The following is a 207,076-nucleotide window of genomic DNA, read 5'->3' as shown; positions in this document are numbered from 1 at the left end:
TCGGCTCGTCCCTCGCCGACGCCCTCGCCCTCCCGGCATCCACCCGCCTCCGCCAATGGAAAGTCCCCCGGGGGCGCAAGCTTCCCGGGGGACTTTCCGTTGGCGGAGGCGGAGGGATTTGAACCCTCGATGGGCTTGAGACCCAAACCGCATTAGCAGTGCGGCGCCATAGACCGGACTAGGCGACGCCTCCAACGCCTGCACAGGGTATCCGGCGGCGCAGCGGCGGGCAAAAGCACCCACCTCCCGAGACCGGAGGGGCCGCCCGAGGCGGTCCGTTCGGCCGAGGGTGTTCGCCGGACGCGACCCCCGGGGCGCTGGCACACTTCCGGCCGTGACGACCCCGCCGTTCCCGCAGCCGCCCTCGCCGACCGCCGTCTCCACACCGACGGCCGTGCCGGACGCGTCGTACCTGGCCCCGCTGCCGCTCGCGACGCCGGCCGGCGCCGAGCAAGCCCGGGCCAAGGCGTCGACCGCCCTCGGCTGGGCCATCGGGGCGGCGGTGGCCGCCGGCATCTCCGTGCTGCTGTCGGTCGTCGCGGTCGTCCTCGCGGGCAACGGGGCGTTCTCCGGTGCCGACGACGCCTACTACGAGTCGGTGCGCGGCCAGGTGACCGCCCTCCCCGCCGGATCCGCCCTGTCGGGTGACCGCCTCGAGTGGGTCGTCGACGGAGCGGAGCGCGACTTCGGGTGGGTCGTCGACGACATCGACTGCCCCGACACCCCGTCGGTGGCCCGCTCGACCGTCGTCGTCTGCACCGGCACGGTCGACGGTGACGACTGGACGGGCGTGGTCCACTTCGAGGACTCGGCCGGCTCCTTCGTCCTCCTCGAGCTCTGAGCCGGCGCGAAGACCCACCAGCGCATCGCGAGGTACTTGACGGCGGTCGCGGCGGCCGTCGTCGCGGCGACCACCCCGGTCTCGACCCACGTCGGCGCCCCGGGGGCGAGGACCCCGAGCAGCGCCAGCCCTCCCGAGGTCATCCCCAGGGTCAGGGCGAACACGAGCAGGCCCTGCACCTGGTGTCGGGCCGCGCCGTCGCGTCCGCGGATGCCGAAGGTCCAGCGCCGGTTGGCCCAGGTGTTCGCGACCGCCGCGACGAGCAGGGCTACCGTGTTGGCGACCTGCGCCGAGTCGAGGAGGTGGCGCAGGACGACGAACCCGCCGAGATGCACGCCCGTGCTGGCCAGCCCGACGACCGCGAAGACGGCGAGCTCGCGGGTGACGGCCGGGCGGGCACCTCGGGCAGCGTCGGCCACCGGGCGCGTCACGAGGCTGGTCACTGCCCGGCCGCCGTCGGCTGCGTGAGGTCGTAGAACGTCGACCCGCCGATCGTCACGGCGGTGAAGTTCTCCGACACCCACGTGTTGATCTGGTCCGCGACGTCCGAGCCACCTTGCTGCCCGCGGAAGCCACCACCGGCGGCGAACCAGTGGATGCGGCCGTCGGCCACGTCCTGCTGGAACTGGGCGAGGGTCGGCGACGGGTCGGAGCCGTTGAAGCCGCCGATCGCCATCACCGGGTACCCGGTGCCGAGCTGGAGCCCGGCGGCGTTCTGCGACCCGACCGCGGCCGCCACCCACGTGTACTGGTCGGCGTCGGCGGTCAGGGCGGCGACCACGTCGGCGTCCGGTGTCGTGGCGTCGAGCAGGCCGCCCATCCCGCCCCGTCCGCCGGGCCCGCCGGCCCCACCGGTCGCGCCACCCGGCGTGGTGCCCCCGGTCGTGCCACCCTGGGCCGTGCCGCCGCCGAAGGGCGTCGTGCCGCCGTTGGGGTTGGTCGCCGCCGTGCCACCGGGCGGGGTGCCGCCGGGGCCGCCGCCGGGCATCCCGCCGCCGCCCCCCGGTCCACCGGTCGACGGGCCGGCGGTGACGATGGACCCGCTGTGGCCGGTCGAGAGCGTCGTCGCCGCGTAGGCCGTCGGGCCCGCGAGCCCGGCGACGACCGCCATGCCCGCCACGACGACGAGGGCCCGGCGGTGCAGCCGGCCGACGACGAGGAACAGCAGCGTCGCCGCGAGCCCGAGGGCGAGGACGCCGAAGCGCAGCCACCCGCCGTACGCCGTCGTGCGGGAGAGCAGGACGAAGGCCCACACCGACCCCGCAGCGGTCCCGGCGGCGAGGGTCAGGGCGCCGAGCGCCTCGTGCCGTCGCTGCCAGGCCTCGGCCGCGCCCATCCCGACGAGGGCGGCGATCGGCGGGGCGAGGGCGACGGTGTAGTACTCGTGGAAGATGCCCTGCATCAGCGAGAAGACGAGGGCGGTCGTCACGAGCCAGAGCCCCATGACGAGGTAGGCCGCCCGCCGGCGGTCGGTGCGAGGAGCCCGGCCGCGCAGCAGCAGGCCGCCGACGAGGAGGACGAGCGCCGCCGGGATGAGCCACGAGATCTGGCCCCCGACCGAGGAGTCGAACATCCGGGTCAGGCCGGTGCCGTTCGAGAAGCCACCGCCGCCCCCGCCTCCACCGCCGCCGACCCGGCCGACCTCGGACCCGTCGAGGCGGCCGAGGCCGTTGTAGCCGAAGGTCAGCTCGAGGAACGAGTTCGTCTGGCTGCCACCGATGTACGGACGCATCGAGGCGGGCACGAGCTCGACGACCGCCACCCACCAGCCGGCCGAGACGAGGAACGCGCCGACCGACAGGAGCCCGCCGACGACCCGCCGGCGGACCGGGGTGTCGGCGCAGAACAGCCACACGAGGGCCACGGCCGGGACGACGAGCAGGACCTGGAGGGTCTTCGTGAGGAACCCGAGGCCCGTGAACGCGCCGGCGAGGGCGATCCACCGGTACGAGCCGGACTCGAGCGAGCGCAGGGTCGCCCAGACCGCGAGGGCCATGAGGAGGGTGAGGAGGGCGTCGGGGTTGTTGAAGCGGAACATCAGGACGGCGACCGGGGTCAGGGCCATCGCGGCGCCGGCGAGGAGGGCTCCGCCGTGGCCGAACCACCGACGCACCGACGCGTGCACGGCGGCCACCGTCCCGACGCCCATGAGCACCTGCGGCAGGAGCATCGCGAAGGAGCTGAGGCCGAGGAGGCGCACCGAGAGGGCCATCACCCAGAGCGAGGCCGGCGGCTTGTCGACGGTGATGGCGTTGCCGCCGTCGAAGCTGCCGAAGAGGAGGGCCTTCCACGACGTGCTGCCCGCCTGGACCGCCGCCGAGTAGAAGCTGTTCGCCCAGCCGCTGGCCGTGAGGTTCCACAGGTAGGCCCCGGCGGTGACGACGAGCAGCGCGAGCAGGGCCGGGCGGGCCCAGCGCGGGTCCTCCTCGGGTCCGCGGACGAGGCGGGTCAGCCGCTGCCGGCCGCGCGCGCCGCCACGGGGCCGGGGCGGGGGACCGGCGCTCGCCGGCGGCGCGGGGGCCTCGTCGCGGGAGGTCGTGGGCAGGGTGGCGGTGTCCATGACCCCACGCTCGGGCCGGCTCCTGTGCCCGACCTGTGGCTCGCCTGTCGCGGGGGTCTGACCCGGTGCGAAGATGGCGCGGTGGCCGCTCCCGTCGTCCGTCCTGCCCGCCCCGACGAGCTCGAGGCCGTCGGGCGGCTGACCCTCGCGGCCTACGCCGCGGATGGCGGCATGTCGCCCGAGCACCCTTACGCCGCAACGCTGCTCGATGCCGGCGCCCGCGCCCGCGACGCCGAGCTGCTCGTGGCCGAGGAGTCGGGGTCGGTGCTCGGCACGGTCACCTTCGTCCGCCCGGGCACCCCCTTCTCGGAGATCGGCGGGCCGGACGAGGCCGAGGTCCGCACCCTGGCCGTGGCTCCCGAGGCGCGGGGGCGTGGGGTGGGCCGCCTGCTGAGCGACGAGTGCGTCCGGCTCGCGCGCGCCGAGGGGTGTCGTGCCGTCGTCCTCTCGAGCGGGACCTGGATGACCGCCGCCCACCGCCTCTACGAGCGGATGGGGTTCGTCCGCGTGCCCGAGCGCGACTGGAGCCCGCGCCCCGACGTCGACCTCATCGCCTACCGCCTGACCCTCTGACGACCGGGCCCGGAGGGGTCAGGCGGGGAGCAGGACCGAGAAGGTCGTCGCCCCGGGTGCGGACTCGACCTCGACCCGCCCGCCGTGCGCCTGACCGACGGCCGCGACGATCGAGAGCCCGAGCCCGGTCGAGCCCTTCTCCCGGCTGCGTGAGTCGTCGCCGCGGGTGAAGCGCTCGAACACCTTGGCCTGCAGGGAGTCGGGGATCCCGGGGCCGTTGTCGGACACCGAGATGCGCACCATCCGGCCCTCGGGCCGCAACCGCGTGACGACCTTCGTGCCGGACGGCGTGTGCGTGCGCGCGTTCGCGAGCAGGTTGGCGAGGATCTGGTGCAGCCGTGCCCCGTCGCCGGTCACCTCGACCGGCTCGTCGGGCAGGTCGAGCTCCCACGTGTGGTCCGGCGAGGCGGCGTGGGCGTCGCTCACCGCGTTGACGGCGAGCAGGCTGAGGTCGACGGGCTCGCGCTCGAGGGGGCGGCCGGAGTCGAGCCGGGCGAGGAGGAGCAGGTCCTCGACGAGCTCCTGCATCCGCAGCGCCTCGGACTCCACCCGGCCGATCGCGTGGGTCACCGTGCCGGGCACCGGCTCGCTCTCGCGGCGGGTCAGCTCGGCGTAGCCGCGGATGGACGCCAGCGGGGTGCGCAGCTCGTGGGAGGCGTCGGCGACGAACTGCCGCACCCGCATCTCGCTCTGCTGGCGGGCCTGCAGCGCGGACTCGACGTCGTCGAGCATCGTGTTGAGTGCCAGCCCGACCTGGCCGACCTCGGTGCGTCCGTCGGCGTCGGCCTCGGGGACGCGCACCGCGAGCGAGACGTCGCCGGAGTCGAGCTGGAGGCCCGACACCTGCCGGGCGGTCGCGGCCACGCGGTCGAGGGGCGCGAGGCTGCGGCGGATGACGAGCGCCCCGCCGGCCCCGACGAGCACGAGCCCGACGGCGGTGCCGCCGACGACGAGGGCGAGCAGCTTGGAGAGCAGCCGGTCGACCGGCTCCGTGGACACGCCGACGATGAACTGCCCTCCGCCGGAAAGGGTCCGGGACGTCACGAGGTACTCGCCGAGGTCGCCGCCGAGGTCGATGTGCACGGCCTCGCTGCCCTTGAGGCCGTCCGTGACGGTCGCGATCTGCGCGGTGTCGAGCTGCCCGTCGCCGTCGCGCAGCGTCACCGAGTTGAGCGCGTTGCCGCGGGAGTCGGTGGCGACCGACCCGTCGGCGGCCAGGCCGAGGACGAGCACCCGGTCGGAGCCGGGGGCGCCGGGTGGTCCGCTGCCGTGGGGCACCCGGCCGTCGCCGTCGTCGTCGAAGACGCCACCGCGGTCGCCGGCGCGGCCGAGGGCGCTCTGGAGGTCCTGGCCGAGCTGGGAGTCGAGGTAGCGGCGGGTCTCGAGCACGGTCAGCGCGCTCGTCGCGAGCATGACGACGGTGAAGAGCGCGAGGACGGCCACGAGCAGCTGCGTGCGCAGCGTCCACCGCGAGGGCGGGTGGGCCGCCACGGGCAGGTGGGGGCGTGGGGTCATCGGGTCACTCGGCCGGCTTGAGGACGTAGCCGACGCCCCGCATCGTGTGGATCATCGGGGTGCGCCCGGCGTCGATCTTCTTGCGCAGGTAGGAGATGTAGAGCTCGACGACGTTGGCCTGGCCGCCGAAGTCGTAGTTCCAGACGCGGTCGAGGATCTGGGCCTTCGACAGCACGCGCTTCGGGTTGCGCATGAGGTAGCGGAGCAGCTCGAACTCGGTGGCCGTCAGCTGGATCTCGGTGCCGCCACGGGTCACCTCGTGGCTGTCCTCGTCCATCGTCAGGTCGCCGACGACGAGGAGCGAGTCGCTCTCGGCGGTCGCGACGGCGGTGCGCCGCATGAGGGCCCGCAGCCGGGCGACGACCTCCTCGAGGCTGAACGGCTTGGTGACGTAGTCGTCGCCGCCGGCGGTGAGCCCGGCGACGCGGTCCTCGACGGCGTCCTTCGCGGTGAGGAAGAGCACCGGCACGTTCGGGTCGTCGGCGCGCATCCGCCGGAGCACCTCCATGCCGTCGAAGTCGGGCAGCATCATGTCGAGGACGACGGCGTCGGGCCCGAAGTCCTTGGCCGCGCGCACGGCCTGGATGCCGGAGGCGGCGCTGCGCACCTCCCAGCCCTCGTACCGCAGGGCCATCGACAGCAGCTCGGTGAGGTTGGGCTCGTCGTCGACGACGAGGACCCGCACCGGGCTGCCGTCGAGGCGGGCGAGGGCGGGTGCGGGGGCGGTCTGCGGGCGGGTCTGCATGGGAGGAGTCTGTGCGCGCGGGCTGGGCCGATCCGATGCGCCGCCTGTGCGCTTCCTGTGTGCCACGTCCACAGGCTGCCAGCGTCGTGCTGGCTGCGCCACAGGTCCGCCACAGGTGGGGCTGCCACGGTGCCGCGAGCACCCGCCCGACGAAGGAGACCACCGATGAGCGAGAGCCGCGAGCACGACGGGCCCGACGCGTCGTCCCCCGGGACGCCGGACTGGGCCACCCAGGCCGTGCCCGGACCCGCGCCCGACGTCTCGACCCCGTCCCCGGCCGCCGGCCGGTCGTGGGAGGCCGTGGCGACCCACGGAGCGGCGCCTGCCGCGGCGTGGCGTCGCCCGTGGTCCGGCTGGGGCTCGCCCGGGCGCTGGTCGGGCCGACGCACGGTCGTCGCGCTCGTCGCGGCGCTGGGCATCGGGGCGCTCGGGGCGGCCGGTGCGACGGCGGCCATCACCCAGTCCGACGGTGGCGGCCGCGGCGACCTCGGGGGCCGGGGTGGGCAGGGCCAGTTCCCCGGCGGCCCCGGCCAGGGCCGGCTCCCCGGCGGTGGGCAGGGCCAGGTCCCCGGCGCGCCCCGGGACCGCGACGGCGACGGCGACCACCACGGCTTCGGCGACCACGACGGTGACCACGACGGTGACGGCTCCGGCAGCGGTCTGCCCGGCCGGCAGGGGCAGCTGCCCGGCGGGTCGCAGCAGTCGACGCCCGGCGACGCGAACGGCACCGCGCCGACCACCTGAGCCCACGACGGGGCCCCGCCGGAGTGCGATCCGGCGGGGCCCCGTCGTGCTGCGGGTCAGGCCTGCTCGACGTGCTCCTTAAGGGTGGCGAGCTCGTCGGCGAGGGGGGCGGGGAGACGGTCACCGATCCGGGCGAACCACTCCTCGATGAGGGGGACCTCGGCCTTCCAGTCCTCGACGTCGACGCGCAGGGCCTTGGCGAGCTGCTCGTCGCCGATGCCGAGACCGGTGGTGTCGATCGCGCCGGGGGTGGGGACGAGTCCGACCGGCGTCTCGACCGCGTCGGCCGTGCCGTCGAGCCGCTCGACGACCCACTTGAGGACGCGGGCGTTGTCGCCGTAGCCCGGCCAGAGGAAGGACCCGTCCTCCTCGTCGCGGCGGAACCAGTTGACCTGGAAGATCTTCGGCAGCTTCGCGGGGTCCGCGTGCGCGCCGATGTCGAGCCAGTGCTGCATGTAGTCGCCGGCGTGGTAGCCGATGAAGGGCAGCATCGCCATCGGGTCGCGGCGGACGACGCCGACCGCCCCGGTGGCCGCGGCGGTGGTCTCGGAGGAGAGCGTCGCGCCGACGAACACGCCGTGCGCCCAGTCGCGCGACTCGTAGACGAGCGGCACGGTCGTCTTGCGGCGGCCGCCGAAGAGGATCGCGTCGATCGGCACGCCGTCCGGGTTGTCGTACTCGGGGGCGATCATCGGGGTCTGCTTGGCCGGGGTCGTGAAGCGGCTGTTCGGGTGGCTGCTCGGCACACCGGACTCGGGGGTCCAGTCGTTGCCCTTCCAGTCGGTGAGGTGCGACGGCGGGGCCTCGCTGAGGCCCTCCCACCACACGTCGCCGTCGTCGGTCAGGGCGACGTTCGTGAAGATCGAGTTGCCCTGCTCGATGGTCCGCACGGCCTGCGGGTTGGTGTGCATCCCGGTGCCGGGCGCGACGCCGAAGAGGCCGAACTCGGGGTTGACGGCGTACAGCCGGCCGTCCGGCCCGAAGCGCATCCAGGCGATGTCGTCGCCGACCATCTCGGCGCTCCAGCCCTCGAGGGCCGGCTCGATCATCGCGAGGTTGGTCTTGCCGCACTGGCTCGGGAAGGCGCCGGCGACGTAGTGCGTCGTGCCCTGCGGCGAGGTGAGCTTGAGGATGAGCATGTGCTCGGCCATCCAGCCCTCGTCGCGGGCCATCGCCGAGGCGATGCGCAGGGCGTAGCACTTCTTGCCGAGCAGGGCGTTGCCGCCGTACCCGCTTCCGTACGACCAGATCTCGCGCGTCTCGGGGAAGTGCGCGATGTACTTGGTGTCGCTGCACGGCCACGGGACGTCGGGGCGGCCGTCGACGAGGGGGTCGCCGACCGAGTGCAGGCCCTTGACGAAGGGCGCCTGCAGCTCCTCCATCGTCTGCAGGACGGGGGTGCCGATACGGGCCATGATCCGCATGTTCGTCACGACGTACGCGGAGTCGGTGACCTCGACGCCGAACATCGGGACGGTCGCGTCGAGGTGGCCCATGACGAAGGGGATGACGTACATCGTCCGACCGCGCATCGAGCCGCGGTAGAGCTCGGTCATCGTCGCCTTGAGCTCGGCGGGGTCGACCCAGTTGTTCGTCGGGCCCGCGTCCTCCTCGCGCTCGGAGGCGATGAAGGTGCGGTCCTCGACGCGGGCGACGTCGGTGGGGTCGCTCTGGCAGAGGAAGGAGTTGGGCTTCTTCGCCGGGTCGAGCCGCACGAAGGTGCCGTTCTCGACGAGCTGCGTGGTCAGGCGGTCCCACTCCTCCTGCGAGCCGTCGCACCACACCACCTCGTCCGGCTGGGTGAGGGCGGCGACCTCGTCGACCCAGGACTGCAGGTCGGCGTGGGTCGTGCGCGGGGTCGTCGTCGCGATGGTGGTCATCAGGTGGGTCCTTCCGCCGTTGCCGGTGTGTGGTCGGCACCGGGCGACGGGCGTTCGGCGGGAACCTCGGCCGCCCACCGCGGGGAGCCTCACCTCCACGGTAGGACCGGGACGGTGCGGCGGACCGCGCTTGTGAAAGTGTTCACAAGACCGCCGTGGTGCGGCTCAGGAGGTGCTCTGATCCCCCTCGGAGGAGGGTGGGAGCACCGAGCGACGGGCGACGGCCTCCCCGGCCCCGACGACGTCGAGCAGCGCGGCGAGGACCCGGCGGGCGACGGCGACGTCGGCGTCCCCGACCCGGTCGGCCACCTGCTCCTCCAGCGACCGGCGCGCCGCCCGCGCGGAGCGGACCATGGCCCGTCCCGCGTCGGTGAGGGCCACCCGGCGGCTCCGCCCGTCGGCGGGGTCCGGCCGGCGCTCGACGAGCCCGAGCTCCTCGAGCTCGGCGACCCACTTGGACGCGGCCTGCTGGGTCACGCCGAGGCGTCCGGCGAGGTCGGTGACGGTCGGGCGGTCCTCGACGAGGTGCTGGACGACGTAGCCGTGCAGGCTCCGGACGCCGGGCGGAGCGCTCGCGGCGAGCAGCCAGGGGTCGGTGGCGCGGGCACCGAGCAGGACGAGGACCGGGAGGTCGAGGTCGTCGAGGTGGAGGGAGGGCACGGCGCCATCCTGCCATTTGCACAACCAAGGTTGTGGACGTAATGTCGGCGGCATGTCGCACGCGCAGCTGGTGAGGGACTTCCTCGAAGCCCTCGAGTCGGGAGAGCAGGGCGAGGCGCTCGCGCGGTTCTGGTCCGACGACGTCCGGACGGTCACACACCCGAACCTCGTCGCTCCGCGCGGAGGGTCCTCGGACCGGGCGGCGATGGTCGCCGCGTCCGTCGCCGGTGCCGGGCTCCTGGCCGGCCAGCGCTTCCACGTGCTCGACGTCCTCGAGGCGGGGGACGCAGTCGTCGTCCGCCTCGACTGGACCGGTGAGCTCGCCGTCGACGCGGGGTCGTGGCCGGCGGGCACCGTCCTGCACGCCCGGGTGGCGCAGTTCGTCACCGTCGCCGACGGGCGCATCGCCCGGCTCGAGACCTACGACTGCTACGACCCCGTCGAGGTCTGACCCAGGGGGGTAGGCCGGGCCGATTTCTCGGGGCGGGCGGGCTCCGGTAGTCTGCTCAGTCGTTGCGCCGCGTGCGTGACGGGCGCCCGTAGCTCAACGGATAGAGCATCTGACTACGGATCAGAAGGTTAGGGGTTCGAATCCCTTCGGGCGCGCACTGTGTTGAGACAGTAGGACGGGCCCCGGCCGGCGGAGACGCGGTCGGGGCCTTGCTCTGTCCGGGCGTCGGGACGCGGAAGGGCGCGGCGCCGGAGTTCGCGTGGATGCTCCGTCATGGACGGCGGTCGGCCGTCCGGCCGAGGGCTGGCGGAACGGCGGCGAAGAGCCGCTCCGCCTCCTCACTCGTGCGGGCGATCGCGGTCACCCCGATGGCCCCGTGGCTCGCCAGCGAGGGGAAGCCGTGCAGGAGCACGCCCGCGCCCCGGGCGTGGTCGAAGCCCAGCCCCGCGACCTCGAGCGACGTGATGGCCCGCTCCGGCGACAGCTCCCGGCCCGCCAGGACCTCGACGGCGTCACCTGAGCGGTAGGTCCGCGTGCTGCCGTCGGAGTCGGCGACCCAGCGCCCCGCACGAGGGTCGTAGGAGCCGGGCACCAGGTACCGAAGAGCGGTGTAGGAGTGGGTCGTCCCGCCCCGGCGGAGGTTGAGGTCGACGGCAGCGAGGGCCCAGCCGCCCCGGCCCCGGCGCGCGACGAAGTCGACGGTCAGCCAACCCACGGCCCCGAGCTGCGAGAGCACGCACGCGACCGACGTGACGTGCGTGGTGAGCTCCGCCGCGTAGGCCGGGTCGGCCGGTAGGCGGCTCCCGAGAAACACCTGGCCGCTGCCTCCCCCGAGGACCTGCTCGTGCGTCGCCAGGACGACCACCTCGCCGTCCGGGCGGATCTCCGCCTGGGCGCTGGGACTGGTCAGGACCTCACCGGTCACCAGCTCCTCGACGACGCCGCCGGAGGCCAGGTCGGCGAGGAACCACTCCGGCGCCCGCGAGGCCATCTGGGCAGCCAGCTGGTCCACCGTGAGGGGTTGTCCGGTGGGAGCGTTCGTCGCCATCGTCCAGTTCCCCTCGCCCGCACCGGAGTTGTCGAGCTTGACGATGACGTCCTCGAGACTCGGGCGATCACGGCGGATGGCGGCGACGGCGGCCGCGACCTCCGTCGCGTCGTGCACGTCCTCGACGCCGAGCGGGACCGGGACCCCGGCCTCGCGGAAGAGGCGCCGGGACGCACTCTTGAACCCGTGGCTCCACAGGTCCGGAGGGCTGCCGTCGAGCGGGACGCCGAGGGCGAGCGCCACGTCGACCTCGTCGTCCGTGACGTTCCAGGGCTCGATGACCGCCGGCGCGCCCCCGACCCGTCGGCGGAGCTCCTCGACGAGGTCGGGCCAGCCGAGGAGCTTCGCGGCGACGCCTCGTGCGCCGGCGTCCGGGACGACGAGGGACGAGATCCTGCGCCGAGCGCCCTCGGGGTCCTCCGGGCGAGCCAGAGCCGCGTAGCAGTCGAGGACGCAGCCCGGTGGTTCCTCGCTCGTCACGACGACCACCCGCGCCCCCGGGCTGCGGGCCGTCCGCAGACCGTCGACGAGCGCGCGGTGCTCGAGGCCCGGGAGCAGGGAGGCGTGGTGGTCCAGGAGCCGTTGCGGCATGCTGTGCGACGGCAGGGAGACGACGACGTGCTCCGTCGCGGTCCCCGGGGCGGTGGCCGCCCGGGCGGCCGCGAGCGTGGACTGCAGGCGACGGAACGCGGAGGCGCGGGTCGACGGAGACCATGACCCGTCCCCCTGCCGGGCCTGCTGTCGTCGCGTCGTCGTGTGCACGGCCTCGACGTACCCGTCACGAGCGGCCGGGATGCGTCCGGCGGCGGGGTCGGTGTGACGGCACCCGGCGCCGGGTAGGGGCACGCGGTCGGACCACCGCGACGGAAGGACCACCGTGCCCCAGCTCACCGCCCTCGTCCTCAACTGCACCCTGAGCCCCTCACCCACGCCGTCGAGCACCGACCTGCTGAGCAGCCAGCTGCTCGAGGCGCTCGCCGGGCACGACGTGTCCGGCACGACCGTCCGGGTCGTCGACCACGACGTCCGACCCGGGGTCGAGCTCGACATGGGGGAGGGCGACGCCTGGCCGGCCATCCGCGAGCAGGTGATGGCGGCCGACATCCTCGTGCTCGCCACGCCGACCTGGCTCGGGCAGCACTCGAGCGTCGCCCAGCGCGTCCTCGAGCGGCTCGACGCCGAGCTCTCCGAGACCGACGACGAGGGACGCCTCCTGACGTTCGGCAAGGTGGCCCTCGCCGTCGTCGTCGGCAACGAGGACGGCGCGCACCACGTCTGCGCCGTGCTCTACCAGGCCCTCAACGACGTCGGCTTCACCATCCCGGCCAACGGCTGCACGTTCTGGAACGGCGAGGCGATGACGGGCACCGACTACCGGGACCTCGACGAGACGCCCGAGGCCACGGCGTCCGCCACGCAGAGCGCGGCCGCCCATGCCGCCCACCTGGCGCGCCTCCTCCGGGCGGACCCGTACCCGGCGTCGTGAGCGGGTCGCCGCCCGCGGGGCTCGCCACCTTCGGGCTGCTCGCGCCGCTGACCCCGGTCGCCGACCGGACCGGCTCGCCCGGTCCGCTGGACGACCTCGCCGAGGCCTCCGCCGTCCCGGACCTCGACGCGCTCTGGCTGCGCGACCTGCCCTGCGTCCCCGACGGCGACGAGGACGCCGGGCAGGGCACCGACCCCTTCGCGCACCTGTCGCTCCTCGCCGGGGCCGGCGTGCTCCCTCCGGTGGTCGGCATCGCCTCGGTCGTCCTCGGCACGCGGCACCCCCTCGTGCTCGCCCGCGCGGTCGCCACCGCGCAGGCGCACACCGGTGGACGGCTGGTGCTCGGGCTCGGCACGGGGGGCAAGCCGCCGATGAACGCGGCCCTCGGGCTGCGTGGCCGGACCATCGAGGAGTTCGCCACGGAGTGGCGGGCGGTGCGCGCCGCCCTCGCCGGCCGGCTCGACAGCGGTCTCGTCGCGGGACACCGGACGACCCCCACCCCACCGGTCTACCTCGCGACGACGGGGGCCGAGCGGTGGCGGGCCGTCGACGGCGACGCCGACGGGTGGATGGCCTTCCTCGGCGACGAACGGGCCTTCGACGACGTCCACGCCGCGATGGAACGGGTCAGCGCGCGCCGCATGCCGGTGGCGGTGCGTGCCGACGTCATCGTGCGGGAGGACGCGAGGGGCCTGACGCTCCACGACCGGGGCCGGGTCGTCGGCTCCCTCGACGCGGTCGGCGACCTGCTGGCCCGCTGGCGACGCCATCCCGCGGTCGCGCACCTCATGGTCAACGTCCGCTCGAGCCGACCCACCGAGGACCTCCTCGCCCTCCGTGCCCTGAGCAGCTGACGACGACGCACCGGCGACGTCGGGGTGTGCCTCGGCGGAGGCCGGGGTAGGGCTCGGGGACAACCGACGATGGAGGTACCCCGTGAAGGCAGTCGTGTGGCACGGAACGAAGGACGTCAGGGTGGAGGAGGTCCCGGACCCGCGGATCGAGCAGCCGACCGACGCCGTCATCCGGGTGACGAGCACGAACATCTGCGGCTCGGACCTGCACCTCTACGAACCCCTCGGCGCGTTCATGACGCCGGGCGACGTCCTCGGCCACGAGTCGATGGGTGTCGTCGAGGAGGTGGGGTCCGAGGTCACCGACCTGGCCGTCGGCGACCGCGTCGTCATCCCCTTCCAGGTCTGCTGCGGCCACTGCTGGATGTGCGAGCACGGCCTGCAGAGCCAGTGCGAGACCACGCAGAACCGCGACCAGGGGACGGGCGCCACGCTGTTCGGCTACTCCGAGCTCTACGGCGCGCTGCCCGGCGGGCAGGCGCAGTACCTCCGCGTGCCCCAGGCGCAGTACACGCACGTCAAGGTCCCCGAGGGCCCGGCCGACGACCGGTTCGTCTACCTCTCCGACGTGCTGCCGACGGCCTGGCAGGCGGTCGCGTACGCCGACCCCGAGCCGGGTGGAACGCTCCTCGTCCTCGGGCTGGGCCCGATCGGCGACATGGCCTGCCGGATCGCGTTGCAGCGGGGGGTCGGACGGGTCATCGGGGTCGACCGGGTCGACACGCGACTGGCCCGGGCCCGCGAGCGCGGCGTCACGACCCTCGACCTGCGCGACGTCGACGACGTCGGCGACGCCGTCCGCGAGCTGACCGGCGGACGCGGTGCCGACGCGGTCGTCGACGCCGTCGGCATGGAGGCCCACGGGTCGCCGGTGGCCAAGGCGGCGCACAAGGTCGTCGGCCTCCTGCCGGACGCCGTCGCCAAGCCGCTGATGACGAACACCGGCATCGACCGGCTCGCGGCGTTCTACTCCGCCATCGACGCGGTGCGCCGAGGTGGCACCATCTCCCTCAGTGGTGTCTACGGAGGGATGAGCGACCCGATGCCGATGATGACGCTCTTCGACAAGCAGGTGCAGATGCGGATGGGGCAGGCCAACGTCAAGCGGTGGGTGCCCGACATCCTCCCGCTGCTCACCGATGACGACCCGCTCGGCGTCGACGGCTTCGCCACCCACCACCTCCCGATCGACGCGGCCCCCGAGGCCTACCGCACCTTCCAGGCCAAGGAGGACGGAATGGTCAAGGTCGTCCTCGACCCCCACGCGTCGGTCGCGTGAGCACGCCGGCGGGTGGTCGATGACCACGTGCGACGCGGTCGTCGTCGGCGGCGGGCCCAACGGGCTCGTCGCCGCCGCGGCGCTCGGGGACGCGGGGTGGGACGTCGTCCTCGTCGAGGCGCAGGACGAGGTGGGTGGGGCGGTCCGCAGCGCCGAGGTGACCGCTCCCGGGTTCGTGTCCGACCTGTTCAGCGCCTTCTACCCGCTCGCCGCGGCCAGCCCGGTGATCCGCGACCTCGACCTGGGCGCCCACGGGCTCCGCTGGGCGCGCTCGCCGGACGTCGTCGGTCACGCCTTCCCCGACGGCCGGGCAGCCGTCCTCCACGCCTCGGCCGACGACACGGCCGCCGCGTTCGAGGCCGACGCGCCGGGCGACGGCGACGCGTGGCTGCGGATGGTCGCCGGCTGGGACCGCGTCCGCGACCCCCTGCTCGACGCCCTCTTCACACCGCTGCCTGCCGCCCGCCCGGCGGCACGGCTGCTCCGACGGGCCGGCGTCTCCGGCACGCTCGACCTCGCCCGCCTCGCGCTGCTCTCCGTCCGGCGCCTCGGCGCCGAGGAGTTCGACGGCGAGGGACCTCGAGCCCTGTTGTCGGGCAACGCGATGCACAGCGACGTCCCGCCCGACGGCGCCGGTAGCGCCCTCTTCGGCTGGCTGCTCGTGATGCTCGGCCAGGACGTCGGCTTCCCCGTGCCGGTCGGTGGCGCCGGAGCGCTGGCTTCCGCACTGCGCCGCCGCGGCGAGGCATCCGGTGTCCAGGTCCGCTGCGGGACACCGGTGTCCGCCGTCGAGGTCTCGGGCGGTCGCGCCCGCGGCGTGCGGCTCGCCGACGGCACCCGCATCCGGGCCCGGCGGGCCGTGCTCGCCGACGTCCCCGCGACGACGCTCTACACCGACCTCGTCGGGCCGTCGCACCTGCCGCCGCGGCTGCTCGCCGACCTTGCCCGCTTCGACTGGGACGACTCCACGCTCAAGCTGAACTGGGCCCTCGACGCCCCCGTGCCGTGGCGCAACCCGGCGCTCGCGAGCAGCGGCACCGTGCACCTCGGCGTCGACGACGACGGGCTCGTCGACGTCGCCGCCGACCTCTCGGTGGGCCGGATGCCCGAGCGACCGTTCGTCCTCCTCGGGCAGATGGCGACCGCCGACCCGACCCGAGCGCCGGAGGGCGCCGAGACCGCGTGGGCGTACACGCACCTGCCGCGCCGGTTCGCCGACGACGCCGAGGCGGTCGACACGCAGGTGCGCCGGGTGGAGGCGGCCGTCGAGCAGGTCGCCCCGGGCTTCGGGTCCACCGTGCGCGCGCGCTTCGTCCAGCGTCCCGACGACCTCGAGACGGCCGATGCGAACCTCAGCCGCGGCGCACTCAACGGCGGCACCGCCGCGCTGCACCAGCAGCTCGTGATGCGCCCGACCCGCGGGCTCGGCCGGCCGGAGACCCCGCTGCCCGGCCTGTTCCTCGCCAGCGCCTCGGCCCACCCCGGGGGTGGCGTCCACGGGGCCTGTGGCTGGAACGCCGCCGTGGCGGCGCTCGGCCAGCAGGGGGTGCTCGGTCCGGCGCGGCGGGCGCTCGCCCGGACTGCCTGGGCCCGGGTGCTCCGCGAGGTCTGACTCAGCCGCCGGTGGCGGCGCCGTCCTCGCGGTACCGGCCCTCGGCCAGCAGGGCCAGCCGTAGGAGGGTCTCGCGGTTGCGCGGCAGGATCGCGGCCTGCCGCAACGGTATCGGGACCAGTCGGCCGGGCCCGGTGCTCGCGTCCTCGGCGATCGACACCGTGCAGGTGCCCGGGCCGTCGGGGACGACCTCGACCTCGACGCGGGCCTCGCCGGCGGGCCAGCCACGGGCGGTGAGGACCAGCCGGTGGGGGGCTGCCGACTCCTCCACCTCCGTCGTGTCCGAGATGGTCAGCGGCCAGGTGCCGACGCTGTGGTGGATCCGGCTGCCCGGTGCGGGCCACGTGCTGTCGACCTCGCGGACGCGGGCGGCACCGACGACCCAGGTCGCGTACTGCCAGCCGTCGGCGAGGACGGCCCAGACCGCCTCGGCCGGCGCCGTCACGGTCCGGGAGACGCGGGGCCGGTTCAGGTGGTGCTCGGTCACGGGGTGCTCCTCGGGGTCGGGGTCGGAGGGGGCGGGATGGCGTGCCTCGTGCACGTTCCCGGCAGTCGGCGGCAGGCCGGTCCACGGCGCGAGTCCGAAGCGGCGCATCAGCGGGGTGACGAGCACGTCGAACACCCCGGGCAGGAGCCGGAACCCGGCGACCACCACCGGGTTCGCCGGCCCGACGTGCGTCTGCCGGCGGGGGTGGCGCAGGACACGCGCCACGCGTGCCGCGACGGCGTCCTCCGAGCGAACGGGAGGGGGCGGCGCACCGTGCCGCCCGAGGACCGTGGCGGCCTGCCGGTAGACGGGGGTGTCGATCCCGCCGGGGGACACGAGGGACACGTGGGTGCCGACCCGGTCCCGGACCTCGACCTGCAGGGTGCGCACGAGCCCGTGCACCGCCCACTTCGAGAGGACGTAGGGGCTCATGTACGGCGTGGCGATCTCCCCGAGCAGCGACCCGACGACCACGAGGTGACCGCCGCCGGTGCGGCGGAACGCCTGCAGGGCGGCCCGGGCGACGTGGACCGTGCCGAGGACGTCGGTGTCGACCACGTCGGCCAGCACGTCGGCGGGGACCTCCTCGAAGTGTCCGTAGGCGACGACGGCCGCTGCGTGGACGACCGCCAGTCCGCGCCCGTGCTCGGCCGCCGCGGTGTCGACGAGCCGCCGCACGGCATCGTCGTCGCGGACGTCGAGAACCTCCGCCCTGGCGCTCCCGCCCGTCGCACGGCAGGCCTCGACGACGCGGTCGAGGGCGGCGCGGTCGCGTCCGGTCACCAGGACGGCGACACCGTCGCGGGCGAGCCGCAGCGCCGTCGCCCGGCCGATCCCGCTCGAGGCGCCGGTGACGACGGCCCCGGTGGTCCCGGGTGGTGTGGTGCGCATGCAGGTCCTCTCCTCGGTCCCGGTCACCTACCCCACCGGGAAGCCGGGCAATCCGGGCGCGCCCCGGTGGTCCAGGTGCGCCCGGCCCGGGTGCTCCGGCGGGGAGCGGTTGTCCCACGGTCGGCGCGGGTAGGGGCGACGCACGGGTCCACGCCGTCGGCGAGGACGGGACGGACGGGCGAGGTGGGCGGCGTGGGAACGGTGTGGCGCGCGGACGAGTGGCTCGAGGACGTCGGCGTCGTGGCCGGCACGTCGCCCCGGGAGGCCCTGGCGCTGGCCCCCGGCCTGGAATCGGCGGCGCGGGGGCTGGCCGAGGACCCGTGGCGCTACCTCGCGGTCCTCGCCTCGCTCGGGGCCGTCGACCTCACCGCGGCCCGCGCGCTGGAGCCGCACCTCGACGCCGTGGCCATCCTCGGCCAGGCCGGCGACCCCGACCTGTCCGCGCTGGGGGTCGACGGGCACAGCACCTTCGGCGTCTACGCGGCGCGGGCTCCGGGGACCGGCCTCGTCGCCCGACCCGGCGCGGACGGCGTCGAGCGCGTCTCCGGGACCAAGGCCTGGTGCTCGCTCGCCGGGCTGGTCAGCCACGCGGTGGTCACGACGACCTCCGGCGAGGACGAGCACCTGCACGTCGTCCCCCTGCAGCACCCCGGGGTGACGCACGCGGCGTCGACCTGGGTGTCGCGGGGGCTGGCCGCGGTGACCACCGGGGCGCTGCGGCTGGACGACGTGCCGGGCGTCCGCCTCGGGGGGCCGGACTGGTACCTCGGGCGCCCCGGGTTCGCGTGGGGTGGAATCGGTGTGGCCGCCGTCTGGTTCGGTGGTGCGGCGGCCCTCGCCGGGGCGCTGCGGGCCGCTGCCGGCCGCCGGGAGCCGGACCAGGTGGCGCAGCTCCACCTCGGGACCGTCGACCGCGTTCTGCACACCTCCCTGCTGGCCCTGCGCCACGCGGCGGACGAGATCCGTGGCGGCGGGGCGGACGGTGCGGCCGGCGCCCTGCTCGCCGCCCGGACGCGGGCCGTCGTCGCCGACGCGGCGGAGGTCGTGCTCACCGCGGTGGGGCACGGGCTCGGGCCGGCGCCGCTGACGCAGGACGAGGCGCACGCCCGGCGGGTCGCCGACCTCACCGTCTACCTGCGCCAGCACCACGCCGAGCGCGACCTCGCCTCCCTCGGGGGCCTGGTGCTGGCCGCGGACGGCGCCGGGTGACCGAACCGCCCGCGCCGACGACCCCTCCGGCCTTCACCCACGACGACCCTGGGACCCCCGAACCGGTCTGGCTCGCCGACCCCCGGTGGTCGGGTCTCCCGGTGCTCGACCTCGACGCGCTCGCCGGGCGCTTCTCCCGGCTCGTCGTCGCCGCGGCCCACCCGGACGACGAGACCCTCGCGGTCGGTGGCCTGCTCGCGGCCGCCCACCGGTCCGGGCTCCCGGTGCACGTCGTCGTGGCCACGGCGGGAGAGGCCTCGCACCCCGGGGCCACGGCCTGGACGCCGGACCTGCTGGCGCAGGTGCGCCGCGCCGAGGTCGAGGAGGCCGTGCGGCGACTGGCCGGCAACGCGGTCGTCGAGCACCTCGACCTGCCGGACGGTGGCCTGAGCGGCTGCGAGGAGCAGCTGGTGCACCTGCTCGCCGAGCGCTGCGACGAGGGGTCCCTGCTCGTCGCCCCCGTCCGGGTCGACGGCCACCCCGACCACGACGCGCTCGGCCGGGCCGCCGCCGTGGCCGGCGGGCGCACCGGCGCCACGGTCGCTGCGTACCCGCTCTGGCTGTGGCACTGGGGGACCCCGGACGACCTCGACTGGTCTCGCGCGGTCGTCGTCGAGCCGGCGCCGGAGGACCTGCACCGCAAGGCGACCGCCCTCGACGCTCACCGGTCGCAGACCGCGGCGCTCGGCCCCGGACCGGGCGACGGAGAGGTCGTCACCGGGCCGGTGCTGCGCCGCGCGCGCCGGCTGGTCGAGGTGCTGCTCGCCGACCCCGCGGCCCTGCCCGTCCGCCGCGACGCGGGGGGCGCCGACCGGGCCCGTCCCTTCGACGAGATGTACGACCACTCGTCCGACCCGTGGAACCACCTCGGGTCCTTCTACGAGACCCGCAAACGGGCCCTGACGACGGCGGCGCTCGGTCGCCCGCACTACCCGGACGTCCTCGAGATCGGCTGCGCGACAGGCGTCCTCACCCGTGAGCTCGCGTCGCGGGCGGACCGTGTCGTGGCGATGGACGTCAGCCCGAGAGCCCTGGAGGTGGCCCGGCGCGACGGGCCCGCGTCGGTGCGGTGGGTGCTCGGCACGGCGCCGAGCGACGTGCCGCCCGGCGTGTTCGACCTCGTGGTGCTGTCCGAGGTCGGCTACTTCCTCCGGCCGACCGAGCTGCTCGAGACCCTGCGCGTGGCCCGCAAGCGCCTGGCCGACGGTGGCGAGGTCGTGCTCGTGCACTGGCGGCACCCGACGGCCGGCATCCCGCTCGACGGCCCGCTGGTCCACGAGCAGGCCGCCGCGGCGCTCGCCGACCTCGGGCACCGCGCCCGGTACTCCGATGCGGACGTCCTCCTCGACGTCTGGGGTGGACCGGCATCGGTCGCGACCGAGGAGGGGCGCCGGTGAGGCCCGACCACGTCGTCGTCACCGTGCCGGCGCGCGACGAGGAGGAGCTGCTCGGGCGCTGCCTCGACAGCGTCCTCACGGCCGTCACGACGCTGCACCCGGCGCACCCCACCGTCCGGGTGAGCGTGGTCGTCGCGCTCGACCGGTGCGTGGACGGCTCGGCCTCCGTGGCCACCCGTGCCGGGGTGGAGGTCGTCCACGTTGACGTCGGCGCCGTCGGGGCCGCCCGTCGCGCCGCCGTCGCGGCCGGTCTGGCCCGCGCGCGGGCGTCGGGGTCGCCGACCCACCGCACCTGGCTGGCCGGGACGGACGCCGACTGCGTCGTGCCGACCCACTGGCTTCTCCGGCAGCTCGAGCTCGCCGCGGCCGGGGCCGACCTCGTCGTCGGCACCGTCGTCCCCGACGAGGTCGTCGACCCCCGGGTGCTGCGCGCCTGGTGGGCGCGGCACGAGCTGCACGAGGGGCACCGGCACGTGCACGGTGCCAACCTGGGGGTGCGGGCCGACGCCTACCTCGAGGTCGGCGGCTTCCCCCCGCTGCCCGTCCACGAGGACGTGGCCCTCGTCGAGGCCGTGCGCGCCACCGGGCGCCGGTGGGTGGGCACCGACGGCACCCGGGTACGCACCTCGGCCCGGACGGAGAGCCGGGTCGACGGCGGCTTCGCGTCCTACCTCGCCCGTCTCGTGCCCGCGGAAGGGCAGGGTGTCGCCCCCTCCTGACGGTTCCGCCCGGTGCGGGCGGGTAAGGGACGGGGGAACCCACCGCCCGAGAGGAGCCCGTCGTGCCCCACCACCACCGCGCCGACCGCAGATCCGGCAGGCCGCCGACCGCCGCGCCCCGGAGCCGGCGATGACCGCCTGGAGCACCGTCGTCCGCGCGACGCACCTCACGACGAACGCCGCCTGGTTCGGCGGGTCGCTCATGGGGGCGGTCGGCCTCAACCCCGCCGCCGAGGAGGGCGACGACGCTCGCGAGCGGGCGGCCATCGCCGACGAGGGCTGGACCCGCTGGGGGCCGGTGCAGGGCGCGGCGGTCGCGCTGCACCTGCTGAGCGGGGTGGCCATCCTCGCCGACAACCGGCGGCGGGTGCGCCACCACCGTCCGACGGCCGTCGCGGTCCTCGCCAAGACCGCCCTCACGGGCGCAGCCGTCGCCCTCGGCGCGGAGACCTACCGCGTCGGCGCCGCCTTCGGGGAGGCCCGGGAGGCCGCCGACCACGACGAGGAGGCCCGGGCCGAGGCCCGCTCCCTGGCCGGCCGGCTGCGCCGGCTGCAGTGGGTGAACCCCGTGCTCACCGGGGGCCTGCTCGTCCTCGACGCCTACCTCGGCGAGCAGCAGCGCGGGTTCGCCGGCCTGCTCGACCGTCCCTCGCACCGTCCCGGCTGACCCACCGACACCGACCCAGGAGCACCGATGACCGACCTCCCCGCACAGACCCAGGACTGGCCCGGGCGCACCGACGCGCTCGAGCCGCGCCCCGACCACGGCGAGGAGTCGTGGACCGCGCGCGACCGGCTGGTCGGCACGCGCGTCCTCGTCACCGGGGGCGACTCCGGCATCGGGCGCGCCGTCGCGGTGACCTTCGCGCGCGAGGGGGCGGCGGTGGTCCTCACCCACCTGCCACAGGAGTCCGAGGACGCCCGGGAGACGGTGGCGACGATCGAGTCCGCCGGCGGGCGGGCGGTCGCCGTCGAGGCCGACCTGCGCACCCACGCGGCGGTCGTCGGGCTCGTCGACCGGGTCCGCGACGAGCTCGGCGGGCTCGACGTCCTCGTGTCCAACGCCGCGTACCAGATGACCCACGACGCGCTCGAGGACTTCCCGCCCGAGCAGGTCGAGCGCACCTTCGCCACGAACGTCTTCGCGACCTTCTGGCTCGTGCGCGAGCTCGCCGCCGACCTCGAGGCCTCCCGGGGGTCGGTGCTCGTCACGACCTCGGTCCAGGCCTACCAGCCCTCGGACCACCTCCTCGACTACGCGGCGAGCAAGGCGGCGCTGACCAACCTCGTCGTCAACCTCGCCCAGGAGCTCGGGCCGCGCGGCATCCGCGTCAACGCCGTCGCACCCGGGCCGATCTGGACGCCCCTCATCCCGGCGACCATGGCGGCCGAGAAGGTCGAGGGCTTCGGTTCCGACACCCCGCTCGGCCGCGTCGGCCAGCCGGTCGAGGTGGCTGCCGCCTTCGTCTTCCTCGCGTCGGACGAGGCGTCCTACGTCTCGGGGACGGTGCTCGGCGTCACCGGTGGCAAGCCGGTCTTCTGACGTCGGCGCCCCACGCCTAGGCGGTCGGTGCCGCGATGACCGACAGGAGGGCCAGCTTGTCGTGGCTCTCGCTGCCGGGGACCGCGGTGTAGACCAACAGCGAGTGCGACACCTCGGGGTCGAGCAGGACCTGGCAGCCCAGCTCGAGGAGACCCACCTCCGGATGGAGGAAGCGCTTGACCTCCCGAGGCCGCAGGCCCACCTCGTGGGCCTCCCAGAGGTCCCGGAACTCCTCGTTGCCCGCGAGCAGGAGGTCGGCGAGGTGCGCCGCGCGCGAGCCCGGGCCGCGGAGGGTCACCACGCCCCGGAGTCCCGAGGCGTAGAGCCGCGAGTAGAACGCGTGGTCCTCGGGTGGATGGAGCGCGCGGGCCGCCGGGTCCGTGAACCACCGGTACCCGATGCTCCGCGCCGGCCCGGTGTGCCGCAGTGCGTCGCCGGTGAGGGCGGCGCCGAGGGCGTTCTGCCGCAACGTCTCCCCGAGCTCGGTGACGACCTCCGCCGGGGTGTCGGTGAGCCGGTCGAAGACCCGCAGCATCCCCGGGCCGACGTGGTCGGTCCCCGAGCCCCGAGCGGGTGCCGGGTGGCCGGCGAGCAGGTGGAGGTGGTCGCGCTCGGCCCGGCTGAGGTGCAGGCCCTGCGCGATCGCGTCGACCATCTGCTCGGAGGGTTGGGGACCGCGCTGCCGCTCGAGGCGCGCGTAGTAGTCCACGGACATGTGGCTCAGGGCGGCGACCTCCTCGCGGCGCAGCCCGCCCGTGCGGCGTCGGGGGCCACGGGGCAGGCCGACGTCCTCCGGCTGCAGCGCCTCGCGGCGGCTGCGCAGGAACCGGGCCAGGCCCGGACGGTCGATCGGCACGTGGTCATCCTCCCCCGGGGCGGACCGCGCAGCCACGGATCGTCAGGCCGTGGCTCCTGAGCGTGCTCCCGGGCGAGCATCGAGGTGGTGGCCCGCACCCGGTCGCCGGACCCGCCGCACCCGACCGAGGAGCACCGACCATGACCCGCCGCCCCGCGCTCGACCTGCCCGACCTCCGGGGCCGCCGCGCCCTCGTCACCGGGGCCAGCGACGGCATCGGTCTGCGCATCGCGACCCGCCTCGCCGCGGCCGGGGCCGAGGTCGTCATGCCGGTCCGCAACCCCGTGAAGGGCGAGACCGCCGCCCGCCGGATCCGGGACGAGGTCCCCGGTGCCCGGCTCACCCCGGAGTCGCTCGACCTGTCCTCGCTCGCCTCGGTGGCCGCCCTGGCCGACCGCCTCCTCGGCGACGGCGCGCCCCTGCACCTGCTCGTCGCGAACGCCGGGGTCATGACACCGCCGGAGCGGCAGGTCACCGAGGACGGGTTCGAGCTCCAGTTCGGCACGAACCACCTCGGGCACGTCGGGCTCGTGGCCCGGCTGCTGCCGCTGCTGCGGGCCGGCGCGGCGCGGGTGGTGTCGCAGACCAGCGTCGCCGCACGCAGCGGCTCGGTGAACTGGGACGATCTCGCGTGGGAGCGGTCCTACGACGGGATGCGGGCCTACCGGCAGTCGAAGATCGCGGTGGGTCTGTTCGGCCTGGAGCTCCAGCGGCGCAGCGTCGCGGGAGGGTGGGGCGTGACGAGCGCGATCTCGCACCCGGGCGTCGCCCCGACCAGCCTGCTCGCCGCCCGGCCTGAGGTCGGTCGCGCGTCGGACACCGTCGGCGTCCGGGCCATCCGGGTGATGTCGCGGCTCGGGATCGTCGGGACCCCCGACTCCGCGGGGCTCCCCGCGCTGGTGGCGGCGAGCGTGTCCGAGGGCGGCGGCTTCTACGGACCGCAGGGTCCGGGAGCCGCCGGCGGCCGGCCCGGCCAGCAGGCCCTGTGGCCACCGCTGCGCTCGAGCGACGACGCGACCCGGATGTGGGAGGTGTCGGAGGAGCTCGTCGGGGTCCGGTTCCCCCGCTGACCGCGGTCGCCGGCGACCGACCTACCAGTCGACGCCCTGGCAGTGGTGGTTCTCGACGGTCTCGACCTGGAGGGTCGCGTGGGCGATGCCGAACCGTTCGCGCAGCAGGGTGGAGGCCTCGGCGAGCACCCGGTCGCCGTCGCCCGATGCCACGAGGTGGGCGGTCGCGACGTCCATCCCCGAGGTGAGGGTCCACACGTGGAGGTCGTGGACGTCGCCGACGCCCTCGACCGACTCGAGCGCTCGCAGCACCTCGTCGGGGACGACCCCGGCGGGGGCGTGCTGGCCGAGGACGGCGAGCACCTCGCGGCCGAGGTGGACGGCCCGGACGAGGACGAAGACGCCGATGGCCAGCGCGACCGCGGTGTCCCAGAGGGCCGACCCCGTGGTCGCGACGAGGACGCCGGCGACGACGACACCCACCGAGCCGACGGTGTCGGCGACGACCTCGAGGTAGGCGCCCTTGACGTTGAGGCTCTCGCCGGCGCCACCGCGCAGGAGGGCGAGCGCGACGAGGTTGACGACCAGCCCGAGCCCGCCGACGACGAACATCGCCGTGGAGGCCACCGCGGGCTCGGCGCCGACCCGGGCCACCGCCTCGACGACGACGTACACCGACACGCCGGTCATGACGAGCACGGCGAGCCCCGAGGCGAAGACCTCGGCCCGGTACGACCCGAAGGTGCGGCGGCCGGTCGTGTCGGGGCGCGCGGCGATGCGGGTGGCGACGAGTGCGGCCCCGAGCGTGACGACGTCGGCGGCCATGTGCCCGGCGTCGGAGAGGAGGGCGAGCGACCCGGAGACCAAGCCCGCGGCGAGCTCGACCCCGAAGAACGCCCCGACGAGGCCGAAGGCCACGGCCAGCCGCCAGCGGTGCCGGCCCCCCGCGTGCGAGCCGGCGCCGTGGGAGTGCCCGCCGCTCACCGCGCGACCTCGCCCACACCGACCTCCAGACACGACAGGACGCCCCGATGGTAACCACCGGGGCGTCCTGTCGTGACGGGCGCGGGGCGCGCCGGGGCAGCCGGTCAGCCGGCCTGCTGGAGCGCCTTGACCTCGTCGCGGGCGGTGACGACCGCCGCGTGCTGCTGCCGGACGACGGACCGGAAGCCGTCACTGAGGTCGGCCTCGAGGGCCTTCTCGTACTCGGAGACGGCGTGGTCCTCACCCGTGGCCGCCGCGCCGAGGACCCCGGAGGGGTCGTCACCGGTCACGGCGTCCTTGAGCGCGATCCAGCCCCGGTGCAGGGCGGCCGCGGCCGTCCCGCCCTCGTCGACGTCGTCGCCGTAGTCGTGACCCATCGCGACGATGTCGCGCGCGAACCCGGCGCGCTGCTCGGACAACCGCTGCATCGTCGCCGCCACCTCGGGCCGGTCGTCGCGCAGCCGCTCCGCCGCGGAGGCGAAGCCGTCGCGTCCGTCCCTGAGCGTCTCGACGAGCTCCTTGGCGACCTTCTCGTCAGCCGACATGCGTGTCTCCTTCGTGTCGTGGTCGTGCTCGGTCGCCCTCCCCCTACCCGGGGGCGACCCGGTCCCACACGTCCCTTCCTCTGGTCCGGGCGGTCCGGAGGGTGTAGGCAGGGGATGGGCGCGGCCCTCGCGTTCGCTCGGACGAGGAGGACCCATGGCCACACTCGACGCCGCCCGGCTGCTCGCCGCCCTCGAACCCACCGTCGAGGAGAACCTCAACCGCCACCTCGCGGCCGCCCAGGAGTGGATGCCGCACGAGTACGTGCCGTGGTCGCTCGGGCGCGACTTCAAGGATCTCGGCGGCGAGCCGTGGTCGGTCGAGCAGTCGCAGCTGTCCCCGATCGCCCGCACCGCGCTCGAGGTCAACCTCCTCACCGAGGACAACCTCCCGAGCTACCACCGCGAGATCGAGCGCGCGTTCGGGCGCGACAGCGCGTGGGGAGCCTGGGTGAACCGCTGGACGGCCGAGGAGGGGCGGCACGCGTTCTGCATCCGCGACTACCTGCTCGTGACGCGTGGCGTCGACCCCGACGAGCTCGAGCGGGCGCGGATGGACACGATGGAGACCGGCTACGACTCCGGCGACAAGCCGCTGCTCAACGTCTGCGCCTACGTGTCGTTCCAGGAGCTGGCCACCCGTGTGTCACACCGCAACACGGGCCGCTTCACCGAGGAGCCGATCGCCGAGAAGCTGCTCATCCGGGTGGCCAAGGACGAGAACCTCCACATGATCTTCTACCGCAACATCATCCAGGCGGCGCTCGAGCTGACGCCCAGCCAGACGATGCGGGCGATCACCGACGAGGTCGTCTCGTTCCAGATGCCCGGCGCGATCATCCCCGGCTTCGGCCGCAAGGCCGTGCAGATGGCGATGGCCGGCATCTACGACCTGCGCATCCACCACGACGACATCGTGGCTCCCCTGCTGCGGCAGTGGGGCATCTGGGAGCTCGAGGGCCTCGACGCCGAGGGCGAGAAGGCGCGCGACGAGCTGGCGGCGGCCGTGGGGGCGCTCGACGCCGAGGCGACCCGGTTCGTCGAGAAGCGCGAGGAGCGGGCGGCCAAGATCGCCGCGCGGCAGAACGCCTGACCCGGCGGGTGGCCGGGACAGGCGCCCTGACGGGACTGGCGACCTGACGGGTCAGCCGCCGAACGCGGTGTACCGGTTCAGCTTGTTCCAGAGGACGATCGAGTCCTCGTCGCGCCAGACGCCGTTGCGGGCCGGCTCGTCCGGGTCGGCGATCTTGTAGTCACCGGCGCGGTAGCCGACGATCGCGATGTAGTGGCCGGCGGAGTAGTGGTCGCCGTTGACCTGGTTCATGTTGATGACGACGGGGTACCCGGCGTCGATGCTCGTGCGGACGTGCTGGTGCAGCGTCGCCTTGAGCGTGCCGGCCGCCGGCTGGCGGAACCGGTAGCGCCGGGCGTTGCCGGCGATGCCGAGCCGGTCGCTGAGGACCCGGGCGATGGCGAGCGGGTCCTGCAGACCCGAGCCGCCGCTCAGCCCGAGCGAGGCGGCGAGCGAGGCCTGCGTCGGCGTCCGGCCCTTGGCAGTGAGGGCGATCCGCGAGCTGGCCGCCGAGCACCAGGACTGCGTCTGCTGCCGCTGGTAGGAGTACGAGACGCTCGTGGCCGCGGCGGCGCTCCGGGCGCCGACGAGGCCGACGCCCGCGGTGAGGCCGAGCGCGAGGACCCCGCGCCGGGCGAGGGCAGGACTGTGCTGGTTCGTCATGGTTCCCCCCATGAGTCGTGGTCCGGTTCCCCCCGGACCGGGCGCACGGTGCGCCTGCCGCCACGCTAGCCCGACCCGGGCGGGACCGCACCCCGGGACCGGACGGCCGGTCGGGCTGCGACGATGGTCCCGTGATCGCGGACCGCTGGGGCGTGACCGATGCCGAGGTGGCCTCGCCCTTCGGCTGCGACGAGCTGCTTCCCGGTCCGGTGCTCGCGGCCTGGCGCGGGGTCTCCGTGGCCGCCCCTGCCGAGCGCGTATGGCCGTGGGTCACGCAGATCCGGGTCGCGCCGTACTCCTACGACTGGGTCGACAACCTCGGACGCCGTTCTCCGCGAACACTGCTCGACCTCGAGCCGCCTCGAGTGGGAGAGCCGTTCACCCGCGCGGCCGGGCACCCCACGGGTGAGGTGCTCGCCGTCGACGAGGGGCGCGAGCTGACCGGCCGCATCCTCGGGGCCCTCATGAGCTACCGGCTCGACCCGCAGCCCGGGGGCGGTTCGCGGCTGCTGCTCAAGCTGGTCATGGCGCGAGGGCGGCTGCTCGCCCCGCTCGTCTCGGTGGGCGACCTCGTGATGGCCCGGCGCCAGCTGCTCACCCTCAAGGAGCTCGCCGAGCGGGGCTGAGCGCACGACCTCCGTCCGGAGAGGTCCGGACGGACGCGCGGCCGCCTAGCCTGAGGGCCCCGGACGAGAGAGGTCCCCCATGAGCGAGCTGCACGTCGTCGCCACCATCCCCGCCGCCCCCGACCGCGTCGAGGACATCCGCGCCGCCCTCGAGACCCTCGTCGAGGCGACCCGGCGGGAGGAGGGCTGCCTCGGCTACGACCTGTTCGAGTCGGCCTCCGCGCCGGGTGTGTTCGTCACGGTCGAGCGCTGGACGGGTCAGGACGCGCTCGACGCCCACCTGGGCACGCCGCACATCGCCGCCGCGATGGCCGCGGCCGACGGGGCGCTGGCCGGCGACATCGCCATCCACCCGCTCGTGCCCCTGGTGGCGGGCTGACCGAGGGCGTCGGAGTCGTCGCCGACGGTCAGTTGAGCGGACGGGTCCCCTCGGGCAGGCCGCGGCCCTCGTGCACGCCCTCGACGAGCTGCTGGAGCGCGGTCAGCGCCACCCGCTGCGACCACGGGCCGTAGGAGACGCGGGCGACGCCCAGGTCCTGCAGCTCGGCGAGCGGCAGCGCGCCGGGCACCCCGATGAGCGTGAGCCGCTGTGGCCCGAACGCCGCGACGAGCGCCTCGACGTGGGCCCGTTCGGCCGCCCGCGGGACGAAGACCATCGGCGCTCCGGCGTCGAGGAAGGCCCGGCCGCGCTCGATCGCGACCTCGAGGCACTCCTCGGGGGAGCGCCCCTCGTCCTTGACGAACGCGTCGGTGCGGGCGTTGAGGCAGAAGTCGGGAACGCCGGCGTCGCGGGCGGCCCCCATCACGGCCTCGACGGCGCGCACCGCGTCCGCGAGCGGGCGCATCCCGTCCTCGATGTTCGCACCGACCACGCCGAGGTCGATCGCGCGGCGGACCGTGCCCGCGGGGTCGCCGTAGCCGGACTCCAGGTCGGCGGTCACCGGCAGGTCGGTGGCCCGCACGATGCGGTCGACGGCGGCGAGCATCTCGTCGACCGGGATGTTCTCGCCGTCCTCGTAGCCGAGCATCGCCGCGATCGAGTGCGAGGCGGTGGCCAGTGCGGTCGTTCCCGGCACGTCGGCGACGGCGCGGGCGCTGGCGACGTCCCAGACGTTGACGACCGTGAGCAGCTCGGGGGCGCGGTGGAGGGCGAGGAGGTGGGAGGCGCGGGCGGCGGTGTCCTGGGTCACCGGGCCATCGTCACCCGGTGCGGGGCCGGCGACAACCCTGCGGGAAGAGGTGACGGGTCCGGGGCGTTGCCCCGGGAGCCAGTGCCGCCACCACGGGAGGAGCCGTCATGAAGGCCATCTGGAACGGCGTCGTCGTCGCCGAGAGCGACGACACGGTCGTCGTCGAGGGCAACCACTACTTCCCCGCGGCGTCGGTCCGCGAGGACCTGCTGCGGTCCTCCGACACCCACACCGTCTGCCCGTGGAAGGGCACCGCGAGCTACAAGGGCATCGAGGTCGACGGGCGGCTGAACGCCGACGCCGCCTGGTACTACCCGGAGCCGAAGGACGCCGCGCAGGAGATCACCGGCCGCTACGCGTTCTGGAAGGGCGTCGAGGTCACCGACTGACCTCTGCGGGAGGTGTTCTCGCGCTGAGCCCGGCTCAGTCGGGGAGCAGCGAGATCTTCTGCCAGATCTTGCTCGACATCTCCGTCGTGAGCCGCTCGACCGTCGCGACGGTGGCCAGCACCACGTCGTCGCGGGACTCCTCGGCGCACAGGGCCGCGGTCTTGCCGACGAGGCTGAGCAGCTCGGAGCAGTAGTCGAGGTAGTGCTCCATGTCCGCGCGCCCGAGCCCCGGGTCGACCGACGCGGTCGTGCTCTCGTACCCGTCGCGCAGCCGCTCGGGGTCCTTGGTCAGCTGGTGCATGTCGATGATGTGGGCCAGCGACCGGAGGCGGTGCAGGAGGCCGAGCAGCCGTCCGCGCTCGAGCCGCGACGGCAGCGCCACGAGGAACCAGACCGCGATGGCGGTGAACACGAGGTCGTTGACCGCACTCTCGATGAGCGGCAGCCACTCGAACCCCCGGTCCGGGCCGCCGACCACGGCGTCGCGCACGGCGACCCACAGCGTGGCCAGCGCCGCGACGACGACCGCCGCGACGAGGACCCGCGAGACCAGCCGGGTGACGCGCAACCGGCCGCGGATGGCCCCGGAACCCTCGGCGACGTCGCGGGCCAGCACCGACAGCTCGGCGGCGACGTCGCTCAGCCCGCGGGTCGCGAAGCGGGCGTCGATGCGCCGGCGCAGCCGCTCGACCGTGTCGATGACCGGCTGCGCCTGGAGGCGGTCGAGGGAGCGGCCGGGTGGGCGGGCGCGGCGGCCGGCCGGTGCGGCGTCACCCTCGTCCATGGGGTCACGCTAGCGCCGTCGAGCCCCGGCCCGCCGGGCGTCGGGCCGGCCTCGGCGCCACCTAGAGTTGGGGGATGGACCTCGACCTCGGCCTGCTCGTGCTGCGCCTGGCCCTCGGCCCGATGCTCGTCCTCCACGGAGCGAACAAGGTGTGGGGCGGCGGCGGGCTCACCGGCACCGCGGGCTGGTTCGAGTCGCTCGGGCTGCGGCCGGGCTGGCTGCACGCCCGGGTCGCGGCCGGCACCGAGCTGGTCGCCGGCGTCCTCGTCACCCTCGGCTTGCTCACCGGGCTCGCCGCCATGGCCTTCGTCGGGCTGATGACCGTCGCCGCGCTCACCGACCACCGCGGCAAGGGGTACTTCGTCTTCAAGGGTGGCTGGGAGTACGTGCTCCTCGTCGCGATGGCCGCGGTGGCGCTGGCCGTCACCGGTCCGGGCGCCTGGTCGCTCGACGACGCGTTCGGCCTGCCGCTCTCCGGCCCGGCCTGGGGTGCCGTGGCCGCCGTCGGGGGGCTGGCCGCCGCGGGCGCCCTGCTCGCCGTCTTCCGTCGACCCGTCGCCGACGAGGCCTGATGCCGGTCCGCACCGTCGCCGGCCCCGTGCCGGCGCCCGAGGAGCTCCTCGCGGCCAAGGGCGCGACGCGGGTGTCGGTCGTCGTGCCGGCGCGGGACGAGGAGTCGACGGTCGGCGAGGTCGTCACCGGGGTCCGCCGGGCCTGGGTCGAGGAGGTCCCGCTCGTCGACGAGCTCGTCGTCATCGACTCCGACTCCACCGACCGGACCGCCGCGGTGGCCCGGGCCGCCGGCGCCACGGTGCACGCGGCGGCCGAGGTCCTGCCCGGGCTCGGGTCGGCCCGGGGCAAGGGGGAGGCGCTGTGGAAGGCGCTGCACGTCACGACGGGTGACGTCCTCGTCTTCCTCGACGCCGATCTCATCGAGTGGGGCACGCACTTCGTCAGCGGCCTCGTGGCGCCGCTGCTCGCCGACCCCGGCGTCGCCCTCGTCAAGGCCGTGTACGACCGTCCGCTGCTCGACGCCGCGGGGCACGAGGCCGAGACCGGGGGGCGGGTCACCGAGCTCGTCGCCCGGCCGCTCCTGGCGCTGCACCGCCCGGACCTCGCCGGTCTCGTCCAGCCGCTCGCGGGGGAGTGGGCGGTCCGTCGCTCGGCGTTCGAGCGCTTCTCGGTGCCGGTCGGCTACGGGGTCGAGATCGCGGCCCTCGTCGACACCGCCGACCTCCTCGGCGCCGAGGCCATCGCCCAGGTCGACCTCGGGCGTCGCACCCACCGCCACCACCGGCACGACACCCTCGGACCGATGGCCGTGCAGGTGCTGGCGGCCGTCGAGGCCCGGCTCGGCCGGGGTGCGCCGTCCCGGGCCGAGGGAGCGGTCCTCACCCAGTACGTGCGCGCAGCGGAGGGGTTCGTCCCGCGGCCGCGGCCGGTCGACCTCACCGAGCGGCCGCCCGCCGTGTCGGTCGAGGGGTACGCGCAGCGGACGGAGGTGCGGCGATGACCCGCGGGGCCGTGCTGCGGCTCGGGCGCAACGAGTACCCCGCCACGGCCCGGCTCGTCATGGCCATCGTCAACCGCACGCCGGACTCGTTCTACGACAAGGGGATCAGCTGGGCCGAGGATGCCGCCCTCGACCGTGTCCGGATGGTCGTCGACCAGGGCGCCGATCTCGTCGACATCGGCGGCATCAAGGCGGCACCGGGCGCCGAGATCGACGCCGAGGAGGAGAAGCGTCGGGTCGTCGGCTTCGTCGAGCGGGTCCGCGCCGAGCACCCGGACCTCGTCATCAGCGTCGACACCTGGCGCAGCGAGGTCGCGCGGGCGGTGTGCGCGGTCGGCGCTGACCTCATCAACGACGCCTGGGGCGGTGCAGACCCCGAGCTGCCCTCCGTCGCAGCCGAGTTCGGCGCCTCGCTCGTGTGCACCCACACCGGGGGGGTCACGCCCCGCACGCGGCCGCACCGCATCGAGTACGACGACGTCGTGCAGGACGTGCGCTCCTCCCTGCTGCGCCAGGCCGAGCGGGCGGTGTCGATGGGCGTCGAGCGCGAGCGTGTGGTCATCGACCCGGCGCACGACTTCGGCAAGAACACGTGGCACTCGCTCGAGGTCACCCGCCGGCTCGACGAGCTGACCACCCTCGGCTGGCCGGTGCTGGTCTCGTTGTCCAACAAGGACTTCGTGGGGGAGTCGCTCGACCTGCCCGTCGGTGAGCGGCTGACCGGAACGCTCGCGGCGACGGCCCTCTGCGCGTGGCACGGGGCCCAGGTCTACCGGGTGCACGAGGTCGTCGAGACGCGCCAGGTGCTCGACCTCGTCTCGGTCGTCGCCGGCGAGCTGCCGCCGGCGCGGACGGTCCGGGGCCTCGCGTGAGCCAGTCGGTCGTCGTCGTGCCGAGCGCACCGTTCCTCCTGCCCGAGTACACGGGTCGCACCGATGCCGCGGCCGACCTGCGGGCCAGGGCGGTGGCCGCGGTGCGTGACGCGGCGGCGGCCGACGGGGCATCCGGGGTCGTGCTCGTCGTCGCCACCGACCGCGAGCAGCGGGGCACCCGTCCGCCGCTGGGCCAGCGGGTCGGGGCGCACCTCGCCGCGCTCGCCGGCGTGGCGGTCGAGGGGGTCGTCACCGTCGCGTGGGACGCCCCGGCGGCCGAGTGCCGCGCGCTCGGCGAGCAGCCGGCAGTCGGGTCGGCGGACGCGACCCTCGTCGTCGTCGCCGACGGCAGTGCGCGCCGGGGCGAGAAGGCGCCGGGGCACCTCGACGAGCGGGCCTTCGCGGTCGACGAGGCGCTGCTCGGGGCGCTGCGCGCCGCCGACCCCGAGGGGCTGCTCGCCCTCGACCCCGTGCTCTGCGCCGACCTGCTCGTCCACGGCCGGGCGCCGCTCCAGGTGGCGGCCGCGGCCCTCGCCGGTCGGCCGGGCCTCGCCGCCCTCGACGTCCACGCCGAGGACCCGTTCGGTGTCCTCCACGTCGTCGCGACCCTCGCCGCCCCCTGACCCGGACGTCCCGTATTCATCTTGACGGTTGATCAACCATATGGTTGAGTACGGGCATGGACGACGACGAGTTGGTGGACCTGGGCTTCACGGCCCTCGCCGACCCGGTGCGCCGGGCCATCGTCGCCCGGCTGAGCCGCGGACCGGCCACGGTCAACGAGCTCGCCGAGCCCTTCGCCATCTCCCTCCAGGCGGTGTCGAAGCACGTCCGGGTCCTCGAGCAGGCGGGCCTGGTCACCAAGGGGCGGGAGGCCCAGCGCCGCCCCGTCCACCTCGCGCCCGAGGCCCTCGAGCGGCTCACGGCGTGGATCGACGGCTACCGGCTCGCCCGCGAGCGGTCGTTCCGTCGCCTCGATGCGCTGCTCGCCGAGCCGCGCGACGACACCGGAGGAGCAGCACGATGAGCAACGCACTCAGCCTCGACGTCCCGGCCGGCGTGCCGTGGATCGACTTCACCCGCGACTTCGACGCGCCGGTCGCGGCCGTCTTCGACGCGCACCGCGACCCCGAGAAGGTCAGGCAGTGGCTCGGGCCGCAGGGCTACGAGATGGACGTCCCGCACTGGGACTTCTCCGACGGCGGGGGGTACCGGTACGTGCACCGCAACCCCTCGGGCGAGGAGTTCGGCTTCCGCGGGGTGTTCCACACGGTCCGCGACGACGAGTTCATCCTCCAGACCTTCGAGTTCGAGGGGATGCCCGACGAGGTGGCGCTGGAGTTCCTCCACTTCGAGGACCTCGGCGACGGCCGCACCCGCCTGCACGGGCGGAGCATCGGGCGCAGCGTCGAGGGTCGCGACGCGATGGTCGAGTCCGGGATGGAGGGCGGCATGGTCGAGGGCTACGACAAGCTCGACGCCCTCCTCGCCGACGCGCACACCGCCGCTACCCCCGCCACCTCCTGACCCTGCACCCCCTGAACTTTCTCTCCGGATGCCGGAACCTTCAGTGACCTGTCGGATGCAACCGGCAGGTCACTGAACCTTCCGGCAGCCGGAGGGAAAGCTGGGACGGGGGTGGCGAGCGGCGGGGCGGTGGGTCAGTCGTCGGCGGGCTGGTCCGCCGCGCGCTCGGCCTCGTCGAGCCGCTGCTGGAGCCGGTCGCGGACCTCGTCGGGCGAGTAGGCCCGCCGCGTGCGCTCGTCGCGGGCGACGAGCACCCCCGTCGCCACGACGCCGGCCAGCCCGGCGAGGCCGAGCACCTTCCACCTGCGGTTGCGGTCCACGGCGCCACCCTAGCGAGCGCCACCCGGCACACTGGCCCCATGGCGCGCCCCGCACCCACGACCGTCCCCTTCGACGAGGCCGTCGCGGCGACGCGCACCGGCGACCTGTGGATCTTCCGCGGCGGCACCGTCGCCGATCGGCTCATCCAGACGGCGAGCAACGCCCCGGTCAACCACGTCGGGATGGCCCTCGTGCTCGACGACCTCCCCCCGCTGATGTGGCACGCCGAGCTCGGGCGCTCGATGCGCGACCACTGGACCGGCGACCACCACCGCGGCGTCCAGCTCCACGACCTCGCCGAGGCCGTGACGACCTGGCAGGTCAGGTACGGCCAGCGGGCCTGGCTGCGCCAGCTCGAACCGGGCGTCGGCCGTGCGGAGGAGGACGCGGCCCTGCGCACCGTGGCACGGCTCGACGGGGTGTCCTTCCCCTCCACCGTGCGGCTCGGCTGGCGCTGGCTGCGGGGCCGCGACGCCCACCTCTCGCGCCGCGCCCTCGAGCGCAAGGGGCTGCGCCCCGAGGACGCCTACTGCGCCGAGGTGGTGGCCGCGACGCTCGAGGACATGGGCATCCTGCGGGCCGACGTCCCGACCAACTGGTACGACCCCGGGCGCTTCTGGAGCGGTGACTCCCTGCCGCTCGCCGACGGCTGGTCCTACCGCACCGAGGTCGAGGTCGGGGCGCCGACGGCCTGAGGCCCGGTCGACCGGTCACCGCCGGAGGCGTCACGAAACCCCCGCGACGCCGGACTCCCCCCCTACGGTTCGGGTCGGGCGCAACGCCGCGCCCGATCACGACGGAGGAGACACCCTGATGCGACGATCTCGCATGGTCGCCCTGACCGGTGCCGTGGCCTTGGCCGCGAGCGCCCTCGGCGCGACGACCGCGACCGCGTCCGGCGCCGCGACCGCAGGCGCGACCACCACGGCGCGCACCGGCTACGCCGTGCTGGCGGCCGACGGCACCGACGCCCGCGCGCTGGCCCAGCGGCTCGCGAAGGCCGGGGCCACCGTGACCTCGGTGAACACCGACATCGGCCTGGTCTCGGTGGAGTCCACGAGCGCCGGCTTCGCCGGTGCGGCCCGCTCGATGAGCGGCGTCGCCGCGGCGGCCCGCGACGGCGTCGTCGGCCGCTCGCCGGACGCCCGACCCGCCAAGGACGCGGTGACCCGCGAGAACCGCGCCACCTCGCGCCACGGCGACGAGCACGACCACGGCCACGGGCCGAAGGGCGGCAAGGCCGACCCGCTCGACTCCTCCCTGTGGGGCATGAAGCTCATCGGTGCGGACAAGGCCCACAAGAGCGAGCTCGGTGACAAGCGGGTCCGGGTCGGTGTCATGGACACCGGCGTCGACGGCACGCACCCCGACCTCGCCCCGAACTTCGACAAGAAGCTCTCGCGCAACTTCGTCACCGACATGCCCGACATCGACGGCCCGTGCGAGTTCGCGTCCTGCGTCGACCCGGTCGACCACGACGACGACGGCCACGGCACCCACGTCGCCGGCACGATGGCGGCGGCGCTCAACGGCATCGGCGTCTCCGGTGTCGCCCCGAACGTCGACCTCGTCAACGTCCGGGCCGGCCAGGACAGCGGCTACTTCTTCCTGACGCCCACCGTCAACGCGCTCACCTACTCCGGTGACGCCGGCATCGACGTCGTCAACATGTCGTTCTACGTCGACCCGTGGGCCTACAACTGCATCGGCGGCGCCCCCGAGGACACCCCCGAGCAGGCCGCCGAGCAGGACCTCATCATCAAGTCGATGACCCGCGCCCTCAACTACGCGCACAAGAAGGGCGTCACGCTCGTCGGCGCGCTCGGCAACGGCAACGACGACCTGTCGAACCCGCGGCCCGACACCTCGAGCCCCGACTACCCGGGCGGCACCGAGCACGAGCGCACCATCGACGACGCGACCTGCTTCGACCTCCCGGTCGAGGGCCCGCACGTCCTCGGCGTCTCGTCGGTCGGGCCGTCGACCCGCAAGGCCGACTACTCCAACTGGGCCACCGACCTGCGCTCCGGCGAGATCGAGGTCGCGGCGCCCGGCGGCTGGTTCCGTGACGGCCTCGGCACCGACACCTACCGCACGAACGGCAACCTCATCCTCTCGACCGCGCCGCTCAACGTCATGCAGGCCGAGGGCCAGGTCGACGCCGACGGCAACATCACCCCGGCGGGTGAGGCGGCCGGCACGACGAAGGACTGCCGCACGGTCAAGGGCAAGCAGGTGTGCGGGTACTACCAGTACCTCCAGGGCACCTCGATGGCCTCGCCGCACGCCGCGGGCGTCGCCGCGCTGGCGGTCTCGGCGCACGGGAAGTCCCAGCGCCACGGTGGGTTCGGGCTCGCGCCCGACACCGTCCGCCGGATCGTCATGGGCACGGCCACCGAGCACGCCTGCCCGGCCGGCGGCGTCCAGTCCTACGAGGACGTGGGCCGCGGCCCGGAGTACACGGCGACCTGCACCGGGACCAAGGAGTTCAACTCCTTCTACGGGGCCGGGATCGTCAGTGCGTCCGGCGTCGTGGCGCGTGGCCACGACCACGACCACGACCACGGGCACGGGCACTGAGCCCGACCGCTCCGACCAGCGCCGCCCGTCCCGCTCTCGTGGGGCGGGCGGCGCTCCGTCGTCCGGGGGCTCAGGCGGTGAGGGCGTAGCCGAGGGCGGCGGCCCCGATGCCGAGCACGAGCGAGAGCCCGAGGTTGACCGCAGCGGCCACCGGGCGGTCGTCGTCGAGGGCGTCCCAGAGCTCGAGGGCGAGGGTCGAGAACGTCGTCAGGGCGCCGCAGAACCCCGTGCCGACGAGGGCGAGCGCGCCACCGCCGACCGCGTCGCCGACGAGCGCCCCGAGCACGAGCGACCCGACGACGTTGACGGCCAGGGTGCCCGCCGGCGGGGCCGCCCCGAGGTGCTCGCGGGCCCAGTGCGCGACCGTGAGCCGCAGCGGCGCCCCGACGGCGGCCCCGAGGGCGACGAGCAGGGCGTGCGTGGCGGTCACGGGCCCGGCCAGACCCGGCGCCCGACGAGCATCCCGCCGGCTACGGCGAGGGTGCCGACGAGGAAGGTCGCGGCGACGTAGAGGACGGCCAGCTGGACGTGGTGCGCGGCCCCGAGCTGCACGGCGTCGACGGCCAGCGCCGAGAAGGTCGTCCACCCGCCGAGCACCCCGACCCCGACGAACGGCCGCGCCAGCCGGTGCACGCCCGGCCGGTCGACGAGGAAGGCGACGAGCAGCCCCATCGCGAGGGCGCCGGTGACGTTGACGACGAACGTCGCCCACGGGAAGTCACCGACGCGGTGCGGCAGCGCCAGCCCGACGCCCCACCGCCCGAGGGACCCCAGCACGCCGCCGACGGCCACCGCACCGAGCATCGCTGGCTCGGGAAGCGGTGCGCGAGAGGCCATCCGGTCAGGCCCGGAGGGTGGCGAGGTGCTCGGCGATGCGGCCGATGGCCTCGGTGAGCACCTCCTCGTCGGGCAGCGTGACGAGGCGGAAGTGGTCGGGCTCGAACCAGTTGAAGCCGGTGCCGTGGGTGACGAGGATCTTCTTGGCCCGCAGCAGGTCGATGACGAAGTCCTCGTCGGAGTCGATCGGGTAGACCTCGGGGTCGAGCCGGGGGAAGCAGTACAGGGCGCCCATCGGCTCGACGCACGAGACGCCGGGGATCTCGCCCAGCAGGCGCCACGCCAGCTTCGACTGCTCGCGGAAGCGTCCGCCCTGACCGATGAGCTCGTTCACCGACTGGTACCCGCCGAGTGCGGTCTGGATGGCGTGCTGCGCAGGCACGTTCGCGCACATCCGCATGTTCGACAGCAGGGTCAGGCCCTCGAGGAAGTCGGTGGCGAGGTGCTGCGGGCCGGAGATCATCACCCAGCCGGCGCGGTACCCGCAGACCCGGTAGGCCTTGGACAGGCCGCTGAAGGTGAGGCAGAGGACGTCGTCACCGGCGAACGTCGCGGCGTGGTGGTGGACGGCGTCGTCGAAGAGGATCTTCTCGTAGATCTCGTCGGCCATGACGACGAGGTCGTGGCGGCGCGCGATGTCGACCAGGGCCCGCACCGTCTCCTCCGAGTAGACGGCCCCGGTGGGGTTGTTCGGGTTGATGACGACGATCGCGTGGGTGTTCGGGGTGATCTTGGCCTCGATGTCCTCGAGGTCGGGGTTCCAGCCGTTCGACTCGTCGCACCGGTAGTGCACGGGGGTGCCGCCGGAGAGCGAGACCGCACCGGTCCACAGGGGGTAGTCCGGTGCCGGCACGAGCACCTCGTTGCCGTCGTCGACGAACGCCTGGAGGACCATCGTGATGAGCTCGGAGACGCCGTTGCCGATGAAGACGTCGTCGACCGCGGTGTCGCGCAACCCCCGTGCCTGGTAGTACTGCGCGACGGCGGTGCGGGCCGAGTAGATGCCGCGCGAGTCGGCGTAGCCCTGGCTGTCGGGGAGGTTGTGCACCATGTCGGCGACGATCGCCTCGGGGGCCTCGAAGCCGAACGGCGCGGTGTTGCCGATGTTCAGCTTGAGGATCTTGTGCCCCTCGGCCTCGAGCCGCTGGGCCTCGACGAGGATCGGGCCCCGCACGTCGTAGCGGACGTTCTGGAGCTTCTGGCTCTGGACGATCCGGCGCATGGGGCCAGTGTGTCAGGGGCGCCCGGGAGCCGCGCGAGCGTTTCGCGCCCGCGCGTCCGGCACACTCGGACCCGTGGACGACGTCGTCGTGGAGCGCGTGCTGCGGGCCGTGGAGCAGGTGCCGCGCGGTCGCGTCGTGTCCTACGGCGACCTCGCCGCGCTCGTCGGCATCGGGCCGCGCCAGGTGGGGTCGATCATGAAGGCGTACGGCGGCAACGTCACGTGGTGGCGGGTCACGAACTCCTACGGCGACCTGCCGGTGAACCTCCTCGAGGAGGCCCGGCAGACCTGGGCCGACGAGGGGATCCTCCTCAAGCGCAACGGCCGCGGCTGCAGCATCGCCGAGCACCGCGCCGACCTGAGGGCCCTCGCCGCCGCCTACGAGCGGTCGGTCCGCGACCTGCCGTCCTGACGCCGGCGCCGGACGTCGAACGGCTGCTCGTCCCGGCGCCCCGGTCCGGACCGGATGTGAGACTGGGGCATGCGTCCCCCGTCCGTGCACCGGTCCGCCGCCCTCGTCGCCGCGGGGGCGCTCGCGCTCGCCGGCTGCTCCTCCGGCGACGACGAGGGGTACGGGGAGGTCCCGGCCCGGCCGAGCACCACCCCCTCCTCGGGCGGCTCCCCGTCGACGTCACCGAGCGCCTCCTCGCCGGCACCGCGCAGCACGACGGTCCCCGAGCTCGCCGTGGAGGAGGTCGCCGATGGGCTCGACAACGGCTGGGACATCGGCTTCCTCCCGGACGGCTCGGCCCTGGTCACCGAGCGCTCGGGGCGCATCTCCCGCGTCTCGTCCCTGCGCAAGGGGGCCGACGTCACCCGCGTCAGTGCCGACCTCGACGACCTCTACGTCAACTCCGAGGGCGGGTTGATGGGGATGGTCGTCCATCCCGACTTCGCGACCTCGCGCCAGTTCACGACCTGCCAGACGCACGCCCGCGGCGGCGCGCCCGACGACATCCGGCTCGTCACCTGGAAGCTCGCCGCGAACGGCCGGTCCGCCGAGCGGGTGCGCACCCTGCTCGACGGGCTGCCGCTCTCCACCGGTCGTCACTCGGGCTGCCGCCCGGAGCTCGACGCCACCGGTGCCCTCGTCGTCGGGACGGGTGACACGGCGAACGGCCGCATCCCGCAGGACCTCACGAGCCTCGGTGGGAAGACGCTGCGCCTCAACCTCGAGACCGGGAAACCGATGCCCGACAACCCGTTCGCCGACGCGAAGAACGCGAACCAGCGGTACGTCACGAGCTACGGGCACCGCAACGTGCAGGGGGTCGCGCTCCAGCCGGGTACCGGGCGGATCTTCACCGCCGAGCACGGCCCGAGCTTCAACGACGAGGTCAACGTCATCGAGCCCGGCGCCAACTACGGGTGGGACCCGGCGCAGGGCGGGTCGGTCGGCGGGTACGACGAGTCGGTGCCGATGACCGACACCGACCGCTACCCGAAGGCGGTCCGGGCGATCTGGCAGTCGGGCAAGACGACCCAGGCCGTGTGCGCGGCCGAGTTCCTCGAGGGCGAGCAGTGGGGTGCCTTCGACGGCGCGCTCGTCATCACCGCGCTCAAGGGGGCCAAGCTGCTCGTGCTGACCCTCGACGAGGACGGGTCGGTCGCCGACGTCGCCATCCCGAAGGCCACGAACGGTCCGTACGGCCGGCTCCGGGCCGCACGCCTCGGCCCCGACGGCGCGCTCTACGTCACGACGAGCAACGGCGACGACGACAAGCTCCTGCGGATCAGCCCCCGCACCTGAGGGCGGCGAGCTGCGCGCCCGGGTGGGTCGTCCCCGTCGAGGGGGGGGGGGCGGGGGGGGGGGGGGGGGGGGGGGGGGGCGGGGGGGGCCCCGCCCCCCCCCCCCGCGGGGGGGGGCCCCCCCCCCCCGGGGGGGGGCCCCGCCCCCCCCCCCGGGGGGGGGGGGGGGGGGCCCCGCCGAAACTCGCAAGAAGTCGGGTGAGCGGGGGGCGGGGGGTGGTCAGCCGAAGCGGCCGCTGATGTAGTCCTCGGTCGCCTTCTCGGTCGGGTTGCTGAAGATCCGCGGGGTGTCGCCGACCTCGACGAGCCGCCCCGGCTCGCCCGTCGCCTTGAGGTTGAAGAACGCCGTCTGGTCCGAGACGCGCGCCGCCTGCTGCATGTTGTGCGTGACGATGACGATCGTGTACTCGGACTTCAGGTCGTTGATGAGGTCCTCGATGGCCAGGGTCGAGATCGGGTCCAGGGCCGAGCACGGCTCGTCCATGAGCAGCACCTGCGGGTTGACCGCGATGGCCCTGGCGATGCACAGCCGCTGCTGCTGCCCGCCCGAGAGCCCGGCACCGGGCTTGTCGAGCCGGTCCTTGACCTCGGTCCACAGGTTCGCGCCGCGCAGCGACTTCTCGACGACGTCGTCCAGGGTCGACTTCTTCTTGATCCCGTTGAGCTTCAGTCCGGCTGCCACGTTGTCGCGGATCGACATGGTGGGGAACGGGTTCGGCCGCTGGAACACCATCCCGACGGTCCGCCGCACGGCCACCGGGTCCATCGACGAGGCGTAGAGGTCCTGGTCGTCGAGCATCACCGAGCCGTGGACCCGTCCGCCCGGGATGACCTCGTGCATCCGGTTGAGCGTTCGCAGCACGGTCGACTTCCCGCAGCCGGACGGCCCGATGAAGGCGGTGACGGAGCGGGGCTCCACGGTCATCGTCACGCCCTCGACGGCCTTGAAGTCGCCGTAGTAGATGTCGAGGTCCTTGACGTCGATGCGCTTGGCCATGGTGTCGGTGTCTCTTTCGTCCCGGTGGGGGTGGTCGGGGATCGGTGGGGGAGGAGGGAGGTTCAGCCCTTGACCTTGCTGAACCGCCCGATGAAGCGGCCGAGCAGGTTGAGCAGGAAGACGAGGAGGATGAGGGTGAGCGCGGCGCCCCAGACGCGGTCGAGGGCGGGCTGGAGGTTCTCGCTGCGGCTCTGGTTGATCATCGTGGGCAGGGTCGCCATGTTCGTCGCGAAGAGGTCGGTGACGATGACCTGCGTGTACGGCCCGAGGACGAGGAGCGGGGCGGTCTCGCCCATCACCCGGGCGACGCCGAGCAGGACGCCGGTGACGATGCCCGAGAACGCCGTCGGGAGGACGACCTTGAAGATCGTCTTCCACTTCGGCACCCCGAGTGCGTAGGACGCCTCGCGCAGCTCGTTCGGCACGAGCTTGAGCATCTCCTCGGTGGAGCGGACGATCGTCGGGATCATCAGCAGCACGAGGGCGAGACACACCGCGAACGCCACCCGCTGGAACCCGAAGGTCGTCACCCACAGCGCGTAGACGAAGAGCGCGGCGACGATCGAGGGGATGCCGGTGAGGATGTCGACCATGAAGGAGACCGCGCGGGCCAGCCGGCCCCGCCCGTACTCGACGAGGTAGACGGCCGTCATCACGCCGACCGGCACCGAGAGGACCGTGGTCACCGCGGCATGGATGAGCGTGCCCTGGATGGCGTGCACGGCGCCGCCGCCGACCCGGCGGTTCGTGATGCCGGCCTGCGAGTTGGTCCACCACTGGGACTCGAGGAGCATCGAGCCGCCCTTGAGGATCGTGGACACGAGGATCCACACCAGCGGGATGACGCCGATGACGAACGCCCCCCACATGACGATGCGGGCGAGGTTGTCCCGCACCGCCCTCGACCCCGACTTCGGGCTGAGGGTCGGAGGGGCCGCCGGAGCCGGGGAGCCCCCGCGGGTCCCGGTCTCGAGCTCGATCGTGCTCATTCGGAGAAGGCCTTCCTGCGCTCGATGACGACGCGCGCGATGGCGTTGACGACGAAGGTGAGGACGAAGAGGACGAGGCCGGCGGCGATGAGCGCGCCGGTGCTCGTCGCGGTGTTCGCCTCCTGGATGCCGAGGGCGATCTTCGAGGCGAAGGTCGCCCCGCCGTTGAAGATCGAGGACGAGAACGGCGCCCCGTCGTTGAGGGCCGAGAGGAGGATGGTCACCGCGAGCGTCTCGCCGAGCGCGCGCCCGAGGCCGAGCATGGCGGCGCTGATGACGCCGGGCTTGCCGAACGGCAGGACGGCGGTGCGGATCATCTCCCACTGCGTGGCCCCGAGGGCGAGCGCGCCCTCCTTGTGCGCGGTCGGCACCTGCGCGAAGACCTCTCGCGAGATGGCCGTGACGATCGGCAGGACCATGATCGCGAGGATGACGCCGGCGAAGGCCAGCGTGCTCTTGGCGCTCGGGCCGCCCTCGGACTCCGCGAAGAACGGGATCCAGCCGAGCGCCGCGTCGATGACGCCCGCGACCGGCTCGAAGTACTGCCCGGCGATGGTCAGCCCCCAGAAGCCGAAGACGATCGAGGGCACGGCGGCGAGCAGGTCGATGGTCGCCGCGGCCGGGCGGGACAGCCAGGTCGGGGCGTACTGGGTGATGAAGAGGGCGATCGCGACCCCGAGCGGGACGGCGATGGCCATCGCGATGACGGAGGTGACGACGGTCGCCCAGAGCAGGTCGACGATGCCGAACCGCGGACTGGTCCCCGCCGTGGCCCACTCGCGCGACGTGAGGAAGTTGGCCTGGTTCGCCTGGAGCGCCGGGATCGCCTGGGCGACGAGGAAGACGCCGACGAGGGTCACGAGGGCGATGACGAGCAGGCCCGAGGCGGTGGCCGCGCCGCCGAAGAGCCGGTCGCCCAGCCGTCCGGTACCGGCCCGGTCCCCCGCGAGCGGCGAGCGCCCGTCCGGTCCGGGCAGCTCGTCGACGGCCGAGCGGCCGGTGATGGAGGTCGACACGGGGCTCCTCGCTGTTCTCTCGTCGGTGGTGGTCGTGCCGGAGGGGGCGGACCGGGTCGCGGTCCGCCCCCTCGCGGTCAGGTCAGCGGCCGGGGCCGCCGGTCCCGGGTGGTCAGGACAGGGCCTCGATGGCGGTCTCGACCTTGCTCTGGACCGACGCGGGGAGCGGGGCGTAGCCGATGTCCTCGAGGCTCTTCTGGACGTCCGCGGACGCGAAGTGCTTGAGGAAGGACTTGATGTTCTTGCCCTTCTCGGCGTCCTTGTTCTTCGAGCAGACGATCTCGTAGGTGACGAGGAGGATCGGGTAGGCGCCGGCCTCCTTGGTCGCGTAGTCGAGCTTGAGGCGCAGGTCGTTGCCCTCGCCGTCGGGCTGGGCGGCCTCGACGGCCTTGCCGACCGTCTCACCGGTCAGCTCGACGGCACCGCCGCCGTTGTCGATCTTGGCCACGCCGAGGTCGTTGTCCTTGGCGTAGCTCCACTCGACGTAGGTGATGCCGCCGTCGGTGGACTTCACGCCCTCGGCGACACCGGAGGACTTCTCCTTGCCCTCGCCCTTGCCGGTCCACTTCTTGCCGGGCTCGGCGGTCCAGCCACCGTCGGAGGCGGCGGCGAGGTACTTCGTGAAGTTCTCGGTGGTGCCGGACTCGTCGGAGCGGAAGAAGACCTTGATGGCGGTGGCCGGCAGCGTGACACCGGAGTTGACCGCGGCGATCTTCGGGTCGTTCCAGGTGGTGATCTTGCCGTTGAAGATGTCGGCGGCGACGGTCGGCGTCAGGGTCAGCGAGTCGACGCCCCCGACGTTGTACGCGATCGCGATCGGGCCGGTGACCATCGGGAGGTTCCAGGCCGGCGAGCCGCAGACCTGCGCAGCGGCGTCGCTCTCGACGACGCCGTCCTTCTCCTCGGTCTTCAGCGCCGAGTCGGAGCCGGCGAAGTCGACCTGGCCGGCGAGCATCTGCTTGATGCCGGCGCCCGAGCCGGTCGGGTTGTAGTTGACCGTGGCGCCCGAGCAGGCGGCCGTGTAGGAGGCGGCGGCCTCCTCGAAGGCGTTCTTCTGGGCGGAGGAGCCCTCGGCGTTCAGCGTGCCGTCGAAGCAGTCCGCGGCGGCCGCCGAGCCGCTGGAGCCGCTGCCAGCGGTGGCGCCGGTGCCCGCGTTGTTGTCCGAACCGCAGCCGGCGAGGGCGATGGAACCGACCAGGGCGATGCTCGCCAGCTGGCCGAGACGGAGGGTCTTCACAGGTGTACCTCTCGGAGGTCATGGGGGTCGTTGGCGTCGAACATCGGTGGCCGACGTTCCGGACGGTAGGGACGCCGGATGACCGGGTGGCCCGTCACGGGTGAACGTCGCGTGAACGGCACCCGAGCACTTGCCGACGGGACGGTCAGCCCCCGGTGCCGCCGGTCAGGGCAGGTGGCGCTCGACGGCGACGACGCGCGCCGACGGCCCGGCCCCGGCGACGTGGCACACGAGGGCCTCGCCCTTGACGAGCCGCTCGCGGGCGGCGGCCTCGAGCCGGGCCAGGTCGCCGGGGTCGGCATCCCCGGCGAGCGCGTGGACGACCTCGAGGAGCGCCGGCAGCACCGGCCCGTGCGAGCACAGCACCGTGGGCCGGCCGGCGGCGACGACCTTCTGGAGCCGGCGCACCGCCTTGGAGGGGTCGTCGGCGAAGCCCTCCTCCGACAACCCGTTCCGCGTCCGGACCTTCATCCCCGCGCCCGCAGCGAAGGGTACGACGGTGTCGACGCAGCGCAGCGACGGCGAGGACACGACGCGCTCGGGCACGTAGGCCCCGAGGACGTCGACGAGGGCCGCGGCCCGTGCCCGGCCCTCGCGGTCGAGGGGTCGGAGGGTGTCGAGCTCGCCGTCCCACGCACCCCGGGCCACGGCGTGCGCGTGCCGGACGAGGACGAGCGGCCAGGTGTCGAGCGTGCCGGCCTGGTGGTGGCGGACGAGCGCGCGCAGCTGCTCGCGGTCGCGTGCGTAGTCGAGGCGGTCGTGGGCCACCCGGGGGTCGAGCCACTCGACGTCGTCGATCTCGTTGACCAGCCGGCCGTCACCGCCGACGACGGTCGCCGCCCAGTAGCGCACGACCTTGTCGCCGGGCTTCCCGTCGCGGTCGAGCAGCGTGTATCGGGCCTCGGGCAGCGGCACCCCGAGCCGTACCCGCAGCCCGGTCTCCTCGTGGGTCTCGCGCGCGGCGGCCGACGCCCAGTCCTCGCCGGGATCGAGCTTGCCCTTGGCCCAGGACCAGTCGTCGTAGCGCGGGCGGTGGACGAGGGCCACCTCGAGCGCGTGGTCGCGGACCCGCCACGGGAGGCTCCCGGCGGCCGGGATCGTCGTCGGCACGTGCGGCCCGAGCCTCAGCGCCGCCGGGCCCTGCGACGCCGCTTGGCGTGCATCTCGACGAGGGCGGTCTGGAGGTCCTCGAGCGGCTGCCCCTCCTCGTCGAGGTGGTGGCGCGTCCAGCGACCGTCACCGGCGAGCCCCCAGTGCGAGTAGCGGTCGGACATCCCGCGTTCCAGGAGCGACCGGACGTCGTCGAGGTGGCGCTGCTCGGTGAGCCGGACGAGCGCCTCGACGCGACGGTCGAGGTTGCGGTGCATCATGTCGGCGCTGCCGATGTAGGCCACGGGCTCGCCGCCCCCGCCGAACCAGAACACCCGCGAGTGCTCGAGGAAGCGGCCGAGGACGCTGCGCACCTCGATGCTCTCGGACAGCCCGGGCACCCCGGGGCGCAGCGCGCAGATGCCGCGCACCCACAGCTGCACGGTGACACCGGACTGCGAGGCGCGGTACAGGGCGTCGATGAGCTGCTCGTCGACGATCGAGTTGACCTTCCACGCGATGAGGCCGCTGCCCGGCTCGGCCTGCTCGTGGGCGATCTCGGCGTCGATGTGCGCCTGCAGCCCCGAGCGCACCGAGCGGGGCGCGACGAGGAGGCGCTTGAACTTGCTGCGCGGCGCGATGCCGGAGAGCTGGTTGAACAGCTTCGAGAGGTCCTCGCCGACCTGCTCGTCGTCGGTGAGCAGCCCGAGGTCCTCGTAGAGCCGGGCGGTCTTCGGGTTGTAGTTGCCGGTGCCGACGTGGCAGTACCGGCGCATCCCCTCGGCCTCCTGGCGGATGACGAGGCAGAGCTTGGCGTGGGTCTTCAGCCCGACGATGCCGTAGACGACGTGGACGCCGGCGTGCTCGAGCTTGCGGGCCCAGGAGATGTTGTTCTCCTCGTCGAAGCGGGCCTTGATCTCGACGACGGCGAGCACCTGCTTGCCGGCCTCGGCGGCGTCGATGAGGGCGTCGATGATCGGGCTGTCACCGCTCGTGCGGTAGAGCGTCTGCTTGATGGCGAGGACGTGCGGGTCGGCGGCGGCCTGCTCGAGGAGGGCCTGCACCGACGTCGAGAACGAGTCGTACGGGTGCTGGAGCAGGACGTCCTGCTTGCGGACCGAGGCGAAGATGTCGCGCGCCTTGGCCGACTCGGTCGGGGCGAGGTCGGCGTTGGTGCGGGCGACGAACGGCTCGAAGTGCAGCTCGGAGCGCTCGAGGTCGGCGATGACGTTGAGCGCGCGCAGGTCGAGCGGTGCCGGCAGCCGGTAGACCTCGGCGGCGTGCACCCCGAGCTCGCGGACGATGAGGTCGAGGACGTGGTCGTCCATCGCGTCCTCGACCTCGAGGCGGACCGGCGGGCCGAAGCGGCGCCGGGTCAGCTCGCGCTCGAGCGCGGTGAGGAGATTCTCGTTGTCGTCCTCCTCGACCTCGAGGTCCTCGTTGCGGGTGACCCGGAAGGTGAAGTGCTCCTGGATCTCCATCCCCGGGAAGAGCTGGTCGAGGTGGGCCGCGATGACGTCCTCGAGCGGCACGAACCGGGTGTCGTAGAGGTCGGCGAGCGGCGACTCGTCCGGCCCCGGCTCGACGCGCACCAGCCGCGGCAGCATCGGCGGGACCTTGACGCGGGCGAAGTGCTCCTTGCCCGAGCGCGGGTTGACGAGGATGACCGCGAGGTTGAGCGAGAGCCCGGAGATGTACGGGAACGGGTGCGCGGGGTCGACGGCCAGCGGGGTGAGGACCGGGAAGAGCCGGTCGGTGAAGACCTTGGCCAAACGGTCGCGCTCGTCGTCGGACAGGGCGTCCCAGCGGACGATGGAGACGCCCTCCTCCTCGAGGGCGGGGCGCACCTGCTCGGCGTAGACCCGCGCCTGCATCGTCATCAGCTCGTGGGCGACGAGGGAGATCTGCTCGAGCACCTCGCGCGGCTCGAGCCCGGAGGCCGAGCGGACGGCGATGCCCGTGGCGATGCGCCGCTTGAGCCCGGCGACCCGGACCATGAAGAACTCGTCGAGGTTCGAGGCGAAGATCGCGAGGTAGCGGGCCCGCTCGAGGAGCGGGACGTTCTCGTCGCCCGCCAGCTGGAGGACGCGCTCGTTGAACTGCAGCCAGGAGATCTCGCGGTCGAGGAAGCGGTCGGAGGGCAGCCCCTCGGCCTCCTCCTCGGCGGCCTGGTGCGGACCGCGGACGAACCGGCCGTTGGTGGCGCGCGGCTGGTGGCGCGTCTCGGTGGCGGAGGCGCTCGCGATGGAGACCTCGCTGACGATCGTGCCCTCGGCCGATGCGTCCGCCGCCGCGTCGCGAGCGGTGGTCTCGTCGACGCTCACACCCGACTCGTCCGTCATGGCCTCCATCCTGTCAGGTCCGGGACGTGCGGTGCGGGCTCGCCCGCGGGCGAGCGGCTCAGCGCACGGAAGCCCGAGCGACCCCGCCGGCCCCTCCGGCCGCCCAGCACGAGCCGTCCGCCGTGCAGTCGAGGGTGTGGAAGCCGGTGTCGGACAGCCGCACCCAGTGGTGCCCGCCATCGGGGCTGACGCTGACGCCGCCGACCTCGCCGGACTCGCCGACGACGAGGACGGCGGAGCGAGTGCCCGGCAGCCAGGTGACGTCCTCGCCGAGGTGCTCGAGGTCGCCGGCGCCGCGCCACGTGCGGCCGTCGCGGGTGGTGCTCACGGCGTCGGCGCCGTCGTCCGGGGCCGCGAAGTCACCGCCGACGGCGATGCCCTGGTGCGGGGTGCGGAAGGCGAGGGCGAAGACGCCGGCCGCCTCGCCCGGCGGGATGCGCGAGGGCGCCGCGCGCCAGGTGCGGCCGAGGTCGGTGGAGTGGAAGACGCGCGAGCGCTCGCCGCCGGAGCCGAACCACGCGTCGTGGCCGGAGACGGTGAGGCACTCGCCGCTCGCGGAGAAGTTCGCCTCGCCGTCGGCCTCGGGCATCCCGCGGCTCGGCAGGACCCGCCAGGAGCGGCCGCCGTCGTCGGTGGCGGCGATGCGGAAGTGCCCGTCGACGGGGTCGCTGACGGCCAGGCCGTGCCGCCCGCCGGGGAAGAACGCGAGGCAGTTGTAGAAGGCGGTCGGTTCGGTGTTGCGGAAGGTCTCGGTCCAGGTCCGCCCGCCGTCGGTCGTCCGGAGGATGCGCGAGTCCTCGCCCGGGCCGATCGAGAGGATGCTCGCCTCGGTGGCGCTGCGGGCCTCGACGTCACGGAAGTTCAGGCCCGTGGTCTGCGGCGGCGAGACGTCCTGCCAGTGCGCCCCGCCGTCGGTGGTGCGCCAGACCCCGCCCGCCCCGCCCTCGGTGATGCTGCCCCCGCTCACCCAGGCCGTCCGTGCGTCGACGGCGTCGAGCCCGCGGAAGGACTGGTCCGGGTCGAGGACGCGCGTGGTGAAGCGCGGGGTGTGCCCGCGGTCGTGGTGTCCGTCCGCCCCGGCGGGTGCGGCGAGGGCGACGGGGCCGGCCACGAGGGCGGCGGCGGAGACGGTGGTCAGGACGGTGCGGAGGATCGCGCGCATCCCCGCACTGTCCCCCCGTCGCGGGGTCCGCGCCACTCGGGCGCAGCGCCCGGGTCGAGGTGAAAGGCGACCCGGATGAGGTCGGGTTTCACCTCGACCGGATGGGTCAGGGGGGCGGCGGGGCCGTGTACTGCACGTCGACGGCGGCGTCCTCGAAGCCGAGGCGCGCGTAGGTGCGCCGGGCGGCGGTGTTGTCGCCGTCGACGTAGAGCTCGACCTCGGCCAGGCCCTGCCGCGCGAGGTGGGCCAGCCCGAGGGCGGTCAGCGGCCCGCCCAGGCCGTGCCCCTGCTCGGCCGGGTCGACCCCGACGACGTACACCTCCCCGGTCCCGCTCCTCACTGCGTTCGGACCGGAACCGGGCGGGGCCCCGGTCCCGCTCCTCACTGCGTTCGGACCGGAACCGGGGCCCCGCCCGGTCCCGTGCCGGACTTCGTCCGTCCCGGCTCCGTGGGCCCGCCCGGAAGAACTGCCGGGCTCGACCTTGGTCCAGTGGAAGGCGACCACCCGGCCCTCGCGCTCGACGAGGAGGAACCCCGAGGCGTCGAACCACGGCTGCGACATCCGCTCATGGAGGTCCTCGACGGTCAGCCGGCCCTGCTCGGGATGGCTCGCGAACGCGGCCGCGTTGAGCCGGACCCAGTCCTCGTCGTCGCGCCCCGGCTCGAACGCGCGCACCGAGTAGCCCTGCGGGAGAACGGGATCGTTGGCATCCGCGGACGTCAGCGGGCGGGCCATCCGGAAGAGCTCGCGGGTGCGCGCCAGCCCGGCCGTTGCCGCCAGCGAGCGCGCGGCGTCGAGGTCCCCGTGGGCCCAGACCGACCGCGTGCCCTCGGCCAGCGCCGCGTCGAGCAGCGCCCGGCCGTGCCCCGCGCGCCGCGCCGCGGGGTCGACGACGAGCTCGGCGACGGCGTCGGACGTGCCCGCCGACGCGACCTGGGCATACCCGACGAGCTGCCCCGCGTCGTCGCGCCGCAGCAGGTGGACGACACCCGCCCGCGCCGCCCCGAGCGCCATCCGGAACGCCTCCGACACCGCCCCGACGCCGTCGGCCGCCTCCGCGCGGTCCCACAGCTCGCGGGCCTCGTGCGCGGTGGCGTCGTCGACGGCCTCGAGCCGCTCGGTGACCGGCACGTCAGCCGTCGACCTCCTCGAGCTCCTCGAGCTCGGCGGCGACCTCGGGGACGAAGCGGTACCCGACGTTGCGGACCGTGCCGATGAGCAGCTCGTGCTCGGTGCCGAGCTTGGCGCGCAGCCGGCGCACGTGGACGTCGACGGTGCGGGTGCCCCCGAAGTAGTCGTAGCCCCAGACCTCCTGGAGCAGCTGGGAGCGGGTGAAGACGCGCCCCGGGTGCTGCGCGAGGTACTTGAGGAGCTCGAACTCCTTGTACGTGAGGTCGAGCAGCCTCCCGCGCAGCCGCACCGAGTACGTCGTCTCGTCGATGACGAGCGCACCGGCGGTGATCGGCCCGACCTCGTCCTCCTCGGCCTCGGCGCGACGCCCGACGGCCAGCCGCAGGCGGGCCTCGACCTCGGCCGGCCCGGCGGTGTCGAGGAGGACGTCGTCGACACCCCACTCGGCGGTGAGCCCCGCGAGCCCGCCCTCGGTGACGACGACGAGCAGCGGCGCGGAGACCCCGGTGGTCGTGAGGACGCGGCACAGCGACTTGGCCATCGCGAGCTCGCGGCGGGCGTCGACGAGGACGGCGTCGGCCTCCGGGGCGTCGACCAGCGCCGACGCCTCCGCCGGGAGGATGCGAACATGGTGGCTGAGGAGCCCGAGCGCCGGAAGGACCTCGGCGCTGGGAGCCAAGGTGTTCGTCAACAGCAACAGGTGGGCCATCGCCCCACAGGATAGGCGGTCATGGACGCACGGCACGGGGCATCGACCTCCAGTGGGACGACGGCCGAGGACGGCTCGTCGGCGACCGTCAGCGTCCGGTACTGGGCCGGCGCCCGCGCGGCCGCCGGGGTCGACGGCGAGGTGCTCGCCGCCCCGCCGACCGTCGAGGGCCTCGTCGCCGCGCTCGCCGCGGCCCGTCCGGGCCTGGCCGAGGTGCTGCCCGTCTGCTCGGTCCTCGTCGACGGGCTCGCCGCCTCCGGAACCGACCCGGTGCCGCCCGGGGCCCTCGTCGAGGTGCTCCCGCCGTTCGCCGGTGGGTGATGCGAGGATGCGCGACGTGGAGGAGCAGGAGCGGGTGGCCGAGCCGGCGGACGACGCCGTCGCCGAGCCGGCCGTCGAGCCGGACGCCGCCGGTGCCGCGGCCGAGACGCGGGCCAGCCGACGGGCCCGCCGCGAGGCGCTCCTGAGGCATCCGGTCCTCCCCGAGATGGCCACCGTGCCGCGCCCGGTCATCTCCGTCGCCACCGTCGTCCTCGCCGCGCTGCTCGTCCTCGCGCTGCGCACCGACCCCCTCGTCCTCGCGGCCGGGCTGGCCTGGACCGGGCTGGTCCTCGCGTGGGGCTGGCCGCGGCTGCTCGGCAGCTCGAGCCGGTTCGGCTCGGCCCTGGCCGTGGGTGTCACGGCGGTCCTCGCGCCCGCGGCCGCCGTCGCGCCGACCGACGACCCCTACCTGCGCCTCGTCCCCGTCGCGCTCGCCATCGGGCTCGGGCTGATGTTCGTCCACCAGATCGTCCGGCGCGACGGCCGCCCGCGGCTCACCGAGTCGATCGGCGTCACCGCCTTCGGCCTCGCGCTGCTCGCCGTCGGCACGACGTGGCTGCCGCTGGCGCGGGCGGCCCGGCCCACCGACGTCGCCACGGTCGCCCTCGTCGCCGTCGCCGTCGGGGCGGTGGCCGACCTCGGCGCCGGGCTCGGGGCGGTCAAGGCGTGGCTGCTGCCGATCGCGATGGTCCTCGGGGCGGCCGGCGCCCTCGTCGCCGCCTCGGTCATCGGCACCCCGCGGCCCGGCACCGCCGCCCTCGTCGGCCTGCTCGCGGCCGCGGTCTCGCACGCGATGCGGCGGGTCCTCGTCGTGCTCCCGCCCGTCACGGCCCTGCGCTGTCAGCTCTCCGCGGCCGCGGCCGGGCTGCTCGTCACCGGCGTCGTCGCCTACGGCGTCTCGCTCGCCCTCGTCGGCTGAGTCCCGGCCGACCCGCGTCAGTAGACGAGCGCGCGGGCGCCGGGCGCCACGACCTCCTCGACGAACGCGGCCGCCCCGCGGACGACCGCTCCGGGCAGCAGGTCCGCCTCCCCGAGCCCCCGGCGGGCGGCGCACTGACCGCACACGGTCACCCGGCCGCCCTCGAGGACGGCGTCGCGCAGCTCGGCGAGCGGCGGTGAGTGGGGCAGCTCGACCTCCTCGGCCCGGCCCGGGACCGCCGTCCACGTGGCGTCGCCGGTGAGCCAGACGCTGACCTCGAGCCCGGAGGCCAGCGCCGTCGCGGCGACCGTCCAGCCCTGGGTAAGGCGCTCCAGGGCCTCCGTGCCGCAGGTGACCTTGACGACGAGGGTGGTGGCCGGGGCATCCATAGACTGGAGCGTATGGTCTTCACGCTCGACACCTCCCTCCACGAGGATCTCGCCCCCCTCGCCTGGCTCGTCGGTACCTGGGCGGGCGCCGGCGTCGTCGGCTACCCGACGATCGAGTCCGTGCGCTTCGGGCAGGAGGTCGTCTGCAGCCACGACGGCCGGCGCTTCCTGCGCTGGGACTCGCGGACCTGGCTGCTCGACGACGACGGCAACCAGGTGCGCCCGCTGGCCACCGAGACCGGCTTCTGGCGCCCGGTCACCGGCTCCACCGACGGCACGAACTGCGAGCTGCTGCTCGCCCACCCCACCGGCTTCGTCGAGATGTACGCCGGGGTCGCCGAGCCGGCCAAGGTCGAGCTGCGCACCGACGGCGTGATGCGCAGCCCCGACGCCAAGGAGTACACGGCGGCCCACCGGCTCTACGGGTACGTCAACAGCAACCTCATGTGGGTCATGGACATGGCCGCCGTCGGGCAGCCGCTGCAGTCGCACGTCTCCGCGGAGCTCAAGCGGGTCGAGTGACCCGGTCGAGCCACCGGCCGGCCCGCGGCGGTCCGGGCGTCAGGGCGTGACGAACACGTCGAGGTAGTCGTCCATCTGGTCCTTGCGCAGCGCCTCGCCGAGCAGCTTCATGCCCTTGGTGTCGACGATGTCGATGCTGCCCGCCACCGGGTCCATCCCGAAGCCGGTGAACGGCGCGGTCGCGAAGACGACGTCGGAGGACCGGATGTGGCGCAGCAGCAGCGCGTAGTCCTTCATCGCGCCGATGGACAGGCCCTTGTCGACGACGAGGTTCTTCGTCGCGGCGTCGGTGAAGCGGGCGATGGCCAGCGGGTTGGTGATGGTCTGCTTGCTCGTGGCCTTGAGGAGCAGCGCCTTGACGAAGGCCATCTGCCGGCGCCCGCGGGAGATGTCGCCCTCGCTCAGCTCGTAGCGCTCGCGGACGAACGCCAGCGCCTGCTCGCCGTTCAGCTCGTTCCAGCCCTTCTGGATGGCCTTGCCGCCGTTGCCGGAGGCGTCGTTGCCCTCCTCGGCGTACACGCGCACGCCGCCGACGGCGTCGGTCATCCCCTTGAAGCCGTCGAAGTCGGTGCGGGCGACGTGGTCGATCTTGATGCCGACGAGGTTCTGGATGGTCTCGACGAGCAGCGGCTCGCCCCCGAACGCGTACGCGGCGTTGATCTTGTTCTTGCCGTGGCCGGGGATCGAGACGTAGAGGTCGCGGGGGAAGTGGACCATCTGGATGGCGGTGGGGTCGGCCGGGACGTGGACGAGGACGATGACGTCGGCGCGCCCGCGGTCGTTGGGGCCGCGGCTGTCGGCGCCGACGAGGAGGAAGTTGGTGCCGTTGCCGGAGGCCGGGACCTGGATGGGGTCGCCCTCGGCGTCGACGGTCGGCGGGGCGGCGGTCGGCAGCAGCTCGGCCTGGGTGACGTTGTCGTTGACCCGCCAGCCGAGGTAGCCGACGAAGCCGGCCACCGCGACGAGGACGAGGACGAGGAGGCTGACGAGGACGAGGAGCACCCGCCGACCCCGCCGGCGGGGTCGGCGAGGCTCGTCGGCGCCCTCGTCGGGGGCGTCGTCGGCGTCGGCACCGCCGGAGCCGAAGAGGTCGAGGTCCTGGTCCGTCACCACGTCAGTCTAAGGAGCCGTCGCCGTCGCGTCCGCCGGTCCGGCCTACATTGGAGGGGTGAGCGACCTCGGGGCCCGGCTGCGGGCGCACGGAAAGCGCCTCACGACGCAGCGCGAACGTGTGCTGGCCGCCGTGGGGCGGCTCGGGCACGCCACGCCCGACGAGGTCGCCGACTCCGTGGCCGGCGACGGCGGGGGCTCTCTGCCGGTGTCGACCGTCTACCGCTCGCTCGACGCGCTCCAGGAGCTGGGGCTCGTCGGGCACACCCACGTCGACCACCGCGCCCCGAGCTACCACCTCGCCGAGCACGCCACCCACGTCCACGTCGTCTGCCGGGGCTGCGGCTGGGTCGGCGAGGTCCCGCTCGAGGCCGCCGACGAGCTCGTCGCGCGCATCGACGACCGCCTCGGCTTCGCCGCCGACGTCAGCCACGCCGCCATCCACGGCCTGTGCCGTACCTGCCGGGAGGACCGATGACCACCCCCACCGTCCCCGCCACCCCCGCCACCCCCGCCGAGCCGGCCGTCGTGCCGCGCTCGGTGCTGCTCGGGCGGCACGGCGCCGTCGAGGGCGAGGGCGCCGACACCGGCGTCGCCGCCCACTACGGCGACCCGATGCGCGAGCAGCGCCTCCTCGCCGAGGGGCTGGCCGTCGTCGACCTCTCGCACCGCGGGGTCGTGCGCGTCTCCGGGCCGGACCGGCTCTCGTGGCTGCACTCGATGACGACCCAGGAGCTGACCGGCCTGGCGCCGCGCACCTCGCGCGAGTCGCTCGTCCTCTCGCCCAAGGGGCACGTCGAGCACGCGCTGCACCTCGTCGACGACGGGTCGGCCACGTGGGTCACCGTCGAGCCGGGCACGGCGCCGGCGCTCGTCGCCTGGCTGGAGTCGATGCGCTTCATGCTGGCTGTCGAGGTCGCCGACGTGACGTCCGAGTGGGCGGTGCTCGGCGAGCCGGTCGGGGCGGAGTCGGCCGAGGGCGAGCCGCTGGCCTGGGTCGACCCGTGGCCGGGGCTGGTCGGCGACACCGTGGCCTACGGGCCGGTCGAGGGGCACCCGGCGGCCGGCCGGGCCTGGCGCGAGCTGCTCGTGCCGCGGGGGTCGGTCGAGGACTTCGTCGGCGACCGGCCGCTCGCGGGCACGTGGGCCGCCGAGGCCCTGCGGGTGGCGGCCTGGCGGCCGCGGCTCGGGGCCGAGACCGACCACCGCACCATCCCGCACGAGGTCGACTGGTTGCGCACGGCCGTCCACCTGCACAAGGGGTGCTACCGGGGGCAGGAGACCGTGGCCCGGGTGCACAACCTCGGACGTCCGCCGCGGCGGCTCGTCTTCCTCCACCTCGACGGGTCCGGGCACGTGCTGCCGGAGGCCGGCTCGGCGGTGGTCGTCGACGGCCGCGAGGTCGGGCGGCTGACGAGCGTCGCGCGCCACCACGAGGACGGCCCGGTGGCGCTGGCCGTCGTCAAGCGGTCCGTCGGCGAGGACGTCGAATTCGTCGTTGACGGCATCTCGGCCGCACAGACCGTCGTCGTCAGCGGCTGATCGCCGGAGATCCTCCGGCGCCCGGGTCGTCGGGCGGGTGTCGCCCGGATGGCCGGTGCTGACAGGATGGGCGCCATGACGACGTCGTCCGCCGGGGTCACCGGCACCCTCATCACCGTCGCGCCCACCGGCGCCGAGCATGCCAAGGCCGACCTCCCGCAGCTGCCGACGACGCTCGAGGAGGTCGTGTCGACGGCCGTGCGGTGCGAGGCGGCGGGGGCCTCCCTCATCCACCTGCACATCCGCGACGCCGAGCACCGGCCGACCCTCGACGGCGGCTACCTGCGCGCGGCGGTCGACGCGGTCCGCGAGGCGACCGACCTCGTGGTCCAGCTGTCCACCGGCGGGTCGGTCCACGACCCGCTCGAGCAGCGGCTGACCGTCCTCGACGCCGAGCCGGACTCGTGCTCGCTCACCTGCGGCACGACGAACTTCGGCGACGACGTCTTCCTCAACCCGTGGGGGTTCATGAGCGACCTCTACGTGCAGGCCCAGGAGCGCGAGGTCGTCCCCGAGTTCGAGCTCTTCGACCTCGGGCACGTGCACGCGCTGGCCCGGCTGCTCGACACCCACGGCCTGCCCTTCGGCGGGAAGGTGCACGTCGACTTCGTCACCGGTGTGCCCGGCGGGATGCCGGCGACGACCGCCGCGCTGATGGCGGGGGTGTCGATGCTCCCGGCCGAGGTGACCTCGTGGTCGGCGACCGGCATCGGGCGCGGGCACCTGCCGGTCATGGCGGCCGCGCTGTCGGCCGGAGGGCACCTGCGGGTCGGGATGGAGGACAACGTCGTGTTCCGGCGCGGCCAGATCGTCGAGCACAACGACGAGCTCGTCGCGCGGGCCGCCGGGCTGGCGACGGTCATGCAGCGCCCGCCGCTGACGTGCGACGAGACCAGGGCGCTGCTCGGCGTCAAGGAGCGCCGCGCCGGCCGCTGACGGGTGGGACAAGGTCCGAGGGCTGGACGGTGCTCGGCGCCCGGGGAATGCCGGTCCCATAATCCGTGGTTATGGCTGCCATGCGTTCGCTGATCGGTTTCCCCGCCGTCGTCAACGAGAAGGCCGCGCGCGCCGTGGCCGGCCAGGTCGTCGTCGTCACGGCGCTGGCCCTCGCGACCGGATGGCTCTGGCTGAGCGCCGTGCTCGCCGTCGGGTTCGCGCTGCGCGTGGCCTCCGGGCCCCGGTTCGATCCCTTCGGGCAGCTCGCGACGAAGGTCCTCGCGCCGCGGCTCGGTGCGCCCGTGGTCGTCGCCGGCCCGCCCAAGCGGTTCGCCCAGGGCGTCGGGTTCGTGTTCACGGCGGGTGCCACGGCCGCGCTGGCCCTCGGGGCCCCGGTGGTCGCGGTCGGGCTGCTGGCCGTCCTCCTCGTCTTCGCCTCGCTCGAGGCCGTCGTCGGGTTCTGCGCCGGCTGCTTCGTCTTCGGGTACCTCATGCGGTGGGGCGTCGTCCCGGAGGAGACCTGCGCGGCCTGCAACGACATCTCGCTGCGCCGCCGCGAGGTCCAGCCCGCCTGACAGGCGCGGCCGGAGGTGGGCGCCGGCCGCGACCCGCCCCGGATGGTGGAACAACCGACGGGCCTCACGACGAGTGGTGTCGCGGGGACTCTCGGTTGCTCCCGATGCCGAAGCAACCGAGAGCGCTCGCACCACGAGCTCTCGGCCCGGCTGTCGGTTGCTCCCGATGCTGAAGCAACCGAGAGTGCTCGTCGCACGACACCATCGCGCCACGTCGCGCCACCTCACCAGGGCACCCGGTCGGCTGTGGCCCGTCTCACGCTTGCCCCGGTTTGCATTTTGCTAACTGGAGCAAGCACAATGGAGGCATGAGCAAGAACCCGCTGAACGACCTGGGCGAGAGCCTCGGCGAGTACCTGCGCGACCAGCGCCGGGCCGCCCGCCTCTCCCTCCGTCAGCTCAGCGAGCTCGCCGGGGTGTCCAACCCCTACCTGTCGCAGATCGAGCGCGGCCTCAAGCGCCCGAGCGCCGAGATCCTCCAGCAGCTCGCCAAGGGCCTCGAGGTCTCCGCCGAGTCCCTCTACGTGCGGGCCGGCATCCTCGACGCCGAGCACGCCGCGCCGACCGGCGACACCCCCGACGTCCGCCGGGCGATCGCCGAGGACCCGCTCCTCACGGCCCGGCAGAAGAAGACCCTCCTCGACATCTACGAGTCCTACGTCGAGGACGACGCCCGGCACTGACGCCGCCACCGCCCCCGGCAGCGTCGCCGGACCGGGCCACCGAACCACCGCACCGTCCGTCAGCACCCCCCTCCACCACGAAGGAGCACACCATGGCCGTCCTCGACGACCTCCGCACCAGCATCGACACCACCCCGCTCTACGCCATCGCCGGCGCCACCGACCTCGCCGTCGAGAAGGTCCGCGAGGCCCAGAAGCGCGCCGAGGTCCGCCGCGCCGAGCTGACCAAGCGCGCCGAGGCCGCCCGCGCCGACCTCACGCCGGCCGCCCTCCAGGCCCGCGTCGAGGCCGTCACCGAGCAGGTCAAGGAGCTCCCGGCGCTCGCCCTCAACCAGGGCCTCGTCGTCGGCGGCAAGGTCACCGACGGCTACGCCGACCTGGCGACCCGCGGCAAGAGCATCGTGAACCGCATCCGCACCCAGCAGTCGACCAAGGACCTCGTCGCCCAGGCCGAGACCACCGTCGCGCAGGCCAAGGGCGCCGTCACCACGGCCCGCAAGGCCGCCGCCGACATCGAGCGCTCCGCCAAGGCGACCATCACCACCGGCCGCCACGAGGTCGCCAAGGTCGCCACCGTGCTCACCGACTCGGTCGCCGAGGAGGCCAAGGAGGCCCAGACCGAGGTCGCGGCCTCCGTCAAGCGCACCCGCACCGCCGCCAAGCGCACCGCCACGACGACGAAGAAGGCCGCCCGCAAGACGACCTCCTCCGCCAAGGGCGCCACGACGAGCGCGCGCAAGACCGCGAAGACCGCTCCGAAGGCCACGAAGAAGGCCGCCGAGAAGGTCGGCGACTGACGAACCGATCCGGGTCCTCCCGGACGAACGACGAGAACATGCCGTGCACCCTCCGTGGTGCACGGCATGTTCTCGTCTCTCGACCGGGTGAAGGGCGGTGGACCGGGAGAGGAGCGACCGGACGCCCGGGTCTGGCGGTGGGCGGCGGGCTGCCGGTCCGCCCGGCGATAGTGTCGGGCGGTGCCCGACCTCGACCGGATGCCCACCCCGCCCGCCCTCGCCGACGCCCCGGTGCTCGCCCACGTCGTGCGCGGCGGGGTCGTCGAGTCCGCCCACCGCGCGAGCGTCGCCGTCACCGCCCCCGACGGCTCGGTGCTCCACGCCTGGGGCGCCCCGCACGACCCCGTCTTCCCCCGCTCGTCGAACAAGCCGCTCCAGGCCCTCGCGATGCTCCGCGCCGGCCTGCGGCTGCCCCCGCCGCACCTGGCCCTCGCCTGCGCCAGCCACAGCGGCGAGCCGGTCCACCTCGACGGGGTGCGGGAGATGCTCGCCGACGCCGGGCTCACCGAGTCCGACCTGCTCAACACCCCGGACCTGCCCTACGACCCGGTCGAGCGCGACACCTGGGTCGCCGCCGGACGCACCGCCCGGCCGCTCGCCCAGAACTGCTCCGGCAAGCACGCCGCGATGCTCGCCACCTGCCGGGCCAACGGCTGGGACACCACCACCTACCTCGACCCGGAGCACCCGCTGCAGCGGGCGACGGCCGCCACCCTCGAGGACCTCGCCGGCGAGCCGGTGGCCGCGACGGCCGTCGACGGCTGCGGTGCGCCGGTCATGGCGATCTCGCTCGCCGGACTGGCCCGCGCCTTCGGCCGCCTCGCCGGCGCCGACCCCGGCACCCCCGAGGCCGAGGTCGCCGCCGCGATGCGCGCCCACCCCGAGCTGGTCGGCGGCACCCGCCGCGACGTCACCGCCCTGATGGGCGGCACCGCCGGCCTCGTGGCCAAGGACGGCGCCGAGTCGGTGTACGCCGTCGGGCTCGCCGACGGGCGAGGGGTCGCCCTCAAGGTCGCCGACGGCGGCCAGCGGGCCCGCCCGGTCGTCCTCGCGGCCGTGCTGCGCCGGCTCGGGGTCGCGTCCGAGGCCTACGGCCGCCTCGAGGAGGCCCCGGTGCTCGGGCACGGTGAGCCGGTGGGCGCGGTCGTCGCCGTCGGCATCGGCGAGGACGCCGCGCGGTGAGGACCGTCCTCCAGCGGGTGTCGCGGGCGAGCGTCACCGTCGACGGCGAGGTCGTCGGCGAGATCACCCGCCCCGGGCTGCTCGCCCTCGTGGGGGCGACCCACGACGACGGTCCCGAGCAGGTGGCCGCGACGGCCCGCAAGATCGCCGACCTGCGCATCCTCCACGGCGAGCGGTCGGTGCTCGACGAGGGGGCGCCCGTGCTCGTCGTCAGCCAGTTCACGCTCTACGCCGACGTCCGCAAGGGTCGCCGGCCGTCGTGGAACGCCGCCGCCCCCGGCCCGGTCGCCGAGCCGCTCGTCGAGGCCGTCGTCGAGGCGCTGCGCGCGAAGGGGCTCGAGGTCGCGACCGGCCGGTTCGGGGCGCACATGGACGTCGAGCTCGTCGGTGACGGACCGGTCACCATCCTCCTCGAGGTCTGACGCCTACGCTGGGCCCATGAACATCCTCGGCACCGTGCAGGGCTGGATCGTCCTCGCGCTCTCGATCGCGGCCCTCGGCGTCGAGGCCTTCGCCCTCGTCGACTGCGTGCGGCGCCGCCCCGACGCCTTCACGGCGGCCGGCAAGCGGACGAAGAACTTCTGGCTCCTCGTCACCGGCGTGGCCGTCCTCCTCGGGGTCGTGGCCCTCGGCGGCCTCGGGCTGCTCGCCATCGTCGGCATCGTCGCGGCGGGGGTCTACCTCGCCGACGTCAAGCCCGCCCTCGACCAGGTGATGGGCCGCGGCGGCGGCCGGCAGGGTCCCTACGGCCCCTGGTGAGGCGCCACCGCCGACCAGGCCAGCGTCAGCTCGCCGAGCCGCCAGCGTGACGGCCCGCCGAGCACCGGCCAGCCGGCCTCCCGCAGCGCCGCGACCGTGCCGATGAACCGCTGCCGCACGCCGTAGGACGCGAGCGGCGCCTGCCGCTCCCACGTGGCGTCGAGCGCCCCGAGCAGGGCGTGCACCGGCTCACCCGGCACGTTGCGGTGGATGAGCGCCTTCGGCAGCCGCTCGGCGACCACCCCGGGCCGCTCGAGGCCGCGCAGCCGCCACGAGAGGGTCAGCGACTCCGGACCCCCGTGCCCGACCGCCACCCACGCCGCGAGCCGGCCCAGCTCGTCGCACGTGCCGTCGACGAGCAGGCCGTCCGGGGCGAGCCGGTCGACCGTCGTCGCCCACGCGGCCGCCACCTCCGACTCGTCGTACTGGCGCAGCACGTTGAACGCGCGGACGACGACGGGACGCACGCCCCCGGGGAGCGGCACCTCGAAGCCGCCGCGGACGAACCGGAGCCCCGGTCGCTCGAGCGGCCGGGCGGCGGCGACCCGCTCGGGGTCGATCTCGACGCCCACGACCTCGACGTCGGCGCGCACCCGGCGCAGCCGCTCGTGGAGCTCGACCGCGGTGACCGGCGAGGCGCCGTACCCGAGGTCGACGACGACCGGCGGCCCCGGGTGGCGTCGCAGCCGACGGGCCTCGGGTCCGGCGAGCCAGCGGTCGCAGCGGCGGAGGCGGTTCGGGTTCGTCGTCCCGCGGGTGACGACGCCGACCGGGCGCGGGGCGGGCACCGGCCCAGCCTAGGCGGGGGGCGGTCGCTCCCCGGCGGCGCGCGGCCGGCGTCCAGCCCCGCCGACTACCCTGACCCCGTGCTGGAGCGGTGGCGAGCGGAGCGTCGCGAGGGGTCGGTGAGCCTCTCGATGATGGCTCTCGTCGTCTCGCTCGTGGCCGCCCTCGGCCTCGGCCTCAGCTCCTGGGTGCCCGAGGTGATGGCCCGCGACATCGGCATCACCGACGTCGAGCCGGGGCTGCTCCAGGTCTCGCAGAACGCGTTCGGGGTGCAGTCGCTCGGGGCGGGCCTCACCGTCACGCTCTACGACCGGGGCTTCCGCCTCTCCCGCGGCAGCACCGTGCTCGCCGACACGGTCACCAAAGGGGCGCCGGTCGTCGCCGTCGTCGGCACCGTCGACACCGCGGGCGAGCACCCGCGCGAGGAGGTCACCTCGGCCCTCACCGCCGTGAGCATCGACGCCGTGACGCGCGACGACGAGACCGTCACGTACAGCGGCGTCGTGCACGACGCCACGCGCTCGCTGCCGCTGCGGATCGTCTTCGAACCGACCGACGGGCGCATCCGGATGGACGTCGCCGTGCAGGGGGCCTCGGGCGTGGCCGTCAACCTCGACTGGCGCCCGGCGACCACCGGCATCGAGCCCGCCCTGCCGGCGCGCAACCTCAAGGCCCGGGCCTACTGGATGGAGCCGACCGTCGTCGAGCAGCCGGCCTTCACGTGGGTCCTCGGCACCGACGTCTCGATCGGGCCGGTCGGGGTCGCGCGCGCCGTCGACCTGCGCCAGGACGGGCGCATCGCCATCCACGTGTGGTCGCCGCGGGCCGTGGTGACCGTCACGGACACCCCGCGCCCGGCCGTGGAAGACTCGGCGCCATGAGCGACCCGAGCGGACCGCGCCCGCCGCGGCGGGTCGCGATGGTCACCGTGCACACCTCACCGCTCGCCCAGCCGGGTACCGGCGACGCCGGCGGGATGAACGTCTACGTCCTCGAGGTGGCGCGACAGCTGGCGCGGCTCGGCACCGAGGTCGACCTCTTCACGCGGACGACGAGCGCGGCCCAGCCCGAGGTCGTCGAGGTCGAGCCGGGCGTCGTCGTCCGGCACGTCGCGGCCGGTCCGTACGAGGGGCTGTCGAAGGAGGAGCTGCCGGGCCAGCTCTGCGCCTTCGCGGCGGGGATGATGCGGGTCGCCGCGCACGCGCCGCCCGGTCACTACGACCTCGTCCACTCGCACTACTGGCTCTCCGGGCAGGTCGGCTGGCTGGCCGCCGACCGCTGGGGCGTCCCGCTCGTCCACACGATGCACACGATGGCGCGGGTCAAGAACGTCCACCTCGCCGACGGCGACGAGCCCGAGCCCCGGGGTCGCGAGATCGGGGAGGCGCAGGTCGTCGAGGCGGCCGACCGGCTCGTCGCGAACACCGAGCGGGAGGCGGCCGAGCTCGTCGACCTCTACGGCGCCGACCCGGCGCGCGTCGCGGTCGCCGAGCCCGGGGTCGACCTCGTGACCTTCGCCCCCGGCTCGCAGGCCGCGGCCCGCGCGGCGCTCGGGGTGCCCGCCGACGCGGTGCTGCTCCTCTTCGTCGGGCGGATCCAGCCGCTCAAGGGCCCCGACGTCCTCGTCCGCGCGGCGGCCGAGCTCGTCCGCCGGCGCCCCGACCTGCGCGACCGGCTCGTCGTCGGTGTGCTCGGCGGGGCGAGCGGCAGCGGGGTGCGGACCCCGATGGGGCTCGACGTCCTCGCCGAGCGCCTCGGGATCGCCGACCTCGTGCGCTTCGTGCCGCCGGTCGACCGGCCGACGCTCGCCGACTGGTACCGCGCCGCCGACGTCGTCGCCGTCCCGTCGCACAGCGAGTCCTTCGGGCTCGTCGCCGTCGAGGCGATGGCCTGCGGCACACCGGTCGTCGCGGCGAACGTCGGGGGACTGCCGACCGCGGTCGGGCCGGGCGGACTGCTCGTCGACGGCCACGACACCGCCGACTGGGCCACCGCCCTCGGCCGGGTCGCCCTCGGCCCCGAGACGCGGGCGACGTTGTCGCGCAGGGCGGCCGAGCACGCGCAGGGGTTCGGGTGGGCGCGTACCGCCGGTCGGCTGCTCGAGGTCTACCGCGAGGCGCTGGCCCGCCCGAAGGACGTCTCCATCGACGACGCCGAGCGCATCGCGGACGTGCCCCGGGCGGTCATCCCGTGAGCGGCGCCGACCTGCTCGCCCTCGTCCGCGGCGTGCTCGAGGAGTCCGGCCTGGAGTGGGAGCAGGGCGCGCGCGACGACGAGCTCGTCGTGTCGCTGCCCGGCGAGAAGAAGCTGCGCACCGTCGTGTCGCTCGTCTGCGGCGAGAGCGCGCTGTCGGTGTCGGCGTTCGTCATCCGCAACCCCGACGAGAACCACGGCGAGGTCTACCGCTTCCTCCTCAGCCGCAACCTGCGCCTGCCGGGGCTCGCGTACGCCGTCGACCGCTCGGGCGACGTCTTCGTCACCGGCCGCGTGCCGGCGGCCGGGGTCGACGCCGGCTACCTCGACCAGCTGCTCGGGGTGGTGCTCTCGGCGGTCGACGAGCCGTTCAACGAGCTGCTCGTCATGGGCTTCCTCACCTCGATGCGCAAGGAGTGGGAGTGGCGGGTCTCGCGCGGCGAGAGCCTGCGCAACCTCGAGGCCTTCCGGCACATCCTCGAGCGCCCCGGCGACCCGCCGCGAGAGACCTCCTCCTGACCCCGCTCCTCCCCGACTCCCCCGACCTTGTGGGGCCGCATCCGCCCGACACCCCGGTCCGGCGGCGTGTTCGGCGGACGGATGCCCACAAGGTCGGGGTCGGGTGCCTCGCTAGGCTGGCGGCATGACGGAGCACACGCTGATCCTCCTGCGCCACGGCGAGTCCGACTGGAACCAGAAGAACCTCTTCACCGGCTGGGTCGACGTCGACCTCACCGAGAAGGGCCGGGCCGAGGCGGTCCGCGGCGGGCAGCTGATGAGGGACGCCGGGCTGCTCCCCGACGTCGTCCACACCTCGGTGCTGCGCCGGGCCATCACCACCGCCAACCTCGCGCTCGACGCCTGCGACCGGCACTGGGTCCCGGTGCGCCGCAGCTGGCGGCTCAACGAGCGGCACTACGGCGCGCTCCAGGGCCTCGACAAGGCCGCGACCCGCGACAAGTACGGCGACGAGCAGTTCATGCTCTGGCGCCGCAGCTTCGACACCCCGCCGCCGCCCATCGAGGCGGGCAGCGAGTTCGACCAGAGCGGCGACCCGCGCTACGCCGGCGTCGACGTGCCCGCCACCGAGTGCCTCGCCGACGTCATCCCGCGGATGATGCCCTACTGGGAGCACGACCTGAGGGCCGACCTCTCCGCGGGGATGACCGTGCTCGTCACCGCGCACGGCAACAGCCTGCGCGCCCTCGTCAAGCACCTCGACGGCATCAGCGACGACGACATCGCGGGGCTCAACATCCCGACCGGCATGCCGCTCGTGTACCGGCTCGGCGACGACTTCATGCCGACCGGCCCCGGCGAGTACCTCGACCCCGAGGCCGCCGCCGAGGCCGCGGCCGCCGTGGCCAACCAGGGGCGTTGAGCCGCAACCGTCCTGGGCCGTCGCGCCGAGGCGTCTAGTACGGCAGGGGCAGCCCCAGCCACCCGGTCCCGTCGTCGTACCCCCCGAGGTCACGGCCGGCCGGCGGCACGTCGTCGTACGTCGTGCGCCCGGCGGCGTCCTGCACGACGAGGCGCAGCCCGTAGGTGGTGCGCTCGACGTCCGGGACGCTGACGACGGCCGTGCTGCGCTTCATCGCGGTGGCCTCGGACGTGGGTGCGCCCCGGCGTCCGACCGCGACCAGCCGGCAGGTGGCGCCGCCCCCGGGGACGACGACGAGGAAGCGGCCCGGGCCCCCGGCCGGCGCGTCGAGGCTCAGCACCGCCGGCTCGCCGGCGAGCCGCGCCGGGACGACGACCGGCGAGCCGGCGAGGAAGGTCGTCGTGCCCGAGCGGCCGTCGTCGCGGACGTCGAGGCCACGCACCACCGCGCCGTCGGGCGTCCGGACCACCGTGAGCACCGCGCGGCCGTCGCCGCCGGTCGCGGAGACGGCCGTCGGGTCGAAGACGCTCCCGTCGGTGGGGGAGTCGACGAGGACCTCGCCGCGCAGGTCGTCCGGCGACAGGCCGGTGGACGACGCGACGAGGGCGACGAGGTCCGCGAGGGGTCCGCTCCCGGGGCCGCCGGAGCGGGTGCGGTCCCACGCGCGCGGGGTGAGCGGGCCGCCGTCGTACTCGGCGCAGCGCACCCGGCCGGCGGTGCCCCACGGCTCCGGCAGCAGCATCGTCCCCACCCCGTCGGCGAGGGCGACGGCCGTGTACTCGCGCTCGAGCGAGCCGGCGGGGGTCGGCCGGACGACGGGGGAGAAGGCGGCCGAGCGCTCGGTCGGGCGGGTGAGGACGAGCAGCAGCGCACCGCCCGGCCGGTCCAGCCCGAGCACGACGACGTCCTCGACACCGAGGATCGTGTCGAAGGACGTGGGGACCTCGACGAGCCGTTCGGCCACCGTGCCGGGCGGCCCGCTCCAGGCCCGCACGGCGGTGCTGGTCGGCGGGTGGTCCGGGGTGGCCGCGACGACGACGCGCAGGTCGGCGACCTCGCCCGCCCACAGCAGGCGCACGCCCGCCCCGGCCCGGGCGACGAGGGCCTGGACCCCGAGGTCGTCGGCGAGCCCGCCGCGCGCCGGCCACCGGGTCGTCGTGCCCCACGCGGCGTCGTCGGGGCCGGCGGTCGTCGGCGTCTGCGGTGACGGCCGCACCGGGTCCGCGCCGAGCCCGTCGCGGACCGCGACCCAGCCCACGCCGCCGGCGAGCAGCAGGCCCCCGGCCCCGGCGACGAGCGCCCGGCGGCGCACCCGCCGTGCCCGGTCGACGACGAGACCCGCTGGGTCGGGCGGCTCGGGGAGGGCGCGGGCCAGGGCGTGGGCGAGGTCGGCGAGGTCGGCGTCGAGCCGGTGGTCGGCGGCGGGCACACCGTCCGCCGCCCGCGCGGCGCGGTGGGCGGCCACCAGCTCGCGGCGCGCGGCGTCGACATCGGCGCGGGACGGGGCGGCCTCGCCGGCGAGGGCCCGCAGCTCGTCGTCGGTGGTCTCCCACAGGGCGCCGGCCCCGACCTGCGCCCGGACCGCGGGACGCAGCCGGGCGAGGGCGTCGAGCAGGGCGGCGGGCACGCCGGTGTCGGGGTCGTCGACGGCGGGGGGCCGGACGACCGGCCCGTGCTCCGGCGCGCCGGACGCGACGGATGCCTCACCCCGACCGCGGGAGGGTTCGAGCCGCGCGAGGAGGGCCCGCCGGGCCGCAGCCGTCGGGGCGCCCTCCTCGAGGGTCTGCTGCCACCGGGGCCGCAGCCCCGCCAGCGCGGAGGTCGTCAGCTCGCGGGCCCGCTCGGGGTCGAGCGTCGCGACGAGGGCGACGGCCTCGAGGTCCGGCCAGCGGGCCGCGACGAAGCCGCCGAAGTCCTCCTCGAGCGTCGTCGCCACCGCCCCATCCTCTCCCGCGACGGCGACCGGGAACGCGTCAGCCGCCGACGGTGTCGGGTGTCGCGGTCGGGTAGGTGTCGTAGGCGTCGCGGCCTTCGACGGGTCGGTCGTCCCAGAGCACCCGGCCCCGGGCGTCGCGGACGACGACGGCGACTCCGTCGGTCGGCGGGGTCCGGAGGACGGCCGCGCGGCCGTGGACGCGGGCCGACGTCCCGACCGCCCTGCCGGCGTCGTCGTCGGTGCGCAGGCGGACCTCGGCCCCGCCCGGGGGGACGGTGACGATCCAGACGGCGTCGCCGGAGAGGTCGTCGACCCGGGTGAGGTACGGGGCCTCCGCCAGGTCGGCGGGCACGACCACCGGGCTCGACCCGATGCTGCTGTTCCCCGACGGACCCTCCGTGGCGAGGGTGACCCCGCGCACGACGCCGCCGTCGGGGGTGGTGACGATGACCAGGCTCACCGTCACCCGGCCGTCACCGAGGTCCGGGACCTCGACCGAGGCCGGCATCCGCGAGACGACGACCCGCTCCCGGAGGTCCTCGGGGCGGTGGCCGGTGATGGCGGCGACGTCCGGGAGGAGGAGGCCCTCCGCGCTGTCCCGCACCGCCCAGGCCTCGGGCGCCGGCAGCGGCCCGTCGTACCCGGCGCACCGGACGCGGGTGGCCGGCCCCGCAGGGGCGTCGAGCAGCACCGACCCGACCCCGGCCTCGAGGCGCACGTTGCGCCAGGTACGCGACGAGAGGCCGGCCGGGGTCGGTCGCGCGGTCAGCGAGTACTGGGCGAGGTCGATGGAGGGCCGGGTGAGGACGAGGAGCACGCCGGCGCTCGGGTGCGGGACCCCGACGGCCACGACGTCGCCGACCTCGTAGATGCCCGAGTAGCCGAGCGGCACCATCGTCAGCTGTTCGGCGGGCGCACCGACCGAGCCCGCCCACAGCTGGAGCTGGGTGCCACCGCCGACGTCGTCGGGCAGGAGGGTCTTGGCGACGACGCAGCGCACGTCGTGGACGTCGTCGGCGAAGAGCAGCCGGGCCGCGGGGGCGGCCCGGGCGACGAGGGCCTGGATGCCGAGGTCGGTGGCCAGGGTCCCCCGGGCCGGCCAGCGGCCGGAGGAGCGCCAGGCGGGGTCGTCCGGTCCGGCGGTGGACGGCGTCGCGACCGATCGGCGGGCGGGTGCGGGCTCCTCCCCGGCGAGCCCCCACCAGGCGGCCGCCCCCGCGACGGCGAGCACCCCGCCGCCCGCGACGACGGAGCGCCGGCGCACCCGCCGGACCCGCTCGCCGACGAGCGAGTCGGGGTCCGGTGGCTCCGGCTGCGTCGTGGTGAGGCGGTGGACGAGGTCGACGAGGTCGGCCTCGAGCAGGTGGTCGGCCGGGCCGAGGCCGTCGTCGGCGCGGGCGCCGCGGTGCACGGCGAGGAGGCGCTCGCGGGCCGAGGCGACCGCGTCCTCGACGTCCGGTCGCCCGAGCAGCCTGCCGGTCTCCGGCGGCGGCGTGTCCCAGACGACCTCGGCGGCCAGCGCGCAGCGGACGAGCGGCTCCTCGGCGGTGAGGGCGCGCAGCAGCGCGGCGGGGACGGCGTCGTCGTCGGGGGTGCCGAAGGCCCCGGGGGCGGCGAGGGCAGGAGCCGGGCCGGGCGGGGTCGCTCCGGGCACCGGTCGGCCGGGGCGGGCCCGGCGGGCCGGGACGAGCCGCTCGAGGAGGGCGCGTCGGGCCGCGGTGGTCGGGCTGCCCTCCTCGAGGGTGGCGGCCCAGCGGGGGCCGAGGGTCGCGAGCGCGGCGGTCGTCGCCTCCCGCGCCGTCACCGGGTCGAGCGTGGTGACGAGCGCGACCGCCTCGAGGTCCCCCCAGCGGGCGACGACGAAGCCCCCGAAGTCCTCCTGCGCCGAGAGCGTCACGGGGACAGTGTCACCCAGGCGGGCCCCGGACGTCCGGGCGTCGGGACGGCCCGACCGCCCGACCGGCGGGTCAGGCGGGGTCGCCGGGCGCGAGGTCGTAGGCGTCACGCCCCCGCAGCGGCGGCCCGTCGACCACCAGCGTGCCGTCGGCGTCCCGGACGACGACCCGCGCCCCCGCGGCCCCGGGCGCCAGCTCGACCCGCACCACCGCGGCGTGGCCGACGACCGGTGCGGCGGCCCCGAGCGCCCGGTCGGTGCCGTCGGCGGTGCGGAACTGGACCGTCGCACCCCGCGGCGGACTCGTGACGACCCACGTCGAGCGGCCCCCGAGGTCGTCGTCCACGCGCAGCGCGAAGGGTGCCTCGGCGTCGTCGGCGGGGACGACGAGCGGGCCGTCGCCGCGGACCACCCGGGGGGCGGCGTCGGCGGTCGTCACGAGGAGCGCCCGCAGGACCGCACCGTCCGGGGTCGTCGCGACGAGGAGGCGGGCCTCCAGGTGGGAATCCGGTGCGGTGGGCAGGACGAGGTCGTCCGGCAGCCGGGAGCGCCGCACCCCGAGGCGCAGCCGGTCCGCCGGCACCCCGGTGATCGCGGCGACCTCGTCGCGGAAGGCGTCCTCGCCGCGCCGGCCGACCCGCGCCCAGGACCGCGGCCGCGGGAGGGGCCCGTCCCAGCCGCCGACCCGGACCCGCGCGGCCGGCCCGGCCGGCTGCCCCAGGAGGACCGACCCGATCCCGCCGGTGAGCGGCAGGTCCTCCCACTCGCGCCGGATGCCGCCGAGCGGCGTCGGCCGGGCCACGAGGGAGTACCGGGCCCGCTCGACCCCCGGCCCGGTGAGCACGACGAGGACGCCCGCGTCGCCGTGGGGGACCCCGAGGGCGACGACGTCGGCGGCGCCGCGCACCTGCCCCGGGACGAGCGGCACCTCGGCGAGGCCCGTGGGCGCCGCCCCGACCGGTCCGGTCCACAGCCTCAGCGTCGTCCCCGAGGCCTCGCCGGCCGCCTCCGCCGCGACGACGACCCGCCCGTCGAGCACGTCGTCGGCCAGCAGCACCCGGCCCCCGGGGGCCGACCGGGCGACGAGGGCCTGGACCTCGAGGTCGGTGCCGACCCGCCCGCGGGCGGGCCACCGGGCCGTCGACGTCCACGTCCGGTCGGCGTTGGGCGGGGGGCCGGACGTGGCGGCGGTCGAGCGCGCCCCCCGCCCGGCGGTTCCCCACCACGCGAGGGCGCCGACCGCGAGGGCCGTCCCGCCCCCGGCCACGAGCAGCCGGCGGCGTGCTCCGGGCCCGACGGCCGCGGCGAGGGAGTCGGGGTCGGGCGCCGGCGGCTGCGCGGCGGCGAGCCGGTCGGCGAGCCCGCAGAGGTCGGCGACCACCTCCTCGTCGGCCGGGGCGAGGCCGTCGGCGGCGCGGGCGGCCCGGTGCGCCTCGACGAGGCGGGCCCGCGCACCGGCGAGCGCCGGGTCCGCGTCGGGGAGGCCCAGCGCCCGCGCCCCCGCGCCCGGGGCCCAGGCCCACACCGCCTCGGCGGCCAGGTCGGCCCGGACGGCGGGCTCCTCGGCGAGCACCCGGTCGAGGAGGGCCAGCGGCACGTGGTCGCCCGGGCCGTCGAGCACCGCCCGCACCGCGACGGGGTCCGGCGACGCGGGCAGCGGGCGTGCCAGCAGGGCGAGGAGGGCGGTCTGGGCCTCGGCCGTCGGCCGGCCCTCCTCGACGACGGTGCCCCAGCGCCCGGCCAGTGCGGCGAGGGCCCGCGCGGTGGCCGACCGGGCCCCCACCGGGTCGAGCGTGGTGACGAGCGCGACCGCCTCGAGGTCGGGCCAGCGGGCCTCGGCGAAGTCCCGGAAGCCCGGGGCGGACGGCGGCGTCACGTCCCCAGTGTCCGCCCGCGGCGGCCGGAGTCCAGGGCTCGCCGCCGGTGGCCTCAGAGCCGGGGCAGCACCCGGTCGGTGTGCTCGCCCTGCTCGAAGATGCGCGAGGCCGGCCCGACGATGAGCGGGTCGGGCGTGCCGACGACGTCGTGGTCCTTGCTGCGGTAGTCGATCCCGGTGAGCAGCAACCGCATCGCCTCGAGGCGGGCCCGCTTCTTGTCGTTGCTCTTGACGACGGTCCACGGGGCGTCACCGGTGTCTGTGTAGAAGAACATCGCCTCCTTGGCCTCGGTGTACGCCTCCCACTTGTCGAGGCTCGCGAGGTCGGTGGGGGAGAGCTTCCACTGCCGCACCGGGTCGTTCTGCCGGGAGGCGAAGCGCGCGGCCTGCTCCTCCTGGCTCACCGAGAACCACAGCTTGACGAGGTGGATGCCGGAGTTGACGAGCATCCGCTCGAACTCGGGGCACTCGCGCATGAACTCGAGGTACTGCGTCGGGGTGCAGTAGCCCATGACCCGCTCGACGCCGGCGCGGTTGTACCAGGAGCGGTCCATGAAGACGATCTCGCCACCGCTCGGCAGGTGCTGCACGTAGCGCTGGAAGTACCACTGGGTGCGCTCGACCTCGGTGGGCTTCTCGAGGGCGACGATTCGCGCGCCACGGGGGTTGAGGTGCTCCATGAAGCGCTTGATGGCCCCGCCCTTGCCGGCCGCGTCCCGCCCCTCGCAGAGCACGAGGACCTTCGTGCCGGTGTCCTTGACGTGCAGCTGGAGCTTGAGCAGCTCGACCTGGAGCCGGCGCTTGGTCTTCTCGTACTCGTCGCGCGGGAGCTTCTTCGCGTACGGGTACCCGTGCTGCCACGCCTTGCCGACCTTGACGTCGACGTCGACGCCCTCGGCCTCCTCGAGGTCGTGGAGCTCCTCGATCTCCTCGGCGTAGTCCTCGGTCACCGACCGGCGCTGCTCGTCGTCCACGTCTCGAGCGTATCGCCGCCGATCGCCGCGGGCACCGGGTCTCAGGCTCCCGCGGGTGCGGTGTCCGCCACCTCGTCGTGGCCGCCGCCGGCCTCGTCGCCCCACTCGCCGGTGACGATCCAGACGACCCGCTCGGCGACCGAGACGGCGTGGTCGGCGAAGCGCTCGTAGTAGCGCCCGAGCAGGGTGATGTCGACGGCCGTCTCGGTGTCGTGCGGCCACTCGCTGCTCGTCACCTGCGCGAAGAGGTCGCGGTGGAGGCGGTCCATCGCGTCGTCGTCGCGGGCCACCTCGAGGGCGCCCTCGACGTCGCGCCGGGCGATGACCGAGCCGACCTTCTCGACGATGAGCTCGGCGACCGACCCCATCTCGCGGAAGGTGCCCCGCAGCTCCGGCGGGACGGCCGAGGCGGGGTAGCGCAGCCGGGCGACCTTGGCGACGTGCCGGGCGAGGTCGCCCATCCGCTCGATGTCGCTGCTCATCCGCATGCTCGTCACGACGACGCGCAGGTCGGTCGCCACCGGCTGCTGGAGGGCGAGCAGGTCGAAGGAGAGCAGGTCGATCTGCTCGCGCCGCGCGTCGATGTCGGCGTCGGCGGTGATGACGGAGTCGGCGAGGTGGACGTCGGCGTCGAGGAGCGCGGTCGTCGCGCGGCTCATCGCGGACGCCGCGAGGTGGGTCATCTCGACGAGGCTCTCGGCGATCCGGTCGAGCTCCTCGTGGTAGGCCTTGCGCATCACGGGTGGTGGTCCTTCGGGTCCGGGGCTCGGGGGCGCGACGGGGGCCGGCGGGTCGCGCCGTCGCCCGGGAACCATCGCACCCGGGGATGAACCGGAGGCACCGGCGAGGTGAACTTCGGGCGTCCGCCTGCGCGGCACCCCTCCCGGACGCACGGAGGCGCCCCGGGGCCGCCGTACGCTGGATCCGTGGATGCGACGATCGCGGCGACGCTCGGCGGGGCCGCCGGCCTCGTCATCGGTGCCGTCGGCGTCCTCGCGGGCCGCTGGTCCGAGCGCAGCCTCGCCGCCGCGCCCCAGGTCGAGGAGCCGCCGCTGGCCCGCGGCGTCGGCGACGTCCTCTCGGTCCTGCGCTCCATCGCCGTCGTCGTCGACACCTCCGACGCGGTCGTCAAGGCGTCCGCGCCGGCCCTCACCTACGGCCTCGTGCGCCACGGCGAGCTCGTGCACCACGAGCTGCGCCACCTCGCCCGGCTGGTCCGGCGCGACGGCGTCATCCGCGAGGCCGAGCTCGACCTCGCGCGCGGGCCGTCACCGGACGCCTCCGTCGTGATGCGCGTGCGGGTCGCCACGCTCGGCCTCCACCACGTGCTCATCCTCGCCGAGGACCACACCCACGCCCGGCGGGTCGAGGAGGTGCGCCGCGACTTCGTCGCCAACGTCTCCCACGAGCTGAAGACCCCGGTCGGCGGCATCTCGCTGCTCGCCGAGGCGGTGCTCGACGGCAAGGACGACCCCGAGGCCGTCGCCCGCTTCGCCGAGCGGATCCGGGTCGAGGCCACCCGGCTCGGGCGGCTCGTCCAGGAGATCGTCGACCTCTCCCGGCTCCAGGTCGCCGACACCCTCCACGAGCCCGAGCTCGTCGACATCGGAACGGTCCTCGTCGAGGCGCTCGACCGGGTGCGGGTCGCGGCCGAGGCCAAGGACATCGACCTCGGGCTGGCCACCGAGCGGGGGCTCAGGGTCTTCGGCGACGCCGAGCTGCTCGTCACCGCCGTCGCCAACCTCCTGACCAACGCCGTCAACTACAGCGACACCCGCACCCGCGTGGGCATCGGCGCCCGGCTCGTCGACGACGCCGTCGAGATCGCCGTCACCGACCAGGGGCAGGGCATCCCGGCCGCCGAGCAGGAGCGCATCTTCGAGCGCTTCTACCGGGTCGACGCCGCCCGCTCGCGCGCCACCGGCGGCACCGGCCTCGGGCTGGCCATCGTCAAGCACGTCTGCGCCAACCACGGTGGCGAGGTCACCGTGTGGAGCCAGGAGGGGCGCGGCTCGACCTTCACCATGAGACTGCCGGTGGCGGCCCCCCAGGCCGTCGACACCGACCCCCCGGCCGACCCCGCCCCCGGGGTCGCCGTCGCCTCCCGAGGAGAGAGCACCGCATGACGCGCATCCTGATCGTCGAGGACGAGGAGTCGTTCTCGGACCCGCTGAGCTACCTCCTGAGCAAGGAGGGCTACGAGGTGTCGGTGGCCGACGACGGGCACGAGGCGCTCAGCGCGTTCGACGCCGCCGGGGCCGACCTCGTCCTCCTCGACCTCATGCTGCCGGGGCTCTCGGGGGTCGACGTCTGCCGCGCGCTGCGCCAGCGCTCGAACGTGCCGGTCATCATGCTCACGGCCAAGGACAGCGAGATCGACAAGGTCGTCGGCCTCGAGCTCGGCGCCGACGACTACGTCACGAAGCCCTACTCCTCGCGCGAGCTGCTGGCCCGCATCAAGGCCGTCCTGCGCCGCGGCGCCGAGCCCGAGGAGCTGCTGCCGACGACCCTCGAGGCCGGCCCGGTGCGGATGGACGTCGAGCGCCACGTCGTCACCGTGCGCGGCGAGCAGATGTCGTTCCCGCTCAAGGAGTTCGAGCTGCTCGAGATGCTGCTGCGCAACACCGGCCGGGTGCTGACCCGGATGCAGCTCATCGACCGGGTGTGGGGCAGCGACTACGTCGGCGACACCAAGACCCTCGACGTGCACGTCAAGCGGCTGCGGGCCAAGGTCGAGGCCGACCCCGGCAGCCCGGCGCACATCCTCACCGTGCGCGGCCTCGGGTACAAGTTCGAGGCCTGAGGCGTCCGGGCCGCGCGGGGGGCCGGCGGCTCAGCTCGCGGAGGGGGAGGGCGACGGCGACGCCGAGGGGCTGACCTCGAGGTCGGCGTAGTAGCGCTCGGGTGCGAGCACCGGCACGAGGACGACGTTCTGGCCGGCCTGCTGCGTCGTGACGGTCAGCTGGACCATGCCGCCCGGCGCCACGGGCACCGAGCCGACCTCGAGCTTCGTCGTGGCCGTCGAGAGCGTGGCGCCCGAGTAGGCGGGGACCGAGGTGGTGCCGCCCTGCTCGTCCTGGAGCCCGAAGGCGACGTCGACGGCGTCGGCGGCCTCGTTGACGGCCTGCCCGACGAGCACGCCCGGGGCCCCCTCGGCGGTGGCGACGACGGCGACGTTGCGCAGCTCGAGACCGGGCATCGACAGGTCGACGCCGTCGGCCGGGATGTACGGGTAGTCGGTCTGCGTCGGCGAGAAGACGGCACAGCCGGACGCGAGGAGCGCGGCGGCGGCGAGTCCGGCGAACCGGAGGGCGGAGGCGGCTCGGGTCGTCACGGGGCCAAGGATAGCCGGGCCGGCGACGGTGCCGCGCGCAGGCCGGGAGCGGGGTCCGCGGTGGCCGTCCCCTCTCGCGCGACGCCCGCGCGTGAAGCATGCCGCAGGCCGATCTGTCAACCCCCGAAATCTTCTCTGCGACACCGACTTCAGGCCTCTGACCTGCGCAAACGCCGGGACTCTGCATTGGGTGCACTCGGCGTGTCGTGGTATCCTGAACGCCGCGAAAGGGGACAACAACACATGGTTTTCAAGGTCGGCGAAACGGTCGTGTACCCCCACCACGGGGCTGCGCGCATCGAGGAGATCAAGACCCGCACGATCCGCGGAGAGGAGAAGCTCTACCTCAAGCTCAAGGTCGCCCAGGGCGACCTGGTCATCGAGGTTCCCGCCGAGAACTGTGACCTCGTCGGCGTCCGCGACGTCGTCGACAAGGCCGGTCTGGACAAGGTCTTCGAGGTCCTCCGCACACCGTACGCCGAGGAGCCGACCAACTGGTCGCGCCGCTTCAAGGCCAACCTCGAGAAGCTCGCCTCCGGCGACGTCATCAAGGTCGCCGAGGTCGTCCGCGACCTGTGGCGCCGCGACAAGGACCGCGGCCTCTCCGCCGGGGAGAAGCGGATGCTCGCCAAGGCCCGCCAGATCCTCGTCTCCGAGCTCGCGCTCGCCGAGAAGACCGACGAGGAGAAGGCCGAGACCATCCTCGACGAGGTCCTCGCGTCCTGACGCCGTCGCTCGCCCCCGGGCGAGGACATCCACTGACGTGACCGACGCCCACGCCGCAGCACGCGGCGTGGGCGTCGTCGTCGTCGCGGCCGGGTCCGGCTCGCGGCTGGGCGCCGCGGTGCCCAAGGCGTTCGTGCCGCTCGCCGGGCGCCCGCTCCTCGCGTGGGCGCTCGACACCGTGGCCGGGGTCCCGGGCGTGGTCTCCGTCGTCGTCGTCGCCCCGGCCGCCCTCGCCGACCCCTCGGGCCCGCAGTGGTCGGGCGTCACGCTGCCCGTCGGCGCGCGCGTCGTCGCCGGCGGGAGCGAGCGCACCGACTCGGTCGCCGCCGGCCTCGCGGCGCTGGACCCCGCCTGCCACGTCGTCCTCGTCCACGACGCGGCCCGCTGCCTCACCCCCGTCGGCGTCTTCGAGCGGGTCGTCGCGGGGGTGCGCGCCGGGTACGCCGGGGTCGTGCCGGGCGTCCCCGTCGTCGACACCGTCAAGGCGGTCGACGAGCGCGGTGTCGTCACCGGCACCCCACAGCGGTCGGCGCTGCGGGCCGTGCAGACCCCCCAGGGCTTCCGGCGCGACGTCCTCGAGGCGGCCCACGCGGGGGGTTCGGGCGCCACCGACGACGCGGCGCTCGTCGAGGCCCTCGGCCACGAGGTGCTCGTCGTCGACGGCGACGCGCGGGCGTTCAAGGTGACGACCGTCGACGACCTCGCCCACGCCGAGCGCCTCCTCGCCGCCGACCCGGGCCGGTCGCCCGCCGGGCGGCCCTAGCATCGTCGCCATGAGACCCCTGCCCCGCGTCGGTGTCGGCGTCGACGTGCACGCCCTGGCCCCCGAGGGCTCGGAGCGCGAGCTGTGGGTCGCCGGGCTGCACTGGCCGGGGGAGCGCGGGCTCGACGGGCACTCCGACGCCGACGTCGCCGCGCACGCCGCCTGCGACGCCCTCTTCTCGGCCGCGGGGATCGGCGACCTCGGGGCGCACTTCGGCACCGGGCGGCCCGAGCTGGCCGGGGCCTCCGGGGTGACGCTGCTCGCCGAGGCCGCCCGGCTGGTGCGCGACGCCGGCTTCGACATCGGCAACGTCGCGGTCCAGGTGGTCGGCAACGGCCCGAAGGTCGGCCGCCGCCGGGCCGAGGCCGAGGCGGTGCTGTCGGAGGCCGTGGGCGCCCCGGTGTCGGTGAGCGGCACGACGACCGACGGGCTCGGCCTCACCGGGCGGGGCGAGGGGGTCGCGGCCATCGCCACCGCGCTCGTCGTCCCCCGCTGATCCCGCGAGTTCTTGCGCGTTCCGCCGCCGACGCGCCGGGACCTGCGGCGTGTCGCGAGCCCAACTCGCAAGAAGTGGGCAGCTGGCTGGCGGTCAGCGCGTGCGCAGCCCGGTGCGACGGTCGGCACCGACGATGCGGGCCATCCGCTGCAGCTCGGCGACGTGCCCGCACAAGGCGTCGCGGCCGGCGGCGGTGAGGACGATCGTCGTCACCTGCCGCCCCTCGCGGGCGCCGCGCTCGAGCCGGGTGTAGCCCTTGCCGGTCAGCGCCTTGAGGTGCTTGGACAGGGCGGAGTCCGAGAGCCCCAGCTCGTTGCGGACCTCCCCGAAGTCGCGGCCCGGCACCGGCACGAGGTAGGCACAGATCTGCAGGCGGTGCGGCTCGTGGATGACCTCGTCGAACACCGGGTAGGGCATGGCCGCAGGATACGTCGCGTTGCCCGTCGGGAAAGAGGGGTTCGACGGCCCGGTGCACGGGGTGTGCACCCGGCGGCCGGCCGGCCCCTCCCGCGACCGCCGGGCCGGGCACTAGCGTGGCGAGGGCCGCCGCGTCGCTCACCGAGGAGGAACCGTGCCGCAGACCGTCCAGGGAGTCATCGCCCGATCCAAGGGTGCCCCCGTCGAGCTCGTCGACATCGTCGTCCCCGACCCCGGCCCGGGCGAGGCGGTCGTCGTGGTCGAGGCCTGCGGCGTCTGCCACACCGACCTGCACTACCGCGAGGGCGGCATCAACGACGACTTCCCGTTCCTCCTCGGGCACGAGGCCGCGGGGCGGGTCGAGGCCGTCGGCGAGGGCGTCACCGACGTCGCACCCGGCGACTTCGTCATCCTCAACTGGCGCGCCGTCTGCGGGCAGTGCCGCGCCTGCCTCAGGGGCAAGCCCTGGTACTGCTTCGCCACCCACAACGCGACGCAGAAGATGACGCTGACCGACGGCACCGAGCTGTCGCCGGCGCTCGGCATCGGCGCGTTCGTCGAGAAGACGCTCGTCGCTGCCGGCCAGTGCACGAAGGTCGACGAGGCCGATGCCGCTGCGGTCGGCCTGCTGGGCTGCGGCGTGATGGCCGGGTTCGGCGCGGCCGTCAACACCGGAGGCGTGGGTCGCGGCGACTCGGTCGCGGTCATCGGCTGCGGCGGCGTCGGCAACGCGGCGATCGCCGGGGCGAAGGTCGCGGGGGCGACGACGATCGTCGCCGTCGACGTCGACGGCCGCAAGCTCGAGTGGGCCCGGCAGCTGGGCGCCACGCACACCGTCGACGCCTCCACCGAGGACCCCGTCGAGGCGGTGCGCGCCCTGACCGGCGGTCACGGTGCGGACGTCGTCGTCGAGGCGGTCGGTCGCCCGGAGACCTACGAGCAGGCGTTCTACGCCCGCGACCTCGCCGGCACCGTCGTCCTCGTCGGGGTCCCGACCCCGGACAAGGAGGTCACCCTGCCGATGATCGACGTCTTCGGCCGCGGCGGGGCCCTCAAGTCCTCCTGGTACGGCGACTGCCTCCCCTCGCGCGACTTCCCGATGCTCGTCGAGCTGTTCCGGCAGGGCCGCTTCCCGCTCGACGCCTTCGTCTCCGAGCGCATCGGCATCGGCGACGTCGAGGCCGCCTTCGACAAGATGCACCGCGGCGAGGTGCTGCGCTCGGTCGTCGTCCTGGACGGGTCCGCGTGAGCGGCCACGACCTCGGCGTCGAGGTGCCGACCTCGCCCGGTGGCGTCCGGGTCGAGCGCGTCGTCACCTCCGGGGTGTTCGAGCTCGACGGCGGCGCGTGGGACGTCGACAACAACGTCTGGCTGCTCGGTGACGACGACGCGGTGCTCGTCGTCGACGCGGCCCACGACGCGCGCGCGATCCTCGACGCGGTCGGCGGCCGGCGCGTCGCGGGCATCGTCTGCACCCACGGCCACAACGACCACGTCAACGCGGTGTCCGACCTCATCGCCGAGACCGGCGCCACCGCATGGCTGCACCCCGACGACCGCGTCCTCTGGGACCAGAGCCAGGACGAGGCACCGGGCGGCGACCTCGCGGACGGGCAGGTGTTCACCGTTGGCGACGTCGAGGCGACCGTGCTGCACACCCCGGGCCACGCGCCGGGCGCCTGCTGCCTCCACGTGCCGGCCCTCGGCGTCCTGTTCAGCGGCGACACCCTGTTCGCCGGCGGTCCGGGTGCCACCGGCCGCTCGTACAGCGACTTCCCGACCATCGTCGACTCGATCCGCACCCGCCTGCTGACCCTGCCGTCGGCGACGGTCGTGCTCACCGGCCACGGCGACCCCACGAGCATCGGCGACGAGGCCCCGCACCTCCAGGAGTGGCTCGACCGCGGCCACTGACCCCGGGTCGAGGTGAAGGAGGACCGCCTCCGGGTCGGGTTTCACCTCGACCGGCGCGCGCCGGCCGGCCGCTCGGCGGGTGCCGACGGATGCGGGGCGCCCGCGGCGCCACCGGTAGCCTGTCGCGGGTGACCCTCAGGCTGTTCGACTCCCTCACGCGCGAGCTGCGTGACTTCGTCCCCGTCGTGCCCGGCAAGGCGGGGATCTACATCTGCGGGCTCACGACCCAGGCACCGCCGCACATCGGGCACGTCCGGTTCGCCGTCGCCTTCGACGTCCTGCGCCGCTGGCTCGAGCGCGGGCACGGGTACGACGTCACGCTCATCCGCAACGTCACCGACATCGACGACAAGATCCTCGCGAAGTCCGCCGAGGCCGGCGAGCCCTGGTACGCCCTCAGCTACCGCAACGAGACCGAGACCGCCGACGCCCTCGAGGCGCTCGGGGTCCTGCCGCCCACGTACGAGCCCCGCGCCACCGGCCACGTGCCCGAGATGGTCGACCTGATGGAGACCCTCGTCGCCCGGGGCCACGCCTACGCCCCGGCCGACGACTCCGGCGACGTGTACTTCGACGTCCGCAGCTGGCCGAGCTACGGCGAGCTGACCCACCAGAGCGTCGACGACATGTCCGACGCCGAGGACGCCGACCCGCGGGGCAAGCGCGACCCCCGCGACTTCGCGCTCTGGAAGGGCCGCAAGAGCGAGGAGCCCGAGAGCGCCTCGTGGCGCACGCCCTTCGGCACCGGTCGGCCGGGCTGGCACCTCGAGTGCTCGGCGATGGCCCGCAAGTACCTCGGCGACACCTTCGACATCCACGGCGGCGGGGTCGACCTGCGCTTCCCGCACCACGAGAACGAGGTCGCCCAGTCGCGCGCGGCCGGCCTCGGGTTCGCCAACTACTGGCTGCACAACGCCTGGGTCACCCTCGGCGGCGAGAAGATGAGCAAGTCGCTCGGCAACAGCCTGCGCGTCTCGGAGGTGGTGCGCGAGCACCGGCCCCTCGCCGTCCGCTACTACCTCACGGCCGCGCACTACCGCAGCACCATCGAGTACCACGACGGCTCGATCGAGGAGGCCGCGACCACCGTCGAGCGCATCGAGGGGTTCCTGCGCCGCGCCCTCCCGGACGTCGACACCCTGCTGCCCGACGGCTCCGAGGAGCTGCCCGCCGACTTCCGCGAGGCGATGGACGACGACCTCGGGGTCTCCGACGCGCTGGCCGTCATCCACCAGGCGGTGCGCGCCGGCAACATCTCGCTCGACGACGGCGACCAGGAGGAGGCCGCGGCCACCGCCCGCCGGGTCGTCGCCATGACCGACGTGCTCGGGGTCAACCCCCTCGACCCGGCGTGGTCCTCCGGTGGCTCCGAGGCCGACGACGCCACCGCGGCGCTCGACGTCCTCGTCGCCGGCCGGGTCGCGGCCCGGGCCGCGGCGCGCTCGGCCCGCGACTACGACACCGCCGACGCCATCCGCGAGGAGCTCACGGCGGCGGGAATCGCCCTCGAGGACACCGCGGCCGGCGCCCGGTGGACCCTCGCCCGATCCAAGGGAGACTGACGTGGCCGGCAACTCGCAGCGACGCGGAGCGATCCGCAAGGGCGGCAAGAAGGGACCCACGGTCGGGTCCGGCGGCCAGCGCCGTCGCGGCCTCGAGGGCAAGGGCCCCACGCCGAAGGCCGCCGACCGCCCCAACCACAAGGCGCACAAGATGGCCAAGGCCGCCGACAAGCGGTCCGGGGGTCGTCCCGGCGGCGGTCGTTCCGGGTCGCGCAAGCCCGCCGGCTCGAGCGAGGTCGTCGCCGGGCGCAACGCCGTCGTCGAGGCGCTGCGCGCCCACGTGCCCGTGACGACGATGTACGTCGCCGGCCGGATCGACGCCGACGACCGCGTCCGCGAGGCCATCAAGACCGCCACCGAGCGGGGCATCCCCGTCCTCGAGACCCCCCGCGGCGAGCTCGACCGGCTCACCGACGGCGCCGTGCACCAGGGCCTCGCCGTCCAGGTGCCGCCGTACGAGTACGCCCACCCGCGCGACCTCGTCGACCCCGAGACCCCCGGCATCCCGCTCGTCGTCGCCCTCGACGGCATCACCGACCCGCGCAACCTCGGCGCGATCGTCCGCTCGGTCGCGGCGTTCGGCGGGCACGGCGTCGTCGTCCCCAGCCGACGCTCGGCGGGCATGACGGCCAGCGCCTGGAAGACCAGCGCCGGCGCCGCGGCGCGCATCCCGGTGGCCCAGGCCGCCAACCTCACCCGCGCCCTCGAGGACTTCCGCAAGGCCGGCTTCTTCGTCATCGGCCTCGACATGGACGGCGACGTCGAGCTGCCCGACCTCGAGCTCGCCTCCGAGCCGCTCGTCGTCGTCGTGGGCTCGGAGGGCAAGGGGCTCTCGCGGCTCGTGTCCGAGACCTGCGACCAGATCGTCTCGGTGCCGATGAGCTCGGCGGTCGAGTCGCTCAACGCGGGCATCGCCACCGGGGTGACCCTCTACGAGGTGGCCCGGCGCCGCCGCGGCTGACCCCGTCGGGGTCGCTCCGCCCGGGGCGCGCCCCCGTGAGCCCGGCAGCGCTCTGTGCCACGATCGTGGCGAGCGGTCCACCACAGGCACCCGCCGCCGCTCACGAGGAGGGAACCCCATGTCCGACCAGGGAAGCACGCCCCAGCAGCCGGAGACGCCGGCCGACGGGACCGTCCCGCAGCCGCCCCCGCCGGCCCCCGAGACCGGGTCGGCCCCGCCGCCCCCGTCAGCGCCGCCGCCGGCGGCCCCGAACCCGTACGGCGCGGCGCCGTCCTACGAGCAGGCCCCGTCCTACGAGCAGGCGCCGGACGCCGGCCCGGTCACCCGGCCCAAGTCGATGGACCTCGCCGTCACCCTCATGCGGGTCGGCGCGGTGCTCTCGCTGATCTCCGGGCTGAGCGTCCTCTTCCTGCGCGGCACCATCCGGGACGCCGTCACGAAGAGCCTCGAGGACGCCGGCACGACCGTCGACCAGAGCACGGTCGACGCCGCCGTCGCGATCGGCACGGGCACGGCCATCGTCTTCGGCCTCATCGGCGTGGCCCTGTGGCTGTGGATGGCGAGCGCGAACGGCAAGGGCCGGTCGTGGGCGCGGATCGTGGCGACGGTCTTCTTCGCCCTGTCGGTCGTCAGCTTCCTCGTCAGCCTCGTCCAGCCGCAGGCCGCGCTCGCCCGCGTCCTCAACATCGTCAGCATCCTGCTAGGGGCCTACATCGTCTTCCTCCTGTGGAAGAAGGAGTCCTCCGAGTTCTACGCGGCGAGCTCGGCCCGGCGGTACTGACCCGCTCGAGCGCCCCGACGACGCCCCCGCACCCCCGGTGCGGGGGCGTCGCGCGTCCTCGGCCGGCCGGCCCCGCGTCCCCGGTTCCGCCCCTGCGCGAGCGCTCGCCGTGGCAGCATGCTGCGCCGGCGGCCCGTCCGGGCGCCGCCGGTGAGGAGGACCGATGACCGTCGAGCAGCCCGTTCCGGGGTTCGCGGCGCCCCCGCAGCTGCCCCCTCCGGTCGGGGCCTACCCGGTCGGCGCGGTGGTCGCCGAGGCCGGGCCGATCACGCCCGTGCAGGAGCAGACCTCCGACGGGCTCCGGGTCCGGTGGGACGGAACGGTGCTCGCGCCCTCGTCGGTGATGAACGCCGTCTACCTCATGTGGGCCGGCGCCGTCCTCGCCCTGCTCGAGGGCATCGTCACGGCGTTCCGGGCCGAGACGGCCGTCGACGAGGTCCTCGCGTCGACCGGGCTCGCCGTCGACCCCGGTGTCGCCGGGGCCGTGGTCACCGGGGTCAAGGTGGCCTCCGTCGGGTGGGGCCTGGTCCTCGCCCTCGTCTGGATGTGGGTCGCGTCCGGCAACGCCAAGGGTCGCGGCGGAGCCCGCGTGGCGGCCACGGTGTTCTACGCCTTCGCGGTGCTCGGCGTGCTCATCACGGCGCTCGGCGCCCTGAGCGGAGGGCTGGCCGACCTGCTCCTCGCCCTGCCCGGGTTCGCCGTCGGGACCGGTGCGATCGTGCTCTTGTGGCTGCCCTCGTCGTCGCGCTACTACGCCCTCGTGCGCTCGCGACGCCGCTGAGGACGCGGCGCGCGACGTCCCGAAAGCACGCGGATGCGTGAAATCTGAGGGAGCGCTGTGGAAGGATCGGCGCCGCCGGGACGGCCGGCAGGGGCCACGGCCTCCCCACACGTGAAAGCGAGAGACCATGTCTGACTACGGATCGACCCCGCCCCCGCCCCCCGGCGGTGGCGACGGCGGCTACTCCGCCCCGCCGCCCCCCGCGGGTGGCATGGGTGGCCCGGTCGACCACCCGAAGGGCATCACCATCCTCGTCCTCGGCATCCTCTCGCTCGTCTGCTGCTCCCCGCTCGGCATCGCCGCCCTCGTCATGGGCAACAACGCCCTCAAGGAGATCGACGCCCAGCCGGGTCGCTACTCCAACCGGCAGCTGGTCCAGATCGGCCGCATCCTCGGCATCATCGGGATCGTCTTCCTCGTCATCAGCATCCTCTGGGTCGTCTTCTTCGGCGGCCTCGCGGTCCTCTCGGGCAGCTCCAGCACCTCCCCCTGAGCGTGACCCTCGCGCAGCGGCAGGCGGCGTCCACCCGGTCGGCGACGACCCGGTGGCGCCGCCTGCTGCCGCACGCAACGGTCGCGGCGGGCGTGCTCGCCGCGACCTCGTACGTCTGGGCCGTCGACCCGAACCGGCCCGGGCACTACCCGGTCTGCCCCACCTACGCGCTCGCGGGCATCTACTGCCCGGGGTGCGGGATGCTCCGGGCCACGCACGACCTCACCCACCTCGACGTCGCGGGGGCGATGCAGCGCAACCCGCTCGCCGTGCCGCTGTACCTCGGGGTGGTCGTCCTCTTCGGGCTCTGGGTGCGCGCCGCCTGGCGGGGGGAGCAGCTGCGCTGGGACCCGCCGCGCTGGATGCCGGCGCTCCTCGGCGTCTCGTTCGTCGTCCTGACGGTGGCCCGCAACGTCCCCGGCTGGACCTGGCTGTCGCCGGCCTGAGGCGTTCGGGGCGCAGCGGGGGTTCAGGGCGCAGCGGGGGGCTCAGGCGGGGGAGAGGAACTCCCAGCCCGGGATGTTCCGCACGACGCCGAACGCGATGACGGCGACCCCGAGGGCCACGGGCAGCCAGTTCGGGATGCTCGTGCGCACCGGCCGGCCCTGGCGGGCGCGGACGACGCGGTAGACCACGTAGGCCGCCACGGCGAGGTACACCGGCGGCACGAGGGGGTGGCGGGCGAAGGCCCCGGCGACGTCCCCGTGCAGGAGGTCGTAGGTGGCCCGCGTGCCCCCGCAGACCGGGCAGTACCGGCCCGTCGTCTGCAGGAGGAAGCAGGCGGGGTAGTGGCCGGGCTCGTTGGGGTCGTGCGTCGCGAGCCAGGCCAGGCTCCCCGCCGCCGCGGCCCCGGCGGCCGCCCACCACACGCGTGGTGAGAGGCCCCCGAGACCGCCGGCGTGGGTCGTCATGTCAGCTGTTGTAGTTCGCCGCGACGTTCGCCGCCCCGACCGCGATCATGATGATCGCGAGGACGACGGCGATGATGCCGGTGATGAACCCGCCCTGTGCGAGACCGCCACCCGGCTGGCCGGTGCGGGCGATCTCCTGCTTGGCGAGGTAGCCGAGGACCGCGCCTCCGGCCCCGAGGAGGAGGCCGACGAAGGCGCAGCAGACGGCGAACACGATGCCGAGGACGCCGAGCACGAGGGCGATGACCGCCTTGGTGTTGTTGCCGCCGAGGCCACCGGCCGCGGGACCGGACGGCGGGAAGGACGGCGGCGGGGGCGGGACCCCGGGGCCGCCGGCGTCACCGGGCGGCGGGGGCGGGGTCGTGTACCCGCCGGCGGAGGTGCCGCCCGGCTCCTCGGGCTCCGGCGGCGGGGGGAAGCTCCCGCCCGGCGGCGGCGGCGGAGGGGGCGGGGGCGTGCTGCTGCTCATGGGTCCTCCCACGTCAGAGGTCCGGCGGCGGCCGGCTGGCGCTCACCCTAGCGGCAGCCGCTCGCTCCGCCCGGGGTGCCGCGGCCGCACTGCGGGCGCGGTCAGGCCTTGGGGACCTTGACGACGGTGGAGTGGACCGCCTTGTCGGCGATGGTCTGCTTGTCGTCGTCCCAGAGCATCCAGAGGTAGGACAGGTAGATCACCTGGTTGACCAGGCCGCTGACGAGCTCGCGGAGGAAGCACATGCCGGCGCCGATCGGCTGGCCGGTGCGGGCGTCGAGGAGCCGCAGACCCATCGCCTTCTTCCCGACGCTCTGGCCGGTGCGACCCATCCGGAAGACCCGGTTCCACAGCTGCACACCGAGGCCCACGAGGAACCCGAGCACCACGAGCGAGACGCCGACCGCGATGAGGCCGCCGTTGGCGTCGCCGTAGGTCTGGTACCCGTAGTCGTCGTAGCCGGTGGAGTCCGGGGCCCCCGCGACGATGAAGGGGATGCCGATGAGCATCGGTCCGAGGGCGACGAGGCTCAGCAGGCCGTCGACGAGCAGGGCGAGGACGCGGTCGCCGAAGGAGGCGACCGGTCCGAAGTGGGCCTCGACGTAGCCGAGGTGCCCGGGCTGCATCGAGCGCTGCGCGGCCCAGGGGTCCGCGGTGGCGCCGCCGTAGGGGTTCTGCGCGGGGGGTCCGTACCCGGCCGGGGCCTGTCCGTACGGCGGCTGCGCCGGGGGCGGGGCGGGCGCCGGAGCCGGGGGCTGCGGGGCCGCGGGCTGTGGGGGAGCCGGGGGCTCGGGGGCCGGGGGCTGCGGCTCGCGCGACGGGTCGGTGGGCGGCGGCTGCTCGGACATCGGTTCCCTCTCGTCGGTCTGACCCGATCCTAGGGGCCGGTGTCGGCGACCACCGGGAGCTCCTCGGTGTCGACCCCGAGCACCGCGCGCTCGTCGGGCTTGCCCGGCAGGACCGTGGCGACGTAGTCGGCGACCGCGTCGCGGATGGGGATGTCGTGCTGCGCCCGCTCGGCGAGGTACCACCGGTGCTCGAGCACCTCGTGGAAGACCTCGGCCGGCTCGAGCTTGGCGACGAGGTGGCGCGGCACCCCGCGGGTCACCGGCTCGTAGACGCTCGCGAGCCAGTCGTGCGCGACGATCTCCTCGTCCTCGCCCTGCCGGCCGGTGGAGGCCGAGTACACCTCGAGGTCGTTGAGCAGCCGGCGGGCCTGGTTCTCGCGCACGTCGAGGCCGGTGAGCCGCAGCAGCCGCCGCGAGTGGTGGCCGGAGTCGACGACCTTGGGCTGGATGCGGATCGAGGTGCCGTCGATGTCGGTCGTGATCTCGAGCTCGTCGACGTCGAAGCCCTTCTCGTTGAGCCGCCGGATGCGGTCGTCGACGCGCCAGCGCTCGGAGTCGTCGATGAGCTCCTCGCTCGTCAGCTCGGCCCACAGGTCGCGGTAGCGCGTCATGATCCGCTCGCTGACCTCCACCGGGTCGCGCTCCTCCTGGAGCAGGCCGCCGGCGTCGAGGTCCATCAGCTCGCCGGCGATGTTGACCCGGGCGATCTCGAGGTCGTGCTCGCGCTGCCCGTCGCTCAGCCGGTTGCGGAGCTCGCCGGTCTCGGCGTCGACGAGGTAGGCCGCGAACGCGCCGGCGTCGCGCCGGAAGAGGGTGTTGGACAGCGAGACGTCGCCCCACCAGAACCCCGCGAGGTGGAGCCGGACGAGCAGCACGGCGAGGGCGTCGATGAGCCGGGTCGCGGTGCCCTTGCGCAGCGACTGGCTGTAGAGCGCCCGGTACGGCAGCGAGAACTGGAGGTGCCGGGTGACGAGGCAGGCGTCGAGCGGCTGCCCGTCGAGCCCGACCCGGCCGCTGACCACGGCGAACGGCTCGACCGCGGGCAGGTGGAGGCGCCCGAGGTTGCGGAGCATCTCGTACTCGCGGCGGGCGATGTCGTCCTTGATCTCCTTGATGGCCAGCACCCGCCCGGAGAGCCGGACGAAGCGCACGACGTGCCGGGAGATGCCGCGGGGGAGGGCGGCGAGGATGTCCTCGGGCCACTCCTCGAGCGGGACGCGCCACGGCAGGTCGAGGAGGGCGGGGTCGGGTCGGGCGGCGGTGAGCTCGAGGGCCATCGGGGCTCCGGAGGTCGGGAGTCGGTGTGCGGCAACGCTCCCGGTGGAGGTTGCGGCACCGGGACGGGCGACGCCCCGGACGAGTGGCTCGTCCGGGGCGTCGTCGCGGTGCAGCGGTGGCGGACTCAGCCGAGGCGGGCGCCGCTGGAGGGGTCGAAGACGTGCATGTGCTGCGACTTCGGGTAGACGTAGATCTTCCCGCCCTTGTCGGGGACCTGCCGGCCGTCGACCCGCGCGATGAACGGCTTGACGAGGTTGTCGTCGCCACCCTCGAGCTTGATGTTCGGGTCGGTGGGCGTGCCGTAGACGTACGCGTCGGCGCCGAGCTCCTCGACGACGTCGACGGTCAGCTCGAGGCCGTCGGGGTTCGTCGTGACCTCGACGTCCTCCGGGCGGACACCGACGATGAGCGTCGAGCCGCCGTTGCCCGCACCCTCGCGCGGGATGGACACGTTGTGGTTGCCGAACTTCGCGCCGTCGGAGGTGACCGGCACCGTGACGAGGTTCATCGCCGGGGAGCCGATGAAGCCCGCGACGAAGAGGTTCGCCGGGTTGTCGTACATCTCGCGCGGGGTGGCGCACTGCTGGAGGATGCCGTCCTTGAGCAGCGCGATCCGGTCGCCCATCGTCATGGCCTCGACCTGGTCGTGGGTGACGTAGACGGTCGTGACGCCGAGCCGGCGCTGGAGCGAGGCGATCTGGGTGCGGGTCTGGACGCGGAGCTTGGCGTCGAGGTTCGACAGCGGCTCGTCCATGAGGAAGACCTGCGGGCTGCGGACGATCGCGCGGCCCATCGCGACGCGCTGGCGCTGGCCACCGGAGAGGGCCTTCGGCTTGCGCTCGAGGTACTGGGTGAGGTCGAGGATGTTCGCGGCCTCCTCCACGCGCTTGCGGATCTCGCCCTTGTCGACGCCGGCGATCTTGAGCGCGAAGCCCATGTTGTCGGCGACCGTCATGTGCGGGTAGAGCGCGTAGTTCTGGAAGACCATCGCGACGTCGCGGTCCTTGGGCGACAGGTCGGTGACGTCGCGGTCGCCGATCCAGATCTTGCCGCCGTTGACCTCCTCGAGGCCGGCGAGCATGCGCAGCGAGGTGGACTTGCCGCAGCCGGAGGGACCGACGAGGACGAGGAACTCCCCGTCGGCGATGTCGATGTTCAGCTTGTCGACCGAGGGGGTGTCGTTGCCCGGGTAGATGCGGGTGGCCTCGTCGAACTTCACAGTTGCCATGGCGTCGTTGCCTTTCCTTCACCGGCAGGAACGTGCCGGACGATCCGTTGTAAAGGGTGGAGCTCCCGCCTGCGTCGGTGCACACGGTGTCCCCAGTATGCCGGACCCCGGCGCCGCGCCGCGAGGGCCGTCCCACGGCGGGCGCTCCTCCTCTGGCGCGTCGGGGCGGCAGTCCCTACGGTTGGGCCATGAGGATCGCGGACGTCGTGAAGCGCAAGGGCGGGGACGTCGTCACGGTGCGTCCCGACGCCACCGTCGTCGAGCTGCTGGCCCTGCTGTCGGAGCACCGGATCGGCGCCGTCGTCGTCAGCGACGACGGCGAGGGGGTCCACGGCATCGTCTCCGAGCGCGACGTCGTGCGGCACCTGCACACCGACGGCGCGGGCCTGCTCGAGGCACCGGTGCGCCAGATCATGACCGCCGAGGTGCACACCTGCACGCCCGAGGACTCCCTCGAGGACATGGCCTCGCGGATGACCGAGCGGCGCATTCGCCACGTGCCGGTGCTCCAGGACGACCGGCTCGCGGCGATCGTCAGCATCGGCGACATCGTCAAGTTCCGCATCGACACCCTCCAGGCCGAGCGCGACCAGCTGCGCGACTACATCCAGCAGTAGCCGGCGCGGACGACAACCGACACATTCGTCGGTTTCTGCACGCCCGGTCGTCTGCACGATCGAACCCGGCGTCCACCAATCGACACATTCGTCGATTTCTGCACGCGGCAGCCCCACACGCGCCCCGGAGGGCTTCCAGCACGCGCTCAGCCCGAGCGCCTACCGTGGACCCATGACCGCCGACGCGCCCGCGGACGGCCACCGGCCGCGGGACCACGACGAGCCGGGCGAGCACGCCCGGCTCGGTCCGTACCGGCTGGTCCAGCGCCTCGGCGAGGGCGGGATGGGGGTGGTCCACCTCGGCCTCGACCGGCACGGCCGGGCGGTCGCGGTCAAGGTCCTGCGGGCCCACGTCGCGCACGACCCCGACGCCCGCGCCCGCCTCGCCCGCGAGGTCGACACCCTGAGCCGCATCCGCAGCCCCCGCATCGCACCGGTCGTCGACGCCGACGTCGACGGCGACACCCCGTACGTCGTCACCCGGTTCATCGACGGCCCGCCGCTCGACGACCACGTGGCGCGCCGTGGCCCGCTGCCGCCCGAGGAGCTGCACCGCCTCGCCGCCGGGCTCGCCGAGGCCCTCGACGCCATCCACTCGGCCGACGTCGTCCACCGCGACGTCAAGCCGGGCAACGTCCTCCTCGTCGAGGGCGACCCGGTGCTCATCGACTTCGGCATCGCCCACGTCGTCGACGACGTCCGGCTCACGAGCGCCGGCCTCGTCATGGGGACCCCGGGCTACCTCGCGCCCGAGGTCGTCCACGGCGACGACGTCTCGCCGGCCACCGACTGGTGGGGCTGGGCGGCCACGACGGCCTTCGCCGCGAGCGGCACCCCGCCGTTCGGGGGCGGCGGGATGAACGCCGTCCTCGCCCGCGTGGCCTCCGGCGAGCCCGACCTCGTCGCCGTCGACCCCCGCATCGAGCCGCTGCTCTACGCGGCGCTCTCGCCGCACCCCGACGAGCGACCGCACCAGGGCGAGGTGGTCCGCGCCCTCGAGCGGTACGCGCGCGGTGAGCTCGCGACCTCGGCCATCGAGGTCCGCCGCGCCCGCCCCGAGACCCGGGCCATCGACACCTCGGGCACCGCCGCGCTGCCCGCCGCCGCCCCGCCGGCCCCGACCGTCCCGCCGGCCCCGGCCCCGCCGCCGCCCACGGGCACCGGACGCCCCGGCCCCCCGCCCGCCCTGCCGCCCGGACCGCTCGCGCCGTTCGAGGAGGACGACGACGACGTCGTCCAGGTCGCCACCGACCCGCGCATCGGGCTGCCGACGCGCTCGGGGGTCCTCCTCGCCCTCCTCGCGCTGCTCGCCGGTGTCACCGTCGCCGCCCCGCTCGTCGGGCTCCTGCTGCTCGGGGCCTGGATGGTCCTCGCCCGCACCTCCGACCGGTCGGTCACCTCCCTCGTCATGCGCCGGCACGACCGTGGCGCCCGCGGCAGCGACGTCGCGCTCGCCGTCGCCTCGAGCCCCTGGCACCTCGTCGTCGGCGCCGTCGGCTCCCTCGTCACGCTCGCCCTCCCGCTCCTCGTCGGGGTGTCCGCGATGTTCGCCGGCGCGCTCGTCGTCGGCGGGCTGACGGGCGCGGCGGTGCGCGCCGACGGTGTCGTCCCGCTGCTCGCCGCGGGCGTGTTCACCGCCCTCACGGCGTGGTGGGGCCCGGGCGGCGCGAGCCTGCGCCGCGGCAGCCGCAGCCTCGTGCGGGGGCTCACCGGCCACGACACCGTGCGGCAGGTGCTCGTCGTCGCCCTCCTCCTCGGCGGCGCGGTCCTCGTCGCCCTCACCGCGAGCCGCGGCGCCCCCGCGTGGTGGCCGCTGTCGACCCCGCCCGGCTGGGTCGACGAGGTGGTGCCGAGCCTGTGACCGACCCCCGGACCCGGCGGCCGCGCATCCTGCGCGGCGACCTGCCGACCGAGCCGATGCCGATGGCCGACCTCCTGCGGCGCACGCCGTACCGGCACGCCCGCATCCCCGACAACGCCGCCGAGGACACCGCCCTGCGCGACGCCCTCGACCTCGCCGTGCGCGTCGGCGAGCTGATGCTGCGCTGCGGCGCCGGCGCCCCGCAGGTCGAGGGCGCGATCGCCGCGACGGCCGCCGCGGCGGGGGTCGACCGCGTCGAGCTCGACATCACCCTCCAGTCGATCGTCGTCCAGGCCCGCAGCAGCGGGGGCACGCCCCACACCCTGCTCCGGGTCGTCCGGCACACCCGCTTCGACTACGCGCGCCTCGTGGCCGTGCACCGCCTCGTCGAGTCGCTCGTCGCAGGGGAGGTCTCCACCGAGGAGGCGGCGACGCGCATCCGCCGGATCGGGAAGCACCCCCGCAACTACCCGCGCTGGGCGGTCACGGCGGCCAACGCGGTCCTCGCCTCGGCCGTCGCCGTGGTCATCGGGGCCAGCCCGCTCGCCGCGCTGCTGACCATCGTCGTCGTGCTCGCCGTGGCCGGGGTCGCGCGGGCCCACGCGCGCCTCGAGCTGCCGGAGTTCTACGGCAACGCGATCAACGCCGCCGCCGCCACGCTCTTCGCGGGTGGGCTCTACGCGCTCGGGGCCAGCGGGGTCATCCCGTTCGACGAGAGCGACTTCGCCTTCGTCGTCGCCGGCGGCATCGTCGCGATGCTCCCCGGGCGCACGATGGCCTCGGCGATCGAGGACGTCATCTTCGGCTACCCGTTGACCGGCGCCGGACGCCTGCTCGCCGTGCTGCTCTCGCTCACCGGCCTCATCATCGGCATCGCCTCGGGGCTCGGTCTCATGCTCAACCTCACCCGCTGGACCGGCAGCGACTTCGTCTCGCCGGACGTCCTCGACCTGCGGGTCACCCAGGCCCCGATCGTCCCGGCCCTCCTCGCCTCGCTCGTCGTCGGCCTCGCCGCGGGCGTCACCGTCCAGAGCCGCCGCGGGCTCATCCTCCCGATGGGCCTGCTGACGATCATCGGGGTGGCGGTCTCGGCCGTGCTCACCCGCGGCCCGGGCGTCGGGGCGGTCACCGCCACGGGGATCGCCGCGGTCGCCGTCGGCGTGCTCGGCCGGCTGCTCGCGCAGCGGATGGACGCGCCCTCCCTCGTCCTCGTCGTGCCGGCGAGCTTCGGCCTGCTCCCCGGTCTGACGATCTTCCGCGGCCTCTACGAGCTCGTCGCGCAGGGCGAGAACTCCGGGCTGCTCACCTTCCAGTCGGGCCTGTCGACCCTGCTGTCCGCGGGCGGGGTGCTGCTCGCCATCGCCACCGGCACCGTCCTCGGCGAGTACCTCGCGGCCCCCTGGGACCGGCACGTGCGGGGCAGCCGGCGCCCCCGCACCGACCAGGTCCCGCGCTGAGAAGACGGCGCAGCGGGGTGTCCGGTGGGCCATTGCTTGCGCCCTGGCGCCGATGGCGCCATGCCGCGCGTGCAGATCAAGGACGTCCCGGAGAGCACCCATGCGGTCCTGCGGCAACGCGCCGCGGCCGCGCACCAGTCGCTCCAGGAGTACCTGCGTACCCGGCTGATCGCCGAGGCCAGCCGGCCGACCGTCGAGGAGGTCCTCGCCCGGGCGGGCGGTCGGTCGGGCGGGTCGGTCCCGCTGACGGAGGCGGTCGCGACCGTGCAGGAGGATCGTGCTCGTCGTTGACGCGAGCGTCCTCGTGGTCGCACTGGCCGAGGTTCTGGGCGCGACCCTCCTCACCGGCGACCGGCGGCTCGCTCACGCCTCCGGCCCCACCTGCACCATCGAGCTGCTCGCGACGGACAGCCGCTGAGACACGCCTGAGCCCGATGCGGGAGCCGCGCGCACCCCGGCATACCCTCTCCGCCATGCGCATGCGTCCCACCGCGGTCCTCGCCGTCGTCCTGCTCGCCGTCGCCGGCTGCTCCGGCGACCCCGAGCCCACGACCACGACCTCCGCGAGCTCGACCTCGGCCACCCCGACCCCCACCCCCGACGTCGTCGTCGAGGGCGCCGACGCCGAGCTCACCGCGGCCGTCGCGAAGGTCTACGCGGGGAAGACGGGCATCGAGGCCACCGCCACGCTCGGCACGTGGAAGAAGGAGAAGGTCGCCGTCGTCACCTCCGGCGACGACGTCACCCTCGCCGTCGGGCCGGACTGGAAGGTCGTCGGCGGCTGGTGGCCCTCGCTCGACAAGCCGACCTCGCTCGGCAAGGGCCCGCGGTTCGTCCTCGTCATCGGCTCGGACGCGCGGCCGAACAAGACGCTCAAGGGCACCCGCGGTGACACCCTCCAGGTCCTCGGCGTCGACGGCAAGGGCGGTGGCGGCGTCATGGGCATGGCCCGCGACATCTGGGCCCCGATGCCCGGCGGCGGCAACGCCAAGATCAACGCCGCGTTCGCCTACGGCGGCGGCAAGGGTCAGGTCGACACCGTCCGCAAGGTCACCGGCCTGCCGATCGAGGGCTACGTCGTCACCGGCTTCGGCGGGTTCGGGAAGATCGTCAACGAGTCGGGCGGGCTGCCGATGACGGTGGCCAAGAAGGTGGTCCTCCAGGGCAAGACGACCGTCAAGGCCGGCAAGCAGATCCTCTCGGGCAAGTTCGCGCTCGCCTACGCGCGCGAGCGCAAGTCGCTGCCGGACGGCGACTTCGGCCGCTCGGCGCACCAGTCCGAGCTGCTCCTCGCGGCCGCCGTCGCGGCCCGGGTCGAGGGGGTGAAGGTGGTGCCGAAGGAGATGTCGATCGTCTCGAAGTACGCCGAGACCGACCTCTCCGCAGCCGACGCGCTGACCTTCGTCGCGTCGTTCTACAAGCTCGACCCGACGAAGGTGGGGCACACGGTCGCCAAGGGCGGTTTCGGGACGAGCCCGGACGGCCAGTCGATCGTCGTGCTCGACGCCGCGTCGAAGAAGGCCTTCGCGAGCTTCAAGGACGGCCGGCTCTGATCGGCTGCGCCGTCGGTCGGCCTGCGGCGGGGGCCGGTCCGCTCAGCCGGCGGGGGCGTCGTCGGCCCGCGGCGGCCCCGGCGGTGCGCCGGGTGTCGGCGCCGCAGCCGTGTCGCCGGCCCGGTCGCCGATAACGCGGGCGAGCCCGGCGACGGCGGCCGACGACGTCGCGGAGGCCTCCTCGTTGGCGCGGCGCACGGCGAGGTAGATCTCCTCGCGGTGGATCTGCACGTTGGCGGGGGCCTCGATGCCGAGGCGCACCTTGTCGCCGCTGATCTCGAGCACGGTGACGACGATGTCGTGGCGGATCCGGATGCCCTCGTGGGGCCTGCGGCTCAGCACCAGCACGGGTGCTCCTCTCCTCGCGGGTCGGCGGGTCGGTGGTCGGGGGTCACGAGGCGATGAGCGGTGCCCGGAGCGGGAAGTCCTGGCCGGTGAGGACGACCTGCTCGGCGGCGAGCGTGCGGGCGTTGACGACGACCGGCGCGAGGAGGTTGGCGGTCGAGCGGGTGACGTCCTCGGCGACCGTGACGATGAGCAGGACCTGCGCGTCGGCGGCGTCGGTGAGCCCGAGCCGCTCGGCGGTGGGGTCGTCGAGCTCGGGGTGGTAGTCGGGGAAGAAGACCTCTGCGTCGGCGGTGACGAAGCCCGTGGCGTCCCCACCGAGCGGGCGCAGGTCGAACAGGCCCGGGGCGACCGGTGCGACCTCGTACTCGGTGGCGGGGAACCCGACGAGGCCCTCCGGCACGTGGATGGTGCGCGACGCGGTGGTCGGCTCGATGGTGTCCGTCATGTGCGACCTCACGTCGTCTCGTCGAAGAACCGGGCCGCGGACTCGCGGTCGCGCGTGCCCGTGGCGGTGTAGGTGGAGCCCGTGCCGGTGCTCCGGAAGCGGGCGAGGGCCTCGTCGATGGCCTGGGCGCTCGAGGCGAGCAGCTCCTTGTTGGCCAGCGCGGCCTCGGTGAGCCGCCCGGTGAGCTCGGTGAGCGCGTGCCGGTGCTCGGCGAGGACCTGGTCCCAGGGGGCGGGGACGACGTCGGCGATCTCGCGCAGCGTCGCCTCGGGGGCGACCCCCAGCAGCTCGGTGAGCGGCACGAGGTCGACCGCCCGGGTCAGCTCGGCGGAGCGGACGGTCGTGATGAGCTCGTCGACGTCACGGGTCGAGCGGGCCAGCCAGGTGCTGCGGCCGGTCTCGACGAGCGCCCGCTGCACCTCGATCCGGTAGGCGAGGGACTCGAGGAGCTCGCGGGTGCGCCACAGCGACTCGGACAGGTCCGCGCACGCGGCGACGACGCTTTCCTCGCGGTGTTCCACTCGCACCTCATCGGCTCGGGCGGAGGCGGACTTGAGCACCTCCGGCGCGGGACCCAGTCTGCCACGGGGGAACCGGCGGGTGCCGGAGCGTGAGGTCGGGGTACATGCTGGCCGTTCGGAGGATGCCCGCTGCACGTTCGGTGCGCGCCCGCTACGCCGAAGGGCCCTATGTACCCGATCGGGCCCTCCCCGGGTGGCGGGGTCACCGAAGCGGTTCGACGCTTGATCCGTGACCGAGAACGCCAGCACCAGCGCCACCTCGTCCCGCAGGGGGGACCTCGAGCAGCTCTGCCGTGACCATCTCCCCATCGTCGGCTACGAGGTGCGCTCGCTGAGCGCCCGCCTCCCCTCCCACGTCGCCGTCGACGACCTGACGTCCGCCGGGATGCACGCCCTGGCCGCGGCCGCCGCGTCGTTCGACCCCGAGCGGGGGGTGCCGTTCGGCCGCTACGCCGCGACGCGCATCAAGGGCGCCCTCCTCGACGAGCTGCGCTCGATGGACTGGGCCACCCGCTCGGTCCGGACCCGGGCCCGCGAGCACGACGCGGCGCGCGGCGTCCTCACCGCCGAGCTCGGCCGCGAGCCCGCCGACCGCGAGCTGGCGGACCGGATGGGCCTGAGCGTCGAGGAGGTCCGCGAGGTCTCCCACGCCGTGCACCGGTCGACCGTCGTGCGCATCGACTCCCTCGTCGACGCCGGCGTCGGCGACACCGTGCTCCCGCGGGTGGACCGCACCCCCGAGGACGTCGTCGTCGACAACGAGCGCGAGGTGTACCTCACCGCCGCCGTCGAGTCCCTCCCGGAGCGGCTGCGGACCGTCGTGCGTGCCGTCTTCTTCGAGGACCGCCTCCTCAAGGACGTCGCCGAGGAGCTGGGGGTCACCGAGTCCCGTGTCTCGCAGCTGCGTTCGGAGGCCCTGGTCATGCTCCGCGACGGGATGAACGCCACCCTCGAGCAGGAGCGCACCGCCGGCGTCGCCGCCGCGGCGACGACGGGGGCCGCGGCCCGCCGCCGCGCCACCTACTACGCGGACATCGCCAAGCGGGCCACGATCTCGCAGCGCGGGAGCCTCGGCGCCCGCCCGGCCCAGACGGCGCGGTACGCCGTCTGACGACCCACCGGTCACGCCTCGAGGGCCCCCGCGGAATTTCTCCGCCGGGGCCCTCAAGTCGTCCGGGGCCCGGCCGATGAGGGGGATGTCGCCCCGCCCTGGGAGCGGCACGGATCGCCACGGACGGCGGTCCGAGACCCCATCCAAGGAGGAAATCATCATGGGTCTGCAGGTCAACACCAACGTCGCCGCTCTCAACACCTACCGGCACCTGAGCTCCACCCAGAGCTCGATGAACACCAGCCTCGAGCGCCTGTCCTCGGGTCTGCGCATCAACCGCGCGGCCGACGACGCGGCCGGCCTGGCGATCAGCGAGAAGCTGCGCGCCCAGACCAACGGCCTCGGCCAGGCCTCGTCCAACGCGCAGGACGCGATCTCCCTCGTCCAGACGGCGGAGGGTGCGCTCAACGAGACGCACTCCATCCTCCAGCGCATGCGCCAGCTCGCGGTCCAGTCCTCGAACGACACGAACACCGCGGACGACCGTGCGGCCATCCAGAAGGAGGTCACGGCTCTCAACGACGAGCTCGACCGGATCGCCACCACCACCCAGTTCAACGGGCAGAACCTGCTCGACGGCACGGGCGGCACGGCCGGCTCGTTCACCTTCCAGGTCGGTGCCAACAGCGGCCAGACCGTCACCGTCGCCTTCGCCAAGGCCGACACGACCACCCTCGGCACCACCGGCGCCGACGTCTCGACCCAGGCCGGTGCCGCCAGCGCGCTGACCTCGATCGACGCCGCGATCAAGACGGTCTCGGGCAACCGGGCCGACCTCGGTGCGGTGCAGAACCGTCTGCAGCACACCATCAACAGCCTGAGCGTCGCGGCCGAGAACGCCGCCGCGGCCGAGTCGCGCATCCGCGACACCGACATGGCGAAGGAGATGAGCAGCTTCTCGCGCTCGCAGATCCTCTCGCAGGCCGGCGTCTCGATGCTCGCGCAGGCGAACAGCGCCCCGCAGTCCGTCCTCAAGCTCCTCGGCTGAGTACGGCTGATCGCCCGGGTCCGCCGTCTCGGCGGGCCCGGGCGGACCGGCACCACCATCTCGACGAGGCGAGGAAGGAGGAGGACCCATGGCGTCCATCGACGGACTGATCTCCGGCCTGGACACGACGTCCATCATCAGCTCGCTCATGACCCTCGAGCGCAAGTCCGGCGCCTACCTGAGCACCGGCAAGAGCACGAGCCAGTCGATGGTCAGCACCCTGCAGTCGCTGAACTCGACGATGTCCTCGCTCGCGGACGTGGCCAGGTCCTTCCTCACCGACTCGATCACCAAGACCTCGGCGTGGTCCACGACCACGTCGGGCTCGACCCAGCCCGGGCTGGCGTCCGTCGTCTCCGACGGCACGGCGGCCCCGGGCTCGGCGACGTTCACGGTCACGAGCGTCGCCACCGCCGGCGCCGCGGTGTCGAGAGGTACCGTCCCCTCCCTCTCGACCGCGGTGACCAGCGCCCCCGTCGTCCTCGGCAAGGGGCTAGGCGCGATCGGCGCCACCGCCCTGCTCCCCGGGACGACCCTCTCGGCCGGGGGCCACACCGTCCGGGTCACCCAGGGCTCCTCCGGTGCGACCCTCTCCGGGGTCCCTCTCGGGTCCACCGTGACGATCGACGCCGCGAGCGCGCAGCTCGTCGTCGACACCGGGTCCGGGCCCACGACGATCAACCTCGCCGCCGGGACCTACACCCCGTCCCAGCTCGCGGCGGAGGTCACCCGGGCCGCCGGGGGGGCGCTGCGCGCGACCATCGGCGCCGACGGCTCCCTCGCGCTCGCGACGACCCGTGAGGGCTCGGCCGCCTCGCTGCGCGTCGACACCGCGAACGCCGCACTCGGCCTGTCCGACACCGCGACCACCGCGACCGGCACCGACGCCGTCGTCGCGGTCGACGGCGTGTCGACCACGCTCACCGACCTCTCCGCCGGCTCGAGCGTCACGCTCCCCGGTTCGGGCACGGACCAGGTGGTCCTGTCCCTCGCCGGCGGCCTGCGCGCCGGCTCCGCCACCGTCGCCGACCTCGGTCTGGCGGCGGGGTCGACCCTCGGCCAGGTGGCCGCGGCCGTGGGCACCTCCGCCGTCGGTGCGAGCGCCTCGACCGTCCAGGTGTCGGCCGGCGCCTACCGACTCCAGCTGACCTCGGCGAGCACTGGCGCCGACTCCGACCTCATGCTCTCCGCGGGCGCGTTCGGCGCCTCCGGGCTCGGCGACCTCGTCGAGCTGCAGGCCGGGACCGACACCGTGCTGCACGTCGGCACCGGCCCCGGCGCGTACGACGTGCGCTCCTCGACGGCGAGCGTCACCGGCCTGATGAGCGGCGTGACGATCACCGCGCTCAAGGCCGACCCGAGCACCCCGGTGACGACGACCGTCACCGGCGACACCGCCGCAGTGGCGGACAGGATGGCTGCGCTCGTCGCGGCCGCGAACCAGGCGCTGACCTTCATCTCGTCGCGCTCCGGGTACGACGCCGACACCAAGAGGTCCGGTGCGCTGCTGGGCAACTCGATGACCCAGCTGGTCACCCGGCGGATCACCGACGCGGCCGTCGGCGGCCAGGGCACGGCTCCCTCCGCCTACGGGGTGAGCGTCGGCCGCGACGGCCAGATCGCCTTCGACCGCACCGCCTTCCTCGCCGCGTACGCGAAGGACCCCGCGGCGGTGCGCTCGACCCTGACGACGATGGCCTCCACCGTCGCCGACGTCGCGACGCAGGCATCCGACCCGCTCGACGGCTACCTCACGAAGCAGATCGGCACCGAGCAGGACCGGGTGCGGGACTACACGCAGCAGATCACCGCCTTCGAGGCCCGGATGACGATGCGCGAGTCCACCCTCAAGCGGCAGTACGCCGCCCTCGAGACCGCCCTCGGGACGCTGAAGTCGCAGAGCGACTGGCTGACCGCCCAGCTGAAGACCCTCCCATCCACCTCGAGCTCGGGCTGAGCGAGGAGACGACGTGACCACCACCGCGGCCCTGCGCCGGCTCTACACGAACGACTCCGTGACGACGGCGTCGCCGAACCAGCTCGTCGTGCTGCTCTACAACCGGCTCGTCAAGGACCTCGCCGTCGCCCTCGTCGGCCTCGAGCGGCGCGACGTCGAGGGCTCGCACCGCGCCCTCCGGCACGCCCAGGAGATCGTCTCCGAGCTCTCGTCCTCGCTCGACGTCTCGGTGTGGCCCGAGGGCGAGGGCCTCCTCGCGCTCTACGACTACCTCCAGGACCGGCTGGTCCACGCGAACGTCACGAAGTCGGCCGCGCTCGTCGCCGAGGCGCTCGAGCTCGTCGAGCCGCTGCGCGAGGCGTTCACGACCGCGGCCGCCACGGCGGAGGCGTCGTGAGCAGCCTCGACCGGGACTGGGACGACGCGCTCGACGCCGTCGAGGCCGGGCTCGAGCGGGCCGAGGGGCTCGTGCGCGCCGGCACCCTCGACGACCTCGTCGACGTCCTCGGCACCCGTCCGACCGTCGGCTCGCCCCTGCCCTCCCGGCTCGGGCCCCGCGCCACCGCCGCCCTCCAGCGCACCCGCGCCCTCGAGGCGGTCGTCGCCGCCCGGCTCGCCGACTCCGCGCGGGCCCTCGAGGCCGACCTGCACGGCCGGCGTCCGGCCGCGGCGGTCGCCCAGCTCCCCGTCTACGTGGATGCGAGGGCCTGATGTCCTCCTCGTCCCTCAGCATCGGCCTCAGCGCCCTCCAGGCCGCCCAGCGCGGTCTCGAGCTCGCCGGCCAGAACATCAGCAACGTCAACACGCCCGGCTACACGCGCCAGCGCCTCGAGCAGGCCGCCCAGGCGAGCACGGACGTGCCGTCGATGTTCGGGCGCACCCCGGCGACGGGGGAGGGCGTCGTCGTCCTCGGCACGACGCGCATCCAGGACCAGCTGCTCGAGGTCCGCGCCCTGCAGACCCGAGGAGCCTCCGCCGCAGCGGGATTCGTCGCCAACGGCTACTCGATGGTCGAGTCGGCCTTCGGTGAGCCGGGGGACACCGGCCTGCAGGCCGGCCTCGCCGAGTTCTGGAGCGCGTGGGGCGACCTCGCGACCGACCCGTCGAGCAGCGCCGCGCGCACGAGCGTCCTCGAGCAGGGTGGTCGGCTCGCGGCGTCCTTCCGCGAGCTCTCCGGCCGGCTCTCGACCCAGTGGGGCGGGACCCGCGAGGCGCTCAACGCCTCGGTCGCCACCGCCAACCGGCTGACGGCCGACGTCGCCGAGCTCAACGACGCCATCCGGGCCGCGAAGGTCGCCGGGTCCTCGACGGCCGAGCTCGAGGACCGGCGCGGACAGCTCGTCAGCCAGCTGGGCAGCGTCGTCGGCGCGGTCGCGCAGCCGATGGACGACGGCACCGTCACCCTCTCGGTCGGCGGCTCGGTGCTCGTCTCGGGCAACCACGTGAGCGCGCTCGGGGTCTCCGGCCCCTCGACCGGTCCCGGGACCGGGTCGGTCTCGGTCGTCTTCGCCGCGAGCGGCACCCCCGTCACCGTCTCCGCCGGCGAGGTCGGCGGGATGCTCACGACCCTCGCCGACACCATCCCGTCGGTGATGACCCGCCTCGACGCCGTGGCCGCCGGGGTCGCCTCGACCGTCAACGCCCGGCAGGCCGCCGGCTACGACGCGACCGGCTCGCTCGGCGGTGCCTTCTTCAGCGGCACGACCGCGGCCTCGCTGCAGCTCGCCGGGCTCACCGCCGCGGGTGTCGCCGCGTCCTCGGCCCCGCCGCCGGCCGCCGACGGGTCGAACGCCGACGCGATGGCCGCCTCGTCCGAGCTGGCCTCCGGCCCGGACTCGCTGTACCGCGACCTCGTCGTCTCGGTCGGGGTCCAGGTGCAGGGCGCGACGCGTCGCGCCGACGTCCAGAGTGCGCTGGCCGGGCAGGCGGAGTCGGCCCGCCTCGGGGTCTCGAGCGTCAGCGTCGACGAGGAGATGGTCTCGCTGCTGGGGTACCAGCACGCCTACGAGGCCGCGGCGCGCTTCGTCAGTGTCGTCGACGAGACCCTCGACACCCTCATGGGGATGGCACGATGAGCGCGTCCACCACCTCGCCCGGTCCCGGAGGCACGGGATGAACCGCGTCACGCCCAGCTCGCAGAGCCAGCAGGTCACCGCTGCGCTCCAGGCCAGCCTCGCGCGGCTGCAGGCGACCCAGGACCAGATCAGCTCGGGGCGGCGCCTCGGCAAGCCCTCCGACTCACCGACCGACACGGCCACCGCGATGTCCCTCCGCTCCGACCACCAGCGCAACGAGCAGCTCGACCGCGCCATCGACGACGGGTCGGCGCGCCTCGCGACCGCCGACCAGGCCCTCATGCAGACCGACACCCTCCTGCTGCGCGTGCGCCAGCTGCTCCTCGCCGGCTCGAACGACACGAACACCGCGGCCGAGCGCTCGGCGATGGCCGCCGAGCTCGACCAGCTGCGCTCGAGCCTGCTCGACGTCGCGAACACCCGCTACCTCGGGCAGCCGGTGTTCGCCGGCACCCAGGACACCGAGAACGCCTACGACGTGAGCGGCGCCTACCTCGGCAACACCTCGCCGGTCGAGCGCCGGGTGACGACCGGTCCGGACCGGGTCGCGGTGGGCATCACCGGTCCCGAGGCGTTCGGCACGCTGTTCGCCGACCCGGCCGCCGCCGGGGGTCTCGGCGTGCTCGCCCGGGCCGCCGACGCGCTGCGCACCGGCGACCGCACGGCGATGCAGCAGGCGCTCACCGACGTCGACGCCGCCTCCGACACCGTGCGCACGAGCCAGAGCATCGTCGGCTCGCGCACCTCGCGGCTGGAGTCCGTCAAGACCGTCGGCGCGGCCGCGACGACCCGGATGGAGACCCAGCTCTCCACCGTCGAGGGCATCGACCTCGCGAAGGCGCTCACCGACCTGAGCATCCAGCAGTCGGCCTACCAGGCAGCGCTCTCGGCGACCGCGAAGGTCATCCAGCCGAGCATCCTCGACTTCCTCCGCTGACCCCCCGGGGCACGGACCCCACACCCGCCCGTCCGCCTGCCCGCCCGCCATCCTCCCGAGTCCCTCGCGTATCGGGTAACCCGATACGCCCGCGCTTCACCCGGGAACGGAACTCGGGGGAAGCGCGGTGTTATCGGGTCACCCGATACTCGTGGGGCGTCGGAGGGCGGGCGAGCTGTCGGGGGTGGGGTCGGCCGTTCGGCCAGTCTCCGGAGAACTCCTCACGTCCGGCCCCCACCCGCCGATGGGGCGAGCGGTCACGGATGGCCGTCAGCCGCCAGGGACGCGCGGCGCACTGGACACACCCTCGGGGACGAGGGTGTGCGACGCCATCCAGGAGAGCCATGATCGACCCGATCGGCGACAGCACCTTCCGGGTGCTCGGCCGAGCGCTCACCGGCCTGTCGGCACGCCAGCGCGTCATCGCGGACAACGTCGCCAACCTCCAGACCCCCGGCTTCAAGGCCGGCCGCGTCGACTTCGAGTCCAGCCTCGCCTCCGCGTGGCAGGGCGGCGGCGACGCCTCCGCCGCCACGATCCGCGTCACCCGCTCCACCGCCCCCGGCGGCCTCGACGGCAACAACGTCGACCTCGACCAGGAGACCCTCGCCGCCACCGAGACCGGGCTGTCCTACCAGCTCGGGGTCCAGGCGATGACCGACCGCTTCAAGGTCCTGCGCAGCGCGATGGGTGGTGCCTGATGAGCATCTTCGGCGCCATCGACACCGCCGGCAGCAGCCTGACGCTGCACCGCACGTGGCTCGACGCGATCTCGGACAACATCGCCAACGTCAACACGGTCCGCCCGACGAACCAGTCCGCGTTCCAGGCGCGCTACGTCGTCGCCCAGTCGCGCGGCGACGGCACGGGCGTCGACGTCGCCGGCATCGCCCTCGGCTCCGCGCAGGGCCGGCTCGTCCACGACCCGATGAACCCGCTCGCCGACGCGCAGGGCTACGTGCGCCTCCCCGACATCGACCTCTCCGACCAGATGAGCCAGCTGATCATGTCCCAGCGCGGGTACCAGGCGAACCTCGCGACCGTCGAGCGCGCCCAGGCCGCCTACCAGCAGGCGATCGGGCTGGGCCGCTGATGAGCATCTCCCCGATCTCCTCGCTCGGCGCGCTGCCCGCCGTCGGGCAGACCTCCCGCGCCCAGGGCACCCAGGGCGCCGGCTTCGGGCAGGCGATGGCCAACGGCCTCGAGAAGCTCGACCAGCTGCAGAAGGTCAGCGACACCAAGGCCGTCGAGGCGGTCACCGGCCAGCTGACCGACGTCCACGACTACACCATCGCCGCCAACGAGGCCGCGGTCGCGACCCAGCTGACCGTCGCCGTCCGCAACAAGGCCGTCGAGGCCTTCACCGAGATCATGAGGATGCCCGTATGACCGGCCCGGACCCCAAGGCCCTGCTCGCGCGCGGCCAGCGGATGTTCAGCGACCTCACCGTCGGCCAGCGGATGACCGCCGTCGTCGCGGTGCTGGCGGTCGTCGTCGGCGGGTTCTTCTTCGTCCGCTGGGTCTCGACGCCGGCCTACGCCCCGCTCTTCACCGGCCTCTCCGGCTCGGACGCCGCGGCCGTCACCTCGGCGCTCAGCGACGCCGGCGAGCCCTACCAGCTCGCCGACGGCGGCCAGACCGTCCTCGTGCCGCAGGCCGACGTCTACGCCCAGCGGGTCGCGCTCGCCGGCGAGGGCATCCCGGCCGGCGGTGACGAGGCGAGCGGCTACTCCCTCCTCGACCAGCAGTCGATGACGAGCAGCGACTTCCAGCAGAAGGTCACCTACCAGCGGGCCCTCGAGGGCGAGCTGGCCAAGACGGTCGGCGCCATCGACGGCGTCCAGTCCGCCGTCGTCCACCTCGCGGTCCCGCAGGAGGACGTCTTCACCTCGGACGCCGCGAAGCCGACCGCCTCGGTGCTCGTCAAGACCGCCCCCGGCAAGTCCCTCTCGCCGCAGGCCGTCACCTCCGTCGTCAACCTCGTCTCCGGGTCGGTGCCCAAGCTGGCCGCCGAGGACGTCACGGTGTCCGACGCGACCGGCGCGGTGCTCAGCGCGGCCGGCGGCGCGACCGGAGCGGCCGGGTCCGACGCCCGGGCCACCCAGCAGCGGGCCGTCTCCGACGCCGCGGCCGCCAAGCTCCAGGCGATGCTCGACAAGCTCGTCGGTCCGGGCAAGGCCGTCGTCACGGTCGACGCCACCCTGAACTTCGACGCGCAGACGACCGACAAGCAGACCTACCTCCCGATGACCCCGGGGCAGACGACGCAGTCGCAGACCTCGACCGAGACCTACACCGGCGGCGGGGCCGGGGCCGGTGGCGTCCTCGGGACGGGCGCGGCCGGCACGACCGGCGGCAACGGCACGTACTCCAAGAAGGAGACGAACCAGACCAACGCGCTCGGCACCCTCAAGGAGACGTCCACGAGCACGCCCGGCAAGGTCGAGCGGATGAGCGTCGCGGTCCTCCTCGACTCGGCCGCCGCCGCCCAGGTCAACTCGAACTCGGTGAGCCGTCTCGTCACGGCCGCCGCCGGCCTCGACCCCAAGCGCGGTGACGTCGTCGAGGTGACGGCCATGCCGTTCGACACCTCCGCCGCCACGTCGGCCGCCAAGGAGCTCGCGGCGGCCGAGGCGGATGCCAAGCAGCAGAACATGATCGACCTCGCGAAGACCGGTGGCCTCGCCGTGCTCGTGCTCGCCGCGCTCGTCTTCGGCTTCCTCCGCAGCCGGCGCCGCAAGGGCGGTGACGAGCCCGACGAGCTCGAGTACTACCGCGTGCCCGACGCGCCCGCGCCCGTCGACGCCGTCCTCGAGATGGCCGAGGCCCGGGGCCTGCCGATGCGTGACGCCGACACCCAGCTCGTCTCCGTCGGCGCCGGCTCGGTCGAGTCGATCGCCCGTGAGAACCCCGACGACGTCGCGCGGATGCTCCGCGGCTGGATCTCCGAGGGCGCGTCGTGACCACCGCCGTCGCGATGAGCGGCCTGCGCAAGGCCGCGCTGCTCCTCATCCAGCTCGGGCCCGACCAGTCCGCGCCGGTCCTGCGCTCGCTGCGCCCCGAGGAGATCGAGGCCCTCATGGCCGAGGTCGCCGCGATGGACGTCGCCGACGAGGACACCCGCGAGTCGGTGCTCCACGAGTTCGAGGAGATGCTGCGCGCGTCCCGGCGCCGCAACCGGGGCGGCTTCGACATCGCCGAGGAGATGCTCGTCAAGGCCGAGCACGAGCAGTCCCGCGAGATCCTCGGCCGGCTCTCGACGGCCATCACGCACGCGCCCTTCGCCTCGCTGCGCCAGGTCGACGCCGGCCTGCTGCGCCCCTTCCTCGAGGACGAGCACCCGCAGACCATCGCCCTCGTGCTCGCGCACCTCACGAGCGAGCAGGCGGCCTACATCCTCTCCGGGCTCGGCGACGCGCTGCGCTCCGACGTCGCCCACCGCCTCGCGGTGATGGACCGCACGACCCCCGAGGTCGTCCGGGTCGTCGAGCAGCACCTGCGGGCCAGCCTCTCGGCGATGGGCGACGCGCGCGACCAGGTGAGCGTCGGCGGCATCGACCCGCTCGTCGGCATCATCAGCCGCTCGCAGCGCGACACCGAGAAGGCCATCCTCCAGGGCATCGAGGAGCGCGACCCCACCCTCGCCGAGGACCTGCGCGCCAAGATGTTCGCCTTCTCCGACATCGTCGAGCTCGACGACCGCACGGTGCAGCTCGTCCTGCGCCAGGTCGACGCCAAGGAACTGGCGCTGGCCCTCAAGGGCGCGGCTCCGGCGGTGCGCGACAAGGTCTTCCGCAACATGTCCGAGCGATCGGCCGCCGCCCTCCAGGAGGAGGTCGAGGTGCTCGGCCCGGTGCGTACCGCGCAGGTCGAGGAGGCCCGGTCGGCCGTGGTCAAGGGCATCCGCGCGCTCGAGGACTCGGGCGAGATCATCATCTCGCGGGCCGGGGGCGGCGATGACCTCGTCCACTGACACCGTGCCCGCGACGATGCTCCTGCGCGGCGGCGCCGACGTGGCGCAGCCGGCGGTCTTCGGACGCCAGCTGACCCCCGCGGGGTCCGACGACGGCACCGGCATCCCCGCCGAGTGGCTCGCGGGCCGTGAGGCCGGGCGCGAGGCGGGTCGCCGCGAGGCCGCCGCCGAGCAGGCCGCGTGGCTCGAGCGCGCCGAGGCGCGCCTGGCCGCCGACCGCGACGAGCGGGCGCGCGCCTTCGCCGCCGCGCTCGCCGGCCTCGGCCGCGCGACCGACGACGCCGTCGCCGGGCTGACCCTGCGCGACGCCACCGACACCGCGGCCCGGCTCGCCGTCGACATCGCCGAGGCGCTCGTCGGGCACCACCTCGAGGTCGACGGGTGCGCCGCACGCGACGCCGTCGCCCGGGCCCTCGTCGAGGTGCCCCGGGGCGGGACCGTCCTCGTGCGCGTCCACCCCGACGACGCGGCCCTCCTCGTCGACGACGAGGACTCGCTCGGCGCCCTCGTCCCCACCGCCACCCTAGAGCTCGTCGCCGACCCGACCGTCGAGCGCGGGGGCTGCCTCGCCGACATCGGCGACCGCACGGTCGACGCCCGGCTCTCGACGGCGCTGGCCCGGGTCCGGGAGGTGCTCGACCGATGAGCACGCTCGTGAGGACCGACCTGCGCGACGAGCTCGTCGCCGCGGCCCGCCCGCACGTGACCGGCCGGGTCACCCGCGCCATCGGCGTCGGCCTCGAGGTCAGCGGCCTCGACGTCGCGGTCGGCGAGGCCGTGCGCGTCATCGGCGAGCGCGGCACCATCCTCGCGGAAGTGGTTGCGCTGGACGACGGCTCGGCCCGCTGCATGCCGGTCGGCGACCTGCGCGGAGTGCGCGTCGGTGACCGGGTCGAGGCCACCGGCGGGCCCCTGCGCGTCCCCGTCGGGGACGGCCTCGTCGGGCGCGTCGTCGACGCCCTCGGGCGCCCGATCGACGGCGGCCCGCCGCTGGCCGGCGTCTCGTGGGTCGGCTCGGACGGCACCCCGCCGCCGGCGATGACCCGGGAGCGGATCACCACCCAGCTCGGGCTCGGCATCCGCGCGATGGACACCCTCGTGCCGTGCGGACGCGGCCAGCGCATGGGCATCTTCGCCGGCTCCGGGGTCGGCAAGTCGAGCCTGCTGTCGATGATCGTCCGCGGCACGGACGCCCCCGTCACCGTCCTCGCCCTCGTCGGCGAGCGCGGCCGCGAGGTGCGCGAGTTCGTCGAGCACGACCTCGGCCCCGAGGGCCTGGCCCGCGCGGTCGTCGTCGTCGCGACCTCCGACGAGCCCGCGCTCGTGCGCCTGCACGCCGCCTCCACCGCCACCCGCATCGCCGAGTGGTTCCGCGACCAGGGTCGTGACGTCCTCCTCGCGATGGACAGCGTCACCCGCGTCGCGATGGCCCAGCGCGAGGTCGGCCTCGCCGCCGGCGAGCCCCCGACGACGCGCGGCTACCCGCCGTCGGTCTTCGGCGTGCTGCCCAGGCTGCTCGAGCGGGCCGGCACCGCCGAGCGCGGCAGCATCACCGGTCTCTACACCGTCCTCGTCGAGGGCGACGACATGAACGACCCCGTCGCAGACGCCGTCCGCTCGATCCTCGACGGCCACGTCGTGCTCGACCGCCGGCTCGCGACCTCGGGCCACTACCCGTGCATCGACGTCCTCGAGTCGGTCTCGCGTGCCAACCGCGCACTGACCGACCCGGTGCAGCGGGCCGCGGCCGACACGCTGCGCAGCCTGCTCGCGGCGCGCCGCGACGCCAAGGACCTCGTCGAGATCGGCGCCTACGTCGCCGGCACCAACCCGCTCGTCGACCGGGCGCTCGCGCAGAGCGGGGCCATCGACGGCTTCCTGCGCCAGGACCTCGACGACGTCACCGACGCCCGCGACAGCTGGGACTCCCTCGCCGCCCTGGCCGGTGCGCTGTGAGCACCCGCACCGACCGGCTCGCGACCGTGCTGCGCGTCCGCACCATCCAGGAGGAGCAGCGCCGCGGCGACCTCGCCCGCGCCGCCGCCGCCCAGGGCCGCGCCGCCGAGGCCGCCGCCGAGGCCGCGGCCCGCTACGGCGCCCGCGAGGTGTGCGGCGTCGGGGTGCCCCTCGTCGCCGCCACCTTCCTCGCGACCCGGCAGGCCGAGGTGCTCCGCGCCGACGGCATCGCGTCCACCACCGCCGAGCACGCCCTCGCCGAGGGCGAGACCGAGCGCTCGCGCGCCCTCCTCGCCGAGGCCCGGACCCGGACCTCCGGTCTGGAGCGGGTGCTCGAGCGGGCCGCCGAGGAGCGCCGACAGGACCGGCTCGCCGCCGACCAGCAGGTCGCCGAGGAGTCCGGCCGCGCCAAGGAGGGGGAGCGGTGAGCGTCGAGACCTCCGGCCCCGCCGCCGCCCTCGCGCGGATGGCCGCCATCCAGAGCACCATCGCCTCGGTGTCGGGGACCGCCACCCGGTCTGCCTCGAGCACCGCCGGCGCCACCTCCTTCGACGCCGTCTACGGCTCCGCGCTCGAGGGCGCCGGGGCCGCGTCGGGCGCCCAGCTCGGGACGGCCGGTGGTGGCGGTCAGGACGTGGGCTCGCAGGCCGTGGCCGCCGCCTCGCAGTACCTCGGCGTCCCCTACGTCTGGGGCGGCACCGACCCGCGCACCGGTCTCGACTGCTCGGGCCTCGTCCAGCGCGCCTACGCCGACGTCGGCGTCTCCCTGCCGCGCGTCGCCGCCGACCAGGCCCGGATGGGCACCGCCGTCCCGAGCCTCGCGCAGGCCCAGCCGGGCGACATCCTCGCGTTCAACTCGCCGGTGACCCACATCGCCATCTACGTCGGCAACGGGAAGATGATCGCCGCGCCGAAGGCGGGTGACGTCGTCAAGGTCCAGGACGTCTACAAGACCCCGAGCGCCATCCGCCGGATCGGCCCGACCGTCGGGGCCGGTGGGGTGTCCGGGACCGCCGGGCTCGCCGGGCTCGCCGCGACCGGGGCGGCCTCGACCTCCGCCACGGGTGCGCCCGCCGCCCTGCAGAGCCTCTTCGCCTCCGCGACGGCCCGGTACGGCCTGCCACAGGGGCTCCTCACGGCCGTCGCCAAGGCCGAGAGCGGCTTCGACACCCGTGCGGTCAGCCCGGCCGGCGCCTTGGGGCTCATGCAGCTGATGCCCGCCACGGCGCGCGGCCTCGGGGTCGACCCGATGGTGCCCGCCCAGGCGGTCGACGGTGCCGCCCGGATGCTCTCGCGCGACCTCGCCCGGTTCGGGTCGGTCGGCCTCGCGGTCGCGGCCTACAACGCCGGTGCCGGTGCCGTGCAGCGCTACGGCGGCGTCCCGCCCTACCCCGAGACCCAGCAGTACGTGCGTCGTGTGCTCGGCTCGATGGGGGTCAGCTGATGAGCGCCGTCGTCGTCCCCGCCGCTCCGGCTGCTGCCGCCGCGGCCCCGGCCGCTCGCCCGGCCCGGTCCGCCGACGGCGCGGCCTTCGCCCGGGTCCTGCGCACGCACGCCGAGCCCGAGGCCGAGGCCGACGAGCCGGTGTCCGACGGATCGGGCGAGGCGGACCCGTCGGAGCCCGGGCCGTCGACCCCCACCGCCCCCGTCGCGCCCGCTGACGTGCAGAACTCGACGAATGTGTCGAATCTTGGACGTCCGGACGTGCAGCCCCTGCCCCAGGGTGTCCAGGAATCGACGAATGTGTCGAATGGTGGACGTTCGGACGCCGGCGCGCCGACGGTCGCCGCCGTGCCCGCTGACGTGCAGAACTCGACGGATGTGTCGAATCTCGGACGTCCGGACGTGCAGCCCCTGCCCCAGGGTGTCCAGGAACCGACGAATGTGTCGAGTCTTGGACGTCCGGTGGTGCAGAGCCCGACGACCGTGTCCGTTCCGACCGCGCCCACCGAGCCGACCGCGCCGACCGGCGTCGCCGCCGGGGAGCCGGGCGCGCCGGTGCCGACCCCGTCGGGCGCGGGCCACGGGACGCACACCCCCCGCTTCGACGGTGACCCCGTCGTCGTCCGGATGCCAGCCGGCGACCTCCCCACCGCGGACGTCCCTGCGGCACAGCCGGTCCCGGCCCCCGCCGGCGCTCCCCAGCCCGACTCCACGCCCACACCCCTCCAGCTGGTCGGCCCGACGCCGCCGACCGCCCCGACGGCCCCGGCCGCACCCGTCGCCCCGACGACCGCCCCGGCCCCGGCCCTCGCGCCCCCGCCGGTGCACACCCAGGTCGTCACGGCCGTCACGCCGCTGCTCACCGGCCCGGACGACACCCACCAGCTGACCGTCCGCCTCGACCCCGACGGCCTCGGCCCCGTGCACGTCCGGCTCGCGGTCTCCGGCGACGAGGTCCGCCTGCACCTCGTGGCCGCCGACCCCGGCACCCGCGAGGCCCTGCGCGACGGGCTCGGCCAGCTGCGGACCCAGCTCGAGGACGCCGGCCTCAAGGCCACCCAGCTCGACGTCGCCACCGGCGGCGACCCCCGGCAGCACCCGGGCCCCGGCCCGGAGGAGCGCCGCCCGCTCGCCGCGACCCCCGACCGCCCCGGTTCGCGACACGGCCCGGAGCCACCCGCAGCGCCGCCGGTCGCCCCGGCCCGCCACCGACCCGACACCCGACTCGACCTGAGGATGTGACCTCGTGACCACGATCAACACCGGCGCCGCGGCCGCCGCAGCCGCAGCCGCGGCCTCCGGCGCGACCGCCACGACCGGCGGCTCGGCCATCGGCACCGACGCCTTCCTCAAGCTGCTCGTCGCCCAGCTGAAGTACCAGGACCCGAGCAAGCCGATGGACAGCGCGGCCTTCATGGCCCAGACCGCGCAGATGCAGATGGTCGAGAGCGTCAACCAGCTCGTCAGCCAGAACATGGCGCTCATCGGCGGCCAGAACAGCCTGAGCGCGCTCGCCCTCGTCGGCCAGGACGTCACCTGGACGGTCGACGGCGTGACGAAGACCGGCGCGGTGACCGCCGTCCGGCTCGACTCCACCGGACCGCTCCTCGTCATCGGCAAGGACGAGGTCCCCCTGTCCCTCGTCTCCCGCGTCGCCCAGCACGGCTCGGCCTGAGCCGCACCGCCCCACCCGAACCCCGAGACCCCCCAGACCCCCAGCCCCCAGACCCGAAGGACCCACCATGCTCCGCTCGCTCTTCTCCGCCGTCACCGGCATGCGCAGCCACCAGACCGCGATGGACGTCATCGGCAACAACATCGCCAACGTCAACACCGCCGGCTTCAAGTCCAGCCAGACCCAGTTCCAGGACACCCTCAGCCAGGCCCTGCGCGCCGGCGGCGGCGGGGTCAACCCGGCGCAGGTCGGCCTCGGCGTGCAGGTCGCGGGCATCGCGACGAACTTCAGCCAGGGCAGCGCCCAGACGACCAACCGCCCGAGCGACCTCATGATCTCCGGCGACGGGTTCTTCATGGTCCAGCAGGCCGGCTCGCTCGTGTACAGCCGCGCCGGAGCCTTCTCGCTCGACGGCCAGGGCAACCTCGTCTCGCCGAACGGCGGTGTGGTGCAGGGCTGGCTGGCCGTCGACGGCAAGATCAACACCGGCACCTCGACGACCGGGCTGCGCGTGCCGACCGGTCTCATCATGGCGCCGACCCCGACGACCGCGGTCGACGCCGGCGGCAACCTCTCGGCCGACGCGGCCGTCGGTGCCACGGTCGTCAACGGCATCGACGTCTTCGACCAGACCGGTCGCAGCATCCCGGTCACGCTGACCTACACCAAGACCGGCCCCGACACCTGGACCGCGGCGGCGACCGTCGCCGGGTCGGGGGGCGCCACGACGACCGTCGGCTCGGCGACGCTCACCTGGGACTCGACGACGATGGCCTTCACCCCGGGCTCGGTGGCGATGACCAACGCCTCCCTCGCCTCGGCCGGCTACGTCTTCCCCGGCGACGTCGCGATCAACCTCGCCGGCGACGGCACGCCGCTCACCCAGTACGCCGGGGCGAGCACGGCGACCCTCCGCGGGCAGGACGGCTCGTCCGCCGGCACCCTGCAGAGCTGGGGCGTCGGCGCCGACGGCGTCATCACCGGATCGTTCTCCAACGGCCGCACCCAGTCCCTCGGCCAGGTCGCCCTCGCGTTCTTCGGCAACCCCGAGGGCCTCGAGAAGGCCGGCGACTCCTCGTTCCGGGTCTCGGCGGCCTCGGGCCAGCCGGCCATCGGCGTCCCGGGCACCGGCGGGCGCGGCTCGATCGCGGCCGGCCGCCTCGAGATGAGCAACGTCGACCTCGCCCAGGAGTTCACCAACCTCGTGATGATCCAGCGCGGCTTCCAGGCCAACTCGCGCGTCGTCAGCGCCTCCGACGAGATCCTCCAGGACCTCGTCAACCTCAAGCGCTGACCGGAGCCACCACGTGACCGACGAGCCCGCGGGCCCGCCCCACCCCGGGGCGGGCCCGCGCCCGTGCGCCGTCGCCCCGGGACCGGGCGACGCGGCGCCGGAGGGGGCCACCCCGTCCCCGGGAGGGGACCCCGATCCCCTCAAGTCCTGGTCCCGCCTGCCGATGGGTACTGCGACACGTCACGGACGGCGTGCGCAGATCGCCCAGGACGGACCCGCCCCCATGATCATCCTCACCCGCCGCAACGGCACGCGCTTCGGGCTCAACCCCGACCTCATCGAGCGTGTCGACGAGACGCCCGACACGGTCGTCCTCCTCGTCACGGGGTCCCGCTACGTCGTGCAGGAGACGCTCGACGACGTCGTCGCGCTGATGCGCAACGCCCGCGCGTCCGTCCTCACCGCCGCCGAGGAGTCGGGGACCGGACAGCCGGGGTCACGCCCGAGCGCCGGCCGGGCCGCCCTCCGCGCCGTCCGGGGCATGGAGGACTGACATGGAGCTCGCGACCATCGGCGGGGTCATCCTCGTCTTCGGCGCGGTCTTCGCCTCCCTCATCATGGAGGGGGCCTCGCCGACCTCGATCATCCTCATCCCGCCGATCATCCTCGTCTTCGTCGGCTCCATCGGTGCCGCCGTCTCCGGTGGCTACCTCGCCGACGCGATGATCATCGTCAAGCAGCTCGTCAAGGCCTTCACGGCCAAGCCCCCGAAGAGCGACGAGGCGGTCGCCGAGCTCATCGCGCTCGCCGACGTCGCCCGCCGCGAGGGCCTGCTCGCCCTCGAGGAGAAGGCGCGCAACGCCGAGGACCCGTTCCTGCGCGAGGGCCTGGAGATGACGGTCGACGGCACCGACGCCGACGAGATCTACGACGTCCTCGCCGCCCGGATCAAGACGCGCAAGAAGACCGACCACCTCGGCATCAAGTTCTTCGCCGACATGGGCGGCTACGCCCCGACGATCGGCATCATCGGCACCGTCATCGGCCTCATCCACGTGTTGAGCAACCTCGACAAGCCCGAGGAGCTCGGCCACCTCATCGCCGGCGCGTTCGTCGCGACGCTCTGGGGCGTCATGAGCGCCAACGTCCTCTGGCTGCCGTTCTCGAGCAAGCTCAAGCGGATCAGCGAGGCCGAGGTCGCCCACCTCGAGATGGTCCTCGAGGGCGTCATGTCCATCCAGGCCGGCACGAGCCCGCGCGTCGTCGAGAAGCGGCTGCGCGCCGTCATCGCCGGTGACCCGGCCCCGCTCGAGGACGCGGCGTGAGCGGCCCCGGCCCCTCCGGCAAGCGGCGGCGCCAGCACGAGGAGGAGCACGAGGGCGGGCACGAGAACGCCGAGCGCTGGCTGCTCAGCTACGCGGACATGATCACCCTACTCATGGCCCTGTTCATCGTGCTCTTCGCGATCAGCCAGGTCGACCAGCAGAAGCTGCTCGCCCTGTCCTCGGGCCTCCAGGAGGACTTCGGCGCCCCGGCGATCACGAACCACACGCAGGGCCTGCTCGACGGCACGTCGGTCGACTCGGCCATCCAGGCGATCGCCCCGGTCGCCCCGCAGGTCGCGAGCGACATCGTCACCGAGCCGACGAACGGCGCCAAGGGCGGCAGCGGCAGCAAGGACGGCGACAACACCGCCCGCGACCAGCTCGCCGACGTGCGTGCCAAGCTCGTCAAGGCGCTGACCGCCAAGGGCCTGCAGAACGCCGTGCACTTCGAGGTGCGCGACGACGGCCTCGTCGTCGACATCGTCTCGGACCGCGTGCTCTTCGACGCCGGTGAGGCGACGTTGCGGCCCGAGGGTCGCAAGGTCCTCTCCGCCGTCGCCCCGACGCTGCGCGGGCTCGACAACCAGCTGACCGTCGAGGGGCACACCGACGACGTCCCGGCGGGCGGCGTCTACCGGTCGAACTGGGAGCTGTCCACGGCCCGGGCGACGACCGTCCTCCAGTACCTGCTGGCCCAGCGCGTCCGCGGGTCGCACCTCTCGGCCGCCGGGTACGCCGACCAGCGGCCCCTCGCGTCGAACGACACGAGCGCCGGCCGGGCGCGCAACCGCCGGGTCGCCGTCGTCGTGCACTCGACCGACCCGTCCGCGTCGGTCGCGGCCAGCATCTCGTCCGCGTCCACCCCGTCCACGCAGTCCGCGTCCCCCTCAGGAGGCACCCGATGAGCACCGCCACCGCCGCCGCGCCCGCGGCCGCCGCCGCCGAGCCGGCGAAGAAGAAGAAGCCGCTGCTGCTCGTCATCGTCGTCGTCCTCGCCCTGGCCGGCGGCGGCGGGTGGTACTTCCTCAAGGGCTCCTCCGGCGAGGACAAGGCCGCCGAGCCGGTCGTCGAGAGCGGGCCGGTGGTCGACCTCGAGTCGATGACCCTCAACCTCTCCGACGGCCGCTACCTCAAGATCGGCCTGTCGCTCGAGGTGACCGAGGAGGCCAACGCCGCCGCCGGCAGCGAGGGCGTCAACGGCGCCAAGGCGCGCGACGCGGCGATCACCATCCTCGGCCAGCACACCTACGACCAGATGCTCGTGCCGAAGCAGCGCGCGGCCGCGGTCAAGGCGCTGACGACGGAGATCGAGAAGCGGTACGACGGCGACGTCCTCGACGTCTACGTCACCGAGTTCGTCATGCAGTAGCGCGGCCCGCTCCGCCGGGCGGGTGCCCGGCATCGGCCGAACGGCCGGACCCTCGGGCCACGCGCCCCGGTGCCTTCAGTCCCCGTGGGTGGTGCCGATGGGGAGGCCGTGAGTGTGGAGCCCGCCGCGTACGACTTCCGCAGCCCGGACCGCCTCTCCCGTCAGCGGGAGCAGGCGCTGCAGGTCGTCGCCGAGACCTATGCACGACGGGTCTCGACCGTGCTCTCGACCGGACTCCGCACGATCGTCACCGCCCGGGTGGCCGGCCTCGGCCAGCGCACGTACGGCGAGTACCTCGACGCTCTCGCGCGCCCGAGCGTCCTCGGTGCCCTGTCCGTCGAGGGCCTCCCGGGCGGTGGTCACCTCCAGCTCGCCCTCGGTGACGCGATGGGCTTCCTCGACCGGCTGCTCGGCGGCGCGGGCACGGGGGAGCAGCCCGAGCGCCCCCTCACCGAGATCGAGGTCGCGCTCGCCGAGCAGCTCGTCGGCCAGCTCGCCGCCGAGCTGCCGTTCGCCTTCACCGTCATCGGCGACCTGCCCGTGGCCCAGACCGGCCTCGAGACGACGACCCGCTTCCACCAGATCGCGCGGGCGACCGACCCGGTCGTCACCATCGACGTCGAGGTCACCGTCTTCGAGCGGGCCGTCCCGCTGTCGGTCTGCCTCACGCTGAGCACCCTCACCCCGCTGCTGACCACCCTCGACCGGGTCGCCGAGGACGAGGACGCCGCGGCGGGGGAGCGGGCCGCCCACACCCGCCGCGTCGTCACCGACCGGCTCGGCCAGGTCGAGGTCGACGTCCGCGTCGCGTTCCGCGAGGTCACGCTCACCTCGGGCGAGGTCTTCGCGCTGACCGCCGGCGACCTCGTGCCCCTGCGCCACCGCGTCCACGACCCGCTGCTCGTCTCGACCGGCGGCGTCCGCGTCGCCCGCGCCACTCCCGGTAGCCACGGCCGGCGCCTCGCCGTCCAGATCGTCCCCTGACCCGCCCGACCCCGACGCAAGGACCCCCCATGACCTTCCCCGACGCCCCCCAGGACCCGTTCGCCGTCGAGAGCGAGTTCGCCGCGTCGCCCGTCGCGCCGGTCGAGCCCGCACCAGCCGCACCGGTGGCCACGCCGACGGGCACGCCGGTGGCCGGCACCCCGACGGCCACCCCCTCCGCCGGCGGGGCCCCGGCGGCCATCGACCCGCGCCGCCTCCAGCTGCTCCGCGAGGTCGAGCTCGGCATCAGCGTCGAGCTGGGCCGCAGCCGGATGACCGTGCGCGAGGTGCTCGGCCTGGCGCCCGGCGCCGTCGTCGAGCTCGACCGCCCGGCCGGCAGCCCCGTCGACGTGCTGGTCAACGGCACGCTCATGGCGCGCGGCGAGGTCGTCGTCGTCGACGACGAGTACGCCGTGCGGATCACCGAGGTCGTCAGCTCCGACCCCGCCGTGGGGCTCGGCGCCTGATGGACGGATCCACGGTGCTCGCGGTGCTGAGGCTGCTCGTCTCCCTCGGCGTCGTCCTCACCCTCCTCGTCATGCTCGCCCGCTGGGCGCGCAAGCGCGGGGTCGGTGGCACGGTCGGCGGTCGCACCGGGGTCGAGGTCGAGCTGCTGTCGCGTCGCGCCCTGAGCCGCGGGTCCGCCCTCCACGTCGTCCGGGTCGGCGAGCAGGTCCTCGTCCTCGGCGTCACCGACCAGCAGGTGTCGGTCCTGCGCGAGCTCGACCCCGTGCCGGCGCCGGCCGCGGCGCCCGCCACGGCCGATGACGACGACCACCCGGCCGCGCCCGAGCGCGACTTCGCCGCGGTCCTCGCCGCGCGCACGGCGGCCGCCGAGTCGCCGGCGCCGCTCACCCTCGTGCCGGCCACCCGCGCCGAGCGCCGGGCGATGGAGCGCTCGCACCCGTCGCGGCTGCGCCTGCCGGCCCACCCGTCGCCCCACGCCCCCGGCACGCACGTCGCCTCAGCACCGACCGGGTGGCCGTGGAACGCGGCGACCCTCGTCGTCGGGGCGATCAAGGGCGGCCGTGCCTAGTCCCGCCGCGCTGGTCCGCCGGCTGCGCCACCTCGCGCTGCTCGCCGCGGTCCTCCTCCTCACCGTGGGCCCGGGCGCCTCGCTCGCCTCCGCGGCCCCCTCGCCGACCCCGAGCCCGTCGGCCACGCCGGGCACCGTGTCGGTGAACATCGACCCCGCCGCCGCGGCCCCGAGCCAGACCGTGACGATCATCGTCCTGCTCACGGTGCTCTCCCTCGCCCCGGCGCTGCTCATCCTCACGACGGCGTTCACCAAGGTCATCGTCGTGCTGTCGCTGACGCGGAACGCGTTGGGCACCACCACGATCCCGCCGAACCAGGTGCTCGTCGGCCTGGCCCTGTTCCTCAGCATGTTCATCATGGCGCCGGTGCTGTCGCAGATGAACGACCAGGGCGTCAAGCCCTACCTCAAGGGCGAGATCACCCAGTCGCAGGCCATCGAGCGCACCGTCGAGCCGCTGCGCGACTTCATGGGCGAGCAGACCCGACCCTCCGAGCTCGCGACGATGGTCAAGCTGAGCGGCGAGGAGAAGCCGGCGTCCATCGACGACGTGCCGCTGACGACCCTCGTGCCGGCCTTCGTCCTCTCGGAGCTGAAGTCGGCGTTCATCATCGGGTTCGTCGTCTTCGTGCCGTTCCTCGTCATCGACGTCGTCGTCAGCTCGGTGCTCATGTCGATGGGCATGATGATGCTGCCGCCGGCGCTCATCTCGCTGCCCTTCAAGCTCCTGCTCTTCGTCATGGTCGACGGCTGGGGCCTCATCGTCACCGCCCTCGTCCAGAGCTACCGGTGAGGGGGACGCGATGACCGACGCCGACATCGTGCACATCGGGGTGCAGGCGATGATCGTCAGCGCCAAGCTCGCCCTGCCGGTGCTGCTCACCGCCCTGGCCATCGGGTTCGTCATCTCGCTGTTCCAGGCCGTGACCCAGGTGCAGGAGGTGACGCTGAGCTTCGTGCCCAAGCTGCTCGGCGTCGCCGTCGTGCTCGTCGTCGCGGGGCACTGGATGCTCGCCGAGGCGGTGGCCTTCACCCGCAGCATGTTCGCGATGCTGCCGCAGCTGCTCGCCTGATGACCGTCACGCTCGCCGCGGACACCTTCGTCACGATGCTCCTCGCGACGGTGCGGCTCTCGGCGTTCTTCCTCCTCGCGCCGCCGTTCAGCAGCAAGGCCGTGCCGGTCCGCGTCAAGGCGGGGCTCGCGCTGGCCCTGGCCCTGGCCGTCATGCCCGCCCTGCGCGGGCAGGCCACCCCGGCCCTCGAGCTGCTGCCGCTCGCCGGCGCCACGCTGTACCAGGCGGCGGTCGGGGCGGTCATGGGCTTCGTCGTCCTCGCGGCCTTCGCCGTGGTGCAGGCCGCCGGCGAGCTGCTCGACCTCGCGAGCGGCTTCACCCTCGCCAGCCTGTACGACCCGCTCTCCAACGTCTCGTCGAGCATGTTCGGACGCATCCAGCAGCTGCTGGCCGTCACGCTGCTGTTCGCGTCGGGGGGCCACCTGTTCCTCGTCCGCGGCCTGGTCTCGACCTTCGGTGTCGTGCCGCTGCACCCGATGGCCCTCGGCGACCTCACCCGGCTCGTCACCGAGGAGGTCGGCACCTTCCTCGGCGGTGCGCTGCAGGTGGCGGCGCCGGTGCTCGTCGTGCTCTTCCTCTCGGAGGTCGCGCTGGGGCTGGTGTCGCGGGCCGTGCCGACGCTCAACATCTTCGCGATCAGCTTCCCGGTGAAGATCATCCTCGCGATCAGCTTCGCGGGGATCGCCTTCGCGATGCTCCCCGGCGTCGTGAGCGGCATCCTCGACCAGGCCGGCCGGGACATGACGTCGGTGGCCCGGATGATGGGCGCGGCGGGGTGAGGCGGCGGTGAGCGACAAGGCGTCGAAGACCGAGAAGCCGACACCCCAGCGGCTCAAGAAGGCCCGCCGCGACGGCCAGGTACCGCGGACCGTCGAGCTGAGCGCCTGGACGGCGGTGCTGCTCGCCTCGATCCTTTTGCCCCGGCTGGTGCACGGGCTCGGCGAGCTGGTGGCCGACCTGCTCCAGGGGGTGCGCGAGGTCGTCCTCGACCCGCGGCCGGAGCGCGGCATCACGGTGATGCGGCAGGCCGGCGTCGACGCGCTCTGGCTCCTCGCGCCGTTCTTCGGCGTCATGGTCGCCGCGGCGCTCGTGAGCAACGCGGCGCAGGGCGGCCTGCGGGTGTACCCCGGCAAGTTCAAGCCCCGGTTCTCGGTGCTCAACCCCGGCAAGGGGCTCAAGCAGCTCGTGTCGGCGCACTCGGCGTGGACCTTCGCCAAGACGATGCTCAAGTTCGTCGTCTTCGGGTGGATCGGCTACACCCAGCTGCGCGACGCCGCCGTCCTCATGACGAGCTCGGGGTCGTGGTCGCTCGGGGCCGCGGCGGCCGCGGCCGTCGGGGCGGCGACGCACGTCCTGCGGGTGGTTGCCGGCGTCGGGCTCGTCCTCGCGGCGGCCGACTACGCCGCCGAGCGCCGGCGGATCGGGACCTCGCTGAAGATGTCGCCGGACGAGGTGAAGCGCGAGCACAAGCAGACCGACGGCGACCCGTTCCTCAAGGGGATGATCCGCGGCAAGCAGCGGGCGATGAGCCGCAACCGGATGCTCGCCGACCTCTCCTCGGCCGACGTCGTCCTCGTCAACCCGACGCACGTCGCCGTCGCGCTGAAGTACGAGCCGGGGCTCGGGGCACCACGGGTCGTGGCCCGCGGGGCCGGAGCCGCGGCGGCCCGCATCCGCGAGGAGGCGGCCGAGCTGCGGCTGCCGATGGTCGAGGACGTTCCCTTGGCGCGCACCGTCTTCCGGCTCTGCGACATCGGCGACGAGATCCCCTCGGAGCTGTTCGACGCCGTCGCCGGGGTGTTCGTCTTCGTCCTCGGGCTCAGGCGGCGCGGGGTGGTCGGCGGGGTGCACCGCAACCCGGCCGCGGGTCGGGAGCGCGTCGGTGTGGCCGTCTGAGTCCCGGATGCCTCAGGTCCGGGGCGGCGCTGCCGATGAGGGACCCGAGATGACTGCCACGACCCCTGCCCCCGACCTCGGCGAGGTGCGATGAAGACCGCCCGGTCGGTGCGGATGAGCCAGATCGGCATCCCCGCGGCCGTCGTCGCCGTCGTCGTCCTCATGGTCGTGCCGGTGCCGAGCATGGTCCTCGACCTGCTCCTGGCGCTCAACCTCACGCTCGCCGTGCTCGTCCTGCTCGTCGCGCTGCGGGTCACCCGGCCGCTCGACTTCGCGGTCTTCCCGTCGCTGCTGCTCGTCGCCACGCTGTTCCGGCTGGCGCTCAACGTCAGCGCGACCCGCCTCGTCCTCGTCGACGGGTTCGCGGGCAAGGTGATCGAAGCCTTCGGTCACGTCGTCGTCGGCAGCTCGATCGTCGTCGGGCTCGTCATCTTCCTCATCCTCGTCGTCATCCAGTTCGTCGTCATCACCAACGGTGCGGGGCGCGTGGCCGAGGTCGCCGCGCGGTTCACCCTCGACGCGATGCCCGGCAAGCAGATGGCCATCGACGCCGACCTCAACTCCGGCCTCATCGACGAGGCGCAGGCCCGTCAGCGCCGGGCCGACGTCGCCGCCGAGGCAGACTTCTACGGCGCGATGGACGGTGCGTCGAAGTTCGTCAAGGGCGACGCGATCGCCGCCATCGTCATCACGCTCGTCAACCTCATCGGCGGTCTGGTCATCGGCGTCGTGCAGAACGGCCAGGCGGTCGGCGACGCGGTCGCCACGTACAGCCTGCTGTCGGTCGGCGACGGCCTCGTCTCGCAGATCCCGGCCCTGCTGCTCTCGATGTCGACGGGCATCATCGTCACCCGCGCCGCGACCGACCGGGACATGGGCGGGGACATCCTCCACCAGTTCGGGGCCCAGCGCGGCGCCATCCAGCTGGCCGGCGTCGTCATCATGGGGCTCGCGCTCGTGCCGTCGCTGCCGAAGCTGCCGTTCCTCCTCGTCGGCGGCGGCGCGCTCGTGCTCGCCCGCTCGATGCCCAAGCTCGAGGAGCGCGAGGCCGCGCGCAAGGCCCAGGAGGCCGCCGAGGCGCGCCGGGACGAGCCGTCGCCGGACAGCCCCGAGGTGCTCGCGCAGGACATCCGCGTCGAGCCGCTCGAGCTCGAGCTGGCCTTCGACCTCATCGGGCTCGTCGACGCCGACAACGGCGGCGACCTGCTCGGCCGGGTCAAGGCGCTGCGCCGCAAGCTCGCGATGGAGCTCGGCATCGTCATCCCGCTCGTGCGCACCCGAGACAACCTCGACCTGCCGTCGCACACCTACGCGATCCGGGTCCACGGGGTCGAGGTCGCCCGCGGCGAGGCGCCGGCCGGGCACGTGCTCGTCATCGGCGACGCCGTGCACCACCTCGACGGCACGCCGACGCGCGAGCCGGTCTTCGGCCTCGAGGCCAAGTGGGTCGCCGCGCACCTGCGCGGTCGGGCCGAGGCCCTCGACGGCACGGTCGTCGACCGGTCGTCGGTCATCACGACGCACCTCGCGGAGACCGTGCGGCGGCACGCCGCCGACCTGCTGGGTCGCGAGGACGTCAAGCTCCTCGTCGACGCGGTGCGCGCCACCCACCCCCAGGTCGTCGACGAGCTGACGCCCTCGCCGCTGTCGCTCGGGGAGGTGCAGCGCTGCCTCAAGGGGCTGCTCGCCGAGGGCGTCGCCATCCGCGACCTCGTGCGCATCTTCGAGGCGATCTCGTTGCGCGCCAGGGTGTCCACCGACGCCGACGGCCTCGTCGAGGCGGCCCGGCTCGCGCTCGGCCCGGCGATCGCGGCGTCGCACGCCGCCGGTGGGGACCTGCACGTCCTGACCTTCGAGCCGCGGCTCGAGCAGCGACTGCTCGAGGCCCTGCGGCCGTCCGAGTCGGGGGTGCAGCTGGCCCTCGACCCGTTCCTCGTGGAGCGCGTCGTCACCGAGGCGGCACGGGTGTCGCGCTCGGTCGAGGAGACCGGTGTGCAGCCGGTGCTCGTCTGCGCGCAGCCGCTGCGCCGACCGGTGCGCCGGCTCGTCGAGTCGACGGCGCCGCAGCTCGCGGTGCTCGCCTACCAGGAGCTCGGCGGCCACCTGCGGCTGACGACGGCCGGCGTCGTCGACGTCGAGCCGGCCGGCGCCTCGCCGGTCCAGGCGGTGGGCTGACGTGTCGCGCGGCGGCCGACGGGCGGCGCACTCCCCGGAGCGCTTCGGGTTCGGGGCGCTGTTCGGGGTGCTGATGTTCGCCCCCGCCGCGCTGCTCGTGTACCGGGGCAACCTGTCCGTGGACGAGGCCCTGCTGCGCTTCGGGCTGGCCTGGACGGCGGCGGTGGCCGGGGTGGGTGTCGTCGTGTCAGTGCTCCGCGGTTCGCCGCCGGTCCGTCGGGCCGCTGCTCCTCCGGGTGCCTCCGCGGGTGCGGAACCGCCGGCCGAGCCGAGCGACGCTGCGCCCGCCGGTTGACGGTCCTCGGGGTGCGGTGGCCGACGGATAGAGTGTGTGGCCGCCGGTCACCGACCGGCCCGCTGGCGTGGCGCAACCGGTAGCGCACCTGTCTTGTAAACAGGGGGTTGGGGGTTCGAGTCCCCCCGCCAGCTCCACCGCACAGCCTTGTCGTATGCCCTCTCACCTGGGAAAATGCCTCCCAAGACGCTCTCGAGCGGGCGGACAGAGGTGGTCACGGGTGGACGGCACGAGCCAGGGATATGGCACGCAGATGGCACGCGGGCGGCACGGATCGCCGCTGACGAGGGGGTCGGGCCGTGGCCGGGCGTAGCGGCCGCCGAGGCTTCGGGCGCATCCGCAGGTTGCCCTCGGGGCGGTGGCAGGCGAGCTACGTGGCGCCCGACCTGCGGCGGCTCAATGCCCCGATGACCTTCCTCTCCAAGGGTGACGCCGAAGGATGGCTCGGCCTCGAACGGCAACGCATCATCCTGGGGGAGTGGAAGCGCCCCGAGCCGCCGGCGCCCGAACCATCGGTCGTGACCTTCGCCGGCTACTCGGCCTCTTGGGTCGCCACTCGAGGCATCAAGCCGAAGACGCGTGAGGGCTACGAGCACCTCCTGGCGCGGTATCTCCTCCCGAACTTCGGTGAGCAGCCGCTGGTCGCCGTGACTCCCGCTGACGTCCGCGCGTGGTGGGGCGCGATGGACCCGAGCACACCGACCGTCCGCGCCCGGTCCTATGCGCTGCTCAAGGCGATCTTCAACACCGCGTTGTCGGACGACCTGGTCGCGACCAACCCGTGCCGCATCCGCGGGGCGTCGAACACGACGCGGGCCCGCGAGGTCCGACCGGCATCGGTCGAGGAGATAGAGGCCGTCGTCGAGGCGATGCCCGAGCGGTACCGCGCCCTGGTCCTCCTCGGCGCGTGGTGTGCCTTGCGAGCCGGTGAGCTCCTGGAGCTCCGCCGACGGGACTTCGACCTTCGGGCCGGAACCGTGCGGGTGGAGCGGGCCGTGTCCCAGGTCCGCGGCCGCCCGGTCATCGGGACCCCGAAGTCCGCAGCGGGGACGCGGACGGTCGCCGTCCCTCCGCACGTCCTGCCCGCGATCGCTCACCACCTCGACACCTTCACGGGTGTGGATGCGGAGGCGCTGCTCTTCCCCGGCGCAGACGGGGTGTCGAGTCTCCAGCCGTCGACTCTGTACAAGCCGTGGCGGGCTGCTCGTGAGGCGGCCGGTCGCCCGGACCTTCGGCTGCACGACCTCCGTCACACCGGAGCCACCATGGCCGCGATGGCGGGCGCCACCCTGGCCGAGCTGCAGCAGCGCCTCGGTCACAGCAGCGTCAACGCCGCGTTGCGCTACCAGCACGCGGCGCAGGGCCGTGACCGCCAGATCGCCGACGCGCTCTCGCGGATGTCCAACCCGGACGGCGAGTAGCGGTTCGGTCACAGCTCGTTGGGGACGCGGACCATCATCCGGTCGATGAGGGGGCTAGCCGGATGGGCCGCCCGCGCCGGTAGGCGGTCTAAGCTCCAGCAGCGATGGGCCGGCGAAGCGTCTTCGTGCTGATCCCGGTGTGCTCAGGCAGCCTGCGCGAGGGACTCGTGGGAGCGGCGTGCAGTCGTGGTCGTCTCTGGCACCTCCCCCCAGGAAGGCCTACAGAAGAGATGGGCCCCGGACCTTCCGGGCGAGACCAAGTGCCACCGGACGCCCAAATTGGCCCGCCGCAGCGCAGACGAAGGTCGGTGTATGAAAGTGCTGCTCATCGCCCATTAAAGCGCTGCCCCCGGCAGGTGGAGGTGTTCAAGCGGACGTGTCGGACTCTGGAGTGCGAGCCCTGTCGAGCATCATGGGTGGTCTCCCCGGGGCGTTGTTTGCGACGTGTATGGCTTCGGACCATGCTCTGATGCACTGATCGAGCGCACCCAAGGCCTACCAAAATGCGGCCGAGAACGATCAATTCCGATGGCCCACGAGGTCGGATCTACCCCTGACGGGCAGGGGGGAGAGAACGGCACCGGCTTCCTCTTCTGAGAGGCGGGTCCCGCAACCGGTCCCTGCTCCGGAAAATCCTCTGCAGCAATGAGCAAACCGCCTTGCCGAGCCTCGAGGCCGCTACTCGTAACGGCCATCCCGTCGCCGATCCATTCCTCCAGTTGACCGGTCATCCACGAACTGGGCTCGTTCGCTCGACTAGATATCGCTTCTCCGACGGCAATGGCGACATGCTCGAAGATCTGTGAAGTGATCGCGCGAGAGGCCGGCCCGTGGCCGGCGCTTTGCATCTCCAAGATGAGCGCGTCCAAAGCCTCTGCTGGACTCTGACTGGCGACCCATCGCGAACGCGCCGGGCGAAAGGGGCCTTGCTGCTCCTCATCCGGAGCAACGTAAGAGAGTTCAATGGCGGGTTCGGCTTCGTCAAAGATGTTGTGCACGAGGACCGCATGGCTCCGTTCGCCCCAGAAAACGCGCACTCGCGGTGAGCCCATAGCGCCCGCTGGGACCACGACTGAGCCATGCCACAAAGCATTGAGGTCGTTGGCCTTCTCGAGCAATTGCGCAAACGCGTCGAACGAAGCTTCCGCGCGCGCCGACTCCACAAGGGACTGCGTCTGGCGCAGACGTGCATCGCGTCGTTCAGCCAGCTTTGCATCTATGACGTCGACTCGCTGCCTTAGTGCGTCAGCAGCCTCACGTAGGTCCCTAGTTTGCTCAAGAACTTCCAGCCGCGCGGTGCTCTCGGCGGCGGCAGATACAGACTTTGTGAATTTACGTTCCAGGAGGAAGAGCACCGCCGCCAGCATCAGGGTGGTTCCCACGTTCGTCAAGGTCGTTGACGAAATCACTTGCCACTGACCGAATGCCGACGTAAGGAAAGCCGACAGGATGAACGGCGCAACGGTAAAGATGGCTCCGGCAACCGCCACAGATAGGATCAAGGCTGATCGCAGTTCTACATGTGCGGCCTGCTCGGTGCTGCGGTCCGGGACCTTGGCTCCCATTTTCCTCCTGACGTTGTCGCGGTGGACATAACCCTACGACGGTCACCTCCGACCCTTCGACCGCGGCGCAGGTGCGGTCTCCTGCTGGTCGAGATCCGATTCCCCCACCCTGGCAACGACCTTCAGACAGTCATCGGTAGGCCCGGCAGATCGCCGAGGCGCTCACCCGGATGTCGAACCCGAGCGGCAACTAGCGGGCCCGTCACCGCCCGTTCGGGACCTTGACCAAGATCCGGTCTACGTCCTCCGGGTCCAGCCGGATGAGCCGTCCACACCGGTAGGCGGTCAAAGTCCCGTCCGCGATGCGCCGTCGGAGGGTCTTGGTGCTGATCCCGGTGCGCACGGCGGCCTGGCTGAGGGACTCATATGAGCGACGGGCGGCGATGGTCATGAGCGAGGGATGCCGAGCCAGCGGCGGGTTTCGGCGACGGTGGTGTAGAGGCGTCCGGTGCCGTTGAAGCGGGACCATCGGGGGCCGACGCCGCGGCGGCGCCAGTCGCGGACGGTGCGTTGGGGGGTGTGGATGAGGGTGCAGAACTGCTCGAAGGTGAGCAGGGCGCTGTCCTCCCACTGGGTGGGGACCTCGATGGGCTGCATGCGCGGGCTCCTGCGTCGACGACTGTGGTCTCTTGTCTCCCAAAGCCGGCGAACCGATGCCACAGGGTCCTCTTGCCGATTCTTGTGACCGGATCGTTACCGTCCGATCCGCGGCGATCGGTCGGAGGACGAGGACCTCGAGGGGACGTGTGCGGGGGAACGTCGACGGGCGAGGATGTCGTTGTCCTCCGGCTGGGTGGGCCGGGGTTGGGGTCCGTAGCGCTCTATGTCCTCGGCGGCCAGGTGGGTGGCGTGGGCGGGTCCGAGGTCGGCGCGGTCGCGGCTGAAGGTGGTGACCCACTGGGCGCGGGCGTCCTCGAGCGTGTCGGCGACGAGGTGGGCGGTGTTGGACTCTCGGCCGCGGGTCATGGCGACGTACGCGGCGGCGGCGCCGGTGGTCTCGTCGAGGAGGAAGTGCGCGGCGGGGACGGTGTCGCCCTGTGCGCCGTGGACGGTGGTGGCGTAGGCGAGCTCGAGGTGGTGCTGGACGTAGTCGGCGGGGAGGTGCCGGGTGCCTCCGCGGCCGTGGACGGTGAGGGAGCCGTCGTGCTGGACGGCGGTGATGGTCCAGCGGTCGCGGTTGGCGACGCGTAGGTCGGGGTTGTTGCGGCGGGTGGCGACGAGGTCCCCGGCCGAGAGGGTCTCTCCAGCGCGGGTGGTGACAGCCGGCCCGGTCGACGATGTCTCGTGGGTGCGGTGGTGGTCGCGGATGGCGGCGTTGAGGGCGGCGACCTGCTCGCGGGTGTCGGCGATGACGAGACCATCAACACGGGCGAGGGCGGCGGTACGTTCGACGGCGGTGGGGTGCAGGACGACCTGCCCCCGCTCGTGGAGGGCGTCGAACGCGTGGGCGGGGTCCTGGCCGGTGCGCATCAGGAGGGTGAGGGCGGCGTAGTCGGGGTCGGTGAACCGGTGGATGCCCTCGAGGAGGACGTGCGCGTCGGGGGCGGCCCAGCGGGTGGCGTGGTCCAGGACGCCGCCGCGCCCGACCGCGGGCAGCTGGTGCGGGTCGCCGACGAGGGCGAGGCGGGCGCCGGCGGTGTCGGCGATGTGCAGCAGAGCCTGGGCGGTGTCCTGGTCGAGCATGCCGGCCTCGTCGACGACGAGCAGGTCACCGGGCAGCAGCCGCGCCAGCGGGTGGGCGGGTGCCGGTTCGTGCCAGCGGTGTCCGTCGCTGTCCCACCGGTGGCCGTGGTGGTGGGCCAGCCAGGCGGCGGAGAACGCGTCGGCGCCGGTCTCGGCCTGCACCACCTGGGCGGCCTTCATCGTCGGGGTAACCACGACGAGCCGGTGCCCTTGAACGTCGAGGAGGTCGCGGGCCGCGGCGAGAGTCATGGTCTTCCCGGCTCCGGCTGCGCCTTCGACGACGACCAGCCGTGCGGTGCCGCCCAGCGCGCCCACCGCCTCTCGCTGGGCCGGGTCCAAGGTTCGCCCTCTGGCCTGGGCGCCGACCGGTTCGGATGTGGCGGGGCGGTCGGCGCGGGCGGCGAGGCGGGTGGTGAGGTCGGTCTCGACGTCGAGGACCCGCCGCGAGGTCAACGCGCGGACGTGCTCGGGGACTTCACCACGGTCCAGCAACGGCACACACCGCGCACGGGCGCGCGTGGTGAGGTCTTCGACGAGCTCGCCCCGGACGGTCGGCTCGGTGATGACGTCGAGGCCGGCGATGATCTGTTCGGTCTCGCCGCGGATGTCGGCGGCGTTCCAGGCCGACCGGCGGGCGCCGAGTCGGGTCAGGACGAGGTCGGCGACGGCGTCCCGGTTGACTCGCCCGACGGCCGTGCCGACCAGGCCGACGCCGAGGTCCGGGTCGGGCCGGGGTGGAGTGAAGCCGAGGTCGTGCAGCTCCTCGCGCCACCGGGCGGCCAGGTCCGCGCCGCTGATGGGGGTGACCTTGTGGGGGCGGGCCTGCGCCCAGGCCCGCCGGTCCCACGTCCGGCGCAGCCGCTGGTCGGGCTCGCTGCCGGGGTGCTCGGTCCGCCAGGTGGCCTCGTACCGGTCGATGTTCCGGGCGATCTGTGCGGCGCGGGCACTGAACCGGCCCGCGTACGGCACCAGCTCATTTACCTCACCCGTGCCCGTGTCGAGGTGGTACCCGCGGGCCGCCAATGCGCGGCGGAACTCGGGGTCACAGGCGACGGCGGCGTGCCCGATCCCGTTGACCGCTTGGATGGAGTCCACCACCCCGACCGAGTGCAGCCCCCGCCACTGTCCGCCGGCCATGACGCGCGCGTTGACCTGGAGGTGCAGGTGACGGTGCGGGTCACCCGCTCGCGAGGTGTAGTGCCGCACCACGGCCGCCTCGAGCCGGTCCACCGGGACCTGCACCTGCCGGCCCCGCGGCCCGACCCTCGTGGTGGCGTGCGCGGCGAGCCACCCGATGACCTCCCGGGCCGCCTTCTCCTGCGCCGCGTCGTAGGCGTCCGCGACGTCCGGGTGGAGGGACGCGGCCAGGGACCAGGTCTTCGGTCCGTTGACGACGACCTCGACGAACCGCAGCCCCCGCTCGTCGGTCCGCAGCTGCCCCTTCGCGACCCCGGTCGCAACGTCGAACCCGGCGACCCACCGCTCGTACGCCGGGCCGTCCAACGCCCCCGCCTCCAGGACCGACGCCGGGTTGTCCGGACCGCTGGTGGCGACGTAGCGGGTGGCCAGCCCGGTGCCCTCGGCCAAGTAGTAGTCATCCGCGCGGGAGCGGTCGGCTTCCACGTAGGAGCGGGCCGCGGCCGCGGACCCGCGGTAGAACTTCACCCCGCCATGCACCCGGCCCCACCACCCGTCACTGCCCGTCAACTAGCCTCGGAACGACGTTCGGCCCGCCCTCACGGGCGGACCGACCTACGGAACTTCGTAGCATGCGTGCCGCGCGATGGACAGGCTTCTCGCGGTGGCTCCGATAGGGGACTTCGGGACTCGTCACAGGACGTCACAGGCCCTCGTCTCGGGAGGTGGTTGAGCCAGGTCGCGTGAGCAATGAGCGGGAAAGGATCGCGCGCATCGAGGAGAGAGCTCTCGGTGTCGAGCTGCACTCGACGGGAGCACTGCAGGGGCGGGACTGGCGCATCGGTAGGCGCGAGCTTGGGTCACGGCGCCCGGCATCCGGAAGGGCTGCCCGGAGGATCACGCAGCGTGAGGTCGCCCATCTCCAAGTCCATCGGCCCGGCTCTTACTAGGGTGGCGCCCGTGATCACGGGTGAACTGAAGGGCAAGGTCGACCGCGTCTGGGACGCTTTCTGGTCAGGGGGCATCAGCAACCCGCTCGAGGTCATCGAGCAGCTCACTTACCTGCTTTTCATTCGCCGCTTGGACGACATCCAGACGCTGGAAGAGAAGAAGGCGCGCGTGGCCGGCGGCGCCGTCCACAACCCGGTGTTCTTGCCCGGACAGACACACCTGAGGTGGAGCCAGTTCAAGAACACCTCGCCCGAAGTGATGCACCGGACGGTCGCCGAGGAGGTCTTTCCGTTCCTTCGCGGGCTAGGCGACGGCACCACCTACAGCGAGCACATGAAGGATGCTCGCTTCACCATCCCAACCTCGGCGCTGCTGTCCAAGGTCATCGACATGCTTGACAAGATCCCGATGGCAGATCGCGACACTAACGGCGACCTGTATGAGTACATGCTGTCCAAGATCGCTTCAGCCGGTACCAACGGCCAGTTCCGGACCCCCCGCCACATCATCAACCTGATGGTGAAGATGACCGCACCTCAGCCGACTGACGAGATCTGCGACCCGGCCTGCGGCACGGCTGGCTTCCTCGTCGCCGCCAGTGAGTACGTCCGCGACACGCACGCCGATGTGCTCTTGGACGAGACGCAGCGCAAGCACTTTCATGCCTCGATGTTCCACGGCTACGACTTCGACTCGACCATGCTCCGTATCGGCAGCATGAACATGCTTCTGCACGGCATCGAGTCTCCCGACATCCGCTACCGCGATTCGCTCTCCGAGGGAGCCTCAGAGGACTCGGACAAGTACAGCCTGATCCTCGCCAACCCCCCATTCGCCGGATCACTCGACTTCGAATCGACGTCGAAGGACTTGCAGCGCGTTGTGACCACGAAGGCGACTGAACTTCTCTTCCTCGCACTTTGCATCAAACTGCTGCGACCGGGGGGAAGGGCTGCCGTGATCGTTCCAGATGGCGTCTTGTTCGACTCAACCAAGGCACATAGGAAGCTGCGACAGATCTTGGTCGAGGAGCAGAAGCTTGAGGCTGTTGTCAAACTGCCTTCGGGGGTCTTCAAGCCGTACGCGAGCGCCTCAACTGCGATCCTTTTTTTCACCAGGACTGATTCGGGCGGAACTGACGATGTCTGGTTCTACGACCTGAAAACAGACGGCTTCTCTCTCGACGACAAGCGCACTCCGACCGAGAACAGCGACCTGCCCGACGTGCTCACCAGGTGGGAGGCACGCTCGACAACCGAAAAGGGTCGAAGTCGCTCCGCTCAGTCGTTTCTTGTCGCGAAGGCTGAGATCGCTGAGCAGCACTACGATCTTTCGCTTTACCCCTATCGGCGGATCAACGACGTCCACAGTGAGTATCGCGACCCGCGGGAGATCCTCGCCGACCTAGACGTCGTGAAGCAGAGTTTCGCCGCGACCAACGCGGAGCTGAAGGCGTTGATCTCGTGAATACTGTGGCTCTCTCCGAGATCGTCAGATTCACGAGCGGCGGGACTCCGTCAAAGGCAAACGCAGCCTTTTGGAACGGTAACGTGCCATGGTTTAGTGCGAAGGACGTCAAGAAGCCACGACTGACGGACTCGGCCGACCACATCTCGGAGGCGGTCTTCGCTTCAACACCTCTAAGAAAGTTGCCCGAAAACACTGTCGTGCTGGTCGTCCGCGGGATGATCCTTGCGCACACCGTCCCGATCGCTGTCCTCGGCGTTGAGGCGGCCATAAATCAGGACCTAAAAGCTCTGTTGCCGAGGGAGGGCATTGATGTCGACCCCACCTTCCTTGCCGCCATGCTTCGCGCCCAGCATGGAACCATCTTGTCTCAGGTGAGTACAGCCGGACATGGAACAAAGAAGCTTGACTCAAGAGTCCTCGAGGGCATTCGAATCCCGTTTCCAGCGCCCCAAGAGCAGCGTCGACTCGCGAAGGTTCTCGACTTGGCTGCCAGACAGCGGGCCGTGGTCGAGAGCATGCTCGAGCTCCAGGATGAGCTGATCGGCTCCCTTCAGGCTCGAGCTTTTCGAGGGGAGCTGTGACCGATGCCGGTTGAGATGAGGATGTGGCGTATCGACGGCGACGAGCCAAAGCCACTGACCACCTCGGTCCTGCCTGCCGAGAAGGACCTGCACGGGTTCCTCAAGCGCGACCCATCGCTGCTCGGCGAGCGGCTGCTGGTGATCGGCAGTGAGGTCATCACGCCGTACGGTCCACGTCTCGACCTGCTGGCGATCGACGCCGAAGGCAACCTCAATCTTCTGGAACTCAAGCGCGACAAGACTCCACGTGAGGTCGTCGCCCAGGTGCTCGACTACGGCTCCTGGGCCTCGACCCTGTCGCGGGACGACGTCATCGACATCGCCACCAAGCACCTGGACCAGCCGTTCGAGGCCGCGTTCGAGGACGTCTTCGGAAGCGCGCCGCCCGACGAGCTGAACGGCGACCTCAGCCTCACGATCGTGGCCGCAGAGCTTGACGCCAGCTCCGAGCGCATCGTCGACTACCTTCGCGGCTTCGGTGTCCCCGTTAATGCGGTCTTCTTCTCCTATCTCGAGGACGACGGGCGTCGCTACCTGGCTCGCTCATGGCTGACCGCATCGGACGACGAGACCCCGCAGGGCATCACGGGAAGCAAGAGCAGCAAGCGCGCCGCGTGGAACGGAACGGACTGGTACGTCTCGTTCGGCGGCTCCCTCGGCAGGCGTTGGGACGACGCCCGCCGCCACGGCTTCGTCTCCGCGGGTGGCGGGCGCTTCTACACCCAGTCCATACGGGCGCTGCCCGAAGGCGCACGCATCTGGGTGAACATCCCGGGCACTGGCTACGTCGGAGTCGGCCGGACCATCGGTCCTCCACGACGCTTCTCCGAAGCGCTGGTCTACACCGGCGGCGAGTGGGTGGATCTGGCGGAGCAACCTTTGGAGGGCACCTACGTCCACCCGGGCGAGGAGGACGACGACAACGCGGAGTGGGTCGTCCCGGTGGCTTGGCTTGACGCCCGGGCTGAACGAGATGCTTTCTGGGAGAAGGGCATGTTCGGCAACCAGCACAGCGCTTGCAAGCTCCGCCAGGAGTTCACCCTCGGACGCCTGGCCGACCACTTCGACATCGACGAGGGCGAGTGATCGACGCTTATGGGGAACTTCGACTTCGTCCGTCAGGCGCTGCCGTCGCTGCATGACGACTGCGCCAAGGCTGAGTCGTACCTGTCGTCCGACCCGCGCTCGGCGTGCTTCTACAGCCGCCGAGTGGTCGAGGAGCTCGTCGGCTATCTGTACGACGTCCTCTCGCTGCCTCTTCCGTACCGTGACGACCTCGCGGCGAAGATCAACGACGCTGCATTCAAGGCCAAGGTGCCGCAGGGCATCACGCAGAAGCTGACCGCGATCCGTCGCATCGCCAACACCGCGGTGCACGAGAACCGGCAGATCCGCGCGGACGTGTCGCTCGCCGTGCTGCGTGAGCTGTTTAACGTCATCGTGTGGACGTCGTACCACCACTCGCCCGCGCCGACAGTGGTGCCGCTCCAGGCTAAGTTCGACCCTGGTCTCGCGGCCAAAGCCGCACCGCTGACACGCGAGGAGGTCGCTCGCCTCGCGGCGAAGTTCAAGGAGCAGGACGAGGCACACGCCCGCGAGCTCGCCGAGAAGGACGAGCGGTTGGCCGCTCACGAGGCGGAGATCGCCGAGCTGAAGACTCAGATCGCAGCTGCCCAGGCAGCAGCCGCGCCCGACACGCGCGACTACGACGAGGCCGCCGCGCGGGACCTGTTCATCGACGTCTTGCTGCACGAGGCCGGGTGGACGCTGGATGAGGAGCGCGACCGCGAATACCTCGTTACGGGGATGCCCAACGCTGAGGGGCGCGGCTTCGTCGACTACGTCCTCTGGGGCGCGGATGGTCTGCCGCTGGCGGTGGTGGAAGCCAAGCGCACCGCTAAGTCGCCGGAGGTGGGTCAGCAGCAGGCCAAGCTGTACGCCGACTGCCTGGAGAAGCACTTCGGCCGTCGCCCCGTGATCTTCTATACCAACGGTTACGAGCACCGGATCTGGGACGACGCCGGCGGTTACCCGCCGCGCGAGACCCAGGGCTTCTACACCCGCGACGAGCTGGAGCTGCTCATCCAGCGCCGCCAGACCAAGCTCCCGTTGTCGTCCGCGCAGACGAACACCGCCATCGCTGGGCGTCCGTACCAGGTGCGGGCCATCAAGGCCGTGGGCGATGCATTCGACCGCAAGCAGCGCGAGGCCCTCCTTGTGATGGCAACCGGCGCGGGCAAGACCCGCACCACCATCGCGCTCGTCGATCTGTTGCAAAAGGCGAACTGGGTCAAGCGCGTGCTTTTCCTCGCTGACCGCACCGCCCTGGTCAACCAGGCGGGCAACGCGTTCAAGCAACACCTGCCTGGTTCGACGACGGTGAACCTCGTGACCGAAAAGGCGATCGAGGGGCGCGTCTACGTCTCGACGTACCCCACGATGATGAACCTCATCAACGAAATCGACGACGGCGCCCGTCGCTTCGGGCCGGGCTACTTCGACCTCATCGTGATCGACGAGGCGCACCGGTCCATCTACGCCAAGTACGGCGCGATCTTCGACTACTTCGACTCGCTACTTATCGGCCTCACCGCGACGCCCAAGGACGAGGTCGACCACAACACATACCGGCTGTTCCACCTCGAGGACGGTGTCCCCACCGACAACTACTCCCTCGACGAAGCAGTCGACTCCGGCTACCTCGTCCCCCCGAAGGGCATCAGCGTCGGCACCCAGTTCCTGCGCTCCGGCATCAAGTACGACGACCTCACCGACGAGGAGAAGGACCAGTGGGACGCCCTCGACTGGGGCGAGGACGGTCCGCCCGACGAGGTCGGTGCTGAGGAGATCAACCGGTTCCTGTTCAACGAGGACACCGTCGATAAGGTCCTCGAGACCCTGATGGTGCGGGGCTACAAGGTCGCTGGCGGCGACCGGCTCGGCAAGACGATCATCTTCGCCAAGTCACAGAAGCACGCCGAGTTCATCGAGAAGCGGTTTAACTTCGCCTATCCCGAACTCGCCGGCCACTTTGCCCGCGTGATCACCCACGGCACGCCGTACGCCCAGTCGCTGATCGACGACTTCTCGATCAAGGACAAGGTGCCGCACATCGCGATCAGCGTCGACATGCTCGACGCGGGCATCGACGTACCCGAGGTCGTCAACCTCGTCTTCTTCAAGATGGTGCGCTCGAAGTCGAAGTTCTGGCAGATGATCGGGCGCGGCACGCGATTGTGCCCCGACCTCTTCGACCTCGGAAGGGACAAGCAGGACTTCCTGGTCTTCGACTTCTGCGGCAACCTCGACTACTTCAGCCAAGACCTCCCCGGATCCCAGGGGCAGAGCCAGAAGTCCCTCTCCCAGCGCCTCTTCGAGGCGCGACTCGGGCTTGTCACGGCACTCGGCGACAACGAACCCGATCTACGCTCGTCCACCGTGACGACACTGCACGAGGTCGTAGCCGGAATGAACCTCGAGAACTTCGTCGTCCGCCCGCACCGCCGAACGGTAGAAAAGTATACGTCCGCAGACGCGTGGAACCAGATCGTGCCCGAGGACTTGGAGGCGTTGCTCACGCTCGCCGGACTGCCGTCACCTGTCCGTGATGACGACGAGGACGCCAAACGCTTCGACCTCCTCATCCTGCGTCGGCAACTTGCCCAGCTCGACGGCGATGCGGTGAGGGCTGAGAGGCTGCGCGAGTCCGTCCAGCACATCGCCGGCGCGCTCCTCGGCAAGACCACGATCCCGAGCGTCGCCGAGCAGGCCGTGCTGCTGGAGTCGGTGGCCGGCGACGAGTGGTGGATCGATGTGACGCTGCCGATGCTGGAGCTCGCACGACTCCGCATCCGAGGCCTCGCACGGTTCATCGAGAAGACGGCACGCAACCCGATCTACACCGACTTCGAGGACACGATCGGCGACGGCGTCGAGGTGGTGCTGCCCCGCGTCACCACCGGCACCAACTTCGAGCGCTTCCGCGCCAAGGCCGAGGCGTACCTCCGCGAGCACCTCGACAACCTCGCCCTCCAGCGCCTCCGCCGCAACAAGCAGCTCACCGCGAACGACCTCACTCAGTTGGAGCAGATGCTGGTTGCTTCCGGTGGCGAGCAGGTCGACCTCGCCTGGGCCAGCGAGCAGACCGGCGGCCTGGGGATTTTCGTCCGCGGACTCGTCGGCCTCGACCGCACCGCGGCCATCGAGGCATTCGAGAACTACCTGGACGGCACGAAGTTCTCCGCCGATCAGGTCCGATTCGTGACCCTCATCATCGACGAACTGACCAGGAACGGCGTCATGGAACCTGCACGCCTCTTTGAGTCGCCCTACACCGACCACGCACCCACCGGCCCCGACTACTTCTTCCCGGACGCAGACGTCGAGGTCATCGTTGAGACTTTGCACCAGATCAAGCAGACCGCCCTCCCGGAGGAAGTTGCCTGACGCGACCTAAGGGTTCCCGCTACCCAGATCCCCTTTACTCGAGACCAAAGACTTGCCCAGATATCTGAACGCGACTCTGGAACACCGCGCGGAGCGAATCTGGAAGTCCGCCCTCCATGGCCTTATAGCTCACATCGCGCTCCGTGACGACGGCCTGGACCAGCCTGAGCCTCCGAGCTTCGACGTATCGCTCAACAAGATCTCTCCGCATGTACAAGAAGAAGGATCCAAAACCAGGACCGTCTGTACGCCGGAAGATGGTTGCCACCTTGCCCTTGTCATCCAACATGTCAGAACTGCCGCCCGCGACGCGCAAGCTGAGAGCCTCGGCGATAGGCGGCGCGGGGAAGACGACACCCCCAACTTGATTGAGCTGACTGTGGTAGTCCTCCCAAGACCAGCGACGACACGAGTCCTCGACTGGAATGCCCCGCCTCCACCCGCTGTCGAAGTAGTCGAATGCGCGATCGTTCAGGCGCCTGGGAAGGCCGCGGCCAGTGCGGACGTCGCTGCCATACATTCTCGACCACGGAACTTCGCCGTGGTAGGTGTAGTAGTCGGCCCCGATGTCTGGGAATCCTCGGTCACCAAGGTCCCGTCCCGAATCGACCTCCTCACGCATCTGATCGACGGACCGAGGAGGGACGAAGACGGATGTCACCCACCCTCGTGCCTCGCGTCCATCTGCGACACCTTCGTGCATCGCGGCGTCGAGAAGGATCCAGTCCCCAGCGATGCCATCGACTTCGCTCATTTCGAGCAAGCTCGCGTAATCGGGATCCTGACCGTTCGCGATCCACCCGTGGAGATCCGTGGGTGAGACGGCGAAGACGTCGGTGCCGGGTGGAGTCCACCGCTTGATGTCCTTTGGAAAGGACGGGTCGATGTCACTGTCAGAGGGCCTGGGCTCGTGGAAGTAGTCGTCTTTGAACTTTCCCTCAGCGCGCCGAAGTCCATACATCTCGAAGAAGGCGATCCATGAGTACTTCTTGCCGTAGCGATCAACCTGATACCCGTCTCGCCTGTACTCCAAGTAGCGAACGATGATCTTGTCAACGTCGTTGAAATGCGCGGTGGAGTACCCGAGCCGACGCATGCGGTCAGCGATCTGCTTTCGAACACCCGCGTACTCCTTGTGCTTGAAGTCGTAGTTGCCGCGGTCATCCACGAGGCGACCAATCGTGTAGTTGCCGAAGTCCATATGGATCGCGTGCTCAGGGTCGTCGACGTCGCGCTTCCGGATCCGGGACACCGGACGAAATGGGGATACGGCGTGACCAGGTGATGGCACCAGCAGCGAGCGGTCCGAAGCGGAGAGCGCCCTGGGACGAAGCTTCAGAAGGATCTGCAGCACGCCAATCGCATATCCGCGGGTGAGGGCATGCCAAGTTGAGTGACAGGACCCGGGGCGGAGGACCTGCTCCAGCAGGAGTCGCGCAAGACGGGCCAGGTCGTCGCCGAAGTTCGATTTCCGGCCCTTTGTCGCCCAGACGCGCATGCAAACTCCGTAACAGGCGGCGAGGACACGCTCGGTGACGTACGGGTCGCCGAATGACAGGAGGGCCGACACTTCATCGAAGAGGCGCCGTGGATGCGCCTCGCCCATGAGAACGAGTGCGCGAGTTGCTCGATCGCGAGTCAGCCGGTCCGTTGTGGTGAGCAGCAAGGCGGTCAGCCGGATTGCGTGGGCTGTGACCTCCGCGTCCACCTTGCGGTGCTCCTCGCGCTCGGCCCAAGTCAGCAGGCGATGCAGATTGGAATCCTGGTCTGCCGTTCGCACGAACTCTGACCACTCGATATCTCGGTCCGCCATAGACATCGCGGCGAGCCGGTCGATCAGCCACCGGGAGCCGAGTGGGTGCCCGTCACGCACGGCAAGTCCCACTACAACTTCGTACACCCGGGAGCGGAGTTCCTGTTCCTGTCGGCGCAGCAGGAACTCGACCATCCATCTCGTCTCCGGACCGAAGCTTGATGAGGGGCGCCAGTAGAGGCCCTCCAAGAACACGTCAACGACCGGATGGACGAGTCGACGCTCCCTTGGAATATAGAAAAGGAGCTCGGCGGGAGAGCCGTCGCGCTCGGCCATTCGTCGCACGCGTTCGGGGAACTCAATCATCAGAGCTGAGGCGATACCCGGCTCGGCGAACTCGCGGCCCCAGCGGTCCACCACGAACACCGCCCCGAGACGCTGGTTCTTGTAGAAGCACCGACGCAGTCGCTCTGTGCTTGTCGTGTCCAGGTGAGCGTCAAGGAGATGCCGCGCGACGAGGTGGTCCGAGAAGCGCTGATACGGAAGCATGAGCACGTCAAAGTAGCTTCCGTCTTGGTAGCGGGAGTGTTCGATGAGAAGGCCAGCAGCCCTCATCGAGTCGATGATGGCCCCTGCCTCCTGCAGGGTTGCGCCAGTGCAGGCCCGCACCTCGTCAAGCGCCTCGTCCCGGCTGAGCCATTCCCTTCGCTCGCTTGCGAGGACGCCAGCAAGGCCAGCGCGCCCGTTGCGGGGCTCTCCCTTCATGATGCGCCAGCACGAGAGCTTCGAGATGTTGTGCGCCTTCTCGACCTCCTCGCCCACCTCCTTGACGAAGCGCTCAAGGACATAAGTCATGCTCTTCTGCCCCGATGCAAGATCCCGAAGGCGATTCTTCTGCGAGCGCTTCCCGAGATCCTTGATCCCCTCGCACATCAGACGTAGGAACAGAGGTCGCGAGAACTCTGATGTGAGGAGAGGGACGTGGAGAGCCGGCAGGTCGTAGTACTTGAAGAACTCAAGCTGCGCATCGAACTCCTGATCCTCGAAGCCCGGGTGCCGAAGCACAGTCATCCGTTTGCGGACGGTGTCCGCGACCACACTGGAATCGAAGGGAGTGCGACAGGAGACGACGAGCCCGATGTTCCCCGCGTCCGCAACGTCGCGCACGAGCCGTGGCAGCGCGCGACGCCAAGTCTCCCGGTCGGACTCGTTTATCGCGTCGATCATGATCAACGCTCGGCGTCCGGCCTCCTTCGCTTTGGCATCGAGGAGCAGCATCAGCGCCGCGCCGCTCGGCGCCAGCCCAGTGATGTCGGCAATCGCGTCGAGAGGTGGGATGTCAGTCCTCAGCGCGTTCGCGAGCACCACCAACGTGGGGGTTCCGTCGTCGATCGCATGCACGGCGCAGTCGCACAGAAAGTGAGTCTTGCCGGTGCCCCACTCGCCCAGAAGCAAGATCGAGGAGCTGTCCGCTGCAAGGTCCCCTTCATCGCCGTCGGCAAACTCCGCCACCTCGTAGAGCGCCTCCTCTAGGCGTCGGATGGCCCCAAGGCGCGACTGCACTCGGTCGCGTTCGTTTGAACGGGCCTTCTTGTCTTCCTCGGATGCGGTTCCGTCCGGGGTTCCCTCCAGGGCCCGCAGCCGCGCCCTGAGCTCATCCTCCCTAGTGGACAACCGCCCTCTGACGGATCGGAGATGTCGGCGCAGACCACGCATGGCAGCCCTTCGGCCAACAACCGTGTCGGCCGAAGCGAGCGCATCTAGGTCCGCGATGATGCGCTGAACACTCGCTACTCGTCGCTTAAACAGCCGATTCGCGAAGTGGTCATCACGGTCATAGGCCTTACGAATCTCTCCTGACAGCACCTCGACCCGTTCGCGAAATGCCGAGCCTTGGGCCAAGGCGTTAGCGGCCCGCTGAAGCGGCACGATGTCGAGGTTCGGGGCTTGGGGATCAAGGGACGGCGCGTACCTTGGCCCGGCAGCGCGCAGGGTCCGAGTCGCGACTCTGCTGAGCTCGCTCAGCAGGTCATCATCTCGAGAGTTCGTCACGTTGTGCTCCAGAATCCCTGTCCGCCGGCCCCGTTGCCGCGCCGCCACGTCGTTCAACTACCGCGATTCTCCTCGCCGCCACCGACATCCCGCGGCCCCCACGCCACGTCCACCCAGCCAGACACACCCCTTTCATCCACCGCCCGTCCCGTGGCCACTCGCGTCCTTCGGGCGGCCGCTTGGGATGTGACGATGACGATCCCCACGCTCTCGGCGGGGTCGAGATATGAGTACCTGCCGCGGCAGGTTGCTGCGCTCGACTCGACGGAAGGGTGCTACCCCCTGGCCGACTACTACCCGGCGAAGGGTGAATCGCCAGGGCGTTGGGTCGGGTCCGGGCTCGTCGGTGTCGACAGCCTGGAAGTTGGCGACGTGGTGACGGCGGAGCAGATGAAGCATCTGTTCGGCAGCGGGTCGAACCCGTTCACGGGCGAGCCGCTCGGGGCGGCGTACAAGGTCTATGACAACACCGGGGTCGACGGGTCCAACGCCGAGGTCACCGGTCGAGTCGGTGGTGGCGAGGGCGCTCGACCTGTGCCGCGACCGAAGCGGCAGGTCACGACGGCGCCCTCCGCTGGACCTGTCTCGGGATTCTCAACCAGACTAGTTGCTTGGAATGTATCGGACTGAGAGATACACTCAAAGCATGAAGTCGAAGGATGCCCTCCGCGTCCTTGCTGAGGTAACCGCCTACCAGTGGGGCATGGTGACGTCGGCTCAAGCCAGCATGCACGGCATCACGCGCCTCGACCTCTCCCGACTCGCCGCCGAGGGCCAGCTGGAACGCCTCGCCCACGGGGTCTACAAGGACGCCGGTGCTCCCGGCGGCCCGCACGACGACCTGAAAGCAGCCTGGCTCAGCACCGAGCCGAAGACGATGGGGGAGGCGCGCATCAAGGACGGCGCCAACGGTGTGGTCGTGGCAGGCGAGTCCGCCGCCCACCTCCACGACATCGGTGACTTCCGCGCCCTGCGGCACGAGTTCGTCTCCCCCGCTCGCCGACAGAGTCAGCGCAGCGTCATCCGCTACCGCCGGCGCACTCTGAACCCGCGCGACGTCACGCTCGTCGAAAGCCTGCCGGTCATGACGATGGAACGCACCATCTCCGATCTCCTCGACGAGGTAGGTGACCTGAGCCTCGTCGCCGACGCACTGCGCGACGCCTCCCGCAAGCGGGACCTCGACCTCGAGCGGCTCCGAACACTCTTCGCTCCCCTTGCCCGCCGCAACGGACTCAAGAAGGGCGATGGCGCGGCCCTGCTGGATCGGCTGATGGAGATCGCAGGTATCGATCCGGAGGCGGTCGCGCGCCGAGTCGCCGCCGACGCGTCGATCGGCCCTCGGGTCGCTGCGAGCTACGTCGATGGCCTCAGCCAGGAGGACATTGCTCGGCTCGTCATGACTCCCGAGATGCAACATGCCATGCGCTCGATCCAAGAGTCGATGGCCGCAATAGTCCGGAGTTCGATGGCTCCTCAGCTCGCCGACATCAGCGCCGAGATGGTCAGGAACGCCGGTGTCGACGAGGTCGCGCGCCGAATCTCAGCACAGCTCGTCAACAGCGACGTCATGGAGAAGATCAGCCGCGGATGGGGCGCGGCCCTGAGCGAAAGCATTGCGGTCAAACCGGAGACGCTTACGGCCATCCGTGAGGCGCAGAAGGTGGTCGTGCGTGGCTGAGCCCGAACCCTACTCCACTGCGCGCGGCGTCGAGAACGCGATCAAAGAGGCCGCGAAGAGGGCAGCTGCTGCCGATCCGTCGCTCGACGTCAACAAGCGGATCCAGCTGGAGTACTTCAACCGCTTCCTGAGCCGGGTGTTCTCCGGGGCCGAGGACTCCGAGTGGGTGCTGAAGGGTGGCACGGGCATGCTCGCGCGAGTGCCGTCGAGTCGCGCCACTCGGGACATCGACCTTTATCGCCGTGGATTCACTCTCACCCAAGCTCTCGACGACCTGATCCGCCTGGCGGAGATCGACCTCGGCGACCACTTCCGGTTCCAGTACGTCAGCCACACCGAGTCGATCGGTAACGACACCCAGCCCTACACCGAGGGCTATCAGGTCAGGTTCGAGATCCTCGTCGGGCTCAGCAGCAAGGGCCCGCTGCAGGTAGACCTCGCCGTCGGTACCGGGATCACCGGAGTGGTCACCACGACCGACCCGGCGAACGCGCTGGAGCTGCCGCGCCTCGTCAGCCACCAGTACCGCCTCTACCCCGTCGTCGACCAGATTGCCGACAAGGTCTGCGCGACCATGACCGAGTACAACGAACGCACGTCAACTCGCGAGAAGGACCTCGTCGACCTTGTCGTGTTCGCGACCACGCAGGACATCGACGGCACCGCACTGCGAACCGCCACCATCACCGAGGCACGCCGACGCCAGATGGAGCCGCTCGACAGTTTCGCTGTGCCCTCCACGTGGGGAGCCGGCTACGCGAAACTGAGCAAGCCTGTCCCCCACTGCGCCGACTACCGAACCGTGGGCCTCGCCGCGGATCTCGCGAAGCGCCTCATTGACCCCGCGCTCTCCGGCGATGCCGACGGCAAGACGTGGACGCACGCAACGCTGACCTGGATTTAGGGCCAGTCGTTAGAGCGCCTTCCCGTGTTGTCGTGCGACCTTCCCCAGCTTGTCGAGCGCAATCGCGGCGCGGCGTCGGAACGTCCGCGCCGCGAGCGCGGGATCCTCACGGACCAACTGAGCGACCGACGGTGTGGCCAGGCCAGCCCGGCAACGCTGAATGGGTGCAACCGCAAGGTTGGCCGCGACAGCGAGACCCAGGAGCAAACCGGGGTCCTGGTCGGACAGCGATCCTGAGTCGAGAGCCCGTCGCGGCAGCTCGATGAGCTGCTCCCGTGGCTCCTGAGCGTCCGGTTCCGCGGCCGGCATCGTCTTGACGTGCCGATCAGTGAGGACCGGGCTATGCCACTGTGTGGTGAGCGTCGGGGGCGGCGCTTCGCGCCGATCCACGGCTCCCCGTTGGTCCTGAAGGAACGGCAGCTCACGTGGACAGGAGCGGACCTAAGCCTTCTTCGGGATGGCACGCAGAGCGCACGTTTCGCGCCCCTGTTTCCGGAATGAACGCCAGTTCCGCAGGTCAGCGGCCTATGGCGGCCCCAAGGGGGTGGCACTTGTAAACAGGGGGTTGGGGGTTCGAGTCCCCCCGCCAGCTCCAGAATCACTGTGGAGCAGCCAGATTGGGTGTCCGGCTGCTTGCCGACGGCTGCACCGGATGGCACGGAGGCGGCACGGACAGCGGTGCGTGAATCTCGCGCTGCCGAGGACTTGACGACGGGCCCGACGTGGGCCACGACCGATCGGATCGGTTCGTCCAGCTGCAAGACTCGCGACGTCTGACGGAGTTGGGCGTATCTGCACCATCAGCCGGAGGGAGACTCTTTCATGAAAGCGACGCTATAGTTCTTTTCATGAAAGAAGGTTCGCCAATGCTGCTGCCGCTGCTGCGCTCGCGCACGCAGGGGGACATCATCGCGTGGATCCTGCTCCACCCGGAGGAGAAGTTCTCGCTGACGGAGATCGGCCGGGCGGTGGGCGCATCGGGGCCGACGGTCATGCGGGAGGTCGACCGCCTGGCCGAAGCGGGGCTCGTCCGAGAGGTCAGGCGCGGAAACCAGCGGCTGGTGAGCGCCGACACCGCGAACCCGGTGTTCGGGCCGTTGGCCGCCTTGATGGCAGTGACGTTCGGGCCGGTTCCGGTGCTGCGCGAGCTGCTGGCCGACGTGCCCGGGGTGCGTGAGGCATGGATCTATGGGTCGTGGGCCGCGCGCTATGCCCAGCAGGCGGGGCCGGTCCCCGGTGACATCGACGTACTCGTCGTGGGCTCGGCGGACCCTGACGTGCTCGACGAGGTGGCGCAAGCGGCGGGGCAGCGGCTCGGCCGCGAGGTCAGCATCCGCCGGGTGCGTCCTTCGGTCTGGGACGCCGCGGACACGGATCCTTTCAAGGCGACCGTGACGTCCCGGCCGATGGTCACCCTGATAGGTGGTGAGCGCCGATGACCCGCTGGGAAACCGGGCAGAAGGACGTCGAGGCGATGGTGGCGGCCGGGGACCTCGAGCAGGTCGCCCCGTCGGCGCAGAACGCGGCGCGCCTCCTGGCCGAGGCCGAGCGGCATCTCCGCTCCGCCGAGCTCGTCGCCGAGGCCGACCCGGCCGGCGGCTACGACCTGTTGTACGCCGCCGCCCGCAAGTCCATGGCCGCAGCGCTCGCGGTCCAGGGGCTGCGAGCAACCAGCAAGGGCGGACACATCGCCGTCCAGGAAGCGGTGACCGCCCAGCTGGGTCGCAGCGGCGCCGTGGTGCGTCCCTTCGGCCGACTCCGGAGGACTCGCAACGACGCCGACTACCCGAGACTGGACACACCAGAGCTCGGTGCGGAAGACATCGCCGAGGACCTCCCCAAGGCCAAGGACATCGTCGCCGCGATGCAACGCCTCCTTCCGCACCTGCAGCCGTGGTGAGCGACGGCGACGTGGGCTGTCGTGCATCCACGCGGGGGTTCTGATCGACATCCGGCGCACGTGCGCAGGACGTGGCCCTACCCCCGCGAAACTCGCCTACTTCGTGACCGCGAGGATCCCCTTGGCCCCCCGCTCGGCGTCGGCCATGGCGTGGGTGACGAACGGGTAGTGTCCAGGAGCGCCGGCGTCCAGCTCGACGAAGCCGCCCTGGGCGACCCCCAGGTCGAGCACCTGCGAACCGCCCCCGGAGGTGCCGGTCGGGCCGCGTCCGTGGTCGAGGAGGTAGCCACCTTCGGTCCACACGGTGTCGAATTGTGCCCCGACGACGTGGAAGGCACTTCCGCGGTTCGGCCCGGCCGCCAGGACCCAGAAGCGCACCCGTTCACCGGGTCGCGCCGTGAGCGGGCGGGCCACGTACTGGTTCGCGATGCCGTTGAACACGACGAGGTCGGGGGTGTCGGCAGCGGCGGACGCTGCGTCGACGGGGGCGGGTGTGCTCCCGCCGCCGTCGAGATGGACCTCGGACTGGACGAGCACGTAACTGCGGTCGACGGCGGTCAGACCCTCGGGCTCGATGACGACGGCTCCGTGCATCCCGGCGGCGATGTGGGCACTCATCGGCATCGTCGAGCAGTGGTACATCCAGACCCCGGCCCGCCGCGCCGTGAACGTGTACGTGAGGTGGCCACCCGGGGGCACGGTGCGCATGACGTCGTCCGGCGGGGTCTCGCCGGCGTGGAAGTCGACGGAGTGGCCCATCGAGGACGCGTTGACGAGGGTGACGACGAACATGTCGCCGACCCGGCCGTGGAGGGTGGGTCCGGGGACCGACCCGTTGTAGGTCCAGCGTCGCTGTCGAACACCGGGAGCGACCTCGAGGTCGACCTCCGCGACCCGCAGGGTGACGTGGTGGGTGCGCTCGGACGTCAGGGGCGGCAGCACGGCGTCTACCGGGTGGAAATCGTTGCCGAACGTCCGGGACAGGTCGGCCGATGCGGGTGGCGGGGAGGATGCGTTCTCCGTCGCGGTGCCGGCCGCCGGGGACGAGTCGGTGCCGGCGACGTGCACCTGCAGCACCATCCCCATCTGCCGGTGGCCGACGACCGAGCACCAGCCCTCGGCGTCGCCGGAGACGACCCCGACGTCGAGCGACGCGGTCCGTCCGGGCATCACGCGGCGGGTGCGCAGGTCGTCGCCGAAGGTCAGGTCGTGGGGCGACGCGTCGTCGACGTTGACGAGGTCGATGACGAGCCGGTCTCCGCGCGGGACGTCGATGCGCGCCGGCACGTACGCCATGTCGTGCGCCTCGACCCGGACTCGCGTCGTGTGGCCGGTCGGCGTGACGTCGGAGGCGCCCGCCCGCAGGCCCGCCGCCAGGGTGGCGGAGGCCGGTGTCAGCCCGGCCGCGGCAGGGTCGGCGGCCACCCCGAGGGAGGCGGCCAGCGCCAGCGCCGCGACCCCGACGACGAGTTGCCCGGACGGGACCTCCCGGTTGGCGCCCGTCGAGGCGGTCACGGCCGCGGTGGGTGCCGAGCCCTCCGACAGCCCGGCCAGCAGGGCGCGACGCGCGGCGACCGCGGCCCCGACGGCGGCGAGAAGCAGGGGGACGAACGCGGCCAGCGCGACGAGGACGAGCACCGACACGGCGACCCGGACCGCCCCCGGCACGGGCAGGAGGCAGAGCGCGAGACCGGCGTTGACGACGACGAGGCGGGTCGCCCAGGCCCGGTCGAACCGTTCGGCGGCCGCACGGACGACCGACGGCCCACCGCCGAGGACGACCGGGATGAGGTGCGCGAGGGCGCCGGAGAGGAGCTGCGCACCGAAGCCGACGGCCAGCACCGCAGCCAGGGTGTCGTAGTCGTCGGCGACCTCTGCCCACCCGCCGGCGCGCACCAAGCGGGTGCCGAGCAGGGCGAGCGCGACGAGCCCCCAGGCCAGTGCCGCGGTGACCGACACCGTCGCGACGGTGCGCGGCGGCGCCGTCCGGGCGGGGGCGAGCAGGGCCCGGCCCCACCACGCCAGCCCCGCGAGATAGAGGGCGAGCCCGGCCACGGCCACCGGCCGCAGCCCCGCGACCGCACCGCCGGCGGTCACCGAGACCGCGGCCACGAGCACCGGCAGGGCCTGGCGCGCGAGCCGCTCGGCCCGGTCGTCCATCCGGGTGCGGAGCATCGTCGGCCAGAGGGTGACGAGGGTGCCGGTGACGGTCAGTCCCAGCCAGCCGAGGACCATCGTCATCGAGTGGGCGACGAGGACCCGACCGTGCCATTCGTCGTCGAGACCGTGGGCCAGCCACGCCCCGAACCCCGCTCCGACGGGGACGCAGGCCGCTGCAGCCAGGTAGTAGCGCACGGTGATGCGGAAGCGCCCGGGCAGTGCGTGCCGCAGGCGGCGCCACAGAGCCCGCCCGTGCAGGGCCACCGCGGTCGCCACCCCGGTCGCCCCGACGAGCGTGAGCGGCCACCACCCTGTCGGGACCCCGACGAGGACGAGGGCCGCACCGACCAGGAGAACGAGGATGCGACGGTTCTGCCGGCCGCGGTCGTCGAGGGACTCGGGCGTCTTGAGCAGCGCTTGGGTGAAGTGCGTGCTCCAGACCATCGCCGAGTGCGTCATGGCCCCGAGCAGCACGAGGTGCACCATGAGCCAGCCGGCGGCCGGCACGACCGGGTGCGCCAGGGCGACGAGGACCGCGAGGGCGAGCCAGACGAGGCCCGGCCGGTCCCTCAGCGGGAAGCGGCCACGGGCGGCGGCGGGTCGGGTGGGCGTGCTCACGAGAGGACCTTCCGGAGGGTCGCGGAGTCGGACGGGGTGCGCCGCCGCGACGCGAGGAGCGAACCGGCGGCGGCGGTGAGGGGGAGCAGCAGGAGGGCAAGCGCCGTGCCGGTGCCCCCGGCGACGACGAGCCACTGGGCGCCGGTGACGTCGCCGGCGACGCGGAGCGCGAGCATGGTGTGCAGGACCCCCAGCGGCAGCCAGAAGGCGGGGTGCCACGGCAGCGGGCGGCGCAGGACGGCCGGCAGGATGACCGGCGCGTGCGCCATGACCATGCTCATCGCGAACCCGAGGAAGACGGCGTGCACGACGAGGTCGTGGGCCCGGCCGCTCGTCGTCGGGCCGACGGCCACCCAGGCCGCGCCGGCGACACCGAGCCAGGCGTACCCGGCGAGCATCGCAGCGGCGGCGAAGCGCGGCAGCCCGCTCGTCCGGACCGTGCGCACGGCGACGTCCCGGGGTCCGAGCCACGTGACGAGCAGGAGCAGTGCCGCCCCGAAGGCCCGAGTGCCCGGCCCGGGGAGCGCCGGGGCGAGGGCCGCCGACCCGGCGAGGGGCAGCGCCAGCACGACGAGGGTCCGCGGCGCCGTGGCCGGGAGGTGTAGCGCGGCGAGCTCGACCCGCTCGGAGGCGATGGTCAGCACGACGAACCCGGCGAGCAGCGGGAGGGTAACCGGCACCTCGACGCGCAGCATGAGCAAGGCTGCGAGAGAGGCCAGTCCGGCGCCCATCACCTCGACGAGCACGGCGTCGTCCCGTCGTCGTCCCCACAGGGCGACGAGCACGGTCACGAGGGCGAGCACCCCGTCGAGGAGCAGCACCTGCCCCAGGGACCGGGGGAGCGGCGCCGACAGGGCCAGGCCGCCGGTACCGAGAAGGACCGGTGCCACATACGCCCAGGGCCGGCGCAGCGCGACGGCCCGCTCAAGGGCGACGAGCGTCCCGAGGAACCCGAGCACCATGAGCGGGCCGTGGACGTCGCCGAGCCGTGCGGAGTCGACCGGCGCCGTTCCCCCGAGCCGCACCAGGCCGGCGTCCAGCCCGGCGAGCAGGCTGAGCGCAGCGGGGGCCAGCAACCAGCCGCGCCCGGGGCGGCTCATCCCGTGCGCCGGGGCGGGGCGTCCGGCGTCATCGCGGCGACGAGGTCCCACTCGGGTCCGGCGAAGGCGATGGCGGCCGCGGGGAAGAGACCGTTCTCCTCGCGCTCGATGTGGCGGCGCAGGGCCCACTCGAGGGCGGGCATCTCGTCGTGGTGCCCGGCCCGGACCCGGGCCAGCCGTTCGTCGAGGGTGACGTGCTCGGCACACAGCGAGCGCACGTGGCCGGCGAACTCGTCGTCGCGGGCCAGCAGCGTGAAGAGGCCGGCCTCCTCCGCCCGGGTGTGCGGGTGGAGGAGGCCGGCGAGGCGGTCCGCGGTGCGCTCGACGGCACCGGTGTCACCGCCGAGGGCCGCGCGTCGCAGGTCGCCGCAGGCGTTGACGATGTCGACGTGCTCGGCCATGAACCGGCCGACGACCGTCACGGCCTCGCAGCCGCAGTAGGAGCACACGTCGGGACGGCCGGGGTCAGGCGCGGGTCAGCCGCAGGCGCCAGGCGTCGGGCCCCTCGTCGAGGTAGGTGACCGTCAGCGGGCCGTCGCGGTCGGCGATCTGGGCGAGCAGCGGCTTGGGGTCGTGGGGCGCGACGATGACGAGCGAGGCGCCCCCGGCGATGGCCGACCACGCGCCGAGCACGACGGCGTGCCGGATCGAGTGGGGGATGGTGCGCACGTCGAGCTCGGGGGCGTCATGGCCCGCGTCGCCGCAGCCGCACGCGGTGGGCATCGGCGAGAGGGTCAGCTCGGGTCCGGTCATGGTGGTCTCCTCGGGGAGGGGTGGTGGGACGGGGTTCACGCGGCAGCGGGTGCCGGGGCGCGGGGTGGCAGACTCGCCGGATGGCCGACGAGCGGGCGCGGGAGGGGCGCGAGGACGTCACCGTCGTCGTGCTGGCCGGTGGGGGCTCGACGCGGTTCGGCACCGACAAGCTCGCGGCCGACCTCGGCGGAGTGACGGTGCTCGACCACCTGCTCGGCGGGCTGCCGGCCCACTGGCCCGTGGTCCTCGTCGGCCCGCGCCGAGACACTGTGCGCTCCGACGCGGTGTGGGTCCGGGAAGACCCGCCGGGCGGTGGTCCGCTGGCCGGTGTGGCGACGGGTGCCGAGGCGGTGCACACCGCGCTCATGGCCGTCGTGGCCGGCGACATGCCGCACGCGGCGGCGGCCGTGCCGCGCCTGCTCACCGCCCTCGACGAGGCTCGTCCCGAGGTGGCGGCGGCGGTGGCGGTCGACGACGACGCCCACGTCAACCCGCTGCTGGCCGTCTACCGCGTCGCGGCGGTGCGAGAGGCGCTGCCGGCGTCCGCCCACGACGGCCCGGCCAAGCGGCTGCTCCGCCTGCCGCACACCGAGGTACGTGTCGCGGGGACTCCCGGCCGCGATGTCGACACCCCGGACGACCTCGAGCGGCTGCGACGAGACGGCTGACACGAGGAGCGTCCTTCCGGGGTGTGCGGATGCGGGGCAAGGGGCGGCCTCGTCGCGCAGGGGGATTCGACGGGACCGCCCGGTCCAGGGGTGGGTCAGCTGCGCTTCGGCGCACCCGGGCGGGCGTAGCGCCACCACGTGATGCCGAGGCACAGGACCGCCCAGGCGATGCCGACCGAGTAGAAGGCGACGGGTCCGAGCGTGGTGACGCCGACGCCGAAGAAGAACGGCCCGAAGGCGGCGATGGCGGCCGTCCAGCCGATGACGCCACCGGCCTGGCGGCGCTCGAAGATCATCGGCATCTGCTTGAACGTCGAGGCGTTGCCGATCCCGCTGAACAGGAAGATCGCGAGCATGCCCCAGAGGAAGTGGCTGAAGCCGCCCTGCAGGGCCGCGGCCGAGGAGGTGTCCGGCGTCAGGGCCGGGATCGTGTAGGCGATCGAGCCGACGAGGCCGACACCCGAGACGAGGGTCCACGGGGCGCCGCCGGTGCGGTCGGTGAGCGGGGCGAACAGGACGCGGGCGCCGGCGCCGACGAGCGGGCCGAGGAAGACGTACTTGACGGCGTCCGGCACGGCGTAGCCGGCGATGAGGACAGTGGCGGAGGCGCCGGTGCCCTTGACGATGTCGGTGTTGCCGCTGCCGTAGAGGTTGGTCATCAGCAGGCCGAACTGTGCGGCGAGGCCGGAGAAGGTGCCGAAGGTCATGATGTAGAGGACGGTCATCCACCAGGTGTCCTGGCTGCGGAAGATGTCGAACTGCTGGCGGATGTCGGCCTTGACCGGCACCGACTTCAGCAGCGTCCACGCGAGCGCGGCGCCGACGACCATGAGCGGGATCCACACGAAGGCCGCGTTTTGGAACCAGACCGTCTTCTCCGGCTTGCCGGGAACGGCGAGCTGCTGGCTGCCGCCGAAGACCGCGAGCGCCGAGATGGCGACGATGTACGGCGTGAGCAGCTGGACGAGCGAGACGCCGAAGTTGCCCAGGCCGGCCTGCAGGCCGAGGGCCGTGCCCTGCATCCGCTTCGGGAAGAAGTACGAGGTGCTCGGCATGAAGCCGGAGAACGCGCCACCGCCGATGCCGGCGAGGAAGGCCAGCACCATGAGCTCCCAGTAGGGCGCCGTCGGGCTCTGCACCCGCACGCCCCAGCCGAGGGTCGAGGCGATGAGCAGGAGGCTGGTGAGCGACACGAGCTTCCGGGTGCCGAGGACGGGGGGCAGCACCATCCAGACGAGCCGGAAGAGTCCGGCGGCCAAGCCCGGCATGGCGGCCATCCAGTACAGCTGGCCCTTGGTGAAGTCATAGCCGAGGGCGTTGAGCTTGGGGATGACGGCGCTCGGCAGGTACCACGCGGCGAAGGCCAGGGTGAGGCAGAAGGTGGTGACCCACAGCGTCTTCCATGCCAGACCCTTGTTCCAGGTCTTCTCGTCCTCGGGGTCCCAGGCGGTCAGCCACTCGCCCTTCTGCTCGCGTTGCACGGTGCTGGTCGACATGACGGTCTCCTCGGGGTGGGGGTCAGCGGGCGGCCGCGGCGGGCGCCGCGGACTCGATCCGGTGGGCGAGCTCGGGGGACTCGTCGTGCAGCATCCGCACGACGGTCAGGTGCATCCACGCCGCGCAGGCCGCGACGAGGACGAAGAGGACGAAGAACGTCGACGTCGGGAAGCCGGTCCACGCCTTCGTGTAGGCGAAGAGCGGCGGGAGGAAGAAGCCACCGAGCCCCCCGAGCATCCCGACGAGTCCGCCGACGGATCCGACGTTCTCGGGGAAGTACTCGGGGATGTGCTTGTAGACGGCGGCCTTGCCGATGCCCATGGCGCTGCCGAGCACCACGAGCAGCACCGTGAACGGCACGATGCCGAGCGCGTACGCGAGGTGCGAGGAGTGCGAGCCGTCGGCGTGGTCGACGACGAGGTGGCCGTTGGGCATCATCAGGAGGCCGCTCGCGAGGAGCATCACGGCGAAGGTCCAGTACATGACACGGCGGGCGCCGACCCGGTCGGAGAACCAGCCGCCGACCGGCCGCAGCAGCGAGGCCGGGAAGATGTACAGCGCGGTGAGCAGGCCCGCGACCTTGAGGCTCACGCCGTAGTTGTCGACGTAGTACTTCGGCAGCCAGGCGGCCAGGGCGACGTAGGCGCCGAAGAACGCGACGTAGTACAGGCTGAAGCGCCACACCCGCACCTGCCGCAGCGGCGCCAGCTGGGAGGCCAGGGTCGCCGAGCGGCCGGGCATCCGGTCGCGGGACGGGGCGCCGAGCCACAGGACGGCGGCCATGACGAGCAGCAGTCCCGCGTAGATGACCGGCACGAGCCGCCAGCCGCCCTCGACCGCGCCGCCGAACCACGCCGCACCGGCCGTGCCGGCGATGAGCGGGGGGCCGATGAACTTCGTCACCGAGGCGCCGACGTTGCCGGCCCCGAAGACCCCCAGGGCCAGCCCTTGGCGGTCGCGCGGCTGCCACGCGGCGTTCCACGCGATGCCGGCGCTGAACGAGTTGCCGGCGAAGCCGACGAGGAAGGCCAGCACGAGCACCATCGCGTAGCCCTCGACCCGCGCGACGAACCACGCTGGGACGGCGGTCGCGACCAGGAGCACGGCCATCACCCTGCGGCCGCCGACGCGGTCGGTGAGCATCCCGGCGGGCAGGCGCCACAGTGAGCCGTTGAGCACGGCGACGGCGCTGATCCACGCGAGCTGGGGGTCGCTGAGGCCGAGCTCCTTTTGGATCGGCACGCCGAGGATCCCGAACATCAGCCACGCGGCGAACATCAGGGTGAAGGCCGCCGTCGAGAGCCAGAGCACACGCCGCGCGCCGGGGGCGCGTCCGGTGTCGCCGGCGGGGGCGGCCGTCGCCACGGGGACGGTGGGCGTCGTGGTCATGGGATCCTCCGTTTGGAAGGACGATGGTCCTCTAAATCTGTCGACACCGGACGGTACTCGCGTCGGTCGTCCTACACAACTACTCTCCGTAGTAATCTTGAGAACGCCTCAGAAACAGTGCAATTGCATCACTCCGGGCGCTTCACGAGCGCTGCCGTCCTGTGCTTATATAGAGCGTCCCGTTCCGGTATATGGAGATTGAGAGGATCGCGTGGTGACCACCCAGCAGCAGTACGACGCCGCCGCGCTCCTCGCATCCCCCGTCCGTCGCTTCCTCGTCGAGCTCCTGGAGGCGACCGCCGGAGACCACCCCGAGGGACGGACCGCCGCCGAGCTCGCTCCCGATGCCGACCTGCACGTCAGCACGGTGCGCTTCCACCTCGACCAGCTCGTCGCGGCCGGGGTCCTCGAGTCCTCGTTCCAGCGCCGCCAGAGCGCCGGCCGCCCCCGCAAGGTCTACCGCCCGGCCCCGCGCACCGCTCCGCCGGCGGCCGGCCGCGAGCCGCTGCGCCTCCTCACCCAGCTGCTCGCCGAGGCGATGACCGCGTCGGTGCACGGCGAAAAGGTGACCCCTTTCGAGGCCGGCCGCCGGTGGGCGCGCGAGCACCTCGCAAGTCACCCCGAGCGCACGCCGGCCGACAGCACCGGCGTCTGGCTGGGCCGCGTCGGCGAGGTGATCGACGTCCTCGAGGACTGGGGCTACCAGCCCGAGGTGTCGACCTCCGACGGCGGCCGCACCGCGCGTGTCGAGCTCACCGACTGCCCGTTCCTCGACCTCGCCCGCGACAACGAGGCGGTCGTCTGCGGCGTGCACCGCGGGCTCATCGCCGAGTCGCTCGCCCAGGCGGGGGAGTCGGAGGCGCAGGTCGCCCTCGAGCCCTTCGTCACCGAGAACCGCTGTCTCGCACACATCCGCACAACTACACCGTTCCGTTCCGGCTGACGCCACGACGCGGGGAGAACAGATGACCACCACCACTGGGCTCGACGGGCCCCTCACCCAGGCACTCGTCGGCACCCGCCGCTTCTTCACCTCGGCCGAGGTCTCCCCGGACCGCCGGGCCCTGCACCGCGAGGGCGGGCGCGCGGGTGACGCGTTCTACCGCGACCGCTGGAGCCACGACAAGGTCGTGCGCTCCACCCACGGGGTCAACTGCACCGGTTCCTGCTCGTGGAAGGTGTACGTCAAGGACGGCATCATCACCTGGGAGGCGCAGCAGACCGACTACCCGTCGACCGGCGCCGACCGCCCCGAGTACGAGCCGCGGGGGTGCCCGCGCGGCGCCGCCTTCAGCTGGTACACCTACTCGCCCACCCGGGTCCGCTACCCCTACGTGCGCGGCGTGCTGCTCGAGATGTTCCGCGAGGCGCGGCGGGCCGTCGGCGGCGACCCGGTCCTCGCCTGGGCCTCGATCGTCCAGGACCCCGAGAAGGCCCGCCGCTACAAGTCGGCTCGCGGCAAGGGCGGGCTGGTCCGCTCGACGTGGGACGAGGTCGTCGACATCATCGCCGCGGCGCACGTCTACACGGTCAAGCGCTGGGGCCCCGACCGCATCGCCGGCTTCTCGCCGATCCCCGCGATGTCACCGGTCTCGTACGCCTCCGGCGCGCGCTTCCTCGAGCTCATCGGCGCCCCGATGCTCTCGTTCTACGACTGGTACGCCGACCTGCCGAACGCCTCGCCGCAGATGTTCGGCGACCAGACCGACGTCCCCGAGTCCGGCGACTGGTGGGACGCGGGCTACCTCATCATGTGGGGCTCGAACGTCCCGATGACCCGCACGCCCGACGCCCACTGGATGACCGAGGCCCGCTACCGCGGCCAGAAGGTCGTCGCGGTCTCACCCGACTACGCCGAGAACGTCAAGTTCGCCGACGAGTGGGTCGCCTCGGCACCCGGCACCGACGGCGCCCTGGCGATGGCCATGGGCCATGTCATCCTCAAGGAGTTCTTCGTCGACCAGCAGGTCGACTTCTTCGCCCAGTACAACCAGCGCTTCACCGACCTGCCGTTCCTCGTCTCCCTCGAGGCCGATGGCGCCGACCCGGTTGCGGCAGAGCAAGGTCCGGCGTTCCGGCCCGGCAAGTACGTCGTCGCCGGCGACCTGGACGTTGCCGAGAGCACGTCCGAGAACGCGATGTGGAAGCCGGTCGTCCTCGACGCCCGCACTGATGACGTCGCCGTGCCCCAGGGCTCGCTCGGCTTCCGCTGGGGCGACGAGGGCCTCGGCCGCTGGAACCTCGACCTCGACGGCATCGACCCCGTCCTCTCCCTCCTCGACACCGCCACCGAGTCCGTGCGCGTCGTGCTGCCCCGCTTCGACACCCCCGACGGCAAGGTCGCCCACGTGTCGCGCGGTGTGCCCGCCCGGCGAATCGGCGGCCGACTGGTCACCACCGTCCTCGACCTCATGCTCGCCCAGTACGGTGTGGCCCGCGAGGGGCTGCCCGGCACCTGGCCAGCCGGCTACGACGACCCCTCGACCCCGGCCACCCCGGCCTGGCAGGAGGAGATCACCTCCGTGCCTGCCGAGCAGGTCACCCGGCTGGCCCGCGAGTGGGCGCAGAACGCGATCGACACCGGCGGCCGCGGCATGATCCTCATGGGCGCGGGCACCAACCACTGGTTCCACTCCGACCAGCTCTACCGGGCGATGCTCGTGCTGACGACGATCACCGGCTGCCAGGGCCGCAACGGCGGTGGCTGGGGCCACTACGTCGGCCAGGAGAAGGTCCGCCCGATCATGGGCTTCCAGCACATGGCCTTCGCCCTCGACTGGCACCGGCCGCCGCGGCACATGAACCAGACCGCGTACTGGTACGTGAACACCAGCCAGTACCGGTACGACACGTTCACCGCCGACGACGTCGACGCCGGCACAGGTGTGTTCGCCGGGAAGGGCGTCATGGACCTGCTCGCCCAGTCCGTGCGCCTCGGCTGGACCCCCAGCTACCCCACGTTCAACCGCAGCAGCCTCGCCCTCGCCGACGAGGCCGAGGCCGCCGGCATGTCGCCGGCGGACTACGTCGTCGACCAGCTGAAGTCCGGCGCACTGCGGTTCGCCGTCGAGGACCCCGAGGCCGAGGAGAACCACCCGCGCATCCTCAGCCTGTGGCGCGCCAACCTCCTCGGGTCCAGCGCGAAGGGCAACGAGTACTTCCTCAAGCACCTGCTCGGCACCGACAACGCCGTGACGGCCCGGCAGGCGCCGCCGGAGAAGCGGCCCGAGGGCATCGAGTGGCCCGAGGACGTGCCCGAGGGGAAGCTCGACCTGCTGACCACCATCGACTTCCGGATGACCAGCTCGACGCTCTTCTCCGACGTCGTCCTGCCGGCCGCCACCTGGTACGAGAAGCACGACATCAGCACCACCGACATGCACCCTTTCGTGCACTCGTTCAACCCCGCGATCGCCCCACCGTGGCAGAGCAAGACCGACTGGGAGGCGTGGAAGGCCGTCGCGAAGCGCTTCTCCGAGCTCGCCGTGGACCACCTCGGCACCCGCCGTGACGTCGTCGCGAAGCCGCTCTGGCACGACACCCCGGAGGCGATGGCCACCGTGCACGGAGTCGTGAAGGACTGGCGCCACGGCGAGTGCGAGCCGGTGCCCGGAAAGACCCTCCCGGTGCTCGCCGTCGCCGAGCGCGACTACCCGGCGGTCTACGACAAGATGACCTCGATCGGCCCCTTGATGGAGTCGGTCGGGATGCTCACCAAGGGCGTGCCCTACGACGTCAAGCGCGAGATCGACATCCTGCGCGCGCGTAACGGTGTCGCGGGTCCCGGTGCGGGAGAGGGGCAGCCGCGGCTCGACACCGACATCCACATGGCCGACGTGATCCTGCACCTGTCCGGCACGACCAACGGCCACCTCGCGACCCACGGCTTCAAGAACGTCGAGAAGCGGACCGGTACGACGCTGCACGACCTCGCGGCCGAGCACGAGGGCAAGCAGATCACCTTCGCCGACACCCAGGTCGCACCCGTCCCGGTCATCACCTCACCGGAGTGGTCGGGCTCGGAGTCCGGGGGCCGGCGGTACGCGCCGTTCACCATCAACATCGAGCGGCTCAAGCCCTTCCACACCCTCACCGGGCGCCAGCAGTTCTACCTCGACCACGACTGGGTCCAGGGCATGGGCGAGTCGCTGCCGGTGTACCGGCCCCCGCTCAACATGACCGAGCTGTTCGGCGAGACCGCGCTTGGCGAGCAGAACGCGCTCGGGGTCTCGGTCCGCTACCTGACGCCGCACAACAAGTGGTCGATCCACAGCGAGTACCAGGACAACCTCTTCATGCTCAGCCTCTCCCGGGGCGGGCAGACCATCTGGATGTCCGACCTCGACGCCGAGAAGATCGGGGTCCACGACAACGACTGGGTCGAGGCCGTCAACCGCAACGGGGTCGTCGCGGCCCGGGCGATCGTGTCGCACCGGATGCCCGAGGGCACGGTCTACATGCACCACGCCCAGGACCGGCTCATCGACGTCCCCCTCACCGAGCGTGACGGCAAGCGCGGCGGAATCCACAACTCCCTCACCCGGATCATGATCAAGCCGAGCCACATCATCGGCGGCTACGCGCAGCTCTCGTACTTCTTCAACTACATCGGACCCACCGGCAACAACCGCGACGAGGTCACGATGATCCGCCGCCGCACCAACCAGAACGTGGAGTACTGACATGCGGGTCATGGCGCAGATGGCGATGGTCATGAACCTCGACAAGTGCATCGGGTGCCACACCTGCTCGGTCACCTGCAAGCAGGCCTGGACCAACCGGGCCGGCACCGAGTACGTCTGGTTCAACAACGTCGAGACCCGGCCGGGCCTCGGCTACCCGCGCGGCTACGAGAACCAGGACGAGTGGCAGGGCGGCTGGGTCATGAAGGGCGGACGGCTGCGGCTGCGCGCCGGCGGTCGGCTCAAGAAGCTGGCGACGATCTTCAGCAACCCGAAGATGCCGTCCATCCAGGACTACTACGAGCCCTGGACCTACGACTACGAGACGCTGCTCAACGCCCCCGCGCAGAAGACCTTCCCGGTCGCCCGGCCGCACTCCCTGATCTCCGGCAAGCCGATCAACGTGTCCTGGAGCGCGAACTGGGACGACGACCTCGGTGGGTCGCGCGAGCACGCCGTCAAGGACCCGATGCTCAAGGGCATCGAGGACAAGGTCCGCATGGAGTTCGAGAAGACCTTCATGTTCTACCTGCCGCGTATCTGCGAGCACTGCCTCAACCCCTCGTGCGCGGCGTCCTGCCCGAGCGGCGCCATCTACAAGCGCGAGGAGGACGGCATCGTCCTCGTCGACCAGGACCGGTGCCGCGGCTGGCGCATGTGCATCACCGGCTGCCCGTACAAGAAGGTCTACTTCAACCACAAGACCGGCAAGGCCGAGAAGTGCACCTTCTGCTACCCGCGCATCGAGGTCGGCATCCCGACCGTCTGCTCGGAGACCTGCGTCGGCCGGCTGCGCTACATCGGGCTCGTCCTCTACGACGCCGACAAGGTGCTCGAGGCGGCCACCACCGAGGACGACCACGACCTGTACGAGGCCCAGCTCGGCGTCTTCCTCGACCCCGAGGACCCCGAGGTGCGTCGTGAGGCCGAGCGCGCCGGCATCCCCGCCGACTGGGTCGAGGCGGCCCGGCGCAGCCCGGTCAAGAAGCTCATCCTCGACTACAGGGTCGCCCTGCCGCTGCACCCGGAGTACCGCACCATGCCGATGGTCTGGTACATCCCGCCGCTGTCGCCGGTCGTCGACGTCGTCAAGGACACCGGCCACGACGCCGAGGACGTCGACAACCTCTTCGGGGCCATCGACACCCTGCGCATCCCCGTCGAGTACCTTGCGAACCTCTTCACCGCCGGCGACGTCGCGCCGGTCGACGGCGTACTGCGCAAGCTCGCTGCGATGCGCTCCTACATGCGCGACATCAACCTCGGCCGCGACCCGCGCGACGAGATCCCCGCGGCCGTCGGGATGGAGGGGGAGGCGATGTACGAGATGTTCCGCCTCCTGGCCCTCGCCAAGTACTCCGAGCGCTACGTCATCCCGCCGGCCCACGCCGAGCAGGCCCACGCGCTCGAGGAGCTGGCCACCGAGTGCTCGGTCTCCGCGTACGGCGGAGGTCAGCAGGACGTCTTCGGCGAGGGCTCCGGAGCGGCCCCCACGCCGGTGGCGGTGGAGAACTTCCGGGTCCTCCAGCAGACCCAGTCGGCCGACTCCCTCGAGCAGCTGCCCGGCGACAACCCGCTGCGCGGCCGGGTCAACCTCCTGACGTGGGACGGCCGCGGGATGCCCGACGGCCTCTTCCCGAGCGACCGGGAGGCCGGCCGATGAGGTGGCGCCGGCACCGGGGCGCGCAGCCCGGCCTGTCCGAGGGAGACCTCGTCGACACCTGGCAGGTCGTCTCGCTCCTGCTCGACTACCCGGACGCGGTGTTGCTCGGACGGGTGCCGATGCTGCGCGGCGTCGTGGCCGGCCTCCCGCCGGCCCAGCGCGACCCGCTCGACGTCGTCCTCGACACCCTCGAGCGGACCGATCTCGGTGTGCTGCAGCGCGAGTACGTCGACACCTTCGACGTCACGCGGCGCTGCTCGCTGCACCTCACGTACTTCTCGCACGGCGACACGCGCCGGCGCGGCGTGGCCCTCGTCGAGTTCAAGCAGGCCTACCGGAAGGCCGGGGTCGAGTTCGACGCCGACACCGAGCTCCCGGACCACCTCTGCGTCGTCCTCGAGTTCGGCGCGGTGCAGGACTGGGCCACCGCCTGGCACCTGCTCACCGCGCACCGCGTGGGCATCGAGGTGCTCAGGGCCGGTCTGGCCCAGCGGGGTTCCCCGTGGCTGCCGGCCCTGGAGGCGCTGCGGACCACCCTGCCCGTGCTCGACGGCGACGACGAGACCGCGCTGCTGCGACTCGTCGCCGAGGGCCCGCCGCAGGAGGACGTCGGCCTCGAGCCGTACGCGATGGACCCCCGCCTCAACCCCCGCCCCGAGCCCGCCGACACCACCGCGCTGCTCGGCCCGACCATCCCGGTAGGAGCCCCCCGATGACGACCTTCCTCTGGGTGATCGTCCCCTACGTCTGCCTCGCGGTCTTCGTCGTCGGGCACGTCTGGCGCTACCGCTACGACAAGTTCGGCTGGACCACCCGCTCCAGCCAGCTCTACGAGAGCCGGCTGCTGCGCATCGGCAGCCCGCTGTTCCACCTGGGGATGCTCGGCGTCGTCATGGGCCACGTCATCGGCCTCGTCATCCCCCAGGTCTGGACCAACGCCCTCGGGCTCAGCCCGCACGCGTACCACGTCATCGCGCTGGCCGGCGGCATCCCCGCGGGCATCGCCGCGGTCGTGGGCCTGGCCATCCTCGTCTACCGCCGACGGACGACCGGGCCGGTGTTCCGGGCGACGACGGTCAACGACAAGGTGATGTACGCGGTGCTCGGCACCGTCGTCGTCCTGGGCATGTGGAACACGGTGGCGGGCAGCCTGCTCCAGTTCGGTGGTGAGTACAACTACCGCGAGGGCGTCTCGGTCTGGTTCCGCAGCATCTTCACCCTCCAGCCCGAGCCCGCGCTGATGGCCGAGGCCCCGCTCGGCTTCCGGCTGCACGCCCTGCTCGCCTTCCTCCTCTTCGCCATGTGGCCGTTCACCCGCCTGGTCCACGTGTTCTCGGCGCCGCTCGGCTACCTCACCCGTCCGTACCTCGTCTACCGCTCGAAGGACGCCCGGCCGGGCCGCGGCACGGGCAACCGTGCGCCGCAACGGGGCTGGGACAAGCCCGAGCTGACCAGGAAGTGACCCGGCCGTTGCCGGGCGACCCACCGAAGGAGACCACCATGACCGACCTCGCCGCCGCCGAAGTGGAGTGGCACGACTGGATCGTCGACGCATGCACCGCCGTCGGCGTCGACCCCGCGGACGTCGACGTCACGGGCATCCACGGCCTGACCAAGGAGATCGCCCACGGGTTCGCCCGACCGATGGCACCGGTGGGCTCGTACATCCTCGGGCTGGCCGTCGGCGCCCGCGCCGCCGCCGGCCGCGAGGTGTCCCAGCCCGACCTGACCCGCGCGATCCGCTCGACCTTCCCCGGGCCTCCGGAGTGACCTCCGTCGGGGGGTGCCTCCCCGGTCTCGCCGCCGCTCCCGCCCATCGCGTCGGCATCAGCCCCGAGGAGGCGTTGGCACGCGTCCTCGGGCGGATCGACCCCCTGCCCGGCCACGACGTGCCCGTGTGGAGCGCCCTTGACGGGGTGCTCGTGGAGACCGTGCGATCCGACACGCCCCTCCCCGTCTTCGACAACTCGGCGATGGACGGGTACGCCGTGCGGTCGGTCGACGTCGGTGACGGTCGACGGCTGCGGGTGGTCGGTGACGTCCGCGCCGGCCGGCCGGCCGTGCTGCACGTCGGCCCGGGGGAGGCCTGCCGCGTGATGACCGGCGCCCCGCTGCCCGCCGGCGCCGACACCGTCGTCCCCTACGAGCTCACGAAGACGTCCGACTCCGCCGGTGAGCGGGCCACCCGGCTCACCGAGCTCCCTCCGGCGTGGATCGAGGTCGACGAGCCGGTGGCCCAGGGCCGCCACGTCCGGCGCGTCGGAGAAGACGTGGAGGCCGGCCAGGTCCTGGCCACTGCCGGGACCGTCGTGGGTCCCGGGGAGGTCGCGCTGTTCAGTGCCGTCGGTCATGCATCGGTTCGGGTCTCGCGTCCGCCCGTCGTCGCCGTCCTCTCGACGGGTGACGAGCTGAGCCCGGCCGGTGACCCGCTCGCCCCCGCCCGCGTGCACGACGCGAACGGACCGGCCCTGTGTGCCCTGGTACGCCGAGCCGGCGGGATCCCGGTCGAGGGCGCACTGGTCCCCGACCGCCCCGACGCCCTGCTCGAGCGGCTCGAGTCGCTTGCGGGTTCGGTCGACCTGGTCATCACCTCGGGCGGGGCCTCGGCGGGCGCCGCCGACTTCGTCGCCCGGCTCGCCGAGTCACGGCACGAGGTCGAGGCACTCCTGGTCGCCATGAAGCCGGGCAAGCCGCTCGTCGTCGGACGGGTGGACGCACCGGAGGGCCGACGGGTGCCCCTCATCGGGCTGCCCGGCAACCCGGTGGCCGCCATGGTGGCGTTCGAGGTCTTCGCCGGCCCGGCGATCGCGCGGCTCCGAGGCCTGCGCCACGACGGTGTGCGCGTCGTCGAGGCACTCGCGGCGGACGAGCTGCGCGCCACCCCGGGACGGGTGTCGTTCACCCGGGTCCGCGTCGAGCGGGACGACGACGGTCAGCTGGTGGCCGGCGCCACCGGTGACGGGTGCGGGCACGGGGTGAGGTCACTGATCGGCGCCAACGCCTTGGCGGTGCTCCCGCCCGAGCAGGGCGACGTGCTGCCCGGGGACCGCGTCACCGTGCGCCTCACCAAGTGGTCGACGTGACTCGAGAACCCGTTCTGCGTTCGGGGTCGCGAGGTGACACGCGCTGACCCGCGGATGGCACGCAGGTGGCACGGCCTGCGGGCTCGAGGGCCGTTTCGTGACGTTCGTGCAGGTCACACGCATTGTGAAGAGGGCGCCCGCGAGGACCCACAGGCGGACGAGGGCCGACCGGCCGATGGCCGGCGCCGGGTACGATCGTTCGATGGTTGTCATACGGTGAGGATGAGACACCGTTAGATGAATGTCAAACAATTGGGAAGGTCGTCGTGGTGGAGTACCCGGTCCCGGACCTGGCCGACGTGACGATGGAGGCGGTCCTCAAGGCCCTCGGCGACCCGACGCGCCTCGCCATCGTCCGGATGCTCGCCGACGGTCGGCCGCGACCGAAGGCCGATGTCTGGCAGCAGTTCTCGACGACCAAGGCGACGTGCGCCCACCACTTCAAGACGTTGCGCGGGGCCGGGCTCGTCACCTACGACGTCCACGGCCGGACGCACGACATCCGGGTCCGGCGCGCCGAGCTCGACGAGCGCTTCCCGGGCCTCGTCGCGGCGGTCGTCGGCTCCTGAGCCGGCCGGTCGTCGCCGGGTCAGCGCGGGCGGGAGGCGCCCAGGCGCTCGCCGAGGCCGGCGGACGGCCTGCACCGTCTCGTCGAGGAGCCGTGCATCGCCCCTCACCCACTGAGGAACGTCGCCCCCACCGGATCGAGGGCGGCGCCGACCGTGCCGGAGCCACCCCACGCCGCTGCGGCGGGGCACACTGGTGGTCATCGGGGAGTGGCCGACGCCGGGGACCAGGGGCGCGATGGGGAGGTGCTGGACGTGGTGAGGTCCGACGGGTTCGCGACGGACCTCGCGGCGACCCTCGACGAGCTCGCCGCGAAGCACCGGGTGCCCGGGGTCTCGGTCGCCGTCCTGCGCGGCGACGAGGTCGCGCTGGCGACCTCGGGCGTCGTCAACACCCGCACCGGCGTCCCGGTGACCCCCGACTCGCTGTTCATGGTCCAGTCGGTGACCAAGGTCGTCACCGCCACCCTCGTGATGCAGCTGCTCGACGACGGCCTGGTCGCGCTCGACGACCCCGTGGTCCGGCACCTCCCGCGGTTCCGCACGGGCGAGCCCGAGCAGAGCCGGCGCATCACCATCCGGCACCTGCTCACCCACACCGGCGGGTTCGAGGGCGACCTGTGGGCGCCCACCACCGCGGGCCCGGACGCGCTGGAGCGGTTCGTCGCCGACCTCGTGGGTGAGGCCCCTCAGGTGTCCCCGCCCGGTGAGCGGTTCTCCTACTGCAACGCGGGGTTCGGCACCCTCGGGCGCCTGGTCGAGGTGCTCCGCGACGAGACGTTCGAGCAGGCCGTGCGCACCCGCATCGCCGAGCCGCTGGGCATCGAGGAGATCGCCTTCTGGGCCGACCAGGCGCTGGCCTTCCGGACGGCCATCGGCCACGTCGGCGACGACCTCCGTCCGCTGCGGCACTGGGCCGTGATGCCGCCGTCCAACCCCGCCGCCGGGAACCAGCTGGCGCTGTCGGCGCGCGGGCTGCTGTCCTTCGCCCGGATGCACCTCGACGACGGCCGGGCCCCGGACGGCACCCGGCTGCTCGGGGCCGCGACGGCCCGGATGATGCGCGAGCCGCAGGTCGAACACCCCGCCGTCCTCGGGCCGCACAGCCGGCAGGGCCTCGGCTGGTGGCTGCGGCGAGGAGGGCTGGTCGAGCACGGTGGCGGCAGCCTCGGGGTGAGCAGCATGCTGCGCACCAGTCCGCGCCACCGGGTGGCCGCCGTCGTCCTGACGAACAGCGAGAGTGGTGGCCGGCTCGTCCGCGAGCTGCTCGAGCCGTGGTTCGCCGACCTCCCCGGGGTCGAGCCCGAACCGCCGCCCCGGGAGCCGGCGGCGGAGCTCGCCGGTGACGCCGCTCCCTACGTCGGCGTCTTCGCGTCGCGCCAGGTCCGTGCCGAGGTGACGCAGGGGGACGTCGGGCGGCTCTGGCTCCATCGCTCGAGCCGGGGCGACGCGCTCGTCATGGCGGCGTCGGCGGGCACCGACCTCCCCGACGAGCACCACCAGCTCCTCCGGGTCGGCGGCGACGTCTTCCGGGCGGTCGGCGCCGGCGGTCCCGGCCCCGACGTCGAGTTCCTCGGACGTGACGCCGACGGTCGGTGCCGGTTCCTCTTCCTCGGCTCCCGAGTCCTCCCCCGGGTGGGCTGATGCGCAGCCGGACCCCACCCCGGACGGAGACCCGCGTGGCCACCACCCGCCTCCCACCGGCCCCTCGGTGGGCGGTCACCTGTGCACACGTCGCGGCCCTCACGCCGCTGCCGAGCGGCCTGTGGCGGGTGCTGCTCGCCGTCGGGGTACCTGTCGGCTACTCCGCGGGGGAGGCCCGGGCGCTCTTCGACGCACCGGGCTGGGGGTCGGTGTACCTCGTCGGCCTGTCGGTGCTCCTCGAGGGCCTGGGGCTGCTCACGCTGGGTCTCGTGCGCCCGTGGGGCGAGCGGGTCCCGACCTGGGTGCCGCGTCGGGGAGGACGGCCGCTGCGGGGACGGCGGGTGGCCACGGCGGCGCTCGTCGGGGCGGTGCTCCTCACGCTGGTCTGGGTGCCGACCGCCGTGCTGTGGTGGGTCGTGCCGGGGGACGGCGCGCTGACCGGCCCCGCCCGGGTGTGGGTCGGGCTGCTCTACGTGCCGCTCGCCCTCTGGGGTCCGCTGCTCGGGCTGGTCGCGTGGGACCTGCGGGCTCGCTCGGCCGGCACCGCCTGAGGATCGGCGCCGGGGGTTCGCGCCCGGTCAGGCCGAGTCGGACCCGCTCTGCGGCAACCGGTTCCGTTGCAACCAGGCGAACGGTCGCTCGACCACGTCGTCGAGCTCGGCGAGCGCCGCGCCGGTCGCCGCCGGAGCGGGCCCCCCACCCGCGGCCCGGACGACCGGTGGCACCCACCGCGACGACAGGACGCGTCGCGCGAGGGTCGCCTCGAGCGGCGCGCAGAGGAGGTCGCCGACCTGCGCGAGGTGTCCCCCGAGGACGATGGCCGGGGTGTCGATGAGGTTGACGGCCCCGGCGAGGGCGATGCCGAGCGCCCACACGGCGCGTTCGACGGCCGCCGACGCGGCGGGGTCGCCGTCGGCGACGAGCCGCGGCAGGACCTGCCCGACGACCGCGGGGTCGACGCCCACCAGGGCGGCGAGCTCGTCACGCCCGACGTAGCGCTCGAGGCACCCCGTCGAGCCGCACCGGCACGGCGGACCGTGCGGGTCGACGCAGACGTGCCCGATCTCGCCCGCCCAGCCGTGCCGGCCGGTGAGCACCGACCCGCCGACGACGACCGCGCCGCCGATGCCGACCTCGCCCGAGACGTAGAGGAAGTCGCGCAGCGGACCTTCGCGCCCGGGAGCCGGCGCGGCGACCGTGCGGGCGGCGAGGTCGGCCTCGTTGCCGAGCCGGAGCCGGAGCCCGCCGAGCGCGGCCGGGGTCAGCAGCGTGCGGGGCGTCACCTCGCTCCACCCGAGGTTGGGGGCGACGAGCAGGGTGTCCGACGCCGTGCCGACGACCCCGGGCAGGGCGAGCCGCGCGCCGGCGAGCGCCACCCCGGGAGGCACGTCGTCGAGGACCCGGCGGGCGAGGGCGGCGAGGTCGGTCAGCACGTCGTCAGCGGACCCGCCGCGCAGGTCCCGCTCGAGGGCGCCCTCGGCGAGCACCCGCCCGCCAAGGTCGACGACCCGGGCGACGAGCCCGGCGACGTTGACGAGCATCCCGAGGGCGGCGACGGGACCGGCGACGAGCGGCGTGCCCGGCCGTCCCGACCGCACCGGGCCCGGGGCCTCGGTCTCGGCGAGGACACCGCCGCCGAGCAGGTCGTCGACGAGGCGGGAGACGGTCGAGCGGGTGAGCCGGGTGCGCTGGGCGACGTCGGCCCGCGACGGCGGGACCGGGGACTCGAGGACCGTGCGCGTGACGAGGCGCAGGTTCGTCTCGCGCAGCGTGCCCTGCGACGCCCCGCCCGCCGGACCGGGCGGGGGCACGACGCCGTGCTCTCCGGTGTCGTCGGTCGGCGGGCTCACGGCATTGACCCTACCGGCCGGAGGGGATATGTTGCATGGAACAACAAACTCGACGCGGAGGAGTCGCCATGACCCGTCAGCCCACCCCCGAGGACCGGTTCAGCTTCGGCCTGTGGACCGTCGGCTGGACCGGCACGGACCCCTTCGGCGGCCCGTCGCGACCGGCGCTGGAGCCGTGGGAGTACGCCGACCGGCTCGCCGAGCTCGGCGCGTGGGGCATCACCTTCCACGACAACGACGTCTTCCCCTTCGACGCCGACGCCGCGACGAAGGCCGACCGGGTCGGCCGGCTCAAGGCCGCGTGCGACTCCTCGGGGCTGACCATCGAGATGGTCACGACGAACACCTTCAGCCACCCGGTGTTCAAGGACGGGGGCCTGACCGCCAACGACCGCGGCGTGCGCCGGTTCGGGCTGCGCAAGGTCCTCGGTGCGGTCGACCTCGCCGCCGAGCTCGGGGCGAGCACCTTCGTCATGTGGGGCGGCCGCGAGGGCAGCGAGTACGACGGGTCCAAGGACCTGCACTCGGCCTTCGAGCGGTACAGGGAGGGCCTCGACACCGTCGCCGGCTACATCAAGGACAAGGGCTACGACCTGCGGATCGCGTTGGAGCCCAAGCCGAACGAGCCGCGCGGCGACATCTTCCTCCCCACCGTCGGGCACGCCCTGGCCTTCATCGCCGAGCTCGACCACGGCGACATCGTCGGCCTCAACCCCGAGACCGGGCACGAGCAGATGGCCAACCTCAACTACACCCACCAGCTCGCCCAGGCCCTCTGGTCCGGGAAGCTCTTCCACATCGACCTCAACGGCCAGCGCGGGCTGAAGTACGACCAGGACCTCGTCTTCGGGCACGGCGACCTGCTCTCGGCCTTCTTCACCGTCGACCTGCTCGAGAACGGCTTCGCCGGCAACCCGGACGCCCCGCGCTACGACGGCCCGCGGCACTTCGACTACAAGCCCTCGCGCACCGAGTACCTCGACGGCGTGTGGGAGTCGGCGAAGGCGTGCATGCAGACCTACCTGCTCCTCGCCGACAAGGCGCGCGCCTTCCGGGCCGACCCCCGGGTCACCGAGGCGATGGAGTACGCCGGCGTGGGCACGCTCGCGGAGCCGACCCTCTCGCCCGGTGAGTCGCTCGCCGACCTCCTCGGGACCGACGACGGCTTCGACCCCGAGAAGGCCGCCGAGCGCGACTACGGGTTCGTCCGGCTCAACCAGCTCGCCGTCGAGCACCTCGTCGGCTGAGCCGACGCGCCGTCAGCCGGCGGAGGGGCGGGCCGTCGAGGCGCGGACGACGAGCTGCGTCGCGAGCGCGACGTGCGGCGCGTCGACCGTCCCGCCGTCGGCCAGCCGCAGGGCGGTGCGCAGCGCGAGCCGCCCCATCTCGCCGAGCGGCTGCCGGATGGTGGTCAGCGGCGGCGAGCCGGTGGTCGCCGAGGGCGTGTCGTCGAAGCCCATCACCGACACGTCCTGCGGCACCCGCAGGCCGACCTGCCGGGCGGCCTCGATGACCCCGAGCGCGACCTCGTCGGCGCCGCAGAACACGGCCGTCGGGTGCTCGTCGCGGTCGAGCAGCTGGAGCCCGCCCTGGAGGCCGGTGTCGAAGTCGAAGACCTGACCCGCGGTGACGAGCCCGGGGTCGAGGGCCAGGCCGTGCTGCTCCATCGCGGCGCGCAGACCGCCGACCCGGGCCGCGTTGCACGCCGCGCGCAGGGCCCCGCCGACGTAGCCGATCCGGGTGTGCCCGAGGGCGATCAGGTGGCTGCCCGCGGTGAGTCCGCCGGTGAAGTTCGTCGACCCGATGCTCGGGGCGCTGCTGGCCTGCGGGTCGATGGGGTCGATGAGGACGACGGGCAGCGAGGCGTCGGAGAGCGCCCGGACCTGCTCGCGCGTCATCTCGCCGGTCACCGAGATGAGGGCGCAGCGTCCGGAGCGCGCCAGGGCCCGGGCCCAGACCCCGGGCGAGGCGTCGCGGCCCTCCATCGACACGCGCGTGCTCAGCGTGACCGAGACGTCCTCGTCGGCCGCGGCGTCCGCGACACCCTGGACCACCTCGCTCGTGAAGGGCGAGTGCATGTGGTCGACGAGCAGCTCGACCGACCGGGTGGCGTCCCGGCGGCGCCGCGGCTGGGCCGTGTACTCGTGCGCCTCGAGGACCTGCTGCACCCGGGCCCGGGTGCTCGCCGCGACGTCGCTGCGCCCGTTGAGGACCTTGCTGACGGTCGCGACGGAGACGCCGGCGGAGTCGGCGATCATCGCGAGCGTCGGGCGGTCGGTCGTCACGGGGGCACTCTAGGGCTGCGCTTCCTCGGACGAGAGCACGACCGGGGTGCTGAGACGCCGGTCGGGGCCGACCTCGCGGACCGCACCGGTGAGGTCGAGCACCGCGCGGCACGGCACGTCCTCGGCGGAGCGGCCGACGAGGACCTCGACGGGGCCCGGCTCGACGACGCGCCGCAGGTCGCGGTCGACGAGGGAGAGCCGGTCCGTGTGCACCGTGAACGTCACCGTCCGGCTGGACCCCGCCTCGAGCGGCACCCGGACGAAGCCGAGCAGCTGGCGGACCGGTCGCACGACCGAGGAGAGCAGGTCGCGGACGTAGAGCTGCACGACCTCCTCGCCGGCCCGGTCGCCGGTGTTGGTGACCCGGACGGTGACCTCGACCTCGCCGTCGGTGCCGACCGCGTCGCCGGAGAGCACGAGGTCGGAGAGCTCGAAGGTCGTGTAGCTGCGCCCGTGCCCGAACGGGAAGAGGGCGGAGGCGTCGAGGCTGCTGACGCCGGCGCTCTCCGGCGAGCCGAGCGGGGGCTGGAGGTAGGTGCGCGGCTGCCCGCCGGGCCCGACGGGGATCTGCACGGGCAGGTGGCCCGACGGCTGGATCCGCCCGGAGAGCACGCCGGCGACGGCCGGGCCGCCCTCCTGGCCGGGCATGAAGGCCTGGACGAGCCCGGCGGCGCGCGGTGCCCAGGCGCCGAGCGCGTAGGGACGGCCGGACACGACGACGACGACCACCGGTGTGCCCGTGGCGATCACGGCGTCGAGCAGGTCGGGCTGCACGCCCGGCAGGCGCAGGTCCTCGGCGTCGCAGCCCTCGCCGGACGTGCCGATGCCGAACAGTCCTGCGCGGTCGCCGACGAACACGACCGCGAGGTCGGCGTCCGCCGCGAGGGCCGCGGCGGCGTCGATCCCGGAGGCGTCGTCGCCCTCGACGGCGCATCCTCGCTCGTAGCCGATCTCGCTGTCCGGCAGCTCGGTGCGCAGTGCGTCGAGCATCGTCACCACGTCGACGCCCAGGCCGCGACCCGGGTAGCGGGGGAGCACGTGGTTGGGGAACGCGTAGCAGCCCATGTGCGTGCGGGGGTCGTCGGCGCAGGGTCCGACGACGGCGACCCGGGCCGGTGCCTGCCGGCCGGTGCCGAGCAGCGGCAGCGCGCTGCCCGGGTCGAGGAGGACGACCGAGCGCTCGGCCATCCGCGCGGCGATGTCGCGGTTGCCCGGGGAGTCGAGGTCGAGATCCGCAGCCCGCGCGACCGAGCCCTCGGGCGTCCAGTCGGGGTCGAGGAGGCCGAGCTCGACCTTGTGCCGCAGGTGCCGTCGCACGGCCCGGTCGACGAGGGCCTCGTCGAGCCCGCCGGCCCGGACGAGGTCGGCGAGGTGCGGCCCGAAGCCGGAGGTGTCGGGCAGCTCGACGTCGATGCCGGCCGCGAGGGCCGCGGCCCCGGCTCCCTCGACGTCGGCGGCGACCCGGTGCATCGAGGAGAGGAACGGCACGGCCCAGTAGTCGGAGACGACGGTGCCCTCGAAGCCCCACGCGTCGCGCAGGACCTCGGTGAGCAGCCAGTGGTCCGCGCCGGCCGGGATGCCGTCGACGTCGCTGTAGGCGTTCATCACCGACTTCGCCCCCGCCGCGCGGACGGCGGCCTCGAACGGCGGGAGGACCACCTCGAGCAGCTCGCGCCGGCCCATCGACACCGGGCCGTGGTTGCGGCCGGCGCGGGACGCGGAGTACCCGGCGAAGTGCTTGAGGGTGGCGACGACGCCGGCCGACTGGAGACCCCGCACGTACGCCGCGCCGAGCGTCGCGACGACGTGCGGGTCCTCGCCCATCGTCTCCTCGACCCGGCCCCACCTCGGGTCGCGAACGACGTCGAGCACGGGCGAGAGGCCTTGGTGCACACCGGCATCGGCCATGTCACGGCCGATGGCGGCGGCCATCTCTTCGACCAGCCCGGGGTCGAAGGTGGCCGCCCAGGCGATCGCCGCGGGGTAGACGGTCGCGCCGAAGGTCGTGAAGCCGGTGAGGCACTCCTCGTGGACGAGGGCCGGTACCCCGAGCCGGCTGCCCTCGAGGACGACGTGGTGCTGGCGCACGACCTCGGCCGCCCCCTCCGCCACCGAGAGCGGGACGCTGCCGTACACGCGGGTCAGCTGGCCGAGGCCGTCGCGGCTGGCGTCCTCGAGCGAGATGCTCCCCGAGGCGGCGAAGACGTCCTGCATCGGCGCCACGTTGAACGTCTCGGGCGTGTCGTCGCCGCCGGCAGGAGGCGCGGGCGGCGCGTCGTCGGCACCGGCGGCCATGTCGTTGCCGACCCACCGGCTGCCCAGCTGGCCGACCTTCTCCTCGAGGGTCATCGCCGCGAGCAGCGCCTCGACGCGCTCGTCGACGGGGCGCGCGGTGTCCCGCCACACCTCGGCGGTGGCGGGCCGGGGGGCCGGGTCGACGGCGGACTGCGCCGAGTTCATGGTGACTCCGATCGAAATTTCGAGAGCAACGAGGGGGCGACCGGGTCGCGGCCGACGGGGCGTCAGAGAGCGAGTCTGGCTGCTCGGCCACCACTGCGCAAGCGCCATCTTCGGTGACCGACCTCGGGGTGGGCCGTGCCGGGACCGTGATCGGAGCGTCACCTCCGGACCCATTGACACACCGGACGCGGCGGTTCTACGGTGTCGCTGCGGCCGAAAGTGATCGAAACTTTCGAGCGCAGCGAGCCCCGTGCGGAGCCCGCACCCGGCGGCGGGCCATCGCCGCCCCGACCCCGCGGCGTCGCCGCACCGGCTACTCGGGAGAGAGATCAGCGTGGATCCTCAGACTCAGCACCGTCAGACCGCCACCCGCCGCGCCGTCCTCGGCCTCGCCGCGGGACTGCCGCTCATCGGCGGTCTCGCCGCCTGCGGCTCGTCGGGTCCGGGCGCCTCGTCCTCGAGCGGGGGCGGCGGTGGCTCCGGCACCGGCGCCAGCTTCTGGTCGCTCAGCGGGCAGCCGCAGGAGGACATCCGCAAGCAGTCCGTCGAGCAGTACAACGCGGCCAACCCGAACGAGAAGGTCACCCTGACCCTCTTCCAGAACGACGCCTACAAGCAGAAGGTCAAGACGGCGCTCGGCGCCGGGCAGGCCCCGACGATCCTCTGGGGATGGGGCGGCGGCGGGCTCAAGAGCTGGGTCGACGCCGGTCAGGTCGACGACCTCACCGACTTCTTCAGCCAGAACGCCGCCCTCAAGGACCGGATCTTCCCGTCCTCGTTCGGTGCTGCGACCGTCGACGGCAAGGTGTACGCGCTGCCCTGCGAGACGGTCACCCCGATCGTCCTCTACTGGAACAAGAAGGTCTTCGACAAGGTCGGCGCCCAGCCGCCGCAGTCGTGGGGTGACATCCTCGACCTCGTGCCGAAGTTCAACGCGGCGGGCATCGCGCCCTTCTCCCTGGGCGGCCAGTCCCGCTGGACGAACATGATGTGGCTGGAGTTCCTCTTCGACCGGATCGGCGGCCCCGAGGTCTTCCAGGCCGTGTTCGACGGCGAGAAGGACGCGTGGAGCAACCCCGCGGCGATCCAGGCCCTCACCGAGATGCAGAAGCTCATCAAGGCCAATGGCTTCGTCAAGGGGTTCGCGTCGATCACCGCCGACTCCAACGCCGACCAGGCGCTGCTGTACACCGGCAAGGCGGCGATGATGGTGCACGGCGCCTGGACCTACGGCGGCATGAAGAACGACGGTGGCGACTTCGTCTCCAGCGGCGGCCTCGGCTACATGAACTTCCCCGGGGTCGACGGTGGCAAGGGCGACCCGAGCGACTCGGTGGGCAACCCCGCCCAGTACCTGTCGATCTCCTCGAAGGCCTCCGCCGACGAGAAGAAGGCCGCGATGGACTTCCTCGCCAAGAGCCAGTTCACCGACGAGATGCTCAAGGCCTGGATCGGCTCCGGCAACATCCCCGTCGTGCAGGGCTCGGACTCGCTCATCGGCGGCGACGACGCCGACTGGCTGAAGTTCCAGTACGACATCGCGTCGAACGCCAAGACCTTCGCGCAGTCCTGGGACCAGGCGCTGCCGCCGACCCAGGCCGAGGTGCTGCTCGACAACATCGCCAAGCTCTTCCAGCTGTCGATCTCCCCCGAGCAGTTCGCGTCCAACCTCAACGCGGTCATCGGCACGTGACCGCCGGCCCCGGCACGGTGCCCGTGCCGCCGTCCGTCGCCGCACCCCGCGGCGGCGGACGGCACGGGTCGCTGTGGTGGCTCGTCGTCCCGGCCCTCGTCTTCTTCGTCACCTTCGGCGTCGTGCCCCTGCTCGGGGTGCTCGGCCTGTCGTTCGCGAACTGGAACGGCATCGGCGCGATCACCCCCGGCGGGCTCGGGGCGTGGCGGCAGGTGCTCGGGGACCCCGGTCTGCTGCACTCGCTCTGGGTGACCTTCGAGATCATGGCGATCTCCTGGGCGGTGCAGACGCCGGCGTCCATCCTGCTCGGCACCTTCCTCGCCGGCCCGCAGCGCTACCGGGGGTTCCTCGCGGTGCTCTACGTGCTGCCGCTCCTGCTCTCGTCGGCGGCGCTGGCCGTGACGTGGAAGGCCCTGCTCGACCCCAACTTCGGGCTCGGGGCCGGGCTGAAGATCCCTCTCCTGAGCCAGAACTGGCTCGGGGAGGGCGGCCTCGCGGTCGGGGTCGTCATCTTCATCGTGTCGTGGCAGTTCGTGCCGTTCCACGCGCTCATCTACCAGGGCGGGGTCCGCCAGATCCCGCGCTCCCTCTACGAGGCGGCCGAGATCGACGGCGCCGGCCGCATCCGGCAGTTCTTCTCGCTGACCCTTCCGCAGCTGAAGTACACGATCATCACGTCCTCGACGCTCATGGTCGTCGGCTCCCTGACCTTCTTCGACCTCATCTTCGTGCTGACGGCCGGCGGCCCCGGTGACGCGACGCGGGTGCTCGCGGTCGAGATGTACCAGACCGGCTTCCTCGGCAACCAGATGGGACCGGCCAGCGCGATCGCGGTCATCATCGTGCTCAGCGGCCTCGTCATCGCCCAGCTCCTGCGCCGCCTCGGTGGCCGGGACGCCTCCGCCAGCCAGCTCGAGGGGATGTGACGAGGGTGGCCACCACGACGTCGTCGACGACGACCGAGCCGGCCCCGCCCGGGGCCGACCGGGCACCGGCACCCCCCCGGCGGGCCCGCCGCGGCCTGGGCCGGTTCAACGTGCTCGGCGGCCTCGCCGGCTGGGTGTGGGTGGCCATCGTCCTCGTGCCGATCTACTGGATCGTCATCACGAGCTTCAAGTCGCAGAGCACGTACTACGTGACCAACCCGATGCTCCCGCCCACCGAGCCGACCCTCGACTCCTACCGGCTCGTCATCGAGAGCGACTTCGCGCGCTACTTCGTCAACAGCGTCGTCGTCACCGCGGGGGCCGTCGTCCCGGCGGTCGCCATGTCGTTCATGGCGTCCTACGCGATCGTGCGCGGCGGCGGCACGTCCCGGTTCCTGCGGATCTCGAACTCGCTGTTCCTGCTCGGCCTCGCGATCCCGCTCCAGGCGGTCATCATCCCCGTCTACCTCATCGTCATCCGGATGCGGATGTACGACTCCCTCGGCGGGATGATCCTGCCGAGCATCGCCTTCGCGATCCCGCTCTCGGTGCTCGTGCTGTCGAACTTCATCCGCGACGTGCCCCGCGAGCTCTTCGAGTCGATGCGCCTCGACGGGGCGTCGGAGTGGACGACGATGTGGCGCCTCGCCTTCCCGCTGACCCGGCCGGCCATCGTCACGGTGACGATCTACAACGCGCTGCTCACGTGGAACAACTTCCTCCTGCCGCTGATCCTCACCCAGGACCCGAGCAAGCGGACGCTGCCGCTGGCGGTCTGGAGCTTCCAGGGGCAGTACGGGGTCAACGTGCCGGCGGTGCTCGCCTCCGTCGTGCTGACCACGCTGCCCATCGTCGTCTTCTACGCCATCGGGCGGCGCCAGCTGCTCGCCGGGATCACCGCCGGCTTCGGCAAGTAGGCCCGGGGCCCGGTCCTCAGCCGGAGCCCTCCTGCAGCTCCGCGAGCAGGTGGGCGTGCCGCCGGGTCGCCGGGTACAGCGACGTGTAGCCCTCGTAGAGGGTGTCGTAGAGCTCGCGATGCGTCGGGTCCGGCTCGACCACGTGGTCGACCGTGGCCCAGTCGGCCTCGGGCGCAACGAGACCCACGCCCTGAGCCGCGAGCAGCGCATCGCCGTAGGCCGCGCCGATCGTCTGGGCGGGGACGTCCTGGGGCCGGCCGGTGACGTCGCTGACCACCTGGGTCCACAGGCCGCCCTGCGTCCCGCCGCCGACGGCCACGAGTCGGCGCACCGGGTTGTCGGGGGCGTCGAGGAGCTCGAGGATCTGCCGGATGCCGTAGGCGATGCCCTCGTACGCGGCCCGGTAGAGGTGGCCGCGGCCGTGCCGCAGCGTCAGGCCGGCGACGACGCCGCGGGCGCGGGTGTCGAAGATCGGGGTGCGCTCGCCGGCGAAGTAGGGGAGGAGCAGCAGGCCGTCGCTGCCCGCGGGCACGGCGGCGGCCTCGGCGACGAGGGTCTCGAAGGGGGCGCCGCCGGTGAGGTCGCGCAGCCACGAGGTGAGGCTGCCGGACGTCGACATGCCGGCCGCGAGCGAGAGCCCGCCGGGGGCGACGCCGCGGGTGTTCCACAGCTGCGGGTGCGGTGCGAGCCGCTCGAGCTCCTGGACGAAGAACATCGTCGAGCCGTACATGAGCATGAGGTCGCCGGGTGAGCGGACGCCCGCGCCGTGGGCCTCGGCCCACGCGTCGACCGTGCCGGCGCACACGGGGGTCCCGACGGGCAGGCCGGTGGCGGTCGCCGCGGCCTCGTCGATCGCGCCGACCACCTCGCCGGACCACGCGAGCCGGGGCGCGGGCAGCCCGGCCATCACCTCGTCGTACCAGTCCTGCGCCCACGCGGCGGCACCGATGTCGTAGAGCGGCACGGACTGGCTGGCGGTGTGGTGGTCGAGCACGTACTCACCGCTGAGGCGGAAGGCCGCGTACGAGCCGGCGCTGAACCACCGACGCGCCCGCGCCCAGACCTCGGGCTCGTTCCGCCGGACCCAGAGGGCCTTGGGGCCGACGGCCTGCGTCGTGATCGGCGTGCCGCAGCGCGCGAAGACCGCCTCGGTGCCCAGCCGCTCGTCGAGCTCGGCGATCTCGCGGGTGGCCCGGCCGTCGATGCCGTAGAGCACCGCCGGACGGACCGGGACCCCGGCGTCGTCGGTGAGCAGCAGGCAGGGCCCGAGGCCGCTGACGCAGACCGCCGCGACGTGCCGTCCCGGCGTCACGAGCTCGCGGCAGAGGGCGACGACGTCGGCCCACCAGACCTGCTCGGCGTCCATCTCCGCCCACCCGGGGCGCGGCATCGACATGCTGCCCTCCCGGGGCCGGGTCGCCGTGGCGACGACCGTCCCGTCCGGGGTCGCGAGGACCCCCTTGCTGCTGCCCGTGCCGATGTCGATGCCGAGGACCAGCTCGTCCACGTCACTCACCTCCCGCGGTGGCCCCGAGGGGGGCGCTCGAGGCGCGCGCGACGAGCGTCGGCGCGAAGACCTGGTGGGGCTCGGCGGGGGTCTCGCCGCGGACCACCGCCCGGAGCAGCTCGAAGGCCGCGGTGCCCATCGCGTAGTGGGGGCGGGCGACGGTGCTCAGCGGGACGGCGAGCTGGGCCGCGAGCGGGATGTCGTCGTAGCCGAGCACGGACACCTGGCCGGGGACGTCGACCCCGTGCCGCGGCAGCTCCTGGAGCAGGCCGACCGCGACGACGTCGACCGCGCAAGCGACCGCCGTCGGGCGCTCGGCGACGGGCATCTGGGCGAGGGTGCGCCCGGCGGTCCGGCCCCCCTCCACCGACAGCGGGCAGTCGAGCTCGACGAGCTCGACCCCGGCCTCGGCCGCCGCGGCCCGGACCCCCTCGAACCGGTCCTGGACGGGCACGGCGAGCGAGGGGTCGCCGACGAAGGCCAGCCGCCGGTGCCCGAGCTCGAGGAGGTGCTCGGCGGCCAGCCGGCCGCCGAGCACGTCGTTGACCCCGACGCTGACGACGCCGTCGCGGGGGTCGGTGCGGTCGAGGACGACGACCGGCACGCCGCCGGCGCGGACCTGGTGCAGCTCCTGGGAGCGGGGGTCGTGCGGCACGACGACCGCTCCGGCGACGCGGTGCTCGGAGAAGACCTTGAGGGCGGCGCGCTCGCGCTCGAGGCTGCGCGCGCTGTTGGACATCAGGAGGGTCATGCCGGCCTCGGCGGCCGCGTCCTCGACCCCGCGGGCCATCTCGGCGAAGGCCGGGTTCCAGGCGTCGAGGAGGAGCAGCCCGACGGTGCTCGAGTACCCCGCCCGCAGCTGGCGCGCGGACTCGTCGCGGACGAAGCCCAGCTCCTCGATGGCCCGCTCGACGGCCTCCCGACGGGCGGTCCCGACCCGCTCGGGGTGGTTGAGCACGTGGGAGACGGTGCCGACCGACACCCCGGCGGCGCGGGCCACGTCCTTGAGCCCCACTCGTCGCATCGCCACGTTCGACATCCCCTGACTGTGATGCTTGACACGTTTCAGAAACGGACCCTACCATCGTGGCACATCGGCTTGAAACGATTCAAGACCTCAACGAGGAGGAACGCAATGACGCGTGGTCGCAGGTATCGAGGCGTGCTGGCGGTCGGGGCCGGCCTGGTCACACTGGTCGCGGCCGGCTGTGGGTCCGGGGACGACGGAGGGTCCGGAGGCGGCGGGGACGCGGCCAAGGTCGCCTTCCTCATGCCGGACACCGGGTCGACGCGGTACGAGCTGCACGACCGTCCCGGGTTCGAGAAGCGGCTCAAGGAGCTGTGTCCGACCTGCCAGCCGCTCTACAACAACGCCGACGGCAGTGCCGACAAGCAGCAGCAGCAGTTCAACTCCGCGCTGGCCCAGGGCGCGAAGGTCATCGTCCTCGACCCGGTCGACTCGGCCGCGGCCGCCTCCCTCGTCAACGCGGCGCACTCCAAGGGCGTCAAGGTCATCGCCTACGACCGGCCGATCCCCGACATCAAGGTCGACTTCTACGTCTCGTTCGACAACGAGAAGATCGGCCAGTCGATCGCGACCTCGCTCCTCGAGAAGGTCAAGGCCGGGGGCGAGGTGCCCGCCGGCTCGGGCCTGCTCCTCGTCAACGGGTCGCCGACCGACGCCGCGGCCGGGCTCATCAAGAAGGGCGTGCACTCCGCGGTCGACGGCAGCGGGATCCCGGTCCTCGCCGAGTACGACACGATCGAGTGGAAGCCGGAGAACGCCCAGAAGTTCGTCAGCGGTCAGATCTCGCGCTTCGGCGACAAGATCATCGGCGTCGTCGCCGCCAACGATGGCACGGCCGGCGGCTCGATCGCCGCGTTCAAGGCCGGCGGGGTCAACCCCAACCCGCCGGTGAGCGGCAACGACGCCACCGTCGCGGGCCTGCAGCTGATCATCGCCGGCGACCAGTGGAACACCATCAGCAAGCCGAGCGAGATCGTCGGCGGCGCCGCGGCCGAGGTCGCGGTCAAGCTGATCAACGGCGAGACGCCCGAGACGACCGGTGACCTCTTCGGGTCCCCGTCCAAGCTCTACGACCCGACGCTCGTCACGGCCGAGAACCTCAAGGCCGAGATCGTCGACAAGAAGATCAACACGGTCGCCGAGCTCTGCACGTCCGAGTACGCCGCCGCCTGCCAGAAGCTCGGGATCTCCTGAGCCCGACGGCCGCCGGGACCCCTCGGTCCCGGCGGCCGGTCGGCCGACCCCAGGGAGGGCAACGATGACCACCACCGCCAGCACCACCGGGAACGACACCGCCACGTCCACGCCGCTGCTCAGCCTGCGGGGCGTCACGAAGACCTTCGGCGCCGTCAACGCGCTGACCGACATCGACCTCGACGTCGCGCGCGGCGAGGTCGTCGCGCTCGTCGGCGACAACGGCGCGGGGAAGTCCACGCTCGTCAAGGTGCTCTCCGGCGTCCACGCGCCGGACGCCGGGACGATCTCGTTCGAGGGACGGGAGGTGCAGGTCGCCGACCCCGCAGCCGCGATCGACCTCGGCATCGCGACGGTCTTCCAGGACCTCGCGCTCTGCGAGAACCTCGACGTCGTCGGCAACCTCTTCCTCGGCCAGGAGCGCAACCGCGCGCGCCTCGACGAGGTCTCGATGGAGGTCACGTCGTGGGAGCTGCTCCAGCAGCTCTCGGCGAAGATCCCGACGGTCCGCATCCCCATCGCGTCGTTGTCCGGCGGCCAGCGCCAGACCGTCGCCATCGCCCGGTCCCTCCTCGGGGACCCGAAGGTCATCATCCTCGACGAGCCGACCGCGGCCCTCGGGGTCGCGCAGACCGCCGAGGTCCTCGACCTCATCGAGCGGCTCCGGCAGAGAGGGCTCGGCGTCATCATGATCAGCCACAACATGGAGGACGTCCGGGCGGTCGCCGACCGCGTCGTCGTCCTGCGGCTCGGCCGCAACAACGGGGTCTTCGACGCCCACGGCGTCTCGACCGAGACGATCATCGCCGCCATCACCGGGGCGAGCGACAACGTCGTGACCCGCCGGCGCGAACGGCTCGACGGCGCCGCGGGGGAGGCGGCCGCCGGCCGACCCGCGACCACCGACGAGGAGGTGGCCCGGTGAGCACGCTCCAGCTCGACCGCTCAGACGAGCGCCTGTCGCACGACCTCACCCCGGCCGGTCGCGCGCGGGCCGCCTTGCGCAACATCCGGTCCGGAGACCTCGGCCCGCTCCCCGTCATCGTGGGGCTCGTCATCATCGCCGTCATCTTCCAGAGCCTGAACCCGGTGTTCCTCTCGAGCGGCAACCTCGTCAACCTCATGCTCGACTCCGCGGCGGTCGGGGTCATCTCGCTCGGCATCGTCTGCGTCCTGCTCGTCGGCGAGATCGACCTCTCGGTCGGGTCGGTCAGTGGTTTCACCGCGGCCGTCGTCGCCGTGCTCTTCGTCCGCCACGACTGGAACTGGGTGCTGGCCGTCGTCGTCGCCCTCGGCATCGCCACCCTCATCGGTCTGACCTACGGCCTGGCCCTCACCCGGTTCGGCATGCCGAGCTTCGTCGCCTCGCTCGCCGGCCTGCTCGCCTTCCTCGGGCTCCAGCTGGCCATCCTCGGCGACCAGGGGTCGGTCAACCTGCCGTTCGACTCCTTCCTCGTGACCTTCGCGCAGGTGTCGTTCGTCCCACCGTGGCTCGCGTACGTGCTCGCCGCGCTCGCGCCGGCGGGCATGCTCGCCGCGGGGTACGAGACCTCGAGCCGGCGCCGCCGCGCCAACCTCTCGGCGACGTCGGTCCGGGTCCTCGTCGTGCGCGCCGTGGCCCTCCTCGTCGGCCTCGAGTTCGTCGCCTGGTACCTCAACCGGGAGCGCGGCATCGGCTGGATGGTCGTCTTCTTCGTGGCCCTCGTCGTGATCCTCAACTACGGCATCACCCGTACCGGCTGGGGGCGCTCGCTGCTCGCGGTCGGCGGGAACGTCGAGGCCGCGCGCCGCTCGGGCATCGGGGTGCGCCGGATCTACCTCAGCGCCTTCGCGGTGTGCTCGTTCCTCGCGGCCCTCGGGGGCATCCTGGCGGCGGGCCGGCTGGCCTCGGCCAACCTCAGCAGCGGCACGGGCGACGTCAACCTCAACGCCATCGCGGCGGCGGTCATCGGCGGTACGAGCCTCTTCGGCGGGCGGGGCAGCGCCTGGTCCGCCCTCCTCGGTACCGTCGTCATCGCGGCGATCGCCAACGGCCTGACCCTGCTGAACCTCGACTCGTCGTACCGGTTCGTCATCACGGGTCTGGTCCTGGCCGTCGCCGTCGCGATCGACTCCCTCGCCCGCCGCTCCCGTGCCTCGCACGGCCGCGCGTGAGCACCCGACCCACCCTCGAGGAGGACGCCATGACCATCCGCGCGGCCGTCATGACCGAGCTCGGCCAGATCGAGATCCAGGACCACCCGGAGCCGGTGCCGGCTCCGCACGAGGCCGCCGTCCGCGTGCGCGCCGTCGGCGTGTGCGGCTCCGACACGGCGTACTTCACCGTCGGGCGGATCGGGGACTGGGTGGTCGACGGGCCGATCGTGCTCGGCCACGAGGTGTCCGGCGAGGTCGTCGGGGTCGGCGAGGAGGTGACCTCCGTCGCCGTCGGCGACCGGGTGGCGATCGAGCCCGGCACGCCGTGCCGGAACTGCCGGGAGTGCATGGCCGGCCGCTACCACCTGTGCCCGGACCTCGCCTTCCTCGCGACCCCGCCGTACGACGGCGCGCTCGTCGAGGTGATGACGATCGACGCCCGCAACCTGCACGTCATCCCGGACTCGATGGGCTACGAGGAGGCCGCGCTCCTCGAGCCACTCTCGGTCGGCATCTGGGGGTGCCGCCGGGCCGGCCTTGAGCCGGGCGACGACGTGCTCGTCACCGGGGCGGGCCCGGTCGGCCTCCTCGCGGGGGCCGTGGCGCGGGCGTTCGGGGCCGGGTCGGTGACCGTCACCGACCCCAGCGCCTTCCGGCTCGGGCTCGCCGAGCGGATGGGCCTCGGCACCGACACCGACCCGGACGCCCGCTTCGACGTCCTGCTCGAGTGCTCGGGCGCCAAGGGCGTTCTCGCAGAAGGGCTCCGGCGCCTCCGGCCGGCCGGGCGCGCGGCGATGATCGGGATGCCGAAGGACGAGCTGGTCGGGCTGCCGCTCTCGCAGCTGACCGTCAACGAGCTGAGCCTCAGCCTCGTGCACCGGTACAACCACACGTGGCCGCTGGCGATCTCCCTCGTGGCGTCCGGACGCGTCGACGTCGCGCCCCTCGTGACGCACCACTTCCCCCTTGCCGAGACGGCCGACGCGCTCCTGCTCGGGAAGCGCGTCACCGACTCGGTCAAGGCGGTCATCCACCCCGACCGGTGAGACGGACGCGTCCGCGGTGTGAGGGCCGCGGACGCTCCGCCGCGGCTCAGTGGCGGGCCGTCCACTCGGCGGCGACGGCGTCGAGCGCGTCGTGGCCGAGGCTCAGGCCGCCGAAGTTGGCGAGGGTGGACATCGGCATCGTGCCGACGACCGGCAGCAGCTCGTCGTCCATCGCCGCACCCGGTTCACCGCCGGCGACCGCGGCCGTGACGAGCTCGCGGCCGAGCGGGTCGGCGAGCCACTCGTGGAGGGTGGAGTCGCGGGTCAACGGCGGGGCCACGCGAGGGGCGTCGACGTGCACCTCGGCCGTGAGCGCCAGGTCGCGGGAGTGCTGCCCGACGGCCACGACGAACCGGCCGGCCTCGACCACCCAGCGGTCGAGCTGCACCGACCACCACGAGAAGGCCCGCTGGTCGAGGACGATCTCGACGACCTCGGAGGCTCCCGGCTCGAGGGTCACCTTGGCGAACCCCTGGAGCGTGCGCACCTCGCGGTCGACCGAGGCCTCGGGGTCGGCCACGTAGCACTGCACGACGGTCGCCCCGGCCCGCTGTCCCGTGTTGGTCACCCGCACCGCCACGGTGGCGGCGAGGTCGTCGTCCTCGACCGCACCGGTCGTCCCGACCACGAGGTCGGACAGCTCGAAGTCGGTGTAGGACAGCCCGAAACCGAAGGGGAACGCGACCTGCCGGTCCGCCTTGTCGTACCCGCGGTACCCGATGTACCGACCCTCCCCGTAGGTGACGACCTGGCTGTCACCGGGGAAGTTGAGGAACGAGGGGTCGTCCTCCAGCCGCAGGGGCATCGTCTCGGCGAGGCGTCCGGAGGGGTCCACGCGGCCGGTGAGGACGTCGAGCAGCCCGCTGCCGGCGGCCTGACCGCCGAGCCAGGCCTCGACGAGCGCCGAGGCGTGGGGCAGCACCTCGTCGACCCGGACCACCGACCCGTTGACGAGCACGACGACGACCGGGGTCGCGGTCGAGCCCGCCTCCTCGGCGACCGCCCGCAGCGCCTCCAGCTGCTCGCGGGGCAGGTCGAGGTGTGTGCGGTCGAAGCCCTCGGACTCGTGGCTCGCGGGCAGGCCGACGACCACGACGGCGACGTCGGCGTCCCGGACCACCGCCCGCGCCTCGTCGAGCAGCGCCGCACCGTCGGCATCGGCCGTCGGGCGGTCCTCCAGCGGGTACCCCGGGGCGAAGGCGACCTCCCCGAGTACCTCCCTGGCGGCGTCGAGGACGGAGTCGACCCGGGTCGGGTTGACCTGGGAGGACCCGGCGCCCTGGAAGCGCGGCGTCCGCGCCAGCTCCCCGACGAGGGCCACGCGGGCCGACGGGTCCAGCGGCAGCGAGCCGTTGTTGGTCAGCAGCACCACCGACTCGGCGGCCGCCGCCCGCGCGAGGGCGTGGTGGGCGTCGAGGTCGAACGTCTCGCCGGCACCGGCCGCCTCCGTCGCGCGCGAGACCAGCCGCAGGACGCGGGCGACCCGGTCGTCGAGCACGGACTCGTCGAGCCCGCCGTCGCGGACGGCGGTGACGACGGCCTCCGGGCTGCGGCCCAGGGCCGGCGGCATCTCGAGGTCGAGTCCGGCGAGCAGGGCCGGGACGCGGTCGTACACCGCGCCCCAGTCGGAGACGACGACGCCCTCGAACCCCCAGTCCTCGCGGAGGACCGTCGTGAGCAGCCACGGGTTGGCCGACGCCGAGAGTCCGTTGACCTTGTTGTAGGCGCACATCACGGTCCACGGCTGCGCGGAGGTGACGACCTTCTCGAAGGCCGGGAGGTAGATCTCGCGCAGGGTCCGCTCGTCGACCCGGGCATCGACGCGGAGCCGGTCGGTCTCCTGGTTGTTCGCCGCGAAGTGCTTGAGCGACGTGCCGACGCCGAGCGACTGGATGCCCGTGACCATCGCGGTGGCCAGCACGCCGGCGAGGTGCGGGTCCTCGGAGAAGTACTCGAAGTTCCTGCCGCACAGGGGAGACCGCTTCATGTTGACCCCCGGCCCGAGGACCACCGACACGTTGCTCGCCCGCGCCTCCCGGGCCAGGGCCTCCCCGACGCGGCGCAGCGTGCTCGGGTTCCACGTCGACGCCAGGGCCGAGGCGGTGGGGAAGCAGGTGGCGGGGAGGGAGCCGCCGATGCCCACGTGGTCGCCGACGCCGGGTTGCGCGCGCAGGCCGTGCGGACCGTCGGAGACCATGATCGCCGGGATGCCGAGCCGCTCGACCGGGGCCGTGTACCAGAAGGACGAGCCGCTCGTCAGCGCCGCCTTCTCCTCGAGGGTCAGCCGTGCGAGCAGGTCGTCCACGTCGAGGGTCATGGTCCCCAGTGTGCTCTCCCCGCCCGGCCTGCCGAGGGGACGCGCTGCCCAGGATCCGCGCCGCGTCCCCTTCCCATCGGCCGTAGCATCGACGGGTGACGCTCAGGGAGCGCGAGGAGCAGCTCGAGGTCGCGGCCCGGTACCTCTCGGAGGCCACGGCCGGCCAGGGGCGGCTGGTGTACGTGGCCGGGGAGGCCGGCATCGGCAAGACGTCGTTCGTGCAGCGGGTCCTCGATGACGCGGGTGGGGCGGCCCGCGGGGTCGTCGGGCAGTGTGACGGCTCGGCCACCCCCGCGCCGCTGGGCCCACTGGTCGACATGCTGCCGGACCTGCCGGACGGCGTGTGGGCACCGGGTGTGACGCGCCAGGAGGTGTTCTCCCGGCTGGTGGCCGCGCTGCGGGATCCGCCCGGCCGCCCGCCGTACCTGGTCGTCATCGAGGACGCCCACTGGGCCGACGAGGCCACCCTCGACCTGATCCGTCACGTCGCTCGCCGCGTCCACGACTGCCGCGCACTGGTGATGGTGACCTATCGACCGGAGGACGTCTCCGCCAACGGGTTGCGCCTGCTCCTCGGCGACACCGCGGCGGCGCGTGGCACGCGGCGCATCGACCTGCCCGCGTTGTCGGCGGAGGGCGTCGCAGCCCTGGCCGCTGAGCACGGCCGTGACCACCCGGACGCGACGGTCACCGATGCCGGCCGGCTGTACGAGGTCACCGGAGGCAATGCGTTCTTCGTGACCGAAGCCCTCTCGGCCGACGCCGACGACGTGCCCCAGACCGTGCGCGACGCCGTCCTGGCCCGGGTGTCGCGGCTCGACGAGTCCGCCCAGCGGGCCCTCGAGGTCGTCGCGCTGGCCGGCGCGAGGGCGCGGGTCGAGCTGTTGGCCGAGCTGCTGGCGACGGGGCTCACGGAGATCGACGAGCCGCTCCGCCGCGGGCTGTTGCGGGAGGTCGACGGCGACGTCGTCTTCCGCCACGAGCTGGCGAGGCTGGCGGTCGTCGGCGAGATCCCGGTCGGTCGCGGCGTCCACCTGCACCGGCGGTTGCTGGCGGCGCTCGAGGCCCGTGGTGCCGACCCCGCGGTGCTCGCCCACCACGCCGAAGGGGCCGGCCTGGCCGACGCGGTGCTGCGGCACGCACCGGTGGCCGCGACGCGCGCGGCCGAGCTCGGGGCCCACCAGGAGGCGGTGCGGCAGTACCGGCGTGCGCTGAGGCACGCCGACCGGCTCGACGACGCCGCCCGGGCGGATCTGCTCTGGTCCCTGGGGTACGAGTGCTACCTCACCGAACGGATCGACCAGGCGATCGACTGCACCCGGCGGGCCCTGGAGATCTGGGAGCGGTCGGGGGAGACCCTGCGGGTCGGTGACGCGTGGCGCTGCCTGTCCCGGCTCAGCTGGTTCGCGGGGCGGGGCGCGGACGCGGAGCGGCAGGCCGACACCGCGATCGACCTCCTGCACGGGACCCCGTCGGTCGAGCTGGCGATGGCCTACAGCAACCGCACCCAGCTGCGGATGCTGTCGAGCGACCTCGAGGGGACGCGCACCTGGGGCGCGAGCACCCTCGAGGTCCTGGAGCAGCTGCCGGACGGTCCGGGACGGCACGAGGTGCGCGTGCACGCGCTCAACAACCTCGGCACGATGGAGGTGACGGCGGGCGACCTGGCGACGGGGCAGGGCCTCCTCCTCGAGAGTCTGGAGGGGGCGCGCTCCGCCGGCCTGCACGAGCACGCCGCGCGGGCCTACTGCAACCTCGCCTCGGCCGCCGTGGTCCAGCGTCGGCACGGCGAGGCGAAGCGGTACCTCGACGAGGGCATCGAGTACTGCGGCGAGCGCGACCTCGACTCCTGGACGCTGTACCTGGAGGGTGTCCGGTGCCGGTTCCTGCTCGACGCCGGCGACGCCCCCGCGGCTCGGGCCCTCGCGCAGTCGATCCTCGACCGTGGCGAGCTGGCGGCGATCGACGCCATCGAGCCGGTCCTCGTGCTCGCGCACGTCCACGCCCGGCACGGCGACCCCCGATCGACCGACCTCCTCGCCCGGGCGGCCGAGCTGGCCGAGGGGATGCAGGAGGTCCAGCGCATGGCGCCCGCCGCGGCCGCTCGCAGCGAGGCGGCCTGGATCGCGGGTGACGTCGACCTCGCCGCCGCGGTGGCGACGGACGCCTGGCCGGTCGCACTGAGGGCCGACTGTCCGTGGAACCGCGGGGTGGTCGCCACATGGCTCCCGCCGGACGTCGCCGTGTCGGCCGACGTGCTGGCGCCGCCGTACGCGGCGGAGCGCGAGGGCCGCTGGGAGGACGCCTCCGCGCTCTGGGAGCGGCTCGGGTGCCCGTTCGAGCGAGCGATGGCACTGGCGCGCAGTGCGACTCGTGAAGGCCTCACCGAAGCGGTCCACGGGTTCGACCGGCTCGGGGCGGACGCCGCCGCCGCGCGCTCACGAACGATGCTCCGGGCCCGGGGCTGGCCCGCGCCCCGGACGCCGCGTGGCACGCCGCACGTCAACGGCCTGACGCCTCGTGAGCTCGAGGTCCTCGCGCTCGTGGGCCGCGGGCTCCCCGATGCCGGGATCGCGGAGCGGCTGTCGATCTCCCGGCGCACGGCCGAGCACCACGTCGCCTCGATCCTGGCGAAGGTCGGCGTCAGCTCGCGTCGCGAGCTGGTCGGCATGGGTAGCGGCCGCCCGGAGGATGGGTAGCCGCTACCGATGAGGGGGGCTGCGCCGGGTGGCTACACCTGAGGGACGACACCTCAGGAAGGGACACATCATGCCGCTGTTCATGGACATCCACAGCCTCGGAGCCGGGGTCACCGTCGCCGACGTCGCGAAGGCACACGCCGCCGACCTGGCCACCCAGGGCGCCTACGACGTCAGCTACCTGCGCTACTGGGTCGACGAGGGCAAGGGCCAGATCTTCTGCCTCGTCGAGGCCCCGGACGCCGAGGCCGCCCACACCGTCCACCGAGAGGCCCACGGCCTCGTGGCGGACGCGATCTTCGAGGTCGAGGAGGGCTGAGGTGGGCTCGCCTCGGGGAACCCCACGCCGCCTGGGCGCCGCCCTCGGCCTGGCCGGCCTCCTCGTCGTCGGCTGCGCGCCGCCCCCGTCGACCCCGCACGACGCGGCCGGCCTCGGAGGTGCGGTCAGGGTCGACCACCGCAGCGCCGACGACCTGCTCGAGCACCGCCACTTCCTCGGCCGTCCCGCGGACGGACGACATCCACACCCGGACGCCTCGATCGGCCGCGCGGACCGGGCCGCGGCGCAGCTGGCCACGGCGGCGTTCCAGGACGAGGAGGTCGCCGAGGCCGCCGGATGGCGGAGCACCCTCGAGGCCCTGGGGTGCTTCCAGAGCCCGGGGCGTGGGGGGATGGGGGTCCACTTCGTCAACGACGCGCTGCTCGACGACCGGGTGGACGTCTCCCGTCCGGAGGCACTGGTCTACGAGCTCGACCGTGACGGTGCGGTGGCCGGGCTGGTCGCCCACGAGTACATCGTCCCGGTGGACGCCTGGACGCGGTCGACCCCGCCGCAGCTGTTCGGCGTGGCCTTCCACCGCCACCCGAGCCTGCCCCTGTACGTGCTCCACGCCTGGGTGTGGAAGGACAACGCGCGCGGCGACCTCGACGACTGGAACCCGGCCGTGCGCCTGTGCCCGCCCGGCGTGCCGATCTTCGGGGAGGACCGTCGTGCGTCCTCGAGCGCCCGGTCCTGAAGCGGGGTGCCGGGGCCGGCGGCCGCGATCGTCAGTCGTGCTCGGCGGCGCCGACGAGCCGCCACGCGCCGGGCAGGAGGCCGGCGGCGAGCAGCGCCTTGAGGGCGTCACCGAACAGGAACGGCACGACACCGATGGACACCGCCGCGGCGAGCGACATCCCGGTCGACAGGGCGAGCCAGCCGGCCCCGAACACGTAGATGGTCAGCGAGGCGGCGACGGCCGCGGCGAGCTGGCGCGGCACCGAGCGGTCGTGACCCCGGCGGGAGGCGAGCCCGGCGACCGCGGCGGCGGCGAGGAAGCCGACGAGGTAGCCGCCGGTCGCGCCGAGGAGGACGTGCGCACCGCCGGAGGCGTCGGTGAACACCGGGAGCCCGACGACGCCGAGCAGCGTGTAGAGCGCCATGCTCGCGACGCCGCGCGCGGGCCCGAGGGCCGCGCCCACGAGGAGGACCGCGAAGGTCTGCCCGGTGACGGGGACCGGCGACCCCGGGACGGGCACGGCCACCTGGGCGGCGAGCGCGGTGAGCAGCGCGCCGAGGCCGACGGTGACGCCGGTGCGGGTGAGCGTGCGGGGCAGGACCGCCTCCGCGAGGACGGCGCGCGGGCGGAGGGGGACGGCGGCGGTGGTCATCAGGGCTCCGAGGTCGGGGTGAGTGGGCGCCTCCATCCTGCCGCTCTCGATGGCGCGCTCCGCAGCGGGGTGACGCGATCGACACGGCGTAGCGTCGTGCGGGTGGTGGACGGCGACGAGGGACCGCAGCGGACGGCCGACGGCAGGTACCTCGTCATCGACGGGCGACGCTGGCGGGCAACGGATCCCGGCATCCCCGAACGACTGCGGGCCGAGCTGGTGGCCGAGCTGATGGATGCCCGGCGAGCCGTGCGCGCCGAGGGCGACGCGGCTCGCCACCGCGTCCAGGACGCCAAGGTGGCGCTCGGGGAGCGGGGCGAGCCGTGGTGGGACGAGCCGACGGAGGAGGGCCGGCGCGAGCGGGTGGCCGCGACCTACCGGACCCTCCTGCGGCACCGGCCCGAGGGGACGACCTGCCCGAGCGAGGCGGCACGGGTCGTCGGGGGTGACGGCTGGCGGTCGCTGTCGCGGCCGGTGCGGGACATCGCCTTCGACCTCGCGGACGAGGGCGGGCTGCAGGTGCTGCAGAAGGGCCGGCCGGTGCAGCGCGACGTCCGGGGGCCGGTGCGCGTCGGCCGGGGGCCGCGCTTCGAGGCCTGAGGCGCCGTCAGCGCACGAGGTCGGCGAGGGCGAGGACGTCGTCGGGTGCGCCGAGGTCGGGCGTCGTGAGGAAGACCGTCGACACCCCGAGGGCTGCGAGCTCCGCGTGCCGGTCGCGGTGCTGCCCGACCGTTCCGGCGTGCGAGCGGGCCGCGAACGTCGAGGCCGCCGTCCGGCCGCGCAGCCGCTCGACCCGCGCCCACACGTCGTCGCGGTCGCGGCCCACCACGGGGACGTCGAGCACGGTGACGGCGACCTGGTCGGGTGGGCGACCGACGTCGGCGCAGTGCTGGTGCAGCGCGGCCACCTTGCGCGACAACGTCGTCGGGTCGGTGGTCGTGAGGTTGCAGCCGTCGCCGAGCTCGGCGGCGATCCGCAGGGTCCGGTGCTCGCCGTTCCCGCCGACGAGCACCGGCACGGGGCCGACCGGCCGCGGGTAGCACGTGGTCTCCGGCAGGGAGACGCGCCCGTCGTCGTACGGCTTGGTGCCCGCGGCCCAGAGCGCGCGCATCGTCCGGATCGAGCGGTCGAGGGTGTCGAGCCGCTCACGGGCGGTGGGGAAGGGCACCCCGAACCCCGCGTGCTCGCGCTCCCACCACCCCGCGCCCACCCCGAGGAAGGCGCGACCCCCGGTGAGGGCCGAGAGGGTGGCGGCGGCCTTGGCCGTGACGCCCGCGGGACGGAACGTGACCGGCGTGACGAGCGTGCCGAGCCGCAGGCCGGTCCCCAGCCCGGCGAGGGCCCCGAGGGCGACCCACGGCTCCGGGATCGTCTCCCAGGCCCGTCCGACCTGGGGGATCTGGACGAGGTGGTCCATCAGCGCGAGCCCCGAGAACCCCGCCTCGTCGGCGGCCAGCGCCATCGAGCGCAGCCAGCCGAGCGGGTCCTCGCCCCACGGGAACCGGGACAGCTGGAGCACCACCTCGACGCCGGTGGACGTCCGCCGTGAGCCGTCGGGGGCCGCTGCGGCCGAGGGCTGTTCGATGGACGGAGCGGTCGCGGTGTCCGCGGTGTCGACCACCACGACGTCGTCCCAGCCCTCCGCGGCGAGGTCGGCCCGGGCCACGTCCAGCTGCCGCAGCTGCTGCGCGAGGACCTTTGCCGGCACCGGCCGGTCGCGGGCGGCGTTGCGCTGCCGGCAGACCGCGGTGGGAGCCGTGACCACGACGGCCACGGCGGGCAGGCCCGCGGCCCGGGCCGCGGTGAGCCAGGACCGGCGGCGCGTGGTGTCGAACCCGAGGGTGTCGACGACGGTCGTCAGGCGGCGGCCGACGCGTGCGGACACCACCGCCTCGAGCACCGCGAACGCGTCCGTGGAGGCGTCGAGGTCGGCCGGCCCGCTGCCGACCACGCCCCGCAGGCCGTCGGACGAGACGACCTCAGCGGGCCGGTACCGCTGCGCCGCCCAAGTCGACTTGCCGGAGCCGGAGGCGCCGACGAGGACGACGAGGGCCGGGTCCGGGATCGCCACGGGCGGACCGCTACTCGTCGCCGCGCAGGGTGAACGAGCGCAGCCGGTCGCCGGTGAACCACACCGAGCCGAGGGTCACGACGAGCGCCGCGACGACCGCGAACACCGTCCCGACGTCGGCCGTGCCGACGAGCGGGCTGAGCGCGTGCGCCACCTCGCGGCCCCACGCCCCGACCGAGAGGTACCGGATGCCCGAGAGCACCGAGCCGAGCACGCCCTCCCAGAACAGGGTGTAGAGCAGGCCGATGACGACGGCGTGCCGGGTGAGCGCCGCGAGGCCGAGGAAGAGCGCCGAGTAGACCGTCCCCGCGACCGCTCCGCCGACCCCGAGCGCCGCCGCTCGCCCCGGCTCGGAGGCGTCGAGGACGAGCGCGACGACCCCCAGCGGCAGCGCGCCGAGGAGCATCGTCGTCAGCCAGGCGGCCGCGTACTTGCTCACCGCGATGACGTGCCGGCTGACCGGCTTCGAGAGCAGGTAGACGATGGAGCCGTCGTCGACCTCGGGGCCGAGGACGGCCGTCGAGGCGAGCAGCGCGACGAGCGGGAGGGCGAGCGAGAAGCCCAGGCCGACGGTGGCGTCGAGACCGGTGTCGCCGTCGGCGAGGCCCTTGACGACGAGCGCCAGGACGAGCAGGGCCACCGGGACCACGAGCAGGACGAGCCCCCGGCGGCGCCCGGCGACGGCCTGCACGGAGAGGCGGAAGAGGGTCCGGTTCACCGGGTCAGCCCCCCACCAGGTAGGAGAAGACGCTCTCGAGGGAGTCGTCGGTGGGGGCGAGCTCGAGGACCCGGATGCCGTTCTCGCGGGCCACCCTCGGCAGCCGCAGGGCGAAGGATCCGAAGTCCGCGACCGACACCGCGATGCCTCCCTCGGGGCGCAGCGACACCGCGACGACCGAGGGTTCGGCGATGAGCCGTGACGCGAGTGCGCGGTCGTCGTCGGCGACCACGACGTACTGCACCGGGCGGTCGGTCATCAGCCGCCGGATCTCCCCGAACTCCCCGGACGCGGCGTGCCGCCCGGAGACGACGACCTCGATCTGCCGGGCGACCTGCTCGACCTCCTCGAGGATGTGCGAGCTGAAGAGCACGGTGCGGCCCTCGGCGCCCATCCGCCGGAGCAGGGCCATGAGGTGGAGGCGCTGGCGCGGGTCGACGCCGTTGAACGGCTCGTCGAGGAGCAGCACCGACGGGTCGTGGACGAGCGCGGAGGCGAGCTTGACCCGCTGGCGCATCCCCTTGGAGTAGGTGCCGATGCGCCGTGCGGCCGGCTCGGTCATCTCGACGACCTCGAGCACGCGCTCGGTGGCGGCGCCGGGGTCGGGCAGGCCGTGCAGCTCGGCGTTGGCGAGGACGAACTGGCGGCCGGTGAGGTACCCGAAGCTCACCTCGCGCTCGGGGACCAGCCCGATCGACCGGTACACGGAGGTGGTGCGCCACACCATGGTCCCGTCGAGGGTGACGGTGCCGGCCGAGGGTGCGAGGAAGCCGGACATCATCGCGATGAGGGTCGTCTTGCCGGCGCCGTTGGGGCCGAGGAGGCCGGTGATGCCCGGGCGCACGGTCATCGAGATGCCGTTGACGGCGACGACGTTGCCGTACCAGCGCGAGGTCTGGTCGAGGGTGAGGACGCTCACGACGTCGCCTCCCGCCGGTACCGCGCGACGAGGGCCACGAGGCAGGCCGCCGACAGCCCGACGAAGACCGCGACGTACGCGAGCTCCATCCCCGTCGACGACGGCGGGGTCGGGGTGTCCGCGCCGGCCCAGGCCCCGATGAGCCCCCGGTAGAGCGAGTACGGCGAGAAGAGGCCGGCGACCTCCCCGACCCGGGTGCTGCCGCTGGACTCGCTCGAGATGCCCTGGATGACCGTGACGACGCCGTTGGCGATGACGAGGAGCGCGATCGTCGCGACGACGGCGAAGCCCCGGCGGGTCGACCACGACGCGATGAGCCCGGCGATCCCCGCGAGGGAGAGGGCCAGCAGCACGGCGAGACCGAGGGCCTTGGCCGCCTCGCGGGTCTGGTCGGAGACGTCGAGCTCGATGAGGAGGGCGACCGCGTAGAGGATGACGATCGGCAGGACGAGGAAGACGAGCGTGGCGGCGAGCAGGGACGCCCAGCGGGCGAGGGCGTAGGCCCCGGAGCGCAGCGGGCGCGCGAGGTAGAGGGCGATGGTGCCGTGCCGCAGGTCGCGCGAGAAGAGGACCGGAGCCTGCGAGGCGACGAAGATGCCGAGCAGCACCTGCGTCGTCGAGGCGTACTCGGCGTAGCCGATGGGCAGCTCGTCGAGGCTCGCGAAGGCGGCGACCCCGCCGACGATGACGGCCGGCAGGAGGTTGAGGGCCAGGAGGACGAACGGGAGGATCTTCGAGCGCCCGGACCGGCCGAGGCCGAAGGCGTTGCGGAAGCCGGTGACCACGAGGGCGCGGGCGATCGTGGCCGGCGGCATCCGGGTGCCGGTGTACGGGCGGTAGCCGAGGTCGTGGATGACGCTGCGGCCCTCGGGGGTCGGCGTGCTCGGGTCAGTCACCGGGAGCCCCCTCGAGGCGGCGGTGCCGACCGGGCCGGCGGCTGGCGTCGGCAGTCGGTGCGGCGCCGCCGGGTCCCGGTTCTGGTGCGGCGACGGGAGGGCCGCCGGCCGGCGAGGTCGCGGCGGGCCGGTCGACGGGCGCGTCCTCCGGCTCGTCGGCGAAGACGTCCTCGATGCGTCGGTGGTCGGTCTGGAGGCGGACGAGGCCGAGGCCGAGGTCGCTGGCCGTGTCACGGACGAGGTCCCGGACGTCGAGGCCCTCCGCGGTGGCTCCGACGCTGAGCACGGATCCCCGGTCGGCCACCGCCACACCGGCGTTCGTCAGGGCGGCGGCCATCCGGGCGTGGGCGTCGTCGCCGAGGACCTCGACGAGGAGGGCGCCCGTGGCGTCGAGGAACTCGTCGGTGCGCGAGGCCCGGAGCAGCCGCCCGCCGTCGAGGACGACGACGTTGTCGCTGACCCGCTCGAGCTCGCCGAGGAGGTGCGAGGTGACGACGACGGCGATGCCGAAGTCGTGGCCGATGCGGCGGACGAGGCCGAGCATCTCCTCGCGCGCCGCGGGGTCGAGGCCGTTCGTCGGCTCGTCGAGGAGGACCAGCCGCGGGTCGTGCACGAGCGCCTGGGCGAGCTTGGCCTTCTGCTTCATGCCGGTGGAGTACCCGCCCATCGGCCGGTAGCGCTCCTCGGCGAGCCCGACGTGGCGCAGCACCTCGGCGGCCCGCTCGCGGGCGGCCACGCGGGGGAGGCCGGACATCATCGCCATGTGGACGACGAAGTCGCTGGCGCTGACGTCCGGTGGGAGGCAGTCGTGCTCGGGCAGGTAGCCGACCGCGGCCCGGACGGCGGCGCCCTCGGTGGCGACGTCGTGGCCGAGCACCTCGGCGCGACCCCCGGTGGCGGGGATGAGCCCGAGGAGGATCTTCAGGAGGGTCGACTTGCCCGCACCGTTGGCCCCGACGAGCCCCGTGGTGCCCTCGCCGACGTCGAGGGTCAGGGCGTCGAGGGCGAGCACCGCACCGTAGTCCTTGGTGAGGTGCTCGACGCGCACGACCGGGCCCATCGCCTCACGGTATCGGTGTCGGCGTGCGCAGGTCGTGAAGATCCTGTGGAGGTGTCGCGGCGGCCAGACCGTCGTCGACGCCGGAGCGCGGTGCCGGCCGGGCGCGGTGACTACTTCGCGACGTCGATGTAGACGAGGGCGTCGGTGCCGCCGCGGCAGACGACGGGCGTGGTGTTCGCGCAGGTCATCTCGTAGTCCTTCTTCGTGACCGGCGACGTCGCCGTGACGGTGGCGGGCAACGTGCCGCCGGCGGCCTGCAGGGCGCGGGCCGTCTCGATGGCGAAGTCGCAGGTCGTCACCTCGTTGCCGCTCCAGGCCGTCATGCCGCCCTCGAGCTCGCCGCACTTCTTCGCGGTCGAGGCGCGCTGGGTCGGCTGCGGACCGGTGGGAGAGGCGGACGGCTGGTCGGTGAGGGAGGCCTGACCCGAGGGTGCCGTCGTGCTCGAGGCCGTGGGTGACGCGGCGGTCGGTGACTCGGGCTCGTCGCCGGAGCCGAAGTACCAGAGCAGGCCGGCGAGCATCAGGAGCCCCACCATGGCCAGCGCGACCATCCCGAGGCAGCCGCGTCGCGAGTCGGGGTCACCGGGCCCGGTGCCGCCGGCCGGGGCCAGGTGCTCGTCGTCGCGGTCCGGGTACCCGCCACCGGGCCGGTGCACGTCCGGGTACTGGGAGAAGGGCAGCAGCTCGTCGAGGTCGGAGGTGTCGTCGAGGGCCGGCATCGGGTCGTCGTCGCCGGCGGGCGACAGCGGCTCCTCGTCGCGGCGGGCGAGCAGGGCGGTGCCGCAGCGCGAGCAGAACCGCGCCTCGTCGGCCTGCGTGGCGCCGCACTCGGGGCAGGTCACGGGTGTCTCCGTCCGTGGGGGTACATCCCCGCCACGATAGCCAGCGACCCGCCGCGGGCCCCAAATCCGTGCGGGGCCGCGGCCGGTGACCCGGGGGTTCGCGACGCCGGAACGGTCGGCCCGTCCGCGACGGGACGCCCCTACCCTGCGCCCCATGACGACCACGTCCGCCCCCGTCACCACATCCGCCGCCGGCCCCGAGATCGGCCGCACCGTCACGGCGGGAGGCATCGAGACCAACGTCCACGTCCTCGGCGACCCCGCCACCCAGCCGGTCGTCCTGCTCGTCCACGGGTCGGGCCCCGGGGTCACCGCCTACGCGAACTGGCGGCTCACGATGCCAGCCCTCGCCGAGCGGTTCTGCGTCGTCGCGCCCGACATGGTCGGCTTCGGCTTCACCGACCGCCCCGAGGGGTTCGAGTACTCGATGCCGTCCTGGACCGCCCACCTCGTGGCGCTCATGGACGCCCTCGGCATCGAGCAGGCCGACGTCGTGGGCAACTCCTTCGGAGGCGGGCTCGCGGCCTCGCTCGCCGTGCACCACCCCGAGCGACTGCGGCGGCTCGTGCTCATGGGGGCCACCGTCTCGCCCCAGCGGATCACGCCGGGGCTGGACGCCGTGTGGGGCTACCGACCGTCGGTCGAGAACATGCAGGCCCTCCTCGAGCTGTTCGCGTACGACCGGGAGGCGCTCGGCCCGGACCTCGCGCGGATCCGCTACGCCGCGAGCACCCGGCCCGGCGTCCAGGAGGCCTTCGCGGGGATGTTCCCCGCGCCGCGCCAGCGCCACCTCGACGCCCTGACCCAGCCGATCGCGGCCATCGAGGCGATCCCGCACCGGACGCTCGTCGTCCACGGGCGCGACGACCGGGTCATCCCCGTCGAGTCCTCGTACGCCCTGCACGGGCTCATCCCCGACTCGCAGCTGCACGTCTTCGGCCGCTGCGGGCACTGGACGCAGATCGAGCACGCCGACGCCTTCAACCGGCTCGTCGGCGACTTCCTCGCCGCGCCCTGACCCGCCGCCGGACGCCACCGGCGCCACGTTCCGGGATGAGGAACGTCTGTGGCCCGGCCCGCGGCGCCCGGCGACCCTCGTTGCAGGCGGCAGGGTGTCGCCCACCCACTGACCGCAAGGGAGCGCCGGTGCCGACCGTGAGGATCCACCCGACGGGCGAGGTCATCCACCTCGAGCCCGCGGAGACGGTCCTCAGCGGTCTCTACCGGGCGGGGTACTCGTACACCGTCGGCTGCCGACGCGGCGGCTGCGCGATCTGCAAGGTCGACTGCCGGTCCGGTGAGTTCTCCTACGACCACCCCATCGCCGACACCGTCCTCGACGAGGACGAGCGCACCGACGGCACCTGCCTCAGCTGCCGCGCCGTGCCGACGACGGACATCACCATCGAGCTGCGCGGCGAGGACGTCCGCCTCGTCAACCCCTTCCTGCGCCAGATCAACGAGAAGGCGCGCCTGCGCGCCGAAGCACTCGCCGCCGCCCCGGCCGGCCCCACCACACAGGAGTAACGCATGGCAGTCATGAGGATGGGCTACGCCCACGTCCGCGTCACGGACATGGCCGAGGCCAAGGACCACTACGCCAACACGATGGGTCTCTACGAGACCCACTCCGAGGGCAACAAGACGTACTACAAGGCCTGGGACGAGTGGGACCACCACTCGGTCGTCCTCGAGGAGGGCGGCGTCGGCCTCGTGAAGTTCGGCTGGAAGGTCGAGTACTCGAGCGACCTCGACGAGATCGAGAAGCGCGCCACGGCCTTCGGCGTCACCGTCGAGCGGATGAGCAAGGGCGAGAACCCGGAGATCGGCGACGGCATCCGGTTCACGACCCCGAGCGACCACGTCTTCGAGGTCTACCACGAGGCGACCTGCATCGGCACCGAGGTCGGGACGCACAACCCGGACGCCTTCCCGCGCCACCTCGTCGGGGTCGGCGTCCCCGCCCTCGACCACGCCCTCATCACCGCCGAGGACCCGGGCCTGATGGACCGCTTCCTCACCGCGGTCTTCGACTTCTACCCGACCGAGCGGGTGCAGACCAGCCTCGACTCCGACGCCGACATCATCGCGACGTGGATGACGAGCGGGAACCAGATCCACCAGCTGGCCGTGCTCGCCGGCCCGAACTCCAAGCTGCACCACTTCGCCTTCCGGCTCGGTGACTGGGTCGAGGTCGGCCGCGCCGCGGACCTGTTCTCGATGGACGACGTGCCGATCGACATCGGCCCGACGCGCCACGGCATCACCCGCGGCCAGACGGTGTACTTCTTCGACCCCTCGGGCAACCGCAACGAGGTGTTCGCGGGCGGCTACCTCGCCTTCCGCGACCGCCCGATGTCGGTGTGGACGCCGGACGCGCTCGGCAAGGGCGTGTTCTACCACGCCCGCGAGCTCAACGACGCCTTCACCTCGGTCCTCACCTGACGTCCGGTCCGGGCCCGCCCGGACCCCTCGGCCACCCCTCCGGGTGGCGGCGGACCTCCTGCACCCGTCGCCACCGCGGTGGCCCCTGCCCGCCGGCCGGCCCGGTGGGCCCCCGCCCACCTCGACGACGAGGAGGAGCAGCCGATGCTGGTCCGCACCGAGACGACCCTGACCCTCGCCGGGGCCCGGGTCGCCCTCGACGCCGCGCTGGCCCGAGCCGAGGAGGTCGGCGGGGCCTTCAACGTCGCGGTGACCGACGCGTCCGGGACGCTCCTCGCCTTCGCCCGGATGGACGGCGCGTTCGCGGCCTCCGGCGACATCGCCCGCGACAAGGCCTGGACGGTCACCGCCTTCGGGGGCCTGCCGACCGGGACGTTCTACGACGCGATCTCCGGCGAGGACGCCGTCCGCGAGGGCATCGCGCACCGGCCCCGGGTCGCGGCCTTCGGCGGCGGCGTGCCGGTGCTCGTCGACGACGTGCTCGTCGGGGCGGTCGGCGCCTCCGGCGGGTCGGCCGCGCAGGACACCGAGGTGGCGGCCGCCGGCGCCGCCGCGGTCGAGGCCCTCGCCACCGACGTCGTCCTCGCCGTCCCCGGCGACGAACCCCACCGAGTCCCGGAGAGGACTGCTCGATGACACCGTTCATGCTCCGCGTCGCCGAGATCGTCGGCACGCCCGAGGACCAGCTCCCGTCCGTCGACGACCTGGCCCCCATGCCGGAGACCCGGATCAGCCGGCGGATCGCCACCGGTACCGGGGCCGACCGGCAGGTCGCCATCCGCTCGCTCGCCGAGCAGCTGGTGAGCGAGGCCAACGCCGTGCTCGGCCCGGCCGACGACCGGCTCGACCTGGTCGACGAGCCGCTGCCGCACGAGCTGGCGTTCAAGGTCACCCACCGGGGTCGCGCCGCCCGGGTGTCGACGACCTTCGAGGACGGCACCGCCTACGGACGGCTGGTCGGCGACGGCTTCGACGCCGAGGTGCCCCACGAGCTCGAGGGCCCCGACGCCCTCCCCGACCTGCTCGTCCGGCTGCTCGTCGAGTCCGGCGTCCGCCACCACCACGTCCCCTGACCCACCGACCCACCCCGAACGGACCGGACACCCGAGCCGGCCAGCCCCCGAGGAGGCACCGTGCAGTACGAACTGCGGACCCAGGTCATCGACCCGCCGCGCAAGACGTTCGACCACCTCGTCAAGCGCTACGGCGACCGTCCCGCCTCGCGCTACGAGGAGGGGACGATCGACATCCAGGCCAAGGAGAACTTCCACTACCGGCCGCTCTGGGACCCCGAGCACGAGATCTACGACGAGGCGTTCAGCGCGTTCCGGCTGACCGACCCGTACTCGTTCACCGACCCGCGGCAGTACTACTACGCGCCGTACGTCACCTCCCGGGCCGCGATGGCCGACGCGGTCGCCGCGACGCTGGACTACCTCGACTCGCGGGACCTGCTCTCCCGCCTGCCCGACGCCTGGTCGTCGGTCATGGGTGAGCTGCTCGTCCCGCTGCGGCACTACGAGTCCGGTGCCCAGATGGTGTCCTGCGACATCGCCCGCTTCGGGTTCGGCACGACGATCACCCAGTGCGCGGCCTACGCCGCCTTCGACCGCATCGGCAACGCGCAGGCGCTCAGCCGGGTGGGGATCGCCCTCGGTGGCGGGACGGCGGAGCTGCTCGGCGACGCCAAGACGCGCTGGGTCGAGGACGCCTCCCTCCAGGGGCTGCGCCGCCTCGTCGAGGAGCTGTTCCTCGAGAAGGACTGGGGCAAGGCCCTCGTCCGTCTCGACGTCGCCGACCGGCTCGTCTACTCGCTCTTCTTCGCCCACCTCGACGACGCGGCCATCGACGGCGGTGCAGGGTCGTACAGCCTCGTGGCGCAGCACCTCTCGAGCTGGTTCGCGGACCACCGCAAGTGGGTCGACGCGCTCTACAAGGCTTGGGTCGCCGACCCGGAGACAGGTGCGGCGAACAAGGGCCTGCTGGCCTCCTCCACCGCCGAGGCCCTCGACGCCGCACTCGAGGCGCTGCGTCCCGTGGCCGCCCGGGTGGACGAGCTCGTGGGCGCCGGCGCCGGTGCCTCCCTCGAGTCCACCGCCACCACGATCCGCGAGACCGTCGCGGCTCTGACCGACTGACCGGGAAGGACCAGAACCCGTGAGCACCACCGCCGCCACCCGCCCCGTCGGCGTGGACATCCAGGAGAGCGAGACCAACCGCTCCGTCGTCGAGGCCATCGAGGCGACCAACGAGGGCTGCACCGTGCAGCACATGCCGGGACTGGTGCGGATCACCGCACCGGGCCGCCTCGTCGTCACCCGCGAGTCGGTCGAGGAGCGCCTCGGCCGCGAGTGGGAGACCCACGAGTTCCAGCTGGCGATCGTCAGCTACTTCGGGCACATCAAGGAATGGGATGACGACGAGATCGTCATCGCCTGGGACCACTGAGAGAGGCTGCGAGACATGACGATCGCCCCCAAGGCCCCGCGCAAGCTGACGATGAAGCAGCGCTACGAGGCGCTGACCCGCGACCTCGACTGGGAGCCCTCCTACGTCGAGACCTCCGAGGTGTTCCCCTACACCGAGTTCGAGGGCATCAAGATCCACGACTGGAGCAAGTGGGAGGACCCCTTCCGCCTGACCGTCGACGCCTACACGAAGTACCAGGCCGAGAAGGACAAGCGGCTCTACGCCGTGCTCGACGGGTTCGCCCAGAGCCAGGGTCACCTCTCGCTGACCGAGGCGTCCTACCTCAACGCGATGAAGCTCTTCCTCCAGGGCGTGACACCGCTGGAGTACCAGGCCCACCGCAACTTCGCCTACCTCGCCCGGCACCTCAACGGGCCGGGGCCGCGGTTCGCCGCGCTCTGCCAGTCGATCGACGAGATGCGCCACACGCAGACCGAGATCCACACCCTCTCGAACTACAACAAGTACTACGGCGGGTTCCACAACTACCTCGAGCAGCACGACCGGGTCTGGTACCTCTCGGTGCCGAAGTCGTTCTTCGACGACGCCCTGACCGCCGGGCCGTTCGAGTTCCTCATCGCCATCGGGTTCTCGTTCGAGTACCTGCTGACCAACCTGCTCTTCGTGCCGTTCATGTCGGGCGCCTCCTTCAACGGCGACCTCCCGACGATGACCTTCGGCTTCTCGGCCCAGTCCGACGAGTCCCGGCACATGACCCTCGGCCTCGAGGCGATCAAGTTCCTCCTCGAGCAGGACGAGGCGAACGTGCCGATCGTCCAGGCGTGGATCGACAAGTGGTTCTGGCGCGGGTACCGCGTCACCGCCCTCGTCGCGCAGATGCTCGACTACATGCTGCCGCGCAAGGTGATGAGCTGGAAGGAGGCGTTCGAGCTGTACTTCGAGGAGCAGATGCTCGGCGGCCTGTTCCAGGACCTCGCCTTCTACGGCATCACCCCTCCGAAGCACGTCGAGCACGCCATCGCGGAGAAGGAGGTGCTGTCGCACCAGGTGTACTGGACGCTCTACCAGTTCTCGCACGCGGCGGCCTTCACGACGACCTTCCCCGACGCCGAGGCCCAGTCCTGGCTGTCCGACAACTACCCGGGCACGTTCGACAAGCTGTACAAGCCGCTGTGGGACAAGGAGGCCCGCAACCTCGAGGCCGGCGGGCGGCACTTCGTCCGCGGGCTGCCGCAGCTCTGCCAGGTCTGCCAGATCCCGATGCTCTTCACCGAGCCGGACGACCCGACGACGATCTGCCAGCGGCACTCGGAGTACCGGGGCGAGAAGTTCCAGACCTGCTCCGACGGGTGCCAGTGGATCTTCGAGCGCGAGCCGGAGAAGTACGTGCAGGCCTGGCTCCCCGTGCACCAGATCTACCAGGGCAACTGCGGCGGGCCGACCGTGCCCGACGTGCTCGCCTGGTACGGCATCCAGGAGGGCGACGGCGGCGAGTACAAGGGCTCGCTCGACGCCGCCCACTGGGCCCGGTGGCACGACGCCGCGGACCACTCCCACATCGGATCGGAGGCCTGAGCGCCATGGCCGTCAACAGCATCGGCACGTACGACTTCCCGTCCCGCTCCCGCCAGGAGCTGTACGGCGACGACCAGCTCGTGCACGTGTGGTTCCAGGAGAACATGTGGTTCTGCGCGTCGGCCTGCTTCCGCGCCCCCAAGGCGATGACGTGGGGCGACTTCTGGAACGGGCTGCTCGTGCCCTACGCCGAGGAGGACCCGGACTTCGACCCGGGCGCCCGGCGCGTCTGGACCCTGCACGGCGAGGTCATCGAGCCGCGGGACGACCAGACGCTCGAGGAGATCGGCGTCGAGCACAAGGACGTCATCGGGATGCGCGTCCTCGCCTGAGGTCCACCACCCACCACGTCGGCCGCCGCGCAGGGTCCTCCCGGTGCGGCGGCCGGTGTGTCACACCGCGAACGGAGCACGAGACCCCATGACCCAGTCCCACACCATCACCGTCGAGCCCTTGGGCCGCGAGGTCGAGTGCCGGGAGGACCAGAGCATCCTCGACGCCTGCCTGCGCAGCGGGGTCTGGCTGCCGCACTCGTGCACGCACGGCACCTGCGCGACGTGCAAGGCCGACGTCCTCGAGGGCGAGGTCGACCACGGGGCGGCGAGCTCGTTCGCGCTGATGGACTACGAGCGCGACGAGGGGAAGCTGCTGCCCTGTACCGCCCGACCGCGGTCGGACGTCGTCATCGAGGCGGACATCGACGTCGACGACTCGGTCGAGGTCTTCCCCGTACAGGACTACACGGCCACCGTGGTCGAGCTGACGGAGATCGCGCGCGAGACCGTGCGCCTGGTCGTCGAGCTGGACCGCGAGATCGGCTTCAACGCAGGCCAGTACCTGAAGTTCCAGGTGCCGGCGGCCGACGGGCTGCCGGCCGTCGACCGCACCTGGTCGATCGCGTCGCCGCCGACGGAGGCGCGGCGGTTGGAGTTCCACGTCCGCCGCGTGCCGGGCGGGCGCGGGACGGACGGCTGGGTGTTCGGCGGGCTGGCGGTCGGCGACACCGTGGCGGTGTCCGGACCGTACGGGCGCTTCGTGCTGAGGACCGGCGACGACCGGCACGCCGTCCTCGTCGGTGGAGGGACGGGGCTGGCCCCCCTGAAGTCGATGCTGCGGCACGCGCTCGAGAACGGTGAGTACGAGGGCCACCTGACGCTGTACCAGGGCGCCCGGACGCGCGAGTGGCTCTACGACGTCGACTACTTCCGTTCCCTCGCAGCGCGGTTCCCGTCGCAGTTCACGTACCGGCCGTGCCTGTCGGAGGAGTCGGCGGCGGACTGCGGCGACGAGGCGGGGCGGTACGGCTTCGGCATGGTCACCGACGTCATCGCCGCCGACCACGAGTCGCTCAGCGGGTGCTCGGGGTACCTCTGCGGTCCGCCGCCGATGGTCGAGGCCGCACTCAAGACGCTGATGGGCAAGCGGCTGTTCCCGCGGGACATCCACCGCGAGGAGTTCTTCAACGAGTCCGACAAGGAGTCGGGCGCCGTCCGGTCGCCGCTCATCAAGCGCTGAACGTCGGGTGGGGTCGGGGACGGTCCGTCGTCCACAGCGGCTGCGTTCCCGGCACTTGTCCACAGGGTGGATCGTGGACGGGGTGTCTATCGGTGGTGGCTGCGAGAATGGCGGTATGACAACGGGGAGAACCGAACTCGCGGAGCGCCGCTCCTGTGTCGAGTCCGCGCGGGAGGCGCTGGCCGGGTTCGGTGAGCTGCTGGCGGCAGCGTCGGGGGCGGAGCTCGGTGAGCTGCTGGGCGTGCTGGACGAGGTCGCGGCGGGGCGTCGGCGGCGCGGGTGTCGGTGGCGGTCGAGGCCGCTCGCCGCGGTGAGGTCGCCGGGTCCGAGGTGCAGGCGTGGGTGCGGGAGCACGCCCCGTCACTGCGTCAGGGTGGCGCGGTGGCGGTGGCGCGGATCGCGCTCGACGTCGTGGCAGCCGGGTCCGGCCTCGACGGTGGCCGCCCCGCCCAGGACATACCCCTGAGGATCGTCTGGGACGCCGTGGAGTCCGGGCGGCTGGGGGCCGGGACGGCGTGTGCGGTGATGCGGGAGAGCGCGCGCCTGGAGCCACTGTTGCGCCCGGAGGCTGTCCCGACCGTGGCCACCGCCTTGGTGGCGCTCGCGCAGGAGCACGGCACGACGCTGATGCGCCGGCTGCGGCCGAGGCTCATGGCCGACCACGGGCACCACGGTGCGCTCGACGACCTCCAGCAGCGACTCCGCGGCGCCGCCCGGCTGTCGATGCCGCACGTGGAGTCCGGGGACCTCACGGAATACCAGCTGTGGATGACTCCGGAACAGGCCGCCACCCTCGAAGCCGCCATCGGGCCGCTGTCGGCACCGGCACCGAACGAGGAGACCGGTGAACGGGACCTGCGCCCGGCCGGGCAGCGTCGCGTCGAAGCGCTCACGGAGGTCTGCGTGGCCGCGAGCGAGCTGGAGTCCGTCGCCGACGCCGGGTCACCCGCGACGCTGCACGTCACCATGTCGCTGGCCGACCTGCAGGCCGGGGCCGGCGCCGGAGAGGTCATCGGCTCCACCGCCGACGGAACCCTGGTCAACCCGGAGACCTTGCGCCGTCTCGCCTGCGACGCCGCCCTCATCCCGCACGTCCTCGGCACCGCCGACGAGCCGCTCACCCTCGGCCGGCTCGAACGGCTCTTCACCCGACCCCAGCGACGCCACCTCTGGCTCCGCGACCGCGGCTGCACCTTTCCCGGCTGCACCGCACCGGCCGCCTGGGCCCGCGCGCACCACGTCCGGCACTGGGCCGACGGCGGGGCCACCGACGTCGCCAACGCCGCCCTGCTCTGCCAACGACACCACACCGTCGTCCACCGACGACGACTCTGGGCCGAAACCCGCCGAACACCCGACCAGCACGGGCGCCACGTCGTCTGGGACCTCACCGACGGCTCCTACGACCGAGCCCTCGCCGCCCTCCCGCCACCCGACTTGGCGCGCCGGCCGGAACATCACCCGCGTGACCCGATGCGGGAGGAGGGCCCGGACCTCGACCGGCCGTGCGATGACCTGATCGAGGGTCGCCGAAGCACACCTGCCGCGTGACGCATCAATCGCCCATGCCGATGAGCGGGTGGGACCACGGAAGCATTCAGTTGAGACCTGTCGCTACTGATGCAGCCCCGGACCATGGCTTGGTTGGAGGACTCACGGCGGATGCAGATAACGCATCGCCCGCTGGAGTGTGCTTGGGCACACCTTGTCGTCGGCTCATTCGCTTGCGCCCAACCGTGATAACCCTAGGAGGAGATTGACGTCGGACGCCATCGCTGGGCCAGCCCGTCCGAGATGCCGCCTCTGGGTATGAGGCGGAATCGCCTCGGTTCTGCGTCGAGCAACAAGGGAGGGCAATTGACCACTCAGTCGGTTGGGCGGGTCCGCCTCACGCCGACTACCGCTCGAGCGTCCTTCGAGAGAAGCCATGTGAAGTCACCATGGAGGACAGCTACGACAGTGTCTCCATCGTTGTTGCCGATGCTTCCACTAACCATTGCGATGGAGAGCGCCTCGCGAATGGCGGCTTCGAGCGAAGCGTCGTCGACGTGTTTCAGGCCATGCAGTTTGGCGAACGCGTTGAGCGTTCGGGAGGTCAAGAAGGCCGTCACCGGGTCAAGGGTTGCAACCACGGCTGCCGCTGGAAGCTCAGGACCTTCTTCGGGCCTGGGGCCGCGTGATGCCCTTGCCGTGTGGCCGAAGCGGGAGCGTACGCCCGCCTTGACTTGCTCCCAGGTCCGCTCTTTGTGGACCGTGGAGTAGTTCGTGATGACCGTCATCGAAGGGGCAATGGTGAGCTCGTACCCCTGTCGAGACAGGCCTATATAGCCGTTTCGGTGCACATCGCGTGCGCATTTAAGGATGAAGTCCTCAAGCATCATTCGGAGTTGCTGCTCTGCCTCTGCGTCTGACCCGCCGTGATGAAACCGGAACGACTCGCGGGCCGTCAGGGAAACCCGCACGTCCTCGACCTCGTCGATTCCGACGCTGAGTGGAACTTGCGAGGTTGACGCCACGTGAGCAGTAGTCCCCCGTGGCGTGCGGTCCTTGTGACCATCGGGTGCCTCGGGTCTGGCCCGGGTGAACCCGGCGCATTCTGGCTGATGGCACCAACCGTCGACGAGCCGGCCTCGGTTACTACACCGCTCGCCGTTCCTCCGGAAGCGCCGGCATTGGTCTGCCGAACCTCCGTCGGACGAGGGCTCCCACGTATCAGCCTCCATGCCTGCCTTCGGTCGCACGGTCTGCGGACGCTGATCGTCTCAGATTCGATCCAACCGCGACGCCAGAGCGCCTCACCTCCTCTGAGACCTCTTCGACTCGATGCCTGCCACAGATTCGACCCACTGGGCCGGCTTGCCCGGAGCCAGTCGAGCCCTCCCCGCCAACGTCCGACCATGCCGCAGGGCGCGCGGCACTCGGGTAGGGGTTTCGTAGTCAGACCTGCTCGCCCAGGACCTCGCCCAAGGCTGTGTTGGCTCGCTGCTCAATCGCATGAGCCCGCCCACTGAATGCGATGACCATGGGCACGTCGCGATGGCCTTCTTGTAGATCGAGTCGGAGCATGCGGAGGGAGCGCGATTGCCCGTACCAGTTCAGCTGCCCGCTGTACCCAACCGCTTCGACGCGAAGCACGCCTGAGGTCGGTGTGTTCCGGCTCATCAGCAGGCCGCGAGTTGTGACGTCGTCTCGATCTATAACCATGCCGAGCCTGATGGCACGACCAATCAGTACGGCCAAGATGACGACGATCACCAAGCCCGGCCATGCGGGACCAGCTGCGCTTGGCACTGGGTCGACCAAGCCACCAAGGGTCATCAGTGCAAACACCACGAGCACTCCGATGACGCAGCCTCGATACGGACCACTCGCAAAGACCACGCGTTGATTCTTCGACGCCGCCACGATCGACAGTATGGATTAGTGCTCGCAGCCCGCCGTCCCAATCGGATCAACGCCCGCTCATCAGCGTGAGGTGTTTAGCGTCAAGGGCTGGGCGGGTGCCCGGGTCCTGGTCGTCGGTCCCTGCATAGCGGTAATCGAGGTGTGCTCGGCAGCGTGTGATCGGGTTGTGTCGACGACGGGA

209 protein-coding genes, 3 tRNA genes and 1 pseudogene are annotated in these 207,076 nt (G+C 73.1%); 141 read left to right on the top strand and 72 right to left on the bottom strand.

Annotated elements, in window-relative coordinates:
- Window positions 1-100 precede the first annotated feature (100 nt).
- Window positions 101-193: transfer RNA gene (locus JQN70_RS14370), tRNA-Ser, on the bottom strand.
- Between the two features lie 141 nt (window positions 194-334).
- On the opposite strand from JQN70_RS14370, the gene JQN70_RS20245 reads away from it, so the two are divergent.
- Window positions 335-841, top strand: coding sequence for a hypothetical protein (locus JQN70_RS20245; RefSeq protein ID WP_239111595.1), 507 nt, complete (start codon window positions 335-337; stop codon window positions 839-841).
- 20 nt (window positions 842-861) lie between these two features.
- Here the strand turns inward: JQN70_RS20245 and JQN70_RS21165 are convergent.
- Both JQN70_RS21165 and JQN70_RS14360 read right to left on the bottom strand, forming a co-directional pair.
- Window positions 862-1,260: pseudogene (locus JQN70_RS21165) on the bottom strand (GtrA family protein); the annotation flags it as partial.
- Between the two features lie 20 nt (window positions 1,261-1,280).
- On the bottom strand, window positions 1,281-3,401 hold the full coding sequence (locus JQN70_RS14360; protein WP_204132040.1) for an ArnT family glycosyltransferase: 2,121 nt from the start codon (window positions 3,399-3,401) through the stop codon (window positions 1,281-1,283).
- A gap of 81 nt (window positions 3,402-3,482) precedes the next feature.
- Between JQN70_RS14360 and JQN70_RS14355 the strand changes: the two genes are divergently transcribed.
- The gene (locus tag JQN70_RS14355) at window positions 3,483-3,974 is read left to right on the top strand and encodes a GNAT family N-acetyltransferase (protein WP_307835995.1); all 492 of its coding nucleotides are present in this window, start codon (window positions 3,483-3,485) and stop codon (window positions 3,972-3,974) included.
- A gap of 18 nt (window positions 3,975-3,992) precedes the next feature.
- Here the strand turns inward: JQN70_RS14355 and JQN70_RS14350 are convergent, their stop codons facing one another.
- Together JQN70_RS14350 and JQN70_RS14345 are read right to left on the bottom strand one after the other, a co-directional pair.
- Window positions 3,993-5,489, bottom strand: a complete 1,497-nt coding sequence (locus JQN70_RS14350) for a sensor histidine kinase (protein ID WP_204132039.1) — start codon at window positions 5,487-5,489, stop codon at window positions 3,993-3,995.
- Between the two features lie 4 nt (window positions 5,490-5,493).
- Entirely contained in the window at window positions 5,494-6,234 is a 741-nt protein-coding gene (locus JQN70_RS14345; protein WP_204132038.1) for a response regulator transcription factor, read from the bottom strand.
- Window positions 6,235-6,399: 165 nt separating this feature from the next.
- Here JQN70_RS14345 and JQN70_RS14340 point away from each other — a divergent pair, with 165 nt between their 5' ends.
- The gene (locus JQN70_RS14340) at window positions 6,400-6,978 is read left to right on the top strand and encodes a hypothetical protein (protein WP_204132037.1); all 579 of its coding nucleotides are present in this window, start codon (window positions 6,400-6,402) and stop codon (window positions 6,976-6,978) included.
- 56 nt (window positions 6,979-7,034) lie between these two features.
- Here the strand turns inward: JQN70_RS14340 and JQN70_RS14335 are convergent, their stop codons facing one another.
- Window positions 7,035-8,858, bottom strand: coding sequence for a phosphoenolpyruvate carboxykinase (GTP) (locus tag JQN70_RS14335; RefSeq protein WP_204132036.1), 1,824 nt, complete (start codon window positions 8,856-8,858; stop codon window positions 7,035-7,037).
- A gap of 165 nt (window positions 8,859-9,023) precedes the next feature.
- Window positions 9,024-9,518, bottom strand: coding sequence for a MarR family winged helix-turn-helix transcriptional regulator (locus JQN70_RS14330; protein WP_307835994.1), 495 nt, complete (start codon window positions 9,516-9,518; stop codon window positions 9,024-9,026).
- Window positions 9,519-9,570: 52 nt separating this feature from the next.
- On the opposite strand from JQN70_RS14330, the gene JQN70_RS14325 reads away from it, so the two are divergent.
- Window positions 9,571-9,969 (top strand): nuclear transport factor 2 family protein, encoded by a 399-nt coding sequence (locus tag JQN70_RS14325; RefSeq protein WP_204132034.1) that lies wholly within the window; start codon window positions 9,571-9,573, stop codon window positions 9,967-9,969.
- An 82-nt stretch (window positions 9,970-10,051) separates the two neighbouring features.
- Window positions 10,052-10,124, top strand: a tRNA-Arg gene (locus tag JQN70_RS14320).
- 116 nt (window positions 10,125-10,240) lie between these two features.
- Here JQN70_RS14320 and JQN70_RS21030 read toward each other — a convergent pair.
- Complete coding sequence (locus JQN70_RS21030; RefSeq protein WP_204132033.1) at window positions 10,241-11,908, bottom strand: peptide ligase PGM1-related protein; 1,668 nt, start codon at window positions 11,906-11,908, stop codon at window positions 10,241-10,243.
- Between JQN70_RS21030 and JQN70_RS14310 the strand changes: the two genes are divergently transcribed.
- The 4 genes from JQN70_RS14310 (at window position 11,895) to JQN70_RS14295 (ending at window position 16,248) form a co-directional block, all read left to right on the top strand.
- Window positions 11,895-12,503, top strand: coding sequence for a flavodoxin family protein (locus JQN70_RS14310; protein WP_204132032.1), 609 nt, complete (start codon window positions 11,895-11,897; stop codon window positions 12,501-12,503). The two genes, JQN70_RS21030 and JQN70_RS14310, sit on opposite strands and share 14 nt — an antisense overlap.
- Window positions 12,500-13,357, top strand: a complete 858-nt coding sequence (locus tag JQN70_RS14305; protein ID WP_204132031.1) for an LLM class flavin-dependent oxidoreductase — start codon at window positions 12,500-12,502, stop codon at window positions 13,355-13,357. The genes JQN70_RS14310 and JQN70_RS14305 overlap by 4 nt, the downstream gene beginning before the upstream one ends.
- An 82-nt stretch (window positions 13,358-13,439) precedes the next feature.
- Window positions 13,440-14,636 carry a zinc-dependent alcohol dehydrogenase gene (locus JQN70_RS14300; RefSeq protein ID WP_204132030.1) on the top strand — a complete coding sequence of 399 codons (1,197 nt, stop codon included), beginning with the start codon at window positions 13,440-13,442 and terminating at the stop codon, window positions 14,634-14,636.
- Window positions 14,637-14,655: 19 nt separating this feature from the next.
- On the top strand, window positions 14,656-16,248 hold the full coding sequence (locus JQN70_RS14295; protein WP_204132029.1) for a phytoene desaturase family protein: 1,593 nt from the start codon (window positions 14,656-14,658) through the stop codon (window positions 16,246-16,248).
- Window position 16,249: 1 nt separating this feature from the next.
- Here JQN70_RS14295 and JQN70_RS21025 read toward each other — a convergent pair whose 3' ends face one another.
- Window positions 16,250-17,626: an SDR family NAD(P)-dependent oxidoreductase gene (locus JQN70_RS21025; protein WP_204132028.1), complete on the bottom strand. Its 1,377-nt coding sequence runs from the start codon at window positions 17,624-17,626 to the stop codon at window positions 16,250-16,252.
- Window positions 17,627-17,818: 192 nt separating this feature from the next.
- Between JQN70_RS21025 and JQN70_RS21020 the strand changes: the two genes are divergently transcribed.
- The 5 genes from JQN70_RS21020 to JQN70_RS14265 all read left to right on the top strand — a co-directional run bounded on the left by JQN70_RS21020 (window position 17,819) and on the right by JQN70_RS14265 (window position 22,494).
- On the top strand, window positions 17,819-18,835 hold the full coding sequence (locus JQN70_RS21020; protein WP_204132027.1) for an acyl-CoA dehydrogenase: 1,017 nt from the start codon (window positions 17,819-17,821) through the stop codon (window positions 18,833-18,835).
- Entirely contained in the window at window positions 18,832-20,232 is a 1,401-nt protein-coding gene (locus tag JQN70_RS14280) for a PIG-L family deacetylase (RefSeq protein WP_204132026.1), read from the top strand. Before JQN70_RS21020 ends, JQN70_RS14280 begins: the two co-directional genes overlap by 4 nt.
- A complete protein-coding gene (locus JQN70_RS14275; protein WP_204132025.1) occupies window positions 20,229-20,951 on the top strand; it encodes a glycosyltransferase family 2 protein in 723 nt (240 codons plus the stop codon). Before JQN70_RS14280 ends, JQN70_RS14275 begins: the two co-directional genes overlap by 4 nt.
- Before the next feature lie 130 nt (window positions 20,952-21,081).
- Window positions 21,082-21,618: a hypothetical protein gene (locus tag JQN70_RS14270; RefSeq protein ID WP_204132024.1), complete on the top strand. Its 537-nt coding sequence runs from the start codon at window positions 21,082-21,084 to the stop codon at window positions 21,616-21,618.
- A gap of 27 nt (window positions 21,619-21,645) precedes the next feature.
- Entirely contained in the window at window positions 21,646-22,494 is an 849-nt protein-coding gene (locus JQN70_RS14265) for an SDR family oxidoreductase (protein WP_204132023.1), read from the top strand.
- Window positions 22,495-22,510: 16 nt separating this feature from the next.
- Here JQN70_RS14265 and JQN70_RS14260 read toward each other — a convergent pair whose 3' ends face one another.
- Window positions 22,511-23,350 carry a helix-turn-helix transcriptional regulator gene (locus JQN70_RS14260; protein WP_204132022.1) on the bottom strand — a complete coding sequence of 280 codons (840 nt, stop codon included), beginning with the start codon at window positions 23,348-23,350 and terminating at the stop codon, window positions 22,511-22,513.
- A 140-nt stretch (window positions 23,351-23,490) separates the two neighbouring features.
- Between JQN70_RS14260 and JQN70_RS14255 the strand changes: the two genes are divergently transcribed.
- Window positions 23,491-24,420: an SDR family oxidoreductase gene (locus tag JQN70_RS14255; RefSeq protein WP_204132021.1), complete on the top strand. Its 930-nt coding sequence runs from the start codon at window positions 23,491-23,493 to the stop codon at window positions 24,418-24,420.
- A gap of 21 nt (window positions 24,421-24,441) precedes the next feature.
- Here JQN70_RS14255 and JQN70_RS14250 read toward each other — a convergent pair whose 3' ends face one another.
- Both JQN70_RS14250 and JQN70_RS14245 read right to left on the bottom strand, forming a co-directional pair.
- Entirely contained in the window at window positions 24,442-25,344 is a 903-nt protein-coding gene (locus tag JQN70_RS14250) for a cation diffusion facilitator family transporter (protein ID WP_204132020.1), read from the bottom strand.
- 104 nt (window positions 25,345-25,448) lie between these two features.
- Window positions 25,449-25,889, bottom strand: a complete 441-nt coding sequence (locus tag JQN70_RS14245) for a ferritin-like domain-containing protein (RefSeq protein ID WP_204132019.1) — start codon at window positions 25,887-25,889, stop codon at window positions 25,449-25,451.
- A 154-nt stretch (window positions 25,890-26,043) separates the two neighbouring features.
- On the opposite strand from JQN70_RS14245, the gene JQN70_RS14240 reads away from it, so the two are divergent.
- A complete protein-coding gene (locus JQN70_RS14240) occupies window positions 26,044-26,979 on the top strand; it encodes an acyl-ACP desaturase (protein ID WP_204132018.1) in 936 nt (311 codons plus the stop codon).
- 51 nt (window positions 26,980-27,030) lie between these two features.
- Here the strand turns inward: JQN70_RS14240 and JQN70_RS14235 are convergent, their stop codons facing one another.
- Complete coding sequence (locus JQN70_RS14235; RefSeq protein WP_204132017.1) at window positions 27,031-27,621, bottom strand: C39 family peptidase; 591 nt, start codon at window positions 27,619-27,621, stop codon at window positions 27,031-27,033.
- Window positions 27,622-27,752: 131 nt separating this feature from the next.
- Between JQN70_RS14235 and JQN70_RS14230 the strand changes: the two genes are divergently transcribed.
- Together JQN70_RS14230 and JQN70_RS14225 are read left to right on the top strand one after the other, a co-directional pair.
- The gene (locus JQN70_RS14230; protein WP_204132016.1) at window positions 27,753-28,247 is read left to right on the top strand and encodes an SRPBCC family protein; all 495 of its coding nucleotides are present in this window, start codon (window positions 27,753-27,755) and stop codon (window positions 28,245-28,247) included.
- Between the two features lie 79 nt (window positions 28,248-28,326).
- Complete coding sequence (locus tag JQN70_RS14225; RefSeq protein WP_204132015.1) at window positions 28,327-28,626, top strand: putative quinol monooxygenase; 300 nt, start codon at window positions 28,327-28,329, stop codon at window positions 28,624-28,626.
- A 28-nt stretch (window positions 28,627-28,654) separates the two neighbouring features.
- On the opposite strand, the gene JQN70_RS14220 is transcribed toward JQN70_RS14225, so the two are convergent.
- Entirely contained in the window at window positions 28,655-29,437 is a 783-nt protein-coding gene (locus JQN70_RS14220; protein ID WP_204132014.1) for an isocitrate lyase/PEP mutase family protein, read from the bottom strand.
- Between the two features lie 107 nt (window positions 29,438-29,544).
- Here JQN70_RS14220 and JQN70_RS14215 point away from each other — a divergent pair, with 107 nt between their 5' ends.
- Window positions 29,545-29,826: a DUF427 domain-containing protein gene (locus JQN70_RS14215; protein ID WP_204132013.1), complete on the top strand. Its 282-nt coding sequence runs from the start codon at window positions 29,545-29,547 to the stop codon at window positions 29,824-29,826.
- Window positions 29,827-29,860: 34 nt separating this feature from the next.
- Here the strand turns inward: JQN70_RS14215 and JQN70_RS14210 are convergent, their stop codons facing one another.
- Window positions 29,861-30,610 carry a hypothetical protein gene (locus JQN70_RS14210; protein ID WP_239111594.1) on the bottom strand — a complete coding sequence of 250 codons (750 nt, stop codon included), beginning with the start codon at window positions 30,608-30,610 and terminating at the stop codon, window positions 29,861-29,863.
- 74 nt (window positions 30,611-30,684) lie between these two features.
- Between JQN70_RS14210 and JQN70_RS14205 the strand changes: the two genes are divergently transcribed.
- From JQN70_RS14205 to JQN70_RS14180, 6 genes are read left to right on the top strand one after another with little or no spacing between them, the layout of a single operon-like run.
- On the top strand, window positions 30,685-31,182 hold the full coding sequence (locus tag JQN70_RS14205) for a DoxX family protein (RefSeq protein WP_204132012.1): 498 nt from the start codon (window positions 30,685-30,687) through the stop codon (window positions 31,180-31,182).
- Window positions 31,182-32,123, top strand: a complete 942-nt coding sequence (locus JQN70_RS14200) for a glucosyl-3-phosphoglycerate synthase (RefSeq protein ID WP_204132011.1) — start codon at window positions 31,182-31,184, stop codon at window positions 32,121-32,123. The genes JQN70_RS14205 and JQN70_RS14200 overlap by 1 nt, the downstream gene beginning before the upstream one ends.
- A complete protein-coding gene (gene folP, locus JQN70_RS14195) occupies window positions 32,120-32,995 on the top strand; it encodes a dihydropteroate synthase (protein WP_204132010.1) in 876 nt (291 codons plus the stop codon). The genes JQN70_RS14200 and folP overlap by 4 nt, the downstream gene beginning before the upstream one ends.
- Window positions 32,992-33,618 carry a class III extradiol ring-cleavage dioxygenase family protein gene (locus JQN70_RS14190; RefSeq protein WP_204132009.1) on the top strand — a complete coding sequence of 209 codons (627 nt, stop codon included), beginning with the start codon at window positions 32,992-32,994 and terminating at the stop codon, window positions 33,616-33,618. The genes folP and JQN70_RS14190 overlap by 4 nt, the downstream gene beginning before the upstream one ends.
- A 56-nt stretch (window positions 33,619-33,674) precedes the next feature.
- Entirely contained in the window at window positions 33,675-34,022 is a 348-nt protein-coding gene (locus JQN70_RS14185; RefSeq protein WP_204132008.1) for an ArsR/SmtB family transcription factor, read from the top strand.
- Window positions 34,019-34,522, top strand: coding sequence for an SRPBCC family protein (locus JQN70_RS14180; RefSeq protein WP_204132007.1), 504 nt, complete (start codon window positions 34,019-34,021; stop codon window positions 34,520-34,522). Before JQN70_RS14185 ends, JQN70_RS14180 begins: the two co-directional genes overlap by 4 nt.
- A 134-nt stretch (window positions 34,523-34,656) precedes the next feature.
- On the opposite strand, the gene JQN70_RS14175 is transcribed toward JQN70_RS14180, so the two are convergent.
- Window positions 34,657-34,842: a hypothetical protein gene (locus JQN70_RS14175; RefSeq protein WP_204132006.1), complete on the bottom strand. Its 186-nt coding sequence runs from the start codon at window positions 34,840-34,842 to the stop codon at window positions 34,657-34,659.
- Window positions 34,843-34,881: 39 nt separating this feature from the next.
- Here JQN70_RS14175 and JQN70_RS14170 point away from each other — a divergent pair, with 39 nt between their 5' ends.
- Both JQN70_RS14170 and JQN70_RS14165 read left to right on the top strand, forming a co-directional pair.
- Window positions 34,882-35,538 carry a hypothetical protein gene (locus tag JQN70_RS14170; RefSeq protein WP_204132005.1) on the top strand — a complete coding sequence of 219 codons (657 nt, stop codon included), beginning with the start codon at window positions 34,882-34,884 and terminating at the stop codon, window positions 35,536-35,538.
- A gap of 118 nt (window positions 35,539-35,656) precedes the next feature.
- Window positions 35,657-37,423, top strand: a complete 1,767-nt coding sequence (locus tag JQN70_RS14165; protein WP_204132004.1) for a S8 family serine peptidase — start codon at window positions 35,657-35,659, stop codon at window positions 37,421-37,423.
- Between the two features lie 70 nt (window positions 37,424-37,493).
- Here the strand turns inward: JQN70_RS14165 and JQN70_RS14160 are convergent, their stop codons facing one another.
- From JQN70_RS14160 to JQN70_RS14150, 3 genes are read right to left on the bottom strand one after another with little or no spacing between them, the layout of a single operon-like run.
- A complete protein-coding gene (locus tag JQN70_RS14160; RefSeq protein ID WP_307835993.1) occupies window positions 37,494-37,853 on the bottom strand; it encodes a fluoride efflux transporter FluC in 360 nt (119 codons plus the stop codon).
- On the bottom strand, window positions 37,850-38,215 hold the full coding sequence (locus JQN70_RS14155) for a fluoride efflux transporter FluC (RefSeq protein WP_204132003.1): 366 nt from the start codon (window positions 38,213-38,215) through the stop codon (window positions 37,850-37,852). Before JQN70_RS14155 ends, JQN70_RS14160 begins: the two co-directional genes overlap by 4 nt.
- 49 nt (window positions 38,216-38,264) lie before the next feature.
- Window positions 38,265-39,482: a pyridoxal phosphate-dependent aminotransferase gene (locus JQN70_RS14150; RefSeq protein WP_204132002.1), complete on the bottom strand. Its 1,218-nt coding sequence runs from the start codon at window positions 39,480-39,482 to the stop codon at window positions 38,265-38,267.
- A 73-nt stretch (window positions 39,483-39,555) separates the two neighbouring features.
- Between JQN70_RS14150 and JQN70_RS14145 the strand changes: the two genes are divergently transcribed.
- Both JQN70_RS14145 and JQN70_RS14140 read left to right on the top strand, forming a co-directional pair.
- Complete coding sequence (locus JQN70_RS14145) at window positions 39,556-39,894, top strand: MGMT family protein (protein WP_204132001.1); 339 nt, start codon at window positions 39,556-39,558, stop codon at window positions 39,892-39,894.
- Between the two features lie 69 nt (window positions 39,895-39,963).
- Window positions 39,964-41,232, top strand: coding sequence for a PQQ-dependent sugar dehydrogenase (locus JQN70_RS14140; RefSeq protein WP_204132000.1), 1,269 nt, complete (start codon window positions 39,964-39,966; stop codon window positions 41,230-41,232).
- A gap of 219 nt (window positions 41,233-41,451) precedes the next feature.
- On the opposite strand, the gene pstB is transcribed toward JQN70_RS14140, so the two are convergent.
- From pstB to JQN70_RS14095, 9 genes are all read right to left on the bottom strand, one after another.
- Window positions 41,452-42,228, bottom strand: a complete 777-nt coding sequence (gene pstB / locus JQN70_RS14135) for a phosphate ABC transporter ATP-binding protein PstB (protein WP_204131999.1) — start codon at window positions 42,226-42,228, stop codon at window positions 41,452-41,454.
- 62 nt (window positions 42,229-42,290) lie between these two features.
- A complete protein-coding gene (gene pstA / locus JQN70_RS14130) occupies window positions 42,291-43,217 on the bottom strand; it encodes a phosphate ABC transporter permease PstA (protein ID WP_204131998.1) in 927 nt (308 codons plus the stop codon).
- Window positions 43,214-44,233: a phosphate ABC transporter permease subunit PstC gene (gene pstC, locus JQN70_RS14125; RefSeq protein WP_204131997.1), complete on the bottom strand. Its 1,020-nt coding sequence runs from the start codon at window positions 44,231-44,233 to the stop codon at window positions 43,214-43,216. Before pstC ends, pstA begins: the two co-directional genes overlap by 4 nt.
- 112 nt (window positions 44,234-44,345) lie before the next feature.
- Window positions 44,346-45,470, bottom strand: a complete 1,125-nt coding sequence (gene pstS / locus JQN70_RS14120) for a phosphate ABC transporter substrate-binding protein PstS (protein ID WP_204131996.1) — start codon at window positions 45,468-45,470, stop codon at window positions 44,346-44,348.
- Window positions 45,471-45,635: 165 nt separating this feature from the next.
- Window positions 45,636-46,580, bottom strand: a complete 945-nt coding sequence (locus JQN70_RS14115) for an NUDIX hydrolase (protein ID WP_204131995.1) — start codon at window positions 46,578-46,580, stop codon at window positions 45,636-45,638.
- A gap of 14 nt (window positions 46,581-46,594) precedes the next feature.
- Window positions 46,595-48,901, bottom strand: a complete 2,307-nt coding sequence (locus tag JQN70_RS14110) for an RNA degradosome polyphosphate kinase (protein ID WP_204131994.1) — start codon at window positions 48,899-48,901, stop codon at window positions 46,595-46,597.
- A gap of 58 nt (window positions 48,902-48,959) precedes the next feature.
- Entirely contained in the window at window positions 48,960-50,063 is a 1,104-nt protein-coding gene (locus tag JQN70_RS14105; protein ID WP_204131993.1) for a WD40/YVTN/BNR-like repeat-containing protein, read from the bottom strand.
- 106 nt (window positions 50,064-50,169) lie between these two features.
- Window positions 50,170-51,195 carry a mycothiol synthase gene (gene mshD / locus JQN70_RS14100; protein WP_204131992.1) on the bottom strand — a complete coding sequence of 342 codons (1,026 nt, stop codon included), beginning with the start codon at window positions 51,193-51,195 and terminating at the stop codon, window positions 50,170-50,172.
- A gap of 1 nt (window position 51,196) precedes the next feature.
- The gene (locus tag JQN70_RS14095) at window positions 51,197-51,904 is read right to left on the bottom strand and encodes a winged helix-turn-helix transcriptional regulator (RefSeq protein ID WP_204131991.1); all 708 of its coding nucleotides are present in this window, start codon (window positions 51,902-51,904) and stop codon (window positions 51,197-51,199) included.
- Window positions 51,905-51,925: 21 nt separating this feature from the next.
- On the opposite strand from JQN70_RS14095, the gene JQN70_RS14090 reads away from it, so the two are divergent.
- Both JQN70_RS14090 and JQN70_RS14085 read left to right on the top strand, forming a co-directional pair.
- Window positions 51,926-52,225 carry a MoaD/ThiS family protein gene (locus JQN70_RS14090; RefSeq protein WP_204131990.1) on the top strand — a complete coding sequence of 100 codons (300 nt, stop codon included), beginning with the start codon at window positions 51,926-51,928 and terminating at the stop codon, window positions 52,223-52,225.
- A gap of 16 nt (window positions 52,226-52,241) precedes the next feature.
- Window positions 52,242-53,144: a hypothetical protein gene (locus JQN70_RS14085; RefSeq protein ID WP_204131989.1), complete on the top strand. Its 903-nt coding sequence runs from the start codon at window positions 52,242-52,244 to the stop codon at window positions 53,142-53,144.
- Window positions 53,145-53,161: 17 nt separating this feature from the next.
- Here the strand turns inward: JQN70_RS14085 and JQN70_RS14080 are convergent, their stop codons facing one another.
- Window positions 53,162-53,533 (bottom strand): DsrE family protein, encoded by a 372-nt coding sequence (locus tag JQN70_RS14080; protein WP_204131988.1) that lies wholly within the window; start codon window positions 53,531-53,533, stop codon window positions 53,162-53,164.
- 12 nt (window positions 53,534-53,545) lie between these two features.
- Between JQN70_RS14080 and JQN70_RS14075 the strand changes: the two genes are divergently transcribed.
- The gene (locus JQN70_RS14075) at window positions 53,546-54,055 is read left to right on the top strand and encodes a heme-binding beta-barrel domain-containing protein (protein ID WP_204131987.1); all 510 of its coding nucleotides are present in this window, start codon (window positions 53,546-53,548) and stop codon (window positions 54,053-54,055) included.
- Between the two features lie 39 nt (window positions 54,056-54,094).
- On the opposite strand, the gene JQN70_RS20225 is transcribed toward JQN70_RS14075, so the two are convergent.
- Window positions 54,095-55,165 carry an LCP family protein gene (locus JQN70_RS20225; RefSeq protein ID WP_204131986.1) on the bottom strand — a complete coding sequence of 357 codons (1,071 nt, stop codon included), beginning with the start codon at window positions 55,163-55,165 and terminating at the stop codon, window positions 54,095-54,097.
- Window positions 55,166-55,223: 58 nt separating this feature from the next.
- Here JQN70_RS20225 and JQN70_RS14065 point away from each other — a divergent pair, with 58 nt between their 5' ends.
- The 9 genes from JQN70_RS14065 to JQN70_RS14025 all read left to right on the top strand — a co-directional run bounded on the left by JQN70_RS14065 (window position 55,224) and on the right by JQN70_RS14025 (window position 61,639).
- Window positions 55,224-55,643, top strand: a complete 420-nt coding sequence (locus JQN70_RS14065; protein WP_204131985.1) for a Fur family transcriptional regulator — start codon at window positions 55,224-55,226, stop codon at window positions 55,641-55,643.
- On the top strand, window positions 55,640-56,707 hold the full coding sequence (ygfZ, locus tag JQN70_RS14060; protein ID WP_204131984.1) for a CAF17-like 4Fe-4S cluster assembly/insertion protein YgfZ: 1,068 nt from the start codon (window positions 55,640-55,642) through the stop codon (window positions 56,705-56,707). The genes JQN70_RS14065 and ygfZ overlap by 4 nt, the downstream gene beginning before the upstream one ends.
- 75 nt (window positions 56,708-56,782) lie before the next feature.
- Window positions 56,783-57,643 carry a beta-keto acid cleavage family enzyme gene (locus JQN70_RS14055; protein ID WP_204131983.1) on the top strand — a complete coding sequence of 287 codons (861 nt, stop codon included), beginning with the start codon at window positions 56,783-56,785 and terminating at the stop codon, window positions 57,641-57,643.
- A gap of 71 nt (window positions 57,644-57,714) precedes the next feature.
- Window positions 57,715-58,218, top strand: coding sequence for a DUF4395 domain-containing protein (locus tag JQN70_RS14050; protein WP_307835992.1), 504 nt, complete (start codon window positions 57,715-57,717; stop codon window positions 58,216-58,218).
- Between the two features lie 308 nt (window positions 58,219-58,526).
- Entirely contained in the window at window positions 58,527-58,901 is a 375-nt protein-coding gene (locus tag JQN70_RS14045) for a helix-turn-helix domain-containing protein (RefSeq protein ID WP_204131982.1), read from the top strand.
- A 92-nt stretch (window positions 58,902-58,993) separates the two neighbouring features.
- On the top strand, window positions 58,994-59,698 hold the full coding sequence (locus tag JQN70_RS14040) for a hypothetical protein (RefSeq protein ID WP_204131981.1): 705 nt from the start codon (window positions 58,994-58,996) through the stop codon (window positions 59,696-59,698).
- A gap of 198 nt (window positions 59,699-59,896) precedes the next feature.
- Window positions 59,897-60,880 (top strand): asparaginase, encoded by a 984-nt coding sequence (locus tag JQN70_RS14035; protein WP_204132051.1) that lies wholly within the window; start codon window positions 59,897-59,899, stop codon window positions 60,878-60,880.
- On the top strand, window positions 60,877-61,302 hold the full coding sequence (gene dtd, locus JQN70_RS14030) for a D-aminoacyl-tRNA deacylase (protein ID WP_204131980.1): 426 nt from the start codon (window positions 60,877-60,879) through the stop codon (window positions 61,300-61,302). The genes JQN70_RS14035 and dtd overlap by 4 nt, the downstream gene beginning before the upstream one ends.
- 16 nt (window positions 61,303-61,318) lie before the next feature.
- Window positions 61,319-61,639, top strand: a complete 321-nt coding sequence (locus JQN70_RS14025) for a DUF2516 family protein (RefSeq protein WP_204131979.1) — start codon at window positions 61,319-61,321, stop codon at window positions 61,637-61,639.
- On the opposite strand, the gene JQN70_RS14020 is transcribed toward JQN70_RS14025, so the two are convergent.
- Window positions 61,624-62,427 (bottom strand): class I SAM-dependent methyltransferase, encoded by an 804-nt coding sequence (locus JQN70_RS14020; RefSeq protein ID WP_204131978.1) that lies wholly within the window; start codon window positions 62,425-62,427, stop codon window positions 61,624-61,626. The two genes, JQN70_RS14025 and JQN70_RS14020, sit on opposite strands and share 16 nt — an antisense overlap.
- Before the next feature lie 78 nt (window positions 62,428-62,505).
- Here JQN70_RS14020 and JQN70_RS14015 point away from each other — a divergent pair, with 78 nt between their 5' ends.
- The 4 genes from JQN70_RS14015 (at window position 62,506) to JQN70_RS14000 (ending at window position 65,999) form a co-directional block, all read left to right on the top strand.
- Window positions 62,506-63,306, top strand: a complete 801-nt coding sequence (locus tag JQN70_RS14015) for a hypothetical protein (RefSeq protein WP_204131977.1) — start codon at window positions 62,506-62,508, stop codon at window positions 63,304-63,306.
- Entirely contained in the window at window positions 63,303-64,619 is a 1,317-nt protein-coding gene (gene mshA / locus JQN70_RS14010) for a D-inositol-3-phosphate glycosyltransferase (RefSeq protein ID WP_204131976.1), read from the top strand. The genes JQN70_RS14015 and mshA overlap by 4 nt, the downstream gene beginning before the upstream one ends.
- Window positions 64,616-65,137: a type III secretion system chaperone family protein gene (locus tag JQN70_RS14005; protein ID WP_204131975.1), complete on the top strand. Its 522-nt coding sequence runs from the start codon at window positions 64,616-64,618 to the stop codon at window positions 65,135-65,137. Before mshA ends, JQN70_RS14005 begins: the two co-directional genes overlap by 4 nt.
- Before the next feature lie 124 nt (window positions 65,138-65,261).
- Window positions 65,262-65,999 (top strand): phosphoglyceromutase, encoded by a 738-nt coding sequence (locus JQN70_RS14000; protein ID WP_204131974.1) that lies wholly within the window; start codon window positions 65,262-65,264, stop codon window positions 65,997-65,999.
- Between the two features lie 34 nt (window positions 66,000-66,033).
- On the opposite strand, the gene JQN70_RS13995 is transcribed toward JQN70_RS14000, so the two are convergent.
- The 5 genes from JQN70_RS13995 to phoU form a co-directional block, all read right to left on the bottom strand.
- Window positions 66,034-67,935, bottom strand: coding sequence for a hypothetical protein (locus JQN70_RS13995; RefSeq protein ID WP_204131973.1), 1,902 nt, complete (start codon window positions 67,933-67,935; stop codon window positions 66,034-66,036).
- Between the two features lie 37 nt (window positions 67,936-67,972).
- The gene (locus JQN70_RS13990; RefSeq protein ID WP_204131972.1) at window positions 67,973-69,832 is read right to left on the bottom strand and encodes a hypothetical protein; all 1,860 of its coding nucleotides are present in this window, start codon (window positions 69,830-69,832) and stop codon (window positions 67,973-67,975) included.
- Between the two features lie 70 nt (window positions 69,833-69,902).
- Complete coding sequence (locus JQN70_RS13985) at window positions 69,903-71,705, bottom strand: hypothetical protein (RefSeq protein WP_204131971.1); 1,803 nt, start codon at window positions 71,703-71,705, stop codon at window positions 69,903-69,905.
- Window positions 71,706-71,758: 53 nt separating this feature from the next.
- Window positions 71,759-72,679 carry a polyphosphate kinase 2 gene (gene ppk2 / locus JQN70_RS13980; RefSeq protein WP_307835991.1) on the bottom strand — a complete coding sequence of 307 codons (921 nt, stop codon included), beginning with the start codon at window positions 72,677-72,679 and terminating at the stop codon, window positions 71,759-71,761.
- Between the two features lie 41 nt (window positions 72,680-72,720).
- Window positions 72,721-73,416, bottom strand: a complete 696-nt coding sequence (phoU, locus tag JQN70_RS13975) for a phosphate signaling complex protein PhoU (RefSeq protein ID WP_204132049.1) — start codon at window positions 73,414-73,416, stop codon at window positions 72,721-72,723.
- 189 nt (window positions 73,417-73,605) lie between these two features.
- Here phoU and JQN70_RS13970 point away from each other — a divergent pair, with 189 nt between their 5' ends.
- Together JQN70_RS13970 and JQN70_RS13965 are read left to right on the top strand one after the other, a co-directional pair.
- The gene (locus JQN70_RS13970) at window positions 73,606-74,805 is read left to right on the top strand and encodes a sensor histidine kinase (RefSeq protein ID WP_204131970.1); all 1,200 of its coding nucleotides are present in this window, start codon (window positions 73,606-73,608) and stop codon (window positions 74,803-74,805) included.
- Window positions 74,802-75,482, top strand: a complete 681-nt coding sequence (locus JQN70_RS13965; protein ID WP_204131969.1) for a response regulator transcription factor — start codon at window positions 74,802-74,804, stop codon at window positions 75,480-75,482. Before JQN70_RS13970 ends, JQN70_RS13965 begins: the two co-directional genes overlap by 4 nt.
- Before the next feature lie 30 nt (window positions 75,483-75,512).
- On the opposite strand, the gene JQN70_RS13960 is transcribed toward JQN70_RS13965, so the two are convergent.
- On the bottom strand, window positions 75,513-76,013 hold the full coding sequence (locus JQN70_RS13960; protein ID WP_204131968.1) for a hypothetical protein: 501 nt from the start codon (window positions 76,011-76,013) through the stop codon (window positions 75,513-75,515).
- A gap of 243 nt (window positions 76,014-76,256) precedes the next feature.
- Here JQN70_RS13960 and JQN70_RS13955 point away from each other — a divergent pair, with 243 nt between their 5' ends.
- Genes JQN70_RS13955 through ispF form a run of 3 tightly spaced genes read left to right on the top strand, consistent with a single transcriptional unit; the run spans window position 76,257 to window position 77,998 of the window.
- Entirely contained in the window at window positions 76,257-76,739 is a 483-nt protein-coding gene (locus JQN70_RS13955; protein ID WP_166122640.1) for a CarD family transcriptional regulator, read from the top strand.
- Between the two features lie 37 nt (window positions 76,740-76,776).
- The gene (gene ispD / locus JQN70_RS13950) at window positions 76,777-77,502 is read left to right on the top strand and encodes a 2-C-methyl-D-erythritol 4-phosphate cytidylyltransferase (RefSeq protein ID WP_204131967.1); all 726 of its coding nucleotides are present in this window, start codon (window positions 76,777-76,779) and stop codon (window positions 77,500-77,502) included.
- A 10-nt stretch (window positions 77,503-77,512) separates the two neighbouring features.
- Window positions 77,513-77,998 (top strand): 2-C-methyl-D-erythritol 2,4-cyclodiphosphate synthase, encoded by a 486-nt coding sequence (gene ispF, locus JQN70_RS13945; RefSeq protein ID WP_204131966.1) that lies wholly within the window; start codon window positions 77,513-77,515, stop codon window positions 77,996-77,998.
- Between the two features lie 93 nt (window positions 77,999-78,091).
- Here ispF and JQN70_RS13940 read toward each other — a convergent pair whose 3' ends face one another.
- Entirely contained in the window at window positions 78,092-78,415 is a 324-nt protein-coding gene (locus tag JQN70_RS13940) for a transcriptional regulator (protein WP_204131965.1), read from the bottom strand.
- Window positions 78,416-78,569: 154 nt separating this feature from the next.
- Between JQN70_RS13940 and JQN70_RS13935 the strand changes: the two genes are divergently transcribed.
- The 8 genes from JQN70_RS13935 (at window position 78,570) to JQN70_RS20585 (ending at window position 85,353) form a co-directional block, all read left to right on the top strand.
- The gene (locus JQN70_RS13935; RefSeq protein ID WP_204131964.1) at window positions 78,570-79,664 is read left to right on the top strand and encodes an S-(hydroxymethyl)mycothiol dehydrogenase; all 1,095 of its coding nucleotides are present in this window, start codon (window positions 78,570-78,572) and stop codon (window positions 79,662-79,664) included.
- Window positions 79,661-80,329, top strand: a complete 669-nt coding sequence (locus tag JQN70_RS13930) for an MBL fold metallo-hydrolase (RefSeq protein ID WP_307835990.1) — start codon at window positions 79,661-79,663, stop codon at window positions 80,327-80,329. The genes JQN70_RS13935 and JQN70_RS13930 overlap by 4 nt, the downstream gene beginning before the upstream one ends.
- Window positions 80,330-80,457: 128 nt before the next feature.
- On the top strand, window positions 80,458-81,891 hold the full coding sequence (gene cysS, locus JQN70_RS13925) for a cysteine--tRNA ligase (RefSeq protein ID WP_204131963.1): 1,434 nt from the start codon (window positions 80,458-80,460) through the stop codon (window positions 81,889-81,891).
- 1 nt (window position 81,892) lies between these two features.
- On the top strand, window positions 81,893-82,852 hold the full coding sequence (rlmB, locus tag JQN70_RS13920) for a 23S rRNA (guanosine(2251)-2'-O)-methyltransferase RlmB (RefSeq protein ID WP_204131962.1): 960 nt from the start codon (window positions 81,893-81,895) through the stop codon (window positions 82,850-82,852).
- 118 nt (window positions 82,853-82,970) lie between these two features.
- Window positions 82,971-83,633: a DUF6264 family protein gene (locus tag JQN70_RS13915; protein WP_204131961.1), complete on the top strand. Its 663-nt coding sequence runs from the start codon at window positions 82,971-82,973 to the stop codon at window positions 83,631-83,633.
- A gap of 163 nt (window positions 83,634-83,796) precedes the next feature.
- Window positions 83,797-84,414 carry a hypothetical protein gene (locus JQN70_RS13910; RefSeq protein WP_204131960.1) on the top strand — a complete coding sequence of 206 codons (618 nt, stop codon included), beginning with the start codon at window positions 83,797-83,799 and terminating at the stop codon, window positions 84,412-84,414.
- 127 nt (window positions 84,415-84,541) lie between these two features.
- Window positions 84,542-84,907, top strand: a complete 366-nt coding sequence (locus JQN70_RS13905) for a DUF4190 domain-containing protein (RefSeq protein ID WP_204131959.1) — start codon at window positions 84,542-84,544, stop codon at window positions 84,905-84,907.
- Between the two features lie 2 nt (window positions 84,908-84,909).
- Complete coding sequence (locus JQN70_RS20585; protein WP_204131958.1) at window positions 84,910-85,353, top strand: DUF2752 domain-containing protein; 444 nt, start codon at window positions 84,910-84,912, stop codon at window positions 85,351-85,353.
- A 42-nt stretch (window positions 85,354-85,395) separates the two neighbouring features.
- Here JQN70_RS20585 and JQN70_RS13895 read toward each other — a convergent pair whose 3' ends face one another.
- The 5 genes from JQN70_RS13895 to JQN70_RS13875 form a co-directional block, all read right to left on the bottom strand.
- Window positions 85,396-85,818 carry a DUF2752 domain-containing protein gene (locus JQN70_RS13895; protein WP_204131957.1) on the bottom strand — a complete coding sequence of 141 codons (423 nt, stop codon included), beginning with the start codon at window positions 85,816-85,818 and terminating at the stop codon, window positions 85,396-85,398.
- Window position 85,819: 1 nt separating this feature from the next.
- Window positions 85,820-86,287, bottom strand: coding sequence for a DUF4190 domain-containing protein (locus JQN70_RS13890; protein WP_204131956.1), 468 nt, complete (start codon window positions 86,285-86,287; stop codon window positions 85,820-85,822).
- Between the two features lie 101 nt (window positions 86,288-86,388).
- Window positions 86,389-87,135 (bottom strand): RDD family protein, encoded by a 747-nt coding sequence (locus JQN70_RS13885; protein ID WP_204131955.1) that lies wholly within the window; start codon window positions 87,133-87,135, stop codon window positions 86,389-86,391.
- Window positions 87,136-87,164: 29 nt separating this feature from the next.
- A complete protein-coding gene (locus tag JQN70_RS13880; protein WP_204131954.1) occupies window positions 87,165-88,412 on the bottom strand; it encodes a DUF4032 domain-containing protein in 1,248 nt (415 codons plus the stop codon).
- 125 nt (window positions 88,413-88,537) lie between these two features.
- Window positions 88,538-89,641 (bottom strand): ABC transporter ATP-binding protein, encoded by a 1,104-nt coding sequence (locus JQN70_RS13875; RefSeq protein ID WP_204131953.1) that lies wholly within the window; start codon window positions 89,639-89,641, stop codon window positions 88,538-88,540.
- A gap of 188 nt (window positions 89,642-89,829) precedes the next feature.
- On the opposite strand from JQN70_RS13875, the gene JQN70_RS13870 reads away from it, so the two are divergent.
- The 6 genes from JQN70_RS13870 (at window position 89,830) to JQN70_RS13845 (ending at window position 95,129) form a co-directional block, all read left to right on the top strand.
- A complete protein-coding gene (locus tag JQN70_RS13870; protein ID WP_204131952.1) occupies window positions 89,830-90,258 on the top strand; it encodes a CBS domain-containing protein in 429 nt (142 codons plus the stop codon).
- Between the two features lie 172 nt (window positions 90,259-90,430).
- On the top strand, window positions 90,431-92,119 hold the full coding sequence (locus JQN70_RS13865) for a serine/threonine-protein kinase (RefSeq protein WP_204131951.1): 1,689 nt from the start codon (window positions 90,431-90,433) through the stop codon (window positions 92,117-92,119).
- The gene (locus JQN70_RS13860) at window positions 92,116-93,576 is read left to right on the top strand and encodes a threonine/serine exporter family protein (protein WP_204131950.1); all 1,461 of its coding nucleotides are present in this window, start codon (window positions 92,116-92,118) and stop codon (window positions 93,574-93,576) included. Before JQN70_RS13865 ends, JQN70_RS13860 begins: the two co-directional genes overlap by 4 nt.
- Window positions 93,577-93,636: 60 nt before the next feature.
- Complete coding sequence (locus tag JQN70_RS13855) at window positions 93,637-93,867, top strand: FitA-like ribbon-helix-helix domain-containing protein (RefSeq protein ID WP_204131949.1); 231 nt, start codon at window positions 93,637-93,639, stop codon at window positions 93,865-93,867.
- Window positions 93,854-93,994, top strand: coding sequence for a hypothetical protein (locus tag JQN70_RS13850; protein ID WP_204131948.1), 141 nt, complete (start codon window positions 93,854-93,856; stop codon window positions 93,992-93,994). The genes JQN70_RS13855 and JQN70_RS13850 overlap by 14 nt, the downstream gene beginning before the upstream one ends.
- Before the next feature lie 55 nt (window positions 93,995-94,049).
- On the top strand, window positions 94,050-95,129 hold the full coding sequence (locus tag JQN70_RS13845) for an LCP family protein (RefSeq protein WP_204131947.1): 1,080 nt from the start codon (window positions 94,050-94,052) through the stop codon (window positions 95,127-95,129).
- Window positions 95,130-95,171: 42 nt separating this feature from the next.
- Here the strand turns inward: JQN70_RS13845 and csrA are convergent, their stop codons facing one another.
- Genes csrA through JQN70_RS20215 form a run of 3 tightly spaced genes read right to left on the bottom strand, consistent with a single transcriptional unit; the run spans window position 95,172 to window position 96,443 of the window.
- Window positions 95,172-95,477 (bottom strand): carbon storage regulator CsrA, encoded by a 306-nt coding sequence (gene csrA / locus JQN70_RS13840; protein ID WP_204131946.1) that lies wholly within the window; start codon window positions 95,475-95,477, stop codon window positions 95,172-95,174.
- Window positions 95,478-95,520: 43 nt separating this feature from the next.
- Window positions 95,521-95,922: a flagellar assembly protein FliW gene (locus tag JQN70_RS13835; RefSeq protein WP_204131945.1), complete on the bottom strand. Its 402-nt coding sequence runs from the start codon at window positions 95,920-95,922 to the stop codon at window positions 95,521-95,523.
- Window positions 95,923-95,930: 8 nt separating this feature from the next.
- Window positions 95,931-96,443: a flagellar protein FlgN gene (locus tag JQN70_RS20215; protein WP_307835989.1), complete on the bottom strand. Its 513-nt coding sequence runs from the start codon at window positions 96,441-96,443 to the stop codon at window positions 95,931-95,933.
- A 229-nt stretch (window positions 96,444-96,672) separates the two neighbouring features.
- Between JQN70_RS20215 and JQN70_RS13825 the strand changes: the two genes are divergently transcribed.
- From JQN70_RS13825 to JQN70_RS13665, 34 genes are all read left to right on the top strand, one after another.
- Entirely contained in the window at window positions 96,673-97,554 is an 882-nt protein-coding gene (locus tag JQN70_RS13825) for a sigma-70 family RNA polymerase sigma factor (protein WP_204131943.1), read from the top strand.
- 160 nt (window positions 97,555-97,714) lie between these two features.
- On the top strand, window positions 97,715-98,542 hold the full coding sequence (locus JQN70_RS13820) for a flagellin N-terminal helical domain-containing protein (RefSeq protein WP_204131942.1): 828 nt from the start codon (window positions 97,715-97,717) through the stop codon (window positions 98,540-98,542).
- Window positions 98,543-98,630: 88 nt separating this feature from the next.
- Window positions 98,631-100,499: a flagellar filament capping protein FliD gene (gene fliD / locus JQN70_RS13815; protein ID WP_204131941.1), complete on the top strand. Its 1,869-nt coding sequence runs from the start codon at window positions 98,631-98,633 to the stop codon at window positions 100,497-100,499.
- Window positions 100,500-100,512: 13 nt separating this feature from the next.
- Window positions 100,513-100,896 (top strand): flagellar export chaperone FliS, encoded by a 384-nt coding sequence (fliS, locus tag JQN70_RS13810; protein ID WP_204131940.1) that lies wholly within the window; start codon window positions 100,513-100,515, stop codon window positions 100,894-100,896.
- Complete coding sequence (locus tag JQN70_RS13805; RefSeq protein ID WP_204131939.1) at window positions 100,893-101,210, top strand: hypothetical protein; 318 nt, start codon at window positions 100,893-100,895, stop codon at window positions 101,208-101,210. The genes fliS and JQN70_RS13805 overlap by 4 nt, the downstream gene beginning before the upstream one ends.
- On the top strand, window positions 101,210-102,574 hold the full coding sequence (gene flgK, locus JQN70_RS13800; RefSeq protein ID WP_204131938.1) for a flagellar hook-associated protein FlgK: 1,365 nt from the start codon (window positions 101,210-101,212) through the stop codon (window positions 102,572-102,574). The genes JQN70_RS13805 and flgK overlap by 1 nt, the downstream gene beginning before the upstream one ends.
- 37 nt (window positions 102,575-102,611) lie before the next feature.
- Window positions 102,612-103,511: a flagellar hook-associated protein FlgL gene (gene flgL, locus JQN70_RS13795; protein WP_204131937.1), complete on the top strand. Its 900-nt coding sequence runs from the start codon at window positions 102,612-102,614 to the stop codon at window positions 103,509-103,511.
- Window positions 103,512-103,855: 344 nt separating this feature from the next.
- A complete protein-coding gene (locus JQN70_RS13790) occupies window positions 103,856-104,212 on the top strand; it encodes a flagellar basal body rod protein FlgB (RefSeq protein WP_204131936.1) in 357 nt (118 codons plus the stop codon).
- Window positions 104,212-104,604 (top strand): flagellar basal body rod protein FlgC, encoded by a 393-nt coding sequence (locus tag JQN70_RS13785; protein ID WP_204131935.1) that lies wholly within the window; start codon window positions 104,212-104,214, stop codon window positions 104,602-104,604. The genes JQN70_RS13790 and JQN70_RS13785 overlap by 1 nt, the downstream gene beginning before the upstream one ends.
- Entirely contained in the window at window positions 104,604-104,900 is a 297-nt protein-coding gene (fliE, locus tag JQN70_RS13780; RefSeq protein ID WP_204131934.1) for a flagellar hook-basal body complex protein FliE, read from the top strand. The genes JQN70_RS13785 and fliE overlap by 1 nt, the downstream gene beginning before the upstream one ends.
- Window positions 104,897-106,474 carry a flagellar basal-body MS-ring/collar protein FliF gene (gene fliF / locus JQN70_RS13775; protein ID WP_204131933.1) on the top strand — a complete coding sequence of 526 codons (1,578 nt, stop codon included), beginning with the start codon at window positions 104,897-104,899 and terminating at the stop codon, window positions 106,472-106,474. The genes fliE and fliF overlap by 4 nt, the downstream gene beginning before the upstream one ends.
- Entirely contained in the window at window positions 106,471-107,484 is a 1,014-nt protein-coding gene (gene fliG, locus JQN70_RS13770) for a flagellar motor switch protein FliG (RefSeq protein WP_307835987.1), read from the top strand. The genes fliF and fliG overlap by 4 nt, the downstream gene beginning before the upstream one ends.
- Complete coding sequence (locus JQN70_RS13765) at window positions 107,468-108,130, top strand: FliH/SctL family protein (RefSeq protein ID WP_204131932.1); 663 nt, start codon at window positions 107,468-107,470, stop codon at window positions 108,128-108,130. Before fliG ends, JQN70_RS13765 begins: the two co-directional genes overlap by 17 nt.
- Window positions 108,127-109,440, top strand: a complete 1,314-nt coding sequence (locus JQN70_RS13760) for a FliI/YscN family ATPase (protein ID WP_204131931.1) — start codon at window positions 108,127-108,129, stop codon at window positions 109,438-109,440. Before JQN70_RS13765 ends, JQN70_RS13760 begins: the two co-directional genes overlap by 4 nt.
- The gene (locus tag JQN70_RS13755; RefSeq protein WP_204131930.1) at window positions 109,437-109,868 is read left to right on the top strand and encodes a hypothetical protein; all 432 of its coding nucleotides are present in this window, start codon (window positions 109,437-109,439) and stop codon (window positions 109,866-109,868) included. Before JQN70_RS13760 ends, JQN70_RS13755 begins: the two co-directional genes overlap by 4 nt.
- Window positions 109,865-110,884 carry a transglycosylase SLT domain-containing protein gene (locus JQN70_RS13750; protein WP_204131929.1) on the top strand — a complete coding sequence of 340 codons (1,020 nt, stop codon included), beginning with the start codon at window positions 109,865-109,867 and terminating at the stop codon, window positions 110,882-110,884. The genes JQN70_RS13755 and JQN70_RS13750 overlap by 4 nt, the downstream gene beginning before the upstream one ends.
- Window positions 110,884-112,125 (top strand): flagellar hook-length control protein FliK, encoded by a 1,242-nt coding sequence (locus JQN70_RS13745; protein ID WP_204131928.1) that lies wholly within the window; start codon window positions 110,884-110,886, stop codon window positions 112,123-112,125. Before JQN70_RS13750 ends, JQN70_RS13745 begins: the two co-directional genes overlap by 1 nt.
- 4 nt (window positions 112,126-112,129) lie before the next feature.
- Entirely contained in the window at window positions 112,130-112,558 is a 429-nt protein-coding gene (locus JQN70_RS13740; RefSeq protein WP_204131927.1) for a flagellar hook assembly protein FlgD, read from the top strand.
- 67 nt (window positions 112,559-112,625) lie between these two features.
- The gene (locus JQN70_RS13735) at window positions 112,626-113,852 is read left to right on the top strand and encodes a flagellar hook protein FlgE (RefSeq protein ID WP_204131926.1); all 1,227 of its coding nucleotides are present in this window, start codon (window positions 112,626-112,628) and stop codon (window positions 113,850-113,852) included.
- Window positions 113,853-114,075: 223 nt separating this feature from the next.
- Window positions 114,076-114,345, top strand: a complete 270-nt coding sequence (locus JQN70_RS13730; protein ID WP_204131925.1) for a flagellar FlbD family protein — start codon at window positions 114,076-114,078, stop codon at window positions 114,343-114,345.
- 1 nt (window position 114,346) lies between these two features.
- The gene (locus JQN70_RS13725; RefSeq protein ID WP_204131924.1) at window positions 114,347-115,117 is read left to right on the top strand and encodes a motility protein A; all 771 of its coding nucleotides are present in this window, start codon (window positions 114,347-114,349) and stop codon (window positions 115,115-115,117) included.
- On the top strand, window positions 115,114-116,022 hold the full coding sequence (locus JQN70_RS13720) for an OmpA/MotB family protein (protein WP_204131923.1): 909 nt from the start codon (window positions 115,114-115,116) through the stop codon (window positions 116,020-116,022). Before JQN70_RS13725 ends, JQN70_RS13720 begins: the two co-directional genes overlap by 4 nt.
- Window positions 116,019-116,486 (top strand): flagellar basal body-associated FliL family protein, encoded by a 468-nt coding sequence (locus JQN70_RS13715; RefSeq protein WP_204131922.1) that lies wholly within the window; start codon window positions 116,019-116,021, stop codon window positions 116,484-116,486. The genes JQN70_RS13720 and JQN70_RS13715 overlap by 4 nt, the downstream gene beginning before the upstream one ends.
- Window positions 116,487-116,594: 108 nt before the next feature.
- A complete protein-coding gene (locus JQN70_RS21015) occupies window positions 116,595-117,470 on the top strand; it encodes a flagellar motor switch protein FliM (RefSeq protein ID WP_204131921.1) in 876 nt (291 codons plus the stop codon).
- Between the two features lie 29 nt (window positions 117,471-117,499).
- Complete coding sequence (gene fliN / locus JQN70_RS13705) at window positions 117,500-117,937, top strand: flagellar motor switch protein FliN (protein WP_204131920.1); 438 nt, start codon at window positions 117,500-117,502, stop codon at window positions 117,935-117,937.
- The gene (locus JQN70_RS20210; RefSeq protein ID WP_239111591.1) at window positions 117,937-118,506 is read left to right on the top strand and encodes a flagellar biosynthetic protein FliO; all 570 of its coding nucleotides are present in this window, start codon (window positions 117,937-117,939) and stop codon (window positions 118,504-118,506) included. Before fliN ends, JQN70_RS20210 begins: the two co-directional genes overlap by 1 nt.
- Window positions 118,499-119,299 carry a flagellar type III secretion system pore protein FliP gene (gene fliP, locus JQN70_RS13700; RefSeq protein WP_307835986.1) on the top strand — a complete coding sequence of 267 codons (801 nt, stop codon included), beginning with the start codon at window positions 118,499-118,501 and terminating at the stop codon, window positions 119,297-119,299. Before JQN70_RS20210 ends, fliP begins: the two co-directional genes overlap by 8 nt.
- A 10-nt stretch (window positions 119,300-119,309) precedes the next feature.
- Window positions 119,310-119,579, top strand: a complete 270-nt coding sequence (locus tag JQN70_RS13695) for a flagellar biosynthetic protein FliQ (protein WP_204131918.1) — start codon at window positions 119,310-119,312, stop codon at window positions 119,577-119,579.
- Window positions 119,579-120,358, top strand: coding sequence for a flagellar biosynthetic protein FliR (locus JQN70_RS13690; protein ID WP_204131917.1), 780 nt, complete (start codon window positions 119,579-119,581; stop codon window positions 120,356-120,358). Before JQN70_RS13695 ends, JQN70_RS13690 begins: the two co-directional genes overlap by 1 nt.
- Window positions 120,359-120,365: 7 nt before the next feature.
- Window positions 120,366-121,475, top strand: a complete 1,110-nt coding sequence (locus JQN70_RS13685) for an EscU/YscU/HrcU family type III secretion system export apparatus switch protein (RefSeq protein WP_204131916.1) — start codon at window positions 120,366-120,368, stop codon at window positions 121,473-121,475.
- A 90-nt stretch (window positions 121,476-121,565) separates the two neighbouring features.
- Window positions 121,566-123,650, top strand: coding sequence for a flagellar biosynthesis protein FlhA (gene flhA / locus JQN70_RS13680; RefSeq protein WP_204131915.1), 2,085 nt, complete (start codon window positions 121,566-121,568; stop codon window positions 123,648-123,650).
- 1 nt (window position 123,651) lies between these two features.
- Window positions 123,652-123,945: a hypothetical protein gene (locus JQN70_RS13675; RefSeq protein ID WP_204131914.1), complete on the top strand. Its 294-nt coding sequence runs from the start codon at window positions 123,652-123,654 to the stop codon at window positions 123,943-123,945.
- A 61-nt stretch (window positions 123,946-124,006) separates the two neighbouring features.
- Window positions 124,007-124,082: transfer RNA gene (locus tag JQN70_RS13670), tRNA-Thr, on the top strand.
- 162 nt (window positions 124,083-124,244) lie between these two features.
- Window positions 124,245-125,366 (top strand): site-specific integrase, encoded by a 1,122-nt coding sequence (locus JQN70_RS13665; RefSeq protein WP_204131913.1) that lies wholly within the window; start codon window positions 124,245-124,247, stop codon window positions 125,364-125,366.
- 410 nt (window positions 125,367-125,776) lie between these two features.
- Here JQN70_RS13665 and JQN70_RS13660 read toward each other — a convergent pair whose 3' ends face one another.
- The 4 genes from JQN70_RS13660 to mobF form a co-directional block, all read right to left on the bottom strand.
- Window positions 125,777-126,931 (bottom strand): hypothetical protein, encoded by a 1,155-nt coding sequence (locus JQN70_RS13660; protein WP_204131912.1) that lies wholly within the window; start codon window positions 126,929-126,931, stop codon window positions 125,777-125,779.
- A gap of 202 nt (window positions 126,932-127,133) precedes the next feature.
- A complete protein-coding gene (locus tag JQN70_RS13655) occupies window positions 127,134-127,322 on the bottom strand; it encodes an excisionase family DNA-binding protein (RefSeq protein WP_204131911.1) in 189 nt (62 codons plus the stop codon).
- Window positions 127,319-127,528, bottom strand: a complete 210-nt coding sequence (locus JQN70_RS13650; RefSeq protein ID WP_204131910.1) for a hypothetical protein — start codon at window positions 127,526-127,528, stop codon at window positions 127,319-127,321. Before JQN70_RS13650 ends, JQN70_RS13655 begins: the two co-directional genes overlap by 4 nt.
- Window positions 127,529-127,624: 96 nt before the next feature.
- On the bottom strand, window positions 127,625-130,279 hold the full coding sequence (mobF, locus tag JQN70_RS13645) for a MobF family relaxase (RefSeq protein WP_204131909.1): 2,655 nt from the start codon (window positions 130,277-130,279) through the stop codon (window positions 127,625-127,627).
- Window positions 130,280-130,711: 432 nt separating this feature from the next.
- On the opposite strand from mobF, the gene JQN70_RS13640 reads away from it, so the two are divergent.
- The 4 genes from JQN70_RS13640 to JQN70_RS13625 are packed head-to-tail and all read left to right on the top strand — an operon-like array spanning window position 130,712 to window position 137,199.
- Window positions 130,712-132,169, top strand: coding sequence for a type I restriction-modification system subunit M (locus JQN70_RS13640; protein WP_204131908.1), 1,458 nt, complete (start codon window positions 130,712-130,714; stop codon window positions 132,167-132,169).
- Between the two features lie 5 nt (window positions 132,170-132,174).
- Window positions 132,175-132,753, top strand: coding sequence for a restriction endonuclease subunit S (locus JQN70_RS13635; protein WP_204131907.1), 579 nt, complete (start codon window positions 132,175-132,177; stop codon window positions 132,751-132,753).
- Between the two features lie 21 nt (window positions 132,754-132,774).
- Entirely contained in the window at window positions 132,775-133,839 is a 1,065-nt protein-coding gene (locus JQN70_RS13630) for a DUF8606 domain-containing protein (protein ID WP_239111590.1), read from the top strand.
- A gap of 9 nt (window positions 133,840-133,848) precedes the next feature.
- Entirely contained in the window at window positions 133,849-137,199 is a 3,351-nt protein-coding gene (locus JQN70_RS13625) for a DEAD/DEAH box helicase family protein (protein WP_204131905.1), read from the top strand.
- A gap of 34 nt (window positions 137,200-137,233) precedes the next feature.
- On the opposite strand, the gene JQN70_RS13620 is transcribed toward JQN70_RS13625, so the two are convergent.
- Window positions 137,234-141,004: an NACHT domain-containing protein gene (locus JQN70_RS13620; protein WP_204131904.1), complete on the bottom strand. Its 3,771-nt coding sequence runs from the start codon at window positions 141,002-141,004 to the stop codon at window positions 137,234-137,236.
- A 192-nt stretch (window positions 141,005-141,196) separates the two neighbouring features.
- On the opposite strand from JQN70_RS13620, the gene JQN70_RS13615 reads away from it, so the two are divergent.
- From JQN70_RS13615 to JQN70_RS13595, 5 genes are all read left to right on the top strand, one after another.
- Entirely contained in the window at window positions 141,197-141,634 is a 438-nt protein-coding gene (locus tag JQN70_RS13615; protein WP_204131903.1) for a relaxase domain-containing protein, read from the top strand.
- Window positions 141,635-141,650: 16 nt separating this feature from the next.
- Window positions 141,651-142,685, top strand: a complete 1,035-nt coding sequence (locus tag JQN70_RS13610; RefSeq protein WP_204131902.1) for a type IV toxin-antitoxin system AbiEi family antitoxin domain-containing protein — start codon at window positions 141,651-141,653, stop codon at window positions 142,683-142,685.
- On the top strand, window positions 142,678-143,589 hold the full coding sequence (locus tag JQN70_RS13605; RefSeq protein ID WP_204131901.1) for a nucleotidyl transferase AbiEii/AbiGii toxin family protein: 912 nt from the start codon (window positions 142,678-142,680) through the stop codon (window positions 143,587-143,589). The genes JQN70_RS13610 and JQN70_RS13605 overlap by 8 nt, the downstream gene beginning before the upstream one ends.
- Window positions 143,590-144,455: 866 nt before the next feature.
- On the top strand, window positions 144,456-145,028 hold the full coding sequence (locus JQN70_RS13600; RefSeq protein ID WP_204131900.1) for a winged helix-turn-helix domain-containing protein: 573 nt from the start codon (window positions 144,456-144,458) through the stop codon (window positions 145,026-145,028).
- Window positions 145,025-145,489: a hypothetical protein gene (locus tag JQN70_RS13595; protein WP_204131899.1), complete on the top strand. Its 465-nt coding sequence runs from the start codon at window positions 145,025-145,027 to the stop codon at window positions 145,487-145,489. Before JQN70_RS13600 ends, JQN70_RS13595 begins: the two co-directional genes overlap by 4 nt.
- Window positions 145,490-145,585: 96 nt before the next feature.
- Here the strand turns inward: JQN70_RS13595 and JQN70_RS13590 are convergent, their stop codons facing one another.
- The 4 genes from JQN70_RS13590 to JQN70_RS13575 are packed head-to-tail and all read right to left on the bottom strand — an operon-like array spanning window position 145,586 to window position 150,120.
- Entirely contained in the window at window positions 145,586-148,267 is a 2,682-nt protein-coding gene (locus tag JQN70_RS13590; RefSeq protein ID WP_307835984.1) for a multicopper oxidase domain-containing protein, read from the bottom strand.
- On the bottom strand, window positions 148,264-149,367 hold the full coding sequence (locus JQN70_RS13585) for a DUF8744 domain-containing protein (RefSeq protein ID WP_204131898.1): 1,104 nt from the start codon (window positions 149,365-149,367) through the stop codon (window positions 148,264-148,266). The genes JQN70_RS13590 and JQN70_RS13585 overlap by 4 nt, the downstream gene beginning before the upstream one ends.
- Window positions 149,364-149,789 carry a hemerythrin domain-containing protein gene (locus JQN70_RS13580; RefSeq protein ID WP_307835983.1) on the bottom strand — a complete coding sequence of 142 codons (426 nt, stop codon included), beginning with the start codon at window positions 149,787-149,789 and terminating at the stop codon, window positions 149,364-149,366. Before JQN70_RS13580 ends, JQN70_RS13585 begins: the two co-directional genes overlap by 4 nt.
- Window positions 149,790-149,832: 43 nt before the next feature.
- The gene (locus JQN70_RS13575) at window positions 149,833-150,120 is read right to left on the bottom strand and encodes a DUF2249 domain-containing protein (protein WP_204131896.1); all 288 of its coding nucleotides are present in this window, start codon (window positions 150,118-150,120) and stop codon (window positions 149,833-149,835) included.
- Between the two features lie 80 nt (window positions 150,121-150,200).
- Here JQN70_RS13575 and mobA point away from each other — a divergent pair, with 80 nt between their 5' ends.
- A complete protein-coding gene (mobA, locus tag JQN70_RS13570; protein ID WP_204131895.1) occupies window positions 150,201-150,788 on the top strand; it encodes a molybdenum cofactor guanylyltransferase in 588 nt (195 codons plus the stop codon).
- Between the two features lie 95 nt (window positions 150,789-150,883).
- Here mobA and JQN70_RS13565 read toward each other — a convergent pair whose 3' ends face one another.
- Together JQN70_RS13565 and JQN70_RS13560 are read right to left on the bottom strand one after the other, a co-directional pair.
- Window positions 150,884-152,284 (bottom strand): MFS transporter, encoded by a 1,401-nt coding sequence (locus JQN70_RS13565; RefSeq protein WP_204131894.1) that lies wholly within the window; start codon window positions 152,282-152,284, stop codon window positions 150,884-150,886.
- A gap of 22 nt (window positions 152,285-152,306) precedes the next feature.
- A complete protein-coding gene (locus tag JQN70_RS13560) occupies window positions 152,307-153,674 on the bottom strand; it encodes an MFS transporter (protein ID WP_204131893.1) in 1,368 nt (455 codons plus the stop codon).
- Between the two features lie 214 nt (window positions 153,675-153,888).
- On the opposite strand from JQN70_RS13560, the gene JQN70_RS13555 reads away from it, so the two are divergent.
- The 10 genes from JQN70_RS13555 to JQN70_RS13510 all read left to right on the top strand — a co-directional run bounded on the left by JQN70_RS13555 (window position 153,889) and on the right by JQN70_RS13510 (window position 165,863).
- Complete coding sequence (locus tag JQN70_RS13555) at window positions 153,889-154,617, top strand: helix-turn-helix transcriptional regulator (protein WP_307835982.1); 729 nt, start codon at window positions 153,889-153,891, stop codon at window positions 154,615-154,617.
- A 22-nt stretch (window positions 154,618-154,639) separates the two neighbouring features.
- Window positions 154,640-158,356 carry a nitrate reductase subunit alpha gene (locus JQN70_RS13550; protein WP_204131891.1) on the top strand — a complete coding sequence of 1,239 codons (3,717 nt, stop codon included), beginning with the start codon at window positions 154,640-154,642 and terminating at the stop codon, window positions 158,354-158,356.
- Between the two features lies 1 nt (window position 158,357).
- Entirely contained in the window at window positions 158,358-160,019 is a 1,662-nt protein-coding gene (gene narH / locus JQN70_RS13545) for a nitrate reductase subunit beta (RefSeq protein WP_204131890.1), read from the top strand.
- Complete coding sequence (gene narJ, locus JQN70_RS13540; protein ID WP_204131889.1) at window positions 160,016-160,735, top strand: nitrate reductase molybdenum cofactor assembly chaperone; 720 nt, start codon at window positions 160,016-160,018, stop codon at window positions 160,733-160,735. Before narH ends, narJ begins: the two co-directional genes overlap by 4 nt.
- A complete protein-coding gene (gene narI, locus JQN70_RS13535) occupies window positions 160,732-161,481 on the top strand; it encodes a respiratory nitrate reductase subunit gamma (RefSeq protein WP_204131888.1) in 750 nt (249 codons plus the stop codon). The genes narJ and narI overlap by 4 nt, the downstream gene beginning before the upstream one ends.
- Before the next feature lie 38 nt (window positions 161,482-161,519).
- On the top strand, window positions 161,520-161,789 hold the full coding sequence (locus tag JQN70_RS13530) for a DUF6457 domain-containing protein (protein ID WP_204131887.1): 270 nt from the start codon (window positions 161,520-161,522) through the stop codon (window positions 161,787-161,789).
- Complete coding sequence (locus JQN70_RS13525) at window positions 161,786-163,102, top strand: molybdopterin molybdotransferase MoeA (RefSeq protein ID WP_204131886.1); 1,317 nt, start codon at window positions 161,786-161,788, stop codon at window positions 163,100-163,102. The genes JQN70_RS13530 and JQN70_RS13525 overlap by 4 nt, the downstream gene beginning before the upstream one ends.
- Window positions 163,103-163,371: 269 nt before the next feature.
- Window positions 163,372-163,671, top strand: a complete 300-nt coding sequence (locus JQN70_RS13520; RefSeq protein ID WP_307835981.1) for an ArsR/SmtB family transcription factor — start codon at window positions 163,372-163,374, stop codon at window positions 163,669-163,671.
- Window positions 163,672-163,923: 252 nt separating this feature from the next.
- Window positions 163,924-165,312, top strand: coding sequence for a serine hydrolase domain-containing protein (locus JQN70_RS13515; RefSeq protein WP_204131884.1), 1,389 nt, complete (start codon window positions 163,924-163,926; stop codon window positions 165,310-165,312).
- Window positions 165,313-165,347: 35 nt separating this feature from the next.
- Window positions 165,348-165,863: a hypothetical protein gene (locus JQN70_RS13510; protein WP_204131883.1), complete on the top strand. Its 516-nt coding sequence runs from the start codon at window positions 165,348-165,350 to the stop codon at window positions 165,861-165,863.
- 27 nt (window positions 165,864-165,890) lie between these two features.
- Here the strand turns inward: JQN70_RS13510 and JQN70_RS13505 are convergent, their stop codons facing one another.
- Entirely contained in the window at window positions 165,891-167,162 is a 1,272-nt protein-coding gene (locus tag JQN70_RS13505) for an ROK family protein (RefSeq protein WP_307835980.1), read from the bottom strand.
- Window positions 167,163-167,230: 68 nt separating this feature from the next.
- On the opposite strand from JQN70_RS13505, the gene xylA reads away from it, so the two are divergent.
- Window positions 167,231-168,409, top strand: a complete 1,179-nt coding sequence (gene xylA / locus JQN70_RS13500; protein WP_204131882.1) for a xylose isomerase — start codon at window positions 167,231-167,233, stop codon at window positions 168,407-168,409.
- 12 nt (window positions 168,410-168,421) lie between these two features.
- Here the strand turns inward: xylA and JQN70_RS13495 are convergent, their stop codons facing one another.
- A complete protein-coding gene (locus JQN70_RS13495) occupies window positions 168,422-169,447 on the bottom strand; it encodes a LacI family DNA-binding transcriptional regulator (protein WP_204131881.1) in 1,026 nt (341 codons plus the stop codon).
- Window positions 169,448-169,456: 9 nt separating this feature from the next.
- Window positions 169,457-171,907 carry a glycoside hydrolase family 3 N-terminal domain-containing protein gene (locus tag JQN70_RS13490; protein ID WP_204131880.1) on the bottom strand — a complete coding sequence of 817 codons (2,451 nt, stop codon included), beginning with the start codon at window positions 171,905-171,907 and terminating at the stop codon, window positions 169,457-169,459.
- A 334-nt stretch (window positions 171,908-172,241) separates the two neighbouring features.
- Here JQN70_RS13490 and JQN70_RS13485 point away from each other — a divergent pair, with 334 nt between their 5' ends.
- The 3 genes from JQN70_RS13485 to JQN70_RS13475 all read left to right on the top strand — a co-directional run bounded on the left by JQN70_RS13485 (window position 172,242) and on the right by JQN70_RS13475 (window position 175,443).
- Window positions 172,242-173,600, top strand: coding sequence for an extracellular solute-binding protein (locus JQN70_RS13485; protein ID WP_204131879.1), 1,359 nt, complete (start codon window positions 172,242-172,244; stop codon window positions 173,598-173,600).
- Entirely contained in the window at window positions 173,597-174,526 is a 930-nt protein-coding gene (locus tag JQN70_RS13480) for a carbohydrate ABC transporter permease (RefSeq protein ID WP_204131878.1), read from the top strand. The genes JQN70_RS13485 and JQN70_RS13480 overlap by 4 nt, the downstream gene beginning before the upstream one ends.
- Before the next feature lie 95 nt (window positions 174,527-174,621).
- On the top strand, window positions 174,622-175,443 hold the full coding sequence (locus JQN70_RS13475) for a carbohydrate ABC transporter permease (protein ID WP_204132044.1): 822 nt from the start codon (window positions 174,622-174,624) through the stop codon (window positions 175,441-175,443).
- 16 nt (window positions 175,444-175,459) lie between these two features.
- Here the strand turns inward: JQN70_RS13475 and JQN70_RS13470 are convergent, their stop codons facing one another.
- Both JQN70_RS13470 and JQN70_RS13465 read right to left on the bottom strand, forming a co-directional pair.
- Window positions 175,460-176,950, bottom strand: coding sequence for an FGGY-family carbohydrate kinase (locus tag JQN70_RS13470; protein WP_307835979.1), 1,491 nt, complete (start codon window positions 176,948-176,950; stop codon window positions 175,460-175,462).
- 1 nt (window position 176,951) lies between these two features.
- Complete coding sequence (locus JQN70_RS13465; RefSeq protein ID WP_204131877.1) at window positions 176,952-177,989, bottom strand: LacI family DNA-binding transcriptional regulator; 1,038 nt, start codon at window positions 177,987-177,989, stop codon at window positions 176,952-176,954.
- Window positions 177,990-178,085: 96 nt separating this feature from the next.
- Between JQN70_RS13465 and JQN70_RS13460 the strand changes: the two genes are divergently transcribed.
- The 4 genes from JQN70_RS13460 (at window position 178,086) to JQN70_RS13445 (ending at window position 182,353) form a co-directional block, all read left to right on the top strand.
- The gene (locus JQN70_RS13460; protein ID WP_204131876.1) at window positions 178,086-179,171 is read left to right on the top strand and encodes an ABC transporter substrate-binding protein; all 1,086 of its coding nucleotides are present in this window, start codon (window positions 178,086-178,088) and stop codon (window positions 179,169-179,171) included.
- A gap of 64 nt (window positions 179,172-179,235) precedes the next feature.
- Window positions 179,236-180,096, top strand: coding sequence for an ATP-binding cassette domain-containing protein (locus JQN70_RS13455; RefSeq protein ID WP_204131875.1), 861 nt, complete (start codon window positions 179,236-179,238; stop codon window positions 180,094-180,096).
- Window positions 180,093-181,325 (top strand): sugar ABC transporter permease, encoded by a 1,233-nt coding sequence (locus tag JQN70_RS13450; RefSeq protein WP_204131874.1) that lies wholly within the window; start codon window positions 180,093-180,095, stop codon window positions 181,323-181,325. Before JQN70_RS13455 ends, JQN70_RS13450 begins: the two co-directional genes overlap by 4 nt.
- Entirely contained in the window at window positions 181,322-182,353 is a 1,032-nt protein-coding gene (locus JQN70_RS13445) for an NAD(P)-dependent alcohol dehydrogenase (RefSeq protein ID WP_307835978.1), read from the top strand. The genes JQN70_RS13450 and JQN70_RS13445 overlap by 4 nt, the downstream gene beginning before the upstream one ends.
- 46 nt (window positions 182,354-182,399) lie before the next feature.
- Here JQN70_RS13445 and JQN70_RS13440 read toward each other — a convergent pair whose 3' ends face one another.
- A complete protein-coding gene (locus JQN70_RS13440; RefSeq protein WP_204131873.1) occupies window positions 182,400-184,670 on the bottom strand; it encodes a glycoside hydrolase family 3 C-terminal domain-containing protein in 2,271 nt (756 codons plus the stop codon).
- 95 nt (window positions 184,671-184,765) lie between these two features.
- On the opposite strand from JQN70_RS13440, the gene JQN70_RS21010 reads away from it, so the two are divergent.
- The 3 genes from JQN70_RS21010 to JQN70_RS13425 all read left to right on the top strand — a co-directional run bounded on the left by JQN70_RS21010 (window position 184,766) and on the right by JQN70_RS13425 (window position 188,385).
- A complete protein-coding gene (locus JQN70_RS21010; protein WP_204131872.1) occupies window positions 184,766-187,369 on the top strand; it encodes an ATP-binding protein in 2,604 nt (867 codons plus the stop codon).
- Between the two features lie 70 nt (window positions 187,370-187,439).
- Window positions 187,440-187,688 (top strand): DUF4242 domain-containing protein, encoded by a 249-nt coding sequence (locus JQN70_RS13430; RefSeq protein WP_204131871.1) that lies wholly within the window; start codon window positions 187,440-187,442, stop codon window positions 187,686-187,688.
- Between the two features lies 1 nt (window position 187,689).
- Complete coding sequence (locus JQN70_RS13425) at window positions 187,690-188,385, top strand: hypothetical protein (protein WP_204131870.1); 696 nt, start codon at window positions 187,690-187,692, stop codon at window positions 188,383-188,385.
- A 31-nt stretch (window positions 188,386-188,416) separates the two neighbouring features.
- Here the strand turns inward: JQN70_RS13425 and JQN70_RS13420 are convergent, their stop codons facing one another.
- Window positions 188,417-189,019, bottom strand: coding sequence for a biotin transporter BioY (locus tag JQN70_RS13420; RefSeq protein WP_204131869.1), 603 nt, complete (start codon window positions 189,017-189,019; stop codon window positions 188,417-188,419).
- Between the two features lie 102 nt (window positions 189,020-189,121).
- Here JQN70_RS13420 and JQN70_RS13415 point away from each other — a divergent pair, with 102 nt between their 5' ends.
- Window positions 189,122-189,619 carry a DUF3253 domain-containing protein gene (locus JQN70_RS13415; protein ID WP_204131868.1) on the top strand — a complete coding sequence of 166 codons (498 nt, stop codon included), beginning with the start codon at window positions 189,122-189,124 and terminating at the stop codon, window positions 189,617-189,619.
- A gap of 7 nt (window positions 189,620-189,626) precedes the next feature.
- Here JQN70_RS13415 and JQN70_RS21005 read toward each other — a convergent pair whose 3' ends face one another.
- From JQN70_RS21005 to JQN70_RS13385, 6 genes are all read right to left on the bottom strand, one after another.
- A complete protein-coding gene (locus JQN70_RS21005) occupies window positions 189,627-191,090 on the bottom strand; it encodes an LLM class flavin-dependent oxidoreductase (protein ID WP_204131867.1) in 1,464 nt (487 codons plus the stop codon).
- A 10-nt stretch (window positions 191,091-191,100) separates the two neighbouring features.
- Entirely contained in the window at window positions 191,101-191,808 is a 708-nt protein-coding gene (locus tag JQN70_RS13405) for an ABC transporter permease (protein WP_204131866.1), read from the bottom strand.
- 4 nt (window positions 191,809-191,812) lie between these two features.
- Window positions 191,813-192,727 (bottom strand): ABC transporter ATP-binding protein, encoded by a 915-nt coding sequence (locus tag JQN70_RS13400; protein WP_204131865.1) that lies wholly within the window; start codon window positions 192,725-192,727, stop codon window positions 191,813-191,815.
- Window positions 192,724-193,623, bottom strand: coding sequence for an ABC transporter permease subunit (locus JQN70_RS13395; protein ID WP_204131864.1), 900 nt, complete (start codon window positions 193,621-193,623; stop codon window positions 192,724-192,726). Before JQN70_RS13395 ends, JQN70_RS13400 begins: the two co-directional genes overlap by 4 nt.
- On the bottom strand, window positions 193,616-194,683 hold the full coding sequence (locus JQN70_RS13390) for an ABC transporter ATP-binding protein (RefSeq protein WP_204131863.1): 1,068 nt from the start codon (window positions 194,681-194,683) through the stop codon (window positions 193,616-193,618). Before JQN70_RS13390 ends, JQN70_RS13395 begins: the two co-directional genes overlap by 8 nt.
- 110 nt (window positions 194,684-194,793) lie before the next feature.
- Window positions 194,794-195,525, bottom strand: coding sequence for a zinc ribbon domain-containing protein (locus JQN70_RS13385; protein ID WP_204131862.1), 732 nt, complete (start codon window positions 195,523-195,525; stop codon window positions 194,794-194,796).
- A 154-nt stretch (window positions 195,526-195,679) separates the two neighbouring features.
- Between JQN70_RS13385 and JQN70_RS13380 the strand changes: the two genes are divergently transcribed.
- The 11 genes from JQN70_RS13380 to JQN70_RS21000 all read left to right on the top strand — a co-directional run bounded on the left by JQN70_RS13380 (window position 195,680) and on the right by JQN70_RS21000 (window position 205,041).
- Window positions 195,680-196,543, top strand: a complete 864-nt coding sequence (locus JQN70_RS13380) for an alpha/beta fold hydrolase (RefSeq protein ID WP_204131861.1) — start codon at window positions 195,680-195,682, stop codon at window positions 196,541-196,543.
- Window positions 196,544-196,671: 128 nt separating this feature from the next.
- Window positions 196,672-197,052: a 2Fe-2S iron-sulfur cluster-binding protein gene (locus JQN70_RS13375; protein ID WP_204131860.1), complete on the top strand. Its 381-nt coding sequence runs from the start codon at window positions 196,672-196,674 to the stop codon at window positions 197,050-197,052.
- A gap of 3 nt (window positions 197,053-197,055) precedes the next feature.
- The gene (locus JQN70_RS13370; RefSeq protein WP_204131859.1) at window positions 197,056-197,970 is read left to right on the top strand and encodes a catechol 2,3-dioxygenase; all 915 of its coding nucleotides are present in this window, start codon (window positions 197,056-197,058) and stop codon (window positions 197,968-197,970) included.
- Window positions 197,971-198,114: 144 nt separating this feature from the next.
- A complete protein-coding gene (locus JQN70_RS13365; RefSeq protein WP_204131858.1) occupies window positions 198,115-198,606 on the top strand; it encodes a GlcG/HbpS family heme-binding protein in 492 nt (163 codons plus the stop codon).
- Window positions 198,603-199,043, top strand: coding sequence for a hypothetical protein (locus JQN70_RS13360; RefSeq protein WP_204131857.1), 441 nt, complete (start codon window positions 198,603-198,605; stop codon window positions 199,041-199,043). The genes JQN70_RS13365 and JQN70_RS13360 overlap by 4 nt, the downstream gene beginning before the upstream one ends.
- A 60-nt stretch (window positions 199,044-199,103) precedes the next feature.
- Complete coding sequence (locus JQN70_RS13355; RefSeq protein ID WP_204131856.1) at window positions 199,104-200,108, top strand: ferritin family protein; 1,005 nt, start codon at window positions 199,104-199,106, stop codon at window positions 200,106-200,108.
- 19 nt (window positions 200,109-200,127) lie between these two features.
- On the top strand, window positions 200,128-200,418 hold the full coding sequence (locus JQN70_RS13350) for an MmoB/DmpM family protein (protein WP_204131855.1): 291 nt from the start codon (window positions 200,128-200,130) through the stop codon (window positions 200,416-200,418).
- Between the two features lie 15 nt (window positions 200,419-200,433).
- Window positions 200,434-201,975: a YHS domain-containing protein gene (locus JQN70_RS13345; RefSeq protein WP_204131854.1), complete on the top strand. Its 1,542-nt coding sequence runs from the start codon at window positions 200,434-200,436 to the stop codon at window positions 201,973-201,975.
- A 5-nt stretch (window positions 201,976-201,980) separates the two neighbouring features.
- Window positions 201,981-202,307, top strand: a complete 327-nt coding sequence (locus JQN70_RS13340) for a phenol hydroxylase subunit P4 (protein ID WP_204131853.1) — start codon at window positions 201,981-201,983, stop codon at window positions 202,305-202,307.
- A gap of 88 nt (window positions 202,308-202,395) precedes the next feature.
- Entirely contained in the window at window positions 202,396-203,490 is a 1,095-nt protein-coding gene (locus JQN70_RS13335; protein WP_204131852.1) for an NADH:ubiquinone reductase (Na(+)-transporting) subunit F, read from the top strand.
- Window positions 203,491-204,069: 579 nt separating this feature from the next.
- On the top strand, window positions 204,070-205,041 hold the full coding sequence (locus JQN70_RS21000) for an HNH endonuclease signature motif containing protein (protein WP_204131851.1): 972 nt from the start codon (window positions 204,070-204,072) through the stop codon (window positions 205,039-205,041).
- 314 nt (window positions 205,042-205,355) lie between these two features.
- On the opposite strand, the gene JQN70_RS13325 is transcribed toward JQN70_RS21000, so the two are convergent.
- Both JQN70_RS13325 and JQN70_RS13320 read right to left on the bottom strand, forming a co-directional pair.
- On the bottom strand, window positions 205,356-206,006 hold the full coding sequence (locus JQN70_RS13325; RefSeq protein WP_204131850.1) for a hypothetical protein: 651 nt from the start codon (window positions 206,004-206,006) through the stop codon (window positions 205,356-205,358).
- 421 nt (window positions 206,007-206,427) lie between these two features.
- Window positions 206,428-206,895 carry a hypothetical protein gene (locus tag JQN70_RS13320; RefSeq protein ID WP_204131849.1) on the bottom strand — a complete coding sequence of 156 codons (468 nt, stop codon included), beginning with the start codon at window positions 206,893-206,895 and terminating at the stop codon, window positions 206,428-206,430.
- Window positions 206,896-207,076: the final 181 nt, after the last annotated feature.

It is taken from the genome of Phycicoccus sonneratiae, from assembly GCF_016887965.1.
Classification (GTDB): domain Bacteria; phylum Actinomycetota; class Actinomycetes; order Actinomycetales; family Dermatophilaceae; genus Phycicoccus; species Phycicoccus sonneratiae.
This window is presented reverse-complemented; position numbering and strand designations above follow the sequence as displayed.

Bases quoted from the DNA above. Each gene is read 5' to 3' on its own strand.
- JQN70_RS14360 (WP_204132040.1), bottom strand. From the start codon at position 3,401: ATGGACACCGCCACCCTGCCCACGACCTCCCGCGACGAGGCCCCCGCG.
- JQN70_RS14350 (WP_204132039.1), bottom strand. From the start codon at position 5,489: ATGACCCCACGCCCCCACCTGCCCGTGGCGGCCCACCCGCCCTCGCGG.
- JQN70_RS14345 (WP_204132038.1), bottom strand. From the start codon at position 6,234: ATGCAGACCCGCCCGCAGACCGCCCCCGCACCCGCCCTCGCCCGCCTC.
- JQN70_RS14340 (WP_204132037.1), top strand. From the start codon at position 6,400: ATGAGCGAGAGCCGCGAGCACGACGGGCCCGACGCGTCGTCCCCCGGG.
- JQN70_RS14335 (WP_204132036.1), bottom strand. From the start codon at position 8,858: ATGACCACCATCGCGACGACGACCCCGCGCACGACCCACGCCGACCTG.
- JQN70_RS14325 (WP_204132034.1), top strand. From the start codon at position 9,571: ATGTCGCACGCGCAGCTGGTGAGGGACTTCCTCGAAGCCCTCGAGTCG.
- JQN70_RS14295 (WP_204132029.1), top strand. From the start codon at position 14,656: ATGACCACGTGCGACGCGGTCGTCGTCGGCGGCGGGCCCAACGGGCTC.
- JQN70_RS21025 (WP_204132028.1), bottom strand. From the start codon at position 17,626: ATGCGCACCACACCACCCGGGACCACCGGGGCCGTCGTCACCGGCGCC.
- JQN70_RS14270 (WP_204132024.1), top strand. From the start codon at position 21,082: ATGACCGCCTGGAGCACCGTCGTCCGCGCGACGCACCTCACGACGAAC.
- JQN70_RS14265 (WP_204132023.1), top strand. From the start codon at position 21,646: ATGACCGACCTCCCCGCACAGACCCAGGACTGGCCCGGGCGCACCGAC.
- JQN70_RS14255 (WP_204132021.1), top strand. From the start codon at position 23,491: ATGACCCGCCGCCCCGCGCTCGACCTGCCCGACCTCCGGGGCCGCCGC.
- JQN70_RS14245 (WP_204132019.1), bottom strand. From the start codon at position 25,889: ATGTCGGCTGACGAGAAGGTCGCCAAGGAGCTCGTCGAGACGCTCAGG.
- JQN70_RS14240 (WP_204132018.1), top strand. From the start codon at position 26,044: ATGGCCACACTCGACGCCGCCCGGCTGCTCGCCGCCCTCGAACCCACC.
- JQN70_RS14235 (WP_204132017.1), bottom strand. From the start codon at position 27,621: ATGACGAACCAGCACAGTCCTGCCCTCGCCCGGCGCGGGGTCCTCGCG.
- JQN70_RS14225 (WP_204132015.1), top strand. From the start codon at position 28,327: ATGAGCGAGCTGCACGTCGTCGCCACCATCCCCGCCGCCCCCGACCGC.
- JQN70_RS14215 (WP_204132013.1), top strand. From the start codon at position 29,545: ATGAAGGCCATCTGGAACGGCGTCGTCGTCGCCGAGAGCGACGACACG.
- JQN70_RS14210 (WP_239111594.1), bottom strand. From the start codon at position 30,610: ATGGACGAGGGTGACGCCGCACCGGCCGGCCGCCGCGCCCGCCCACCC.
- JQN70_RS14205 (WP_204132012.1), top strand. From the start codon at position 30,685: ATGGACCTCGACCTCGGCCTGCTCGTGCTGCGCCTGGCCCTCGGCCCG.
- JQN70_RS14200 (WP_204132011.1), top strand. From the start codon at position 31,182: ATGCCGGTCCGCACCGTCGCCGGCCCCGTGCCGGCGCCCGAGGAGCTC.
- folP (WP_204132010.1), top strand. From the start codon at position 32,120: ATGACCCGCGGGGCCGTGCTGCGGCTCGGGCGCAACGAGTACCCCGCC.
- JQN70_RS14185 (WP_204132008.1), top strand. From the start codon at position 33,675: ATGGACGACGACGAGTTGGTGGACCTGGGCTTCACGGCCCTCGCCGAC.
- JQN70_RS14180 (WP_204132007.1), top strand. From the start codon at position 34,019: ATGAGCAACGCACTCAGCCTCGACGTCCCGGCCGGCGTGCCGTGGATC.
- JQN70_RS14170 (WP_204132005.1), top strand. From the start codon at position 34,882: ATGGCGCGCCCCGCACCCACGACCGTCCCCTTCGACGAGGCCGTCGCG.
- JQN70_RS14165 (WP_204132004.1), top strand. From the start codon at position 35,657: ATGCGACGATCTCGCATGGTCGCCCTGACCGGTGCCGTGGCCTTGGCC.
- JQN70_RS14150 (WP_204132002.1), bottom strand. From the start codon at position 39,482: ATGCGCCGGATCGTCCAGAGCCAGAAGCTCCAGAACGTCCGCTACGAC.
- JQN70_RS14140 (WP_204132000.1), top strand. From the start codon at position 39,964: ATGCGTCCCCCGTCCGTGCACCGGTCCGCCGCCCTCGTCGCCGCGGGG.
- pstB (WP_204131999.1), bottom strand. From the start codon at position 42,228: ATGGCCAAGCGCATCGACGTCAAGGACCTCGACATCTACTACGGCGAC.
- pstA (WP_204131998.1), bottom strand. From the start codon at position 43,217: ATGAGCACGATCGAGCTCGAGACCGGGACCCGCGGGGGCTCCCCGGCT.
- JQN70_RS14110 (WP_204131994.1), bottom strand. From the start codon at position 48,901: ATGACGGACGAGTCGGGTGTGAGCGTCGACGAGACCACCGCTCGCGAC.
- JQN70_RS14105 (WP_204131993.1), bottom strand. From the start codon at position 50,063: ATGCGCGCGATCCTCCGCACCGTCCTGACCACCGTCTCCGCCGCCGCC.
- JQN70_RS14095 (WP_204131991.1), bottom strand. From the start codon at position 51,904: ATGGCCCACCTGTTGCTGTTGACGAACACCTTGGCTCCCAGCGCCGAG.
- JQN70_RS14090 (WP_204131990.1), top strand. From the start codon at position 51,926: ATGGACGCACGGCACGGGGCATCGACCTCCAGTGGGACGACGGCCGAG.
- JQN70_RS14080 (WP_204131988.1), bottom strand. From the start codon at position 53,533: ATGGATGCCCCGGCCACCACCCTCGTCGTCAAGGTCACCTGCGGCACG.
- JQN70_RS14075 (WP_204131987.1), top strand. From the start codon at position 53,546: ATGGTCTTCACGCTCGACACCTCCCTCCACGAGGATCTCGCCCCCCTC.
- ygfZ (WP_204131984.1), top strand. From the start codon at position 55,640: ATGACCACCCCCACCGTCCCCGCCACCCCCGCCACCCCCGCCGAGCCG.
- JQN70_RS14055 (WP_204131983.1), top strand. From the start codon at position 56,783: ATGACGACGTCGTCCGCCGGGGTCACCGGCACCCTCATCACCGTCGCG.
- JQN70_RS14050 (WP_307835992.1), top strand. From the start codon at position 57,715: ATGGCTGCCATGCGTTCGCTGATCGGTTTCCCCGCCGTCGTCAACGAG.
- JQN70_RS14045 (WP_204131982.1), top strand. From the start codon at position 58,527: ATGAGCAAGAACCCGCTGAACGACCTGGGCGAGAGCCTCGGCGAGTAC.
- JQN70_RS14040 (WP_204131981.1), top strand. From the start codon at position 58,994: ATGGCCGTCCTCGACGACCTCCGCACCAGCATCGACACCACCCCGCTC.
- JQN70_RS14035 (WP_204132051.1), top strand. From the start codon at position 59,897: ATGCCCACCCCGCCCGCCCTCGCCGACGCCCCGGTGCTCGCCCACGTC.
- JQN70_RS14025 (WP_204131979.1), top strand. From the start codon at position 61,319: ATGAACATCCTCGGCACCGTGCAGGGCTGGATCGTCCTCGCGCTCTCG.
- mshA (WP_204131976.1), top strand. From the start codon at position 63,303: ATGAGCGACCCGAGCGGACCGCGCCCGCCGCGGCGGGTCGCGATGGTC.
- JQN70_RS14000 (WP_204131974.1), top strand. From the start codon at position 65,262: ATGACGGAGCACACGCTGATCCTCCTGCGCCACGGCGAGTCCGACTGG.
- phoU (WP_204132049.1), bottom strand. From the start codon at position 73,416: ATGCGCAAGGCCTACCACGAGGAGCTCGACCGGATCGCCGAGAGCCTC.
- JQN70_RS13965 (WP_204131969.1), top strand. From the start codon at position 74,802: ATGACGCGCATCCTGATCGTCGAGGACGAGGAGTCGTTCTCGGACCCG.
- JQN70_RS13955 (WP_166122640.1), top strand. From the start codon at position 76,257: ATGGTTTTCAAGGTCGGCGAAACGGTCGTGTACCCCCACCACGGGGCT.
- ispF (WP_204131966.1), top strand. From the start codon at position 77,513: ATGAGACCCCTGCCCCGCGTCGGTGTCGGCGTCGACGTGCACGCCCTG.
- JQN70_RS13940 (WP_204131965.1), bottom strand. From the start codon at position 78,415: ATGCCCTACCCGGTGTTCGACGAGGTCATCCACGAGCCGCACCGCCTG.
- JQN70_RS13915 (WP_204131961.1), top strand. From the start codon at position 82,971: ATGTCCGACCAGGGAAGCACGCCCCAGCAGCCGGAGACGCCGGCCGAC.
- JQN70_RS13910 (WP_204131960.1), top strand. From the start codon at position 83,797: ATGACCGTCGAGCAGCCCGTTCCGGGGTTCGCGGCGCCCCCGCAGCTG.
- JQN70_RS13905 (WP_204131959.1), top strand. From the start codon at position 84,542: ATGTCTGACTACGGATCGACCCCGCCCCCGCCCCCCGGCGGTGGCGAC.
- JQN70_RS13895 (WP_204131957.1), bottom strand. From the start codon at position 85,818: ATGACGACCCACGCCGGCGGTCTCGGGGGCCTCTCACCACGCGTGTGG.
- JQN70_RS13890 (WP_204131956.1), bottom strand. From the start codon at position 86,287: ATGAGCAGCAGCACGCCCCCGCCCCCTCCGCCGCCGCCGCCGGGCGGG.
- JQN70_RS13885 (WP_204131955.1), bottom strand. From the start codon at position 87,135: ATGTCCGAGCAGCCGCCGCCCACCGACCCGTCGCGCGAGCCGCAGCCC.
- JQN70_RS13880 (WP_204131954.1), bottom strand. From the start codon at position 88,412: ATGGCCCTCGAGCTCACCGCCGCCCGACCCGACCCCGCCCTCCTCGAC.
- JQN70_RS13875 (WP_204131953.1), bottom strand. From the start codon at position 89,641: ATGGCAACTGTGAAGTTCGACGAGGCCACCCGCATCTACCCGGGCAAC.
- JQN70_RS13870 (WP_204131952.1), top strand. From the start codon at position 89,830: ATGAGGATCGCGGACGTCGTGAAGCGCAAGGGCGGGGACGTCGTCACG.
- JQN70_RS13865 (WP_204131951.1), top strand. From the start codon at position 90,431: ATGACCGCCGACGCGCCCGCGGACGGCCACCGGCCGCGGGACCACGAC.
- JQN70_RS13855 (WP_204131949.1), top strand. From the start codon at position 93,637: ATGCCGCGCGTGCAGATCAAGGACGTCCCGGAGAGCACCCATGCGGTC.
- JQN70_RS13845 (WP_204131947.1), top strand. From the start codon at position 94,050: ATGCGCATGCGTCCCACCGCGGTCCTCGCCGTCGTCCTGCTCGCCGTC.
- JQN70_RS13835 (WP_204131945.1), bottom strand. From the start codon at position 95,922: ATGACGGACACCATCGAGCCGACCACCGCGTCGCGCACCATCCACGTG.
- JQN70_RS13820 (WP_204131942.1), top strand. From the start codon at position 97,715: ATGGGTCTGCAGGTCAACACCAACGTCGCCGCTCTCAACACCTACCGG.
- fliD (WP_204131941.1), top strand. From the start codon at position 98,631: ATGGCGTCCATCGACGGACTGATCTCCGGCCTGGACACGACGTCCATC.
- flgK (WP_204131938.1), top strand. From the start codon at position 101,210: ATGTCCTCCTCGTCCCTCAGCATCGGCCTCAGCGCCCTCCAGGCCGCC.
- flgL (WP_204131937.1), top strand. From the start codon at position 102,612: ATGAACCGCGTCACGCCCAGCTCGCAGAGCCAGCAGGTCACCGCTGCG.
- JQN70_RS13790 (WP_204131936.1), top strand. From the start codon at position 103,856: ATGATCGACCCGATCGGCGACAGCACCTTCCGGGTGCTCGGCCGAGCG.
- JQN70_RS13785 (WP_204131935.1), top strand. From the start codon at position 104,212: ATGAGCATCTTCGGCGCCATCGACACCGCCGGCAGCAGCCTGACGCTG.
- fliE (WP_204131934.1), top strand. From the start codon at position 104,604: ATGAGCATCTCCCCGATCTCCTCGCTCGGCGCGCTGCCCGCCGTCGGG.
- fliF (WP_204131933.1), top strand. From the start codon at position 104,897: ATGACCGGCCCGGACCCCAAGGCCCTGCTCGCGCGCGGCCAGCGGATG.
- JQN70_RS13765 (WP_204131932.1), top strand. From the start codon at position 107,468: ATGACCTCGTCCACTGACACCGTGCCCGCGACGATGCTCCTGCGCGGC.
- JQN70_RS13760 (WP_204131931.1), top strand. From the start codon at position 108,127: ATGAGCACGCTCGTGAGGACCGACCTGCGCGACGAGCTCGTCGCCGCG.
- JQN70_RS13745 (WP_204131928.1), top strand. From the start codon at position 110,884: ATGAGCGCCGTCGTCGTCCCCGCCGCTCCGGCTGCTGCCGCCGCGGCC.
- JQN70_RS13735 (WP_204131926.1), top strand. From the start codon at position 112,626: ATGCTCCGCTCGCTCTTCTCCGCCGTCACCGGCATGCGCAGCCACCAG.
- JQN70_RS13730 (WP_204131925.1), top strand. From the start codon at position 114,076: ATGATCATCCTCACCCGCCGCAACGGCACGCGCTTCGGGCTCAACCCC.
- JQN70_RS13725 (WP_204131924.1), top strand. From the start codon at position 114,347: ATGGAGCTCGCGACCATCGGCGGGGTCATCCTCGTCTTCGGCGCGGTC.
- JQN70_RS13715 (WP_204131922.1), top strand. From the start codon at position 116,019: ATGAGCACCGCCACCGCCGCCGCGCCCGCGGCCGCCGCCGCCGAGCCG.
- fliN (WP_204131920.1), top strand. From the start codon at position 117,500: ATGACCTTCCCCGACGCCCCCCAGGACCCGTTCGCCGTCGAGAGCGAG.
- JQN70_RS20210 (WP_239111591.1), top strand. From the start codon at position 117,937: ATGGACGGATCCACGGTGCTCGCGGTGCTGAGGCTGCTCGTCTCCCTC.
- JQN70_RS13695 (WP_204131918.1), top strand. From the start codon at position 119,310: ATGACCGACGCCGACATCGTGCACATCGGGGTGCAGGCGATGATCGTC.
- JQN70_RS13690 (WP_204131917.1), top strand. From the start codon at position 119,579: ATGACCGTCACGCTCGCCGCGGACACCTTCGTCACGATGCTCCTCGCG.
- flhA (WP_204131915.1), top strand. From the start codon at position 121,566: ATGAAGACCGCCCGGTCGGTGCGGATGAGCCAGATCGGCATCCCCGCG.
- JQN70_RS13660 (WP_204131912.1), bottom strand. From the start codon at position 126,931: ATGGGAGCCAAGGTCCCGGACCGCAGCACCGAGCAGGCCGCACATGTA.
- JQN70_RS13655 (WP_204131911.1), bottom strand. From the start codon at position 127,322: ATGACCATCGCCGCCCGTCGCTCATATGAGTCCCTCAGCCAGGCCGCC.
- JQN70_RS13650 (WP_204131910.1), bottom strand. From the start codon at position 127,528: ATGCAGCCCATCGAGGTCCCCACCCAGTGGGAGGACAGCGCCCTGCTC.
- JQN70_RS13630 (WP_239111590.1), top strand. From the start codon at position 132,775: ATGTGGCGTATCGACGGCGACGAGCCAAAGCCACTGACCACCTCGGTC.
- JQN70_RS13625 (WP_204131905.1), top strand. From the start codon at position 133,849: ATGGGGAACTTCGACTTCGTCCGTCAGGCGCTGCCGTCGCTGCATGAC.
- JQN70_RS13615 (WP_204131903.1), top strand. From the start codon at position 141,197: ATGACGATCCCCACGCTCTCGGCGGGGTCGAGATATGAGTACCTGCCG.
- JQN70_RS13610 (WP_204131902.1), top strand. From the start codon at position 141,651: ATGAAGTCGAAGGATGCCCTCCGCGTCCTTGCTGAGGTAACCGCCTAC.
- JQN70_RS13600 (WP_204131900.1), top strand. From the start codon at position 144,456: ATGCTGCTGCCGCTGCTGCGCTCGCGCACGCAGGGGGACATCATCGCG.
- JQN70_RS13595 (WP_204131899.1), top strand. From the start codon at position 145,025: ATGACCCGCTGGGAAACCGGGCAGAAGGACGTCGAGGCGATGGTGGCG.
- JQN70_RS13585 (WP_204131898.1), bottom strand. From the start codon at position 149,367: ATGAGCCGCCCCGGGCGCGGCTGGTTGCTGGCCCCCGCTGCGCTCAGC.
- JQN70_RS13575 (WP_204131896.1), bottom strand. From the start codon at position 150,120: ATGACCGGACCCGAGCTGACCCTCTCGCCGATGCCCACCGCGTGCGGC.
- mobA (WP_204131895.1), top strand. From the start codon at position 150,201: ATGGCCGACGAGCGGGCGCGGGAGGGGCGCGAGGACGTCACCGTCGTC.
- JQN70_RS13565 (WP_204131894.1), bottom strand. From the start codon at position 152,284: ATGTCGACCAGCACCGTGCAACGCGAGCAGAAGGGCGAGTGGCTGACC.
- JQN70_RS13560 (WP_204131893.1), bottom strand. From the start codon at position 153,674: ATGACCACGACGCCCACCGTCCCCGTGGCGACGGCCGCCCCCGCCGGC.
- JQN70_RS13550 (WP_204131891.1), top strand. From the start codon at position 154,640: ATGACCACCACCACTGGGCTCGACGGGCCCCTCACCCAGGCACTCGTC.
- narH (WP_204131890.1), top strand. From the start codon at position 158,358: ATGCGGGTCATGGCGCAGATGGCGATGGTCATGAACCTCGACAAGTGC.
- narJ (WP_204131889.1), top strand. From the start codon at position 160,016: ATGAGGTGGCGCCGGCACCGGGGCGCGCAGCCCGGCCTGTCCGAGGGA.
- narI (WP_204131888.1), top strand. From the start codon at position 160,732: ATGACGACCTTCCTCTGGGTGATCGTCCCCTACGTCTGCCTCGCGGTC.
- JQN70_RS13530 (WP_204131887.1), top strand. From the start codon at position 161,520: ATGACCGACCTCGCCGCCGCCGAAGTGGAGTGGCACGACTGGATCGTC.
- xylA (WP_204131882.1), top strand. From the start codon at position 167,231: ATGACCCGTCAGCCCACCCCCGAGGACCGGTTCAGCTTCGGCCTGTGG.
- JQN70_RS13490 (WP_204131880.1), bottom strand. From the start codon at position 171,907: ATGAACTCGGCGCAGTCCGCCGTCGACCCGGCCCCCCGGCCCGCCACC.
- JQN70_RS13465 (WP_204131877.1), bottom strand. From the start codon at position 177,989: ATGTCGAACGTGGCGATGCGACGAGTGGGGCTCAAGGACGTGGCCCGC.
- JQN70_RS13460 (WP_204131876.1), top strand. From the start codon at position 178,086: ATGACGCGTGGTCGCAGGTATCGAGGCGTGCTGGCGGTCGGGGCCGGC.
- JQN70_RS13455 (WP_204131875.1), top strand. From the start codon at position 179,236: ATGACCACCACCGCCAGCACCACCGGGAACGACACCGCCACGTCCACG.
- JQN70_RS13440 (WP_204131873.1), bottom strand. From the start codon at position 184,670: ATGACCCTCGACGTGGACGACCTGCTCGCACGGCTGACCCTCGAGGAG.
- JQN70_RS13430 (WP_204131871.1), top strand. From the start codon at position 187,440: ATGCCGCTGTTCATGGACATCCACAGCCTCGGAGCCGGGGTCACCGTC.
- JQN70_RS13420 (WP_204131869.1), bottom strand. From the start codon at position 189,019: ATGACCACCGCCGCCGTCCCCCTCCGCCCGCGCGCCGTCCTCGCGGAG.
- JQN70_RS13390 (WP_204131863.1), bottom strand. From the start codon at position 194,683: ATGGGCCCGGTCGTGCGCGTCGAGCACCTCACCAAGGACTACGGTGCG.
- JQN70_RS13380 (WP_204131861.1), top strand. From the start codon at position 195,680: ATGACGACCACGTCCGCCCCCGTCACCACATCCGCCGCCGGCCCCGAG.
- JQN70_RS13370 (WP_204131859.1), top strand. From the start codon at position 197,056: ATGGCAGTCATGAGGATGGGCTACGCCCACGTCCGCGTCACGGACATG.
- JQN70_RS13365 (WP_204131858.1), top strand. From the start codon at position 198,115: ATGCTGGTCCGCACCGAGACGACCCTGACCCTCGCCGGGGCCCGGGTC.
- JQN70_RS13360 (WP_204131857.1), top strand. From the start codon at position 198,603: ATGACACCGTTCATGCTCCGCGTCGCCGAGATCGTCGGCACGCCCGAG.
- JQN70_RS13345 (WP_204131854.1), top strand. From the start codon at position 200,434: ATGACGATCGCCCCCAAGGCCCCGCGCAAGCTGACGATGAAGCAGCGC.
- JQN70_RS13340 (WP_204131853.1), top strand. From the start codon at position 201,981: ATGGCCGTCAACAGCATCGGCACGTACGACTTCCCGTCCCGCTCCCGC.
- JQN70_RS13335 (WP_204131852.1), top strand. From the start codon at position 202,396: ATGACCCAGTCCCACACCATCACCGTCGAGCCCTTGGGCCGCGAGGTC.